This window comes from Metallumcola ferriviriculae (genome assembly GCF_035573695.1).
Classification (GTDB): domain Bacteria; phylum Bacillota; class JADQBR01; order JADQBR01; family JADQBR01; genus Metallumcola; species Metallumcola ferriviriculae.
Genome location: NZ_CP121694.1, coordinates 969901 through 1200586 on the forward strand (window position 1 = coordinate 969901; position 230686 = coordinate 1200586).

The following is a 230686-nucleotide window of genomic DNA, read 5'->3' on the forward strand; positions in this document are numbered from 1 at the left end:
CAGTGTTCATGCGCATAATCTTAGTCTCGTTGTTAGCTCCGCTACAGTAATAGAACAGAACTTAAGACAGTGGCAGTTATATATAAACCAGCGAAATTACAATCTGTTGGTGGATAAGGATGAAGAAGGTTTAATAATAGTTGACAAAGCCGGGAAACTATCAACGTGTAATTCTCATGTAAAGAATTTATTAAATGATGTAAGTGATGCTGGAGTAGGGGATTTTTTGGACCTCCCCATAATCCAGGAGAAGTGGCAGCATGTGCAGATGGGATCCGCGGTAGTTGAAGATGAAATCAAAATTAACGGACATTGGCTAAAGGTGAGCTGTGTTCCAATTAAGTACGGCAATATTAGTACAGGTACCATTATTATTATTAAAGATGGCTATAAGAGAAAAACAATTGGTTTTGAAAGTGTCAAAGAACCTGAAGAATTTATAGCAAAGGTTAGTTTTGCATCCTTAAAGACCAAAGCCGATAATATGAAGGAAGTGTATAAATTAGCAAAGGTTGCGTCAAGGAACCAAGCCCATGTCCTTTTATTGGGGGAAAGTGGAACCGGTAAAGAGGTATTGGCTCGTGTCATACATAATGAGGGAACTCAACGGGGACCATTTATTCCATTAAACTGCGGTGCTATTTCAAAAGAGTTACTTGAAAGTGAACTGTTTGGTTATGTACAGGGGGCATTTACCGGTGCTTCAAAAAAAGGGAAAAAAGGTAAATTTGAATTGGCGGCGGGTGGTACTTTATTTCTAGATGAAATAGGTGAAATGCCATTAGATATGCAGGTAGCATTACTTAGAGTTTTAGAAGAAAAAAACATTTATCCTGTAGGTGGCGAAAAGCCCATTCCAATTTGCTGTAGGATAATAGCAGCAACCCAGAAGGATTTATTTAAGGAAGTAAATGAGGGGAATTTTAGAGCGGATCTGTTTTACAGATTAAATATTCTAACCATAGACATCCCTCCGTTACGGGAACGGAAATCGGATATTCTTATGCTAGCAGAACTATTTCTAAAAAGTCTTCAACGAAACCCTGAGGCATTGGATCCTAAAATAAATGATTTCTTCTTAAAATATTCTTGGCCGGGCAACGTAAGGCAGTTAAAAAATGTGCTTGAACGACTAGTCTATTTGAGTCAGGGTTCCCGGATGAAACCGGAAATGCTGCCAAAGGAAGTGCTTCAAGAGTATAGCCAATCGCCTTGTGGCAACAGTCATGAGGGGGAACAGGAAAAGGATTTAATCCTAAATGCGTTAAAAGAGTCAGATTATAATCGTAGTAAAGCAGCAGAGACACTAGCAATTTCCCGAAGTACATTATATAGAAAACTGAAAAAGTACCGTTTAAGTTAGCGAGATTACCTAAGGTAATCTCGCTTTTGCTGTGGTGTGTCATGACACAAGTGACCCATGGGACAATTATTGACACAACTTAAAAGCATACTTTCAGCTAAAATATATTACTGTTCGGCGAATGGTAAAATAGCTTAGTCAAAGGCAAAATTTCAAGAGCGAAAAGACAATTTAAAAAAATTAAATATTCAGATAATTGGCATTAATGTTGCTTTAAAGTATATTACCGGCCGGTAACAAATTAAAAAAAAGGAGGGTAATGATTAATGCCCAAAAAAGCAAAAGTTTTAGCTATTGATGCTGGAGGTACAATGACAGATACCTTCATCATTGATGAAAACGGTGAATTTGTAGTGGGTAAGGCGCAGACTACACCTGACGATGAGGCACTCGGTTTTGTGAATTCAGTTAAGGATGCTCTGAAAATTTGGGATATTAGCTCCGACCAGGCATTTTCCACAATGGTCTCCGGGACTTATTCCGGAACAGCTATGCTTAACAGATTACTGGAGAGAAAAGGGCGTGAAATAGGTTTGATTGTTTCAATGGGGCAGGAAGATTATTTACGCATGGAGCGGGGGTTACAGACCTACCTTGGTTATTCGTATGCTGACCGGCTCCATTTGGCAACGCATCGTCATAATGAACCATTGGTTCCGCGTGAAAGAATTCGCGGAGTAACGGAGCGTATTGACTTATTTGGTGATGTGATTATTCCGCTGTATGAGCATGAAGCTAAACAGGTCATCAAAGAACTGTTAGATGAAGAAATTGACTACCTATGTGTTAACCTTCTTTATTCGTACCGTAATCCCGTTCACGAAAAGCGGATAAAAGAAATTGCTGCTGAAGTATTCGAAGAAGTAGGCAAATCCGTACCGCTGTTTCTTTCTTCAGACTTATACCCTGTACGGGGTGATTATGGTAGATTAAACACTTTGTTGGTAGAAGCCTATGCGGCGGAACCGTCTCGCGACCAGCTTAACAAAGTAGACCAGGCAAGTAAAAAATTAGGGGCAAATTATGAGACTCGAGTAATGGCATCTCACGGAGGTACTATTGGAATTGAGGCCAAGCAACTAGCACGGACGCTCGTATCCGGTCCAATCGGGGGTGTAGTGGGGGCCAAGTACTTGGCTGACAAATTGCTCAGCAAAAATGTGGTATGCACCGATATAGGCGGAACCAGTTTTGACCTTGCGCTAATTACCAACGGCGAATATCAGATAAAAAATAACCCTCAAATAGCGAGGTTTGTATTAAATTTACCTTTGGTGCAAATTGATTCCCTCGGTGCAGGTACAGGAACTTTTATTCGCGTAAACCCCAACAGTAATCGGATTGAATTAGGACCCGATAGTGCTGGAGCCAAAATTGGTGTGGCTTATGAGGAGGGCGGGGTTCAAATTCCCACTGTTTCTGATTGTAATTTAATTCTTGGCTATTTGAACCCGGATAACTTCCTTGGTGGAGAAGTAAAGCTAAATAAAGAAAAAGCATACAAAGCCATAAAAGAGCAGGTTGCAGATAAACTTGGTTTAGATCCTTACGTTGCGGCAGAAGGGGTAATTAGACTTTTTGAAGACTCCCTCAAAAATCAAGTAATTGCTATGGTGCTAGGCAAGGGATATGCCCCGGTAAATTACACTATGCTTTCTTATGGTGGAGGTGGACCTCTTCATACAGCCGGATATACTGAGGGATTAAATTTTGAAGATGTTTTGGTTCCGGCTTGGGCAGCAGGTTTTTCTGCGTTTGGCTGTGCCTGCGCTGATTTTGAATATCGTTATGATAAAACGGTTGACCTTGGTATTGCTGGCGTAGCTGGTGCTGAGCCTGTGAAAGTATTGGGGGCTCTCAATGTTGCCTGGGCGGAGTTGAGAGATAAAGTAAAGAAGGAATTTGAGAAGAGTTCAGTGGATACTTCGGCAATAAAATACAAGCATTACGTCAGGATGCAGTATCAAGGACAGCTTAATGACCTTGAGATTAACTGTCGGGTAGGCGAAATAGAAACTGTAGAACAGTTGGAACAAATTGTTGCCGACTTTGAAGAAAGTTATGGTAAGACTTATGCGAGATCGGCCAAATCCCCGGAACTGGGCTATCTTATTACCACTGCTGTGGTGAAAGGGGTAGTTGATGTGGAAAAACCGATGCTGCCTGAGGAGGCCCTAACCTCAGAACAGCCTCCTGCAGAAGCAAGTAAAGGTCAGAGAGATGTCTATTGGCGTGGTAAATGGGTTAAAGGAGATATCTGGGATATGGATTTACTTAAACCTGGGAATAAACTTTCGGGTATGAGTATTGTTGAATCCCCATCTTCCACTTTTGTCATTCCCTGTGGCAGAGTCGCTTATCTTGATAAGCATCGAATTTTTCACTTAAAAACAGAAGAAAAAATATAAAGGGGGATTACAATGAATAAATACCATCAGACAGACCATAAAGCGATTGGCTGGGATGATCGAACATTGAAAGACATGTTAGAACAGTCAGAAATTAAGTTTAAGGATACTGGAAGGTATCAGGGCATTAGCGAGCTAGTACTAAAGGAAAGTGATCCTATCCGCTACGAGAGAATTTTTTCCCGTATTCGCGGCGGGCTGGTAAACGCTCGAGAAACAGCATTAAATATATCTGCATCACCTATAGTACGGGAAATTGGTGAACTCTGTTTTGCCTTGTTTACTCCGGAAGGGGACTCTATTGCTCTTTCTACCGGTATCATTGTTCATGTGCATACTATGTCTGATTCAATAAAGTTTATGATTAGGAATGGATGGGAAAACAATCCTAAAATCCGACCAGGCGATGTCTTTGGCACCAATGACCCGCATATAGGTGACGTTCATAATGCCGATGTTTATACTATAACGCCCATATTTAACGGAGATGAATTAATCGGCTGGGCCGGAGGTGTAACTCATGAAATAGATGTAGGTGCTTCCAGACCGGGAAGTATGGCTTTTGGTCAAACCAGCCGTTACGAAGACGGATTTATTACCACCTGTGAAAAAATTGGTGAGGATGATGAGCTTTATGCAAGTTACGAATTAAGGGCAAAAAAAGCCGTGCGCGCACCAATGTATTGGTTATTGGATGAAAGGACCCGCCTGGCAGGGTGTCAGATGATACGGGAAACGGTAATGCGTTTGATTGAAGAAGAAGGTATTGATACTTATAAACAATTTATGCAAGAAGTAATTGAAGATGGTAGAGTGACCTTTCGGGAACGGGTAAAAGAGGTGCTGGTTCCAGGGACTTACGAAGCTCCATCCTTCATTGATGTTCCCTTTGAAGGTGAGCCCAGGATGCCAAGCTTTGCTGCTAAAAATCAATTAATGCATGCGCCCATGACTCTTACGGTAGGCTCCAAAGGAGAGTTTGAAGTTAGTTTGGAAGGTGCCAACAAATGGGGGTATCATTCTTTTAACTGCCCGCCCAGTGCCATGCAGGGTGCTTTATGGGTGCAGCTGACGCAAACTTTGGTTCCTAACGATAAAATCAATGATGGTGCTTATTTAGCAACAAAGTGTAACCTTCCCCCTGGAAGTTGGTCAAATCCGGAAAATGATACTTTGTCTACCACCCTGTCTTGGTTCTTTTTAATTCCTAGCTTTACGGGCTTAATTCGCTGTTTAGCTCGTAGTTATCAGGGGAGAGGATATGTTGAGGAAATTTCGGCAGGTTATCCGGGAACCTGGAATGTGACCATGGGTGGAGGAACAAACCAATTTGGCTTGGATGGTGCTTTCACCAGTTTTGAGCATTCGAGTCAAGGTACCGGAGCAGGATTTATAAAAGATGGTGAGGGATATTGTGCAGCTATGTGGAACCCGGAAGGCGATATGGGGGACATAGAAGCATGGGAACTTTTAGAACCGCTCTTGTATTTGGGAAGAGGAGTGAAGCCGCAGACGGCAGGTATGGGTAAATACCGAGGCGGGGCTGGGTTTGAATCATTACGGATGTTATGGAAAACACCTGATCAAGTAATATTCAATTTAGGTGAGGGGCATGTCTTCCATGGTTCAGGAATGTTTGGCGGTTACCCAGGTAACTCTGGCTATCGGCATAATATGCATGAAACCAACATGAAACAGCTGATTCAAGAAAGAGCTCCCTTACCATGTCGCGAAGGGGATACGGAACAGTCAGAGATGACTCGCCATGTTAAAGCAGAGCGTGAGGAAATTGATAACCGTGCTACTTGTTTGGAAAAAGACTTTGTAGAACATGACCTGTATTTATCAGTCCAAAGGGGAGGACCGGGTTTAGGAGATCCCAGTGAGCGGGACATAAAGGCAATTGAAGAAGACTTGAATGAAGGGTTCGTTTTACCGCGTTTTGCAGAAAAAGTTTATGGAGCCATTTTTAGTCAAGATGATAAAGGAAAATATCATGTAGATAACGATGCTACCAATGAACGCCGCCAAGAATTAAGAAAGCAAAGGGCAGCAAAATCAATACCGGCTTCAGAATATATCAGCCAAGAACGTGAACGTATTCTAAAAAAAGACTTTTATTATCCTGTAAGCGATATGTACGCAAGCAGTTTTTCACTTAGTCAAAGTTGGGCAAATAAGTATAGGGAATTCTGGAAATTATCGGTGAATTTTAACTTTTAAGGATGGAGGGTAAGTTATGCCAAATTATGATCAAAAGACACTTGAACTGCTTATGGATGGGAAATTACCATTTACTCAGGTTCACAAAATACTAAGTTCTTTCAAGGATGCTGATCGGTTTGAAAAGATGTTGGCCATCTTGCAAGAACGAGTCTCATACGATGATAAAATTATTATGCCTTATGGTCTTCACTTGAATATTGTTTCCAAAGCCGATGGCGAAAGAATAGTAAAATGCGATTGTGGACATGAATTTTGTGAGCATAGCATTAACTGGAAATTGCATGCTAATGTATATGTTCGTGACACGGAAGAGAAGATCAACGAAATATACCCTAAGTACATGGGTACTGACCCCAATTGGATGGTATTACGTGAATTTTACTGCCCAAATTGCTTCACTATGCTAGAGGTTGAAGCAGTACCACCCGGTTATCCATTCACCTTTGATTTCCAGCCGGATATTGATACCTTTTACCAAGAATGGTTGAATAAACCAGCACCTTAATAAAACCAATGAGTTTTTAGAACTGGTAATTCCGCTCCATAGTTACGGGATTACCAGTTCGGGTTTTATCGTTCACTGAGGTGAGAGATAAAATACTGATCTTACGGGAGATGCGTGGTCAAGGCCCAATAGTGTCTCGAATTTGATGAATACAAGAAAAGAAGGAGGAGCATAAATGAAGCGTATTATAACTGCTGCCATTACCGGTGGCATCCATACCCCAGCTATGTCCCCGTATTTACCCATTACACCTAAACAGATTGCTGAGGAGGCAGTACGCGCTTATGAAGTCGGAGCAGCCGTAGCCCACATTCACGCGCGTGACCCAGAAACTGGCCGGCCCATTGCTAACATGGATTATTTTGGTGAGATCGCTGCATATGTTAAATCCCGCTGCGACATGATACTTTGCTTTACTACCGGTGGTGGTATGGGCATGACAACAGAAGAGCGTATAAAGGTTGTCCAAACCTTGGAGCCAGAACTGGCTTCGTGCAATTCTGGTTCCCTTAATTTTGCTCTTTTCCATGTCTTAGACCATATGGAACATTTCAAGCATGATTGGGAGAAAGATTATTTGGCCGCTTCCGAGGATATTATTTTTCCAAACACATTTAAAACTTTAAGGGAGTATACCGAAGAATTTGACCATTGTAATACCAAGCCAGAGCTAGAGATTTATGATATAGGGATGATTAATAATGTTGCGTTCATGGTGAATAAAGAACATTTGAAGAAGCCTGTATACCTACAATTTGTGATGGGAATTCTTGGCGGAATTCAGCCAACTGTGGATAACCTACTATATATGTATAATACAGCGAAGGAGTTAATTGGCAACTTTGAATGGTCAGTCTGTGCTGCAGGTAAAAACCAAATTAAGATGTGTAATATGGCTTTACTAATGGGAGGGCATGCGAGGGTAGGCTTAGAGGATAACCTTTACCTGGAAAAGGGTCAGTTAGCGAAGAGCAATGCTGAACAAGTTGAGAAGATTGTTCGCATTGCCGGTGAACTGGGTATTGAACCAGCTACTCCTAATGAGGCGAGAGAAATATTGGGATTAAAGGGTTTAGATCGGGTTAAGTATTGAAAACTCTTATACTACTAAAGGGGATTAGATCACTGAGAAAGTAAATTTACCACGGAAAACACGTATCATACTAACCGCAAGGAGGGAATAAGAGGTGCGTACCGCGCAACAATATGTAGATAAATTGAAATCTATGCGGCCTAACGTATATCGTGATGGCAAAATTGTTCCACGGGATGATAGTCAAATAATGCCCGGTATTAATGTGATATCTACTACTTTTAATGCTATCCAACAAGCCGATTTGAAGGATTTGGCAGTGGTAACCTCACATCTTACTGGCGAGCCAATAAACCGGTTTGCTCATATCCACCAGAATAAAGATGATCTATTGGCCAAACAGGAAATGACTAGGGTCTTGTGCCAAAAGGTGGGTGGATGTATCCAGCGCTGTATGGGAGTAGATGCTTTAAATGCTCTGTCGGTAGTTACAAAAGAGATTGATGAAAAACACGGGACTGAGTATTATGAACGATTTTTAGCCTATTTAGAGTATTACCAGCAAAATGATTTGGTAGGCAATTGCGCACAAACTGACGTCAAAGGCGACCGCAGTAAACGACCCCATCAGCAGCAAGATCCGGATTTGTATTTACGGGTGGTAGAAAAAAGAAAGGATGGGATAGTGGTGCGGGGTGCTAAAGCTCATAATACAGTGGCCCCTTATGCGGATGAAATACTCGTGGTACCTACCAGGGCGCTAGCTCCCGAGGATGCGGATTGGGCTGTAGCATTTGCTATTCCAGCTGACACTGAGGGTGTGAAATTGTTGATTAGATCCACCGCGGTACGCCCTCGGGTACGCCTCCAGGCTCCCGTTGCAGAAATTGGGATGAGTGATTCCTTAACTATTTTCGACAACGTATTTGTTCCATGGGAGCGTGTGTTCATGTGCGGTGAGTGGGAATATGGGGGTAGGCTGGCTGCTCTTTTTGCTACCTATCACCGGCATAGCTACACGGGATGTAAACCAGGTATCGCTGACGTTATTATGGGCGCTGCTGCCCTGGTCGCTGAGTACAATGGAATTTCCAAAGCTCAACATGTACGTGATAAAATTGCTGATTTAATAGCTGTGGCAGAACTGGTTTATTCAGGGGGGATAGCAGCGTCAGTGAAGTGCCATCAAGCGAGTTCGGGCACGTGCATTCCGAATACAGTTTATACTAATGTGGCCCGGTACCATGCAGGTACTCACCTATATCATGAATACGAGACTTTGGCAGACCTGGCTGGTGGTTTAATCGCCACTTTGCCCCCGGAAGCAGATTGGTATAATCCAGAAACCCAAGAATTATTGGAGAAATATATAATGCGTAACCCTAACATCTCTGCAGAAAATCAACATCGCTGTTTTCGAATGATATCCGATTTGCTATGTTCCAGTTGGGGTGGAGTACAACAGGTAGCAGGTCTCCATGGCGGGGGTTCGCCTATCATGGAAAAAATAGCTATTACCCAACAGTATGACTTGGATTTGAAGAAGGATATAGCCAAATATCTTGCGGGGATAAAGGCTTAATTGCCTTGCCATATTTGAAGATATCTACAAACGATGGGATAAACCTACCGCGGAAGAGATAGTAAAAACCAGCCGACCAGCTGCTTTAGCAGCTGGCGGCTGGTTTTAGTGGGGAATATGCCGCGGTGCCATTTTGTTCTATCCTGACCTGTACCTGGTCAGGATTTACTTATGATGCACTTTAAGGAACAGAAACAGAAACAGAATGAGCTTGTTTATGGAGAAAAACAAACTTCCAAAGCTATAGTCAAATTGTTACAGTTTTAATTTACTTTCTGAAACAAAAACTATCTTTGGAGGTGCTATTTATGCATACCTTTCGAAAATATATGTTAGTATTTCTTTTTTTTTTTTATAATAGGCTTGCTTTTTGCACCAACTCATACCGCTGTCTCATCTTTGGAGCAAAGTAAAATTCAACAACAACAGGAGAAAGAAAATGAGGAATTAACACAACTATATTATGTAATGCTATTACTAATGGTTTGTTCCAATGCTCTTATTTGTTGTACTCGTCCGATAATGAGAGCAAGGATTGAAACAAGTAAGCCGGAAAGGAAGAACAGAAAACCGATGCCTCTTCCTTGTCCTATGCCGATGATTATCCCCGCTGTTTGGCTTAGTGCTCCATCAGGGTAAAATAGCGGGTTAAATAGGTGATCAGCTAAAAAACCTGCTGATCCAAATGCCAATATGTAACCAACTTGGGAGATAGCATAAACTAAGGACCAAACCCTTCCTTGTTTTTGATTATCTATATTTTTCCGAATAAGAACCTCCAGAGTGGTGTTTACAAAGGGGAGGGTACAAAAAAATAGAAAACAAAAGATGATAATCAATAAAACTGTTGTGGATAGGCCAACGAGGGCATAAAATAGACCAGCAAGGGCAAGGGATAATGAAAGTGAAAACACCTTGCTTTTATTTATCCCATATATTCCGATAAAAAGACTGCTTACAAGCATTCCTGATGCTGATACGGAAAGGGCAATACCCAGAGTCTTAGAATCAGTCAATGTCAGCATCATAGGTCCAAATAGCGATTGAAATAACGCTATAAAAAAGCAAACCATTGAGGTTAGCAGAACTAACCATAAAACTCCTTTCTGAGAGAGCAAGTATTGGAAGGCATCGTTAATGTCATGAAAAAATCTCTGCCTTTCATGCTTTGGAGTAACGGCATCTTGCTTCGCAATCATAAACATAACTGCGACAGCAAATAAAAAGGTCAAAATATCGATTATTAAAACTACTTTTATATCAAAAAAACTTATAAGGAACCCCGCAGCAATAGGAGATATTAAATATTGAGCCGACCCTGCTAATTGTATAAGGCCGCTTGCCTGGGAATATAACTTTTCAGTGACCAAATCGGTGACAGCAGCCTTATAGGCGGGGTTATGAATAGCCGCAAAAACCGAACTGATTGCTACTCCAAGGTAAATGTGCCATAAGTCTAAACTTCCCCATAGCATGACAAGCAGGATAAATAATATACCTGTAATAGCACCCGCATCCCCAACTATCATCATCTTCTTGCGTTCTAATCTGTCTGCAAGCACCCCGCCAAAAGGAAGCAGAATGAATGTGGGCAGGAAAGAGAAAAGAATGACTAAAGAATAGCTCGTAGCCGATTGAGTTTTCTGAAAGACAAAAACACCTAATGCGAAAGCTGTAAGTCCACTCCCGATAGCAGAAAACAACTGGCCCGACCAAATAATGAGGAATCTTCTAAAATGTTTTTCTTGAGCATTCACCTTCTATTACTCCTCTCTCATCAACCACCAGCTAGCAAAAATTCAACTCAATCTAGATGAATCATTATGTTTTTATTCATTCTTATCAATGCGGACGTAATAATTAGTAAAATTACAGTGTTAGTAGATTAAGCGGTTTATTCCCTGCAGAAGTGTCTTTTTGAGCGAAAAACATCTCCCTGTCTAATGCAACAATAACTGCAACAACAACAGTCAAGACTACAGTTTCGATGATCTTTGTTGTCTGTGATATAGCAACCATTTCTTGTGACATATTAACAATGAAGTGGAAGAGAATGGCCGCGATAACACTTTTCCGGTTTTTTATGCACATCCAACTAATAATTACTCCCATTGGGATAATGCTGACAAAAAAGTTCACGGCGAACCAGATGCTTTCCTGAAATATTTCATATTGATATGAATTATTAACAAAAATGAGGGGAAAGTGCCAGAGTGACCAGAGTATGCTGAATGTAATAGATGCCGTAAATATACTATAGCGACTTTGCAGACTGTCAAATGCATATCCCCTCCAGCCAAGCTCTTCAAAACTTGCGGCTAGTATTAACAGGAGTAATACTGGAACAATACCTGTTGAAAACGAGAACCCTTCGGCAAGTTGAAGCTGGGAAATGGACCCTCCAAAGGGTAGAGACAGAACGATAGATATCAGCACAGATAGCGGCATTAGTAAAAAAAGTGCCGGCAACATCTTGGTCTGTATTAACTTCGGATTAATAAGTCGGTTTAAAAAATCCTTTTTAAGATCGGAATTCTTCGAAATCATAAACATTGCAACCGATACAAGAAATGGCGTCATCAGTCCAGGAAGCATAAATAGTACATATAGTCCGCTTTTACCATTTTGATAACTTACATATGCTCCTGCAAACCAGAGGACATACGTTATTATAAAGGTTACTATGAAATATACCTTAGGGTTGTACTTGTAGTTTGAAATCATTTTTTTCCTCCTTATAATGACTAGCAGTCATGTTCTTATTTCCTAAAAAGCCATAAAAATTTAAAGTTATTGCCACGGCTTTAGTACATCTGCAATATTCAAGATATATTAAATTCTTTAAATAAATGAGAAAGACCCCGGTTTCGCCCCTAATGACCTTTCAATAATAGCCTGCATGGATTGTATTCGTTTCTTCTGCTCTTCCTGGGTCCAGTTAAAGAGGCCTGATTCCAGAAGAAATTGGGAACTTGCAAGAAGGAACTGTATTGTTTCCAGGGAGTTCTCCACATCAAAAACACCTTCCTTTTTGCCTTGTTCAATAACTTGGGCGAATATAGGAGAAATTTTTGTAACAATTTCAATGTTAATTCGCTCATGAAGTTCTCTGTTTTCAGGTTGATGCAGGTGTTCCATCAGCTCACTTTCTGTTTCTGGAAGCTGGTTTTGGCCCCTTAACATTTGTTGCATCTTAACCATTGCTCTCATCTTAGGCTCAGCTGCAATTTTTTTATACTCTGTGCACACTTCATCGACCATCGAGTGAACAAGGGCATCTAGAACATCTTCCTTGGATTTAAAGTAATAATAAAATGTACCTTTCGCCACTCCCGCCTTCTGAATAATAGCCTCTACAGTCGCATTGACGTATCCCTGATTTTTAATCAACTCCCCGGCAACCTCAAGTATCTCTTTGCGCCGTGTCTTAGGATCTTTAACAATTCTTTTCATGATTACCTCCTATTGCCTATCGGTCAGTATCTAATAGTATTTATACCATATGACTGACCGTCGGTCAATAAATTTCTTAAAGATTCCTTCATTCTATTTTTTGTTGCTTAGATAACAAAAGGCGTCGAAATTTCTAAACCCTTTTATGGGTAAGAACGTGAAATTCTCATGCGACGGCAAGAGAAACAGCCGCCAGCTGGCGTTGATGCAGTTGGCGGTTTTTTTCATTTCGGCAACCTATATTTATTAACCAGTCATTTATTAAGGAGTGTTAAACGAAGGCTGGGCAACGTTTTGGCAACTTCGCATCACGCGGGGGATGTTAATTTGCATTACTTAAAATTTTTTTGAGGAAAATTTATGCAATAAAACCCTTTATTGGTTAGTAGTTAAAAAAGGAGTGTTAAGTCACGTAATATTTTTGGTTGTAAAGGAGTGGTGAAGAATGATGAAGAATCTATTCTTCGTTATTACTATTTTGGTGGTGTCAGTTGTACTGACGGGTTTCCTTACTCAAAGTAAAGTAAGCTCATTACATCACCGTGATATGGAAATTTCCCAACATCAACTGATTGATATCAGTGGGGAAATAAAGCGTGTCATATTGGCGAAGCGCACAGCGCGTGAGGAAGTAAAAATATTTGCTGAAAAATATAATACTACCCCAGACATAATTCAGCTTATAAATGAAAAGGCAAAAAAATATGCTTTGCCCAAAGAGATGGTCTATAATTTGATCGAAACTGAGAGCAAATTTCGCCCGGAAGCTGTTAATAATCAAAATACCAACGGCACAGTGGATAGGGGCCTAATGCAAATAAACAGTAGATACGCACCTTGGTTTGCGCAAAAAGTGGGGATTGATAATTTCAACTATAAAATGTTGTTTCAACCGGAAATAAATTTGGAAATCGGGATGTGGTACCTAAAATCCATGTACAATCGGTATCACAACTGGCACGCAGTGCTAACTGCATACAACAAAGGTCCCACCGGTATGAAAAGGTATTACCGCAGAACCGGTGCATATCAAAGTAGATACAGTGCGGTTGTTTTATCTGAATAAATTATACACATTATTAAAAGTGTAAAAGAGAAGTTTTCTGGGGAAGAGTTTTATGTTTTTACAATGCTGCATTTGAAATAATAGAGCCTCAATCAATATTTATTGATTGAGGCTCTATTGTGATAAAGTACGAGACCTTTATGTGATTGTCAATGAAGAAGACGGAATATCAACTAGAAAATTAAACCCATTTTTTTTGAGCAGTAAGGGTTTAGAAAATTTTAACTTTTTATATGGCAAAAGAAGAGTTATGATCCTTTGGGTTTAAATTCAATAACTTTACCTTTGGATGGAGCATCCGTGTTAATATGGTTAGTTTCACAAGATGAACATCCACTGCAACCGCTGTCAACGTCTACAAGAAATTTTCGCCATTTAAGCTGCCAGCCGTTATCTGTTTCGCAGATTTTTGTTTCTATATCATATTGGGGTCCCCTAGGGACACTTGACAATCGTGATTCTGTTACCTTCACTATTTGAGCTACTTTTTCAGCTTCTTTGATATTAATAAAACTCTTGTTAATAGTTACCCAGTCTTCCATAAGATCACCTCTAACATCCAAGATAGAACATAATAGAAAATTTCTATAGCTAAATTTTACTCCTAATACGTTATGCATGTCAAATGTTACCCATATCCCAGCAGGATATGGGTAACATGATTGGTTTTTTTAATTAAGGCTTTTCAAATGAACTAACTTATAATATAATTATATTCGAAAATACTAATATACATTATCTAGTAACAGGGGTGAGGAAATGAACACAAAAAAAATTATCGGAACTCTAGGACTTGCCGGCTTTGTAGTCATGGCAGACAACTGGGTAGTTTCACCAATATTACCTGCTATAGCCAATGACCTTGGCTTGGAAATCAGTGAGGCAGGGCTGCTGATCACTGCTTATATGATCCCTTTCGGTCTTTTACAGCTGATTTTTGGACCGCTGGCGGATCGGTACGGTAAGCGGCAGGTAATAACTTTTTCTATGTTGTTTTTTACTGTGGCCACCGGCTTATGTGCTATTGGTGTGGCTTAATTGTTCACGGCAGCCCCCGTATGTTAAATGAATATCTTCACGAGGGTACTGACGAGGATTATTTATTGCAGATGCTGGACGACTATGAAGCTGACATCTTAATATGCGGTCATACGCATAAACCTTATTCTAGGACATTTTCTGGTGACAAGTTTGTGATTAACGTTGGTAGTGCGGGGAAACCCAAGCATGGAAACCCAAATGCCGTGTATGCTCTAATTGATGTTACCGATACTGTATCAGTACAATTTAAGCAAGTGCCATATGACTATGCATTTACTGCGCGGGCTATTGAAGAAAGTTCTCTCCCTGATGAATTCGCCGAGCTTATTAGAAAAGGCAGCCATCACCCTCTGGGGTAGTACATAATTACCAACACCCCAAGTAAAGCAATCAAACCTCCGATAAGGTCAAATTTATCTGGAACAATATTATCAAATTTCCAGCCCCAAAATATAGAAAGGACAATAAAAACCCCGCCATAAGCTGCGTAGACCCTTCCGAAATTAGCAGGTTGTAAAGTTGGGATAACCCCATATAATGCCAGAATAACCCCACCTAGTAGGCCAAACCAAATAACTTTACCTTCTCTCAACCACAGCCATACTAGATACCCTCCCCCAATTTCAAACAATCCTGCTAAGATAAAATAAAATAAAGACTTAAAGATATCCATTAGTGGCTCCTTCCGGTAAGTTACTATGATTATCTTAGCACAGATTTAGGGAACTCCAAAATCGTAACATGGCATGTTATGATCTTCGGGGCATTCTATTAGTTTCATAGTCCGGTGGTTTATAAATAGTAAATAAAAATTCCTTAAAACACCTTGACAAGTGAGAACTATTATCATACACTATAAGCAAGAAGACCAAGTAGATAACTTGGGTTTATTTTTAGCCATCGAATGATAATAATTATCAATAGGGGGATTGACATGTTCTTGAAGGCAGGGAAGTTATCAAAAGGAGTACATATCATTTTTGCGGCATTTTTTTTCTTAAATATTATGGCTGGGGCTGTGGTGGCTGCCGATTGGCCGCAGGTGGCGGAAGACGTAAATGGGCATTTGCAGGATGCAGTAGCGGCATATAGCCGGGGGGATGCGTCTTCAGCCAAAGGAGCGGTGGACCAAGCATACTTTGGTCCTTTTGAGGAGACCGGTATGGAAGCGGCAGTGCGGCTTAAAATATCAGCTCGCAGGTCGTTTGAACTAGAATACGGTTTCACTGAATTAAAACAGATGGTGGATAAGGGAGTAAGTGCTGATGATTTCAGTACGGCAGTGGACGGCTTGACTAGGGGGATAGTGGCAGCTGCTGGGGAAATGAGTGGTGGCCCGGTTTCGGGCTGGAGTACGTTTGTTTATTCTTTTTTAATTATCGTCCGAGAAGGATTTGAAGCAATACTAATTGTCGCGGCTATCATTGCCTATCTGGTTAAATCGGGTAATAAAGATAAAGTTAAGGTAATTTACCAAAGTGTGATTACGGCCATTTTTGCAAGTATTGCTACAGCGGTAGCCTTTCGTTATGTCTTTAATATTAGCGGTGCTGGACAGGAAATTATGGAAGGGGTAACCATGCTGCTGGCTATGGTGGTGCTTTTTTCCATTAGTTTCTGGTTAATTAGTAAAGCTGAGAGTGATAAGTGGCAAGCATTTATTGAAGGGAAAGTTCAGGACTCTGTTGGTAAAGGCAACCAAATGGCATTATGGTTTACGGCGTTTCTTGCGGTGTACCGGGAAGGGGCAGAAACGGTTCTTTTTTACCAGGCGTTATTATCCGATGTAGATGGCGGCCTTGGCATGGCGGTATTGGGTTTCCTCGCAGGTACTGTAGTACTGGTAATCCTTTATCAGGGTATACGGATGGGGAGCATGCGAATACCTCTCAAGCCGTTTTTTCTAGGTACCAGTGCACTTCTCTATTACCTTGCCTTTGTTTTTGCTGGTAAAGGTATACGAGAGCTGCAGGAAGGCGGCCTGATCTCTGATACCTTCATTCAAGGTTCCCCGAGAATTGATCTTATAGGTATCTATCCTTCTGGGGAAAGTTTAGCCCTACAAGGAGTGTTGCTGGCAGCGATTGGTGTAGGCCTTGTTTATCAATTTATTAACAAACAGAATACGGGAGGTGGTAGATAGTACGTATATTGCTAACGCTTATGAGACCGGGGCAGATTTAAGGGACTATTACTTAAAATAAGTACTTTTAGGAGGAGAACATTTATGAAAAGAAAAATGTATTTAATTATTGCTATATTAACTGTCGGTATGTTGCTAATTGCAGGCTGCGGTGGCAGTCAAGGAGTTAGTTCAGATGGGCAGCCGCCGGGTAGCGGCGGTGACCAAGCTGCCGATCCTAATGGTTTTAAGGAATACCCCATTGGTGACGAAGTACAGGTGGAAGGAATGAATATTGCGGCGGTGTATTTTCAGCCGTCAGCCATGGAGCCTAAGGACAAGGCGGGCATCCCGATTGAAGAGGCAGATATACACATCGAAGCGGACATTGCAGCTCTAAAGGATAATCCCCGGGGTTTTGGTTTTGGAGAATTCGTTCCCTATTTAACAGTTAAATATAAAATGGAGAACCTAGATACCAGTGAGGTTCGTGAAGGCAGCTTCATGCCGATGAACGCAGCAGATGGGCCCCACTATGGAGCTAACATACAGATGCTAGGTGCCGGCAAATATCGTTTGAGTTATATAATCTCTGCTCCTACTGATTATCTCCTGCACGCTGATGAGGTTACCGGTGTACCGGAATCAACTTGGTGGAAGAAACCCATTACTGTGGATTGGGAATTCAACTTTATACCGCGTAAATGGTAGTAATATCAGCAGGTAAGCCCCTAGGCACTGTGCAAAGGGGCTTGTCCTGTCGCTAGCAGCAGGGGAGGTGTAACATGCTTACAAATATTGCTTTGGTATTAAACGCAGGTTTTGATGCTGCGCTGATTACCGTATTGGCTTATCTGGTGCTGCGTAACAGGAAACGGGCATTGGGGATGGTGCTCACAGGTCTTTTATTTGGCTTCACTGCCATGGTCCTGTTAATGGGTTTTGGTGAAAGGGAGCTGATAGAGACAGTTCTGGAAGGAACCGTTTTAATTGTTGCTATGCTGCTGGTTGTTTTTACTTTAAGCCAAAATCGGAAGATGACCAACGCAGCAGTATTTGTATTTAGCGCGTTGGTGATTGCTAAAGGGTTATATCGGGTCCTCTTATTCCCGAGACAGATATTTATTCAAAACACCAGTCTAGTAAATAGTGATTTGGCACTTGCCATATTGGGTGCCTCCGCTGGAATATCGATATTGTGTTTTGCCGCATTGACTGCATTGCAAATAGGGGAGCGTGTGGGTATTGAGTGGGATAAACTTTTTCTTTTCAGTGCGTTATTATTAGCGCTCAAACCGTTCATTGAGGTTATCAGGTTTATCTTTATAACTGGGTTACTACCATTAACTGATTTTGTGATGGCGTTACTTATTCCTGTGCTTAACAACATAACGTTTTTTTCTTATATGGGATATTTGATATTTAGTGCACTAATTGTTATTTCATATGGGCACTGGCGAAAGTTACAACCGGCTAGTATATTTGCTAATCCAGCGGAAGCAAGGAAATTTAAAGCTGAAAGGATATTTTTTCGGCGTTGGTTAAACGGAGCGTTATTGGTACTGCTACTGGCAGTAACGGTACTTTCAGGAGACTATGTTCTGGCTAACCGCCAGGTGGAGCTATCGGCGGCCGTTCCGGTGGAGGCGGAGAACGATATGGTGCATATCGGCCGTCAGCAGGTTAATGATGGTGATTTGCATCGGTTCAGTTATACTACCGGCGGGGTGGAAGTGCGATTTCTAATAATACACAAAGGCTCCGGGGTTTATGGTGTTGGGCTGGATGCATGTGATATTTGTGGAGTTACAGGTTATTATCAACGAAAAAAGGACGTAGTTTGTTTAAACTGTGATGTTATTATCAGTACACCAACAATTGGTTTTACCGGTGGTTGTAATCCTATTCCTATTAAGTATAAAAAGAATGAACAAGATATTATTATATTTACTGATGAACTGGAACAACACGTTGAGGTCTTTAAACAGTAGGGGGGGTGGCTGAATGTTTTTACGTATGCTTAAAAGGTCCTTTTTGAAAAGCGGGCGCACTAAGCTGCTGGCGATTCTGACCATTGCGCTTGGTGCATCGTTAGCCAGTGCGGTGCTAAGTACTTCTTTGGACATAGGCGACAAAGTCAATAAGGAATTAAAAGGCTATGGGGCGAATTTAATGGTACTTCCCCAAGTGGATACCTTACCGGTGCAGATACCAGGCATGGCCCTGGATCCACCGGCGGAACAGCGTTACATTCCGGAGGACCAGTTATCTCAAATTAAAATGATATTTTGGCGCAACAACATTCTTGACTTTGTGCCCTATCTTTCTGCAGGAGCCGCTTGGCAAGGCCAGGACATAGAAGTTATAGGCACTTGGTTTAACAAGGACCTTGTGATACCTACAGGCGAGACGGTTACTACCGGTGTTGAAAATTTAAAATCATGGTGGGAAGTTACCGGGGATTGGCCCGCGGATGAGCAGAAAGGGGAAACTTTAGTTGCTGAGCCACTCGCAGTTAAAGCGGGAATAAAGCCGGGTGACACTATGAAGGTGCAGTTAAATTATGGCGGTGAAGAATTTCGAACAGTGGTGCTAAAGGTATCGGGTATAGTAGACACTGGCGGCGAAGAAGGTGACCTTATTTTGTCGCTGGATTGGCTCCAGACCCAGGTTAGTCGGGAAAATCAGGTGGAGAAGGTAGAAATTAGTGCTCTGACCACTCCGGAGAATGAACTAGCGAGGAAAGCAGAACGAGACCTGGAAAGTCTTAGTGGCGAAGAGTTTGAGAGATGGTACTGTACGGCATATGTAGAAAGCATTGCTTATCAAGTGGAGGAAGCTATCCCTGGAGTCTCTGCCAAGCAGATACGTCAGGTTGCTCAGTCAGAGGGAAAGGTGCTGGGTAAGATACAGATACTGATGGCTCTGCTCACGGTGGTGGCTTTAGTGAGTTCTGTTTTAGGTATTTCCAACCTGATGTCAGCCAGTGTGCTGGAACGCAGTAAGGAAATTGGTTTGATGAAGGCGCTAGGCGCCAGCGGTTTGCAAGTGGCTCTTATTTTTTTAGCAGAAGCTGTATTGCTGGGTTTAATCGGCGGTACCGTCGGTTATGTGGTGGGTTTTGGCTTTGCGCAAATAATTGGGCAGACGGTTTTTTCCGCCGCTGTTACGTTTAAATTACTTGTAGTACCGCTGGTACTTCTATTATCTGTGGGAGTAGGCATTTTGGGTACTGTGTTGACTATGGGTAACGTATTAAAACTGCAGCCGGCAGAAGTGCTGCACGGGAGGTGAGCCTATGGGAAAGACCGATATGTACCTGCGTTTAATTAGAGGCGCGGTACTTAAAAGAAGATCACGAATATTGATATCTCTGCTGGCTGTTGCTCTTGGTGCAGCGGTGGTATCTGCAATGGTAAGTGTTTACTATGACATGGAAGTGAAGATGCATAGAGAGCTCAGAACCTATGGTGCCAATGTCGCCGTGGCTCCGGCCAGCGGCCAGCAATACATAGGTCAGGCAGAATTAGAAAGATTAACAGCCTCTGTACCTAAGAATAAATTGATAGGGTTTAATTCATATCTGTATGGCGTTGTGACGGTGGATGGTCAGCGATTGGTCGCGGCAGGGACACATTTTGACCAGGCGACCAAGGTTAGCCCTTATTGGAAAGTAGAGGGAGCATGGCCGTCAGCCGGCAAGGTGTTGGTTGGTAAAGCTGCTGCGGAGAAACTACAAGTTAAAGTGGGGGATAAACTGCTGCTGGCAGCTGAAAAGAGTACTGGCCGGATGGCACTAGAAATTTCCGGTATCTTAAGTACTGGCGCGATAGAAGATAACCAGCTATTCATGGATATGGAGATGGCCGAAGGACTTTTTGGCTTACCTGGTCAAGTAAATATTGCGTATGGGAGTATCCTTGCAGATGCCCAGTGGGTGGAAAAATGGGCTGTGAATAATTCTGACTCTAAAACTTATGACGCAAGGCCTATTAGAAAGATTTCTCAGGCGGAAGGTAATATTTTGGAAAGAATTAGTGCCTTGGTATACTTGCTAGTGATAGTTATTTTAGTCTCTACTTTATTATGTTTAGCCAGTACGGCTATGGCTATGGTGCTGGAAAGGCGGCAGGAAATTGCCCTTAAAAAGGCACTAGGTGCTGACAATGTGTCGATAATGAAAGAGTTTTTTGGTGAAAGCATTATTCTTGGAGTGGTGGGTGGTTTTCTTGGTTGGCTGCTTGGACTGGCGCTGGCGCAGGCCATCGGCTATAGTGTTTTTTCGTCAGGAGTGACAGTTCGCTGGCAGGTGATGCCTGTAGTGCTGGGGACAGCAGTATTGTTAAGCTGCTCAGCAAGTCTATTACCTATTAGAAAGGCAATCGCAGTGCAGCCGGCGGTAGTGTTGAAAGGTGATTAAGAAGGAGGAGGAAAATGGATCCAATTTTGTCTTTAAGTAATGTATCCAAGATATATGCTTCTGTTCATGCCTTGGATGATGTCAGTGTCAATGTTGATGAGGGAGAATGGGTAGCGGTGATGGGCCCTTCCGGTTCTGGAAAGACTACCATGATGAATGTGATCGGTTGTATGGACGTTCCGACCCAGGGCGGCGTCCGTATCAATGGGATTGAAACGGGTAAATTAACGCCTCGGCAGTTAACTAAACTGCGGCGGGAAAAGATAGGATTGGTTTTTCAGCAGTTTCATCTGGTGCCGCACCTTACTGCTGTGGAAAACATTATGCTTGCACAATATTATCACAGCATACCTGATGAAAAGGAGGCACTGAAGGCCTTGCAAAGGGTCGGGTTGGTGGAAAGGGCGCAGCACCTACCAAAACAGCTGTCTGGTGGTGAGCAACAGCGGGTCTGCATCGCTCGAGCACTGATTAATTACCCGGACATTATCTTGGCAGATGAACCTACCGGGAACCTTGATAAGGTCAATGAGCAGATTGTGATAGACTTATTTAAAAAGCTTCACCAGGAAGGACATACTATTGTAATGGTGACTCATGATCCTAAAATGGGGCAGCTTGCCCAGCGGCGAATTGAATTAGAACACGGTAAAATTTTGCGGATTGGGGCGGTTAATAAGATAATTATGTCTGGGTAACCGGGCGTGGCTGCAGCGTTTTTGCTAAACTAAATGTGGGCCATACCAAGGGCATCAAGCTCCATTCACGTGCTTCTTATTATTTTGAAGTGGCAGGAAGTTTTATAAAGAAAATTGTACCCTTATCATGGTCTGTTTCAAACCAAATCTTTCCGCCATGTTTCTTTATTGTCACTTGAACCATGTAGAGACCCAAGCCGTTGCCGCCCTGCCGCTCATAAACAAAGGGCTCGAAAAGGGTTCCTTGAATATTCTCTGAAATTCCTGGCCCATTGTCTTCAATTTTAATCGAAAATTCATTATTCAGAAAGCTGGTAGAAACAAATAATTTTCCTCCGGAATCTAACACTTGCACAGCATTTAAAAGCAGATTGTAGATTGCTCTTTTAAAGGCTTTAACCTGCAGCGTAGCAAGAGCTTCACCCTCTATTGAACTAGTAAGAATTATGCCCTTGTATTTGCACAAAAAAGCTATTTCTCCAAGTACTTGTTGCACTACGTTACTGGGGTTTTCCTCTTCAAATCTTTCTTCGCTATATAAGCCCAGTACGTCTTCCATCATATCCGCCAGGTAGTCTATTTGTGCAACAATTTCTCTGAAATATCCCCGTTCTTTTTCGGTGACCGCATTTGTTACGCCCAACTGACTGATACCTTTAATAACAGTCATAGGATTTTTCAAGTCATGTACGGCTGTTGCCAGTAATTTATCCGTTGAAGCTGAGAGGTTACTTTTAGTTATAGCTTTCTCAGCATGGCGGTCAATAAGAGTCTGTTCAATTGATCCGGCAGAGGTTAAGGCTGATATAAGTTTTATTGGGTCAGGGAATTCCGCAGGAACAGTGACACCTATTGCACCTATAATACTACCTTCTTTATTTCTGAGGGGAACGCCCAAACATCTATAAGAATGATATATTAAACAATAGTGGTCTTCGCCGCATACTATTACAGGTTCCCCAGTAACTAAGGCGGTACCGAGACCGTTATTTCCTATCGTTTCTTCGGCCCAATTAGCTCCTAGACAAAGAGCTGTATCTTCCCCACCCAGTTTTTGGGGAGTGCCATATGCGTCAATAATCCACCCTTTATTATCGGAAAGTACCACCATATGGTGAGTGCCATATAAGCTTAAAGAAAGTTGCTGTAAATACGGCTTTGCTGCTTCAATTAAATCTTTGTTTGCATCTCTTTTCGCCCGCAGTTCTTCTTCACGCAGGATTTTACAATTAACGTTGCCAGGGTCTATACCAAGTTTTTTACAGCGTATCCATGACTCTGCCGTAAAGCGTTTTATATTTGTTTTTTGGAGTACAGCTTCCCATTCTTTAAGTTCTTCATTAGTCTGAGGATAATGAAACTTATAGGTTACCATCTTTAGCATGATCCTCCATAAACATATTTTTAACTTCCGGCCCCAGAGATGTTGCCACGGTTATGGGGGGGCACGCTTCTTGGGGAGGGGTTTCAGGCATTTTCCCAGGATGAATTGCTTCCAGTATGAAGTTGCATTAATGGGGAATATTTTTCTGCTGTGGATATCGCCCCAACGTGTTTTGGTATAAATCTAGACAGGGGATCGTATTCATTTTTTAATGGTGGGAATATTTTTTAAATGGTTTTTCCATGCAGATAATCTCTATAAATTTATTAACCAAATAACTATCAAATTGAATATTACTATTATTTTTAAGTTCATTAAAACAGTCTTTTAAAGATCGTTTTTTTTGGTATGGTCTTGCGGATATCATTGCATCAAAGGCGTCAGCTATACTAATAATTTTTGCACCTAACGAAATCTGGTCCCGGTTCATTCCGTAGTACCCAGTACCGTCCATTTTTTCGTGATGTTGACCAACAATAGGCAATATATTAGACGCCCATGGATATTTGGTTAAGGCAAGCATTCCGTTCTTTGGATGTAGTTTTACCAGTTCCCATTCTGTATGTGTTAGCTTGCTTGGCTTATCAAGTATAGCAGTTGGTGTATATATCTTACCAATATCATGCAACAAAGCTCCTAGGGTAATTTTTACTAGTTCATTATGAGAAAGCTTTAATTTAGCAGCTAATAAGTAGGAAAGCAGCGAAACATTTAAACTGTGTTGAAAGGTTAGGAAGTGGTACTTATTAATCTTTTCTATCAACGTTACTATACTTTTAACAGCAGTTTCGTCAAATTCAGCTTCCTTTACTTCATTAATTTTTAGTTTGTTTAAGACATAGAATAAATCGGGCACAGGAAACGCTTGTTGTCGTAAAACAGGAATCAAGATACTTGCTCCTTTCGGCAGCTCGGCAGCCATAGTTTTCACCGTAGGCCCATAGCTTTGCGCCCTTGTCTTTCGAACAAGTTTGCCTTTATCGTAATATCATGCATAACAATATTTTGCCAAATTCGACAACACTGTTCAACCTAGTGGTTGCATATAACCATCTATCGTGCTTAATTAACCAATTGTCTGGGGTGTTAAAGCAAGTTGTTTACAGGGATGTTAATTTTAGGATATTCTTTCGGCCCAGCTAAAGTCTATGAAAGTAATAAGTTCACCCCTTCAATTAGAATGAAGGGGTGAACTCATTTTTCAGCTTTTCAAATTGATACCTGCTCATTAAGGCCTTCTTGTCATAATTCAAGAACTCAATTTCGTAAGACCTATTGCCTAAGTCAATAACTTTTAGTATCTTTTTTTTGTTTACAATGAATGATTGATGTACTCGCAAGAAAACATCCTTATCCATGGCAGTTTCCATTTCGTTAAGCGTCTGTTGAACTTTACAAATATCGAAGTCGGAATGTACTAATGCCTCTTTTCCTAACTTTTCAATAAAGATAATATCTTGCGGATCAACAAAAAAGGTTCCGTGTTTATTTTTTAAGATTAGTTTACCACTTTTTTCTTTTCTTCTTTTTAGGCGTTGGGCAAGCGAAGACAACACATCGTTAATCTTTTCTTTTTTTATTGGTTTTAAAATGTACTCAAAGGGATGTACCGCAAAAGAATCAATAGCATACTTAGAATAACCGGTGATAAAAACAAATTCCATATCTGGATAGATATTGTACAACATTTTTGCCGTATCTATTCCGTTTAAGTTTTCTTCTGCGTTCAATTCTATATCCAACATTGCTACATTTGGTTTATATTTGTATGTCAGCTCAATGGCTTCCTTCCCACTTGAGGTAGCTATAACTTCTGATACTAGTGGACTTTGCTGGATAATCTGTTTCAGGTATCTCTTTGTATAGTGTTCATCTTCTAGAAGCAAAACCGTAAACAACACAATATCAATCCTTTACTTTAAAGCTTCAGGAACATCGGGTTCGTATAGTGACCACCAACTTTGTGTACTTACACCCATCAGCGCAGTAAACAGCGCTACTGAGGCCAGACTGGATAGGCTCCATACTTTAATTTTTTTCAACATTAGTTTTCACCTCCTTTATTTGGTATATCTAATAAATTATCAATAAATCTAATTGGTTTATACCCGAAGGGTGTCATTAGCAACGAACTAGCACCCAGACCCACTAAAAGGGCAAAGGCCTCCTGCCTTCTATCAAACATTAACAATATCAAGGAAGCGGTTACTATTCCCAGCAAAATTCTTATTGTCTTGATCTTTTGTTGTGCTCTTAATTTAGGATTAACGATGGTTTTTTTTTCAGTTCCTGCAGGGACCCAGCGGTAAACTGTTTGGGCAGTCACCAGCGTCACAAAGAGAAGAAAGAAGAGTAGAAAATTATCAGTTACGTTTACCAGTGACAACCGAGCTAATATCAGCAGCATCAGCACACCTAAAACCAGGCATCGTAGGTAAGTACTCAAATGTACGCCGCCGCCAAAAAGGCGCATTGGGATAAATGATAACAAAACAAATAACATTGGCCAGCTGATGCCCAAAAAGTATGAAAGGATAAGCAGGCTGATTAACTTAGTGAAAGAGCCTAAAATAATTTCCAGGCCGTATGCATAAACCTCGATTTGTTGATCAGTTTCAATATTGTGACTAATGGCTTGCGCCAGAACTAAGGACAGCTTTTTTATCACCTTTATCACCCTTCACTGGTATGGAGACAATAAAAGTAGTTTTTTCTTTTAGAATGACTTTTATATTTCCATTGTATTTTGAAACCAATTTTTTCACCAAATGTAAGCCATAGCCTCTGGCTTCCGAAAGTTTTGTAGTATAACCGGCATTAAATATTTTGGTCGAATTTTTTTCCGATATAGTCACTCCACTGTTGGAAACATAAAAGTTGATATAACCATTTTCCTTTTTTATCTCTACGGAGACGCGTTTTTTGCCTTTAAGTGGTAACACAGCCTCCAATGCGTTATCTATCAGATTACCTAAAATGCTGCATAATTCCCAAGAATTTACATGAAGACGGGACAAATCACATTTTACGTTAAAAGCAAATTCAATCCCTTTACTTTCCCCGACCTGTTGTTTAGTATTTAACAGAGCGGTTAAAGCGGGGTGCCCTACTTGAATTGTATCCTGTAAATACCAATATTCCTCCACCAACTCCTCTAGATAAGACTCTGCCGCTTCTATTTCCCCCAGATAGATCATGGCCTGAAGAGTTTGGATATGTCTTGTATGTTCGTGTTTCTGTGATTGTAGTAATGTCAGTAAGGTTTCAATGTTACTAAGGTGTTCTTTCAACAAGCTGACTTCGGTAATTTTCTTTGTATTTTCCTCATGTTTTTTAATTGATAAAATAATCAGCACAGTTAAAACGGCAATAATAATATCTATATAAGGCAATAGCCGTTCTAAAGCATAAAAACTTTTTTCTATGTAAACATAATGATTTACCATAAGTATAAAAAAAGTCTGTAACAAAATAATTATAATTGCCCAATAATTGCTGTATTTACTCAAGGTTCTCATTCCTAATATTCTCGCTAAGGTCATAGAGAACGAAATCGAATTTAACTACAATTATATATAGTAAAATCATAAGAACAGCAGAGGGGATAAACAGCCCAAAATTCCACCAAGGATTGGTTTTCGTAATATCTAGGTCAATTGATAAGGTATTAAATAAAATCGGCAGGGTTAGAAATTGTGTAACACCAGTCAACAGAGCGCCAGTCATAACACAGATAAATCCTTTTAGAAGCGGTACCTGAGAAAAAGCGTATAATAATAAGGTTCCGAACACCAACATAACTATTGTATGTAACCCGAAGAAAACAGGTAATAACCTTGCCAAATAGCCGACAAAAGCAGTTAAGAAGGAAATTAGCAGCAACTGTTTAACGGTTATCTTAATATTAAACAGTCTTAAGCTTAGTGACAGCAGTAGAAACGTTTCCGGCACACTTTCGACTAAAGCAATATACCAAGGTATAGGATGAACCAAAGGAACTCCCCCTAAAATTTAATTTGATATATTACTTAGGGACTTTGTACTAATTCTCCTTTTTTCAACACTTTCTTTCAAAAAAGTGTATTTAACCACATAACCGACATATTTAACCATTTTCATGAAACTACCCAGTGATGTTATGGTGCTTTTTCCCCAACACCTGACAACGTGACATAAATGAAGAACAAACTATCTAGACCCTTACCAACTTGAGGAATTAAATTCCTGGCAGGAATTGGCTGCTTCTAGGTCTTTTTGCAAAAAAAGTTCCATAAAATACTACAAAAAGTAGTATTTGGAGGGATTAAATTGGTTGATATGGTTACTAACGGTCCGGTATGGTTATTCTTTGGCGGGCTAATTACTTCCTTAAATCCATGTATGTTGATGGTCGCTCCATTGGTTGCCGGATACGTAGGTGGAAGTGGGAGTAAAAGTTATTACCTGCACTCTTTTCTATTTTTATTGGGTTTTTCGGGGATGCTGGCATTAATTGGCCTCGGGGCAGGTGCATTAAGCGGCTTTGTCAACGTTATACAGGGTATAGGCCATTATGTTTTGGCGCTAGTATACTTTTTATTAGGTTTCTATTTAATAGGAGCGTGGAAGTGGGTTACTTATTTACTAAAACCGCGGGTTTGGGTGTTTTATCAAATGCCATTGAACATCAAACCGCCCTTTGCCATGAACGGCAGCAAATTTGGTTCGGTTGGCTTGGGAACGGCTGTTGCGTTTACGCCCTCACCTTGCATCACTCCAGTAGTTCTGGCAGTAGCAACATATATTATACCCACTGCTGGGCCTTTAGAGGGTGCTGGCTACCTTTTTTCCTTTGGTTTGGGGCACGGGATACCGCTGCTGCTTGCAGGTGGCGGGGCAGGTATAATTTTCACCAAGCTTCGCCGAAAGAGAGTGGTAAGGATTATTAATCCTATGATTGGGCTCGGGATGCTTGGCTTAAGTATCTATTTCCTGATTAAAGGATTATCGGGTTAATATCAATAAAGATTTTATGTTAATTTGTCTGTTAACAAGCAAAAATTGGAACTTGGCTGCCCACACCTCCTTTGGGGGTGTGGGCTTATGTGTTTCTGTTTCAATATGGTCTTTGCGCGCCCGCATTACATCCAATACTAAAATGATAATTTAAGTGGAAATAGGCCTTGACTTTTTGGTGAAAGGAAGACTACAATATAAAATATATAATTCCTATCGGAATAGAGGGGATTGAGGATTACCATGCTTAAAATTCGAAACGTTAGCAAGATTTTTAGCGATAAGAAACAAGCTCTGCAGGTTCTAACTAAAATTGGTCTTGAAGTGAGGGAGGGGGAATTCATCTCATTATTGGGTCCGTCCGGCTGCGGAAAATCAACGCTGCTCAATATAATTGCCGGGTTGGAGAAACCTACTGAAGGCCAGGTTAATATTAACGGTCAGGCTGTTGCGGGCCCCGGGACAGATCGGGTGGTTGTTTTCCAGGATGCTGCACTTTTTCCTTGGCTGAATGTCCTTGACAACGTACTGTTCGGACTAAAACGTCTCGGCATCGAGAAGAAAGAAGCAAAAATAAAGGCTAAAGCGATGCTAAAAACTGTCCACCTGAGTAAATTTCTGTATTCCTACCCTCACGAATTGTCCGGCGGTATGCGTCAAAGAGTCGCTATTGCCCGAGCATTGGTAATGGACCCGCAGGTGCTGCTAATGGATGAGCCATTCGGCGCATTGGATGAACAAACCAGAATGATGCTGCATAAGGAACTTGAAGATATTTTTCTAGAAACAAAAAAGACAATTATATTCGTTACTCATAATATCCGCGAGGCCGTACGTCTTTCTGACCGTATTATAGTATTCGGAACCCGTCCTGGGCGTGTGATCAAACAGTTTTCCGTTCATGCGACGCGACCTCGTCAAGCCAATGATTCCAACCTCGTGCACTTAGAAAATAGGATAATGGAGCTGCTTCAAGTAGAAATAGAAAAAGTGGCGAAGGAGGAATTAGATGATGGGTACAGCTTTTCGAAAGATAGCATTCCTTGGGATCCTGATCGGGATTTGGGAAGTGGTATATAGGCTGCAGATATGGCCCCCATTTCTCTTTCCTTCTCCTAACGATGTTCTCAAAACTTTAATAAGCGGCTTTAAAGATGATACATTCACTTTAGCCCTGGCAGTCAGTTTTCGGCGCCTTTTGATAGGCTTTGGCCTGGCGGTGGCAATTGGTACGATGTTAGGGGTTCTTACTGCCAGTTTTACTTGGGTAGATGAAACACTGGGTTCATTAATTTTATCCTTACAAAGTGTTCCCAGTATTGTTTGGCTGCCGCTGGCACTGCTGTGGTTTCAAATGGGCGAAGCCGCCATCATTTTTGTCGTAACTTTAGGCGGCACCTGGAGTATGGCCTTAAGTGTGGCATCGGGCATTAAAAACGTGCCAGTTATTTTTATTAGGGCTGCCCGAACAATGGGGGCGTCAGGACTTACTTTATTCATTGAAGTGGTTTTGCCTGCTGCAGTGCCCCACTTGATTACCGGTACTCGATTAGCCTGGGCCTTTTCCTGGCGGGCGCTGATGGCCGGTGAATTAATAGGTACCGGTAAAGGATTGGGTCAAATCTTGATGTGGGGACGGGATTTTGGCAACATGAGCCTGGTTATAGCGGTCATGATTATGATAGCTGTCATTGGTTCGGTTTCTGATAATCTCGTCTTCAAGAAAGTGGAAACGGCTGTTCTGCGGCGCTGGGGGCAACTGCCGGGTAGTAAGTAATAAAAAAGGAGGGATATTGTGAGGGATATTGTGAAGAAAAGAAGTTGGGTTAGGCGAAAGATGATGTTAGTGATATTAATTACCACAATGTTGCTGGTTGTCGGCTGTGGGCAGCAAGATGCTGGGGAGAGTAACACACTTCGAGTAGGCTACTTCCCGAACATTACTCATGCAGCTGCTATAGTAGGGGTGGAACAAGGAATCTTTCAGGAAGAGTTAGGCAGTACCCTTGTGCAGACACAAGTTTTTCCTAACGGGTCTTTGCTGATGGATGCTATTGTAACGGGGCAGATTGATATTGGTTACGCGGGCCCCGAGCCGATTATTAACCGCTACCTCCAAGGTGCGGATGTGGTAGTGTTAGGAGGTGCTGCGAGCGGGGGGAATGTGGTTGTTGCATCGAGAGATTCAGGTGTCCGCAATGTTGCGGAGCTGGCCAGCAAAGTGGTAGCAACACCGGCCTTAGGCTGTACCCACGACATCGAACTGAGAGCATTGATGGCGGAAGAAGGGCTTCACATGGAAAACAGTGGTGGGAACGTTGCCCATCGAACCCAAAAACCTGCGCTGATGATAAACTTAATGGAACAGGGGGAGCTTGATGCTGTATCAGTGTCCGAACCATGGGCGAGTCTGATGGAGGAAAAGATTGGTGCTAAGGTGATTGTGGAATGGGATGAAATGCCTTGGGACGGAAAGCTGCCATCAGCTTTACTGGTAGCCAGCAAGCAATTTGTTGAAGAGCACCCGGAAATAGTTAGGAAATTGCTAAAAGCGCATTTAGCAAGCATTGAACAGATCAATAAAAATCCTAAAGAAGCCGTGAAGGTGGTAAATACCCATATTTCCAATCTCACGAAATCAAAGTTAAGCAGTGCGGTAATAGAGAAATCATTGCAAAGGACAAGAATAACTCATCAAGTGGACCCTAAGGTGCTTAACGAATTAGTAAGTAAAGCCGCTAAACTGGGCTTTTTTGAAAAAACTGATGTTGACGGGCTGGTGGACACCACCATATTAGATGAGGTGGCACGAAATAAATAAGCGTAAAGAGGTGAAACTATGCGTCTGGTTAACAGTGTAACCGATCTAATTGGCGGTACGCCTATTGTCCGCCTGAACAGGCTGCCGGGTTCGGACCGCGCGGAAGTTTGGGTTAAACTAGAATATTTTAACCCTAGCCGCAGTATTAAGGATAGGGCTGCTTACAGCATGATAAGTCAAGCTGAAGTAGACGGCCTTATCCAACCGGGTGCAATAATTATTGAACCAACCAGTGGCAATACGGGAATCGGTTTGGCAATGGTTGCAGCTGCCAAAGGGTATCGTCTAATTTTAACCATGCCGGATAACATGACTGCCGAAAGAATAAATATAATTCGTGCGTTCGGGGCTCAAGTTGTACTTACACCGGCATCGGAAAAAATGCCTGGTGCTATTAAAAAAGCCGAAGAATTACGGGAACAAAACCGTGGCAGTATCATACTTCAACAGTTTGTTAATAAGGCAAATCCTGAAATCCATAGAATTACTACGGCAAAAGAGATTTTTCAACAAGTAAACGGTAAGTTGGATGCTTTTGTTGCTACTGCCGGAACAGGTGGTACAATTACCGGCGCCGGTGAGGTATTAAAGGAATTAATACCGGGCTGTAAAATATGTGTGGTGGAACCTGAAGGATCACCTGTTTTATCAGGCGGCGAACCTGGCCGGCATAACATCCCCGGTACCAGCCCGGGCTTTATTCCCCAGGTCCTTAATACCAAGGTTTATGACGAAATATTCCTAATTAGTGATACGGATGCGCTGCAAACAAGCCAAGAGTTGGCCACGAAGGAAGGAATACTTGTCGGTATTTCTGCAGGGGCTGCAGTTCATACAGCGTTAAAAGTAGCTAAAGCATTGGGACCGGGCAAAAAGGTGGTGGCTATCGCTCCGGATACGGGTGAGCGTTATTTAAGTTTACTTTAATAATTTCCCTATTATGAAAATAGAGATATGACAGCAAGAAACACAGCCGCCAACTGCATAAAGCAGCTGGTGGTATTTTTTTAGGGTTCTTAAAAAATCTTTGTGCGAATCGTGATTTAATTCCCTGTGGTTGACTGGCAGGAAACCATGCAGCTAATGTCTAATCAAACTTAAACCTTAATCATCGAAAAAAGGAGATGGTTACCTGTGACTGGAAATTTAGAAGAAGGTATTGTGAGGGTGGAGAGAGATGCTTACGCAAAGCATCTTGGTATCAAAGTTCAGGAGATTAAGCCTGGCTATGCCCGGGTTACAATGGGAATAATGCCCGAATTGCTCAATGGTGTTGGCATCACTCATGGAGGGGCCATCTTTAGCCTGGCTGACTTTGCCTTTGCTGCGGCAAGTAACTCCCGTGGGAAGGTAGCAGTTGCCTTGGATGTTCATATTAGCTACTTGAAGGCAACTTTTGAGGGTGAAGTTTTAACGGCGGTGGCCATGGAGGACAACCTTACAAAACGAACGGGTCTTTACCGCATGGAAGTAACAGACGGTGAAGGGCAGAAGGTAGCCGTCGCTGAGGGTAGAGTTTACCGGAAGACTGACTCGCTTAAGAAACATCGAAGCGAATGACCAATGTGGCCTACTTTTCATATCTTTGATAAATCCAAGCTGCGGTGAATTGCCAGGGAAAGTATATCAGTAAAGGCACTATTAACCGACCGTAATTCCAAGTGAATATACCTAAGTTTAAAAGAACATTGGAAAACAACATGCTATACAAAGCTGATGAAGCTATGTAAATATAAATCCACGGCTGTTTATCAGGTAAGAAATGGAGGAACATAATGAAATATGCTACCCAGGCAATGGGAGGGAAAAATGGCATTACAGTAAAACCAAAGGGTAAGTAATTAAGATAACCGCCTGCACCAACAACATGAGTTACTACTAGTATCAACAAGGCATCCGCCATACCACCAAGTATAATGGCATAATAGGCTAATTTCCGTATCTGTGATTTTGGGACCAATGCAACAAGAGCTATAGCCAGAATGCCTGTGTATAAGGGGTAAATCCAATACAATGGTAAGGACATTATTTATTCTCCTCATCGATACTCTTGCTCTTATAATTTCTCAGTTGTTTAAAATATATTCAGCGGGCAGGTTCTATGTTATCCTCTACAGTTAAGGCGCCTTTCCAGCAGATATGATAAAGTGGTACCCTTTTTATAAGTGATTATAAGGAGAAAAGTGCATATATATGGAAATAAAAGGTTAAAGTTTAAGGTCAGTTACTTTTAGAGAAAACGGGGGATGCACATGAAATCTTTGGGCGAAAACCTTGCTATTGCGTTTGGTTCGGTAGGATTTTTGTTGTTAACGCTAATTAATGCCCCCGTTTGGCAGCGGGGCATGATTTTAGCCGCGGTAGTTTTTTTAATTGGACTGCGAATGATTAAGAAGAAAAAAAAATCTTGCTAACCCTATTGAGCTGTGTTAAAATGCTAAGAAGTCTAACTATATTTTAAAGGTTATGATGGAGAAGAGTAAGTTCACCTGAGGCCTCCCAGGGAGAAGGGTCTTGACTGAAACCCCTTCAGGATAAGGTGTGCTGAAGTTCCCTCCTGAACCGCAGGATGAAGCGTATAAGAGCGTGCGTAGTCTGTGCCGGGGCTTTCCCGTTAATAGAAAGCAGGTCTAGGGTAGGATACTCTGCACTTGGAAGATATTTATCACCATTAATAGGGTGGTGCGCGAAAGCTTTAGCTTCTCGTCCCTAAGGACGGGAAGCTTTTTGTATCTTATTCCAAGTGATTTTATCTTATTCTGTACTTGTTGAGGTGGGTGATTTTTACCAACCAGGGTGGTACCGCGGCAAACTTCGTCCCTGACCAGGGATGGAGTTTCGTTATTTTAAGGGGGTGCCGGCTATGGTTTGTCAGTAAATTATCCTGGTTAGGTTCAAAGGATGAACACTTTTTTGAGTAAGGGATTTGCAGGACTACTAAGTGCTTGTGCAGAATATTATTTATTTAAAGCCAATGGCTTTTTGGGAGGTTTTTTATCATGAAACAATGGAATGAAAAATACGAGTCTATGCCTCGAGAGGAATTGGCGGGACTTCAGCTTGAAAGACTTAGGCAAACGGTGGAGCGAGCCTTTCACGATGTGGACCATTACCGCCGAGCTATGCAGGAACATGGAATAGAGCCAGGAGATATTCAAAGTCTAAAAGACCTTGAAAAACTCCCATTTACGCTCAAACAGGACTTAAGGGATAATTATCCTTATGGGATGTTTGCAGTACCCCTTTCGGAAATCGTCCGTATCCATTCATCTTCAGGTACTACCGGTAAGCCTACGGTGGTGGGCTATACTAGAAATGACCTAAACACTTGGTCTGAGTTAATGGCCCGTGCTTTAGTCTGCGGCGGAGCGGGCCGCGAAGATGTAATCCAAAACTCTTACGGTTACGGATTGTTTACCGGTGGGCTTGGGGTGCATTATGGTGCGGAGCGGTTAGGAGCATCGGTTATTCCTACTTCCGGCGGTAATACTAAACGTCAGATAATGATTATGAAGGATTATGGAACTACAGTTTTGACATGTACCCCGTCCTATGCATTATTTATGGCGGAAGTAATGGATGAGATGGGGATAGACCCCCGCAAAGACCTAAAACTGAGATGTGGGATTTTCGGTGCGGAGCCTTGGTCTGAAAATATGCGCCGGGAAATTGAGGATAAATTAGGTCTCTCAGCAGTGGATATTTATGGGTTAAGTGAGATTATTGGTCCTGGAGTGGCTATGGAATGTCAGGAAAAGCATGGTTTGCATATTTTTGAAGACCATTTCATTCCTGAAATAATTGATCCGGAAACCGGGGAGACACTACCAATTGGTCAGGCAGGGGAATTGGTATTCACCTCTCTTACCAAAGAAGCGCTGCCCATGATTCGGTACCGCACTCGGGACGTATCCCGATTGATTGAAGATAGGTGTTCTTGCGGGCGCACACACCTGCGCATGGAGCGTATCAGCGGTCGTACCGATGATATGCTGATTATTCGTGGTGTTAATGTTTTTCCCTCTCAAGTTGAAAGTGTATTGCTGGATATTGGGGAGATAGAGCCTCACTATATGCTGATTGTGGATAGAATTGGTACCTTGGATGTGCTTGAAATTCAGGTGGAAGTGTCTGATGCACTATTCTCGGATGAAATTCGGCGCTTGGAGCAATTAGAGAAAAAAATTCGTAAAGAAGTGGAAACTACCTTGGGTATTAGCGCTAAGATCACCCTGGTGGAACCAAAGACCATTGCCCGCAGTGAAGGAAAGGCCAAGCGGGTTATTGATAAAAGAAAGTTCTAGGAGGTTGCAATCCATGAAAATTAAACAAGTTTCTGTCTTTTTGGAAAACAAGTCCGGTAGGTTGGCAGCGGTTACAAAAGCTTTGGCGCAAAATAAACTTAACATTCGTGCCTTATCAATTGCGGATACATCGGATTTCGGAATTTTACGTTTAATTGTCAACAAGCCGGAGGATGCCTATCGTGTGTTAAAAGAAGAGGGCTTTACTGTCAGCATTGCTGAAGTAATTGGGGTGGCCATGCCGGACACACCCGGCGGTTTGGCAGATATATTGGAGGTTTTGGAGGATCGTGGGGTTGATATAGAATATATCTATGCTTTTGTAGGCAGCGCGCGTCCCGATGCCCTGGTGATCTGCCGTGTAGAAAATATTGACGATGCTATCGAAGTACTGCAGGAAAAAGGAATTAACATTCTTAGCGGTGAAAAAGTTTATTCCCTGTAACGAGAGGAGTTTTGCACATGGAAGTATCCAAACTGGTTCGTGAAAATTTGGCCGCCATGAAACCGTATGTACCTGGAAAACCCATAGAAGAAGTGGAGCGGGAACTAGGCATTAGTAATGTCATAAAGCTCGCATCAAATGAAAATCCATTGGGCCCTTCTGCTAAAGCTGTGGAGGCAATGATGCGTACTGCGGCCAAAGCACATATCTACCCCGACGGTAACTGTTATTACTTAAAGGATGAATTAGCGAAGCAATTTGGTGTAAGTGCCGATTACTTGATGGTTGGTAATGGCTCAGACGAATTGTTGAAGCTTATAGCCGAGACATTTCTCAAGCCCGGTGATGAGGTAGTTATGGCCCAACCGTCTTTTTCCGAATATATTTTCGCTACCAAATTAATGGATGCCAAGTGTATTCATGTACCGCTTAACAATTTCACACATGATTTGACTGAAATGGCGGCTAAGATTACAAAACGAACTAAGCTGTTGTTTGTATGTAATCCTAACAATCCTACCGGCACCGTTGTTACAAAAGCAGAGGTAGAACAGTTGTTGGCGAAGGTACCGGAACATGTGATGGTTATCTTTGATGAGGCGTATTACGAATATGTTCAGGATGGCGATTATCCTGAGACATTGGAATACGTCAAAGACGGTGCTAAAAATGTGATAGTGCTTCGGACCTTTTCCAAAATTCACGCTCTTGCCGGTCTACGGGTTGGCTATGGTTTAGCTCATCCGGAGGTCCTCGGTTGGATTAACCGCACCCGGGAACCATTTAATGTAAATATTATGGCCCAGGCCGCTGCTGTGGCGTCACTTCAAGATAGTGGACATGTTAAAGCCAGTGTGGAACTTAATGAAAGAGGTAAGGCCCAGCTTTATAAAGGATTCGAAGAACGAGGGATGAAATATGTCCCTACTGAGGCAAATTTTATGTTAGCTAAGGTGGGAGTATCCTCTAAAGAGCTCTTCCCATTGCTACTGAAAGAAGGTGTGATTGTCCGGACCGGCGATATCTTTGGTTTGGATGAATATATACGTTTGACGATAGGCAAGGAAGAAGAAAATGAAAGGTTCTTTAATGCTTTGGACAAAGCCCTGGGTCAACTGACAGGTTAAAAGTAAGCAAATTTCAAATATTTTTACAAGAAGAAAGTGCTGTCCTGTGTTTTGGGCAGCACTTTTTATAAATTATGGGGGTTTTGAACTCATTTAAAGACCTAAAAGCTGTCGAATCTTTTTGGCCTGGGAGCGGCTTACCGGAACTTCACTTCGTTGCTCATCATCGACGGTAAGCACCAGGGTTCCATTATAGAGAGGGATTACCTCTCTGGCTTGTTTAATGTTCACCAAATAGGAACGATGGCATCGATAAAATATATGTGAGTTCAAACGCTGCTCCAATTCTTTAAGAGTAAATCTGGTTAAATATTTTTCTTTATCAGTTTTAATGTAGGTGTAGTCGTTACAAGCATAAATAAAGAAGATTTTTTCTTCTTCAATGAGGATGGTTTTACCTTTATGTTCTACGGGAATTAAACCCAATAGTTTTTTCTCCTGAGGTTTGTTTTCTGATTTGACGGTACTAATCCTTACCTGCTGAATAACTTTTTTTAGTGCTTTATCCAAACGCTGAGAGTCAATGGGTTTAAGGATATAGTCCACTGCATCCACTTTGAAAGCATCCAGAGCAAATTCTTCGTGAGCCGTAACAAAGATAATAAAAGGAGAATTCTCCTGTTCTTGCAGCGTTTTGCCTAAATCCAAACCACTGCTGCCGGGCATATTAACATCCAGGAACAAGATAGTATAATCTAAAGCCTTTATTAATTCCGTGGCTTCCCGCACATTAGTTGCTTCTCCGACTATCTGCAGGTTCTCGCACTTTTCCAGATGGAAACGTAGCTCCTTTCGAGCCGGGTATTCGTCATCTACAATTAAAACCTTTAATTTTTCCATAACCGGTCTCCTTTGTTCCAAGGGTAATATTTGAAATAATTTGACAATTAGTATGAGATTCCTGCTTTTTTACAATACTTTTTCCATTTACCCGTTAAATTCCCCCATCCGCCCGACAATTTCTCCCGTCTGTAAATTGGCGTTTTCACTATGCTGCAGCGATTATTAGGCCAATCCTATAATGTTTTTTAAAAACCCCTTCCAAAAACAGTAATAAAATCAAACTTGTCTTTATAAGATTAAATAAGAAATGAGGCGATGACCGGAATACCCAACTAAATGACCGGTACATTGTAACTTCATCAATGTAAAAAGAGGAGGATGAACAGTGAGGACAATGATTGGTTTGAAAAAGAAGAAGCTGCTTCTATTGGGTTTGCTGGTGGTCTTCGTGGTTACCGTTTCGGGCTGCGGTTTAGTTGACCGGATACTGTCTTTCAAAGATGATGTACCCACAAATGTTGACCAACCGGTACAACCACCAGAGGAACCGCAGGTTGATGTAAATGAGACCACCATTACCGGAGAGACTACTACAGTCTCATTATACTTTGCCAGCCCTGACGGTACTGGTTTAGTGGAGGAGCAGCGAAACATTGCTAAGGTTGAGGGTATCGCCAGGGAAACCATTAACGAATTAGTAATGGGCCCAGCGCCGGCTTCCGGGTTACTGCCGACAATTCCTGAAGGTACTGCACTAGTGGACATAAACATCAAAGAGGATGGTCTTTGTAGAGTGGATTTCAGCAGTGAATTGGTAAATAATCATCTTGGAGGCAGTACTGAGGAGACACTGACAGTGTATTCTATCGTCAATACATTGACACAATTCCCCACAGTCAACGAAGTTCAGATAATGGTCGACGGCCAGTTTGTAGAAACCTTGGCCGGCCATGTGGATGTTTCTCAAGCATTGGTGAGAAATGATGGGCTTACTGCAGAATAAAATAAAGTTCTTGTCACGGGAATAACAATTTAATAATTAACTAGGCCGGGATACTGAAATCCCGGCCTAGTTCCTTTTAATGTTATATTTTTCCTCTATTACTTTATCCTTCTTATGCAGGAAATTCGACCCCAAAGCAGAAATATAGCAAATAACAGACAAAATACTTTCCGGGGGTCGTTTTTTGTGGAAAATAAACTAAAATTGATAGTGATAACCTTCACTATTATATTGATACATATAGTAATCGCTTCACCTGTTCTTGCACGGGAAGGCGTGGCGACGGGCAGTGTCGTTAATGTGCGAGGTGGGCCGGGTATTGAAAACCTTAAAGTAGGGGTAGTAACAAAAGGATATCGCATGCAAATTTTGGCAGAGAAGGATAATTGGTATCAGGTGAGCTTTGCTGAAAATAAAAAGGGCTGGATAGTTAAAGAATTCGTAGATGTCGCAGCTGAAAAACCCTCCCAGGATAATAAGGAGGTCAAGGATGTCTCAAAGACTTTGGGTGTGGCAGTGGTTACCGGGAAGTATGTCAATGTACGCAGCGGCCCGGGTACAGACCACGCCGTTATTAAGCAGGCTGAAAAAGGTACCCGTTTAACTGCTTTAGAAGAGCTTGATGGATGGTATCAGGTGCGCTTGCCTGACGGCCGGGAAGGCTATCTGGTTGATTGGCTTGCCGAACTTCATCGAGAAAACCCTACTGCTTCAGATGAAGGCAGATCTGACTTGGAACTTTCAGCAGTTAAGATTACCGGTAATACGGTAAATGTACGACAACAGCCAACTACTGCCAGTGCAATAATAGTAAAAACAGAACGAGGAGAGGAATATCCTGCTTTAGCAAAACAAGGTGATTGGATAAAAATTAAAATCAACGGCCAAGAAGGCTATATTGCCTCTTGGCTGGCGGATATGCTTTATGATAGCGCTGAGGCGGATGATGCAGACTCTACCGGCAGTAAGATTGATGATGGAGAGTCGGGTGAAGGAACCGGCAATGCTGAAGTTGCAAATAAAGAAAATACGGAACCTCAGTCGTCAGCGATACATAAACAGGTTGAATTTGCAGTAATTACCGGAAAAGTAGTTAATGTTCGTAAGGGTCCCGGTATTGCCAATGGCCGCGTTACTCAGGTTTCTAAAGGGCAGGAATTTAAATTGCTGCAGAGAAAAAACGATTGGTTGGAAGTTCAACTTAGTGATATGAGCTCGGGTTGGTTGGCAGGTTGGTTGGCAGATATAAAATATAAATCTAATACTATTGAAGATAGTGAAGGTACGGAAGTTGAATCTAATAGTGAGGTTAAGCAGGAAAAACAGACTGAAGATGAAGATAGCAATGTTGAAAATGATAATAGTAAAGATAACAAGGTTGAAGATGGGAAGGACCAAGACAATGATACTGGTTTTGTTGTCTCGTCCGGCGACAGTACTTATCTTTATTCTGGGCCGGGTAGGGACTTTCCCAAAGTCAAGTCTTTGGCAGTAGGTGACCGGGTTAAGATTATGGCTACGGCTTCAGATTGGCATGAGGTGAAGTTGGTGGATGGCAGCAGCGGTTGGATGCAGCGGCGTTTGTTGGTAGACCGAGGCAATGGTGATAGAGATAAACCAGTTCAAGAAAACAATGGCGATAATAGTACCCAAGGGGATAATGTAGCCCCCAAGGAGCCAAAACGGATGTACTCGGTGGCGGTGATAAGCAGTAATTCAGCGGAAATGCGGGTGGCTGTTAAGTCCACATCGCCCATTGAATATAGTGTATTAAGTCTAAGCTCGCCCAAAAGATTGGTGGTAGATTTACCGGGGCAGATACTTACGGACAATGCAGCCAAGGAGCTTGGTTTGGATAGTTCGTTGGTAAAAGACATTCGTTTGGGCCAATTTGAGGCGGAAACGGTGCGATTGGTATTAGATTTAGAGGGTAATATCAAATATGAGATGGAGCTCAACGGTGATAAGCAGGAATTGGTGATTGTCATTTCGCCACCCGACTTGGAAGGGAAGGTTATCGTGATAGACCCGGGACACGGTTCTACTACCTCATGGGGAGCATCTGATCCTGGGGCAATTGGTTTCATCGGCACTCACGAAGAAGAAGTGGTACTTGCCATTGCCATGAAACTTACAGCAATGTTGGAACAAGCTGGGGCAAAGGTAATTACTACTAGGCAGGGAAAAGGCGCAAATATCAATTTGCCGGATAGGGCGGCAATTGCCAACGACATTGGCGCAGACGCTTTTGTCAGCGTTCATGCTAACAGTTCCTTAAACCGGTGGTTAAAAGGTTCTGCCACATATTTTTACGCACCGTACGGTTCTAATCTCGGCAGTCAGCGAGGTGACCGTAGAAGCTTGGCGGGATTAATTCAGGATGAGATGATTACTGCTGCAGGTACTGATGACCTTGGCGTCAGGGAGGAAAATTTCTCCGTACTTCGAAACACCACTGTTCCCTCAGTGTTGGTAGAGACGGCTTTTATCTCCAATGCCGAGGAAGAAATCAAATTAAAAGACCCAGGCTTCCAGGATAAACTGGCCCGAGGTATTGCCCGGGGAATTGAACGATACTTTTTAGATGATAACTAGGCCGCACCATGGTGCGGCCTAGTGCCGTTTTAAGGTTAAGTTGACACTAAAAGTTACCGTTGGTACAATGAAAAGCAGGTGATTGTAGGAGGGACCCTCTTTGGAACTAATAGTGGGCTATATATTTATTTTTATGGCACGGGTTGTTGATATGTCCCTTTTTACTGTGCGGACTCTTTTGGTCGTGCGCGGGCAGCGCTTATTTGCTGCCTTTATTGGTTTTTTTGAGGTACTTGTGTACATAGTAGCTTTAAAGTATGTGGTAGACCAGTTAGATAATTTATGGAGTTTAATGTTTTATGCTTTAGGATTTTCCACTGGCAATATTGTAGGCAGTTGGTTGGAGGAAAAACTCGCTATTGGTACCCTAACAGTTCAGGTTATTACAATGACCAGACCGCTGGAGCTTACCTGCCATTTGCGCGGTATGGGCTTTGGCGTTACTGTTTGGGAAGGACAGGGGCGGGAAGGTGTTCGCAACATCTTAAATATTATTCTAGCGCGTAAAGACCTAAGTCGGTTGATGCGGGAAGTAAATGAATGGGATTTCCAGGCATTTGTCACAGTTTTTGATACTCGTTCCACTAAAGGAGGGGTCTTGTTTAATCGCAAAGGAAAGTAATGTTTTTGGCGTAATTACCATAGGTTAATATCAGATACCATTATTCGGGGTATTTACAGCTAGACTAGCTAGTATAAATTTAAAAGGGTGTATAAACTACTCAATTTCGCGGGAGTGATAAAACGTTGAATTACCGTATACCCGTAGGGGTTTTTGATTCCGGGGTGGGCGGTTTGACCGTGGCCCAGGAAATATTCCAGCAAGTACCTGAAGCAACAATTATCTATTTTGGTGATACAGCCCATGTTCCGTATGGACCCCGCAGTAAGGAAGAGTTAATCGGTTTTGCAGATAAGATATGTCAGTATTTAATTGAGCAAGGCGCCCAGGTGATTGTTGACGCGTGTAATAGCACTTCTGCCGTTGCATTGGAGTTTCTAAAAGAAAAGTATCATGATGTACCCATCATTGGTGTGATTGACCCAGGGGTGGAAACTGCTTTAAAAAGAACCAGAAAAAAGCGGGTTGGAGTGATCGCTACGGAAGCAACGATAAACAGCGATGCTCATAAAAAAGCCATGGGACTGGTAGCACCTGATGTCCTGGTAGCAGGACAGTCTTGTCCAATGTTTGTTCCTTTGGTGGAAGGGGGGCAGGTTGATTCGCCTGCGGCGCTGGAGGCAGCAGAAAAATACCTGGCCCCGTTGATGGCTTTGGGGATTGATACTTTAATACTCGGGTGTACCCATTACCCGTTTTTGGCACCTGTCTTAAAAAAGGTATTGGGTGATGAAGTTAAACTTGTTGATCCTGCCCGCGAAACGGTAAGACGGTTAAAAGAGATAGTAGCTGCGATTAGCCGGCAGGAAAAGAGAAGCGGTGAGCATCAGTACGTAGTTAGTGGCGACCCGGAGGTCTTTCAACAGGTGGGCAATCGTCTCATGAATGACTATAGGATACCTGGGGTAGAAAAGGTGGAACTAGACTGGGGTGACTAGTATTGTTAACACATGAAAAGCGTAGTGAGGATGAATTTTTGCGTGAAAGACAGCGAGTCTTGTCCTTATGGCCAACCGGCCAGGAAGTGATGTCGGACGAGGCCGTTTTCTTTCACAGCAGCTTGCCGGAGATGCAAAACCTACATGCCCATCTCGAAGCCAAGTCTGATAGAACATTAGTACAGCCCCGAGGTGGACGAGCCTTGCTACAGCAACAACTGGAACTACTCAGTTATCTAGCGGAAGAAGGGTCAGCGGACATTTTAACGGTTACCGTAGATGGCCTAACTCGCCAACAACGCTTTGACGCTGCGGCGGTCGAATTGGAGAAGTGTCGTACCACAGGCAAAGAAAACCTATCCGGCTTTCCTGTGGTAAATCATGGTGTAGATGGCTGCCGCCAACTTGTAAAAGCTACTACGAAGCCGATTCAACTGCGCCATGCAGCTGTGGATGCTCGTTTGTTAGCGGAAATTGCTATAGCCGGTGGATTTACTTCAGTGGAAGGCGGTGGCATCAGCACAAATATTCCTTATTTACGCGATTATGATTTGGAGCAGTCCTTGAATTACTGGCAATATGTAGACTACTTAATTGGCCGCTACCGGGAACAGGGAGTTATTATTAATCGGGAACCCTTTGGAGCTATGACAGGTGCATTGGTGCCACCTTGTATCACCCATTCCATCTCTATTATAGAGACATTGCTGGCGGCATTTCAAGGTGTGGAGAGTGTGACACTTAGCTACGGGCAGTGCGGTAATCTTATCCAAGATATAGCGGCAGTACATACTTTAACGGAGTTATCCGAAAAATATTTAAGAAAGTTTGGTCTGAGAAATGTTAAGCTGACCACAGCGTTTCACCAATGGATGGGCGGTTTTCCTCAGGACGAGCATCGTGCCTATGGGTTGATTGGCTGGGCCGCCGCCACTGCGGCATTAGCCGGGGCGGACAAGGTGTTGGTCAAATCACCTCATGAAGCACTGGGACATCCCAATAAAGAAACTATAGCCGCAGGGTTAAAAACTACTTTGCAGGTAATTATGATGGCTTCCCAACAACCGCTTCCTGATAATAGGGTGTTAGAGGCAGAAAAGGATTTAATTAGGAAAGAAACGGAAAACATCCTGGATGCAGTTTTAGAAATTGGCGATGGGGATGTAGCAGCCGGCACTTTAAGGGCTGTTAAGGAAGGGTTATTGGATGTTCCTTTCGCACCCAGCAAATATAATGCCGGTCGCGCTTTACCTGCCCGGGACCTTAGTGGTGCGGTCCGCTTTCTTGACCCTGGCAAGATTCCCCTAGGTAAAGAACTTATAGAATTTCATCAAGAAAAAATTGCTGCGAGAGGGGAAGCAGAGGGTTGCGAGCCGTCTTTCCAAATGGTTATTACTGACATTCATGCTATTAGTAAAGGAATGCTGCTTGGGAAACCACAATAGGAGTTGTATTATATGCGCAAGGTTGCAATTACAACTACCGTTCCGGTGGAAGTGATTTTTGCTGCTGGGGTGGTGCCGGTTGATTTGAACAATATCTTTGTTGCTCATGACGAGGCTCGACGGTTGGTGGAAGTGGCGGAAATGGCCGGCTATCCTCGCAATGTCTGTGGTTGGATTAAAGGACTTTATGGTACGGTGTTGGAACATGATGATCTTCAGGAAGTTATTGCGGTGAATCAGGGGGACTGCACTAATACCCATGCGTTGATGGAGACGCTTGAGGTAGAAGGTATCACAACCATCCCTTTTTCTTTTCCTTTCGACCGGGACTACCGCTTGCTTGAGATGCAGATAGAAAAGTTAATGGAGTATTTTCAAGTGAGTAAGTCTCGGGTTCAAGAGGTAAAAAAGGACCTGGACCGAGTACGGCAATCGGCGTGGGAAATAGATCGGCTTACCTGGGAAGAAAATAAGGTCACCGGCTTTGAAAATCATCTTTATCAAGTAAGCTGCAGCGATTTCGAAGGTGACTTTAACGTATTTGAAACAAATGCAAAAAAATTTATTACTGAAGTGCAATCACGAAAACCCAGGTCTGATGAGGTGCGTCTGGGTTTCATTGGCGTGCCGCCAATTATTACCGATCTGTATCATTATTTGGAAAGCATCGGAGCGAGAGTAGTTTATAATGAGATTCAGCGCCAATTTTCTATGCCTTTTAAGTGTGACGACTTGGTGAAACAATACTTGATGTATACATATCCCTACCATGTGGAACAGCGTATCAAAGACATCAATGAACAGGTGCAGCAGAGGGAAATTGACGGATTGATTCATTATACCCAAAGCTTTTGCTTCCGCCAAATCCAAGACATGATTATACGCAAAAGGGTAAAGCTGCCCATTCTCACATTGGAAGGGGATAATCCCGGGAAATTAGATGCTCGGAATAAGATGCGCATTGATGCGTTTGTGGAAATGTTGAGGTGAGATCATCATGATTTGCGGTATCGATCTTGGCAGTCGTAACGTCAAGGTGGTTTTGACGGATGAAGAAGGATTAATAAAGCAAACACAAGTGTATGATACTATGGATTTTTACCGGAATTATGGAAAAAAGGAAACAGACCAGCTTCGAATTGATTTTCAGGGTTTGGGACTTCCTGCTGCCAATACCTTGGTTTCCACGGGATACGGTAGGCTTACCGTAAGTGTGGCCGGGGGTGTAGCTATTCCGGAATTAAAGGCCCACATCTTAGGGGCGGTTTTTCAAACTGGCGAGACCGATTTTACTCTGCTGGATTTAGGTGGGCAGGATAGCAAAATAATCAAGGTGGATAATGGTAAAATGGTAGATTTCAGTACCAATGATAAATGTGCTGCCAGTTCAGGGCGGTACTTGGAAAATATGGCGGAGGTGCTGGGGATTGGACTTGATGAATTGAGCAGGCATTATCAGGAACCGGTGGAGCTCTCCTCTACCTGCGCTGTATTTGGAGAGAGTGAACTAATCGGTAAAATCATTGAGGGATATGATATAAGTCGTTTAGCGGCCGGAATTAACTATACGATTTTTAAAAGGGTAAGGCCTATGCTATCAAAGCTTCTTAGCGATAAGGTGATTTTTACCGGTGGGGTGGCAAAAAACACTGCCTTGCAGGAAATAATTCGCCGGGAATTATCTATTGACGTGGTGGTTCCCGAAAGGCCCCAGCTTAATGGCGCCATTGGCTGCTGTGTACATGGACTTGAAAGCATATTATCGAAGGAGGAATGTTAATGACTAGATTGGGTGACCGAGGCCATGGAGAGCTAAGGCCTTTTAACATTACCAGGAATTTTACCAAGTACGCTGAAGGAGCGGTATTAATAGAGACCGGTGATACTAAAGTAATTTGTACAGCATCGGTGGAAAACAAAGTGCCACCCTTTTTACATGGCGAAGGAAAAGGGTGGGTAACAGCAGAATACTCCATGCTGCCTCGAGCAACTTCAGTTCGCAGTGTGCGGGAGGCCGCGAGAGGAAAGGTTAGTGGACGTACTCAAGAGATACAGCGACTTATTGGGCGCAGCTTACGCTCAGTGGTTTCCCTGGAGAGGCTGGGAGAAAGGACTGTGTGGTTGGATTGCGATGTTATCCAAGCTGATGGAGGCACTCGTACTGCCAGTATTACCGGTGCTTTTGTGGCTATGGTAGATGCGCTGGCAAAGCTACAGGCCAGTAAGCAGTTAACCCAACTGCCGGTGATAGATTTTGTCGCGGCCACAAGTGTGGGTGTGGTTGACGGACAAGCGCTATTGGACTTGAATTTTGCAGAGGATTCCCGGGCCCAAGTGGACATGAATCTAGTGATGACCGGTGCCGGTAGATTTGTGGAAGTTCAGGGAACGGCAGAGGGATACCCTTTTACTCAAAATGAACTGCACACTATGATGGATTTGGGCAAGCAAGGTATTGACACTCTAATTGCGGCCCAAAAAAAGGCTTTAGGTGAGGTCGCCAATAATATAGGTGTGGTGAAGTAGTGATGAAGGTAGTGCTGGCCACGGGAAATCAAGCTAAACTTATAGAGTTTATCAGTTTGATGGGTGATGGCATTGAGGTTTTGTCACTGAAAGATTTCTCCAATTTATCGGATATAATTGAAGACGGGGATAGTTTTAAAGAGAATGCTTTAATTAAAGCACGAGAAACTGTAAAATATACCGGCATGGTGGCGGTGGCTGATGATTCTGGGTTAGAGGTGGATTTCTTGGCTGGTGCACCGGGGATATATTCTGCCCGCTTTGCCGGCGAACCATCAGATGATAAGCGTAATAATGATAAATTGTTATCTCTGCTCCACGGCGTACCATGGGAAAAACGTACAGCGCGATTTACCTGTGCCTTAGCTGTGGTGACCCCTGAGGGGGAAGAATATCTGACTGAAGGTACTTGTGAAGGCTATATTTTAGGAGAGCCTCAGGGAAGCGAGGGTTTTGGTTATGACCCGTTGTTTTATTACCCGGCGTTGGATAAAAGCTTTGCGGAATTAGGGGTTGAAATTAAAAACAGCATTAGTCATCGGGCCCGAGCCTTCCTCGCGGGAAGAGATGTTATCAAAGCGGTGCTGGAAAAAAGGAAGTGTTAAGAATTGCGTCTGGGCGTTGTCAGCGATAGTCATAGATATTTAGTATCTTTAGAGTATGCAGTCAAACAAATGGGAAAAATAGATATGCTATTACACGCTGGCGACTTGTACAGCGATGCTGAACACATTGAGGGATTAATTGGAGTGCCGGTGATTGCAGTGGCGGGTAATTGTGATTACATAAATGCACCCTCGGAGCGGGAAATCACCATAGCGGGAAAGAAGATTTTTCTGGTCCACGGCCATAAATTCGGGGTAAAATTGGGTATAGAACGTATCGGATACTATGCAGAAGAAAAAGGTTATGATGTTGTAATTTTTGGGCACACACATACACCGTTGGTAACAAAATGGGGTGAAACGCTGTTATTAAACCCAGGCAGCGTAGGACTGCCCCGCGGCACTAATCAAAGAACATTCGGCATCATTGAACTAAGAGCGCAAGAACTGCAGGGCAGAATTTTGCCTTTGGTAGAATAAATATTTGAGAAGGACAGAAGGATATGTTATACTATTGAATGCGATTCCCCGAAAGCAAAAGGGGTTGTTTTGCGGACGAATTAGTGGGAGATAATAAGAAGATAAATACCAATAATTTCTTTTGACGGGTGTATACTTTTATGGTACACTAAAACTTGTCGATTTTAAGCTTGCGGGTGTAGCTCAGTGGTAGAGCCCTGGCCTTCCAAGCCAGTCGCGAGGGTTCGATTCCCTTCACCCGCTCCATATGCGCCTGTAGCTCAGCTGGATAGAGCAACGGACTTCTAATCCGTAGGCCGCAGGTTCGAATCCTGCCAGGCGTACCAGAATAAGTGTTTAAGAGCGGGCCAATGGTCTTCTCAAAGAATTAAGCTGTGGTGGGTGTAGCTCAGGCGGTTAGAGCGCCAGGTTGTGGCCCTGGAGGTCGTGGGTTCAAGTCCCATCATCCACCCCATATAATTTTATGATTGACAATTCCAAAAAGATTTGTTAAATTATTTATTACTGTTGGGGCGTAGCCAAGCGGTAAGGCAGCGGACTTTGACTCCGCCATGCGTAGGTTCAAATCCTGCCGCCCCAGCCATATGAGCCATTAGCTCAGCTGGCAGAGCACCTGACTTTTAATCAGGGTGTCGAAGGTTCGAATCCTTCATGGCTCACCAGTATGGGAGGAGTATACTCCTCCCACATAATTAAATATCTATCATGCGGGAGTGGCGGAATTGGCAGACGCACCAGACTTAGGATCTGGCGGTTTTACCGTGGGGGTTCAAGTCCCTTCTCCCGCACCAGGTATGCGGGTGTAACTCAGTGGTAGAGTGCGACCTTGCCAAGGTCGAAGTCGAGGGTCCGAATCCCTTCACCCGCTCCAGCTTTATTGCATACCATAGTTGATGGGCGAATAAATTTAAGAAAACCTCGGCGAAAGGGCAGTTTTGTCCACCGAGGTTTTCTTTTAAAATGCAGGAAAACTCAAGTTTTTACAGAATGGTACTTATGACTAACTGCTTCATAGGCTATAATAACGGCAATGGAGGCAGTATCTACCAATAAAAATATTTTGAGCAGAGGAGGAGCATAAATGAAAGCTAGCGTGGAAAAGATAGAGAACAATCGGGTGACCTTAGAAGTGGAGGTTGAAAATGAGGTTGTAGCAGCAGCGATGACAAAGGCTTACACCAAGTTGGCAAAGCAGGTTAACATTCCGGGTTTTCGTAAGGGTAAAGCACCAAGAAAGGTTTTAGAAAATTACATAGGTACGGGACCTCTGTTGGAGGAAGCCGTTGAGAATGTAGTTCCTAATGCATATATTGAGGCGGTAGAAGAAACAAACATAGAACCTATTGACCAACCGGACATAGAAATGGTACAGCTGGAAGAAGGTAAACCAATAATTTTTAAGGCAAGCGTCGATGTAAAGCCGGAAGTGACATTGGGAGAATATAAGGGATTAGAAGTTGCTAAAGAAGAAAAGGAAATTACTGCCGAGGATGTAGATAAATATCTAGGAACACTTAGGGAACGCTATGCTAAGCTGGTGGTACTTGATAAGGATCAGCCTGCGGAAGAAAACGATACAGTAGTAATTAATTTTGAAGGTTTTCTCGATGGGGAACCCTTCGAAGGGGGTAAGGCTGAAGAACACCCATTGGTATTGGGCTCTGATAGTTTTATTCCCGGGTTTGAAGAGCAATTAATTGGCGTCAAAGCCGGTGAGGAAAAAGAAGTGAATGTAACTTTCCCGGAAGATTATCAAGCTGAAGATCTGGCAGGTAAAGATGTGGTATTTAAGGTGCAGGTAAAAGAAATCAAGCGTAAAGAATTGGCACCTATTGATGATGAATTTGCCAAAGATGTCAGTGAGTTTGAAACACTTGAGGAATTAAAGGAAGATACTAAGAATAAACTGGAAGAAACTGCCGATGAACAAATTAATAGGGCTTTCCGCGCCCAGGTGACGGACAGTGCGGTAGATGCTGCTAAGATTGGGATTCCGGAAAAGCTAATTACACGTCGGCTTGAAGTGATGATGGATAATTTTTCACAACGCTTACAACAGCAGGGTATGTCTATGGAACAGTACATGGAGTATACCCAGTCTTCTATGGAAGATTTTAAACAGCAGTATCGATTAGAAGCAGAAAAGAGTGTCAAATCTGATTTGGTTTTGGAAGCAATAGCCAATGCTGAAGACATTAAAGTAACTGAAGAAGATATGGACGCAGAGATAGAAAAAATGGCTAAGATGTATAATCAGGATGTAAAATCCTTAAAAGCAATAATGGCTGCGCAGGATAGTTTAGATTCCCTCAAATATGGTATAATGTTAGATAAGGCAGCAGAATTTTTAGTAGATAACGCAGTCCCTGTTGTGCCAATAGAGACTAAGGCACCCGAGGAATCTGCTAAAGAGGAATAATAGAATTAGAAAAGGGGTGTGATAAGATGTCCACTTTAGTGCCAATGGTTGTTGAGCAAACTAACAGAGGAGAGCGGGCCTATGATATATATTCCCGTTTGTTAAAGGACCGGATTATATTTTTAGGCAGTGCTATTGACGACAACGTTGCAAATCTGATTATTGCCCAAATGTTGTTTTTGGAAGCAGAAGATCCGGATAAGGATATTCACTTATATGTAAATAGTCCCGGTGGTTCCATTACCGCAGGCATGGCTATTTATGATACCATGCAGCATATTAAACCTGATGTATCTACTATTTGTGTTGGTTTAGCCGCCAGCATGGGTGCATTTCTTTTGGCCGCAGGCGCCAAGGAAAAGCGCTTTGCATTACCTAACAGCGAAGTAATGATACATCAGCCCATGGGTGGCACTCAGGGTCAGGCAGTAGACATTGAAATTCATACTAAGCGGCTCTTGCGCATAAAAGATAAACTAAATAAGATTTTATCAGATATCACGGGGAAACCTTTAAAGCAAATTGAAAAGGATACGGATAGGGATAACTTCTTAACTGCCGATGAGGCCAAGAATTACGGCCTTGTGGATGCTGTCATCTCCAAGGAGGCGCCTGCGAAATAATATATAGCGGGGTGAAATAATGTATAAGTATACGGACGATAAAGGGCAGCTAAAATGTTCCTTTTGCGGGAAATTACAAGACCAGGTCAAAAAGTTAGTTGCCGGTCCTGGTGTCTATATCTGTGATGAATGTATTGAACTTTGCAATGAAATAATTGAAGAAGAACTTAGTGAAGACCTGGGCCTTGATATGGGGGAAATCCCTAAGCCCATAGAAATACGCGAAATTTTGGATCAATACGTCATTGGGCAGGAATCGGCTAAAAAATCTCTTGCTGTGGCTGTATACAATCATTACAAGCGTATTAATATGGGAATGAAAATTGACGATGTAGAGCTTCAGAAAAGTAACATTGTCATGCTTGGCCCTACTGGTAGTGGTAAAACACTTCTAGCCCAGACGCTGGCAAGGATTCTTAACGTTCCTTTTGCCATTGCCGATGCCACGTCATTGACCGAAGCCGGATATGTGGGCGAGGATGTAGAAAACATTCTATTGAAGCTCATTCAGGCTGCCGATTATGATGTAGAGAAGGCAGAAAAGGGTATTGTCTATATTGACGAAATTGACAAGATTGCCCGTAAGTCCGAAAATCCGTCCATTACTCGGGATGTCTCCGGTGAAGGTGTTCAGCAGGCCTTACTAAAAATCTTGGAAGGTACTGTGGCCAGTGTTCCCCCTCAAGGTGGACGCAAGCATCCACATCAGGAGTTTATCCAACTAGACACCACCAACATTTTGTTTATCTGCGGCGGTGCTTTTGATGGTGTGGATAAAATAATTCAAAGCCGTGTTGGTAAGAAGACGATGGGTTTTGGTGCTGAAATTAAAGGTAAACAAGAGTTGGAAATTGGCGCAGTGCTGCGGCAGATTCTTCCCGGGGATTTGTTAAAATATGGTTTGATCCCTGAGTTTGTAGGAAGACTGCCTGTCATAGTTACTTTGGACGCTTTGGATGAGGAAGCATTGGTACGTATCCTTACAGAGCCGCGCAATGCACTGGTTAAACAGTACCATAAATTGTTCGAGATGGACGGTGTGACGTTGGAGTTCAAGGATGAAGCGCTGGCGGCCATTGCCCGTAAGGCAATTAAGCGGGAAACCGGTGCTCGGGGTCTGAGGGCCATCTTAGAGGATATTATGCTGGAGGTCATGTATGATATCCCTTCCCGGACAGATATCGCCAAGTGTATCGTTAATGAACCGGTTATTGAAATTGGCGAAAAACCGGTGCTAGTTGAGGCTGATAAAAAGAAAAAAGAAGAAAGTGCATAATCTTAGCAGCATAAACTAAAACCGGGCGGTTCTAAACGCCCGGTTTTTTTGGATAAAACTAGTTCTCCTGGAAATACTATAGGTAGATTGTATAAAAGGAGGACTCGCAGAATGATGAATGTTGGTACAGGCCTAGGAAGTTTATTAGGGTTTGTTCAGATATTTTTTGCGATTGTGATTGGGCTTTATTTTTGGAATCTGCTGCGCAGCCAGCATGGTAATAAAGTGGCCGTGGAAAAGGAATCCCGCAAGGAAATGGAGAAATTGGAAAAGCTTCGGCAAATAAGCCTTTCGGAACCTTTGTCTGAAAAGACTCGCCCTACGCGTTTTGACGAAATTATTGGTCAGGAGCAAGGATTAAAAGCTTTAAGCGCTGCACTGTGTGGCCCAAATCCACAGCACGTAATTATCTACGGGCCGCCCGGTGTGGGCAAGACAGCTGCGGCCCGCTTAGTGTTGGAAGAGGCTAAAAAATCTTCGTATAGCCCGTTCAATGTAGATGCCAAATTTGTTGAGTTAGATGGAGCTACTGCTCGTTTTGATGAGCGAGGTATAGCAGACCCATTGATTGGCTCGGTGCATGACCCTATTTATCAGGGTGCGGGAGCCATGGGTATGGCCGGTATTCCGCAGCCAAAGCAAGGGGCGGTGACGAAGGCCCATGGGGGAATGCTTTTTATTGATGAAATTGGGGAGCTGCACTCGATTCAGATCAACAAACTGTTAAAGGTGTTGGAGGATCGTAAGGTATTGCTTGAAAGTGCTTACTACAGCTCGGAGGATTCAAATATCCCTAAGCATATTCATGATATTTTTCAAAACGGGTTACCGGCTGATTTCCGTATGGTGGCCGCTACCACACGCATGGCCAATGAAATTTCACCGGCCATTCGTTCTCGCTGCCTGGAGATTTTTTTCCGAGGTTTGCTGCCTGAAGAGGTAAGTGTTATTGCACGCAACGCGGCTAATAAAATTAATTTTGGCATTGGCGAACATGCCTTAGATATTATTAAAAAATATTCGACCAACGGCAGAGAAGCTGTAAACATCATTCAAATTGCTGCCGGCTTGGCATTAAATGATGGAGAAAAAGAGATTAGACCAAGCCATATTGAATGGGTGGTAAACAGCGGTCAATACACTCCCCGCCCGGAGAAGAAAATTCCCGATAAGCCCCAGGTTGGGTTAGTCAACGGCCTTGCGGTTTATGGGCCGAATATGGGCACCTTAATTGAATTGGAGGCCAATGTTATTCCTGCTGCTTCAGGTAAGGGGAATATCACCATAACCGGTGTGGTGGAGGAAGAAGAAATAGGCGGTCGTGACGGGAAAAAAATACGCCGCAAAAGCATGGCAAAAGGTTCAGTGGAAAATGTATTGACGGTGCTGCGCCGTAACTTGAAGGTGGACCCCAGGGATTATGATATCCATATCAACTTTCCCGGCGGCATTCCAATAGATGGCCCTTCGGCGGGTGTGACAATAGCTACCGCAGTTTACTCCGCCATAACTGCTACGCCCGTGGATAATACGGTAGCAATGACCGGTGAAGTCTCCATTCGAGGGGGGATAAAACCGGTGGGCGGCATAGTAGCAAAGGTAGAAGCCGCTCGACAATCCGGCGCAAAAAAGGTGCTCATACCACAGGAGAACTGGCAGGAAATCTTTTCTCAGTTAGAGGGGATTAAGGTGGTACCTGTCCAGTGCTTAGAACAGGCGATTGAACATTCTTTGGTAGGGGGCATGGAAGAACTTCCCCAAAAGTTTCAAATATCTCAGGCAGAGGTATTTACTGCTTCACCTTTGGTGTGACTCTTTTTCACCTAACAATAGAAAACCCGGCAGTCCTAGACTACCGGGTTTTCTATTGTTAGTTAGGATGATGTTTCCTCCACATGTAAATTAAGGAAGGATTTGTTCGGGAGCAACGAGAATACATATAAAGAAGCGGGAATATATTCGCTGTTGATAAGAAAAAATAGATATATCAGTTTTGGAGGTGACAGTTAAATGGAGCAGCAGGAAAATGTACGTCAACTGCCTCTCTTACCACTGCGGGGAGTTTTAGTCTTTCCCTATATGGTCATTCATTTAGATGTAGGTCGCGACCGCTCGGTGGCCGCCATCGATGAGGCAATGATTAATGACCGTGAAATATTCCTCACTATGCAGAAGGAAGCGCAGACGGACGAACCTAATGAAGAGGACATATATACCACCGGTACCGTTGCCGAGATTAAACAGTTGTTAAAGCTGCCGGGAGGTACAATTCGAGTACTGGTGGAAGGGGTTGCCAGGGCACGAATAAAACATTACCTAGAAAAAGAACCATACATAAAGGTTGAAATTGAACTTCAACCGGAAAGTAACGAAAAGAGTGTCGAAATTGAGGCTTTGATGCGGAGCTTGGTGGATAAGTTTGAACGTTATGTGAAGATGAGTAAGAAAGTATCCCCGGAGACGGTGGTTTCCGTAGTGACTATTGAAGAACCTGAGCGGTTGGCTGATGTAATTGCTTCACACTTGTCTTTAAAGCTTACGGATAAACAAAGGGTACTGGAGGCCGTAGACGTTAGTGAGCGTCTAGAATTACTATGCAATTTGCTGGCAAATGAAATGGAGATTTTGGAACTCGAACGTAAAATAAATATGCGTGTTCGCAAACAGATGGAAAAAACTCAGAAGGAATATTATCTGCGCGAACAGATGAAAGCAATCCAGAAGGAACTGGGCGATAAAGATGACCGGGCGGCAGAAGTGGAAGAACTGCGGGAAAAGATTGAAAAAGCGCGACTGCCTAAAGAGGTTAAGGAAAAGGCATTAAAAGAGGTTGACCGTTTGGATAAGATGCCGCCGATGGTAGCAGAAGCTACAGTAGTGAGAAACTATTTGGATTGGTTAGTAGCGCTGCCTTGGAGCAAACAAACCAAGGACCGCTTGGATATAGAGCTGGCAGAGAAGATTCTAAACGAAGATCATTATGGGCTGAAGGAAGTGAAAGACCGTATCCTTGAGTATTTGGCCATCCGTAAATTGGCCAAAAAACTGAAAGGCCCCATAATTTGCTTTGTCGGCCCTCCCGGTGTGGGAAAAACTTCGCTGGCTAAATCCATTGCCAGGTCTTTAAACAGGAAATTTATTCGCATGTCTTTGGGCGGAGTGCGAGATGAGGCGGAAATACGCGGACACCGGCGCACATATGTAGGTGCTATGCCCGGCAGGGTCATGCAAGGTTTACGCCAGGCGGGTTCAAGGAACCCAGTGTTCTTGATGGATGAGATTGACAAAATGAGTATGGATTTCCGCGGTGACCCTTCTTCCGCGCTGCTGGAGGTACTGGACCCGGAGCAGAACCATACCTTTAGCGACCACTATATTGAGAATAGCTTTGACCTGTCCCAGGTGCTGTTTATTACCACCGCCAATGTGCAGTATAATATTCCCCGGCCATTATTGGATAGGATGGAGATAATTTATATCGGTGGTTATACTGAGCATGAAAAAGTGAAAATAGCTGAGAAACATCTGCTTAAAAAACAGTTGGATGAACACGGACTCGAGGATAAACAGCTGGATATATCGGAAAATGCATTGCGAAAGATGATTCGTGAGTATACTCGGGAGTCCGGCGTACGTAATTTAGAGCGTACTATCGCTACCGTTTGCCGTAAGGCGGCTCGGGATATTGTCGCAGGAAAAAGTGACAGGGTGCTGGTCAGTGCCGGCAACTTGGAAAAATATCTTGGTATTCCTCAGTACCGTTTTGGTGTTGCGGAAAAAGAGGATGTGGTGGGAGTAACCACCGGACTTGCCTGGACCCAAGTAGGCGGTGAAGTGCTTAGTGTAGAGGCTACCGTGCTCAAAGGTAAAGGAGGGTTGACCCTTACCGGGAAGCTAGGGGACGTGATGAAAGAATCAGCTCAAGCCAGTTTTAGTTATGTTCGATCTAAAGCCGCTGATTTAGGCATCAAGGAAAATTTCCATGAAACCAGTGATATCCATATACACGTGCCCGAAGGAGCCATTCCCAAGGATGGACCATCAGCGGGTATTACTATGGCTACAGCTCTGGCCTCCAGTTTATCTGGGAAAGCAGTACGTAAAGATGTGGCTATGACCGGTGAGATAACTTTACGTGGTCGGGTGCTGCCGGTGGGGGGCATAAAGGAAAAGTTACTGGCGGCGCATCGTGCCGGTGTAAAGACGGTAATCTTACCCCGGGATAATAAGCGCCAACTTGAAGAGGTTCCTACCAATGTTAAAAGAAAGCTTAATTTCGTCTTGGTCGAGCATATGGATGAAGTTCTGGCTGAGGCGTTGGTGAATGATGCGCATTAAAAAGGCCGAATTCATTAAAAGTGCTCTCAAGCCGGAGCATTATCCCCAGGAAGTGATTCCGGAGGTGGCCTTTTCTGGTCGGTCCAACGTGGGTAAATCATCAATGTTTAATCAATTGGTAGGTCAGAAAAGCTTGGCCAGAGTGAGTCGACAACCCGGACGTACGCAAACAATTAACTTTTTTTTGGTTAATAATTCGTTTCATATGGTAGATTTGCCCGGTTACGGTTTTGCAAAGGTACCGCTTAAGGTGAAGGCCCAGTGGGGCAAGATGATGGAAACTTACTTGGGTAAGCGGCAGCAGCTGCGCGGTGTGGTACTGCTATTGGACATTCGGCATAAGCCCACCGGCGATGACCGACAGATGCTTGATTGGCTTATTGATAATAAACTGCCGGTGATTGTGGTAGCTACCAAGTCGGATAAGATTAGTAAAGGCAGGCGGCAGCATCACTTAGCGGTAATTAAGAAAGAGTTGGCACTCTCCCCGGAACAACAGATTGTTCAATTTTCGTCTCAAACCGGTGAGGGAAAAGAGTTGTTACTTTCGGGAGTAGAGGCATTAATAAACGAATAAGAAAGTCAACACTGAGGGTGTCGGGCACCACTAGTGTTGACTTTCTTTATGTATGGGAAATCGTGGGTTGTGGATACAATTTCCTATACAGGGGGGTTGGTAGGGATAGAATCACCTAAGGACTTCACATTCATTATGTTTTTAGTTCGGCCAGCAGCATACCGGCAAGCACCAGAAGACCGCCAGAGATATCCTTTACGCCCAGTGCTTCATGCAGTAATATTAAGGCAAATAACGCGGCAAACACCGGTTCCATGCTCAGGATGATGGCTGTGCGTGTTTCTGTGGTGAACTTTTGAGCCCAGTTTTGAATAAGATAAGCTAGAGCGGTGGCGGGAATTGCGGTAATAATCAGGCCCCAGATGACATTGGCGGTAAAATGCACAGCTTGTCCCTCCCAAACGAGGGCTGAGAGACCGCTTAATATCGCTACAGTACCGATTTGGATTACTACCAGCACCATGGTGTCGTGATTGGGGGAATAACGCCCCACAAAGACAATATGCAGTGCAAAACTGGCGGCACAAAACAATACCAGCAGGTCGCCAAGGTTAACTGCCAGGGGAAGGCTTAAAGATAAAAGGCCTAGTCCTGCGGCGGCAGTTATTGCCCCCAAAATTGCGTAGCGGTTGGCTGTTCTTTTAAATAACAGGCGGGCAAATAACGGTACCATTACTACTGACAAACCGGTGATAAAGCCGGCATTAGAGGCAGTGGTATATTGAAGACCGATTGTTTGAAAGGAATATCCGGCAAAAAGTACCATACCAACTGTCATGCCGGCGCTTAAGGATTTTTTATTAATCTGACGCAGCTTACGACCAGAAAACAACCCCATAAAAATAAATGCAATACCGAAACGAATCGCGTTGAAAGTATAAGGCCCTATATCTACCAAGGCATTTTTTACGCTGACAAAGGTAAGGCCCCAAATCAAGGCTACTATCAGCAGGAGCAAATCGGCCTGTAATTGCCGGTTATTATCCATAGTTTCATCCCTCTATTCTTTAAAGACGCCATTATAATTTTGTCAGAGTATATCAATTCGGTCAAGGAAAAAACTTTTACTCAAAGACCGATATGGGAAATGTTTCGATGATGGTTATAAAAACCCAGCGGCTGCCGTATTTTATAAATAGCAAATATGGGAGGTGGATTGATGGCTGGGACAAATTTTAAAGCTATTTGGAAGGGCTTTTGGATGGGTGCCGCGATCTTAATCGGCGGCTATACCCTGCTGCTTCTTTGGGTGTTGTTTGGTTCAAGACAGAGTTATTATTTACCTGGATATATGCGGGTAATAGTTTTCTTAGCGTTGGTAATGGCTGGGTTTAGTGGCGGAAAAGCAGCTCGCTGGCAGGGATGGAAACACGGAGGTTGGATTGGTGCGGCGGTGGCACTTGCTGCAGTAGCAATAAATGCTGCTTTGATACCGCAAATTGTTTCAGTTAACCAAGTGGTATACAAATTATTGGTTGGCGCCGTAACTGGCGGGGCAGCTGCAGTCTGTGGTGTAAATATAGCATTTTTGCAGCGACGGGGCAGACTTGGAAAAGGTAATAAGGATAAGTCCCTTTATTAAAATATTGCTGAAAAAAAGGAAATTTAGGTTTTGAGAACGAATATACAGTAAAATAAATATTCTAACTATTTAATTTTTTGTTAAGTAGTTGGTTAAAGGCATATTACGGTTCCCGTTGGAGAAGATTCGGGAACCTGAAAAAATTGTAGCAAGGGGTGTGGCAATTGAAGATAGCAGATGACCTGCTGGCAGGAAATCGTAGGGCTTTGGCCAGAGCAATAACCATAGTCGAGAATGAAGCACCGGAGAAAAAGGAACTTTTGGCTGCTCTCTACCCTCATACCGGAAGGGCTTACGTTATTGGCATTACCGGTTCTCCGGGTGCAGGTAAGAGTTCGTTAGTGGACCGATTGACACAACATATTCGTAAGGCCTACGGATTAAGCGTGGGAATCATTGCGGTTGATCCAACCAGTCCTTTTAGCGGTGGGGCGCTATTAGGTGATAGAATCCGTATGCAGGACCATGTATTAGATGAAGGGGTCTTTATTAGAAGTATGGGTACCCGAGGCAGTCTGGGCGGCCTTTCCAGAGCTACCAAGGAAGCTATCAAGGTGTTGGATGCTTCAGGGAAAGATGTGATTTTGGTAGAGACGGTAGGGGTAGGTCAGTCCGAGCTTGATATCATGAATGCTGCCGATAGTACTGTGGTGGTGTTGACCCCCGGTGCCGGTGACATTATTCAAACTTTGAAAGCGGGAATTATGGAAATTGCTGATGTTTTTGCAGTCAATAAGGCGGATCTGGAAGGTGCAGATCGTACCGCGACTGAAGTGAGGGCTATGTTGGACTTAGACAGGGAGCGCCAGTGGCGCCCGCCGGTGGTGCCGGTGGTATCGCTGCATAATACAGGATTGGACGACTTATATCAGGCGATTATGAGGCATAAGGAATACCTGGATAGCACAGGCTTCTTAACCGATTACCGACAGCAGCGGCTTAAGTCCGAAGTGGTGGAAGTAGTGCTGGAACGATTAAAGCAGCGTATTGGCCGGGAATTTAAGGATTCAGGTGAATTCGAACAAACATTGGAAAAAGTGATTAACAGGGAGATTGACCCCTACCATGCTTCAGATATCATTTTGGAAAGAATGGTGCGGGGCGGATCTGTTTCGTAACATTATAGGGCCTGTATAGCGAGGTTGACAGCGGTACATAATACCAGTAATATATAGCTAGAAAACTTTACATGTAAAAAATTGTGAAGGGGAGTAGTAGTCGCTGCCAACCGCCAGAGAGAGAGACCCTCAATAGGCTGCAAGGTCTTTTCGGTTTTGAAAGCGGTGAAGTCGCCCTGGAATTGTCTAGCTGAAAACAAGTAGGCTGGGCCGGTAAAAGCCGTTATCTTTTGGAGTGTGGCTTATAGAGCCGAACTAAGGTGGTACCGCGGAACCCTTTCGTCCTTATAGATGAAGGGTTTTATTTTATTTATAAGAAAAATATGGCATATTTATCAAGAAGGATGGTGCGTCTATGCAGGAGCAATCTTTAAGTAAAACTTACGATCCTTCCCGAGTGGAGGAGAAATGGTATCACACTTGGGAGGAAAAGAGTTATTTTGTAGCAGAAAGGGAAGAAGGCCGAGAGGCATTCTCTATTGTGATGCCCCCGCCAAATGTTACCGGGTCTCTACACTTGGGACATGCGTTGGATAGTACGCTTCAGGATATTCTTACCCGCTGGCGCCGTATGCAGGGTCGCAACACTCTTTGGCTGCCGGGGACTGACCACGCGGGTATTGCGACTCAGGCTAAGGTGGAGGAACAACTGGCCCGGGAAGGGAAGTCCAAGAATGATTTAGGGAGAGATGAATTTTTAGAGCGGGTATGGGATTGGAAACACCAGTATGGTGACCGTATCACGCGCCAGCTGCGTACTCTTGGCGCATCCTGTGACTGGTCCCGCGAAAGGTTCACGATGGATGATGGGTGCTCTGATGCTGTGCGGGAGGTTTTTGTCCGCCTGTACGAAAAAGGATTAATTTATCGTGGTAATTACATTATTAATTGGTGCCCTAAGTGTCAGACGACGATTTCCGATATTGAAGTTGAACACCAAGAAAGTGCGGGCAGCCTTTGGCATATCCGCTATCCAATTAAAGATAGCGATGAATATGTAGTAGTTGCAACTACCCGTCCGGAGACCATGTTGGGAGATACGGCGGTAGCGGTACACCCCGATGACTCTCGCTACAAGAAATTAGTGGGTAAAACCGTAATTCTTCCCGTTGTCGGCAGGGAAATTCCCATTGTTGCAGACGAATATGTAGACCCGGAATTCGGCTCCGGGGCAGTAAAGATAACTCCGGCCCATGACCCAAATGATTTTGAAATCGGTCAGCGTCATCAACTACCGCAGGTGGTGGTTATTGATAAAACCGCTAAAATGACAGCGGAGGCAGGTAAATATCGGGGGATGGACCGGTACGAATGCCGGGAAATTCTGGTGCAGGACTTAATGGGGGCTGGTTTCTTGGTAGAGACTGAGGAACACCGGCATGCTGTGGGCCAATGCTATCGCTGTGACACGGTTGTCGAACCATTGGTGTCCCGACAGTGGTTTGTCCGGATGGGACCCTTGGCTAAACCGGCTATTGAAGCAGTAGAGGAGAAACGTATTCGCTTTGTTCCGGAGCGTTTTACCAAGGTTTATCTTGGATGGCTTGAAAACATTAGAGACTGGTGTATCTCCAGGCAGCTTTGGTGGGGGCATCGTATTCCAGTATGGTATTGTCAGGACTGTGGTGAAATAATTTGTTCGATTAATGATCCTGACCAATGCACCGGCTGCGGCAGTAGCAAATTGCAACAGGACCCTGACGTATTGGATACCTGGTTTAGCTCAGGGCTATGGCCTTTTTCGACATTAGGCTGGCCTGGGGATACGGCAGACCTACGCACTTTTTATCCCACTTCAGTGCTGGTCACTGGTCGGGATATCATCTTCTTCTGGGTTGCCCGAATGATATTTATGGCTTTAGAATTCAGACAGGAAGTACCCTTTAAGGAAGTATTTATCCATGGATTGGTGCTTGATGCTCAGGGCAGAAAAATGAGTAAATCTTTGGGTAACGGTGTTGACCCTATTGAGATAATTGAAAAGTATGGTGCCGACACGCTGAGATTTATGCTGATTACTGGTAACACACCAGGTAATGACCTGCGTTTTCATTTTGAACGTCTGGAGGGAACCAGGAATTTTGCTAATAAAATCTGGAATGCAGCTAGGTTTGTAATCATGAATTTAGAAGATGATAAATCTTACGAGGGTGTCAGCGCCCAATATACTTTAGCGGATCGATGGATACTATCTCGTTTTAATAGTACGGCTAAAGAGGTGACTCGTTTATTAGGCAAGTACGAGCTCGGAGAGGCAGCCCGCTTGTTGTATGAATTTATCTGGAGCGAATTTTGTGATTGGTATATCGAGCTGGCTAAGGAACGATTGTATGGTGACAGCCCAGTGGGCAAATATACCGCTCGTAAACTATTAAAGACCATATTAAGTGACACCATGAAACTGCTGCACCCATTTATGCCTTTTATAACCGAAGAAATATGGCAGCAACTTGACCCAGATGGTGAGACAATTATGCAGAGCAGTTGGCCGGAAGGGGATACCTCCTTGATGGACGACGATGCAGAAAGGGAGATGGGTCTGGTAATGGCTGTTATTCGGGGAATTCGCAATATCCGCGGTGAAATGAATGTACCCCCCGGCCGCAAAGCTAGGGTTATTCTTGCTGCTAATTCCGGACAGTCAGAGGCAGTATTAACTGCAAACACAATTTACCTGAATAATATGGCCCATGCGTCTCCGGTTGAGGTTTTTAACAGTTTAGAACATAAACCAGAACAAGCAGCCGCAGCTGTAGAGGGTGGAGTGGAAATTTTCATGCCCCTTCAGGGTCTGATAGATTTTGATAAGGAAAAGGCACGTTTGGAGAAGGATATGTTAAACCTTGAAAAGGAACTGAGCAGAGTGGAAAAGAAACTGGGCAATCCTAACTTTCTTGACAAAGCACCAGAAAATGTAGTGGAGAAAGAAATAGCAAAACGGGAAGAATTTTTGAGTAAAAAGGGCACCCTTCAGGAAAGATTGAGTTTGATTGCCAAGGGATAGCAGCAACTGTTGAAATAAAAACTTGGCAGCTTGCCAACCCAAATGCGGGTCATTTTCCTGCGGAGGTTTAGTATTATGCCTGCACAAAGAATAATGCTTTTTCGCGAAGAAAAATTTATGTAATTTTTCAGCTAGGAGAGGGAATGCTCTTATGAATTATCAGGAAGCAATTGAATTTTTGCACGACTTGACTAAGTTTGGCTTTAATTTCGGGTTGGACAGGATAAAAACTTTATTAGAATTACTGGGCAGCCCTCATCAGGAGCTAAAAACAGTTCATATTGGCGGCACCAATGGTAAGGGTTCAACGGCTGCTATGACGACCAGCATTTTGAAAGCTGCTGGTAAGAGCACCGGCCTTTATACTTCGCCCCACTTGGACAGCTATAGGGAAAGAATCCAAATTAACGGTGAAATGATTTCTGAATCAGAAATGGCCGGTTTGCTGACTGAAGTAAGACCGCATTTAGAAGAGATGGTGGTAGCGGGTCATGAACATCCAACGGAATTTGAAGTAATAACCGCAGTTGCGTTACTATACTTCAAGCTTAACAATGTAGATGTGGCGTTGGTAGAAGTAGGACTAGGCGGCTTAATTGATTCTACCAATGTAGTTAATCCGTTGGTCAGTGTCATCACTAATGTAGGCATGGACCATATGGATTACCTAGGAAATTCCCTGGATGAAATAACTCGCATCAAAGCGGGTATTATAAGAAAAGGGACTACGCTTGTTACCGCAGCGGTCAAACCCGAAGTATTAAGTGTTATTGAGGAAATATGTGAGGAAAAACAGAGCCCGCTAATTCGTGTGGGCCGGGATGTCACCCTAGTTTATGGTAAACATTCCTTGGCGGGTCAGCACTTTTCCATAAGTACGGGGAACCGCAGCTATGATTCATTAGAGCTGCCATTACTGGGTAGACATCAAGTTACCAATGCGGCCATGGCAGTTGCGATAATAGAGGAATTGGGCAGACAAGGTTTTGATATCCCTAGCTGGGCGGTAAGTGAAGGTTTAAGGCAGGTGAGATGGCCGGCGAGACTCGAACTAATTGCCGGTCATCCACCGGTATTGGTGGATGCAGCGCATAACTTCGATGGGGCGTTGACTTTGGCCGGTGCATTGCGAGACTATTTTCCCGAAGAAAAAATCGTCCTCTTGATTGGCATGTTGGCAGATAAAGAAAGGGAAAAGGTATTAGGGGTTCTCGCCCCTTTGGCTGAGAAAATAGTGATAACGAAGCCCAATAGCCCGAGGGCCGGGCGGTGGCAGCAGATGGGTGAAGAAGCTCGGCGCTACACACAGCAGGTAGTTATTGAAGAAAACATTGCTCAAGCAGCAAACCTGGCCATTCAAGCGGCAGGCACCACCCATCTTCTCTGTATTACCGGCTCTTTCTATATGGTTGCTGAAGTGAGAAAACATATACTTGAAAGTCGAAATTAATAAATTGTTGTAATAATTTTACATTGATTTTCATTATAGAAGGTATTTTGTAACTTTTGCAGAATAACTAGTCAATATTAATTGTACATTCAAGAACAAGCAGATTGGTTTCAGCGAAATTTCGCTGTTTTTGAGGGGGTTTATTATGAAAACGTCGAAAATACCTGAGGCAACAATTATTCGCTTATCAGTTTATTCACGTTTTTTGACTCAGGTTGATCAGCGGGGCGTGGTTACCATTTCCTCCGGGGAAATTGCTGAGGGAGTTGGAGTAAGTCCGGCCCAAGTGAGAAAGGATTTAGCCTACTTTGGTGAGTTCGGTACCCGGGGCGTAGGTTATAATGTTAAGGACTTGCACCGGCACATTATGAAGATATTGGGTCTTAATACCCACTGGCCGGTAGTTATTATTGGTGCCGGTAATTTGGGTACGGCGCTTTCTATGTACGGCGGTTTCAGGGAGCGGGGCTTTAAAATTGTTGGGATCTTTGATAACGACCCCCAAAAGGTTGGTTATAAGCTCAACGGAGTAATGGTATACGCGCTTAATGACTTGGAAAAAGTGATGAAGGAAGAGAATGTACAAATAGGAATCGTCGCTGTTCCTGCTCATCATGCTCAAGAGGTTGCCAACATTCTGGTTGAAACAGGCATTAGTGCTATTCTTAATTTTGCTCCAAAGGTAATAAATGTTCCCAAAAATGTTGAAATGAGAAATGTCGATTTAACCGTCAACCTGGAAATACTCACATTTAATTTAGGTTTAAGTAAGGATAAACACTGAATTTGCGGCGTCCAAAAGGCGTCTTTTTTTCTGGCAACAGGGCAGTTTTTTCGAGGTTATTTTTCGGGAAGCAATAAAAAGGGTGTGACAAATCATGAAATTGATACTTGCATCCCAATCTCCGCGACGCAAACAACTTCTGGAACAGCTGGGACTAAGTTTTATCATTTCCACCAGCGGGGTGGAGGAAATGATGGCAGCAGGTCGGGACCCGGAGCAGTTGGTAAAAGAATTGGCATTGGCCAAGGCCAAAGATGTAGCGGCCAAATTTTCAAGCGGCGTTGTGATCGGGGCAGATACTTTAGTGGTACTGGGTGATGAGCCTTTAGGGAAACCGAGCACACAGTACGAAGCTAGGGAGATGCTTCAGCGGTTAAGCGGGCGGATGCACCGGGTTGTTACCGGGGTGGCGGTGGTGGCAGTGCCTGCACAGCGAATGATGACAGAATGTGTCACCACCAAAGTCAAGTTCCGCGAACTTAGTTCAAGGAATATTGAGGCCTACTTGGCAACTGGTGAATATATTGACAAAGCCGGCAGCTATGCGATACAAGGAATTGGAGCATTGTTAGTTGAGGGGATAGACGGATGCTACTTCAATGTAGTAGGATTGCCATTGGTGAAGTTGGCCGAAATGCTGCAAAAAGTGGGAATTCAGGTATTGGGGGAGAAGAAAAGTGATCAGAGAGGCGTTACCGGATTATCGCCCAACCATTAAGGATCTTCCGCTGTTAAGTCGTCCTCGGGAAAGACTGGATACATTAGGCTCCCAAGGGCTGTCTGACGCGGAACTTTTGGCTATTGTGCTGGTTACTGGTTCGCGACAGGAGACGGCATTGGATTTAGCCAACCGCCTATTAAATCAGTTTAACGGTTTGGTAGGCTTAATGGATCTGAATTTAGAAGAGCTAACTATGGTAAAAGGAATCGGTGTGGCAAAGGCCTGTCAGGTAAAAGCTTCTTTGGAATTGGCCAAACGGCTGCAGGCGTGGCGGGGAGATGTAATGCCCATTATCAAATGCCCCGGAGACGTAGCGGGGTTACTGATGGAAGAGAGAAGATTTTTGGACAGAGAGCATTTTGATATTTTATGCTTGGATACCAAAAGCCACGTCCTGAAAATTGAAAATATCTCTATTGGTAGTTTGAATGCATCCATTGTCCATCCTCGGGAAGTTTTTAAAAAGGCAATTAGGTGCAGTGCCGCAGCTATCTTACTGGTACATAATCATCCCAGCGGTGACCCAACTCCCAGCAAAGAAGATATCGACGTTACTAAGCGTTTATGTGAATCAGGGGAGCTCTTGGGGATTAAGGTGCTGGATCATGTAATAATTGGAAATAAGCGTTTTGCCAGTCTCAAAGAGAAGGGTTTAATGTAGGTTTTCCTTCCTGTAAAGAAATGCCAACTGTTTTCCTCTTGATAGCTCTTCTGCTTGTCTACTATAATGGTGGTATAAGATGAGAGAGGAGTCAGTCTAAATGATTTTTGCTAAAGATTTAGGAATAGATTTGGGGACAGCAAATACATTAGTACATGTCAAAGGTAAGGGAATTATTTTACGGGAACCATCGGTGGTTGCCATACAGAAAGATACCGGCACAGTTTTGTCCGTTGGCGAAGAAGCAAAAAAAATGATTGGCAGAACCCCGGGGAACATTGTGGCTATTCGCCCAATGAAAGATGGCGTAATAGCCGATTTTGATGTGACCCAGAGTATGTTGCGCTATTTTATTAATAAGGCCTTGAAAAGAAATAACTTTCTTGTTCGCCCCAGAGTTGTAATTTGTATACCGTCAGGGGTTACTGCAGTTGAGGAACGTGCAGTACGGGAAGCAGCGCTGCAGGCCGGGGCCAAAGAGGCATACCTGATTGAAGAGCCAATGGCGGCAGCTATTGGCGCAGGACTGCCGGTTCATGAACCAACTGGTAATATGGTGGTGGACATCGGTGGCGGGACTACTGAAGTCGCAATTATTTCTTTGGGTGGAATTGTTACCAGCAAGTCTATTCGTATCGGTGGTGACGAGATGGATGAGGCCATCGTTCATCATATTAAGCGCCGCTATAATTTAATGATTGGTGATCGAACGGCGGAGGACATAAAAATTACGATCGGTTCGGCTTATTTTGCCGCCACCGAGGCAGATGAAGATAGAAAGTATGCTATTTACGGGGTGCGGGGTCGTGATTTGGTATCCGGCCTACCGAAAACTGTAGAAATTAATGCTGATGAGATAAAGAATGCTCTCTCTGAGCCGGTAACCAGCATCATGGAAGCAATTAAAATCTGTTTGGAAAAAACACCGCCTGAGTTAGCTGCGGATATAATGGATCGGGGTATAGTATTGGCCGGCGGCGGTTCTTTGTTATGGGGTCTTGATCGATTAGTAAGTGAAGAAACGGGCATGCCTGTTCATGTAGCGGAAGATCCCCTGGCCGCAGTGGCCAATGGTACTGGTCATGTTTTGGATAATATTGAGATATTAAAACGGGTGCTTATCCCTACTAAAAGAACTAGGTAAGATTAAATTGTTTGACCTGGACGGAGAGGGGTGATCCGGTTGGTCCGGCTGCCCAAAAAGTCATTTTTCGGGGTGCTGGCGTTGGCAGTATTAATGCTGGTTACCATGCGTTTAACAGATTTAAACCGCAGCCAACTTACCCCTGTGGAAACAGTACTGCGTGACATTTTAGCCCCGCTACAAAGCGGGGTTAGCGGTGTTTCAGGTAAGATATCAGATACGCTTTCAGTTATCACCCGTACAAAGAAGATTACAATTCAATACGGCGAGCTTCAACAGCAGGTCGGTGAACTTACTGCCAAATTAAACATGATGGAAGAATATCGGCAAGAAAATGTGCGCTTAAGAAAGATGCTGCAGATGAAACAATCTCTGGATAATAGGTTTCAAATGGTAGGAGCTGCGGTGATAGCCAGAGATGCTAGTAATTGGTATCATTCCATTACTGTTGACCAAGGTAAGGATCGGGGAATAAAAAGGGATATGCCTGTAATCAGCCAACGGGGATTGGTGGGCAGGGTAATTGCTGTAACCAAAGGGACCGCCGAAATATTATTACTGATGGACCCGGAAGGGTCTGCAGGCGGCCTGGTGCAGGCCACCCGTACTCCGGGAATTATTAAAGGTAATGGCGAAGGGAAAGGTCTGACCATGGTGCATTTAGCTCATGATGCACCTATCCAAGAAAATCAGGTAGTGGTTACTTCGGGCTTGGGAGACATTTTCCCTAAGGGTCTGCGTATTGGCTATATAACAGGAACTGTAGTGGAAGCTAATGGATTGGTAAAGAAAGCATTTATTCAACCCTTTGCGGACTTTAACCGGTTGGAAGAAGTGTTTATTATTGCAGGCGTAAAAGGGGGAGAGTAGGGTGCGGATACTGGGTTTGGCATTATTGTTGCTTATATCTCTGGTATTGGAAAGTACGGTGCTGGAGCAGTGGCGCGTCTTTAATGTTACCCCGGATTTGGTGCTTGTCTGGGTAATAATTCTTACCCTTTTGTGGGGACGGCGCCGAGGTGCAATCGTGGGTTTTATTTTTGGTTTGGTGGAGGATCTCTTTTTTGCCAAATATGTCGGTACCAATGCTCTTATAAAAATGGTAGTTGCCTTATTTATCGGGTCGGTTGAGGAAAAACTGTTTAAAGAAAACATATTTGTCCCGGTCTTGGCTGCATTTTTAGGCAGTATTATGTATCAGTTCGGTATCATGATACTGGAGTTATACCTCGGCCGGATGCTGAAATTTGACCTGAGAACGCTCTTTGGTTTTTCCATTTATAATGGAATTATTGCCTTGGTGGTGTATCGTGGTTTTTACCGCTCCTGCTCCTTGGGATGGCTGAAAATTCCTGAACGGTGGAGGGAGATTAGTGGATAAAAAGGCATTGACAAAACGGCTGCGCATCTACTTTGGTATTCTAATAGTGGCTTTTTTAATCCTGGCAGTAAGATTATTTTACCTACAGGTGGTAATGGCCAGTCAATGGCAGACCGTCTCGGAGCAAAACAGATTGCGAATGCTGCCCGTATCAGCAAGACGGGGAGACATTATAACTGACGATGGCCATGTTTTGGCCACGTCTAAACCGGTATTTACCGTATCCGTGATGCCTGGTGGTTCAGGTGACCAGTTGGACCAGGTTTCGGAAAAATTAGCGGTAATCTTGGCTGATGAGGAAATAAGCGCAGACACAATAGTTGAAAAGGTGAATGCTCAGAGTCGTAAATTTGAACCGGTGGAAATAAAGAAATTGATGCCCGGTGGAGAAGGAACTTGGGAAATTGTAACTCTGATTGAAGAGCATCGCCGGGACCTGCCCGGTGTGGTTATTAAAGAAGCACCTTTACGTTATTATCCTGATGGAAATATAGCCGGTCATCTGCTGGGCTTTGTAGGTCAGATTAATAAAGAGGAGCTGGAGGGCCATAAAGCAGATAATTACGGCTTAAACGATAAGATTGGTAAAGTGGGCCTGGAGCGGGAGTTCGAGCTGTTGTCGGCAGAAGAAGCCCAAGTAGGTTTACGGGGTAAAAAGGGTCTAAATCAGGTTGAGGTGGACGCTCAAAACCGTATTGTACGGGATTTGGGGACTATTCTACCGCCCACACCTGGTTACAATGTCAACTTAACTTTAAATTATGGTGTTCAAAAAGCCCTGGAAACGTCGATGAATTCGGTACTGAAAGAGATTGCTGCAGAAAACCCCAAAGCGAAGGCTGCCGGAGCGGTGGTGCTGGATGTCAAAACTGGTGCCATCTTGGGTTTGGCCAGTACGCCAAGTATTAACCCTAATGATTTTGTTGACGGCAGTTACAGCGACAAATCCGATTATTATAGTGACTCTGAGCTTAAACCCATGTTTAACAGAGCGGTTCAGGGGACTTATCCTCCTGGCTCGACATTTAAACCAATTACCGGTATGGCGGCGTTGGATTCAAAAGCGCTGGATACCAGTGACACGGTTGTCTGTCGAGGTGCTTATTGGCGCCCCCCTTACATCAAATGTTGGGATGTTCATGGGGTGGTGGATTTTTACCGTGCTATAGCCATATCCTGTAATACTTATTTTCAGGATGCCGGGTATAAGGCGGGAATAGAAGAGTTAAACCGGGTGGCCCAGGAATTCGGTCTGGGACAGCCTTTAGACATATTGGGTATTTCGGGGGAAGCCAAGGGTATTTTACCTACTCCTCAGTGGAAGGAAAACCTTAATTCGGTAATTATCACCCGGCAGTTTGATAGAAAAAAAGAAAATCTAGAGAAGGAATATGCGACTAAGCTGGCGGAAGCGGAAACCCTGGAAGAGAGGGAAAAAATTTCTGGTGAAAAGGAACAGAAGCTGGCCGTGCTTGAAGCGGAAAGAAAAATTCAATACAATTTCAACACCAAGTGGCAGGATTTTGACACCTTTAACACTTCAATTGGCCAAGGGTCCAATATGTATTCCATGCTGCAGCTGGCTAATTATGTAGCCACTTTGGCTAATGGCGGACAACATTGGCGTCCTTATTTGGTAAAGTCTTTGACAAGTTCTGATGGTAAAGTGGCGAAAGATTATCAACCGGAGCTGTTGAATATGGTAACCGTTTCACCGCAGGTGATGGCGGATACCAGGAAAGCTATGGCCCTGGTTACCAAACCTGGGGGGACGGCATATTCCTTGTTCAGAAATTTCCCTAAGGAGATAACCGTAGGCGCCAAGACAGGAACTGCCCAAACAGGTCGTAGGGGAGATGATCCCGATAACGATTTCCACGGAGTATTTATTGCCTTTGCGCCGGCGGATGACCCGCAAGTGGCGTTTGCCGGAGTGGTAGAGTATGGGCAACATGGCAGCACATCGGCGGGTAAGATTGCCAAGGCAGTATTTGAGGAATACTTTGGCTTAAACCAACAATCGGACGAAATAAAATAAATTGTCTATTTTTGATAGAAAACAGGGGAAAAAGACCCCTGTTTTTTCATGGGAAAAAGCAGGATTTATGCGGGTATTGTAGAAACTAAAATTATCTAAAGCTGGTGTAAAATAGCAGTTATCTTTAGGGGCGGTAGATATAGGAGGATAAGTATGGTAACGGATAAGAAATCCGGGTCACCCGGAGAAGACAACGACAACGAGAACGAGGAACAGAATAAAAACGCCCACCCCTTGACGGAAGAAACGCCCACAATTCTTATTCAGAAGACACTCCGGTCGGGTCAGAGTATTCGATATCCTGGTAATGTAGTAGTGATGGGAGATGTAAACCCAGGGGCGGAAATTACTGCCGGCGGTAATGTGGTGGTGATGGGCTCGCTGAGAGGAGTAGTTCATGCCGGGGCTACCGGTAGTATTGACGCACTGGTGACCGCTTTCAGGCTGCAACCTACACAACTACGTATTGCTGATCAGATCACCAGGGCTCCGGACGGCGGGGCACAACTTCCGGACCAACCGGAAATAGCCAAGATAAAAAACGGAAGGGTAGTAATTGAACGATACCTGCCCGGTGAAAAACAAAAAGTTTAGTTAATTTTCCAACCACGAGGAGGAAATCTTATGGGAGAAGTAATTGTCATCACTTCCGGAAAAGGCGGAGTAGGGAAGACCACAGCCACGGCAAACCTTGGTACCGGGCTGGCAGCGCTGGGCAAAAAAGTAGTGCTGGTGGATACCGATATTGGTCTGAGAAATTTAGACGTAGTATTGGGTCTGGAAAACCGCATAGTTTACGACATTGTTGACGTAACTAACGGTAACTGCCGCTTGAAGCAGGCATTGATAAAGGATAAGCGTTTTGATGACCGGTTATTTTTGCTTCCTGCCGCCCAAACCAAGGATAAAACGGCAGTAAGCGAAGACCAAATGTGCGTACTTACGGCAGAACTGAAAGAGGAATTTGACTATGTCATTATTGACTGCCCTGCAGGGATTGAACAAGGGTTTAAAAATGCAATTTCCGGGGCAGAGCGCGGCCTAGTAGTCACTACTCCGGAAGTATCTGCTGTGAGGGATGCGGATAGGATTATTGGATTATTGGAAGCAGCGGATCTCAGGGACCCGCAATTAATCATCAACCGTTTAAGGCCGGCAATGGTAAAAAAAGGTGACATGATGGACATTAATGATATGATAGACATTTTGGCCATTGACCTTATTGGTGTGGTACCGGAAGATGAAACGATTGTGGTTTCTACTAACCGCGGTGAACCGGCAGTGTTGGATAATGAGTCATTGGCGGGCGAAGCCTACCGAAATATTGCCAAGCGTTTAACCGGTGAAGAGGTACCTCTTCTAAATCTGGACGCCAACGGTTCTTGGATGAAACGTTTGAAAAAAATGTTTGGTATTAGTTAGAGAGGGGGCCATGACTTTGTTAGAATTACTTCAGCGTATTTTTGGTAAAGATAACGATACCAGTAAAACTGTGGCCAAGGAGAGGTTGCGACTGGTTTTGGTTCATGACCGATCCAATGTCTCTCCCCAAGTCTTGGAATCGTTAAAAGTTGATTTGATTAAGGTTATTTCAAATTATATGGAAATTGATGAGAGTGCTTTGGAAGTGAGCCTAAGTGACGAAGACCAAGCTGTAGCGTTAGTAGCAAACATTCCTGTAATCAAAGTTAAAAGAACTGTTTAGAGCCAATCGGGACCGGGTACCAACCGGTCTTTTTTTATTACGATTTTTTATTGTTGTGGGCACAAAGGCCATATTGGACTGAGTTTCTGGGGAACATTTCATTTAAAAGCTGCTTTAACAGGCTCGGAGGTTAAGGTATAATGGGAATGGTGAAAAGATTGTAATGGGGGATGGGAATGCGCAGAAAATATTTTCGGACATTGGATTTTCCGTTGCTTGGTGCGGCGGCGGCGATAATTGCTATGAGCTTACCGGTATTGCGTAGTGCGTCCGCAGGTGTATCCGATGATCCGTATCACTTTATCGTGAAACAGACTATCTCCATTGTTATTGGTTTGGTAGGTATGATAGTGGTGATGTCTATCAATTATAATCAGTTTGCTCGGTTTAGCAAGTGGTTGTATCTAGGCAACTTAATACTTTTAGCGGTAGTATTGGTGCCTGGGCTGGGGACAGAGGCAAATGGTGCAACAAGTTGGATTCGTGTGGGACCGTTGAGTTTGCAACCGGTGGAGTTTGCTAAGATTCTCATCATCTTAACCTTTGCCAATTTCTTAGTCAGCCGCCAAGGTAAATTAAATACTTTCAGGGAATTGATACCTTGTTTTCTCCATTTCATTTTCCCCATGCTGTTAATATTGAAGCAGCCGGATTTGGGATCCTCGCTGGTCTTTTTAGTGATACTGTTTGGTATGCTGCTAGTAGGCGGGGTACGTTTGAGCCTTTTATTTAGCCTTCTTGGTTCCAGTCTGGCAGGGGCAGTAAGTTGGGTTTTTTTAAATCTTAAGTTTGGTGTGCCGTTACCCATCAAAAACTATCAGTTGATGCGCTTAATTGTTTTTTTAAATCCTTATGCTGATGGTAAAGGCGGGCGGGGATTTGGTTATAATGTTATTCAATCATTGACCGCCGTTGGATCGGGGAAAATTTGGGGGCAGGGACTTGGCCAAGGGTCCCAGGTACAGTTGAATTTTCTCCCGGAGCATCATACGGACTTTATATTTTCGGTGGTAGGTGAGGAATTAGGCTTTGCCGGTTCGATATTTTTGTTATTAATGTACTTTTTGCTGCTTTACCGCCTGATAAAGATTGCTCAAAACGCCAAAGATATGTATGGGTCATTGATAGTGACCGGTGTTATTTCCATGTTTTTTTATCATGTTGTACAGAATGTTGGTATGGCTATAGGTATTATGCCCATTACCGGCCTGCCGCTGCCCATGTTTAGTTACGGGGGCAGTTCTATGATGGCTAATCTAATTGCATTGGGGCTGGCACTGAATGTCAACCTACGCCGCAAGAAAATTATGTTTTGAATGTAAACCTTGACAATGAAATAAATGCCCTTCTTTTTGGCATAATAACCATTAATAGTGCTTAAAAGGAGGTTTTTTATGTTAGAACGCAAAGTTTGCGAACGCTGCGGTGCCAATAGTGATGAGCATGTGATGATGGAATATGAATATAAGGGCGACAAAAAGCATATCTGCGTACGCTGTTTGCCTGCCCTTATCCACGGAAAAGGCTAGAGCTTAAAAAAAATGGCATAATTACCCAAGTAGGACATATAATTGTTAACGATTACGCATGTCCACGAGGGGTGAATTCCATTGAAAAAAATCTTTTTGCATAGGATTCCCAAGGCATCGTCGCCGAGACCGAAAATTGGTGATAAAAAAGTATTATTTACTCCTAGAAGGCGAAGAGGATTGATGGCGCTCGGCTTGGTGATATTGGTAGCATTGGTTTTGAGGCTTGATTACCCTGGCCTCCGCTCTGTGCAACGTCAGGCAGTAATGATGCTTACTTCCCGGGAAGCTGATTGGACGCCGATGCTAAACAAGTGGGCGCGGGAAGGTATCTGGCAGGATAGTTTTGACAAACAGGTATTTCAGCAGACCTATCAAGAAACAATGCTGCTGCCTGTATCCGGTAAAGTCCACAAGATGTACCAATCGGAACAGCATCCTGGTGTAGATATAGTTACTGAGGAGGGCACCTTGGTTAAGGCGGCACTGTCCGGTGAAATTATTCCCTTTAGCAACGGGCCGTCGGATAATGCTGTTGCCGTAAGACATTCCAGCGACAGGGTTACAATTTATGCAGGATTACAAAATGTAACGGTAGATGTAGGCCAAATGGTTCCCCAGGGTAAGGTGCTGGGAGTGGCAAAGAACATGGTGCATTTTGAGATGCGAATAAAGAATGTCCCTACAGATCCTCTGCCATATTTGTCTGTCAGCGATACACTTTAGAATCAGAACTATTATGAACAATAACTTGACAAAATGGTGCCAGGCACCATTTTGTCAAGTTATTGTTTTTTAAACCAGTCGAAAAAGAATAAGTTCCGGGGCGGCTTAAATGTAACTACGGTCAAGGGAAGTTTTCATTTAATACCAAAGGCAAAAAGGAAAATACTGCCTCATTGTAGAAAAATAACAAATACAGGGCATATTAGAAAGGAATAAGGGTATCATTTACCATAAAATACGCAAGAATGGATATTTCCAAACCGGGAGGATGTTATGCGACAGTATATCCAGGAAAAAATCTTGCCTCATGTTTTAAAGCCCACACGGTATTTGGGTAATGAATGGAATGTTGTGAAGAAAGAGTGGGAGGAAGCCAAAGTCACTATGGCCTTCGCCTTTCCCGACGTTTACGAAATTGGGATGTCCCATTTAGGGCTGCATATTTTATATGGATTAGTGAACAATAGGTCGGAATTCCTGATGGAAAGGGTATTTGCACCTTGGGTGGATATGGAAGAGCAACTACGCAGGCATAAAATTCCACTTTTTACATTGGAATCTTACAGAGCGCTGGGCGATTTTCATGTGCTTGGATTTACCTTGCAGTATGAGATGAGTTATACCAATATTCTTAATATGTTGGATTTAGCTGGTATTCCATTGAAAAGTGCTGACCGCCAAGAAGGGCCATTGGTAATTGGCGGCGGCCCTTGCGCCCTTAATCCCGAACCGTTAGCGCCGTTTTTTGACTGCTTTTTACTGGGTGATAGTGAAGAAATGCTTCTTCAACTGCTTGAAATTACGGCAAGGCATCTAAATGAAGACGGTAAGTTTGACAGGGAGGCATTATTGGGTGAATTGTCGCTGGTTTCGGGTATTTATGTTCCTGGGTTTTACCAGCTTCGATATAAGCCGGATGGAACTATCGGTTCGGTTGATCCGGCGAAGGAAGAGGTGCCGCCGCGGGTGCAGCGCCGGATAGTGCAAAATCTTGATGAGGCTTATTTTCCCACTAAACCGTTAGTGCCTTATATGGAAATAGTCCATGACCGGATGATGCTTGAAGTAATGCGCGGTTGTACTCGGGGATGTCGTTTTTGTCAGGCGGGCATGGTCTATCGGCCGGTTCGGGAACGAAAAAAGGATACCTTGCTTAAGCAGGCAGAAGAGTTGGTGCAAAATACAGGTCACGAAGAAATTTCTTTAACTTCGCTAAGCACGGCAGACTACTCTTGTGTGCAGCCGTTGACCAAGGAACTTCTTAATCGTTATCAGGACGGAGGGATAAATGTAGCCTTGCCATCACTACGGGTAGACGCATTTTCTGTGGACCTGGCGGCGGAGATACAGAGAGTACGTAAGAGTGGATTGACATTTGCCCCGGAAGCGGGCAGCCAAAGAATGCGCAATGTAATCAATAAGAATGTTACTGAGGAGGATTTGCTCGGTGCAGTAACTGCAGCTTTTCGAGCAGGATGGACTAACATCAAACTTTATTTTATGTTAGGTTTGCCCGGCGAGACCAATGACGATCTGGCGGCCATTGCGGATTTAGCAAAAAAGGTTCTTGATATAGGTAGGCAGGAACTGATGGCCCAGCGCGGCAGGCCCAATATTACTGTCAGCGTATCTTCCTTTGTTCCTAAGGGTCATACCCCGTTTCAATTTGAAGGGCAGAACCCCGTGGAAGAACTGCGAGCTAAGCAGCAATTTTTACGGGGGCAGCTAAAAGGACGGGGTTTGAAATTTAAGTGGCACGAAGCTAAACTTAGCTTTTTGGAAGCAGTATTCGCCCGGGGAGGCAGAAAACTGGCACCGGTATTAGAGAATGCATGGAAATCGGGATGTCGTTTTGACAGCTGGGATGAACATTTTGACTATGCTAAATGGCAAACGGCTTTTGAAAATGCTGCAATTGACCCCGAGTTTTATGCAAATAGACCCTTTGACTACCAAGAGGTGCTACCATGGGATCATTTGGACGCCGGTGTAAGCAAGGCATATCTGATTAGGGAACACAAACGGGCAATGGAAGAAGCTCTGACCCATGATTGTCGTTGGGATGAGTGCACCGGATGCAGCATATGCGATCGTTTTCAGGTAGAAAACCGTTTGTGGGGTGATGAGATTAATGTTGATTAGGATGGAATTCGCTAAAGGGGCACCTTTAAAATTTTTGTCGCACTTGGATTTAATGCGTACTTTTCAAAGAATTTTTCGACGGGCAGCTCTGCCCTTGGCTTATTCCCAGGGATTTAACCCTCACCCCAAGATAGCTTTCTCACCGGCACTGCCGGTGGGTGCTGCAAGCCAGTGTGAATATTTAGATGTAGAGTTGGATGCCCAGATGAGTGGGGATGAAATTCTCACTAGAATGAACAGACAGCTTCCTGAAGGGTTGGAAATAAAAAAAATAAAAGAAGTGTCCCAACCTGCGGATGCTTTAAATGCGATAATTAACCGTGCAGAATATACCGTATATTTTCAGACCAAGCTGTCGGAAGCGGAAGTCGCTCAATACTTGGAGGAACTATTAAAAAGAGAGGAAATTATTATAGAAAAACGTAGTAAAAAGGGAATTAAGAAAAAAAATATCCGGCCCGGTATTTATAAATTAAACTGCCAACAGGAAACTGCAGGAATGTGCATTGATATGGTGGTTCAGACAGGCAGTGACGGTAATGTTCGGCCGGAACAGATTTTAGATTTTCTCAGAAATGAATGCAACCTAGCTATCACGGAAGCTCGGATTACACGGACTGGACTCTATGTGTATGCCGACGGACACTATAAGACGCCGTTGGAAGTGGTTGCCTAAGGAGTGGGAAAAAGGTGTATAAGGAAATAATCGTCCATGTGGATGACCAGGAAACCACTGTGGCGGTATTGGAAGATCAGCGTTTGGCTGAAGTCTACCTGGAACGGTCTCTCAATCAGCGCTTGGTGGGGAACATTTTTAAAGGCAAGGTGGAAAATGTACTGCCTGGTATGCAGGCGGCTTTTGTTGATATTGGCTTAGAAAAGAATGCATTTCTTTATGTTGAGGATGCCATATCAGGCCAGCAGCATCAAGCAGCTGGCGGCAATGCAGGAAAATTGAGCATAAATGATGTTGTTAAACAGGGCCAGGAGATTATTGTGCAGATAGTGAAAGAACCTATCGGCACCAAAGGAGCTCGGGTTACTCGAAATATTACTCTGCCCGGACGCAATTTGGTGTTGATGCCTAATGTCAGCTATATTGGTATTTCCCGGCGGATTGAAGAAGAAGAGGAACGGGAACGACTGCGGCAGTTATCGGAGAAGGTCAAACCTGCTGATATGGGTTTAATCGTGCGTACTGTAGCTGACGGAATCCGGGAAAGTGAAATGGCAGAAGATATAGACAACCTGGTACATCTCTGGAAACATATTAATAATAGAAACAGCAGACAGTCCGCCCCCAGTTTGCTCCATAAAGATTTAGAGTTAATTCAACGAATTCTAAGAGATCTATTTACTCAGGATGTAGAACGGCTATTAGTTAATTCTCAGTTGACCTATGAGAAAGTGATAGAAGCACTAAGTTTAATTGCGCCTTCCTTAAAAAACAAAGTTTCCTTGTTACGTGAGGAAAACCTGCTTGATAAATTTAGCATCAGGCAGCAGTTGGCCCATGCACTGGAAAGGAAAGTCTGGCTCAAATGCGGCGGACACCTCGTCATTGATCAGATGGAAGCTTTGACGGCAGTGGATGTGAATACAGGTAAGTTCGTAGGCAGTAAGAACTTGGAAGAGACGGTGCTTAAGACTAACCTTGATGCGGCAGTGGAGATCGCACGGCAAATTCGTTTACGCAATATTGGTGGAATAATAATTATTGATTTTATTGATATGATTGCCGGTGAGCATCAGGAACAGGTCTTGACTGCCCTATCTGAGGAACTCAAGTACGATAAAACCCGGACAAATGTTTTGGGTCTCACCCAGTTGGGTTTGGTGGAATTGACTCGCAAGAAGGTTAGGCAGAGTCTGCGCAGTATTATGCAGAAGGACTGCCCATATTGCATGGGTACCGGCCGGGTTTTATCCGAGGATACAGTTAGCTTCCGGGTACATAGGGATATCCTGGAAGAAGCGGAAAAGACTCCGGCGCCGGCGATTTCTGCTAGAGTCAATCCGCTGGTGGCGGCACATTTGATTGGTACCGGTGGCAGCGGTCTTAGGGCTTTGGAACAGGAAACAGGCAAACAAATTCTTATTCAGGGCCAAAAGGAATTACACATAGAAGATGCGGAAATTCGTACCGTTTATGATAAGGCGGAAATAGAAAGGCTGACCGTGCCGGTGCATGTGGGAGAAGAATTTAGGGTTAAGGTGGAAGAACCCCATGCTGCTAACCCTTATGACGGTATTGGCAGGGTACAGGGATTTGTTTTGGATATAGAGGGTGGCGGAGCTTTGGTAGGTCAACAGGCAATAGTAGAAATAACTAAAGTATTTCGCACTTATGCCAGAGCCAAAATTCTCGGCAGCTGAAAACTTTTGTTTTGCGAAACTAATGTTTCTCCGGATGCTTGACAATAACGGGGTGCTTTGTTAGAATAAGTGGTTGTAAGTGCGTTTTAAAACCGCTCGGTTGAGGTTTATAAAAATCACATTTTCTGATGTGTGCCTTAAAAATCGGCGAGTCTTTGGCGAGGAGGTGCAAGACTTATGTATGCTATTATTGAAACTGGCGGCAAGCAGTACCGGGTTAGCGAAGGTGATACAATATTTGTGGAAAAGCTGGATGCACAGGAAGGCGATGTAGTTACCATTGACCGGGTGCTTGGCGTGAAGAAAGATAATGACTTTGTTGCGGGTAGTCCGGTAGTAGACAATGCTAAGGTTACCCTGAAAGTGGAAAAACAGGGTAGGGCCAAGAAAATTATTGTCTACAAATATAAAGCAAAAAAAAATTATCGCCGGAAGCAGGGCCATCGTCAGCCATTTACTAAGGCCAAGGTGGAAAAAATCGAGGCGTAATCGATGATTAAAATTCGCTTTTACTTAAATCGGGATGAGTATATCGATTCTTTTACCGTTAAAGGGCATTCGCGGTTTGATGAACACGGTAGGGACATTGTTTGTGCTGCCGTTTCTGTTCTTGCTCAAAGTGTGGTGATTGGTCTGGAAGAACATATGGGTCTTACCCTGCAGGTAAAGCAGCAGCCGGGAGATCTAAGTTGTAAACTGACGGACCCGTTGAATCATGCTCGACAAAGTGAGGCTGAAGCGATTTTACGTACTTGTTATTTAGGGATGCTGGCTATACAGGAAAGCTATCCAGATTATGTAGACATTCAAGTAATCAGGAGTTAGGAGGTGGCATTGATGAGAAAAATAGATCTGCAGCTCTTTGCTCATAAAAAAGGTGTTGGTAGTTCCCGGAATGGTCGGGACAGTGAATCAAAAAGACTGGGTGTTAAGCGCGGTGATGGACAACTGGTTAAGGCAGGTAACATTATTGTTCGTCAGCGGGGTACTAAAATTCACCCGGGCTTAAATGTGGGAATTGGTAAAGACGATACTCTTTTCGCCCTTGCCGATGGTTTTGTTAAATTTGAAACCAAGGGTAAGAGCAAGAAACAGGTAAGTATTGTCATCGAAGCGGTAAGCTAAGACTGCGAGCCCCCTGGTTAAAACCGGGGGGTCTTTTGTATTAAGTGCTAAGAGAGGAGGGGGTACGGTTGGAAGAATTGTTTGGACAAAGCTTGACGCTGCTGCGCGGTCAAAAGCATGATTTTTTAAACCACCTCCAGGTGATTTCAGGGCTGATACAACTGGGGAAAAGTGACCAAGCACTAAATTATATAAAAACGAGTATTACGGAAATAAATCGGGATGGGTCGGTTGCTAAACTGGCGGACAGTCGTATGGCACTATTTATGGTATTGCTTCAAAGGGAGGCAAAGGATAAAGGAGTCCCGTTGGATATTAAGGTAGCGGAGAGTGGAGCGCATTTGATACCTACTGCAACAAGTGCAGGTGCCGTACGCGCTCTGGCCGGGGAAATTATTGCTACTTTATCAACGTCCGCCGGTAAGGGAAACACCGTTTCTGCATACATAAGCATAGCTGGGCAGGATAAAAACATGACGATGGAATTAATAATCCATCCTGTTTGGGACTTGCCGGATGATACCCAGGAAAAATTACATAACTGCGGTTGTCGGGTGAGGCAGATGGGGAATACTATTAAACTGATAATCCCTTGCATTGAAACCAAAACGGAATAAAAAACTTGAGAGCCTATGTTATCTTGGAATTGACTGCGCACTTAGCGTGGATATAATAAAAATCAGGAAGTGAGACGATGTTTTACGACCGGGCGAAAATTTATGTAAAAGGTGGAGACGGGGGTAACGGGGTGGTCTCTTTTCGGCGGGAAAAGTATGTTCCCGAAGGAGGGCCCAATGGCGGTGACGGCGGCCATGGTGGTAATGTGATCTTCCAGGTAGACTCCGGCTTACGTACATTGGTGGATTTCCGTTATAGCAAACATTATAAAGCAGACCGGGGTCAGCATGGCCAGGGTAAAAATATGCATGGTAGAGGCGCTAAAGATATGGTAGTAAATGTACCTCCCGGTACTGTTATCAAGGATGAAGAAACAGGGCAGGTTATGGGTGACCTAGTGGAATCGGGGCAATCAATGGTGGTGGCCCAGGGTGGACGAGGCGGTCGGGGTAACGCCCGGTTTGTTAGTTCTAAGAATAGAGTACCTACTTTTGCAGAAAAAGGAGAGCCGGGAGAAGAACGACAGCTGATACTGGAATTAAAGTTATTGGCCGATGTGGGCTTGATTGGTTTTCCTAATGTAGGTAAATCTACGATGATATCCCGTATATCTGCTGCCAAACCGAAAATTGCCGATTATCCGTTTACTACATTGGTACCTAATTTGGGTGTGGTCAGATTAGATGAAGGAAGAAGCTTTGTAGTAGCTGATATTCCGGGGTTAGTTGAAGGGGCCCATGAGGGAACCGGCTTGGGACACCGGTTTTTACGACATGTGGAGCGCACACGACTCCTTCTTCATGTATTAGACGGAGCCCAGACTGAGGGCCGGGACATCATAGAGGATTACCAAATTATTAATCGGGAACTGGCTCATTATAATGAAGCACTATCCCGTCGCCACCAGATTGTGGTGGTAAATAAGATGGATATTCCTGGGTCGGAAGAAAATATTCATAGATTAAAGGATTGCTTAGAGCCGGATATTCCCATAGTGGCGGTATCTGCGGTGACCGGTGACGGAATCGATAAATTGCTCCTATTAACTGCTGAATTGCTGGAAAAAATTGAGGCAGAACCCATGGAAACCTTAGAAACAGAAGAAGTAAGAATAGTTGAAGGTCCGACCGGCCAACGGTTTACCATTGATTTTATTGATGGTGTTTGGGTAGTAGGGGGCAATGAGATTGAAAAGCATCTGGCAATGACCGATTTCAATAATGAAGATTCGGTAAAGCGCCTGCAGCACATCATGCGTGTGATGGGGGTGGAGGGTGCTTTGAGGAAAAAAGGTGCAGCGTCTGGTGAAGAAGTTAGAATTAAGGATATAGAATTTGAATTTATGGACTAAGATAACGCTGTCTCGATGCGTAGAACAAAAAAAGAAATCAATTGGCAGGCAGCGTTTGCCTGCTTTTCTTTTTGCTTTAAAGTATCGGAGGATTTTGCCCGGTGGAGGTGCGCCCTTTCTTGGAAAACAGCACAAATTGGGCAATGGCACCTTTAACCAAATTATGTTATAATAGCTTCAATCTTGCTCTAGGGATGATGATTATGCGCGAAAAATTTACTGATATCAATCGTTTAGTAATAAAAGTAGGGACCAGGGTACTTACCCACGAAACTGGCAAACTAAACTTACATCGTATTGAAAGCTTAGTTCGGGAAGTTGCGGACCTGACTAATAGCGGCCGGGAAGTGATACTAGTCAGTTCCGGGGCTGTTGGTGCTGGAATGGGTAAATTGGGGCTGAATGAAAAGCCCAAAACCATTCCAGAGAAACAGGCCGCCGCTGCGGTAGGTCAGGGTCTGATGATGCATATTTATGAAAAACTCTTTGCCGAATATGGGCTGGTGGTTGCTCAGGTATTGCTTACTCGAGAGGATGTGGCTGACCGGCGCCGTTATTTAAATGCCCGTAACGCCTTATTCAGACTGCTGCAGTTTGGGGTAGTCCCTATCGTAAATGAGAACGATACTATTGCCATAGAGGAGATCCGTTTGGGGGATAATGATACCCTATCTGCGATGGTAGCCGGCTTAGCGGATGCAGGGCTATTGATAATCCTATCTGACATTGAAGGGCTCTATACGTCTAACCCAAGGGAAAACAGTGCAGCTCAGTTAATATCCGAAGTAGAGGAAATAACACCGGAAATAGAGATATTGGCCGGTGGTGCAGGCACTAAAATGGGCACAGGAGGAATGGTGACAAAAATACAAGCAGCGCGAATTGCTGCCAGCTTTGGCATTCCCATGGTTATAACCCATGGGAAAAAAACCGGTGCCTTGCGTCGGGTGGTAGCCGGGGATCCATGCGGCACTTTATTTCTTCCAGGGGAGCACAAACCGGCGGCTAAGAAGCGATGGATTGCCTTTGGTTCGAATATAAAGGGGAGCATTACTGTTGACCAAGGAGCTTATGAGGCTGTTATTAAACATGGCAGGAGCCTGCTTCCGATTGGGGTGGTGGATGCCCAGGGAGAATTTCACACGGGAAACGTTATCAGCATCTTGTCTCCTCAAGGCGATGAATTTGCTCGAGGGATTACAAACTATCACCTGGAAGAATTGATTAAAATTAAAGGGAAAAACAGCAGCGATATCGAAAATATATTGGGTTATAAGGACTTTGACGAGGTTATTCACCGGGACAATTTGGCGGTGCGTGTCTGATCCTATAGTGACTAAAACTGCTGTTTATTGAAAATGGAGGTAGTCCGATGGTTAAGGAAGTTATTTTAGGAAAAGGAAAGTTGGCCCAGGAAGCTGCCAAGCAGTTGGCCGTAATTGATACAAATGTCAAAAATGAGGCCTTAAAAAAAATGGCAGGCGCCCTGGTACAAAAATCTAATGAAATACTTGAAGCCAATCAAAAGGATATGGAACAGGGTAAGAAGAACGGTTTGCCTGATGCGCTGTTGGATAGACTGTTACTGACTGAGGATAGATTAGAAGATATGGCGGAAGGACTGCGGGCGCTGATTTCCTTGCCCGATCCTATCGGTAAGGTCGATAATATGTGGAAGCAGCCCAATGGTTTGGAAATCGCGCAAGTAAAGGTGCCGCTGGGAGTTATCGGCATTATTTATGAAAGTCGCCCCAATGTTACCGTTGATGCCGCCGGGTTATGTCTTAAAACCGGCAATGCCGTACTGCTGCGTGGAGGTTCTGAGGCATTTCATTCTAACCAGGCTCTTGCCTGGGTAATTGCTCATGCCGCGGAAACAGCAGGAATTCCTGCCGGGGCTATCCAGTTGGTGGAAACTACGGACAGGGAAGCAGTGCAGGTAATGTTGACCATGAATCAATATTTGGATGTATTAATACCCAGAGGCGGAGCCGGGCTAATACAGCATGTATTAAACAACGCTACAGTTCCGGTAATAGAAACCGGTGTAGGTAACTGTCATACATTCATCGACTGCGATGCCAACCTTGACATGGCCGTTGATATCGCCGTAAACGCCAAGGTGCACCGTCCCGGCGTCTGTAATGCCATGGAGAATTTACTTGTCCATGAAGAAGTCGCGGCGCAGTTCCTGCCTCGTATGCAGGAGCGTATGAACCAACACGGCGTAGTGTTGCGCGGTTGTACCAAAACCAGAGAAATACTGGCAGACATAGAAGATGCAGTGGAAGAAGATTGGCATACGGAATATCTGGATTTGGTGCTGGCAGTGAAAGTAGTAGGCAATTTAGATGAAGCCATAGACCATATCTACCGCTACGGTACGAAACATTCTGAAGCTATCGTAACAGAAAACTATAGCACTGCGCGCAAATTCACACACATAGTGGATGCAGCAGCAGTTTATGTTAATGCCTCTACCCGATTTACTGATGGGTTTCAGTTTGGTTTTGGTGCCGAGATCGGTATCAGTACCCAAAAACTGCATGCTCGCGGACCCATGGGACCTGAACAACTAACAACATTTAAATATATTGTGCAAGGGGACGGACAAATTCGCAGCTAATACACCCCCTTTATTTCTAGGATTGATGTGTCGGAAGCAATGTCAAGACTAGAGACTGCAGCATATTTTGAATTGAACGGGGGAGGTTCTATGTCGGAAACCAAGGGTATAAAACGCGTAGGCATTATGGGGGGAACCTTTGACCCCATTCACTATGGGCATTTGGTGACTGCCGAAGAGACTCGCGGCAGGTTTAATCTGGATAAGGTCATATTTGTGCCGTCAGGAAAGCCTCCCCACAAAAAGGGCTATACGGTTACCGATGCCCGGCACCGTTATTTGATGACCCTGTTAGCGGTTGCAACAAATCGCTTTTTCGAAGTGTCCCGCATTGAAATCGACCGTCAAGGTTATTCCTATACGGTGGATACGGTGAATCAATTTTACCAGCAACTGCCTGAGGGTACCGAAATCTACTTTATTACCGGTGCGGATGCTATTATGGAGATTCTTACCTGGAAAAATATTGAAGAGCTCCTGGGCCGCACTAGGTTCATCGCCGCCACTCGGCCTGGAATAGAATTGGAACATATGAAATTGGTACTTAAGGAACTGCCTTTTTCTGCGATGGAAATGATTTACCCCCAGGAAGTTCCGGCCATGGCAATATCGTCAACTGATATTCGTATGCGAGTGAGAGAAAAGAGATCAATTAAGTATCTGCTGCCGGAGGCGGTCGAGCATTATATCTATAAAAATCGTTTGTATCATGATGAATAACTTGACAAAATGGTGCCTGGCACCATTTTGTCAAGTTATTGACTGTTATTGTCAAATAAAGTGAGGGTCACAAAGCTTGGATGATAAGGTTAACCAATGGCTAAGACTATATAGAAACGAGGCTCGGCGCCGTCATGCTGCTGCTGTGGCGGATACGGCCCAGGAATTAGCGACTGCACACGGTGTAGACCCCATAAAGGCGCATACTGCCGGAATTTTACATGATTTGGCCAGGGATATCAATACCGAGGAACTGGTGCAGCGAGCGACACAATGGTCAATAAAGGTGGGTCACTGGGAGAAAATGAATCCGGTGGTGCTGCACGCACCGGTAGGCGCGGCCATGGCTAACAGGGAGTTAGGTGTACAGGACGAAGAAATATTGGCTGCAATATCAGCGCATACTCTGGGGGTACCGGGGATGTCTTTGTTATCTAAGGTTCTGTACCTAGCAGATGTAATTGAACCCGGGCGAAGTTTTCCCGGACTGGATGACATCCGCGTTTTAGCCCGGAAAAATCTTAATGGTGCTTTGTTGGCTGCTATGGATAGCAGTATCACGTATCTTTTGGACCGACGAAGGGTGATACACCCACAAACACTTGAAGCACGAAATTCGGTATTAATCAGCATACAATTAGAGGAGGAGATGTTTTGAAGGATAGCCGCTCTTTGGCCAAAGAGATAGCCATTGCAGCTAGTGAAAAAAAAGGAAGAAACATTGTCCTTTTGAACTTGCAAGAAGTCTCATTAATTGCCGACTATTTTGTCATTGTCAGTGCCGGTTCCAGTACTCAAGTTAAGGCTATTGCGGATAGCATCTTAAAGAAGTTAAGGGAAGAAGATATTGTGCCCCGAAGCCGTGAAGGATATCAGGAGGCTCAGTGGATACTGCTTGATTACGGTGGAGTGGTGACCCATATATTTCAAGAGGAACAGCGTCAGTTCTATGATTTGGAGCGACTCTGGGGGGACGCTGAGTCGGAGCAATTTCAAGGAAGTTAGCAATTGGGTTTGGTTTTAGCCAGGAAGGAGATTAGTAATGGAAGAACGTTATAATTTCAAGGATATTGAGCCAAAATGGCAACAGGATTGGAAAGCTAATTCATTATTTTCGGTAACAGAAGATCAAAAGGACCAGGAAAATAAATACTACTGTCTGGAAATGTTTCCTTACCCTTCAGGTAATTTGCATATGGGTCATGTGCGTAACTATTCCATTGGCGATGTCGTTGCACGCTTCAAGACAATGACCGGCAAAAACGTACTGCATCCCATGGGTTGGGATGCATTTGGCCTGCCTGCGGAAAATGCCGCCATTAAGCATGGTGTGCATCCTTCTAAATGGACCACTGAGAATATCGCCAACATGCGCAGCCAGCTGCAGTCTATGGGGCTAAGTTACGATTGGGATCGAGAGGTTGCCACCTGTTATCCTGATTATTATCATTTTACTCAATGGATGTTTCTTCATCTATATAATAAAGAACTGGCTTATAAAAAGCATGCAGCTGTAAACTGGTGTCCGTCCTGTGCGACTGTGCTGGCTAATGAACAGGTGGTAAACGGTGCCTGTGAACGCTGTGAAACTACAGTTGAGAAAAAGGACCTGGATCAATGGTTTTTCAAAATTACCCAGTATGCGGATAGGCTCCTTGAAGATTTGGATAAACTTCCCGGCTGGCCGGATAAAGTAAAAACCATGCAGCATAATTGGATTGGTAAGAGCACGGGTGCGGAAATAGTATTTAAAGCGGAAAAAACCGGCGATGAAATTAAGGTATTCACCACCCGTCATGATACGGTATTTGGTGTCACATATATGGTGCTTGCGCCGGAACATCCTTTAGTGAAAAAACTAACTATCGGAACAGAATATGAAAAACAGGTTACTGAGTTTACAGCAAAGGTTACTGCGATGGATAACTTTACCCGAACAGCTACCGATATGGAAAAGGAAGGTGTCTTTACCGGCGCCTTTGCCATCAACCCGTTAAGCGGTGAAAAAATTCCCATTTGGATTGCCAACTATGTCCTGATGGATTACGGAACCGGGGCAGTGATGGGCGTTCCTGCCCATGACCAGCGGGACCTGGACTTTGCACGGAAATATCAACTGTCTGTTCGTATTGTTATTAACCCCGAAGGGGAGGAATTGCCTGACGGCAGTGAGCTTACCAAGGCGTATGCGGCAGCAGGAAATTTGGTTAATTCCGAGCAGTTTAACGGGCTGCCCCATACTGAGGCCCAGGAAAAAATAGCATCATATCTTGAAGCAAAAGGCATTGGCAGCAAACAGGTGAATTTCCGCCTGCGGGACTGGCTCATTTCCCGGCAAAGATATTGGGGAGCGCCAATTCCTATTCTCTATTGTGACGAATGTGGGACAGTACCAGTTCCGGAGAAAGATTTACCGGTACTGCTGCCTACCGATGTAGAATTCAGACCTAATGGGGAACCACCGTTAAATACTTCAGCGGAGTTCCTGCACACTACCTGCCCCGAATGCGGCGGCAAGGCTAGGCGGGAGACTGATACCATGGATACCTTCGTCTGTTCGTCGTGGTACTTCCTGCGTTTTACAGACCCGAAGAACAGCGAAGTACCTTTTGCCACTGATAAGGCAAATTACTGGATGAATGTGGACCAATATATTGGCGGGGTTGAACACGCAATTTTACACCTGATGTACGCCAGATTTTTTACTAAAGTTCTTTATGACTCTAAACTGGTAGCTTATGATGAACCTTTTGCCAATCTGCTCACGCAGGGCATGGTACTGAAGGATGGCACCAAGATGTCTAAGTCCAAGGGAAATGTGGTCAGTCCCGAAGAAATTATTGAACGTTACGGTGCGGATACGGCGCGCTTATTCATCCTCTTTGCCGCTCCACCGGAAAGAGATTTAGAATGGAGTGACCAGGGGGTAGAGGGATGCTACCGTTTCCTAAACCGGGTGTGGCGCCTCGTATATTCCTATCATGGGCAGATGGATGGTCTAGATGGCGGTGTGGCCATTAACAGCGGTGCAGATAAGGAACTATGGCGACTACTGCATGCTACCATTAAAAAGGCCACCGAGGATATTGGGGAGCGCTTTAACTTCAATACTGCTATCAGTGCCATTATGGAATTGGTAAATGGTACTTATAATTATCGGGAACAAGTAAAGGATGAGGAGAATTCAGCGCTGCTAAAAGCAGTGTTAACTCAACTTGTGGTAATGCTGGCTCCTTTTGCACCTCATGCAACCGAAGAACTATGGCGGTCCTTGGGCAATAAAGAAAGCATACATGCCCAGCCATGGCCGGAATATGATCCTGAGGCATTGGTACGGGATGAGGTCAATATTGTGGTACAGATAAACGGCAAAGTACGTGACCGGGTTGATATAGCAACTGATCTTGACCGCGAGGGCATGATTGAGGCAGTGATGCAGTTGGATAGGGTTCAAAAATGGCTGGAAGGAAAGCAAATTATCAAGACCATTGCCGTACCAAACAAACTGGTTAATATAGTGGTGAAATAGATAGTTCACCTAGATATCAAGTTTAAAATAAGTAATTGGCCCGGGCTTACCCCGGGTTTTTTTATTCCCTAAAAAAGGAAAATATCAATTCGGGTGGAATAATCAGGTAATGGAGGGACGGACATGGATGATAAACGTTTGCGGTATATATTGATATTATTACTGTTGGCTTTATTGGTTGGCGGCGGGATAAAGATGCTGAATGCTGATGACCAACCGGTACTGATAAGTGACCAATCGGTTGAAGATCAAGCAGGAGTGGCTGGAGTAGGTACGGCAGACGACAACCAGGAAGGAAAGGTGGCAGTGTATATTACCGGTGCGGTAAAGAAGCCTGATGTTTACTTTATGGCTGCCGATGCTCGGGTGCAGGATGCTGTTGACCTGGCCGGGCCGCAGCCGGCAGCGGACCTGAGTAAGCTGTCTTTGGCGCGGCACTTGCTGGACGGTGAAACTATTGATGTACCCCGTATTGGCGATATTTCGGTTTCCGGCCAAACTACCGAAGTTGGTCAAGAGGAAACTACTGGTAAGATTAATATTAACAGTGCCAATCAAACGCTGTTGGAAACACTACCCGGTATCGGGCCGGCTTATGCAGGGAGGATTATTGAGTATCGACAGGGACATGGCGGCTTTAAGTCCCTGGAAGAATTGAAGCAGGTATCCGGAATTGGCGATAAACGTTTTGAGCAGCTGAAAGACCTGATTACCCTCTGATGGTTTAATGTGATGCGGCGGGGAGGAGAACTGGTGAATATGGCGGAGCGACCGTTGGCTGCAGCTGTGATTTTTATGTGCGTGGGGATTTTCCTCGCCGCTAAGAGCGGTGCTGCCCTATGGATGCTGATTGGTGCGGCGGTGTTTTTAAGTATTTTATTAGCTAAAGGCACAAGAGAATGGTTGACCCGGGCAGCTATCCTGCTGGGGTTTCTTATTGTGGGCGCAATTTGGTCAAAAGCTGCTTTATTATCTACCGGATATATTGGGGGATTGGCCGGCGAGGAAGTGACAGTTACCGGTAAAATTATCTCCGTTCAAGAATATTCCCAACGCCGGGAGATGGTGCTGCGGGTCTCTAAAGTGGCTCAAGGTTCCCGATTATTCGGTGTAAATGAGAAAGTATTATCGGTACAGTATGATACGCAAAATGATTGGCTGCCTGGTGACGAAGTAAAGCTAAAGGGGATAGTCAACCCTCCCTCTGCCGGCGGCAACTTGGGTGAATTCAACTATCGCGATTACCTGAAACGCCAGGGGATTACCGCCCGCTTGACAGTTGCAGACGCCCAACTGCTTCAAAGCGGCGGATGGACGCCGCTGCGCTTTTCTGCTTACGTCAGAAGGGCCACGGTCCAGCGGATATTTACGGTACTACCTGAAGAACAAGCTGCGGTTTTAGTGGGTATGCTGCTGGGAGAAAAGCAGTATTTACCTGAGGATGATGCAAACCTTTATCGGAATTTAGGCGTCATGCATGTCTTTGCCGTATCCGGCCTGCATGTAGGATTTGTTGCTGCTCTAGTGATTTCTCTCTTAGGGAAGGTAACGATAAACACCACCGCCGGTTCGGCCCGGGTACTACGCTTTATGGTTACAGGGGCGGTATTGTTGTTTTATGCCGCCCTTGCCGGGTTTAGCGCGTCGGTAGTTCGAGCAGTGGCAATGACTTTGGTGGGCATTTTTTCATATGTGGTTGATCGGCGCAAGGATTTTTACAATGCTTTAGCCCTGGCAGCACTCGCCTGGTTGTTATACAGACCACTGGCTCTATTTGATGCAGGTTTTCAGCTTTCATTTGCGGCGGCGCTGGGTATTTATTATCTTAATCCGGCTGCAGATAAGCTGCTGAGCTTTTTGCCCGATTGGCGCTCAATCGTGACCGTTCCCTTAGTGGCTCAGCTGGCTCTGCTGCCGCCTTTGGCCTATCATTTTGGCACCGTATCTCTGGTATCCTTGTTGGCTAATATACCCGTAGTATTTGCAGCCGGGGCAATTATCATCTTGGGGATTGTTATTATGGCTCTGCAGTTTGTATTTTGGCCCGTGGCGGAATTATTACTTTTCAGTGCGGGTATGCTCATTGAAATGGTACAGCGCTATCTTGACTTACTGGGGCACATTCCCTTTGCATATCTTTACTTAAGAATGCCTTTGCCGTTGGAAATAGTTCTATACTATATTATTCTGGTAGGCTTGAGGGAAGGTATCATGGGGAATTTGCCTATGGCCAAAGACAAAGGACGTTGGCTGAAACGGGGACTGGCAGCTGCATTAGTTATTTTAATAATTGTGGGAAGTATCCCTGGAAAGAAACTGGAGGTAATTTTTTTAGACGTAGGCCAAGGGGACGCTGCGTTAGTGATGACGCCAGGGGGAAAAAATATTCTTATCGATGCGGCCGGAGGGGGTTTTGGCGGATTTGACATCGGCCGTGACCGGCTGCTGCCCGCTCTTCACCGGCTAGGAGTCAGGCGGATAGATCTGCTGGTAAACAGCCATCCGGATCGAGATCATATCGGTAGTCTTGGGACGGTAGCTGCTGAAATTCCAGTAGATCTGGCGCTTTTTCCTGTCTTAAACCCTGAGGGAATGGAACAGCTCAATCCGTACCTAAATGCATTGACAGAGAAGAATGTCAAATATAATTTTCTCGGGACTGGAATGGTGGTGGCCTTAGATAATGGCATTTACATGGAAGTGCTCAATCCGCCAAAACAAGTAACCCCCGCTTGGGAACTTAATGACCAGTCCCTGGTGGTAATGCTCCGCCACGGCGATGTTGACTTTCTATTTACCGGTGACATTGAGCAAAACGCAGTCATTCGATTATTGGATGCGGGAACTAAAATTGCTGCAGAGGTGATAAAGATACCTCATCACGGTAGTGCCGGCTCATTTAACAAGAGTTTTTATCAGCAGACGCAGCCCCAGGTTGCGGTGATTTCAGTCGGTCGTAATAATTTCGGTCACCCATCTCCGGTAGTGACTTCCTTTTTACAGCGCCAGGGTATCAGCGTATATCGTACCGACCGTGACGGTGCCGTAAAAGTGTCCAGCGACGGTACTAATTTGTGGGTTGATACTGTCCACTAAAACTTCCGCCGGCGTCTTAAGGGTTGGACTCAAGAGCACAAGTGCGGCTAAGGCAGCCAAGCTGCCAAGTCTTCTATGGCGTAAGGCCGTGTTTTAATTTATAATAAAATAAATGGAGCAACTTTATCTTAGAATATAGAAAGTGGTGCGTTTCTTGGCTGACTTTAAAAAAGTAATGAAGGATATTCAAGAGGGCGAAATGAGGCAGCTGTACCTGTTTTATGGCGAAGAGACATATTTACGGCGCAAACTGGTGGATACCATCAAACAGCAAGTTTTATCTGGTGGCGCCCAAGATTTTAATTATGACTATTTTGACGGCAGGGAGGTTTCCGCGTCACAAATAGTTGCTGCTGCTGAGACTTTACCGGTGATGGCGCCAAAGCGCTTGGTGGTGACGGGCGATGCCATGTTCTTTTCTAGCCAGGCCAAGTATCGCCTGAATAAGGGTGATGAAAATCAATTAATTGAATATTTTAAAGCGCCCAACCCCAGCACGGTTGTGGTGTTTTACTTAAAGGCAAAACCCGATGGCAAAAAAAATATTGTTAAGGTAATTAGTAGGCAAGGATTGGTAATGGAAATGGGTAAACTTTATGGGGACAATTTGGCAGAGTGGTTAAAGGATATGTTTACCCAGCAGGGGAAAGAGATAGAACGCAGCGGTCTGACCCAGCTTTTGACTGTCGGCAGTGACTTGGCAGTTTTGGAAAAGGAAGTTGAGAAACTAGTGGTTTATGCCGGTGATGCAGGCAGGGTAACTCGTAACATGGTGGAGGAGTGTATGAGCCGGACAGCAGAGTCTGATGTATTTAAAATGGTTGATGCCATTGGTGCTCAGCGTTCGGAAGATGCGGTACAATATTTGCGGGAGATTTTATTGGTTGGTGAACCACCGATCCGGGTGCTGCTGATGATAAGCCGCCAATTCCAACTGCTGCTGTCCATAAAAGTCCTGTTGGATCAAGGTTATTCGTCAAAACAGACAGCGGGCAAACTTCGACTTCCCCAGTGGCTCTTGGCTAAACTTGTAAAACAGAGTCGTAATTTTACCGTAGAACAATTAGAAAATGCCATCATGGCTGCGGCAAAGCTAGATAGGCAAATAAAACGTTCCACGATTAATTCCGGACGGGCGATGGAAATATTAATTTTATCATTTAGTGGCTAGTAGAACTTATATAAAACGGCCCACCGTTTGGCGGTGGGCCGTAATTTTTTCAATGTATAGGAAATTATGGGTTGTGGATAATTTCCTATACATGGGGGTTATTAAGGGGGTGTGCCCCCTTATGTTAATTTTAGGAGGGTCATAGCGAAGCGACCTAGGGAACCAGGGGTTCCCTGGGTAAGAACAAAAGCATTACCTTTAAGTGCCGGAAGGCATGAAATGCTTTTGTTCTATTAGGAAGCATTAGAAGCGTTAACAGCTTGATCATATCTTCTTTGCAGCTGGGATTTTTTTCTGGCTGCTTTATTTTTGTGGATTAGGCCATAGACAACGGCTTTATCTACTTTTTTTACAGCTACCATAAAAGCGCTATTTAATTTTTCCTGGTCACCTGCTTCTGCGGCAGCATCAAACCGCTTCAGTGCAGTTCTCAAAGCAGATCTGCGGGCAGAATTACGTACGGTACGATTTTCAATAGTGCGTACTCGTTTCTTTGCGGATTTAATATTAGGCATGAAGTTCACCCCCTCAGAGAAATTTTCTATAAGTAATTTTAATTAGTAAACCTTTTTACATAGAACAGACTATATTTTATCAGATTTCAACGGGAAACGCAACAAATAGCGAGAGACCAAATGCCTTAATGATAAAAGCATCTTATAAATTGACACTTAACATTTCTCACCTGCGTAAAAAAAGTATAGTCTTTTCTTTTCATGGGAAAACTTATAGTAAAAGAAGAAAGGAGGGATGAAGGTGACTGGATGGTTAGGAATGGTTGTACGATTCGTAGTTTCAGCGTTAGTATTGCTTGTTGTCAGTTGGTTTTTGCCAGGATTCAGAGTTGCTGGATTTACCGGGGCAATTATTGGTGCGGTAGTTATTGCTGTGCTGGGTTATTTAATTGAAAGCCTGATGGGCGGAAAAGTGTCGCCGCAATCTCGCGGAGTAATTGGATTTCTTACATCAGCTGTGGTAATTTACTTAGCGCAATATATTATTCCCAGTTATTTGCAAGTGACTATCCTAGGTGCATTGTTGGCAGCATTGGTTATTGGTATTATAGACGCTTTTGTACCTACTGAATTAAGGTAGTATATTTTTTGTTGGAAGTTAATAAGGAATAAGTGAAAGGCAAAACTTGCCCCGCGGGTAGTTTTGCCTTTCTCTTGTACCGGCCTTTTTGCAGGTTATAAAGTATGGGACAAGTGCATAAATTTAGGTATGGACACCTAGGGAAAGGAGCAAATAAATTGCGGAAGCCCATTATCCAACGATTTTCTTATTCCCCATATAAAAAAAAGAAACGGTTACTTTATCCGGTTGTGGCAGCAATCGTGTTGGTACTGTATTTGGTACCGAAAATGTTCGGGCTGCCAATGCCAGAGGCCGTTCCGGTATTTAACGATAGCAGCAGCCAAAGTGATTCTCTTTTTCAAAGGATTTATAGGTGGGGTTTTTTGGAAGAACCAGATGATATTCTAAAACAGGGATTACCACTTGGAGCATTTACCTCCGAGGATGGAGAGGTGGGTTCACCAAATCTGAATCAAATATTCAACTCATGGGTTAAGTTTATTACCCGAGTTGAACCTGGTGTGGCCCGTAGTCTGATTAATTCGCAATTAATGGCTCTGGCCGAAGCAGCGAATTACGAGGAAAACGCTCGGGTGCTGCCGCCACCGCCGCCGGAAGAAATTCCAGTGCTGACGGAACTTAAGTCAATATCACGGGGAGAAGTTCTGGTGGGGGTTTATAATTCACATAACGCCGAGACATATGAAATGACTGATGGTGTTGACAGATTACCCGGAAAAAATGGTGGTGTATCCGAAGCCGCCCAAACCTTGGCAGAAACCCTGGAAGAAGAGTATAATATCAAGGCTGTTTACGATGACACTATTCATGATTATCCCCGTTGGGGAGCATCCTATGGTAATTCCGAGACCACTGCTAAAAAGCTGCTGCAGCAGTATCCTGATATCCGGGTATTAATTGATGTACACCGGGATGCAGGTATTCCCAGCCGGGAGACAGTGACCATTGAAGGAAAGCGAGCGGCACCTATCTTACTTATTGTAGGAACTGATACTCGTTGGGACCATCCAAACTGGCGCAAGAACTTAGCCTTTGCCAAAAAGATAGAAGCAATGATGAAGGAGTTATATCCGGGCTTGTCAGCCGGGGTACGACCTCAAAGTGGCAGATATAACCAACACCTTCATCCTCATGCTATCCTGGCAGAGTTAGGCAGCTCCAGTAATTCGCTAGGTGATGCCGAAGAGAGTGCTCGCCTTCTCGCGGGTGTGATAGCTAGAGTATTACCTGAAATTGAATAACTATTAGTTTAAGTAGACCGAGGGCAGCTTCGGTCTTTCTTTTATTTTCATCGGATATAGACGGAAGAATATGTAAAAACTATAAAAACGGAGGTGGTTAAGTTTGGTGAAAAAATTTTTATTATTACTACTGGTATTTTACCTGCTGATATGGGGTCTTAATAAAACCGCAATAGAAACACGCAAAGTTACCGCCGTGGCCCCCGGGGCGGTAATGAGTATTAATTTCACACCTCAAGATTTGGAGGTAGAGGCCATGGGAAATCTATATCAGTTGAAATTTCCTCCGCCGGTGCAGTTAAGAATTAACCAGTATCAACAGATTGTAGGCAGTTGGTACACCACTGCCAAGGAATACTGGCAGCGGCTAAAAGCAAGGGTAGGGAGATTGATAGATGGGGCTGCTACTTTCGCCGCTGTCGTCGGAATGGTATAATAAGGCAGTCAACAGCGACGAAATGAGGAATGTCTATCATGACTGAAAAAAGAGGGGGCGTGGCCCGGGCTGCCGGCATGATTATGGTGGCCATGGTGATTTCCCGTATTTTGGGATATCTGCGGGATGTGATTATCTACGCTCAGTTTGGTCAAAATCGCATAACTGATGCTTATCGGGCTGCATTTTCCATTCCGGATTTTTTATATATGCTTTTAGTAGGTGGAGCGTTAAGTTCTGCATTTATTCCGGTAATCAGTAGTCTGGTTGCCAAAGAGCGGGAAGAAGAAGTGTGGTACACAGCCAGTGTCATCTTAAATGTAATTATGGTGCTAATGGTGGTAGGGATAGCTATTGGGATGGTATTTACGCCCCAACTGATAGGCATATTGGTGCCTGGCTTTAAGGGTGAAAGTTTTAACCTGACTGTATCTTTGACCAGGATCATGTTCTTTCAGGCTTTCTTTATGGCCCTAAACGGTATTTCCACCGGTATTTTAAATTCGTATAGACACTTTTTTTCCCCAGCCTTGGGGTCAGTGCTATATAATTTGGCAATTATTGTCGTAGGACTCTTGCTCCAGCCGTACATTGGCATCGCTGGTTTTTCCATAGGGGTGGTTATTGGCGCCATGATTAATTTTAGTGTCCAGATACCTGCGTTGATGCGTTTGGGAGTGCGCTATCGTCCCGCATGGAATATCAGGCATCCGGAAGTGAAAAAAATTGTGGTGCTGATGCTGCCGGTATTGGTGGGCTTATCGGTTACCCAGTTTAACTTGTTTGTTAACCAAAACCTAGCCAGCACCTTGGCACCGGGCATAGTTGCCGCCTTAGCTGCAGGGCAGCGGTTGATGCAGCTCCCTATCGGTATTTTTGGTATTGCGGTGGCGGTGGCGGTATTTCCCACACTTACAGCTCACTCGGCTTTGGATGAAAAAGCTGCCTTTAAACGGACTATGTCTCTCGGGATACGGTCGGTAATCTTTTTGACGCTTCCGGCTGCTGTAGGTCTTGTTGCCCTGCGCACACCTATTATCAGGGTCCTGTTTGAATGGGGAAAGTTTACCCATAATGATACGGTGGCTATCGCCGAAGCTTTGTTTTATTATTCATTCGGACTCTTCGCCTATTCGGCAAATCAGGTATTGAACCGGGTTTTTTATGCTCTGCATGACACGCGGACACCGGTAACCGCCGCGGTAGCCACCATTGCCATCAATATTGGGCTTAGCTTTTTGTTGATAGGACCGCTGCAGCATGGCGGACTGGCTTTAGCATATTCAGTTGCCGGCGTGGTAAATATGGTGTTACTGCTGGGCATACTGCGCCATAAGATTGGTTCCATCAATGGAAGACAGCTGGTTTCTTCCTTTTTTATCAGTTTATTTGCTTCGCTGTTAATGGGCGCTGCCAGTTACTTTACCGCTTGGAACGCGGACAGGCTGTTGGATATGACTGTCAAGTTTAATCAATTAATTCAAGTAACGGCAGCGGTGGCAGTAGGGGCAGTGGTTTATGCTGTTCTTGCGCTGCTTTTCCACTTGGAGGAAGCAGATATGGTTATGGACATATTTCGGCGTCGGTTAAAACGCCGCAGAGGTGCCGGTGCTTGATGCTCTTGAAGTCAGGTGCTATAATAGTACAAGTTAACTTTATTGAGATATAGGTAAATTTAAAGTCCGGTGCTTAAAGGTTATTTTTGAAGGAGTTTGATGTATGGACCGACAGGAAAGCATTAGAAATTTTTGTATCATTGCTCATATAGACCATGGCAAATCCACTTTGGCGGACCGGATGTTAGAACGCACCGGCGCCTTGACCGAAAGAGAAATGTCGGCCCAAGTACTTGACCAGATGGACTTGGAACGGGAGCGAGGTATTACCATTAAACTGCAGGCGGTGCGTTTGAAATATAGTGCCTCTGACGGTGAACAGTACCAGCTTAACCTAATTGATACACCAGGGCATGTTGATTTTTCTTATGAAGTCTCCCGCAGTCTTGCTGCCTGTGAAGGGGCCCTGTTGGTGGTGGATGCAGCCCAGGGAATTCAGGCCCAGACTTTGGCCAATGTTTATTTGGCTTTGGAGCATGATTTGGAAATAATTCCGGTGGTAAATAAAATTGATCTTCCCAGCGCTAATCCAGAAGCAGTAATCAAGGAATTGGAGGATATCATCGGTATTAACGGGGACGAAGTAATTCTTGCCTCTGCGAAGACCGGGGAGGGTATTGGTGAGATATTAGACGCTATTGTAGAGCGTATCCCATCGCCGGCAGTAGATAGTAATAAGCCGCTTCGGGCTCTTATATTCGATTCGCATTTTGATTCCTATAAAGGCGCTATACCCTATATCCGGGTTGTGGACGGCCGGGTTAAAAAGGGCATGGAAATAAAGATGATGTCCTCAGGAAGAGTTTTTGAGGTGAATGAAGTCGGTGTCTTTACTCCCGCTATGAAGATGGTAGATACCCTTTCCGCAGGTGAAGTAGGATTTTTAAGTGCTAGCTGCAAAGAGGTGCGCGACACCCGGGTTGGGGATACTATTACCACCGTCAAGAACGGTGCGGATAAGCCGCTGCCGGGTTACCGGAAGGCGACGCCCATGGTTTTTTGTGGTTTATTCCCGGTGGATAGCAATGACTATGAAGACCTGCGTGATGCTCTTGATCGTTTACAGCTTAACGATGCTTCCCTGGTTTTTGAACCGGAAACATCAGTTGCTTTGGGATTCGGTTTTCGCTGCGGGTTCCTGGGTATGCTGCACATGGAGATCGTTCAAGAGCGATTGGAACGGGAGTACAAGATCAACCTGATCACTACAGCGCCAAACGTTATTTACGAGGTAACCACACCCAACAACGAAGTGCTGAACATTGATAATCCAACGAATTTACCGGCCGAGGTAGAAAAGATTGCTGAACCTTTTGTTAAGGCTACTGTGATGGTGCCGGATGATTATGTGGGACCGGTGATGGAGCTTTGCCAGGAAAAACGCGGTCGCTATGAAACCATGGAATATCTTTCGGAATTAAGGGTAATCCTCACCTACTATCTACCGCTTAGTGAAATTATTTATGATTTTTATGACCAGCTGAAATCCCGAACCCGAGGATATGCCTCCTTGGATTATGAATTGACGGCCTATCGGGAAAGTAACTTGGTGAAACTGGATATATTAATTAATGGTGAAGTAGTAGATGCCTTATCTTGTATCGTTCATCGTGACAAAGCGTACTACCGTGGTCGCAACCTCACCAGTAAACTTAAGGAATTAATTCCCAGACAAATGTTCGAGATCCCTATTCAGGCCGCTATTGGCAATAAAGTAATTGCTCGAGTGACGGTAAAGGCACTGCGGAAAAATGTACTGGACAAATGTTATGGCGGTGATATTACCCGGAAGAAAAAACTGCTTGAGAAACAAAAAGAAGGTAAAAAGCGCATGAAACAGGTGGGTAATGTGGAAATACCCCAGGAAGCTTTCATGGCTGTGCTTAGTATAGACTAGAAATCAATTAGAGGGAGGTGTTTGATGTGATTAGCGGGAACTGCCCGTATTCTACTTCAGGCACCTTCTTTTCGATGTTTAGGAAATTAATGGCTTAGCTAATTTTTTTACCATACCTTTAAATGCCGAAAGGCATCCAATGTTTTTGTTCTGTTAGGGGTGAGTTTATGGGTATTTCCCTTTACATCCATATACCGTTTTGTACCACCAAGTGCCGCTACTGTGACTTTATTTCTTACCCGGCGGGGAAGTCTCACAAATTTAGTGAGTATATCTTTGCTCTAGGTCGGGAAATGGAATTGTTGAGTCGGCAGTACGGCCAGATTGATGTTGATACGGTCTATTTAGGCGGTGGTACTCCCAGTCTCTTGCCAGAAACTCATATCAAAGACATTCTTGCTAGGATAAATAGTTTTTTTCTGCTTGCCAAGAGCGCTGAAATTACCATAGAAGCTAATCCTGAAACATTGGATAAAGAAAAATTGGCCACTTATCGCAGTTTGGGTATAAACCGTCTTTCTATCGGTGCCCAGACCGCTGCGAATGACCTGCTTGCTGACATGGGCCGGGGACATTCATGGAAGGATGTAATTAATGTAACAGTATGGGCCCGGGAGGCCGGTTTTACCAATATAGGGCTGGATTTGATCTATGGTTTGCCGGGGCAGTCCCTAACCCAGTGGCGCAAGACTTTGGTCCAAGCGGCAGATATTCGCCCCCAGCATTTATCGGTCTATGGGTTAAAGCTTTCTCCTGGTACTGCTTGGGGGGATATGGAGGAAGCGGGCCAGCTAGTACTGCCGGGAGATGATGAACAGGCAGAGATGTATCTATTGGCCAGAACATTTTTGGCCGAGCGGGGCTACCGGCACTATGAGATTTCAAATTTCGCTTTACAAGGTTTTGAAGCGAGGCATAACCTGACATATTGGAAGTTGCGCCCATATTTGGGGGTAGGTGTAGCTGCCGCCTCTTTCATGGAACACACCCGCTGGACTAATAGCGGTAGTTTGGCTGAGTATATCTTAAATTTAAAGGAAAGAAAACTTGCTCGCGAGGAATTGTTATACCTTGATGATAAAGAAGAGATGATAGAATATATGATTATGGGATTGCGCTTGGTTGAAGGTATTAGCCGGGAAGACTTTTTCAGCCGTTTCCACCTTTCCCTTGAGGAAATATTTGGTAATAAGCTGGCTTCACTGACAGCCCGAGACCTGCTGGAAGAGAAACAGGGGCGGATTTTTATCCCTACGGAGGCATTTGCCGTGGCCAATGAAGTGTTTGTCGCGTTTGTTTAAATTAAGTAACAGGTTGTCCCTTGTAATAATGCCTCTTGACAAACCACTGGGTTAATGATACTTTTTAGGTGTAAAAACTTAGCACTCAACAAGCATGAGTGCTAACAAGAAGGTGGGAGCAGCGCATGGAGCAACGTAAAAAGGAGATATTAGAGGCCATTATCAAAAATTACATTGAAACGGCCGAACCTGTTGGTTCCAGGACTATAGCGCGAAAATACGAGTTGGGTGTGAGCCCCGCAACTATCCGTAATGAAATGTCTGATTTGGAGGAGCTGGGTTTTATTGAGCAGCCCCATACTTCCTCCGGTAGGATTCCTTCAGATAAGGGTTATCGTTACTATGTCGATTGGTTGATGGATTCGTACCAGATGAGCCAGGGTGAAATTGAATATGTCGGGAAGCGTTATGCGGAGAAGGTTGAACAAATTGAAGAAATAGTGGAACGCACTGGGCAGCTCTTATCGCAGGTAACCAATTATGTGGCTCTAGTCATGGGCCCGCAGCTAAAGAAGAATTATATCAAGGATGTTAGGCTAATGTGGCTCTCGCCGGGCCGGGCTTTAATGGTGGTTGTGTTTCAGGGGGGGATGGTGCAGCATCGGACCATTAAGATACCTGAAGACATTAAATTGTCCGACTTAGAGAGAATCACCAATATTTTAAATAGCAAGCTGGAGGGGCATGCTATCCAACAGCTTAAAACAGAAATGTTTCAGGAGATATACGGCGACATGGTACGGGAAAAGATGGTGCTGCAGCGAATTATGGGTGTGCTGCTCAACTATTCTCGGGAGCAAATTCACCTGGATGGAACTGTAAATATATTGAATCAACCAGAATTTCACGATGTGGATAAGCTGAGATTATTGTTGACCAGTTTGGAGGAAAAATCCATGGTCAAGCAGCTCCTAACCGGACATTCGGGAACGGGGTTAGCAATAAAGATAGGTGGGGAAAATAAACAACAGGGTATTGACCAGTGCAGTATTATTACTGCCACATACCATATCGACGGCGAAGCGGCGGGGACCATCGGGCTGCTGGGGCCTACCCGCATGACTTATTCTAAAGCGATAGCATTAGTGCAGTTGGTCACGGGTAAATTATCTTTGGTCCTTAAGGATTATTACTAATCCGTCGATTAACTATGTGACTGAGCAGTCTTTCGCTGCTCTACATATGCTATGGTAATGAAGTGCCGTTTAGTTTTGACATGGTATCTGGTAAAGGAAATATCAGGATAGACGCATACCACAATCTTTTTAATTAATGTGCGACAGTAAACATTATTGGTTATTAAATTGGGCGGGCGGCGGTTATCGATTTTTATTGTGGCCGTTATTCTAGTCCCTTATTTTTGCAGGCAAAGAAATAGGTATGATATTAAGGTGAGGTGATGACTATGCTGAAAGAGGATACGAATAGCACTAAACAAAAGGAGGATGATCTACATAGTTTAAATGAAGACGCTGGGGTTGGGGTGGAAGAGGAGCTACAGCAGGGACAATCAGACATTGACGACGATTCTTTTGATGCACATCAGCAGTTAGAGCAAGTGATTGCGGAAAAGGAAGAACTTAACCGTAACTTTCTCAGGTTACAGGCAGACTTTGACAACTTTCGTAAACGCAGCCGCAAAGAACAGCAGGAATTTATGCGGTATGCATCTCAAAGTTTAATAGAAAAATTACTGCCGGTAATTGATAATTTTGAGCGGGCGCTTTCCAGCGACGATTCGCAAAGCCAAAGTTTTAAAGCCGGCATAGAGATGATTTATAAACAACTTGTGGGTATTTTGGAACAGGAGGGTTTGGTGGAAATTGAAACAGAAGGGCAGGACTTTGACCCAAATTTTCACGAAGCAGTCATGCAGGTGAAAAATGATGAATGTCCTGACAATATGGTTATAGAAGTGATGCAAAAAGGTTATAAATTAAAGGATAAAGTAGTTCGCCCGGCCATGGTAAAAGTGGCCAATAATTAATCTAAATTATATATGACACTAAGGAGGTAGATATCAAATGGGTAAAGTAATAGGCATTGATTTGGGCACAACTAACTCATGTATGGCTGTAATGGAGGGCGGTGAGGCGGTAGTAATCCCTAACGCGGAGGGCAACCGTACCACGCCGTCAGTGGTGGCGTTTTCAAAGGATGAAGAGCGGCTGGTCGGACAGGTGGCCAAACGTCAGTCCATTACCAATCCTGACCGCACTGTTACTTCAATTAAGCGGCATATGGGTACTGACTATAAGGTGAAAATCGGCGATAAGGATTATACACCCCAGGAAATTTCTGCGATGGTTCTACAAAAATTAAAAACTGACGCAGAAAGTTATTTGGGTGAGAAGGTCACCCAGGCAGTAATTACGGTGCCGGCGTATTTTACTGATAGCCAGCGGCAAGCGACTAAAGATGCGGGTAAGATTACCGGCTTGGAAGTGCTGCGTATCATCAACGAGCCAACTGCCGCTTCTCTGGCCTACGGCCTTGAGAAGGGCGAAGACCAGACTATTCTGGTCTATGACCTAGGTGGCGGTACCTTTGATGTTTCCATTTTGGAACTGGGCGAAGGAGTATTCGAAGTGAAAGCCACCAGCGGTAATAACCGTCTGGGCGGAGACGATTTCGACCAGCGCGTTATGGATCAGTTGGTGCAGGAGTTTAAGAAATCTCACGGGATAGATTTGTCTAAAGATAAGATGGCCATCCAGCGTTTGAAAGAAGCTGCAGAGAAGGCCAAGCATGAACTGTCAAGCGTTACCTCTACTAATATTAACTTGCCCTTTATTACTGCAACTCAGGAGGGCCCGCAGCACTTGGATATAACATTGACACGGGCAAAGTTTGACGAAATTACCGCTGATTTAGTGGAAAAAACCATGGGACCCACCCGTCAGGCATTAAGTGATGCCGGTTTAAAAGCGGATGCTATTGACCGGGTGATTTTAGTAGGTGGTTCCACTCGTATCCCTGCGGTTCAGGAAGCGATTAAGAAAGTTCTGGGTCAAGACCCCCATAAGGGTGTTAACCCTGACGAATGTGTCGCTTTAGGTGCTGCTATTCAGGCCGGTGTTTTGGCTGGTGAGGTAAAAGATGTGCTGCTGCTTGACGTGACACCGCTCACATTGGGGATTGAAACATTAGGAGGCGTCTTTACGATCTTGATAGAACGCAACACTACTATTCCTACATCTAAGAGCCAGATATTCTCTACAGCGGCAGACAGCCAGACCGCGGTAGATATTCACGTACTGCAGGGTGAGAGGAAATTTGCTGCTGATAACAAAACATTAGGCCGCTTCCAGTTAACCGGTATTCCGCCGGCACCCCGGGGCGTGCCCCAAATTGAAGTGAAATTTGATATCGATGCCAACGGGATTGTTCATGTTACCGCTAAGGACCTAGGTACCGGTAAAGCACAGGATATTACCATTAAATCATCCAGCGGTCTTGATGATGCCGAAGTAGAAGAAATGGTAAAGAACGCTGAAAAATTCGCGGAAGAGGATGCCAAACGCAAGGAAAAGGTGGACGCCAAGAACCAAGGAGATTCTTTGCTATATCAATCCGAACAAACGTTGAAAGAGTTAGGCGACAAGGTTGAAGCAGGGGAAAAGGAGAGTATAGAGAAAGCCCAGGCAGATTTGAAGGCAGCTTTGGAGCAAGATGATATTGAAGAAATTAAGGCGAAAACAGAGGCATTGAACGAGGTGCTATTCACGCTTTCTTCCAGAGTATATGAGCAGGCACAACAGGCTCAGCAAGCTGATGAATCCGATGCCGCACAACAAAAGGAAGAAGATAATGTAGTTGATGCCGAATATCAGGAAGTGGATGAAGACGACAAAAAAGAATAAGACCAGTGGGGGTTTTCCATGTCCAAGCGAGATTATTATGAGGTGCTCGGCGTCTCCCAAGACGCCGACCCATCTGAAGTAAAAAAAGCATACAGGGGACTTGCTCGCCAGTACCATCCTGATGTTAATCCTGGAGATAAGGAAGCGGAGCAGAGGTTCAAGGAAGCCAAAGAAGCGTATGAGGTGCTGAGTGATGCCGATAAGCGGGCCCGGTATGACCAATTTGGTCATGCCGGAACTGATAACAATGGTTATGGCGGGTTCGGCGGCGATGCCGGGGATTTCTCCGGTTTTGGCGATATCTTTGACATATTTTTCGGCGGCGGTTCCGGAGATGGCCGCTCTCGCCGCAATAGTCCCCGCCAAGGGGCTGATTTAAAGACGCAAATGGAAATTACCTTTGAAGAGGCTGCATTCGGAGTGGAAAGAGAAATAGTAGTACCCAGGTTAGAAACCTGTCAGGAATGCGGCGGCAGTGGTGCAGAACCCGGCACTAAGCCGGAAACGTGCAGTATGTGTAAAGGCAGCGGTCAGATTCGGGTTGGCCAAAAGACTCCTTTCGGTGTCTTTCAGACAGTCAAGACTTGCCATAACTGTAGTGGCGAAGGAAAGATTAATAAAAACCCATGTCAGCAGTGTCGCGGCCAGGGACGGGTTCGCCAAGAGCGTAAGGTAAAGGTCGGGGTTCCTGCTGGAGTGGATAACGGCTCACGGATGAGGGTATCTGCTGCCGGTGAAAGCGGTCTTAACGGTGGTCCTCCCGGGGACTTATATGTCTTTTTGAAGGTAAAGCCGCACAAAGACTTTAGCCGGGAGGGTAATGATGTCATTTATGAACAGCCCATTACCTTTGCTCAGGCAACTTTGGGCTGTGACATTGAAGTACCGACACTGGATGGAAAGGTTAACCTTAAGATACCTGAAGGTACCCAGACGGGGACTAGCTTTCGACTTAAAGGAAAAGGTATTCCTCGGCTGCAGGGATATGGCCGGGGGGACCAGCATGTAAAAGTACGTCTGATTACCCCTAACCACTTATCAGACAGTCAAAAGGAACTACTGCAGCAGTTTGACCGCACTTGTACCAAGAAAAATCACCGAGCCAGGGAAAAAGGTTTTTTTGGTAAGGTAAAAGATGCGTTTATGGGCTAGAAGGGGCAGGTGTAAATTTTATGGAATGGCAGGAAATATCCATTACCACTACAGAAGATGCCATGGAATCCGTAACTGATCTTTTTTATCAGGCCGGAGCGGCGGGAGTGGTAATAGAGGACCCGCGCGTGGTTAACTCCTACTTGAAGGAGAAAAAGTGGGACTACTATGAGCTGCCGTTGGCGATGGTGGAAGCAGAATCAGTAGTGGTAAAGGGCTACCTGCTGAAGGATGACCGTCTGCCTCAATCCCTTCTGCGCATTCGCCAGGGTCTGGATAACTTGGCGGAATATTTTGATGATTACCGCGCCGAAATCGCTTTAACCGAGGTAAAAGAGTCAGACTGGGCCAATGCTTGGAAGAGGTTTTATAAACCGGTTAAGGTTTCAGAAAGAATAGTGATTAAACCAACTTGGGAACAATATCAGCTTGAGGGCAATGAAAAGGTTATTGAATTAGATCCGGGGATGGCTTTTGGCACCGGCACCCACCCTACCACTGTCATGAGTATTCGGGCTTTAGAGCAATATTTACCCACGGGTGCCCGGGTGATAGATGTGGGAGCGGGGTCAGGTGTACTGGCAATTGCCGCGGCCAAACTGGGTGCGGAACAGGTGCTGGCCATTGATATTGATCCATTGGCGTTAAAAGTAGCTGCAGCGAATGTGGAAATAAACGCAGTATCTTCTAGGGTGCAGGTTCGACCGGGCAACTTATTGGTAGATGTGGAAAGCCAGGCTGATTTAGTGGTGGCTAATATTATTGCTGATGTCATTATGGATTTAGCCGGGCAGGTATGGCAGAGACTTGAAAGCGAGGGCCTCTTTATTGCTTCGGGTATAATTGATGATAGAGGCGATGAAGTGGTTGAATATCTGCAAGCCAAGGGTTTTATTATCGAGACAGTGCTCCATCAGGAGGGCTGGGTGGCATTGGTAGTCAGAAAGGCGGACTAATATGCACCAATTTTTTGTTACACCTGAAGCAATTAATGGTGATATGATTGCCATTACCGGTGCCGAAGCCCATCACCTGTTAAAAGTACTACGCCTAGGTATTGGTGATAGGGTGACTGTGGCTGATGGTGAGGGTCAGCGTTTTGCAGCTGTACTGGAAACCATAGCCCCGGATGATGCTTACGCCCGGATTGAAACAACCCTGCCCACCGGAGAACCGCCGGTGGAAATAATATTGCTTCAAGGAATCCCCAAAAGTGATAAAATGGAATTAATCATTCAAAAGAATACTGAGCTGGGTATTGGAAAAATTATACCGGTGGAGATGGAACGCTCCGTGGTACGGCTGAAAGAGAATAAAGCAGCAAAACGGGCACAACGCTGGCAGAGAATAGCGCTTGAGGCAGCGAAACAATGCGGCAGGTCTAGAGTGCCGCAAATTGCTGCACCGTGTACGTTGACAGAAGCCCTGATGCAGCTGCCTCACGGTTGTTCGTTGACAGTACCATGGGAAGAGGAAACCGGGCATTCTTTAGGTCATTGGTTAGCAGAGCTTAAAAGTACTGCGCGTGTTGCCTACATTATCGGCCCTGAAGGCGGGTTGACGACGGGAGAAGTAGACCTGGCCCGGCGCCACGGTGCTGTTCCGGTAACCTTAGGCCAGCGCATTTTGCGTACTGAGACTGCCGCCATGGCAGTATTAGCTGTGATAATGCATCGGCTGGGTGATTTAGGAGGACAAGCAGGTGGTAAAGAAGGCAGCAGTTTATGTGTTAGGGTGCAAAGTTAACCAGCATGAAGGGGAAGCAATAAAGGATCTTTTTAATAATGCGGGCTATAAGATAGTATCCTTTCATGATCAAGCGGATGTTTATGTAATACATACTTGTACAGTTACTCATCTGGGGGATCGGAAATCCCGGCAGATGATTCGCCGGGCCGTGCGGCAAAACCCGGATGCAGTGGTGGCGGTCACAGGGTGTTACGCCCAGACATCACCCGGTGATATATTAGATATAGCCGGGGTTGATTTGGTTATAGGCACCAAAGAACGGTCGCGGATAGTTGAGTTGGTGGAGGAAGCACAAAAAGGGTCGCCCATAAGCTTAGTAGGTCCCCGTAAGGAGCTTACAGAGTTTGAAGATTTGCCGTTTGCCAGGGCTTCTACGGTAAGGGCTTTTTTAAAAATTCAAGAGGGGTGTCAGCAGTTTTGTACATATTGCATTGTTCCCCATGCCAGGGGACCAGTGCGCAGTAGACCCATAGCAGAAAGTGTCGATGCGGTAAAAACTTTGGTTCAAAAAGGATTTAAAGAAGTGGTGCTGACCGGTATTCATATCGGTGCCTATGGTCAAGATTTAACAGGAACCGACCTTAACGCTCTTTTAAAGCAGTTAATAAAGGTTTCGGGGCTTAAGCGTTTAAGGGTTAGTTCGGTAGATCCCAACGAAGTCACCCCCGAATTATTGGCTACGCTTACACGGGAGGATATCATCTGCCCGCATTATCATATTCCTTTGCAGAGCGGTTCCGATACAATCCTTGAGGCTATGCGTCGTCCCTATAATACCGCTTATTATCAGCGCTTGGTAACCGAAATTCGCCGGCATCGGCCTGACGCAGCAATTACAACGGATATTATGGTGGGTTTCCCCGGCGAGACTGATTCGCTATTTAGGCAATCGCTGGAATTTATCAGAAAGCTTCGCTTTAGTGAACTGCACGTATTTAAGTATTCACCACGACAGGGGACCCCTGCCGCTCGCTATAACAATCAGATACCTCCTGACGTTAAGGAAGCGCGCAGCAGGCAGATGATTGCTTTGGGGAAAGAACTATGGGCGGACTATGCCGGGAATTTTCTAGGGGCCCCTTTGGCGGTACTGGTGGAGCAGCAGGGAGATTATGGTGAAGGGCATACGCCAAACTACTTAAAAGTTCGTTTCCCGGGTGGGGAGAAGATGCGCGGCTCATTTGTTACCGTAGTACCAACTGAGACATTAGACGGATATCTCTTCGGAGACCCGAAAGGAGGTGCCTAAATGAGTGATTGTTTGTTTTGTAAGATTGTGGCGAAAGAAATTCCGGCGGAAATTGTTTATGAAGATGACCAAGTTATAGCATTCAAAGATATTAATCCAGTTACCCCTGTGCATATTTTACTCATTCCTAAAAAACATATCAGTGACCTTACTGCAATAGAGTCCGAAGATAAAGAACTTATCGGGCATTTGCATTTAACCGCAGTGAAAGTAGCAGAAAAAATTGGTATTGCCAAGGATGGTTTTAGGTTGGTAAACAATTGCAAGGAATACGGAGGACAGGTGGTTTACCATCTGCACTTTCATTTGCTTGGAGGCAAACAACTTGGCACCCGTCCTTCAGCATAGTCTTGACGGTAAAAGGGTAGCTGTAGTATAATTTTAAACTAGGTACAAAGTGTAATTCTCTTTGTGCCTCCCATGGTTGCGGAGGGGAGGGATAACGTTGGCAGAAGTACGGGTGAAGAAAAACGAATCCCTGGACAGTGCGTTAAGACGCTTTAAGCGTTCTTGCGCTAAATCTGGCGTGCTTTCAGAAGCACGTAAACACGAGCATTATGACAAACCTAGTGTAAAGCGTAAGAAAAAAGCAGAGGCGGCAAGAAAAAAGAAACGCCGCGTCAAATAAGGAGGGACGGGAATGTCCCTACGTGAAAAATTAGTTGCAGATGTAAAAATTGCAATGAAGGCTCGACAAGCGGGGAAGTTGGAACTGACAACCCTGCGCATGGTCATGGCGGCAATTAAGAACAAGGAAATCGATGCAAAAGTCGAAATATCCGACGATGACATCATTGAGATAATTGTCAAGGGAATTAAAATGCGGCAGGAGTCGCTCGTCGAATACGAGAAAGCGGACCGCGAGGACCAGGTAGAGCAGCTGCACCAAGAGATTGCCATACTTAAGCGGTATTTGCCGGAACAGTTGGGCGAGGGAGAAGTGCGCCGTCTGGCTGAAGAAACTATTGAAGCTGTCGGTGCCCAAGGACCCAAAGATATGGGCAAGGTAATGGGTGCGATGATGCCGAAAGTTAAGGGAAAAGCGGATGGCAAATTAGTTAACAAAATAGTGCAGGAGTTGCTATCATGATACCAGAGGCCTGGCATAATAATCTATGCCAGGCTTTTTCTAATATCCATATTTACTGCGGAAGAAACCCGGCGTTGGCGCTGGGAAAGAAAAAGTTAAGTTTGTCAGCAGGGCTCTGAAATTAAAGGATGAAGAATGGGTACATTAAAATGAGGGGGATCGAGCTATGCGGGTTAAAAAAATAGTGACTGCTTTAACTGCTGTTCTCATTTTTATCTTAACGATAATTCCAGTTTATGCGGCAAGTAACCTGGTTTATGTGATACCGGTAAATGGTGTCATCAGTAAAGGTCTGTCTCAGCAGATTGGTGCCGGCATTGCCGAAGCGGAGAAGCTTGACGCCAGAGCTATTATGCTGGAGATAGATACCCCCGGTGGTGCAATTGATGCTGCTATGAATATTAGCAAAAAACTAACTGCGACACGGATACCCACTATTAGCTTTATTTCCGGAGATGCCCTGTCTGCGGGTGCGTTGATTGCATTTTCAACAAAGCAGATTGCGATAGTACCCGGGGGGACAATCGGCGCTGCGGAACCACGCCAGGGTTCCGAAAAGGCGGATGAAAAAATTGTCTCTGCCTGGACGAAGAAGCTGGCTGCCGCGGCTCAGGCTAACGGTCGTGACCCCAAAATCGCTGGGGCTATGAGTGATGCCGATATTGAAATTCCTGGTTTGGTGGCAAAGGGGAAACTACTTACTTTGACCCACAGCCAAGCAAGGGAAACCGGCATGGTGGATGCGGTGGTGGCAAGCCGCCAGGAGGCTTTAGAAGAATTCAACTATGGCGACGCACAAATAACGGTGCGTCAGGGAACGATTGCCGAACGCTTAGCCCGTTGGACGACTCACCCTTATATCAGCCCGATACTGCTGATGGTGGGTATGGCTGGGCTGTTGCTGGAGGTCTTAACCGTAGGTTTTGGGGTGGCAGGTACTATCGGGATGCTAGCTATGGCTCTGTTTTTTGGGGGGCATTACTTGGCTGGTGCGTCAGGCGCTGAAGCGGTTTTAATGTTTTTGGTCGGTTTGATCCTGTTGGCTATGGAAATCCTGGTTATTCCAGGTTTTGGCATTGCCGGGATTGGCGGCATCCTGATGCTGATAGTGAGCATATTCTTAGCTTCAGTTAGTGTCAGTCAGGCCATCACTTCCTTGCTGGTGGCTGTGGTGGGCAGTATTGCTTTGCTCCTCGTTAGTATTCGGTTTTTACCAACGCGCAGGTGGTGGCAGAGGTTTATTCTAAGTGATAAGCAGGAACGCAGTAGCGGCTACCTTTCATCAGATGAAAAAGGGGAGACTTATCTTGGAAAGGAAGGAAGGGCACGGACACCCCTAAGGCCAGCGGGCACCGTGGATCTTGAGGGAGAACCAATAGATGTGGTCACTGATCAGGGATTTATTCCCCGGGATACGATGGTAAAGGTTGTCAGGGTGGAAGGACGACGCATTGTGGTGCGTAAAAGTACCGAGGGGGAAAAAGAATAATGGGGATAATGATGTTGGGCCTGGTGCTGTTTGTCGTAATTGCGGCCGTGCTGTTGGTGCTGTTACTGCAGAAATAAAAATTAAGAGGGAGTTGGTCAAATGTTAGTGCAAGCAAGTGGTTTGATAATTTTTGCCGTATTAGTAGTGGCAGTGCTTCTGCTGCTCGCTTTTATTCCGGTGGGATTATGGGTTTCCGCTCTGGCGGCTGGGGTGCAGGTTAGTCTAATCACGCTGGTGGGTATGCGTTTGCGTCGGGTACCGCCCGTAAAGATTGTTTTACCCTTAATTAAAGCAGTGAAGGCGGGCTTGGATTTGGATACTGCCAAGCTTGAAGCACATTATTTAGCCGGTGGTAATGTGGACAGGGTGGTAGATGCACTTATCGCAGCTGCGCGGGCAGGTATTGATATTACCTTTGCCCGGGCCGCAGCCATCGACTTGGCAGGGAGAGATGTTAAGGAAGCGGTGATGGTTTCCGTTACCCCGAAGGTGATTGAAACGCCGGTGGTAGCGGCTATGGCCAAGGATGGGATCCAGGTGAAAGCTACGGCACGTGTTACCGTACGGGCCAATATTGAACGCCTAGTGGGCGGCGCCGGGGAAGAGACCATTATTGCCCGGGTTGGTGAAGGTATTGTTACTACTATCGGCAGCGCTGATAGTCATAAGGCAGTGTTGGAAAACCCTGATAGTATCTCACAAAATGTTTTGGCCAAAGGGTTGGACGCAGGTACTGCTTTTGAAATATTGTCAATAGACATCGCTGATGTAGATGTAGGTAAAAATATTGGTGCCGAGCTGCAGATAGACCAGGCTAACGCAGATAAGAACATTGCTCAGGCCAAGGCAGAAGAACGCCGTGCTATGGCTGTTGCTCGCGAACAGGAAATGAAGGCCCAGGTTCAGGAAATGCGTGCCAAGGTCGTAGAAGCGGAGGCGGATGTACCCCGAGCCATGGCGGATGCAATGCGCAGCGGTAACATGGGTGTCATGGATTACTTCAACATGAAAAATGTTCAGGCTGATACAGGCATGCGTGAAAATTTTGCTGGATTAGGCTCTAAAGAAGATGGCGGCGGCAACGGCAGCGGTAGCGGCAAAGGCAAAGGAAGAAATAGGTGATATGATTGGATGCCTTAGCTATATTGGCCTTTGTGGTCTATATTGTCATAAAATCATTGGGTGATAGAAACAAACAACAGCAGCAGCGGCAGGCTCGCGTTGACAGGCCTCATCCTTTGGACCAGTCCGATGCGGAGCGACCTTGGGACGTCAGTATAGATTATCCGGAGGCTGCTGCTCCAAGTGCTGGGCGGAATGCTGTGCCGCCGGGGGAAACATACCCAGCGCCGGAAATGATGCTCCCCAGCGAAGCAGTAAAGCAGGAGAGGCATATGAAAGCGGCTTCGGAAAGACCGCCGGAATCTCAAACACCCCGAAATAACCGTATCGATAGGGTGGAGAGCTCCGGTTTGGGGATTGAAGCTAATGGTGGAGACGGGCAGTTAGGCATGTTTGAGGAAATACTGAATGAGGATAACATTGTCATGGGTGTGATCCTGTCCGAGGTACTGCAGCGTCCGCGGGCATATAGGCGTTAATATTAAATAATGGCAAAGAAAAGCCCCTTCTAACTGACTGAGGGGCTTTTTCTTTGCCCAATTATAGCGAAAATTTGAATTACCCTGCTTTGAAACAGCTTTCATTTCTTTCTGCTTGTCATGAATGTCTTTAGCAATGCATAAATTTTTTATATATTTCAAAACAGCGTGGACTAAAAAGGAGGCAGCAGGATGGCCAATAAGATTATCAGGCGGTTAACGGAAAAAAAAGACCATTTCAAATACAGTTTTGCTCATATATTGGAATTACCTAAAGAAGTGCTGCTAGATCTGCCTTCACTGACCCTGATAGGGACAATGCAAGTTCATTTGGAAACTCATAAGGGTATTGTGGAATTTACCGCTGAACGGGTGCGTATCAATACCCAGGAAGGTATCTTAGAGATAAATGGCAAGGGATTGTTTTTGCGCATTATCACTCATCAGGAAATTGTCATAGACGGAGAAATTTCTGCTCTTTCGTACCATAAATAGGAGGTTGCTGCTGTGCTGGTAAGAAAACTTTGGGCTTTATTTTGGGGTTATGTTACCATTGGGGTAGAAGGGGTAATGCTTGAGCGTTTTTTGAACCTCGCTGTGGCTAGAAATATATCCTTTTGGGATGTTAACCGCCTGGGGAAAAACCGGCTAGCCATGAAGGTAAAAGTAAGCGGTTTTAAGTCTCTGAGACATGTTGGCAGAACTACTCGTTGTAGGATACGGATAGAAAGCAAGCATGGTCTGCCTTTTCTGTGGATGCGAATCAAAAAAAGAAAGATGCTTGCTGTGGGTTTATTGGTGTTTTTAATAGGCATTCAATCTTTCTCTTCTTTTATTTGGAATGTGGAGGTTATTAGTAAGGAAGAACTTCAATATCTCACAGTAACCGAAATAGAAGAACAGTTGTCGACGCTGGGATTACGTCCGGGTGCGATGAAGCGTAATGTAGATTTACGGGAAGTGGAGCGGCAGCTAGAGGCCAGTTTACCCAAGCTTTCTTGGGCCGGTGCTACATTTCAAGGCACCAAAGTGTATGTGGAAGTGGTTGAAAAGACACTTCCACCCGATGATGCTGACCAACGTACTCCTGCCAACATAGTAGCGAATAAAGATGGTTTTATAGAAGATGTGCTGGTAATAGCCGGTGAAGCTAGGGTGCAGCCAGGGGATGCTGTGACCCGGGGACAAGTGTTGATTTCGGGGGTTATTTATCCCCAGCAGCCGGCAGAGACCACAGCAGAGGGTGATATTGAAAACGAGGAATTAATAAAGCCAAGGTACGTACATGCCCAGGGTGTTGTCAAGGCCAGGGTATGGTATCGTGCTCGGGGAGAGGCTGATCTGGTAGAACGTGGTGAAAAGAAAACAGGGCGCAAGGCTACTCGTATCAGTATCAAATTAGGTGATAAGGAAATAATTATCAAAGGGCCGCGTCAGACTCCCTTTAAATACTTTCAGCTTCAGGAGGATGTTAAAACAATTCCCCGCTGGAGGAATTTAAACCCCTCTGTCGAACTTAGTACTACGACTTACCATGAAGTGGAAAGATATCAGATGAGCCGGAGCAGGGAAGAAGCGGTTGCGATTGCGGCAGAACAGGCTGCAGGGAATATTATCGACAGAATACCTGCTGGTGCTAAAGTAATAGATAAGAAAAGCAGCGCGGTATTGTCCGGTGGTAAGGCCACTGTTTCATCCACATGGGAAGTGGTGGAGGATATCGGCAGGACAAAACTATTGCATTAGTGTGGAAGGGTTTGCTATTGAGAATGTTCACTGTAAGAGATATAATATACACGATTGTATATACCGTGTTATAGACTGGAGGGCTCGCTGGATTGACGGATAAATACCAGACTAGAATAACCATCAGCGACAATGGAATTGCTGCTAAGCTTTTCGGTAAGTATGATGAGAACCTGCGAATGATTGAGGCAAAATGTGATGCCAAAATTGTCGCCCGGGGTAATGAGATATTTATTAGTGGCTCTCGGGAAGCAGTGTCAGGAGCCAATGCATTATTTGAGGAGCTGATTAAAGTGGCAGAATCCGGGACTAGCATCGATGTAGGGACCGTCAATTATGCAGCAACCATGCCGGACAAGGAGCAGGGTAAATTGGCAAGCACTCTCTCGGAGGTTGTACACATTACGCCAAAGGGGAAGCAAATCAAGCCAAAAACCGCTGGACAGCAGAAGTATGTCACAGCTATTAACGATCATGATATTGTTTTTGGTATCGGACCAGCCGGTACAGGCAAGACATATCTTGCTGTGGTGATGGCGGTAAAAGCTCTCCGTAATAAAGCTGTAGAGCGCATTGTACTGGCCCGCCCGGCGGTAGAGGCTGGAGAAAAGCTGGGTTTTTTACCCGGTGACCTGCAAGAGAAGGTCAACCCATATCTGCGCCCGCTGTATGATGGTCTATACGATGTACTAGGTGTGGATGTAGCTGCTAAATATATGGAAAAAAAGGTTATTGAAATTGCTCCGTTAGCTTATATGCGCGGTAGAACACTGGATGATTCTTTCATTATTTTGGATGAAGCACAGAATACAACTTCTGAGCAGATGATGATGTTTTTAACTCGGATCGGTATTGGTTCAAAAGCTGTGATTACAGGAGATATAACCCAGGTGGATCTGCCGAAAGGAGCGGATTCGGGACTTGTGGAGGCACAGCAGGTTTTGTCCGGAATCAAGGGAATATCCTTTCAGTATTTGACTGAAGTGGATGTTGTACGCCATCCGTTGGTTCAGAAAATTATCCGGGCATACACCCAGAGACAGAGTTAGGAGCGCGAATATTATGGTACGGAATAAGTTTTGGAAAAAGAAAATTCAGTTCCCCATAATTAGAATGTACCGTCATGTTACTGCCCGCCGGGTAATTTTGGGGGCTCTATTTTTTATAATTACCGCTTTGATTTTGGGTGTCAATTTTAATGCTGAGAGGGTGGCCCTTAAGGAAGGCCAGCCTAGTCCTAAGGACTTTTTCGCTCAGCAGAGTATTGTTTACGAAAGTCAGGCACTTACTGACCAGGCTCGAACGGAAGCTGAGGTGGCAGTACCGCCGGAGTATCGAGTGGACAAGTCTGTTTTAGAAACTGTCGATAAACAAATCAATGATGTCTTTAATAAATTGATATCACTTAAAAACAGTGCAGCAACAGATGCACCGGGCGAACCCCAGGCGGTATCCAGAGAAAGTTACCGGGCAGTGTTGGGAGTTGATTTTCAACAAGACACTTATGCTGCGCTTAATGAAGCATCCCCTGACAGTTTGGTGAATTTAGCAGCGGAAATTAAGGATAATGTACGCCGTTATATGCGAGATGGTATTCAAAAGGAAGCCATCCCCGCAGTGAAAGAAAACATTATTCAGGCCACAACTGCTTTGCCCGTTGCTGACAATCTAATTCCTTTGGCCCAAGTAGTGGTTAGCGCTCTTGATTTCCAGGCTAATCTGGTTTTTGATGCCCAGGCAACTTTAGCTAAAAAGGAAGAAGCACGTCGACAAGTAGCGCCTGTAGTTGTTACCATCCGCAAGAATCAAAAAATTGTTGGTAAGGGTGACATTGTCACTGCAGCAAATATTGAAACATTGCAGCACTTGGGGATGCTGCGTGTTAAATCGCCTTATGCCCGCTTTGCCGGAATATTATTATTTGTGATGGTTATGTATGCTTTAATTGGCTTATATATTTATTTTTACCGACGGGAAGTATATGAGAAAGACAGGCAGTTCAATTTATTGGGGTTAATTATCGTTACTACTCTGGTAATTGCCAAGACGGTATCAGCAATATCTATCGGTGGTCAGGCGGAGATAGCCGTTTTAGTGGGCTATCTGGTGCCTGTGGCAGCCGGTTCTATGCTAATTTCAATTTTATTGGATAATAAGCTGGCTATTTTTGTTACGGTAATATTAAGTATTTTTGTAGGTATGATTAACGGTGGCCAATTGCAGTTTGCTGTAGGTGCGTTGGTCGGGGGTGTGGTCGGGGTATTCAGTGTTTCCCGGCTCAGTCAGCGCAGTGACCTGGCTAAGGCCAGCATTTATATCATGCTGGCGAATATTCTGACCATTATCAGTTTAGGACTTATTAGTAAAATGTCCTGGGTTGGTTTATTGACAGGAAGCGGTTTGGCGGTTAGTAATGGGGTCCTTTCGTCTGTGCTGACTATTGGGTTGCTGCCTTTTTTGGAATCGGCATTTCATATTACCACACCGATAAAATTATTGGAATTGTCCAATCCTAACCAACCGCTGCTTAAGCGTATGTTGGTGGAGGCGCCCGGTACGTATCATCATTCTATTATGGTAGGCAACATGGCGGAGGCGGCAGCGGATGCGGTAGGAGTAGATAGTCTACTTGCGCGGGTCGGTGCATATTATCATGATATCGGCAAACTTAAACGACCTTATTTTTTCACAGAAAACCAGCTGACGCAGAACAACCCTCATGATCGGTTGGCGCCTACTTTAAGCACGTTAATTATTAATTCACACGTTAAAGATGGGGTAGAAATGGCAGAACAACATGCCCTGCCTGATGTGATCAGGGACATTGTTCGTCAACATCACGGCTCCAGCATGATTGGTTTCTTTTATAGAAAGGCCATAGAGAGCTGTGAAAAGGAAGAAGATCAGGCCAACATCAGTCCCGAGGACTTTCGCTATGAAACCCCTAAACCTCAGACCAAAGAAGCTGCCATTGTTATGCTGGCAGATGGGGTGGAGGCAGGAGTGCGCTCTAAGCAAAAGTTAAACCCCGGCAAAATGGAAGGTTTTGTTCGTCAGGTAATTAAGGATAGATTTGATGACGGTCAATTAGAAGAGTGTGATTTAACCTTTAAGGAACTGGATATCATTGCTCAGGCTTTTGTAAAAATATTAAGCGGTATTTTTCATACAAGAATAGAATATCCTGACAGTGTTTTAAAAGAAATAGAGAAAGGTAAGGATAAAAATGGAAATCCATATCCAAAACCAGCAGACAGAGATTGATTGGCACGAAGAGTTGGAAGAGGTCATCAACAGTGTGGCAGCGGGTGTAGCCGCGGCGATGAGCCTACCTATCCAAGCTGAAGTGGGCGTAGTATTGGTAGATAATGCGCAAATAAAGCAAATCAATAAAGAGCACCGGCATAAGGATAGCGAGACTGATGTGATTTCCTTTGCCCTTAATGACGAAGATGACAGTGGCCCCAAACATCCTAATGCTGATTGGTTGTTGGGAGATATTTATATTTCTCTTGAAAAAACAGAAGAGCAGGCGCGGGACTACGGTCACTCCGTTAGAAGGGAATTGGCATATTTAACAATTCACGGTCTGCTGCATTTATTGGGATATGATCATGACACGGAACAAAGTAAAGTCGAAATGCGTCAAATAGAAGAAGACGTTCTTTCGGCTGTGGACTTACCGAGGCGGTAACTTAAGGCAGGGATATTGACATGGAGCAGGAACGTACTTTTTGGCAAAGTCTTCGTGATGCCTGGGGCGGAATTACCCATTCACTGAAAACAGAGCGCAATATGCGTATTCATGCCACAGTGGCAACGGTTGTATTTCTTACCGCCTGGTTGGTGGAAGTTTCCCGCTGGGAGTGGGTAGCGTTGACATTTGCGGTCTCTACTGTAATGGCAGCAGAGCTTCTCAATACGGCTGTTGAAACAACAGTAGATTTGTTTATGAGTACTTATCACCCCCTGGCGCGGATAGCGAAAAATGTGGCCGCTGGAGCGGTACTGCTTATGGCTGTCAACGCTCTGGTAATTGGTGTAATTATCTTTTATCCGAAGCTTATGCATTTGTTTAAGGTGTTGTTATTGAATTATTTCAATTAGAATGAGGTGACTGCCATGCGCAGAGATGCCGTAAGTAATAAAGCATTATGGGTCGCTTTGGTCTTAATGCTGGTGGTAATGGTGTTTAACTCCGCCATGTTGGCTCGCACGGCAGGTTATATCCAATTCCCCGGAGAATTGACCAGGTTGGACATGGCCCGTCACGGTGCGGAGATGTTGGTTCAATATAACGAGCAACAGGCAGCGGAAGCCGGGGTTATTACTAACTCAGCGGTAAGAGATGTTTTAGCGCAGTTTAAGTTTGAGGTTGATAGGGCCACTACCCCGGATGAAATTGTGAAGCTGGAAACTAAGTACAGTAGAGAAATTCAGGATGTAGTTCAGCGGGAGCAGGATAATAAGCGGCGCGAGACGGTATTATCGTTGTTAAACCAGGACACCGGTCTGTCAAGTTATGACGGACAGGCAACTATCACTGTTTATACCGGGGATAATAACGAAGTTATAGTGGATGACCCTACTAGCAGGCTGAAACAAGGGACAATTGACCAAATTAAGAGTCATCCGCTGCTGCAGGGTACGTGGCCGATGATGGAATTTGAAATTACCAGTGGAAAGACGGCCTTGGTGACCGCCCGTTCTCTTTTAGACCGTCTAAAAATGCGGGCGGATGAAGTAAACTCATTACGTAACAAATTGCAGGAATTAAATGTTAAAACCGGTTTCGCGGAAATGTCCGGAACGGGGATTATCATTGAACTATACGATTCTCAGGAAGGTATCAGCTCAGTGGATATTGTCCATGATCGGGATGTCCGGGATGTAGTTAATGAGTTATTTACTGCGGGTGCTTCCGGGGTATCCGTAGGTAATCAGCGTTTGACTACGACATCATCCATCCGTTGTGCCGGGCCGATAATCCTCGTCAATCAGCAGCCAATTGCCGTGAACCCCATTGTTATTAAAGCAGTGGGCGATCCCAAGATATTGGCCAGCAGCTTGGATTTAATACGCAGGGAACTGGAGGAATTTGGCATTCAGTTTATTATTACCCCTAGTAACGAGGTATTGCTGCCGTCTTATAAGGCGAAATAAAACATTTGGAGATGGTGATAATGGTGCGTGCACCTTGGTCTGTATTTAGCCATTTTGGCATTCCGTTTTTTGTAATTACGTTTATTTTAGCTATGTTTGCCGTGACTATTTTGGTGGGGATATGGATTTACCGCGATGCTCAATCCCGGGGCCTTTCCGGTCCACTTTGGTTGGTTGTTTGGCTGGTGGCTAATTTTATCGGCCTAATAATTTACTTGATCGTACGAAATGACTATCAGCAGGGGATGAGGGAATGATGCAATGGCTAAAGAAGTATCAGCTTTATATAGCCCTTTTTGTTCTTGCCCTTGGGGCAGGTTGGGGCGCTTACCGCTATATTGACAGCACTTTGCAGGTACCCGTACCGCAGGTAGGGGTTAACGTGGACGAGAAGCAAAACGATATGACTGATGTGGTTGAACCAGAGCAGCCCATTGAGGTTGATGAGGGCGATGCTAATAAACTACGCTGCCCGTTGGATGGCGCGGTACTCATGGACTTGACTGACAAAAGACCGCTGGCAGTAATGATTGATAATTCACCGGCCGCCCGCCCGCCTCTGGGTATTGACAAAGCTGATTTGGTATACGAAGCATTGGTGGAAGGCGGCATTACCCGCCTTATGGCTGTTTTCTATCACGATAAGGCAGCGGAAGTGGGGCCCATACGCAGTGCCCGGCCCTATTTCGTTCAACTGGCTCAAGATACCAAGTCGGTATACGTACATGCCGGACAAAGTCCTCAAGCTGCGACAATGTTTAAAGAGAAAGGGATTGCACATCTTAATGAAATACCTATTACCAGGGGATTTTGGCGAGTAACTGATCGAGTGCGCCCACATAATTTACTAAGCAGTACCGATAAGCTGCATAACTTGGCTGAGGATTATAATCTTGAAAAATCTATTGAAGTTCCGGCATTTCCATTTTACAACAAGCAGCCGGAGCTGCCTGAAACCTTAAGAAACAGTGATGAAATAATCATTTATTATCCCCAGCAGTTTAGCCAGGTGAGGTATGTATATCACGAAGACAGTGGAGAATATTTGCGATTTATGGGGGAAAAGGCACATATTGATGGCAGTAATAACCTGCAGCTGAAGGCGCGGAATATTGTAGTACAGTATGTAGATACTAAGGTTATTGACGGCGAGGGCCGATTGGAAATGAATATGACGGGCAAAGGGAAGGCGATGGTATTTAATAATGGTATCGCTTACCAGGCACGATGGGAGAAAGATAATTTAAGTTCACCCACGCGCTATTATACGGTTAAAGGTGAAGAAATAAAATTCATGCCTGGACAAACTTGGATACAGATTGTACCTACTGATACCCGGGTTGACTATTAATTCTAAGTTTTCATTGGATTACAAACTTCAGTGTTGTTCTAATAGGAGTGTTTCCGTTGACTGATCAACAACTTATCACCGCCGCTCTTTTGGCGCAGAAGAATGCATATGTTCCTTATTCTAAATTCCCTGTGGGGGCAGCAGTTTTAACTAAATCCGGAAAAGTATTCACTGGCTGTAATGTGGAAAACGCTTCCTATGGTTCTACGACCTGTGCAGAGCGTACAGCTATCGCTAAAGCTGTATCCGAAGGAGAGCGGGAATTCTCTGCCATCGCTATAGTTTGTGGTTCAGGGGAATATTGTTCCCCCTGTGGTTCCTGCCGCCAGATTATTACTGAATTTGGTGAAGATATACGTGTGCTTATGGCTAATAAAGATGGGGAGTACCGCGAGAAATTATCCGCTGAATTGCTTCCCGGCTTTTTTAAGCTATAGTATGATAAAGGCAGTATGGAGGTGAAAAACAAATGACCGAAGAATATTGCTCAGGTTTCATTAGTATTATCGGGCGGCCTAATGTGGGGAAATCTACTTTGTTAAACCGGTTGGTTGGCCAGAAAATTGCTATTATGTCTGACAAACCTCAGACCACCAGAAATAAAATACAGGGTGTTTGGACCACTGATACTGCACAGGCGGTATTTATTGATACACCGGGCATTCATAAACCCCAGCACAAGCTGGGTGAATATATGGTTAAAACAGCCACAGGGGCCCTGTCCCATATGGATTTAATTCTCTATGTCGTGGATGTGTCAGTACCCTGGGGCGGTGGTGAAGAATACATAGTTAACATGCTTGAGAAACTTGAAACACCGATCTTTTTCATAGCTAATAAAATTGACCAAGTAGAGCCGGAACAATTAGCCCGGTTTTTGGATGCAGTACAAAAGCGGCATCAGTTTGCCCAGTGGGTGCCTATTTCTGCGGCAACCGGGGCAAATATGGATACGCTGCGGCAGTTGTTACTTGAGCGGCTCCCCCCGGGGCCTAAATACTACCCGGAGGACATGGTCACTGACCAACCGGAACGGTTCATTATCGCTGAACTTATACGGGAAAAAACATTGCAGCTTACGCGAGAAGAAATTCCTCATGCTTTAGCGGTAGTGGTGGAAGAAGTAAGACAGCGCAGTGAGGATATGGTTTATGTAGCTGCCACCATTTATGTGGAAAGGGATTCGCAAAAAGGAATTATAATTGGAAAGAAGGGCCAGATGTTAAAAGATATCGGCAAACTTGCCCGAGAAGATATTCAGCATTTGCTTGGCAGCCAAATTTACCTGGAATTATGGGTGAAAGTAAAGAAGGCTTGGCGGCGCAGCGAGGTAATGATTCGTAATTTTGGTTACGATTCGTCAGAAGAATGATTATGGCAGCAATAACCTAGTATTTACTTTAAGCCGCAGGGGAATTTTAATTAATGTCACTTACTTAACAGCAAAGTTTCTAACATAACAAAGGAAGGTGATAGCCTTGCGGCAAAGTGATATTTTTTGGGAACTATTCAGCAGTACCGGATATATAGGTGCGTATCTTTTGTATAAAGATACAATCATCGGTGCTGATATCGATTATGAAAGTGTGGAGAGTTCTACAGGGGAGAGGTGACGCCGGTGGCCTATTTAAAAACGCCGGGGCTGGTATTAAGAAACCTAAATTACAAGGAAGCTGACAAATTGCTGACGGTTTACACCCTAGAATATGGTAAAGTCCCGGCAGTCGCCAAAGGCGTACGTAAGGTGAAAAGCAGTATGCGCGGCGGCATACAGCTTTTCTCGCATTCGGACTTTGTCTTTTATCATGGCCGGTCCTTGGATACAGTGACCCAATGCGCAGTAATAGAGCCATTTCCTCAATTACGGTCTGATTTAGACCGTTTTGCTTTTGCTGCATACTTTGCGGAATTGGCATTGGAATCAGTACCTGAACGAGAGGCAAACCCAGATATTTTTTATCTGCTGCTTACCTGTCTGCACCTTTTGGTTACCCATGATCCTGAATTAGTGACTCGGTTGTTTGAAGTGCGGTTAATGAACGTCTTGGGGTATGCTCCGGAATTAACTAACTGTTTGTACTGCGGTGCGGAGGTTAAGGGAAGAATGCGCTTTAGCCTTCAGGATGGAGGGTTAGTATGTACTGACTGTGCCCCAGAGGCGGCAAAATTAGTGTACATAAGCCCGGGAGCAGCAGCCAATCTTAAGGCACTGAGCACGATGGATTTAGATAAATGCGGCCGGATCCGACTGTCCACGGCGCTTCGCCAGGAGTTGGCCGCGCTGTTAAGTCAGTACATTGAAACTCAGTTAGAACGTGAATTCAAAAGCAGGGCTTTTCTTGATTCCCTTAACCAGGTATAAACGTACTGCTAAAGGAAAACAATAAAACTAAAGCGGAGATTTTTTTGTACACGCATTTTAAATAAAAAATGGAGGGAAAACCATGGATGAATTGGCGAAGATAGACCAGATAAGGCAGCGGCTGGATGTATCTTACAAAGAAGCCAAAGAAGCATTAGACCAAGCGGATGGCGACGTCGTGAAGGCAATCATAGATTTAGAAGAAGAAAAGCAGCATTTTGACCATCAGTTTCATGAACACGGCAGCAAACTGATGGCGCAGATTAAGCACATATTTCAAAAAGGAAATGTCACTAAGGTGAGATTAAAAAAAGATAATGAGACGGTACTGGAAATTCCGGCCACGGTAGGTGCCTTAGGGGTGGTGGGTGCCTTGTCCAGCGCACCTTTGGCCATAATAGCCGGTATTGGTACGGTGACTGCTATGACAAAGAACTATAAGCTGGAAATCGTTCGTCCCGATGGTACTGTTGAAGAGAAACCGCTTTACCCGGAAGTAGACCCAACTGAAAAGGAATAGTGACACCTTTGATATTGACAATTGGCGCGTATTTTGCTAAAGTTGTAGAAAAATAGCAGTAGTTATTGGGCAATGCGGAAGAAATTGCTTTTTGTATCTTTACAGCGAGCCGGGGTGGTGAAAGCTGGCGGTTTTAAACAGCAATGGCGCTTCCAAGCCGCAGGAGGAACATATGGGCCATTTGGTGCATATCAGTAAAACCTGTATACCTTTGAGTGGGCCTTGCGGCCAACCAGGGTGGAACCGCGGGAAGCATAATCCCGTCCCTGATCGGGGGCGGGTTTTTTTAATTGCCAAAATAATTTTAACGGCAGGGGAGGTTGATATGATGAATTTTCAACAACTGATTTTAGAACTTAATAAATACTGGGGCGAACAGGGATGTATCATTCAACAGCCGTACGACATGGAAAAAGGAGCGGGGACAATGCATCCAGCTACGTTTTTAAGGGCCTTAGGCCCGGAACCGTGGCGTGTGGCCTATGTAGAACCATCTCGTCGCCCTACCGATGGACGTTATGGGGAAAATCCCAACCGGCTGCAGCACTATTATCAATACCAGGTGATTTTGAAGCCCTCGCCTAACAACGTTCAAGAACTTTACTTAGGCAGTCTGGAGAAAATCGGCATCGACCCTAAAAAACACGATATTCGTTTTGTGGAGGATAACTGGGAATCCCCCACATTAGGTGCTTGGGGCTTGGGTTGGGAAGTGTGGTTAGACGGTATGGAAGTTACCCAGTTTACCTATTTCCAGCAGTGTGGCGGCATAGACTGTCACCCGGTCAGTGCGGAAATTACTTACGGCATTGAACGTTTGGCCATGTATATACAGCAGAAGGATAACGTTTATGATATCCAATGGGTGGATGGAATTACTTACGGCGATGTGCACCATCAGGGTGAAGTAGATTATTCCCATTATAATTTTGAAGCAGCAGATACGGACATGCTTTTTTCTCTGTTTGATGCATATGAGAAAGAAGCACTGGCAGTAATTGCAAAGGACTTAGTCCAACCGGCCTACGACTATGTACTCAAATGCTCCCATACCTTTAACTTGTTAGATGCCCGAGGGGCCATTAGTGTTACCCAGCGTACCGGGTATATTGCCCGGGTACGTAATTTAGCCAGAGTATGCGCCAAGGGCTATGTGGAGCAGCGTGAGCGATTGAAGTTTCCTTTGGTAAAAGACAAAGCATTGCGTCAGGAATTAGCATTAGACCGCAGTAAGGAGGAGGTGTAGCCAATGACCAGGAATTTGCTTTTAGAAATTGGTACCGAAGAGATACCGGCCAGATTTATGGATAATACACTTAGTCAATTTAAAGACTATGCCATAAAAATGCTTAGCGATGCCCGGCTCGGCTATACCAGCATCAACACCTATGGAACACCACGCCGCCTGACTCTGTTGGTGTCGGAACTGGCAGAAAGGCAAGAGGACGTGAGTAAGGAAGCTAAAGGCCCGTCAAGAAAGGTAGCTTTTGACGACCAAGGTAATCCTACCAAGGCGGCCATGGGCTTTGCCAAGGGGCAGGGTGTTGATGTCACTGAATTAATGGTAAGAAAGACAGACCAGGGGGAATATGTCTTCGCCACGGTAAAAAGTGAAGGAAAGAAGAGTGCGGAGATTCTGCCGGCAATATTAAAAGAATTGATACTATCACTAAATTTCCCGAAACCTATGCGCTGGGCTTATCAGGAATTACGGTTTGCCAGGCCCATTCGTTGGCTGGCGGCGCTCTTCGGCAGCGAGGTATTGGATTTTGAACTAGCTGAAGTAATAACCGGACGACACTCAAGAGGACATCGCTTTTTGGGTGGTCAGATTTCCTTGGAAAGCGCCGACGATTACTTGTCAAAGATGGAGGAGCAGTATGTGATTGTCGATCAAGAGCGGCGGCGAGAGATGATTTGGCAGCAGATTCAAAAATTGGCCGCTGCGGAAAATGGTATTGTGGAAGAAAATGCGGAGCTCCTAGAAGAGGTCGTATATCTGTTAGAGTATCCTACTGCTCTTTGCGGCAGTTTCGAGGAAAAGTATCTTCAACTGCCGGACGAGGTGTTGATCACCCCGATGCAGGAGCATCAACGGTACTTCCCGGTAAAGGATAAAGAAGGGAAACTGTTAAATAAATTTATCACAGTACGTAATGGTACCGGCGAACATCTAGATGTCGTTACTGCGGGCAATGAGAAGGTGCTTAAGGCCCGTTTGGCAGATGCAGAGTTCTTCTACCGCGAAGATGTCAAAGAACCGCTTGAGGCAAAAGTGCCAGCCTTAAAGGATGTTGTTTTTCAGGCCCAATTGGGGACAATCTACGAGAAGGTTGAAAGAATCGAGGCACTGTCGCAGTATTTCAGCGACGTGGCAGCTCCTGGCGATAAAGAAGCAGTCCTGCGTACAGCCCATCTGGCCAAAGCAGACTTAGTGAGCCATATGGTCTATGAATTTCCGGAGCTTCAAGGGATTATGGGCGGCTACTATGCTGCTTCGCATGGTGAAGCTGAGCAGATAGCCAAAGGTATCAGTGAGCATTGGCAGCCGCGGTTTGCCGGTGATCAGCTGCCAGAAACTATTAATGGCACTATGGTTAGTTTGGCAGATAAGATGGATACGATTGTCGGCTGTTTCGGTATCGGCATTCAACCAACCGGTTCCCAGGACCCATATGCGCTTCGCCGTCAGGCGATGGGTATCTGTTTGATTATCTTGGATAGGGGATTGACAGTCTCCTTAGAAAATATGGTGGAAAAAGCTTATAACTTGTACGGTGACAAATTATCTAAATCTCTGGCAGAAGTACAGGAAAATGTACTAAAGTTTTTTCGGCAGCGGATGGAAAATATTTTTCAGGAACAAGAGAGTCTGCGATACGATGTAGTGGAGGCGGTGCTGGCGGCAGGTTATGACAGTCCAGCGGATGCTCTTAAGCGGGCTAAAGCCCTGGATAACTTCCGGCAGGATGAACAGTTTGAAGCTCTGACAACTGCATTTAAACGTGCTGCCAACTTGGTGGAAAAGGCAGAGACTGCCGGGCAGGTTAATGAAGATTTGTTGGCCGAAGCGGCAGAAAAAGACCTGTGGCAGGCAATTGTTAAAGTGGAAGAAAGGCTTGAACGGACGGATGATTATTATAATGCCTTGTTGGAAATCGCTGGTTTGCGCCAGCCTGTGGATGAATTTTTTGAGCAGCTAATGGTGATGACCGATGATCAGGAGGTTCGTGAAAATCGCTTAGCTCTATTAAGGCATATTCGTGACCTGTTGGTGGGTAAGACCGGTATCCGATTGGAACTGATAAACTAGTAAATAAACGGGACGGTGAGCGCCGTCCCTAAACTTTATTAAAGAGGTAAAAAAATGACTGGGATTATTTTGGCCGGCGGGAAAAGTACCCGCATGGGCAGTAGTAAGGCACTGCTTAACATAGGGGGAAAAACTGTGGTGCAGCGGGTAATTGAAGTGCTGCAGACAATTTTTCCACAAATAATTATTGTCGCCAATGATGAAGAAACCTATCGCCATCTTGGTTACCCGATTGTTGGGGACATTATTTCTGGTTATGGACCGCTGGGCGGTCTCCATGCCGGCCTGACAGCAAGCAGCAGTGAGGTTAATTTCCTTGTGGCTTGTGATATGCCACTATTACAGCCTGCTCTTATTCGGTTCATGATTTCTCAGACCAAGGATTATGACGCTGTTTTGCCCAAAAGCGGGCCTTATCTGGAGCCGCTGCATGCAGTTTATAAGCGCAGCTGCCTCCCGGCAGTGGAGAAGGTTATGGCTGCTGGGCGGAAAAAAGTTACTTCATTTTTTGACGATATCAGCATAAATTATCTCGAAGAAGAGGAACTGGTCGCCTATGGCCAACCGAAACGAGCTTTTTTAAATGTTAATACCCCTGAAGATTGGTTGACAGTACGCAAGTTGTTGCAGGATTTGGAGGAATAATTATGATACCTGTTATTTCATTTGTAGGCAGGTCAAATGTGGGCAAGACGACCTACTTGGAAAAGCTTATAACCGAGCTGACCCGGCGGGGAATAAAGGTTGCCGTCATCAAACACACGCAGCATTTTGAGATGGATAAACCGGGCAAGGATACATATAGACATGCCAGGGCCGGCGCCAGTACGGTGGTCATCTCTTCGCCAGAAAAAATGGCCTTACTTGACTATTCGGGGCAGGAACGGCCGTTAGATGAAATCACCGCAGTGATAACTGGTGTCGATTTGATTATTACTGAGGGCTATAAGCATGGTGATAAGCCTAAGATTGAGGTATGCCGGCGGGAGACCTCTCAGGAATTGGTGTGCAGCCTTGAAGAACTTGTGGCGGTGGTGGCTGATTTTCCCTTGGAAGTGGATGTGCCCCGGTTTGACCTCGACGATGCTGTACCATTGGCTGACTTTTTACAGTACAAGATTTTGAAGTAATCTTATTATACTAATCTAGCAGTGGTGGAAGGACTTTAGCCGCCGATATCGTATATAATAAAAAGTATATAATATTAACGGTTTTACACTAAAAAGTATGACATAATAATAATGAAGGTGGTGACCCCTATCCAACTAACCCCGCGACAGAAAAAAATTGTGGAAATTGTCAAGCGGTCAGGGCCTATCACCGGTGAATTGATCGCCAAAGAGGTTAACCTTACCCGGGCCACATTGCGTCCAGACCTGGCTATTCTTACCATGTCCGGCATCTTGGATGCGCGACCGCGGGTGGGTTATTTTTATAGCGGCAAGTCAGCCGGCTCGTTATTGGTCGAAGAGATAAGGCGCATGAGGGTAAAGGATTTAAAATCTGTACCTGTAGTTGTTAGAGAAGAGACATCCGTATACGATGCTATAGTCACCCTGTTTGTGGAGGATGTAGGTACACTGATAGTGGTCAGTGAGGGTGGTTTCCTAGAAGGAGTGGTGTCCCGTAAGGACCTGCTCAAAGTGACCATCGGACAGAATGATGTACGTCAGGTACCGGTGAATATGGCCATGACCCGCATGCCTAACATAATTATAACTACCATGGATGAGACCATTCATCTGGCAGCAGCCAAGTTGATTGAGCACCAAGTGGATGCTTTGCCGGTGGTTCGGAAAATTATTAATGACCAGGGTCTGGAGAAACTAGAGGTAGTGGGGCGGATTACCAAGAGTAATATTACCCAGTTGTTCGTGGAGCTGGGCGAAGACAAATAAGTCAGAAAGGGTGAAGGCCTATTTATAGTAATGAGTCACCTGTAATTTATGTAATTTCGGATTCTTTGGGTGAAACGGCGGAGTTTGTCGCCCGGGCCGCGGGTAGTCAATTTAATTCCGGGCGTGTGGAGCTGAGGCGAGTACCTTATGTGGGTGATAAGCAGCAGATTTGCGATATAGTTGAAGAGGCTCGCGGCTTTAAGGCGGTAATAGCTTATACCATTGTTATCCCTGAGCTTAAAGAAGAACTGCTTCGCTTGACCGAGACCTATAAAATTCCCACTGTGGACATTTTAGGGCCTATGGTCGAAGCTGTTGCCGAGGTGACCGGTACTGAACCCAAGTTAGAAGCGGGGCTGCTGCGTAAGTTGGATGAACAATACTTTCGTAAAGTAGAGGCCATTGAATTTGCGGTCAAATATGATGACGGCAAAGACCCCAGGGGGCTTGATTATGCTGATGTGGTATTGGTAGGCGTCTCTCGTACATCTAAAACGCCGGTAAGCATGTATTTGGCTCACAAAAGGATAAAAGCAGCCAATATCCCCTTGGTTCCAGAAGTGGCTGCACCTGAAGAGCTGTTCGATATTACATCCAAGAAAATCTTTGGCTTAACTATCAGCCCCCAACTTTTAAATGAAATTCGTCAGGAAAGATTAAAAACTTTGGGGTTGACAGCGAACGCCGATTACGCTAATCTCGAAAGAATTCTGAAAGAGCTTGATTACGCGGAGAGGATCATGAAACGTATTGGCTGTCCTATCATTGATGTAACCAATAAAGCGGTGGAAGAAACCGCCAGCACCATTTTAGAACTATATTATAAGGGGGAGCGTTATGTCTAGTAAAAAGTATGTGTACCTATTTTCCGAGGGTAAAGCGGATATGAAGCCGCTGCTCGGCGGTAAAGGGGCTAACTTGGCAGAAATGACTGGTATTGGCCTGCCGGTACCGCCGGGACTGACTATCACTACCGAGGCTTGTAATCAATATTTTGCCGAGGGTCAAAACTTTCCCGCAGGAATGGAACAACAGTTGAAAGAACAACTGGCAGAAGTGGAAGAGAATGCGGGTAAAGAATTCGGTAATGCTAAGGATCCGCTGCTGGTATCGGTGCGTTCTGGTTCGGTGATATCCATGCCGGGTATGATGGACACCATCTTAAATTTGGGGCTTAATGATCAGACAGTGGAAGCAGTGGCAGAAATATCGGGGGACCGGCGTTTTGCCTTGGATTGTTACCGGCGTTTTATTCAGATGTTTAGTGATGTTGTACTGGGTGTAGAACACTACCACTTTGAGCAGGTATTGGATAAATATAAAGAAAAGCAGGGGGTGGAGTTTGACTATCAGCTTACCCCAGAAAGTCTTTACGCTATAATTGATGATTATAAGAAATTAGTATCTCGGAAAGCGGGATTGCAATTTCCCCAAGAGGCCATGGAACAGCTGCTGATGGCAGTGCGGGCGGTGTTTGACTCATGGCATAATCAGCGGGCGATTGTCTACCGTAAGATTAATAAAATTCCCGATGAACTAGGGACCGCCGTTAATGTACAGTCTATGGTATTTGGTAACATGGGGGATAACTGCGGCACCGGTGTGGCATTCACCAGAAACCCCTCCACCGGCGAAAAGAAACTTTATGGTGAATATTTGATTAATGCCCAGGGTGAAGATGTGGTAGCAGGTATCCGTACCCCCCAGCCCATTATCAGTATGCAAAAAGATTTGTCCACTGTTTACAAACAGTTTGTGGAGACATGTGAACTGCTGGAGAAGCATTATCGAGATATGCAGGATATAGAATTTACAATAGAGCGGGGAACTCTCTACATGCTGCAAACTCGTACCGGTAAGCGTACTGCCAGTGCGGCCGTAAAAATTGCGGTAGATATGGTAGATGAAGGCCTGATTAATAAGGAAGAGGCTTTACTAAGGGTTGACCCGGATCAATTGGACCAGCTGTTGCATCGCCGGGTTAAGCCCGACGCCGTACTTAATATTATAGCCAAGGGTTTGCCGGCTTCTCCCGGAGCAGCATCGGGCAAGGTAGTCTTTGATGCTGATGAAGCAGAGGAATTAAATAAAGCCGGCATTAAGGTACTGCTGGTGCGTACCGAAACCACTCCCGACGATATTCACGGTATTGTAGCGGCCGAGGGTATTTTAACCAGCCGCGGCGGTATGACCAGTCACGCTGCTGTCGTAGCCCGAGGCATGGGTAAACCTTGTGTCTGCGGTTGTGAAGGGATTAGAATCGATGCAGCTGCGGGACGGTTTACTACTAAAGATGGCGTTGTAGTTAATGACGGTGACCTTATTTCCATTGACGGTGGTGCCGGTAAGGTAATCCAGGGAGATGTGCCCATGATAGACCCTGAGTTGAGCGATGAATTCCAGACACTGCTTGAATGGTCTGATGACGTGCGCACTCTAGGAATTCGTGCTAATGCTGATAACCCCGAAGATGCTGAGAAAGCCCGGGAATTTGGTGCTGCGGGTATCGGGCTCTGTCGTACCGAGCACATGTTTATGGCTCAGGACCGACTGCCCATAGTTCAAGAGATGATTTTGGCAGATAGTATTGCTGCGCGGAAGAAAGCGCTGGATAAATTACTGCCTATGCAGCAGGGTGATTTTTACGGCATTTTAAAGGCCATGCAGGGATATCCCGTGACTATCAGACTGTTAGATCCGCCGCTACATGAATTTCTGCCAAATGCAGAAGAATTGGCCGTGGAAATTACGGCTTTGAAGCTAAAAGGCAAGGTACAAGAGGCGAAGGAGAAGGACGTCCTGCTCAGTCAAGTAAGGGCACTCAGTGAGTTTAACCCTATGCTTGGGCATCGTGGCTGCCGCTTAGGGATTACCTTCCCTGAAGTTTATGCCATGCAGGCAAGGGCCATTTTTCAAGCAGTGGTACAACTGACCCAAGAAGGTTACGATGTTAAACCTGAAGTGGAAATCCCTCTGGTAGGACACATAAATGAGTTGTCTAGATTGAGAAAGCTGGTTATTGAAACCGGTGAGCAAGTGAAGGAAGAAAGCGGCGTAGATTTTGAATATGATGTAGGTACAATGATTGAACTGCCTAGGGCCTGCGCTACAGCCGGGGAAATTGCCAAAGAAGCCGATTTCTTTTCTTTTGGCACTAATGACCTGACCCAGACCACCTTTGGTTTTAGCCGGGACGATGCCGAAGGTAAATTTCTGCATCAATATGTGGAGGAAAAAATCCTTGCGGATAACCCATTTATTGTCTTGGACCGTCAGGGTGTGGGTGCATTGATGCAGATGGCAGTCGGCCAGGCCCGTACTACCAAGCCGGACCTGTTGATCGGCATCTGTGGTGAGCATGGCGGCGAACCCAGTTCCATTGAATTCTGCCATCAAGTCGGTTTGGATTTTGTCAGCTGCTCACCTTTCCGAGTGCCCATCGCCAGATTAGCTGCTGCCCAAGCCGCAGTAAATAAATAACCTACTAAAACCGGGGTGCCCATAGGGGCACCCTTTACCATAACATGCCATATAATCGGAATTCTATGGGAATTTTCGAATTCTTTTATCCGGCTTGTTTAAAGTATGATTCAACCTCTTTAGGGTGGACTTGCCATATTTGCTCTATTCCTTCCATCGAAGGTAAAATATTACCATACTGGATAAAGGGAGGAGCGGGTTAATGGCAGGTTTACGAAGAAGTATTCGCATTTTGATTTGTAGTCTAGTTTTTACCCTTACCTTAGCATTGGCTGCCCAGGCTGCAGGTCTGGGTGAGCGTACATTACGCTATGGTATGACCGGGGAAGATGTGGGGCAGTTACAGCAGAGTTTGCAGCAGCGAGGTTATTATCAGGATTATCGTGTTGATGGTATTTATGGACCTGGAACCTTAAAGGGTGTGCAGAATTTTCAGCGTGATCAGGCACTTGCGGTAACCGGTGTGGTGGCTGGGGAAACAATGGACAGGCTGGTACCGCAGCAAGCAGGGATGCAGTTAATCAGAGCCACTCACTTGGTAGCGAGAGGTGATACACTCTGGCTTCTGTCCCAACGGTACGGCACTACGGTTTCGGCCATAATGGCGGCAAATGGAATGAACGGCAGTATTATCTACATAGGCCAGACCTTGGCTATTCCTGCTGCAGGTGAGGTAAAGATGCCTACGCCTTCGCGGGGTGGTAACAGATCTGCTGACTTAGTGTCCTGGGATCAGGCTAAGGAAATCTTTGCTATGTATGATTATGCTGTGGTGACTGATGTAGCTACAGGGATAGCATTTAAGGTACAGCGGCGAGGTGGGTCTCTCCATGCTGATTCACAGCCACTTACTGCGGTAGATACGGCAAAGATGAAACAAATCTACGGTGAATGGAGTTGGGCTCGCCGGGCTATTACTGTCACAGTAGACGGGCGCACTATGGCTGCTTCAATGAATGGTATGCCTCATGGAGATGGCGCTATTAAAGATAACAACTTTCCTGGACATTTTTGTATTCATTTCTTAGGCAGCCGCACTCATGGTACGAAAAGTTTGGATCCGGCCCATCAACAGGCAGTAAGAGTTGCTGCCGGGTTGGAATAACATTAAAGGGTTGTCTCTTCCAAAGAGACAACCCTTTTTAAATAGCTACTAAATATTTTTTCCACTAATTTTTTGGCCTTCTTTAAGACCCTTAAGCTGTGGGTTTAAGATTACATTATCGCCTGGAGCTAATCCATCTTCAATAACGATATTGCGGTCATTCTCAAAGCCCGTTTTTACTTGGTGGATTGAGGCCTTTCCATCCTTAATCAACCATAGTGCTTTACCATCTTGATATGGGAATAAGGTCGTCTTAGGCACAATCAGCTTACCTTCTTGTTTGGCAGTAGTGAAAATAACATCCAGACTGTAGCCGGGACGCAGCGAAAGTGTATCCGGTATTTTTGGCGCGATAGTCACTTTCACCCGCTTTTCTTCCAATCCCAGGGCCGATATTTTGTCAACTGCCGCCGGCGCGATTGTTTTAACGGTGCCACTAAAGCGGACATCGTCTTCCTGGTTATCTTGGACGAGGTCTACCTGCATACCAGGGCTTATCCGATTAACATCTTCGGTAAGGATGTAGGTTTCAATTTGATAGTTTTCCTTTTGGAATATTATCATCATCGGTGCGTTAGGGACAACAGCTTCACCTTCCTTGACAGCTAAGTTGGCTATGATGCCGTCCACCGGCGCTTTAATGTTCATCTGTTCAATTTTGTGCTCCAATAAATCAATTTGTGCTGCTATACTTTCGGCTTTGCCGCTGTAATTCTGCTGCTGTTGAGCCAGATTTGTTTCCGCTGCTTCAAAAGCACTTTGGGCCGCTTCTAATTCCGCTTTTGTTAAAGCGCCGCTGGCGAAAAGCTGCTGACTGCGCTGGTAATCAGTCCTTGCTGTGTCAAGCTGACGTTTCGCCTGGGTTGCCGCAAGCTTACCCAGGTAGGTGAGTTTCTTTTCTGCCTTTAGTTGTTCTAATTGCAGTTCTAATTCTTGGCTGTCCAAGGCTGCCAGCACATCAGCAGAATGTACCTGCTGACCTTCTTCCACGTTTAAGCTAATAATCTTGCCGCCATAAGTAGGGAAAATGGGGCGCTGTACCTGGGAAACTACCTCTCCTTCTTCTTCAAAAACTTTGCTGATCGTATCCGGTGATACCGTCAACACATCCACTTCTAATCCTTTGGTACTTTCGGTAAAGAAGGCGCCCGCAATGATAAGGGCAATAACTGCTCCTAAAATTATTTTCCATTTTCGTTTCACGATATTTCACCTACTTTCATTTATTCGTGCGCTTTTAAAGCTTCTACCAAGCTCATCCGGGCAATTTTCCTTGCAGCTATACGTTGTGCAACCCAGATACTCACTACTGTCACAAAAAATGCAATCGCAAAGGATGATGGGGTAATCCCCGTAGGCATGGTATAGACATCATTGCTGATGGATTGAGAAATACCCTCTAAGAACATCTTAGACATGGGTATACCGCCCAATATTGCAAAAAAAGCAATAAACCACTGTTCAAAAGTGATGACTGAAAGTACTTCAGCGGGCGTCATACCTAACACCCTCATGGAGGCCAATTCATGGCTGCGTTCGGACAGGGTGATCACCGACGAATTATAGATAATGGCAAAGCTGATTATAATGCCAATCAAAGCATAAATATAAATCATACTGCCATATGAAGCCATTAATTCTTGGGACTGCTGCAGCCGTTTTTTTTGGTTATCAATACCTGCGATAACAGCACTTTGCCTATATTCTTTTTGAAGCGGCTCAACTTTAGACTGCTCCATGCTGACCATGAAGGAGGTGGCTAAGTCTTTTTGTCCCGTGAATTTTTGCAGGGCCGTAAGTTCCATATATGAATTGGAACCTAGGTACTGGGGAATTATGCCCACCACTTCAAGGTATTTTTCCTTTTCTGTTTCTCTTAGTAATAAATTTTTTACCTTTAGTGACGTGCCCACCCGGGCATTGAGAAGTCCTGCCAGTCGTTCAGACAATAGTATACCGTCAACGGGCGGGGATACTTTATTATAATCCTTATCTAAGATATGATAAAGACTACTATCGTTTGGTATACCCAGCATTAGTACATCTTCTTTATGCCAATTATTCTTTAGGGTTACCGGTACCTCGGCCAAAGCTTCCACTTTATTGACGCCGGGGAAGTTGTATAACTCTCTTTGTATCTTACCCTCGGTCCCAGGCGCTACCAAGGTAACTTTGACATCGTAGGTTTCTATTTTCTCATATTGGTCAAAGAGCATTTTTTGCACTAAATCATTCATGGACCAGGTAAATCCCAAAATAGCAAAGCTAAACATGATGCCCAAAAAGATAAAGACACTGCGTCCCTTATTACGAGAGATATTACGTACTGCCATTTTTCCCTGAACAGTTAACATCGCCCAAAAAATACTGATTCTCTCCAGTAGAACTTTCTTGGCATCCGGCGGCGCAGGGGGCCGCATTGCTTCAGCTGGTTCTAGTCGAAGTATTTTCTTACATCCTTGGTAACCGGCAAACAATGAAAAGAGCAGCGACAGCAAGATACCGGTAATTAAATAGCCGGGAGAAAAACTGCTTTTTAGACCGGGCAGACTAAAAAACATTTCGTACATATCTGTAAAGGGGTAGGACAGGGCTATGCCGGTAAGCCCGCCAAAAATTCCACCCGCTGCACCTAGTACTACTGCGTATGAGAGATAGTGGAGTAGAATTTCCCGATAAGTAAAACCAAAGGCTTTTAAAATGCCGATCTGGCCGCGCTGCTGCTCAACCGTTCGTTTAAGCATGATGTACAGGATCATTCCAGCTACGGCCAGGAAAAAGGTTGGCAGTGCAGTGGCCATAGATTCCAGACCGTCGATTTCACCTGTTAGCAGCAGGTGACTGGTTTGGTCTTTGCGGGGATACAGCCTTGTCAGACCAAATCGGTCAAGCTTGGACTCAAGGCGCTCTTCCACACTGTTGTACTGGGCATCGGGCTCTAAAGTAAATACCAGGCTATTTATTGCGGCCTGGGTGGGGAATAAACGCTGCATAATTTCCCGAGGTATAAAGGCCACGCCAAAGCTTTCCGGAGAAGGATAGAGGTCGCTTGATGTGCGCAAAGCGTAGACAAATTCAGGACTAATACCGACACCGACGACCTGTAAACTTTTTTTCTTCCCTTCGGCAATGATATTGAGCTCATCATTAAGGGATAATTTATTAGCTTCATAGAACTTATTATCTATCCAGATATTACTTTCTTCGTTAGTCAAGGGAATACCCTGACTCAAATTAACTCCGTTAATCGGATTAGCTTCATTTGGATCTACCGATACCAGACGGAGGTAGACATTTTCCTCTCGTTGGGGGAGGAGTACCTGGACATCCTTTACTATGCGTCCTTGGATATCCTTAATACCGGGCGTATCCCTGAGGTGGCTAACCTCAGAAAAGGGAATGGCCTGAACATCGGCAAAACCATCAGCAAAATTTTGGTTTTGATAGAATGTGTTCTTTGATAAAGTTAAGTTATCAATTACCATGGAGAAAGAGGTATAAATCATTAGTCCGATAATGATAATGACCAAGCAGGCAATATATGCGCCACGGTTCTCCTTCAAATCCCGAAACATCTTCGCCCAAAGCATCACCAGTTCACCTGCTCCGGTGGGACGGGATTGTTATTGACCTCAACATCGGCCAACCTGCCGTCCTTGAGATGAAAAATCCGGTCAGCAATGGCGCTGATTGCTGTATTGTGTGTAATAATTGCCACTGTCTTATCATAGGTTCTTGAAAACTCTTTTAATAGGCCCAGCACTTGAATACTGGTTTGGGAATCCAGCGCGCCGGTAGGTTCATCGCATAGAAGCATTTTTGGATTCTTCACCAAGGCCCGGGCCAACGCAACCCGCTGCTGCTGACCACCGGATAATTGCGCAGGAAAATGGTTTTGCCGGTCTAAAAGACCCACTTTACCAAGGGTTTCGTCCACCGGCAGCGGTTTCGTCACAATTTGAGCCGCTAGACTGACGTTCTCGTGGGCGGTGAGGTTGGGCATTAAGTTATAGAACTGAAAGACAAAGCCTACATCATTTCTACGGAAGAGAGTAAGCTTCTTACTATCGGCGGTATGCAGGGGAACATCCTGATAGAAGAGTTCACCTTCGCTTGCCTGATCCATGCCGCCGATGATGTTTAAAAGAGTACTCTTTCCCGAACCGCTGGGTCCCAGAATTACTACCAGCTCGCCTTGATACAGTTGGAAAGTTGCCGCCTTTAATGCCTCAACTCTTACTTCACCCATTTGATAGTACTTTGATAGATTTTTGGCTGTGATTAAGGGGTCCATAATTATCCCTTCTTCCAAAAATATTGTTATATAAGTGTAGCTTGTTGTAGTAACATCTATACTGGAGTATATATCTAATTATACTATTGGTTAAGGGCCCATTCAAACTATTTCGTGAGTCGTCGGTAGACTGGGGTTAGACTAGGTGATAAGTAATAATTAAAAGAAGCAGGACATTATTAATGGGTCTGGTATAATTATATAGTAGGTATCAACAAAAATTCTTTGGAGGGGTATATTTTGTTAATTGTTGCGTTAAACGGTAGTCCGCAAAAAGAGGGCAACACAGTGGCTATGCTTAATGAAGCATTGTCAGAGGCTAAAAAAATGGGTGCTAAGACCGAGCTCATTCATGTGGCTGATGCTTTAAAAGACCAAAAGATACCATTTTGTTATAACTGCACAGAACCCTGTGAAGGTAAGTGCTTTCAGGGAAAGAAACTGGGAGAGGCCTATGAACTGCTGGTGAAGGCAGATGGTATCCTGATGGGCAGTCCGGTCTATTTCGGCACTGTTTCCGGCCAGTTAAAAGCATTTTGGGATAAGACCCGGGCCTTGAGAAAAGATTACAAATTATTAAACGTAGTGGGGGCAGCTTTTACATCTGGCTCAGGACGCTTCGGCGGTCAGGAGACTACAGCTAAAGCTCTCTTTGACATGATGCTGGTTCAAGGCATGACCATTGTCGGTGATGGATATTTGGAAGATGGCTGCGGTCACCAGGGTGCTTTTGCGCAAAAGCCGGCGGAAGAGGATGCTTCCGGCTTGAAACGCTCAAGAGTATTGACCCGCCGGGTGGTACAGGTAGCGGAGGCTACCAAACAACTGAGAATACGCTAAAAAGAACCCTTCGGGGTTCTTTTATATTAGCTCCATTTCGCGAAGATAGTTGCTGACTACCTTTTTTTTGTCATATTGATTAATGGAATGGTGGCGGTCTGGTTTTTTTATTACCAGGTCCACTATTTTTTTCAGATCATAAGGGGTATAGAGGTTATCCGGATGAACAAATTCGGGGAAGCATAAGTTATTAGGTGCCACCGGAACAGCACCCATATATATTGCTTCTATTAATGAAGATGGCAGCATGTCGGCGATGGATGTGGTAATCACCACCGATGCTTTAGCCAAATTTTCATGGTATGTTTCTTTATCGGGGTTAAGACAAAACTCCAAACCGGCACTAGAAGCATTACTTACCAGTTGTTTGATACCAGGACTGAACCTGACCATTTTTTTGGGTGAAACCCCGGTCAGATGCATCACTCTATAACCTTCGGCAGTGAGAAGCTTAGCTAATTCCAACTCGAGAATATGTAGTTTTTCCAAGGAAAAACGTTGGTTAAACATCACTAAGTCATCTTCCTTGACTGTTTTCAAGTAAGGGTGATAAATAGAAAAATCTATGGGGAATCCGGTGACTACCACCTTGTCGGAAAGTTCCGGGTAGGCCCGGCAGATGCATTCCTTGCACCAATGAGAATTGGCGAACAGCTTGTCGTAGCAGTTTAACCGCTTTCTTTCACATAATGACTTTTCTGATTCCCATAAGACCGCTGGTTCAAAAGGCATGGCCGTCAACCCGACCACAATGCCGTATTTCCTGCCCCTCATGTTTTTAACCCTGTCAATTGCGGGACTCTGGGCCCAGCCAATTAACCATACATCCTCCGAAGAAGTTTTCGTTTCTACTAAATTAGTGTAACACTTAGTCCGTGTTTGCCAATCCCAGGGGGGCAGCATTTTGTACGCTATGCCGCGCTCAATAAGCTCTTCTTTCACTGCTCTGGTAAAGTTACCTGTCCAATTTGTGGGGGAATCCGTATAGCCCATAAAGTAAAGCATCATATCACCTCCAAAGCATCAAGGTAACGATCGCATACTTTTTTTGGCAGCATTTTGCTGAAATCTATACTGACATTATTCTTGGGTGGTTTTTTTATTAGGTGGATGATATTTTCGATATTGTACGGCGAATAGAGGTTTGCAGTATTAAAAATTTCCGGGTACTCACCATGGTTCGGTGAGATCGATATGGTATTTACTGCTGCCCCCTCCAAATTACTCTGACATATGGTGCTGGCAGTGGCCATATTTAGTGAGAACTGTGACTCAGCAAGTTGGGTCAGGCGTTGATGGCTGTTGTTAGTGACGGTAAAGTGTAGACCTCTTTTTTCACCCTCGCGGCAGAGTACTCTGCTCTCCCGGTCGGACAGCAATGTATTCATTTCTTTTGGTGTACATAGTTGAACAACCGTAAAACCTTCTTCTGTCAGGATTTCAGCCAAGTGAACTGCTAAAATGTGCAGGTTTTCTAAGGAAAAAGGCTGATTCAAAGCTATCAGCTTATGATTTTTTACAATTTCTCGATACGGAATGTATGGCCTGACATTAAAGGGTAAACCACAGACGGCGATCCTCGCAGATAAATTAGGAAAGACCATGCTTAACCAGTGGGCCATCCAATCAGTGGGTACAAAAATTTTCCAGCAGCTTTCCAAAAGGTCAAGTATTGGCATAGATTTCTTGGAATTCCCTTCAGAATAATGGACAAAGGCAAATTTTTTGCCCGGTTTATCCACGAGGTTGTAAACCAGGGGGTCAGACGGGTCACAAAAAAGCCAGCTATCATCTGACATTGAATTAAGCCTAGGTAGCGAGGCTAGCGTTACTTCAGCAAAGTCAATGTTGGAGTGTACGCATGCTTCTAATATACAGCTAGTGAAGAGATGTTGAATGCTATTTTTTGGATGGGTGTTCGTTACCAAGTAAAGCATTAATCCTGCCCCATTTGGCGGTGATGGTCAATGATTTCTAATAGGGCTTGGTTTAAGGTAAAACGGGGTACATAACCGAGGCCTTGCAGTTGATTTATGTCCGGAACACGTCGTGCAGTTTCTTCAAAGCTGTCACCAAAAGCCTCTTTATAGGGTACAAAGCTAATCTGTGACTGCGACCCGGTAAGAGAGATTATTATTTTAGCTAGATTTAAAATTGAGATTTCTTTAATACCGCCGATATTGTAGACCCTTCCTATAAGACCTTGGTCGAGAACGTATTCCAGCCCATTTAATGCATCTTCAATGTAGACGAAGGTCCTGGTTTGTTCACCGGTATGATATACCGGAAGCGGCTCATTATTTAGTGCTTTCTTAATAAAGGTGGGTACAACCATACCGTACGCCCCGGTTTGATAAGGCCCAATTACATTAAAAAACCGACCAATTTTAACTTGAGTGTTCATTTCACGAAAATACGCCAGAGCCAAATGTTCTTCCGCCAGCTTACTGACTGAATATAGCCAACTGGATTTATAACTGCATCCCAATAAACAATCCGCTTCTTCGGGTACGGGTATTTCACTAATTTTGCCGTATATTGCCGATGAAGAGCTAACAAAGACTTCTTTACCGTATTTAGTGGCTGCTTCTAGCACGTTATCTGTGCCGATAAAATTTACCCTCAAGCCGTCCAAACCTTTTTTAATGGCCTGCCGCACGCCAACTACAGCTGCCAAATGAATGATTTGATCACATTCTTTTACCAAAGAATCGACCAGAGTTTTATCAAGAACACTTCCTTGCACCACAGTACAGTTGTTTACTTGGTTTTTTGATGGACGGCTGGACATGAAGTTATCTAAGACAGTAACTTGGTGTGAATTTTTCTCTAGTAACCTCATAGTTAGATGAGTGCCGATGAAGCCGGTTCCACCTGTAAGAAGATAATGCATTTTGGGCTATCCCCTTTGAACATTGATTTATAATTATCTTATTATGGTAATTTGCAATTGTTACTGAGCTTAAATCACAAAATATAGGTTGCTAAATATATTATAAGAGAGGGCTTTGGTGAAAGGAGTTTTACATTGAACACATACCATGTGAATGAAATGTTTTCAGTGGCTCAGGTAATGGAGCGATTACAGGCAGCTCTAGTTCAGCAGGAACCACACTCGATAATCCGCATAGGCCATGCCGAAATGTATGTCATGTCTATCAACACATGGCCAGAGATCACCAATTGGCCGGATAGGATAAAAGCATTCGATAGGTACTTGAAGTATTGTGGGATTACCGGAAAAAGAAAATCTATTAATGATAGCTTAATTCGGGCAGTGCTCAAGGCGGACATTGTCGGCACCGGTGACCACATTGAATTTTGGCGGCTGCAGATGGAAAAAATCTTTCGCTATTATGGTATTCGTCCTGAACAGACCTGCAGCGCCTGGGTTAGTCAAAAGATGATAGCCACTCGTGAGTTTTTTGACGTTATTAGGGGTAAGCGGATAGTTTTGGTAGGAAGAAGAGCCAAGGAAGCGGTAGCGAAGTTTGAATACCACGGTGTAAAAGTAGTACAAACCAGGGGATTAGAGGGTTTTGAGGAAGTAGAAACCACATTGAACTGGTTTGAAGGAATTCCTGATTTTGATATAGCTTTAGTGGCAGCGGGGGTCCCCGCAACTACTATTTGCCCGGCCATTGCCGAATTGACCGGACGAATAGCTATTGATTTCGGCCATGCACTTGACTTAATCATTGATGGGCAGCCGGGCTTTCATTTTGAAGAGTTGGTAACAGATTTTAACTTGAAACATAAAGGTGGGGTATAATGGCAGCGGAAGTAACGGTATTAATACCTTCTTATAACCCCGGAGATTATTTGCAGGATGCTTTGAGAAGCGTTTTTAGGCAGTCCTATCGAAATTGGCACATTATTCTGGTGGACGACGCTTCCACGGATGATAGTGTGGCAATGTTTCAAGACTATCTATCTCATCCAAAGGTGACGCTTATCCGTAACAAGTACAATTTGGGCCAGTCTAGAAGTATGAACATTGGTTTAAAGCAGGTGGATACACCTTACGTAATTCAATTGGATGCCGATGATTGGCTATTACCGCGTACATTAGAGATTTTAGTACGGGAGGCCAGAAAAAAACCGGAAGAAGTTGCTGTGATCAGCGGTAATATCAGAGTGGTGGTTGAAGAAAAGGCGGTGGGCAGAAAGGAAGATACTCCATCGGTGTTTATCCGAAAAGGTCGCAATTTCAAGGACCGGTGGGATTTCTTATTATCAAACTCCTCAGTTTGGCCCCGCTTTTATCGAACGAAAGCCCTGCGCAGCGTTGGTGGATGGCCAACAGATGACCCTTTTGAAGGGCGCTATATGGAAGATAAGAGGATTTTGATGCGGCTAATAGAAAAATACCGCTTTCATTGGATTGACCAAGTATTATATGTTCATCGGAGGCATCAATATAATCAGACGGGTAAGATGCAGTCTTATCGTTACATTACAAAGTGGAATATCATTGATGTCCTGAAGCGTTGGGGTGACCTTTATAACCCGGTGTTTAGCGTCGATGAGGACGGTTGGGTTTATCTAGTCAAACTCATTCCCAAAAATCCAATTGTTGAGGGTTCTTCGTTACATTCACCCGAGGCCTAACTAAAGCATAATCTATATTGCAATAAGAAGAGCTTGGAGTGAGAGTCTGATGCTAAAAAATAAGGTGTTTGATTATTCAGCGCAAATTGGAGTAATCGGGCTTGGTTATGTGGGGTTGCCTTTAGCTCACGCTTGTGTCAAAAGCGGTTATTCTGTGATGGGAATTGATACCGACCTGCAAAAGGTGGCAAAGTTAAACAAGGGGCAGTCGTACATAGCTGATTTATGTGACGCAGACGTGGCCTCGTTATTCGGCGGCGGCAAGTTTTCAGTGAGCAGCCATTATGGTACCTTGAAATCATGTGACATTATCTTTATTTGTGTACCTACGCCTTTGAATAAAGAAGGCCAGCCGGACTATAATTTGCTTTTTAAGGCGGTAGAAAGTACTGCGGAAATACTTAGTCCGTCCCAATTAATTGTAGTAGAAAGCACTGTTGCTCCCCAGACCACAGAGAAAAATATTTTGCCCCGCCTAAGTAAAAAAGGGCTGCTGGTAGGCGAGGATTTTTTTCTTGCATATTCACCGGAGCGGATAGACCCGGGCAATAGTGCTTATAACTTGGCAAACACACCGAAATTAGTGGCTGGGGTCACTGAGAATTGCACAAAATTAACCCAAAATATTTATGAACAATTGGGGATGTTTGTAGTTACGGTTAGTTCTCCTGCCGTAGCGGAAATGGCCAAAATACTAGAAAATACTTATCGAGATGTAAATATAGCTTTGGTCAATGAAATGGCCCAGATATGTTCTGAAAATGGTATCGATATCTGGGAAGTGGTGTCAGCAGCGGCTACCAAGCCATACGGCTATCAGGCTTTTTATCCCGGACCTGGAGTTGGCGGCCACTGTATCCCTGTGGATAGTGTCTATTACACCGACTGGGCTCAGAATGGTAAAATTGGTGCAAGTCTGGTAAGACATGCCCGGGACATCAACGCTGCCATGAGTAAATACGTGGTAGATTCCTTATCGACGGTGCTTCTTAATAATGGACGGCAATTGTCAGGAAGTAAGGTATTAGTTTTAGGTGTGACTTATAAGAGAGATATCAACGATCAAAGAGAATCGCCGGCTGTTAAATTAATTGAGCTTTTATCTAGACGGGGCGCCTTAGTGTCTTATCATGACCCCTATGTGGAAGAAATCAAGGTTAACGGCAGGGCTTTACATTGTTCCCGGTTTGATAAAAGATTGCTAAATGAGCAGGATTGTGTAGTAATGGCAGTGGCTCACAAGTGGTACGATCTTAGGAACCTAAGTAGTAGCTGCGCCCTTATTTTCGACCTAACCAACGTGACTGTGGGGTTAGGGTATAGAAAGAATATAGTCAGCTTGTTTAAACACAATTGTAAATAAAAAAATATGCAAGCCATAGGCCGCCAAAGGGTATGAGAATTCTTTGGTGGCTTTACTTTATTCCTGTCCATTTGCTTGGTGCAACAATAGATTGTAGAGAGGGATTTCCTCGTACTCCCGGCCAAGGGTAATGAGAATTATGATAAGGAGGAATTGATTAAATGACAGATGAGAAGCTTCGCCAAAACCGTCAGGTAATAGAACCGGGAGAATGCCCCCCCCAAGGGTGCCCTCCTCCCAATGAGATTGTCTGTCTTAAGACTAAGAAAGTCTATCAGGAATGTAAACAAACTGAAGTTTTTGAATTGAGGGTTTTTGAATGGGATCCATCAACCGGAAGTTGTGACTTTAGTCAGGAACTGATACCGCCAGCAGGTGCAACCGATATAGTTAGTTGTCGCCTCCAGCCGCAATTTAGAAAGTTTGAATCATGTAGAGTGTGGCGCTCTAAGGAGTGGAACGGCTGCTGTGAAATCGGGAATGGCAGAATCAGATTTAATCTAAATGAAGATATTATCATCCCCCTTTCCCTTACCTTTGACACCGGTCAGACAGTCAGGGGCTGCGTACGTATTGAAGCACCCTTTACCAAAACAGTGGGTATGTCCAGAGCCGGAACACACCCCATGTTCCAGTGTGAAGTAGATTTGTGGGTAACTCGCTGCTTACTTTGTTTTATCGAGGAAGAGAATGCTGGTCCGGCAGGAGTTAACTGCTGTATTAATGTTATCCTGGCCTTTAAACTTTGGGCAGAGGTCCAACTATTAGTACCAGCGTATGGTTTCTGTACGCCGCCTGACTGCGAAGAGGTTTTGGGTGAGTGCCCGCCGGGCGTAGATGAATGGCCGCCTTATCCATCACAGGATGTAGATGAGGATGGAGTTACCTTTACTTCTGATTGTAAAGGATGTAAATAACCCTGATAATTACTGGGTTGTTATAAGCAATGCCGCTTTGGCTTCACTTTAATACTGTCCATTTATAATACGGTGTAATACATTATAGTGAGGCCAAAAGGTCTTCTTTCCCTGGCCGGGAAAAAATAATAAGAAGGAGGAATCCATTAAATGACGGAAGAAAGAAACACGGAAACCCGTCACGTGATTGAACCGGGGCCATGTCCACCCCAGGGCTGTCCGCCCCCGAATGAAATTGTCTGCATCAAAACCAAAAAAGTTTATCAGGAATGTAAACAGTCTGAAGTTTTTGAGTTGAAAGTTTATGAGTGGAATCCGAGAACCGGAAGCTGCAATTTCAGCCAAGAATTAACGCCGCCGGAAGGGGCAACCAGTGTCGTTAGTTGTAGGCTTGCGCCAATGTTTCGTGCTTTTGAAACTTGTCACGAAAACAACCTTATGCCCAATGGCGGTGTGCGCCACGAAGGATGTAATGATTATGTAAACGGCGGCAGTTGTTGCGAAGTGAGAAGAGGACGAATTAGGTTTAACCTAAATGAAGACATTGATATTCCTGTATCCCTCACATTTGACACCGGTCAAACTGTAAGAGGTTGTGTACGAATTGAGGCACCTTTCACCAAGACAGTAGGAATGTCCCGTGCCGGTACACATCCAATGTTTGAATGTGAAGTTGACTTGTGGGTAACCCGCTGTCTCTTATGTTTCATTGAAGAAAACACAGGTCCTCCGGAGGTTCACTGCTGTATTAATGTGGTGATTGCTTTTAAACTTTATGCTGAAGTACAATTGTTAATTCCGGCATATGGTTTCTGTACGCCACCTGACTGCGAAGAAGTTCTTGGTGAGTGTCCGCCTGCTTTAGATGAGTGGCCGCCTTATCCATCTCAGGACGTAGATGATAATGGCACTGTCACTATCGGCGGATGTGTAGGTTGTAAGTAAAGCAAAAGCCGTCACGTATGTGACGGCTTTTGTTATTATTATCTCTGAGCAAACATTACAGTGACCATAACCCCGCCGTAGGATTTGTTTACTACCCCTACGCCTGCATGGGTGTATGCGGCGCTTAGCAGGTTTGCCCTGTGTATGGCGCTTCCCATATACAGTTCTAAAGCCCTGTCAACATCTGAAGTTTTTGCTAAAATTTCACCTGCCATTTTAAATGGCACTCCTTGGGATTTAAGCATATCGTTAACGCGCCCGTAAGTAGGTGAATTGTGAGCAAAGTAGCCATTATCAACCATGTCCTGACTTTTCATTCTTGCTACATTAGTTATACCCATATCTAATTTAACAGCAGGAATGCCCCGTTTAAGTCTTTCTGCGTTAATTAAGTCAAGCATGTGCCGCTCCTGACCGGTTAGTGAACCGGTATTGTTTGGCTGTGGTTCCGGAGCGGGAGCAGGTGCTGGAACCGGGGCGGGGTTATTATAATTTGCCCACCATTGGGAACTTAGCCATCCTGTGCCGGTATTCGGTGTAGGCGCGGGAGCCGGAGCAGGCTCAGGTTGGGGCGCCGGCGTCGGAGTTGGCGCTGGCTGTGGGTCCGGAACGGGTGCTGGGGTTGGTTGTGGCACCGGCTGTGGATCCGGTTGGCTGTTATAATACTGTGAATACCAATTGGAACTCAGCCAGCCCGTGTAAGCAAATGCGGCCCCTGCATTGATAAGGAGCAGGGATAAGGTAAGTACAGTGATAATTAATTTCTGTTTCATGGTTCTCCTCCCTTATGTAGAAAAATTATAATCTTCCTCATATAGAATTATAGCTTGTCTTATAATAGTGCACAAAAACGCCCCTACGCCCTTACCGGTTGTGGGGGTTAAGTATCACAGGAGTTATTTAAATTGATGGGACAAGTACCTTATTTCGCATACATGGGATAACCTGTCAGGGGTGCTATGTTTTAACACCACGGCGCAGCTTATTTAATAAGCCCGATTTTTTTTGTGCTTTCACTAATGGTTTCTTTGGAGGGGTGGGTTCCGGTTTGACAGCCGGCGCTGTTGTTTTTAGTGATTCGGACTGGAGCGTTTTAATTTGTCTCTTCATTGCTTCCATCTTTGCCTTTATTTCCGACTGATTTTTGGCGTTATTTGTTTCAAGCTGCTTACATTGCTGCTTGGTATTTTGCACTTCTTGTTTTAAGAAGGCAACCTTTTGAGTCAGGGCTTGTTCGCTGTTGGCCGCATCATTTCTTGAGGCTAGTGCTATAGTTTTTTCATTTATATCTGCACTTAGGTTTTTTATTTCAAATTTAAGTTCATCCAGCTGTTTCTTGGTTCTGTCTAGTTCAGACTCTAATTCTTTGATCCTATCGTCTTGTGCTGCTAACTTTTCCAATTGCTTTTTTTCTTTGGAATTATCTTGTTTAATTAGTTCCCAGGCAGCGTTACCGGTGCCTGGGGCAGGGTAATCTTTCACAGGCGGGTGCGCCATACCGACATCCATCTTAATTTCTTCTGTCTCATCTTCTTTAGGAGGATAAAGTTTTGCTAAAAAAGGCTCTGCAGCAGCTTGAATTAATGATAAATATAGAGGCGGGCTTGATGCAGAAACGGTGTAGGGAAGCTGCAACTGATGTCCATTTAATAAAATTGAGAGCAGTTTTTCTCGGTCCGATTCTTCATCAATACTTCCCCAGGTATCACTCCCTTTAATAGAAAGGCAGTAATAGACGCTCTCATTTTGCTGCCATAATGCAGATAATCTATTATTACCGGTCAATAGTATCGGAGAGGACGCTTTGCTGCCATCCGGCGAAAGAACTTGGCCCTTATTCCAACCTTCCTCAGGCCATCCTTTAAGCTTATATAAATTTACCAATACCCTGCTTTGGGGGTCCAGATAAGTTAGGCGAATATTCTTTTGGTCAAGGCAAAGATACGGTTGAAAATCATGATCAGATTGCTCAGATGAAATATCATTGGTGTTTAAGAAAAATCTACTATCCTGGCGGTAAAAGAGGTAGTGACGGAGGATAGAGGCGCTTGCTGAATTTTTTTCCTGACATAAAAAATGAGGAGTGCCGTCACCGGTAACTATTACATTACTTAACCGTTGGGGAATATCTTTTGTGCGGATGAAAAATGGTTTTGACCAACCACTATCGTCCATGTAGAGGTATGTTATGGCATTATCTTCGTCCTCGTTAGACAGGAACATCACATGAACATTTCCCCCTGCAGTCGTCAGGCGAATATTTTTATGACTACTGCTATCCGTTGCAATATGAGCACTCTTAGACCAGTGTGCCCCATCCCAGCAGAGATAATGTAAGTTCCCGTCATCGCTATTCGCTACTAAATGGATATTTCTTTTACTGCCTACGGTTGCTGCGTATTCCTGGCCGAAGTGCTGGACTAATGTTTCTTGTTCCGCCCAGGAGCCGGTAGAAGTTTCAAATTTGCGGCAGCATAAGTTGTTCTGGTCTTTGTAAAAGGTAAGAATGCTTTTTCCCTCAATAACAGTGGTCAACGGTGTCTTTTCAGTCATATCTAAAATCTCCCCCTTAACATACAGTTAGCCCTTAAAACTCTTTATGCAGGGAGGGCAATATATGTGACTGTTAAATATATTTTATTTTTTGGAGCTTGCTTATTGCTACCTAAGAATTATTGTAGCAAATGAAAGGGGCTATTTTTGGCTTTGGTTCAATCCTGTCCAATGCTAAAATTTATCATAATTTAGTAATGTAGACTGGTTTTTTCCTGTGACACAGGCCAACATTAAGGGGGCGATGGGTATAGAGATAAGTTAATGGAACGTCACACCGGATTATTTTGTAATAAAAAGAGAAAAGGAGGTTTTAACGTAATGCCATTTGAAAATACCGGCGTTGTGGAAATTTGTCCGGCCCCGGGTAGACCGGCGTTTGCTTTTACGCAAATTTTTGTTTCCGAAACATTTGAAATCCCGGAGCAGAAGCCTGATGCAGAACAGATTATACTTGCGGAGCACAATATTACTTTAGAAGATGTGCAACTGGTTAAATTTACTGACCCCGCTGGAAATGAGTGGGAGAAAGTTTTCGTAGCAGGAAATATTTATAAGTTAGTGCAGTACTCGGCTGCTGTTCCAGAACAAACAGTGCACTTTGTGAAATTCCAATTGCCCTTCCAGACCATTCTGGTTGACGATTGTGGCAATCCTTTCCCGCTCGGCACAATACCGACCGACTACGTTGTCCATGTTTGTGTGGAAAAACAAATAGTCACCCTATTAGACGAGCGGCATATTCTTGTGGAAGTGCTGCTGATGGTTTGGCTGGAAGACGCTGTTTAAAATTTGTGTTGGAAAACATTTTTATTAAAGGAGGTTAAATGATGGACTGCTTAAATGATGCTGTTAGTTTGGCGGTAGTAAAGTGCCCACCCGACCCTTCCTTAGATACGGACCTACTGTATTTCACAGAAATAATTGTCTGCGATGAACTTGAGATTCCCCCACAGAAACCGGATAAAGAAGAAATCACAAACGTTATAATGAACATTGTAGTTACTGATATTGAACAAATTACTGTGGATCTAGGTGACGGGGTTATCCGTTATAAAGTGGCTGTATCCGGTACTATAAAATTAGGCATTGAATACTCTGCTCTGGTTCCGGACCAGCAGGTACACTTTGCTCACTTTGAAATTCCTTTCCAGGCTGTAATCGGGGAAAGGCCTTGTGATCCTCTCACTAACAGGGGTTTAATAGATGACCCAGCTTTTGATATCGCTAACTACCAAGTTAATGTTTGTTTAGAGCATGACCAGTATCACCAACTTAATCACAGAACCATTAAGGCAATATTGGTGCTGCTCCTTTGGTTAGAACCAACCCCATAAAGATGCTTGAAAAAATCTTTTTTAAGGAGGGAAACGCATGCCAGTATTTACGGGTATTTTTAAAGAGGTAGCCGTTGATCATAAACTAATAGTTCCACCGCAAAAACCCCCCATGGAATGTATCATCGATACCTTCGTAGATGTAGAAATAGAAAAAGCTGAAGTTATTGATACACCCATTCAGGTTACAACGGTGGCCGGTGTAGTGGACCTACAGAAGATTGTATTTGTAGGTAAGGTAATAATTAAAATAAAATATTCTGCGTTAGTACCGGACCAAAAAGTTCATGCGGCTCACTTTGAGGCCCAGTTCTGTACGCTGATAGAATGGCCTGATGGGCCACCCCAGGGGACACCCATTACCATTGATCCAGTAGTAGAAAAAGCGGTATTTAAAATGGAAGATGGAAGGAAGATATTTAAGGCCATTCTTATCCGGTTGGATGTATACCGGTAATTTCCGAGGGACCTCTTATTTAAGAGGTCCCGTTACTTAAACAAGCTCCTAGGGAAAGGAGAGATAGTTATGCCCACCAAACAATGCTTTGATAGCAATGTAGGTGATGAAATGTGTCCCGGCCCGGGGGATGTGGTTGCTTACCATACGCAGGTCCCTTTAAATGGCTTACTGGAGATACCGCTCAATAAACCGCCCAAGGAAGAAATATTTAACATCCGGCATGAAATTGATATCACCAAGTTCACCACTGTCACCGTGAAAAGGCCTCCAGGCAAAAAGGTTTTGGTAGTGGGAAAGATTATGTTGGGAATAGAGTATATCGCCAAAGTTCCGGACCAAAAAGTGCACTTCGCTCACTGGGATATACCCTTTCAAGTGTTAATAAAAAATGATGACGGGTCGCTGCTGCCGACAGACTTTAATTTAGAAGAGTATATAGCCCACGCATGTGTGGAGCATGAAGAGGTGCAGCAGGTAGATGAAAGAACCATTACCAAGGAAATTGTTCTTCTCATCTGGTTGCAGCGAATCGATAATTAAAGGGGGGGATAACATTGGCACTGTTTCGAGATATGGCGGGGGCTGAAGAAATATTTAGTGAGATTGTAATCAATCATAATTTAACTATTCCCGATCATAAACCACCCATGGAACGGTTACTGGGATATAAAATCGAATATGAAATCATTAAGGCAGAAGTAATAGATACCAAGCTCACCACTGATGATGACCCGCCATTGCCTATTAGAAAAGTATTAATTGATGGTGTTGCTAAAATTGCTATTAAGTATGTAGCACTTGTTCCCGACCAGCAGGTTCACGGTGCCCATTTTGAAGAGCCCTTTCATGACTTGATAGAATGGCCGGGCGGGCCTGCGCCGGGTTCCCCTATTTGTGTAGAGATACTGGAGGAACATGTGCAGATTCACATGGTTGACGAAAGACATCTATCAAAAGTAATCGTCATCCAGTTTAATATTACCCCGGATGACCAATGAAAGGAGGTTAAATTATGGCTATAGAAGCACTAGCGGCAGGCTCACTTATCATCCCAATGGATGTAACGTACCAGGATAAAGGGATGTTTCTCGCCTATGGTTTGGTTTACCGACTGCTTAATAACGGTATTCCGGTGAAATGGGCCATTAAGGATAACAAGGCCTTTGGCGATACTGACTTTCCTGCTACAACAAGAAACTATACAGTTCCCGCAGAGATTCCGACTAGTAAAAGTTATGCCGGCGGCCCTTATATAGTACCTGCGGCAAATACTGCGGCCGCCGGGGCTATTATTGATGCCTATCAGGCGGCAAACCAGGCGGAATTCGCTCAGGGATTGCTGCCTGTGGTACATGTGGCCACGGCCGGCTTTAATGCCGATATTGCCTACACATTAAGCCGAGCGCCACGGATTGCCATGGAAGATACCAATGCCAATATTATGATTAAATATTTAAACACATCAAAAGTTCCTGATTCTCGAGGACTTGCCTGGGATAAAGATGATTCTCCCGGTGTACTAACAGAGGACGAAATTGATAATGGTGCCCTTTTTGGCATTGACCGTTCTCAGGTACCGCCGCCCCAGGAAATATGTCTAAAAAGAGCCTACGATGTTTTTCTGTCACCACATACTTCTGACGGTGCCTGGCAGGATACGCCTGCAGCTGCTGACCTGGTGCAATTTTTGGAACAAGGCGGATTTCTCCATGCTACATGCCATTCCATGTCAGCGCTGAATAACTTTGATGCCGGGCCAATGCTTAACCCCATAAGCCAAACTAATTATGGTGATAACAAGGGTGATGCCAGCACCTTTACAGTGGATATAGCGGATTACCCTTCAGCCCAGGCAGTACCCAGAGGCCCGGCGGCAGTACAAGACCTGCCCGGCGGCTCGGAGCAGACATGGCTGCATACTGATGTAACTTATTTCCCATCGGTCTATCAATTAGCTCATTTTTTAGATAATTCCGATGTATACGACTTTATGGCCGGTGGTTCCTTTAGAGGAACCGGCGCTGGGGTGGTTATTTTTGAAGGCGGGCACGAGTATAAGGATACGCAGAATATCCCTGCCAGCCGATCCTACTCAACCACAACAGACGCAGTTTACCAGAGGTTTGTATTAAATACTGTTTTTGCTTCAGTTGGTAAACCTTACTTTCAAATGATTGTTTTACCGCAAAATGTATCATCAACCGCACCAACTCCGGTGACGTTTAGCTTAATAAATACCGGGGGTGCACCGGCTATCTACACTTCGCCATTTGTAGTTACATTGGCACCTTTTGTTAACTATATACCGGGTACAGCCAGTCCTGTTCCGGACAGTGAAGTAATGATGGGAGGGCAGTGGGTTCTTACCTGGAATGCGGGCACTTTACCCGGTGGTCCAGGAACTGTGGCAACGATTCCGGCAACTATAGATCCTACTTTGGTTGGCGGCACCATCCCCAGCGGTAAAAACCAGGCTGTGACTTATCAGGGTTCCTGGAACGATGCATATAATCAGGCAGCTTCCATCGATAACTGTACAGCTATCACTGCTCTACCCGGCGCTGCACCAAATATGTTGAAAACTCCGCTTAATCAATCCGTAGTCCCCAATGGATTGGCTACTTGGAACATCAATGTCAGTAATAACGGTACTCTGCCTATTGATAGTGCTTTGGGACCGCCGGCTTTTGTAATCACTGATACCCTGCCGGCAGGGTGGGTTTATGACCCATTAACAACAACAACAACACCCTTTTCCGTAACAGTAAATCTTGATGGCACTACCACCATCGTCTGGCGGTGTCCGGCAAGCTGCCCGCCCATGCTGGACCCATTGTTGCCGGGTGGAAGTTTTACTCTTACCCTGGGTGCATTTGCACCACCGGCGGTTACGGCGACTTACACCAATTTGGTGAATTTACAAGGCACTGACGGTACCACTAATTTTGATATAGATGCCCGGGCCACTGTCAATGTAGTAAACCGCCCGCCAACGGTTACTGTGGATAATCCGGTGCAAGGCGACCTTTCCTGTACCGGTGTGGATATTCAATGGACGGCTACAGACCCCGATGGCGACACTCCGCTGGAGATCACCTTATTTTATTCTTCCAACGGACCGGGTGGCCCTTTTACGCAGATTGCCACAGTGCCGACACCACTTTCAGACCCACCAACCAGTTCCTTTTTCTGGGATACTACAGGTCTGCCTAGCGGCAGTAACTACGTGGTCAGGGTAGTGGCTTCTGATGGAGAGCTTTCCAGCGAGGCTCTTTCGGGAGTATTTATCGTTGATAATACTGACCCCACGGTAAGCTGGGTGTCACCGACGGACGGTGACTTGTTAAGCACCACCCCGGTAGTATTACAAGCATCAGCTACTGATAATGTGGGAGTAAGCAGTGTGACATTTGAGTACTCCTTTAACGGAGGCCCCTTTAATCCAATTGGTAACGGGCTGCCTGTGGGCGGCAATATATACGAGACAAACTGGGAAATAGCAGGCCTTGACCAGGGCGACTATATGCTCAGGGTAACTGCCACCGACCAATGTCAGAATAGTTCACAACAGTTAATTGACGTTATCGTAAATATACCGCCGGAGGTTACGCTAATAAGCCCTCCGCCGCCTGACCCGGTATGTCCTCCTGGTACCGATATTAACTGGGAGGCAACAGATGAAAACCCCAATGCCGCCTTGACTTTCACTCTGCAGTACTCAGTAGACGGCGGGCCTTTCATCACCATTGCCACCGGTATACCGGGACCGTGCCCATGTTCTTACCCGTGGAATACAGCGGGATTGGACAGCGGCACATATGTATTAAAGGTAATTGCGTTCGATGGTATATCCACAGCAGAAGATACTTCAGATCCGTTTGTAGTTGATAATGACCCGCCAGATGTGAATTGGGTAACACCTCTAAACAACAGCTTCCTGACAGGCAATGTACAGCTCAGTGCTACCGCTACTGACAATGTAGCTGTCACCAGCGTTATCTTTAGCTATGACGGCAATAACATCGGTCCCGGTTTCCCCGATGACAGTACTTACAGCACCACTTGGGATACAGCCATGGTAATGGATGGGGATTATGTCCTTACAGTAACAGCCAGCGATGATTGTAACAATACGGCGGCAGATACCATCAATGTAACAGTTGATAATACGCCGCCTACAGTGGAAATTACAGAGCCACCTGATGGCTCAGTGGTTTTCGGTACGGTAGACCTGGTAATTTCTGCCCAGGATAACGAATGTTTAGAAAAAGTAGAACTATATATCGACGGGCAGTTAGTAGCCACAGAAGCGGGTAACAACCAAACCAGTGTAGATTTTATCTATGAGTGGGATACCACACAATTCCCGGAAGGGGAACATGAAGTTACGGCGGTGGCATATGATTGTGCCGGCCTAACAGCCGAAGATACTAATACCTATATAGTCGATAACTTACCTGAGCATTTTACTCAGGTATTGGTAGACGGAGATTTAACAATACCCGAACAAAAGCCGGATATCGAACGTATACTAGAACCAGTAGATGTAACTTACGATATTCGGGATGTAGATATATTTAATACCATTGACGGAACAAAAGTGACGGTCAGCGGCTTTCTGGAAATAGGTGTGACTTATGTGGCAACCGGTGGGGACCAAAGAGAGCATTACGCTCATTTCATGGTTCCGTTTCACGGGCTGATACTATTCCCTGACCTTCCCTTGGATGCAGACGTTGAAGTAGTAATTATCTTTGAACACATTCAGACTCACTTGATTGACCCGAGAACCATTAAGAAAGATATCGTGCTCTTTATTGGCATCAGAGAAGTGTAATTTTACAGTGCTGTATCAGGAGTAGGGTTTTTCCCCTACTCCTGATACTAACTTTATATAAGCTGACCGAGGAGGGATTATTGATGTATGATGCACTTTTCTGCTCCACTAAAACTCCAATAGGAGACGAATATTGTCCCCACCATAATGCTGATGTGGCCTACTATACACAGATTAGCCTAAATGGCCACTGCACTGTGCCCGGCCCCAAACCTGATATAGAGAAAATTATTAATCACAGTCACAATATTATAATAAAAAAAGCGATATCGATAGAAACAGAAGAAATTGAATGCGGGACACATTTAAAGAAAGGTAAAAAAGTGCTTGTGGCGGGGATATTTATTTTAGGTATTGTCTATATATCAGACACGCTGGACCAAAAAGTGCACTATTTTGAGTGTAAATTGCCTTTTCAAGCGATCATTATGTGCCATCACCAGTGCAAGGAACATCTTTTTCCAATAGATTTTTCGCTAAATGACTACCAAGTACATGTATGTGTGGAGGACTTGGAAGTTTGCCAACTGGATGAACGAACAGTTAATAAAAATATTGTGCTGATGATTTGGCTGCAGCCAAAACCCTGTATTCATCATCACTGCAGGGAGGGGAAAAAATGAATTGCCTAGAAAGCAAGGTGTGCTGCGAGATTAAAGAGATATGTCCTAAAGATCATAATGATATTGCCTATTACACGCAGACCATTGTTAATCGCGAATTATCAATACCTGAACACAAGCCGCCCAAGGAAAAAATTCTCAGCAAAAACTATCAAATTTGTATTACTAAAACCAAGCCTATATATATTAAATTAGGATGCGGGAAAGTAACCGGATGTAAACTCTTGGTAGCGGGAAGTATTAGCGTGGGCGTGGAGTATTCTGCCGCTGTTCCTGAGCAAAATGTACATTATGTACACTATGATCTTCCCTTTCACGGATTGATAATGGATGAAGATTGTGGTCGCCCAATCCCTAAGCAGGATTGCGACCTAAATAAATTTGACCTATTTGTATGCACTGAGCACTTTCAATTAGATCAAATAAACCCAAGACAATTACGTTTAGTCGTGGTGCTAATGCTATGGCTAAAACGTAAACATCATTGTGAATGTTGAAAGGAGGAAGACAAATTGGAACAGCTCCACATCCCTCCCAGCGGCATACCAAGGGTTTCAAAGCAAATAACTATTAACCATATGCTTACGGTACCAGACCATAAACCCGAGGTTGATTGCATTATCGATGCTACTGTAGATATACATATCATAAAGGCAGTAGTTATTGATACACCCGTTCATATCAACTGTCATCCGGTTCGTAAAGTGATAGTTATCGGGAAGGCGCAAATTATAGTCAAGTATGTGGCCAAAGTCATTAACCAACAGGTACATGCAGCCGTCTTTCATATACCCTTTGAGGCCTTAATAAAATGGCCCGGAGGGCCACCAGCGGGGACGGAAATCTGCGTAGGTGTGACAGTTGAACACTTTCAAATAGATCCTCTTGACTATAGAGATTTAATGAAGGTTTTGTTAATTCGTCTAGATGTTTATCACAAATAACATAACCAATAGGCACTATTTTATAGTGGCATTCGGCAAGATTAGCCGGATACCATTTTTTTTTTGCAATCTGTAACCAATGCCCCCTGTAGTGCATAAATTAATCTTGAATTGCAGTATTGTTACTCATAAGAGTTAGTTATTTTAAATAATAAAGGAGAGAGTTGCTTTGAAGGAAACGGAAGTAAGGCATGAACATCAAATTAAACCGGGTCCTTGCCATCACCACGGGTGCCCCCCGCCCAATGAAATTGTTTGCATCAAGACCAAAAAAGTGTACCAAGAGTGTAAACAAACTGAAGTATTTGAACTAAAAGTTTATGAGTGGGATAAATTCAATAGGAGCTGCGATTTCAGCAGCCCAATGGTGGTTCCCGAAGGAGCAGCTGAAATTATAAACTGCAGTATTGTGCCGAAGTTTTTTAGTTTTGATAAATGTGATAAAGCCGCAAAACCTGATAAAAATTCTCTTCCCTGCAATGAACCGTGTGATACGCCGTGCTATCCTCCGCCTCAAAACGAAAGCTGCTGTGAAGTTGGTAAGGGTCGTATAAAATTTACTTTATGGAATGATATAGACATTCCTGTTTTCCTCGAATTTGATAACGGTTCCACCCGCCGGGGGTGTGTCCGAATTAAGGCACCCGTCTCTAAAACGGTCACAATGCCCAGGGCAGGCACGCATCCTATGTTTCAGTGTGAAGTGGATCTGTGGATTACTAGATGTTTACTCTGCTTTATTGAAGAAAGCAATGCAGCCGATTATTCTAATTCTCTAGAAATTCATTGCTGCATAAATGTAATAATGGCATTTAAACTATTTGCTGAAGTGCAACTTTTAATACCTGCCTATGGCTTCTGTGTACCACCTGAATGCAAGGAAATTAATGGCAAATGCCCTCCGGGTGAAGAAGAATGGCCGCCTTACCCACCTCAGGAAGTGGATAATTGTTGATTTCAGACCGTTGCCAATCTAGCATATTACTTACTAATAAAATAAGACGGTGCAATCACCGTCTTATTTTATTAATCTATTATTTTTAGAATAGATCTTCATTGGTAATACTTAGTTCCTGCTTACGCAGCTTAATACAGCTTTCCGGGGGCCAGGAATAGGTACATTCCCTGGGACAGTTAAGGCAAAGTTTCAGTACGGAGGGTTTGCTCCAATAGCCGTGTTTTGTGGCATTAAAAGCTGCATTGGCTTTACCCTTGGCAGTTTTAGGTCCGGTACTCTTTTGGGCATTTATAGCAGCCTGTCTTTTTCCTGCTTCAGTCTTGGGACCGGTGGATTTCTTGGCATTCATCCGATTGGCTCGTATTCTAGCCTGCGAGACTTTTTTTTTCTTTTTGGCCATTTAACCGCTTACCTCCTGGGTACAAAGGTGTTAATTGAATATGATTTTAGGGACATTAGTTACTGCGAATGGTGTATTATTGCAAAATTAAACCGGCGCTTTTCAGAAATAAGAAAAGAATTTAATTTATAAATATTTTATGTTTAGAAATTTGGTCGGTGCGACCCTAGAAGCGAATTCATCGTCCCAATTCAACAAACTTTGCTGATAGATTGCAAAAAAATAAGACGGCCACAGGCCGTCTTGAGCTCACTTTACATACTTGGTTTTTAATTTTGCACTTATTTCTTTCAGCATGTCAAAGGACCTATCTACTGATTGGGTACCGTCCGAATTTATCAGACAGCATCTTGCCGGAGCAAGCCAGGACCTGCTGATTATTTCTTCAAGGGTTAAGTCAGTTTTGGCAGTTGCATTATCCCATAGGCGTTCAAGATGGGTGCAAAGCTTCTCTACGTTGTTTTCCGCAACTTCTTCGGTGAGAGTGGGAGTAATTCCCCAGCTGATGATGCCCCCGTCCTTGATGAACTTGGTCAGCTCATCCCGATAGCTGGTAAATACATTACCCCATTGCAGCACATCGATAGAAAGTATATCTAATCCGAGATTCAAAAGGAAGGACCAGTCGGGATTACCGCATAGATGCACCCCCTTGGGTCCAGGTAGTTCTGAAAGAAACTTGCGGTAATCTTTTACGGCTTGTTCGGATGAGTAACCGGTAATTGCCATAAAGATCATTTCCAGGCCAGGTTCATCAACCCAGACAAAGGCATTATCATTTTTGGATTTTAATTCGTGGTATTGAGTTTGAATTTTTCTAGCCATCATATCATAGAGTAACTGCCGCACTTCATCATGGTAGATTATTGGGGTTTTAGTCTCGTCGGCAATTTTCAGACCAAAGCTTACCGGCCCGATAATCTGTCCTCTAATCGCCTGAAAATCCTCAAGGTCGTGCTTAAGAAAATTGTGGTAAGCCACGGAATAATCTTCAGACAGTGTCAGTGTCTTTCCTTCTTCCCAGGCCATGATAAAATCAGGCAATTCAGCGTAAAATTTCTCCATCCGGAAGGATATCCGCTGTTCTTCAGTGTCAAGAACAATACCGGGAAAGTCTTCCGATGCTTGAACATACATGTCCTCATAGAAGTCTACCCTTGGCAGCTGGGGCCAGAAAGGGATATCCAGTGTCAGGGCCAGTTTTTGGGCTGTCGCCACATCCTTGTGAGGCAGGATGCCCATGGCAGTAGTCGCTAAATTCCCGGTCAAAGTCATAAATAATTCCTCCTTATTTTTCTACCTCTATGGCCTGGCTCGGACAGCCCTCGGCCGCTTCAATAACTTCATCTTCAAATTCCGGTGGTATCTCATCTACCAACACCTTGGAAACATCACCCTCTAGTTTGAATACATCGGGGCAGATACCCTCACAGGCACCGCAGGCGATGCATAACTCCTCATTTATCTTTACCTTCATCTTTTTACCTCCTCAATATGTATTAAGTGGTACTGCTCTTAATTATATTGTACTTATCATCTATTTTTCCTTCTGTGGGTTTACTCACCGACAGCCTGTGTTCTTTATCACAATATTCCGTGTGTTTGTTGACAGATAATTTTTCGACGATGGTCAATAATAAGGACAAGGGATAGATAAAAAAAATAAAAGGAGCATTCCTGTAATCAAAAAAAATGATCTTTGAAAAAAGAAGTACCTCCTGCTAATATACTAGGTGTCACCGGTCGATGACCCTTAATTCGCAAAGGAGGTACTCCAAAATGAAGTATAACCAAAATTTCAAGATTTCGCAAGTGACCGAAAACACCTTAGTGATTGGAGTGGACATTGCAAAGAGCAAGCACTATGCCAGAGCATTTGATTGGCGAGGGATAGAACTGAGCAAAGTCATTAGTTTTCGAGCAGACAGAAGAGGGTTTAGGCAGTTTAGAGAGTGGGCAGAAAAGATTGCCAGGGATGAGGGCAAAAACAAAATTATCGTGGGTATGGAACCCACAGGACATTACTGGTTCACCTTTGCAGCCGATGCAGATAGCAATCAGATGATGGTAGTGCAAGTAAACCCGTATCACGTTAAGCAGTCAAAAGAAATGGATGATAACACGCCCAGTAAAAACGACCGGAAAGACCCAAGAACCATAGCGATGCTGGTGAAAGATGGGAGATATCTGATACCATACTTTCCCAAAGGTCATTATGCAGAAATGAGAAAAGCCTATGAAATTAGGGAAAACCAATTGCAAAAGAAGTGGGCCATAAAGAACCGCGTACAAAGATGGCTTGACATTTACTTTCCCGAGTTTACCCAAGTATTTAAGAGTTGGGAAGGCAAGGCTGCATTGATGACACTAGAGAAATTCCCCACACCAACAGAGATAGTAGAACTTGGCGCAGAAAAGATACTAGCGGCCTGGAGAGAGAAAGTGAAACGCGCAGTAGGTATTAAAAAAGCAGAAGCACTTGTAAAGATGGCAGAAGAAACAGTAGGAATACAAGCTGGGCTAGAGATGGCAAAATACGAACTTGAGTGCATGCTTCAGGAATATCAGGCAATACGCAACATGTTGGAGATGACAGAACAGAAATTAGAGACATTAGCGTCCCTGATCCCTGGAATGGATAAAGTTTTGCAGATAAAAGGTGTAGGGGTCATAACCGCAGCCGGTTTCATTGCGGAGGCTGGTGATTTATCCCGTTTTAACCACCCAAAGCAAATCATAAAGCTTGCAGGACTTAACGTACGAGAAAACAGCTCCGGCAAGCATAAAGGCCAAAGTACAATTAGTAAGCGAGGCAGGAAGCGATTAAGGTCATTACTCTTCAGGGCAATACTGCCATTGGTCGCAAAGAATAAAGAGTTCAAAGAGATTCATAAGTACTACACAACAAGGCCCGTAAATCCACTGAGAAAGAAACAATCACTCATAGTATTATGCGGGAAATTGATTAGAGTAATCTATGCTTTGCTGACCCAAGGCGTAGAATACAGTCCCGAAAAACTACTTTCGGACATTAAAAGACCAAAAGTAATGACACAAGCAGCATAAAAGACTGCACCGCCAAGGAGAGTGTACCGCAGCCAAGAAAGCTTATCAAGGGCAAGGACTACGTCTCCGCTACGCGGACCCTTGACAACCTTTCATGGCAGCTGGTTAGGGTAGTTAAGCGGTGCGATGGATAAGTATAAACTATTCGTTTTCAATCTTATGATTAGGAAAGACATTGATAAAAGTGAGCCGGATAAGTCAGCAGAAATAATATCCATAGGGCATAGACCCAGCAAAGGAGCATGGCTGACGTCCACCTCATGGGCAGGCTGAACGAAGGAATTTAGGCTACGAGCCAGCGAGACATGGGAGGGTGCGCCCCCGTGAGAAACGTGGATTCCGATGGCCAAAATATGGAAAACAAGGACGTAGTGTAATAAGTGGCAACCCTTATATTCCATATATTTGAATATCTGTAATTTAGAGGCCTGCTTTGCGGAACAAGCTCATTTTTGAAAGAATGAATTTCTAAGAATGAGGGAGAAAAACGAAGAAATTTAAAGATTATAGAGGGAGGTTACCAAATTGCATAAAAGTCATGGAACTTGTGAAGAGTGTCAAATATGCGGTAAAAAGGATGCGACGACGGTGTGTACTTTTATCATTGATGAGAGCGGTAAGAAGGAAACGGACTGCTGGTGTGTATGTGAGGAGTGTAAGGACAAGCTGAAAGAAGGAGTTCATGATTATTACCGGGAAATGATTCGAGAAAGAGCTAATAAAAGAAGAGACGAAGTTACTTCTAAGTAAAAAAAACCGTGGCGATGGCCACGGGTTAACTTTCAATTCGACGAAGTTTACTAATTAGGCGATAAAATTCATCATGATCTTTTCTGTCCAGGGCATGGTCAATTTCATTAAGGATTTCCTGCCGGGCCAAATGCTGCCAAATATACTGCAGGTTTTGTACCATCTCGCCGTCTACATCAGCTTCAATATTAACATGGACACTTTCCTCAGGCAGGGAAGGGCGGTCGGGATATGCCAGACATATATGAATGTATTCATCGTGGGGCAGATTGAGCATGGCTCTATATGCTTCTAGGGATTGACTATAATGCATGCCGTCTATGCGGCAGATAAAAGGAAAGGCACTTGTCCCCTTAGCAGCAATCTGCAATGCATTGTCCTTGTCTGAGATGTCATCCGTAAAAACTACCTGCTCCAGTAATTGAGGATTTTGGCTGATTTTTAATAGCAGTCTCGAAGCCCGCATTCTTTTTAAGCGGAAGTTTAAGAACCACTGGATATACTCTTGTCTGTACTTCAATTTGTTCACTGCGCATCACCTCTTCTGTCAGAAGGAATTATGTATCATTCTAAATTATTAGAGGTTTTTTCTTAATTTCCTTTCGGTAAAGTTTGGCAAAAAGTTTACAAATGTTTTACAATTATAAAAGGAAATAGCGGCGTCAAGCGGAAAATGATTAGTAGTAATGTTCGATGAAGGGGTGATTAAGTGAACCTCAGGGAGCAGTCAGAAAAATGGGAACACCAACATTTGTTACCGAATGCGGCTTTTAGTGATAGGTCAAAGGGGAGGGTAAGGGATGATGAACCCTGCCCAGTGCGCACAGTGTTTCAGCGGGACCGTGATCGGATTATTCATTGTAAGGCCTTTCGGCGCCTAAAACATAAGACCCAAGTTTTTCTTGCACCGGAGGGCGATCACTTTCGTACCCGCTTGACTCATACATTGGAAGTATCACAAATCGCGCGAACTGTAGCCAGGGCGCTGCGGCTTAACGAAGATTTGACCGAGGCCATTGCTTTGGGACATGACTTGGGGCATACTCCCTTCGGTCATGCCGGTGAAGATGCCCTAGATAAGGTTTATCCGGGTGGTTTCGAACACAACCGTCAAAGCTTGAGAGTGGTAGATAGTCTGGAACAGGGGAAAGGATTAAATCTTACTTTTGAAGTGCGTGACGGGATATTAAATCATACCGGTCCTGACCGACCCATAACCTTGGAAGGACAGATTGTGAAAATTGCCGACCGCATTGCCTACATCAACCATGATATCGATGATGCCATCCGTGCTGAAGTCATTCGGGAGGAACAGCTCCCGCGAGAATGCACCGCTATGATTGGAAAGCATCATCGTGAGCGTATCAATACAATGGTGACAGACATGATTATGAACAGCTCAGACAAAGACCGTATATCTATGAGTGACGAGGTATGGCAGGCTACAGATAAATTGCGGACCTTTTTATTCGAAAATGTCTATATTGGCTCGCCAGCTAAAGCAGAGCAGGATAAGGCGGTGCGGATGCTGCAAGCTCTATATCAATATTACAGCGAAAATCCGGACAAACTGCCGCCTGGCTGGGAGCAGGATGGCGCTTCTCAAGCAGCATGTGATTATATTGCCGGCATGACGGACAGGTATGCCATTAAACTATACCAGCAGTTATTCGTACCCAGAGGGTATCACATGTAGGAGAAGATAAAGACTGGAATAAATAAGAAGCAAAACACTCTCTTCGCGGTCAAGCTATTTAGACACTGACTAGGTATCTAACAGGAGTGTTTTGCTTCTTTTGTATATTACCCCAAAGATGCGGCTTTTAATCACGAATTACTATAAAAATAATTTAAAAAACTAGGCTTACGCCAAGACTTTGGCTCAGGGCGGAAGCCTAGTTGCAGTAGCTGTCAGAAAGTTATACCTTCTGATATACAAAAAAGGTGAAACCAAAACGGTTTCACCAAAATTAAAGGGAGGTTTTTGCAAATAATATAGCAACCATCTATCATAGAGTATATCATATAGTGATATACTAGTCACATAGAAACTAATGGAAAAGTGCTAGGACTTGTTCTTTAAAAAGGGACTAAGTAAGGGGAGGAGCACGCCAGTATAAAGGACATAACCAGTGGTTCCTATAAGAAGCAATAGTAGTAATAAAGCCAGGATTTTATCCATAAAATCACCTCAACAGTATTTTTACCCAGGGAATTTAAATTATGCCCCGTCCGTACGTTAAATGAAGTGAAAACAAGTAAAAATATTGTCGATTTTAGGGAGGAGAAATTTTCCTGAGAAAGAATATAACCAGGATGCGGAGGGTGAAGGGTCATGTTTGTAAGAATATTTATCGATGGCGATGCCTGTCCTGTTAAGGCGGAGACAGTTTCCTTGGCAGACGAATATAAGCTGGAGGTAATCCTGGTGGCCAGTGTTTCTCACCATCAACATATGCCGGGAGTAAAGCTGGTACAGGTGGATAATATGCCCGAAGCAGCGGATATTGCTATCGTTAACCGATTGGAGAAAGGTGATATTGTGGTCACTCAAGATTACGGCCTGGCTTCATTGGTGCTGGCTAAGGGTGCATTGGCTCTTTCGCCCCGCGGAAAAGATTTTAACCATAGCAATATTGATATCTTACTGACAGAGAGGCACATGTCTGCTAAGGTTCGCCGGGCAGGAGGTCGAACCAAAGGACCTGCTCCATTTACCACGGCAGATAAGGAACGATTTGCCAGTGCCCTGCGAAGGCTCATTGAGGGCGGCTATTAAGGAAGGAATTAAAAGCTTTGTGGCGAAATTAAAATAAAAGAGCAATTAAAGGTTAATGTGGTGGTCTGCAGTGACGCGGTTTATACCGGAACATACAATAGAAGAAATCAGAGATAGTATTGATATAGTTGCGGTGATTAGGGACTTTGTCGCATTGACGCAGCGCGGTCGAAATTTTGTCGGTCTTTGCCCTTTTCACAGTGAAGATACGCCTTCTTTCACGGTCAGCCCGGAGAAACAAATGTGGCACTGCTTTGGCTGCGGTGAGGGTGGCAATGCCTATACCTTCTTGATGAAGCACGAAAACATTACCTTCCCTGAAGCGGTAGAGCGCTTGGCGGATCAAGCAGGAGTAACCCTTCCTGAACAGGAAGAACCCGACCCTGAAGAAAATAGGCGACATAGCTTGCGCCAGCGAATATATGAAATAAATCGTATCGCTGCACGTTGGTTTTATCGCAATTTGCGTGAGCTCCCTATTGCTGAAAATGCCAGGCGGTACCTCGATAAACGGGGATTAAGCAGGAAAGTCCAGGATAGTTTTGGCTTGGGCTATGCCCCGGATGGCTGGGAGGGTTTGCTCAAACACCTCAAAGAAAAGGGTTTTGAGGTGGAGGATATTTTTCAGGCCGGATTAATATCGGAAAGAAAGGGCCAGAGCGGTCATTACGACCGTTTCCGCAGCCGGATTATATTTCCTATCTTGGATGCGCAGGGCAGAGTTACCGCCTTCGGCGGCCGGATCACCGGAGAGGGCGAACCTAAGTATCTTAATTCGCCGGAAACGCCGGTATTCCATAAGGGACGCATGCTTTACGGCCTCAATTGGGCAGCTAAAACTATTCGCGCTGAAGATCGGGTGGTGATAGTGGAGGGCTATATGGATGTGATTGCAGCCCATCAATTTGGTGCTTTCAATACAGTGGCGTCCCTGGGTACTGCTTTTACCCCCGAGCAGGGGAAATTATTGATGCGCTTTAGTAAAAATATTTCTATTGCTTACGACTCTGATACTGCCGGTGCTAAGGCGACCATGCGAGGTTTAGATATCCTGCAATCTCTGGGTGCTAAGGTGCGGGTGGGTCAGCTGCCGGAAGGGATGGACCCCGATGATTATTTGAGGCGTAAAGGCATCGATGAATTTCAACGGTTAGTTGCCACAGAAGCACTTTCTTTAATCGAATATAAGCTTGCTTTGGCTATGAAGGAGTATGACATCGGCTCCATCGAAGGACGGGTAGCAATAGTTAATTTTCTGGTGCCTGATCTTGCGCGGTTAAAAAGTGCCGTGGAGAGGGAAGAATATATTCGATTGGTTGCTGAGCGGTTGGACCTGTCTCCGGAAGCGGTGCAGACGGAAATTCGCTTACATTCAAGAAATAGCGAAAATAATAGAGTAAAAAAGGATAAAATAGGCAAAAATAGGCATAATGACAGTCTCGTGCGGTATAACGCAGAAACGCCTCGGGTGGGAATGGAACGGCAGCTTTTGCAGCATATTTTACGTGATGCCAGACAGGCTCAGATAGTGTCAAAAGTCATTATGCCTGAAACATTATCCGACGGCGGTGTTAGAGAAGTTTTAAACTTGTTGACAAAGATAGATTACGCCGACGGCGTACAGCCGGCAGTGTTAATGGATAAACTAAGCGAAGCGGGTCAAAAGACCCTTTCTCATGTGATGGTCAGCGACGAAAAACGCTTGGATAAATTCGAGCACCTGTTGGAAAAGTTGAACTTATTTCAGGTAGACCGCATGCTGGAGGAACTGGAGCAGGGCCTGAAAGACATTGAAAAACAAGGCGGATTCATGGATATTCAAAAATTCCTAGTAAAGAGCTTTGTTTTATTGCAGGAAAATGACATTTTAAGAAGAATTAATATCAAACGGCACTAACCCGGAAGGGGGGAAGAGAGATGAAAGAACTGCTGCTAAAAAGCGAGAATATACTAAAACTAGTCGAACAGGGTAAGAAACGTGGCGTCCTAACTTATAAAGAAATTATGGATGCTCTTGAAGGCATAGACCTCACCCCCGAAGAAATAGATGAGTTTTATGAATATCTTAACAAACAGGGTATCGAGGTGCTGCCTGAAGAAGGCGCAGAAGAGAAAGACAAAGATGACGAAGGCAATGATGTAGGCCTGGATCTCTCTGTTCCCGAAGGCGTGGGTATCGACGACCCGGTGCGGATGTATCTGAAGGAAATTGGCCGGGTGCCGCTTTTGACTGCTGATCAGGAAGTGGATCTGGCACAACGCATGGAACAGGGAGAAGAAGAAGCCAAGCGCCAACTGGCGGAGGCCAATCTTCGTCTAGTAGTAAGTATCGCTAAAAGATATGTAGGCCGAGGAATGTTATTTCTGGACCTTATTCAGGAGGGTAACCTAGGCCTGATTAAAGCGGTGGAGAAATTCGATTACCGCAAAGGTTATAAATTTAGTACTTATGCTACTTGGTGGATTAGGCAAGCAATTACTCGGGCTATTGCCGACCAGGCCCGAACTATCCGCATTCCAGTGCATATGGTGGAGACCATCAACAAATTAATTCGTGTGAGCAGGCAGCTGCTGCAGGAATATGGCCGCGAACCAATCCCGGAAGAAATCGCTCATGAAATGGATATTTCTGTTGAGCGGGTCCGGGAAATAATGAAAATTGCCCAAGAACCGGTATCTTTGGAAACCCCTATTGGCGAAGAAGAAGATAGTCATTTGGGTGACTTTATTAAGGACGAAGATGCACCGGCACCGGCAGAAAAAGCATCATTTATGCTGCTTAAGGAGCAGCTGGAGGAAGTACTGGACACCCTTACCGAGCGTGAGGAAAAGGTACTGCGTTTGCGTTTTGGATTAGATGATGGTCGTTCTCGTACACTGGAAGAAGTGGGCAAGGAATTTCATGTCACCAGGGAGCGCATTCGGCAGATTGAGGCCAAAGCACTACGTAAATTGCGTCATCCCAGTCGTAGTAAAAAACTGAAAGACTATTTGGAATAAAATCACTGTTGACCAGCGTGAAATAATGTTTTATAATAGTTTTTGTCTTGAGCGCTCCTCGATAGCTCAATGGTAGAGCATTCGGCTGTTAACCGAAGGGTTGCTGGTTCGAGTCCAGCTCGGGGAGCCAATTTATTTAAGGGTTCACCGCAGGCTTAAGCGCAGGTAAAAAAAGGGTTTGCACTTTTCATCAAATCTTGGTATAATATTTATTGCGCTTCAAAAATTGGGCCTATAGCTCAGCGGTAGAGCAACCGGCTCATAACCGGTTGGTCCCAGGTTCGATCCCTGGTGGGCCCACCAAAACAATTCACATAGCATGGCCCGTTGGTCAAGGGGTCTAAGACACCGGCCTTTCACGCCGGTAACAGGGGTTCGAATCCCCTACGGGTCACCATTAGGGCGATTAGCTCAGCTGGGAGAGCACCTGCCTTACAAGCAGGGGGTCGGCGGTTCGATCCCGTCATCGCCCACCATAAACCACCTTTAAGGTGGTTTTTTTCTCTACTTTAAAGGATTTTTTCTTTATTGGGTATAATACTGAAGATAAGGTAGATGTGGAGGTAATTCATCATGAAACTTTCGCTGCGTTTAAGCACTATTGCAGCATACATCCCATCAGGCAGTAAAGTCGCAGACATTGGTACAGACCATGCCTATTTGCCTGTCTACTTGGTGAAACAGGGTATTTGCCCCGGCGTGATTGCTGCTGATATCCATAATGCCCCTTTTCAGAGTGCGCTGCGTACAGTGGAAAGCTTTTGTCTGGGAGATAAAATATCAGTCCGTTTGGGCGATGGCCTCAAAGTATTGCGTCCCGGTGAGGTAGAAACCATAGTCATTGCCGGTATGGGCGGAAATACCATGGAGCAAATTTTTTCTCGGGCTCCTGAAGTGATTAAAGACGTACGCCGATTGGTGCTTCAGCCCATGACCGATACGGAAAAAATCAGGGAATGGCTTTGGGCCAACGGCTGGATATTGTTGGATGAAGATTTGGTAGCCGAAGACGGCAAACTTTACGAGTTTTTAGTAGCAGAGCCGGGCAGAGAACAACCAAAGGACTCGCTGATCGGGCCCCGGTTGATAGAGAAACGTCACCCGCTGCTAACCAAACTTTTAGAACAAAAAGAGAAACAATTGGCCGGGATACTGGCCGGGGTAAGTAAGAGCACCGACTCGTCTACCCGAGCACAAATCGGCGAATTGCAAGAGCAGCTTGAAAAGATAGAGAAGGTGAAAAAATGGTTGACTGCAGAACAATCTGCGAATTAATTGAAGAATTGGCTCCACCTGCACGAGCGGAGCAATGGGACAATATCGGTCTCCAGTTGGGGGAACCGGATGCCCTAGTGAAATCCGTCTTGGTATCATTAGATATTGAGAGCCAAGTGGTGGAAGAGGCGGTGGCCGAGGGCGTGGATATGATTATCGCCCATCATCCATTTTTCTTTAAACCCATTTCCCATCTTCGGACAGATCAGCCCTGGGGCAGCATGGTTAAAAAGCTGCTAAAACATGATGTGATGGTATATATAGCTCATACTAACCTGGATAATGCTGATGAGGGCATTAATCATTACTTAGCGGATTATCTAGGTCTCAAAAATGCAGCTGTACTGGCTCCTGCTGACGGGCAGAAATTATACAAATTAGTGGTGTTTGTACCTAAGGATAATGTAGATGCAGTGCGTGGAGCCATTAGTGAAGCCGGTGGAGGTTGGCTAGGAAATTATTCTCACTGTACATTTCAGACACTTGGTGAAGGATCATTTAAACCATTAGGCGGAACAAAGCCCTATATCGGTCAGGTAGGGGAGCTGGAACGGGTAGCAGAATATCGATTGGAGACCATCGTATTAGCTGATAAGTTAAGCCGGGTTTTAGAGGCCATGACCGAGGCCCACCCATATGAGGAAGTGGCCTATGACGTATATCCGTTGGCCAATGAAGGCAAACCTTACGGACTTGGTCGCGTGGGCGATTTGGCCGAAGCGGAAAACCTAGAAGCTTTTGCCCGCCGGGTCAAACGAACTCTGGGCTGTGAGCAAGTGCGGGTGGTTGGCGATATCCAACACCCTATGACCAGAGTTGCCGTTTGCGGCGGTTCCGGCGCTTCTTTGGTAGACCATGCCCTACGCCAAAAGGCCGATGTATTGGTTACCGGAGACTTGAAATTTCACGAGGCCCAAGATGCAGTGGCCAAAGGATTAGCTATAGTGGACGCAGGCCATTACGCTACAGAGAGAATTATCGTGCCGGTGTTGGCCAGGTATCTGCAGGAAAAACTAGACAGCACAAAAGTGATTATGTCCCAGGAAAACACAAATCCTTGGCAGCATTTTTAGATAGGAAAGCCCCATGACGGCTCCTATCTTTTTTATTTTTATTTTTATTTTTATTTGGACACACTCCCGGAAATATTTCTTATTTACGGGCTTGAGTTTTTTATAACATAAAAGGGGGAATAATATGAGTGGGTTAGAAAAACTATGGCAGGCGCAGAACAAGCTAAAAGAATATAAGCAGGTCAAACAACAGGCAAAGGATGAAAGCGTGCTGCCTGTGTTAAAGGCGAAGAAGGCCGAACTGGAAAAGAGAATGCAGCAGTTAAAAAGTAAAAAGGAACAGTTAAAACAATTAGAGAAAGAAATTAAGTCTGGCGAAATGAAATGCTCCTCATTAACAGACAAGGTGAAGGAATTACAGTCAGAGCTTTATAACGGTGAGCACAATAACCCTAAAGAGCTGCATGGCTTTGAACAAAAGCTGAAACAGACGAAAGAAGAGCTTTCTTCATGTGAGGACAGAGTATTGGAAATTAGTCAAGAGCAAGAAGATTTATCTAATGCCATTGAAGAAATAAACGCTCGGCTAACCAACGAAAAGAATGCCTACAAAGAACAGGTAAAGGAATACGAGCAGTGGAAGAAAGAAATCAAAGCGCGGCAGGAGAAACTCCAGAAGGAAGCAGATAAGATGATGGGTAAAATTGATGCGGAACTAATGGAATTATACCAACTCAAATCCAAACGCTTGGGTGACATCGTGGTATCTCGGGTGGAAGACGGGTCCTGCAGTGGCTGCCGGATAAATATTTCGCCAATGGTACTTAAGGAAATTAAGCAAGCGCAGCACAAGCATATAACCTGCGAAAGCTGCGGCCGGTTGCTATTTTACAAAGAATAATTAATTCATCGGCTAGTTGACTGCAGCGAAATATTACTGGCAGCAATTACTATTGATTGTCCTTATTAGACCTGTTATACTAAACATCCACGCTGAAAGGCGCGGTATACAAAAATAATAACTAAATAAGCAATTGAGTAAACCTAGTGATCGCAGGTACATGCCGCAAGGCCGTACTTGAGGAAAGTCCGAGCTCCATAGGGCAGGGTGCTGGATAACGTCCAGTGGAGGCAACTCTAAGGAAAGTGCCACAGAAATTAAACCGCCCGGTACTCAGCAGAGTAAGTAAGCTAGATGCAGCAATCATTCAGATGACATCTAAGTTAAGCATCCAGGCAGATGCCGCAGTAGACGTATTCAGCTTATGTTTGCTTACTCTTCTGAGTACCGGGTAAGGATGAAACGGTGAGGTAAGAGCTCACCAGCAGTTAGGTGACTAACTGGCTTGGTAAACCCCACCTGGAGCAAGACCTGATAGGGGGACGCTAAAGGTAGCCCGCTTGTCCCCGGGTAGGTCGCATGAGGTGTTAGGCAACTAACATCCCAGACAGATGATCACTCACGACAGAACTCGGCTTATGGTTTGCTTGATTGCTATTTTTTCTTGTTTTGGGAAACTGGGAGTGTATATCTATACATTAGCCCAGTTTTTTTTATAACAAGGATAAGTTTGTATTTCCTTACCCTAATTCCCCAATTTCTCGCCTACGGGAGTAAATATACCGCTAGCGAATTTGATTTAATTTTTGAAAAGCAAGAAGGAGAACGGAAATTTAAAAGAAAATGAAATTAGACGCTTAGCACAAACATGTGTCTAACATTTGGGGAGCACTTCAGTTATGACAATGCATGTGCTGAATCCTTTTTCGCTACGCTGAAAAAAGAACTTGTACACAGGAGGCATTTTAAGACTCGATCTCAAGCAAGTCTAGTTATTATTGAATACATGATTCATGGTATAACTCCAAACGAATTCATAGTCATTTAGATGACCTGTCTCCGCTTCAATTTGAGCAGCAATACTATGAAAGTCTACGCTTCCCAGCAGCCTAGATCACATTAAAAATGAACTGGCCAGTAATCTTGTGAATAAGAGAGAAAACGAACGCTTTTACGTGTCCGGCTAGCCTATAGCGCTCCAGACAATGTTTAAGCTTGCAGGTCTTTTTAAAAGTGCGAGAGAGGCACACCGAGTTTTTGTTATGATCGTTGGGGATTAAAATATATAGTTGAGTTAATTCGCTTTTTTTCTTGCTTGGAGACAATACAGCAAGCCAAACTATCCCCTGCTTACTCCACATTCAGCGCTGTTATTGTTTAGCGGAACAGCAATGACATACTGTGTGTTAAAATGTAAAAAACATTTGACATCCATTCTTTCAGCCACTATACTGCTTTACATTAGAACCTGGATTCCCGCCTACTCATAACGAGGAGGGTGGAGCAACGCCCAAGCCTATATAGATCTCCTTCTGTTTCTCAAGAAGCTCACCAACACGCAGTTTTTGCCCTGGCGCTTCAAAACATTCGATGACGTCAAGTTTATCTAGGGCACTCTGCAAGGTATAACTTTTGAATAAATCCGTCTCCTGCATCTGCTTTTTGATGTAAGAAAGATAGATGAGAGCCACAAACTCTACAAAAAGTTTACCGTCAAGGCTTTGCTCCGAGGAAACCAATGTGCGGCGCATGTTCAGTCGTTCCTTAAGGTTGCCAAATGCTTTTTCAACCACATCCTTATTGCGGTAGAGCTCCAGCGCGGTAATGGCATCCATTTTTTCATTAGTCAAAAGGGCAAAGAATCCATAATACCGTTTTGCTTTAGTAACGGCATGTTCATTGGCGGTGACCTTTGTCCCTCGTTTTGGCGTAGTTTTCGTCTCGAAATACTTTTTATAGAGGTTTTCATGTTCAGGAACCCTCTTACCTGACTCCAGTTCATGGCGCAGTGCGATTAACTTTCGGTCAAAGGCTTTTTCGTCTTCAGCTGCTTTATCAATGTTGTAATAATAGTGAATGTAGATGCGCCTGGGTTCTGAGAGGGTGTCCCCTTTATACGGACGGTACTGTGTATAAAGCCAATTAGTCTGTACTGTATGGCAATACAGCTCGTATTTCTCGCTATAGTGTTCAAATATACGAAACTTATCGTAGATGAGGTCCAATTCTTTCCTGATAAAAGCGAGGGATATTTTTACGGAGATCAGGAATTTCAAGTGTTCTTTAAAGAGGGCATTGATATTATCTTGACTATAGAAGCCTCTGTCCATAACCAGCTTCACTTTGGAAAAACCAAGGACATCCAAATCAGCAAGTAAATTCTTAATTGTTTTGGAATCAGGAATGTTTCCAGCCAGTTTGCGGTAATAAAAAGGAAGGTTGGACCTTTCACCGAACACTAACGCCAGGTTCAGTTGAGCCAGTGGATCGCTCTCTTTATTCTTGCCGTATTGCACTTGGCGTAGATGTTCAGAATAGCTGGAGATGGAAGTAATGTCATATGCCCAGAACTCCTTTTCTGTCCGCCGTTTCCCTTGCAGCTGAAAGAATTTGTTCTTTGCTTCTTCGGTGATGGATGTGAAGAGTTCGCTGCTTCGCTGGGAGGTTATGTTCTTACCGTAAGGATGCTTATGTAAGCTGCTCCATTTTTCAAAACGATAGAGGGGGTTTTTATCCTCAAGAATCAGGTAATACACAATCGAAAGAATTTGCCAATAAATACTTGGAAAACAGTGTTTCAAATCCTCGGTAATGCTGAGCTTTTCACCAATAGCGTCCAGCAGATACGTTGCTCCGTAGAAGGACCTTGATGTTTGAATAGATGGGACAGGGCCTCTTTGGAGAGGCGCAGGCACTTCTTTCTTTTTCCGGCCTCTGCCGTCTGTCGGGACTATCTCTTTGGTTTCATTGTCTACCCGGCCGATGAGCGTCCTTTTTGCCCGGGATTGCTGCTTGTCCTTATCCCAGTAAGAAACGGATTCATAGGCGTATGTAATCCCTGATCGCTTATCTGTCTGATAGACGATGGCTGCCATTCAGTTGCACCTCCTCGTTATGTATATTATAACACATACGAGGTTGGCTACAAGTAAAAAATGGCATTAAGCCCAGGTTTTTCAATGGTTTGCAGTGTTTTTTTGTTAGCCCTCGTTATGAGTTTGGCGGGAATCCAGGTTAGAAGGAGGGGCAGTATGAAAGGCTTTAGAAAAATGGATGAGATGGAAAAATATATATCTTACAAAAGTGTATTTTGGTCATATAGCTATATGGTGGCTTTTCTTGCAGTCTGGGTGGCTTATAATGCATTAAATCACTTGCCGCTGATTGTGCCACTATTTCTGTTTATAACCCAGATGCTACTCCAGTCAACCATTCGAATTGTGTTGAAGAAACGGATGGGTGGGTAACGTGAAAAATAAAATAAAAGAACTACGAAAGAAACAAAAAATCACTCAAGAAGAGTTAGCAAATACCTTAGGTGTTACCAGACAGACAATTAACGCAATAGAAAACAACAAGTATAATCCAACGCTTGAACTGGCAATGAAACTGGCGAGATTACTCGGAATTCGTGTTGATGAACTATTTATTCTTGAGGATTAGCAGATTCGCCTTTTAGTATATCGCTAATCCACTGTGCCGCTGTATTTGATTACAGTGACACAACGAAAATTACTGCCGGTTAGCCTCAATCAATTGATTGAGGCTTTTTAACGTGGTCAAAAACAATGATACAGTAGTAATTATAGGAAAAAAGAGGAATTATCTTACAATGTGTTGAAGGATTTTCTAGAAGATTTTGTCTATAATGGGAACCAATAGTTTTACAGTTTTATGCTGCAGCTAATTAGGTTAAGTAGCGTTTGCCTAAGTACAATGCTACAATGAAAAGTCCGACGCTTTATTGAAAATTGGACTATCATAGAAGAAAATATTTTACATTAAACTTTGGTAATGCCCAAAGAATTTAAAACGTCCTTTGTAGTCTCTAACGCTAAATGGATTGCAAACTATTGCGCTCTGACTTTATAGAACTTAATTTCGTTTCACCTCAAGATTATTAGTAATTTATAATATACTTTTACGGGAAGTATTGTCCGAATTAAAGAGAATTTAGTTAAATAGGTAAGAAATATACATAAGTTTAGTAATGGGATAGCTTATAAAGTGAATTATTAATGCCCATTGCATATTGAGGGGAGTTAAATATGAGTGATTATCTTGAATTAAGAAAATTTGGTGAATTGAATTTGGAGGAGCAGTTTTTTGATTCATTAAAGGAGGACTATCCAGGTTTTGAGGGCTGGTTTCTTACTAGACTAGACAAACAAGCATACGTCTATTTTGAGGAAGAATTTATTCAGGGGTTCCTGTATTTAAAACTGGAAGAAGGACCTGTCCGGGATGTTACTCCTAATATTAGTAACGAAAAGGTACTAAAGATTGGAACGTGTAAAATTAACCCTCACGGGACTAGGCTAGGTGAACGTTTCATTAAAAAAGCGTTAGATTATGCTATTGTTAATGGGGTTGAAGTTTGTTATGTAACTATTTTTGAAAAACACAAAGCTCTTATTGAACTATTAATGAGGTATGGGTTTTACCATTACGGTATTAAAGAAACAGAAAATGGGCAGGAGCTCGTTCTAGTAAAAGACATGGAAGCAATAAGAGATGATGTACTTTTGGATTACCCATTAATATCGCAGGAGACCCAGAAGAAGTATTTATTGGCAATTTACCCTAAATATCATACAAAAATGTTTCCGGATTCGATACTAAAGACAGAAACATTTGATATACTTGAGGATGTTTCATACACTAACAGTATTCATAAAATTTATGTCTGTAGTATGCCGGTTTATATGTGCAATCCGGGAGATATTATAGTGATTTATCGTACTTCTGATGGGAAAGGGCATGCAGAATATAGGTCCGTTGCAACCTCTATTTGTGTTGTAGAGGAAGTATACTCTAAGGATGATTTCAGAGATTTTGATGAATTTTTTAAATACGCCAATACATATAGTATTTTTGATCGGGATGGCCTTAGGCCTTGGTTTAAAAAGAAAGAATGTTATACAATTAGAATGACTTACAATGCGGCGCTTACTAAAAGGTTAATTAGGAAAAATCTTTCAGATACAGTAGGTTTAGATAGAACAGATAGGTGGTCATTTTTAGAACTCAGCGACGAGCAGTTTGAAAAAATAATTAAGTTGGGAAAAGTAAATAGGAATATTTTTGTTGATTAAAGAAGAAAAATTATAGGAGAATCAAGAATAATTTTGAAATATCCTATTTATATAACTAATTTGGTATTATTTAGAAGGATATTTCTAGAGGTATGACGAAACTTATCATGAATAACAGAACACATGTACGGACTAATTATTCTGTCGGGGAGGGCTTGGAATGAAGCGGATTGTATTATCAATTAAGCCCCAGTATGTTAAGGCGATTATTGAGGGTGACAAGATAGCAGAACTAAGGAGAAAAAGGCCAGGTATTGCAAGGGGCGATAGTATATATATATATGAAACTACTCCAACCAAGGCGTTTTCAGCGGTTGCTGAGGTTAAAGAAATTATTGAGTTAAGCATCGATGAGCTTTGGGAGAGGGTACGAGAGATTTGTGCAATAAGTTGGGAAAAATTCAATGAATACTTTAAGGGATGTAAAGTAGGCTACGCTTTAATTATCACTAAAGTCAAGAAGCTCATTAAACCATTAGGTTTATATGAAGTTAGAGAAAAGATTCCTAATTATAGACCCCCGCAATTCTTCCATTACGTTGATAATACGCATCCCATTCAGAATTTAATCGAGTCTAGAATTTTAGTAATATAGTGTTTGCAACCTAACTAATTGACGATATAGAATAATATTTTGTCATCTTTTTTGACGGATAAAAAGGAAATAAGGAGCCGACAGCGCAAATGACTTTAAAAAGTCGTCAAATGAGCTGTCGGCTTTAACTTTAAATATGGTCTTTAAATCAAAAGTAGGTCCGAAAACCAGTTTTTCCAGCGGCTGATAGTAGATTCATCTGCCGCTACGGTCAAGGCAGTATCCTCATTCAGTACCGCTTTTACATTTCACTGCCATAACGCTTGTAGGGGACTATCCGGTAGTTCATGGTGTGCTCGGTTACATGTTTGTGTCGTTGAATTTTATTACAGCGACACAACTAAAAAGGACAACCAAAAGCTCCAATCTTTGAATTGGAGCTTTTAAATAGTGCGCCCGGCATGGGCGCAGTCTAACGGGTGAAAGTCCCGAGTGCGGGTTGATAGTGCCAAGCACATAGTCAAAGGCAAGGGTGTCCATCGTGAGGTGGAATCTGAAGGAAGCCCGAGACAAACTTCCGGCCTGACGAACAGAAACCACATCAGGCATACGTAGGCTGGGTAAGGTTGCTATTCAAACTAAAGCCCCAAACTATCCGGAAGCCTACGGTGTAAATGTGGCAGGTAGATGGAAGGAAAGACTGCGTTCTTACCCGGGGAGGTCTCATGGACGTGAGGAGATGAATTTCAAATCACGGTTGAAACAAGATTTGTCATGAGAAGTCAGCAGAAGCCATAGTACCCGATGTAGTCGACGACATTGGGGAAGGGCTGAACCTTAGGAGGTGACAGTAAATGAATGTTACCGATAAAGGAACGAAGTGCAGCCAACTTCCGGCAGACGAAAATCGTATGGAAGGCTCACCGCAAAAGAATAGTGCGGAACATGAAGGATATGCGGGAGTGCACAATCCTTTGAAGATAACTGAAAACAACATCACCGACGCCAACTTGTCGAAGGAGCGACTGCTGGAGGCAATATTGGACAGAGACAACATGAATAAAGCATTTAAAAGAGTAAAGTCCAACAAAGGCTCCCACGGAGTCGATGGGATGGGAGTAGATGAACTTCTACAACACCTCAAAGAAACCGGAGACCAGCTCAGGCAGTCAATCTTGGATGGTAAACACCGTCCTAACCCCGTCAGAAGGGTAGAAATACCCAAAGATAACGGGAAGAAAAGAAACTTAGGAATACCTACAGTAGTAGACCGAGTGGTACAACAGGCAATAGCACAAGTACTAACACCGATATTTGAGAAACAGTTTCTAGACGAAAGTTTCGGCTTTCGACCCGGACGAAGCGCCCATGATGCAATCAGGAAATGTCAAGAGAACATAGATGAAGGATACAGCTATGTTGTAGACATGGATTTGGAGAAATACTTCGATACAGTTAACCAAAGTAAAATGGTAGAAGTACTTTCCAGAACCATAAAAGATGGACGGGTAATATCCCTAATCCATAAATACCTGAGAGCTGGAGTAATAGTCAGGCATAAATTTGAAGAAGCGGACGTAGGCGTTCCGCAGGGCGGACCTTTAAGTCCGATTCTTAGTAACATTATGCTAAACGAGCTTGACAAGGAACTGAAAAGAAGGGGGCACAGGTTCGTTCGTTATGCGGACGACCTGCTAATCTTCTGTAAAAGCAGAAGAAGTGCCGAACGCACATATGAAAACATACTCCCTTTTATCGAAAAGAAACTATTCCTGAAAGTAAATAGAGAGAAAACAGTGGTCGACTACGTAGGGAAGGTAAAATTTCTTGGATTTTCGTTTTACCGAAAGAAAGGTGAAACGAGAGTAAGAATTCATCCAAAGTCCGTGGCAAAGATGAGAAGTAGAGTGAAAGAACTCACCGCTAGAAGTAACGGAATGGGCAATGAATTCAGAGCAATGAAGCTTAGACGCTATATTATGGGGTGGATTAACTACTTCAAGATAGCTGATATGAAGAGCTTGATGTCCCAAATAGACGAATGGATGAGAAGGCTTGTCTATCCTGAAAACTCTTTTGCGACCACCTTAAAAAAGGCAAAAAGATACTAGGCCCAACTAAATAGTTGCGCAAAAAAATAAATGTCTTGTGAAAATTAGTAATACCTAAGCTGTACTTGAGGTTACTTGCTGTTCAATAGCAACGGTATACCCTAATAATTCAAGCCGTTTGACGGATTTGTTGACAATCTCGTTTTTCCGGCGTTGCTCAAAGAAATCTGGGCCGAGCTCTTGATAAGGAACGTTATCTTTCAACATATGGTACACAATTGTAAGGATAGAATGAGCTACTGCTACGGTAGCCCGGTTTCTTCCTCTCCTTGCCGCAATTCTGGAATATTGGGCGCCAAAATAAGTGTTTTTAAGATGGCCGGCTGACTTGGCACACTCTGTTAATGTAGCCTTGAGTACATTATTGCCTTTACGGGTCTTACCGCTTTTTCGTTTCCCTGCGCTTTCATTATTACCGGGGCAGATACCAGCCCATGAAGCAAGGTGTGCCGCAGAGGGAAATTGATCCATATTAGTACCGATTTCAGCGATTATAACTTGTGCACTATGTTCTCCAACTCCGGGAATGGAGTCTACAAGTTGCACTTGTTCACTGACCGATTCCATCTTTTCTTGGATTGATTGGTCAAGTGCAAAAACTTCTTCGTAAAGAAAATCAATATGCTTGAGCATTAGACCTAACATCAGTCTTTGATGTTCACCCATAAACCCATGAAGTGCTTCTTCGAGTAATGGTATTTTCTTACGCATTTGTCTAAGAGCTTTATCTGCCATTGCCTGAACATCATTGCAACCAGCGGCGAGCATATCAAGCATTTGACGAGATGACTTGCCATTGATTTCGCTTACAACAGAGGACAATTTAATGTTTGCGCCTTCAAGTACCTTTTGAATCCGATTTAACTCTCTGACACGATCCTGCACTATGCTTCTGCGGTAACGGACAAGTTCCCTCAGTTCACGCTGCTCGCGCTTAGGAATGAAGCTTCCGTTTAACAGACCATGACGCAATAAATCGGCAATCCATTCGGCATCCTTGACATCAGTTTTACGACCAGGCACAGCTTTGATATGTTGGGCATTTACAACTAAAGCAGGTATTCCCTCCATTTCTAATAAGTTGTAGATGGGTTTCCAGTATGCCCCCGTTGCTTCCATAGCAACGCATTGACAGTCCACTTCTTTGAGCCAGTCAACTAAGGAAAGAAGTGATGAGGTCATTGTACTGAAACTCCTGATCTCTTTCTTTTTACCTGCTATTACACAGGCAGTAATTGTTTTCTTATGAACATCCATACCACAACAGCGCTCGTAAATTACATTCATTGATAGACCCCCAATGATTTAAAATTTACGGCGGGCTTCCTGGAACGAGTTAATCTACCCTGCGTGCTCTATGGCAACAATTTGTGGTTCAAGCAGGAAGCCTTAGTCAGTCTATTAACTCGGGCTCTAAGCACCAAGACAATTCGACTTTATGCCGCAGTAAAAGTATGTCCAGTCACTCCGATTTGTTATTTGATGGTGTGGCTTAGGGGTTTCGCCACATGAGGGTCTATAATGGGAAGTGTGCGCCTTGTTCCCGAACAATCTGTATAGAAATATACAATAAAATCGGGCTATGAGCTAAAGAAAAGAAGCAAATAGAACTTGTCATTTGAATTGGCAGGGGTAGTACCTGCCTGACCCTGTGTGAGGGGTAACAAAATCTCTAATACTCCGACGTGCATTAAGCAATACCATGCTTGATGTACGGAGCTCGGTGAAGTTGCGGAAAATGATATCTGTGATGATATTAAGTACGCTGGAGGCTAAAAAGCAGTCATGCTTAGAATGCCTAATAGGCTGACGAATATCCGAAAGTACAGCTCGTAAATTATAGGGTTGCGAATAAGAAGCAACTCGCTCCCGTATGGAGTACTGTCGTTGAGTTACGCTTGCTTCCGTGGAACTCAGCTAAAACCGGAAAGGTCTAGGGCTTTCAACAGAAAATCACACTGGTTGAAAGCGGCAGTCGGGTTAAAGGGTAGAGCTAAAACTGCTATGTAAAGCTAAGATGACAGGAACAAGGGAACTGCAGTAGGAATTCAATGGATGGTATACCAGTCCTAACCAACAGGAAATGATTGGTTAAACTGCAGGGCATCAGCCTGTAGTAGTAATGAAGCTTCTGTAATGGAAGTGGAGCGAAGGGGCATAGTCTGTACAGCTAAACTTGTGACCAGTCTGTCAAGGAAGCCGTAGGCAAACCTGACTAAAACCATGAACACCAAATCGAAAGGAGGCGGTGTAAATGGCACAAAAATTTGACTACCTAAAATCCGAAACAGAACTGCGAGAAATAACTGATGAATTATATAATACTGCAAGGGTAGCGTTTGAAGAAGGCAATAGACCTTCTGTAACTGGATTAGTTGAAATCATGTCATCCGAAACAACTATCGTAACCGCAATACACAACATTAAGTCTAATAAAGGCAGTAAGACTCCTGGGGTAGATTATAAAACAATGCAAAAGGATTATCTAGAAAGACCATATAAATGGGTCATAAAGGATATACAGGATGCATTTAAAAGATTCACTCCCCAAAAAATAAAACGCCAATTCATTGACAAACCGGGTAAAACCGAGAAACGACCATTGGGTATCCCCTCTGTTAGGGACAGAATTGTACAAGAATGTATAAGGATAGTACTTGAACCGATATTAGAAGCGCAATTTTTTAAGCACTCCTATGGGTTCAGGCCTATGAGAGACACAAAAATGGCACTGCAACGGATAACTGACCTAGTCCACAAAACAGGCTACTACTGGGTAGTAGAAGGTGACATCAGCAAATGCTTTGATAAAATAAATCATAGGAAACTATTAAAACGCCTATACCACATGGGAATAAAGGACAGAAGAGTGTTGCAGATTATCAAAGCTATGCTGAAAGCCGGTGTCCTGGGTGAAAATGAAACCAGTAATGAGGGATCTCAACAGGGTTCAGTATTATCGCCGTTACTTGCAAATGTCTATATGGATATGCTCGATGAATGGCTATCCAACCAATGGGAGAACAAGCGGACTCGGTACAAATACTCCATTCAATGGGGAAAAATGGCGGCACTTCGAGAACGAAGTAATCTAATACCAGAATATCTAGTAAGATACGCTGACGATTTCTGTGTATTAACAGACAGTAAGGAGCATGCCGAATGGCTTAAAAATCGTATCCAGAAGTTTCTACACCAAAACATGAAACTAAACTTATCTGGTGAAAAAACGCTCATAACCGATCTGCGCAGAAATTATATAAAGTTTCTAGGTTTTGAATACAAAGTGGTTAAAGGTAACGCGAAAAAAGGCTATATCACAAGAACAATACCTAACAGGAAAAGCTTAAAATCAAAGGTAGACGCTATTGGTAAAGATATAAATAATATTCATATACACGCAAGCAAAGAGCAGGTAATACACAGTATTAACCTAATTAACAGCAAGATTAGGGGATTAATAAACTATTATAGTAACTGTTCTTGGGTAAATGTAGCTATGAAAGAGTTTGGTCATAAAATAGCAATGGTTGCCTATAGACGATTAAAGCAGTATAAAGGCAAATGGATTTCTGCCAAAGAAACCCAAAACCTTCATAATGTGCATAAGAACTACAATCAAAAAATCCCTGCACTAAAGTATGGAGATATTTATATAGGGGTAACAAGCTTGACGTTTTGTAAATGGGAAACAATTTTCCAGAAAAATCAAAACGAGACCCCTTTTACAGAAGAAGGTCGCCGAAAGCATTTTAAGCGAACAAAGAAAAAACGTCAAAATGCTAGACTAGAAAACATGTTAACAGAAAAGACTTCTATGCTCATAGCACAAGGTCTTACCGGCAAAAACTATAACTTTGAATTCTACATGAATCGGGCATATGCATTAAACCGGGATAAGCTAAAGTGTAGATGTTGCGGCAAATGGCTATATTCTGAAACTGTATATACACACAGAATAAACCCAAACCTGCCAATTAACTTGGTCAATAAAGTATCAAATCTAGCATCCATGGACAAGGCCTGTTTTGAATTAGTCAATGATGGTAAAGCCGGAATTAACCATTTAGAACCAAAGATGCGCAGGAAAATAGAAAGTTTTAGGGAAAGGCTTGGAAATCACAAGTAAAGTCTGCTGTATAGATGGAGCGCCGTATGATGGGAAACTATCACGTACGGTGTGAACCAGGGGAAAAGCCACCCTGACTGCCAAACTCACTTAATGGTAAAAGCGGCGGCTTACCTATTGGTATTGACTATTGTGTTTGGGAAAGTTCAAAAAGTTCGTTGGAATAAGGATATTGGCTAAGGGAGTAGTATAGGCAAAAGATTCAGTAACATTATGGGGTGATAGGTGTGCTTCAGCAAATTGCCGTAAATGAATTCAAAAAGCATTTAAAGCAGGCTGAGGAAGCTGGGAAGATTAATGACACAAATAGACAAGCGCAGGAGTTGGAAAAGGCTATAGGGAAATTTTTAGAGATGGAAAAGACAACACAACGCCAATTACAAGTATATATATATAGACCATATCGTGACTTAGGAAGATTAAAGTTTATTGCTAATAGTTTTGAAGAGGCCCGTACATATCTTGACAAAGCGCAAAGGTTAGCTAGGACAATCGATGATGCTGACAATTTTGACAATATATGTAACATAAAAAGAATGCTTGCCCATTGTTTCATTGTTTTAGGATTGAACACCAAATCAAAAACTGATATTGAGGTCGCAAAGGAAATTATTTCAAATTTAAAAAAGATACTACATAAAATATCACTTGAGTCGCTTGTTGATGAAATAGAAAAAGAGGAACAGATAATTAAGGGTATAGAAAGTAACGAGGTATACACAACTATTGAGTGCGACTTACCTTTTCCGATAATAGCGAAAGAAAATGAAAAAATAACATTCGTATATAAAGAATATGAGTGTTTTATAGAAATTTCAATGAAGAAAAGTCCGTTATGTCCCTGGATTGTGGACGATCACGGTTATTTAGAGTTAATCGAAGATAAATACGGAATAGCCAATCATTCTCATGTTACCTTGACAATGCAAGGTTATATAAATCCTAATGAAACAGTAGTGATGAACGACTCTTCAATTTTTTTACCACTATATTTTGGAATAGAAGCTTTAAACAAGTTCATAGAAGTCTATCGTGTATCTACAAAACATTATTGGGTAAGTAGATTATCGGATAAAATGATAACAAATTTTTCATGCAAAATAATGGTGGGACAAATTGAATTACGCAATGTCCCATTTAGCGGTCACGGAACCTATAGAATGAGTTCTGATCCCCCGCAACTTAGGGAGGAACAATTTAGTAGGCTGGTAAAGTATTTAGAGAAAGACCAATTGCCGCTTTGGGAATCATTATTAATGGATGCAAAAGAATACTTGGTTATTAAACGGTATAGAGAGGCCATTTTCGCTATAAACGGTGCATTTGAAAATTTCCTAAAAATTAAGGTTAAAGAACGATTAAGTAGAGTTTTAGATCCAGAGGTTGTTAAATCATATATGAATGGTCATCCAACATATGACGAATTCTTTTTAAAGGACTATGTAAATGAGATGCAATTTAATGAAGCATTTAAAAAAGGCATAATAAAATACATCCCACCTTCAACATTCCATATGATAAAAAAATGCCATAAATTTGTCCCGTTTAAGGTGAGTTATAACAAAATATCTTCTATGATCGCAAGAATTAGAGGAAATAGAAATGAGATATTTCATGGGGAAGATATTATAGATAATTTAGAGTATATAGTAAAACAATCGATTAATAGTTTTGAAGAGTTAGTAACATTATTTGACGACTAGTATCAGAACAGAAATAGGAATAAGCGGTTTATTAGGACTCGGTCTAATCATAAAGATGCTCCATATACCAATTATTCTGGTTCGGCTAAGTAGGCGAAGTTGATAAGATTAAAGATGATTATTTTTATGTCCTGGTGGCTAGCCATTATTATAACCATATACGAGCCACTTGTAAGGGCTGCAGCCAGTAAATCCACAACTATCGATTGCTTAAAAACCTAAAAAATGAGACACCTCCAGAATTCATCGCTAACAGTTGGTTCTTGAGTTATAGTCTAAGCTGCTGAGTTGATTTCTGCGTTCTTATGTTTCTTAATAGCGAGCGCTGAAGCGAGCAAAACTATGGCATTAAGATATAAGTGCGTTTTAACTTTCTCTACTCCTCCTACATGGAGGTCATTAGCAGTTAAATACTCCTTTAGCCTTGAGTTACAGCGCTCTACGCTGGTACGCTCTTTATACAGTCCCTTCCATCGTTGTGAATCTCGATGGGGAGTAGAAAATCTGCGCAGATCATCTTTGACATTGATTTTTCGCACCATACCATAGTTTGAGGATGAACACCACTCCATGCCGTTTGGGCAATCGACTTTACCAAGAGCATGAGGGCAGCGAAATTTTAAATAGTTCCCTTGACTGCCCCAGTAAACCATATCGTACCCCATTGAGCATCGGGGTGTGCCGTTTGAAGCAAACCCTGCTGGTGGTTCCTTTTCATTACGCAGGTTTAAAGGAATAATTGCTTGTGCTCCGTAGTAATCAGCTATTTCGTAGTTTTTTAACTGGTCATAGCCGCCGTCTTCGAGGATAAAGTCTACTTTATCAATGGAACCTCGGGATGCGATATCTTTTACCAAAGGCGGTCCCATATCACCGTCATTAACATGGGCGGGTGTTACTTCTAAAGCAATAGGCAGTTCGCTCTCAGTGTCAACGGCTAGGTGCAGTTTGTAACCAAACCAGGTAAGTTTGTTCTTAAAAGAGTCAAACTTAGCACCCCATCTGGCGTTGATGCCGTCTTGCTGGGACTTGGGTCTTTTTTTCTCGTAAGCGTCAATAGCTGTGCTGTCAATGGCTATCTTATCACCAGCAATGATGCCCTCGTCATAGCACTGCTTGACTAAATCATGGAATAAGTGCTCCGCCAACCGCTTTTCTGTAATCAGCGTGAATACCCGACTTAGTGTAGCAATTGACGGGGCTCTTTGAGAAATATCAAAACCACATTGGTAGCGAAACCTTAGGTTTGTATCCAGTCTTTTATGCAGTGCAGTAAATGTATCAATATCCTCAAACGGAGCTGCCAACAGAGCTCGTAAAATGGCTTCTCTGTTATGTCCTATGGCACCCTGGGGTGATGAAGATCTTAATTGTTTTGCATACGGTTCTAGATCTAAGGCACCGAAGAATATGGGCAGACGATTTTCTAACTCAATTTTTTGCAGTTCTTCAAGGGAAAACAAGGTTTCTTGGAGAATATACAAGTGACTTCACTCCTTTGGGATCTTTAGGTTTCGTCACTTGAAAGATTCTCCATTTTTGGGGTGAAGTCCTTTCTTTTGTCCTTCAACCCCTTGACCTACAAGGGTTAAAAATTATGCAAAATGCTCATATATCTATTGACGATTAAGTTTGACATCATACCTAAATTCATTTGGTAAAATTTAGAGGAAAACAGAACAGTTTAGCGAATATTGACAATAACCAAAATTATCCTGAGTAAACAGAGGAAGTAATTAATTGAGAAGACGCTATTTGATAAACCACGTTGGTTTCATAAATATAATTTACGAGGTGAAGTATGAGTCAAGAAGCCATTACTTTTATACACCTATCTGACATTCACTTTACTAAGTACAGCGGTGACAGGCTTGATCTTGATGCAGACTTAAGGAATGAGATATTGATAGATATTAAAAATAATGCAAAAAGAGAAATTGGTAAAGTAGATGGGATACTAGTTTGTGGCGATATAGCGTTTAGCGGAAAGTCTGATGAATATTCTAGGGCAAATCAATTTTTAAAGGAAGTTTGTAGCGCATTAGATATTCCCGAAACTTCAGTTTTTTGCGTACCTGGTAACCATGATGTTGACCAATCAGTAATGAAAAATAGTGAAGGGCTTTTTAATATTCAAGAAAAGATCGAAGAGGATAATACTGATTCATCATTAACTGCATATCTACGCGACCCAATATTTAATAAAACGCTATTTTTACATATACATCAATATAATACCAAGTTCGCCGGTAAATTTATGTGTCACATAAATGAAAACCAATTTTTTTGGAACAAATATTTTACACTAAACGATAATTCAATTTTACGCCTTGTAGGTCTAAACTCTATTGTTATTTCAAGTAGTAACGACACAAATGAGCGGCTTATGGTAGTAGGCGAATATCAAATTCCAGAGCGACAAGAAGGTATAACATATCTTTCATTGTGTCATCATCCTCCCGAATGTTGGAAAGACCCTGATGACATCCTAAAAAATAAGATGAATGAACGTGTACGTGTCCAACTTTATGGTCATAAGCACGTTCAACAAGTAAGACATAACAACAATAGCTTGATAATTGGTTCTGGGGCAACGCATCCCCATCGTTCGGAAAGGGAATGGAAACCACGTTATAATTGGTTATCAGTTAGTGTTGAAGGGACAAAGGACCACCGTAAACTTAAAGTAATTCTATACCCACGCATACTCAATGAGACTAATGACCACTTTATATCAGATAGCAGTAATTGCTCTGAGAAAAATTATACTGAATATTTTCTGACTCTTGATTATTGGAAAGACAATGTAAAGATACCATCTGAGGGTACTGAGCCCTCTAAGCTTTTAAAGGTACCAGATAATCACGATGAAGAAAACTTGAACACCAAAGATAACTGTATTCCCCTTAGAACTTTAGTTTATCGCTTTTTGGAACTTTCTTTTATTAAGCGATCTTCCATTTTAACTAAACTAAATTTAATTGACGAAGCAGATGAGGGTATAGATCATGTGGATATAATAGAAAAAACCATTCAAAAGGCAATGGAGGGTGGGACCATACAATTATTGTGGGATGAAATTAATGCCTTATATGACGCCGACTATAAATAGGGTCTGCCTATAGTGTGCAGTTAGTGCTTTACCTTAGAAGACGGGAAGGAGTTATTTTAATATGAATCTAAACTTTTCTGAATGGTATAGGTCAGTAAAACTTGAACCCAATGATACGATACTAAAGAATAGGTGGTCGGGGATTGAAAATTATACTGAAAATCTGACTGACTATACCAACGTGCTTGAGTTAGTACGATTGTTTTATAATTTGCCTGTTAGTGAGAATTTTCGCGACGAATTTTGTAACGTTTTTATTGAAACAGATAGTGCTTTTTCGAAAAATAATAGCTTTGAACTTTCTGTTTTAGCAGGAGCATCTCTCGTTAACATAATTGAAGAGGGGGGGGGCTTGAAGATCTTTCGCTTCTTGCAATGAAGACTTTAGCTTTTAATGAACGTAAATATCCAGTTCCTGAGATATTTGACGAGGTCCAAAAACGTTTCGACATTAAAACTGCTAAGATACGAGAAAACCTTTCACCAGTCAAAATTAATACATCAATTTCAAGGAAAATTTTAAAAAGCCTAAAAGGGGCTAAGGACACTGAAGAATGGAACTCCCAAGTGATGGCAGAAGAGTTCTATGATTATATTTCTAACTTAAACAAATGGAAGACTGAAATCAATTTAAAAATCATCAAAAATGAAAGGCAACAAAAAATATATTTGGAAGACTCACAAATTTTATGGTGGATGACTGGAGAATGGAGCAGAGACTTAAAAAAACCGTTTAACCAAATGCAAGTGACAGAAAGCTCTATCGTTATAGGCAAAGAGCTCGCCGATTTGGTTAATATTTTACCTGGGCCATATGCTTCTGAAGCTGTTATAAACAAGACATTGAGCAGTCTTGGGGATAGCAACGCGCGTTGTACTATGGCAGAAATAATAGACAAACAAAGTAATGATTGGAAACAAATATTAGCAGAGAATTATCCAAGCGAAAAAACAAAAGAAATTACCCCTCTATTATTAGCGATAGATAAATCGAACGAAGTAGAAGGTGCTAAAGAGTGGTTGCCAGCGTTTAAAAAATTGACAGGTTTCAATGCTGATGAAATTGAACTATCTGCATTTAGTTTTGCATACCAAATATATTTAGAATGTCTAGTTGTAAAATGTCTTAAAGATGATGAGGGAGCAGCATGAGCGAAGAAACAAGTATCCACATTGAAGAGACTGCCGAAAGAGATATCGTTGAGCAAATAGATACTCAAACAGAAGTGTTGGATGCTCATGATGATATTTTTGAGCTTCCTCATGGCAATGCCTTAGAACTAGACGAAACATATGAAATTACGGCTGCAAACAAAACCAATTTTATTGTATTAATTGGGCCAGCTGGTTGTGGTAAGACTACTTTAGTAACGACCGTATACCAAATGTTTCAGAAAAACCCAATGGAGGACTATTATTTTGCTGGATCGCGAACCCTTTTAGGCTTCGAGCAAAGGGCTTTCCTTACTAGGACTACTTCAGGACATGCGTTTCCAGACACGCCTAAAACACGTCGTGGTATTTCAGATTCTATTTTACATTTAAAGCTTTATAGTGTAATAAGAGATTCATTTAAGGAGCTTTTAATAACTGATTTTTCAGGTGAGGATTATAAAGCTATTATTGCTAATGTTAATTTAGCCAAGGAAGAGTTTGGGGTTATTAAAAGAGCAGATAATCTAGTTCTTCTGATTGATGGTGAACTGGTTTCTAACAAGAAACGTAGAAACGGGGCGGTTCAAGAAACGCTTGAATTGTTAAAGACTATTATTGATGCCGGTCTTTTTAGCAACAGAACCTGCCTTGATATCGTTATTAGTAAATATGACATTGTGAAGGAAAGGTCCATTGAAGATTCAGCAATTAAAGATTTTCTGTCTAACGTTCAGCAAAAATTCATAAATAAGTTTGGTAATGAAGTTATGAAACTGAACTTTTATTATGTGTCGGCTATGCCTAAAGATAAAAACCAACTAAATATCGGATATGGCTTAGACAAGTTAATAAATTCTTGGGTTGAACGGAAGATGGGGTCTGTAGGCGTAATTCAATCTAACTTATTGAAGCAGGATTTCAAGTCAGAGTTTAACCTGTTCAAAATTAGAACCTATGGGGTATGATTACTATGGATGGAAAAAAATGCTTTATAATGGGATTGCCTGAAGCAGGGAAAACCACATATTTGGCTGCTCTTTGGCATTGTTTAAATAACAAAGAAAATTTAAGTTTAAGGATAAAAACTTATACAGAAGACCATAGCTATTTGTCTGGAATAAGTGCTAAATGGGCAGACGCAGAGGAAGTTTCCCGAACGAAACCAGAGTTTGAAAAAAAGGCAATCACATTATCATTGGAAAATAATAAAGAAGATGAGATTACGCTTGCATTCACAGATTTATCTGGAGAATCCTTTCAACATCAATATGAAAACAGGGAAGCTAAGAAAGAACATGTGGAATTTGTGCAGGATTGCCTTGGTATTTGTCTTTTTGTTCACCCAGAAAAAATAAAAGAGCCATACTTTATTTCAGAAGTACCTGCTAGCGTGAGAGAAGAAAATATTGAGGGTGCCATAGAGCATGAACCGCGAAATCCGCGTGAAAATGATCCTACACAGGTACAACTCGTGGACCTTTTACAATTTATAACGCATATGAGAGGTAATAAATCTGTAAACTTATGTATAATGATATCTGCATGGGATTTATTAAAAGAAACCTGTCAGAAAGAAATGGGACCCGAAAATTACATAAAAACAAGAATGCCTTTGCTTTGGCAATATCTCAAATCTAATTCAAATGTTTTTTTGCTAGAATATTATGGTGTTAGCGCACAGGGTGGTCAACTAGAGGATCAGGAAAAACTACTGGAAATCAACGATCCTTGTGATAGAATAATGGTTGTAGACAATGATGGAAATCTTTTGAACGACATAACATTACCATTAAATAGGATAGTGAGTAAGTCCAATGAAAAAAAATAACAGGAATCTAATAATTGAACAAACGTTGCACGGTTATTCTCAAGGGCATCACTTGCTTGCATCTTCGAAGAGGTTGTCGGATGGTTCATTAAGAATCATGTCTACTTTAAGTGACTTATCTGGTCCGGAGGTATACAAGGGATTTTCTGAATATATAACTGGGTATCCTCTCAAGGATGATAAGTGCTATGCTTTGGGAAAAACGTGGTACGCTTCCGAGATGAAACGCCCCGGTTGCGTATGGACACATAGTCTTTTGTTGAGTTTTGATGATTTAGAAAGATTCAATAATTATAGTAAACTATTGGAATTATTCATTAGACCAGAGAAAGATTTTGACTTTGACAAGGAAATTTATAGCCAATCAATAGAACTGCCTTCAGACTTTGAGAATGACCATTTTGAATTACATAAATCGCTTGCTAATATTTCGCTAGAAGTACTTAAGTACTTGTTATGGTCCATTCATAATAATTCACAACCTGTTATTTTACCAGTTGTCAATCCTGGCCAATATTTGAGAGAAGTTTTAATTCTGTGGCAAAATCAGAATTTAAACTTAAGGAGGAAATTTACTTTTTGTACCGGATCACTCGCAAATCGAAAGATCGGCAAAGAGACTTTTGATTTTCAAATAGTTCCACACGTTTTGACAAAAAGTATAGGACGTTCAGAGCGCCAAATAAAGGTATTAGACAATTTAAATACAACACTATTAAACTACCCTAAATGGGTGATCAATATTTCAGAAGAATTATTAGTAATCGATGGTAGACTTAAATTTAAAGATTTCGTAAGGCATTTTGGAATAGACTCCGAGAGGAAAGAGCTTTTTGGCAAAATTGCCCGGTTGTATACTGAAGCTAACATTGGAACATCGGGAATAAAAATAAATACGTATTTAGAAGTTGGAAAAAGCATGTTTGAATCCGATGATTACGATATACTTGTTAGTAAATTAATTTATCGAGTTCTTAGCTTTTCACCAGACAATAGGTGGTTTATGTTCGATGAATTGCCGAAACTCATTCTTGAATTATCAACGACGTCAAACATTAAGAACTCTTGTAAACAATTACAAGTTAGAACTAGATTAGAGTCATTGTGGTCAAAAGATAAAAATATAATTAGACGTTTATTTCATAAGTTAATATCACAAAGAAAACTAAACAAATTTGGGGAAAACTTGATAAAGGAATTTTCTTTACTAGTTGAACAAAAGGAATTACCGAAATTTACTAACATGGATTTAGGGGCTTGTAATGTATTGGTAACTTTAAACCCTGAATTTGCATTATGCCCACAAATCTGGCAGCAATCTCGAAATTTTCAATGCGAACTAATTGATTGCATTGACGCAAGGAGTATAAGTGAAGAATTAATTGCTGAGATTATTGAGCTTATTATAGAAAATAGCAGAGAAAGTATTTCGGAAAAAGTCTATAATACCTTTGGAAGCGTTTCAACAAGAATTTTTTTAGATTGGTGCCTTAGTACAGGTAAGCAAAAAGATAACTGGATGCAGTTATGTAATAATAGTCCCGAAGAGTGTATCAATTGGTTATTAGCAGTCAAGTCATTGGATGATGTAAGCTTGTTTGTTTCAATTGCATCTAGGTTAGACCCATATTCCAAAGCTATAAGTCAATACGGTATAAAACCATGGCTTAGGATTTTTGATAAACTTGATTTTAAAAAAATCAATGAGGACTCACGATTCTTATTGGCCCAATTTTTCCTACCAATAATGCTAATGAGTAAAGATGATGTAACAAAAGAATTTGCTGAATTTGTATTTTATCCAATTGATGCTAAACTGGCAAACCAACAGTTTGATTACGACCAGTGGCAAAAGTTAGATAAATTGTTACCTAGACTTTCGTGGTACAATAGTTGGGACAAATCAAAGAGACTGAGAAAAGCCATGAAGCGGAAGGGGTACCAGTTTTAAATTGGAATCATCTTACTATAGCTAATAGAAAGACAAGCCGCGTTTGTGGCTTGTCTTTCGGTTTTACTTTACTAATCTAGTTTTTTTATCGCATTTCTCTTTTTACGTGAATCTGTATGCGTATAAACAATTGTGGATCCTGGATCTAGATGCCTAACAATTCTTGGATAGTAACCATATCCACACCTTTATCCAATAAATTAGCTGCAAAAGTGTGCCTAAGTTTTATGGAGCGTTACTATTTCGGAGTCCAAAGCAGCTTTTGCTACACAACGATCAAACCGCTCTCTAAACGCATAGTTGCCCATCCTCTCACCTGTTGTATTTAAGAACATTGCTCGGTTTGTTAATGGAATGCGAATGTCAATGAATTTGTTTACCACGCGCTACTGAATTTGTTTACCAGTTGCGCTAATGAATAAATTTACCACTTTGGTAGTTTTGATACTGAAAAAGTTTACCACTTAAGTGCTTAATATAGGGAAACACCTATACCACCGGCGCTTCCCTGAATTTCTTTGCTTAGAATGGTTCCTCTAGTTCTATCTTTGGACTTTATTCACTGTGCTCCATCTCCTTTGAATGGTTTCTGGACTCACTTCGAAATGATGGACCATTCATATTCAGTACATGTGATCGAAATGTTAGCCTGTCAATTAGTGCAGCAACCATAGTCTCATTCTCAAAAAGGCTTGTCCAATCAGAGAACTTTAAGTTTGTAGATATAACAACACTCCTTTTTTCTGCTCTATCAGCTATTATTTTGAAAAGTAGTTCTGATTGATGCCTATTAAAAGTGATGTATGATGCCTCATCGATAATTAGTAAATCAACCTTTGCTAGTTGCCGTTCAAGCTTTAGAATTCTTTTGTATTCCATGGCTTCTATAAGCTCATTAGAAAGGTTGGCTGCCGTATAAAACTTAACTTTCATGCCTTGCATACATGCTTTAATACCAAGGGCTATTGAGCAGTGCGTTTTGCCCCGGCCTGTGTTACCTATCATAACTACATTTTGCCGTTTGCTTACGAAATCACAGCTGGCTAATTCATGAAAAGTTGCCTCTGACACGTGTTCATATCGACTAAGATCCATTTCGTCAAATGTTTTTATGTAAGGGAATTTAGCTGCATTAATTCTACGCTTTTGGCTACTTTCCATCCTTGAGGCAGTCTCAAGCTTCAGGAGTTCTATTAGGAACTGCTCATAGCTTTTATCATTATCTAATTGGCGTATAACATCTTCGTATCTATTGAAGGAAGGTGTTTTTAGCTGCTTTGAATATAAGGCAATTGTTTCTGCATTTAGCATTATTGCACCACCATCCCGTATTTCTTATCATATGCTGTAAGGTCAACTGCTTCTACGGGCACTTCATTAGGAGAGAGATAAATAACTGTTGATTCTGTTGGCTCATTTAAGTGTGTTCTTACCATATCAACTGTAGGAACTACATGGCCGGGAATTAGATCTTTCAACTTAAGAATTCTCTCTTCACCATAATCGACGCATAGTCGTAACAGTTTAACCATTTCTTTATTACCACCTGGTAGCTGTCTGCCCCAGTCTAAGAGAGCTTTGGCAACATTATCTTTTACTGGTTTTGCATTAAATACAGAACGTGGTTTTCGCTCCAGCAAATCAATGTAATGCTCTAACTTGTACTCGGTCCTACCATGGAAGTAACAGCGAGTATAATTTGCTATTTCAACATTTTGATACAGAATGCGGATGTAATTTCCATAACCTTTTACAGTAACGTCTTTTCTTAAATGTTTGGTGGGTACTGAATAATTATTCTTTTCAAAACGAACAGTAGAATAGTCATCAACACTAGCAACTACTGTTTTACTTGTATCAAATCTAAATCTAGGAATTGCATTTAAGAAACGTAATTCTTCTTGGTACATAACATTTACTGAATTATTTCTGTTTTGCACTTTGTGAGTCTCACGGTATTTTAGGCAATCATTCCAGAGCTTTTGGTTTAGTTCATCTATACTGGATACTCTTGGAATTGGAACAATAAAATTTCTTCTTGAGTATCCCACAAGATTCTCGACTAGTGATTTTTCATTGCCTTTCCCTGGATTACAGAAATCCAGACTAAAAGCATAGTGAGCACTAAATGAAAGATACTTATTTTGGGGCTTGGCATAAAGGCCAAACCCTTCTTTGACGGCTACCTTGGCGTTATCAAAAATGAGGCGTTTAGAAATGCCACCAAAGAAATCAAACATAAGTTGTTGGGCTTCTAGAAAAGCTTCTTGGTTGGGTGATTTAAATGCCATAACGAATATATCGCAGCTATAGCAGAGTCTGCCACAGAATATATACAGCTTAGTCTTTTCGCCATTAATATAACTAGTAGCTTCACCCCAATCGATTTGAATTGCTTCGCCTGGTTCATACGATAGAGGCATAATAGCCCCAGGCGGAACAGTTTGTTCTGCTTTTAATTCCTTTACAGCTTTGCGAATGGTAGATTCTCCACCAGTAAAACTTTTTTCTTCTACCAGTCGATTATATATACGCTTTGCAGTATGTTTTTGCTTTTTAATGTTCTCTTCCTTGTCTGCTTTAAAGCAGTCAAGGATAAACTGTTTTACGCCCTTTGTAACTGTGTCTGGTGATCTTTCATAAGGTTTACGTACATCAGGATGTGCGTCACCTTCACAGTACTAACCCTAACCCACTTTGATGGACACAGCAAATGGCTGGTATAATAAAGCCATTGGAGGTATCCGTCATGAATCAATATGACAAAAACTTTAAAGAAGAAGCCGTGAAGCTGGTTCTGGATTTGGATCGTCCAGTAAGGAAAGTAGCTCAAGAACTGGGTATTCATGAAAATACCCTCTATAAGTGGATACGCCAGTACAAAGAGCACAAAGGCGACGCTTTCCCTGGCAGCGGCAACCAAAGGACAGAAGACGAAGAAATCAAACGTCTAAAGAAAATAATCGATGATCTGCAAGAGGAAAACGCTATTCTAAAAAAGGCCACGGCCATCTTCGCAAAGCGCCAGAAATAATATATGAGTTCATTTATCAGCACCGCTTCAAGTTTCGGGTGCAGAAGATGTGCCGAGTACTAGAGGTTTCTAGAAGCGGTTATTATGCTTGGCTCAAACGACCAGAAAGTGACCGAAAACGTCGGGATAAATATTTGCTAAAAAAGATCCGTGAAATACACAAAGACTCTCGAGGTACTTACGGCAGCCCCAGGATAACCAGGGTACTTCAAAAACAGGGCGTTAGATGTAGCCCAAAGCGTGTTGCCCGCCTCATGCGGGAAAATGGAATTGTCGCTAAAACCAAAAGGAGATTCAAGGCTACGACTAATTCCAAACACAATTATCCTGTTGCCGGAAACTTACTCAACCAAGACTTCAATGTGGATAGGCCGAACAACGTCTGGGTTGCTGATATTACCTATATCCCTACAAACGAAGGATGGCTTTATCTTGCAACCATACAAGACCTGTTTAACCGTAAGATTGTTGGTTGGGCTATGGATAAGACTATGACTCGAAAGCTAGTACTGGGTGCGCTAAGACAAGCACATCGTCGATATCGCCCTCAAGCAGGGTTAATCCATCATTCAGACAGGGGTAGTCAGTATGCCAGTTACGAATACCAACAAGCCCTTAAAGATTATCATATGGTACCTAGCATGAGCCGTAAGGGTAACTGCTATGATAATGCATGCATGGAATCATTCTTTGGTACACTCAAACAGGAATTAATCTATGGCATCCGCTTCAGAACAAGGGCTGAAGCTCGCCAAGCAATATTTGAATACATCGAAGTTTTTTACAACCGTAGCCGGCTACATTCCGCCCTTGGGTATATGTCACCAGTTGAATATGAGCAGTTGTTTTCACAAACTGCCGCGTAATCCTGAGCATGTTTTTGGACGCTTGCGCAGCCCTTTACATGGAGAAGGGCCTGTGTTAGCCTCTCCGGCAAGAGGGCAGCATTATTGGCCTGCCTCCGTCCTCTCAGAAACATAGGCCCAGAGGCTCCATGTCAAGGGCGGCCAAAAACTCTGTGAACGGGAGAATATCCGCCATTTTCGGTGTCTATTTTAGCGGGAGAAGGTCAGTACTTTTTGACTGTGGGTCTTGATATTCCTAATCTTTGGGCTATATGCCGTTGGGATTCACCATTAAGAAAACTTTGTCGTATTTCTTTATACATATCCACTTCAACCTTCACACCTTTCATCCCCTCCTGTAAAATATTTAATGCTATTTTACAGGAATTTTAATGTTAGGTGGTAAACTAATTCAATAGCAAAATGGGGTAAAGTGGTATACTTTTACAATATCATTTACAAATGGAAGGCGGGTCTGGAGTAGTTCCCATAATACTGTTCGCAGCCAACCTAAATGTCGGATGCCTAGCCAGCGGCACTGACGTGGCAGCGTAAGTACGGTCACCCACACTGCCACTGGCATTACCGGTTTGCCACTTTTGTTGTCAGTAATATCAGAGTTCATTTATCACTCGATTAACATGAGCCTCGCCCACAATTTTTTCACCCTGAATATAGGCATCTAAAAGGGCCTGACTAGCCAGGGTATTGATTTTACGGGGAACCCCTTGGGTATAGTTGTAGATGGCCTGGATAGCTTCCCCGGAGAAGATATCACTTGGCGTTTCAGATATCTTTTCTTGATGCCTGATAAACTCCTCCGTCTCCTTTTCACTTAAAGCTCCCATCTGGAATCTAACCTGTATCCGCTGATCAATAGCCTCTAAATGCCGCACTTTGAGCTGGTTTCTTAGTGTTGTCTGGCCTATCAAAACCAGTGCCAATGGAGACATAGAATCTTCTTTAAAGTTTAGTAGAAATCGAATTTCTTCAAGCATGGTTTCTGAAAAACGATGCGCTTCATCTAGGACAATTACTGGAACTTTCTTGTCCTGTTCATACATATCAAGCATCAAAGTCCGGTACTGACGCTTCATTTCTGTAGGCCTCGTGGAACAAGGTACCCCGAAACGCTCTAAAATTTCTCTGTAAAATAGCTTTGGTGTCAGCGACGAGTCACAGATGTATTCATAGCGGTAATGCATGGTGTCAAGCTTATGCAAAAGGGAACGGACAATGGTGGTTTTCCCCATACCCGGCTCTCCAGTTAAAAGAAACACCAGCCGGTTCTTCACTGTATACTCCAGGCGGGCTTTTGCTTCCTTGTGGCTTAGAGAAACGAAGCATTGGTTAGTATCAATTTCCCGGGTGAAAGGGACTGTCTTCATACCAAAAAAGTCTAACATGGTGTCTCACCCCAGGTCTTATCTTCAAGCTTTACGAAGCTGGTGGTGCCAAGCTCTTTTCGCTGTTTTTCTTCCTGCTCTTTTTTGAGGTTTTCTAAATAACTAGAGATAAAACCCGGCGATTGCTCCTCTAATTCATCGGGCATCTTTGGGTGACGCTTGTTGTTAATTACAGCTGCCTTAGCATCGTCATAGCGCGTGCCGTCTTTGTAGACACGGATCAGGGATAAATCAAAAGGGTTATAGCGTATCTGAATTCTTTTGCCGCGTAGGAACGAATCTACCTCATAAAGGTTACCTTCTACCTCAATCACCGAGGTTTTACGTACTGTCCGTTCTCCCTCCCAGAGAAAGATTTCTTAAGTTCGTTCGGTGTCAGATGACGGATATGGGAGGTATTTTCTTCATACCTTTGTTTTGGTGTCTGTTTGGTGCTGCGGTGGACTCGGTTATCGTAAGTTTCAAGCCAGGAGCGAAGATAGGTATTAAGCTGTTTTAAATCGAAAAGCTTTCCGTGATTAATCAACAGATTGGCCTCGTTGGTGAAGCTTGAATCAACGTATCTGAAGAATTTTTCTACCTTGCCTTTTGACTCTGGACTGTAGGGCCTTGCGTGCAAAAGTTTTGTGCCCATATGGGCACAGATTACCTGGAACTGCTTAGCACTGTAAACCGAACCATTATCGACACTATTCCGAATTCGGAATAGTGTCGACTATACCGAAGAAAAAACTATGCCGAAAAAACCCGGGAATACGCTCCATATCTGCGTTTCCAGCTGAAACTTCGGCATAGTTTGGTACTGCTATTTTGTGTTAACATCATCCTGTAATCAAACTTTTCAGGAGGTGTAGTAATGCACAAAATCAGGACGAATAACCTAAAAGAACTGACCATCGCGGTACTGACCGAAATGGAAAAAGCCCATTATTGCGACAAGTATATCCAACAAGTTAGAAGCACCTGCACACTATTGGAAAATATGGCTGACAGGATGGGCAAAGACACGCTTGACGATGAGCTTTCGCAAGCGTTTATCGACGATTCGTCGCATTTCAGAACAGGTGCGTACAGCAAATCCAGATTCAAGAGGCACAGTCGATGTATACACATTTTAAAAACATATCGTGACACAGGCATATCGGATTGGCCTTCGCTCCCCCGTGCGCCAGTTCTTGACGAGTTGACCGCACCGCAGCTCATTGAGGCCTATACTTCATTCATCCACCACATGAGGGAAGAAATTGGGCTAAATAAGAATACGATCGACGGATACAAACGCTTCGTTCATCACTTTCTTCTCTACTGTGAAGAGAACAGGTGCCGCACAACAGGGGAAATACAAAGCGGGGACGTCCCATCCTTTTTGGAAGTGCTGTGCAGGGATCGCTATCAACCCACGAGCATAGGCGCTCATCTTCCGGGCTAAAAGCTATTTTTTGAAGTGAGCGAGTCAACACGCCAACTCCTGGCGACCTTCCCCAAGGCACCAAAACGGAAAAGGGAAATCATACCCGTGCTGGGAAAATGCGAGCATGAGGCATTTACAGAGTATCTGAAAACAGCTAGCCTTTCAGCAAGGGACAGAGCTATCTGCTGGCTCGCGTTTGAAACCGGAATGCGCTCCGTGGACATATACAATTTAAAAATCACCGATATCGACTGGGCAAACGATAGAATACATGTCACGCAACAAAAGACATCGAAGCCGTTGGAACTCCCGTTGCGGGCCACATACGGCAACGCAATAGCGGATTACCTGCTGCACGAGCGCCCATCGTCAAACTCAACACAACTCTTTCTTTCCACGCAGGCTCCGTTCAGACCTCTCTCCAGCCACACCGGATACCGGGCAATCCTGTCGAACGCATTTCGCAACGCTGGTATTCTTAAACAGGGCAGAATATGTGGTACAAGGTTCACCCGCCATAACGCGGCGTCTCATATGTTAAAAAGCGGCGTCCCTCTTTACGACATATCGACCGCACTCGGCCATTGTAACCCTAACAGCGTGGATGTGTATTTAGCTACTGACGAGCATATGATGGCCCAGTGCTGCCTCCCAGTTCCTTTTGTGGAAGGGGGCGTGAGCAATGAATGACATATCTGCATCCATGGACCGTTTGGCTGAGCAATTCCTCACGTACAAAAGGGCATTGGGGGTTAAGTACGAAACAGGTGAATATTATCTAAGAAACTTTTTGACGTATGCTAAATCGAATAATCCAACTATCCAAGTCCCTGACAGGGAGCTTGTATCCGGCTGGTATGCCAGGGCGGTGGACAACCCCGGCTGCCTGTACAACATGGCAGCCGTTATTAGGGAGTTTGGTAAGTACCTTGGCATGAACGGATACGACAACGCGTATATCCTTCCGCCCAAGCGGGGTGGGAAGCTGGAACCTCATTTGCCCCATTTTTTCACAGCGACCGAGATCAGGGCATTTTTTAACTGTTGCGACAAAATCCAAAAAAGAAAGGAATGGCCTGGGAGAGAATTGGTCATCCCGGCGGTATTCCGTCTGTTATATTGTTGCGGTCTCCGGTGCAGGGAAGCGCGTATGCTTCTGCACAGTGACGTATGTCTTGACGACAAGTACATTGATATCAAAGCATCCAAAGGCCGCAGCAGGCGCATTTTCATCAGCGACGAGCTGACCGAGGTTTTATATAGATATGACAAGCGAATGTCCTGCATTATTCCTGACCGGGCATATTTCTTTCCACGAAATCAGCGCGAACCATACAAAGAAAGCTTTATCTCTGCAAATTTCAACAGAATTTGGAGGGGGGCACTCCCACATTTTCGCTCGCCAATCAAGCCTCGCGCATTTGATTTTCGACATCACTTCGCATATGCAAACCTGAACCGCTGGGCTGAGCAAGGCAAAGACGTCAATGTAATGTTGGCGTTCTTGATGAGGTATATGGGGCACGCCCATATTCAGAGTACACTGTACTATTTCCATTTTGTGCCCGAATATTTTGGTGCCTTCTCGCAAAAAGCGCGAGCTTTGGAATCCCTTGTGCCGGAGGTGCCACATGAAGAACAGAGCTGAAGACAACGCTTTCTTTTGGAGCATTGCGGCTGAGTTTCTTAACAACTATCTACCAGACATCAGGAGGGCAAGTGCCAACACTGTAGCATCCTACAGGAATTGCCTAAACCGTTATATTGATTACCTTGAGTCAGAGAAGGGCGCCAAGCGCAAAGACATCAGCTTTAAGATGCTTGATAGGGAAAACATCAAGGGATACATGTTGTGGATGCACAAAACCGCGCAACTAGCCCCAAAAACCTGCAACCTTAGGCTGACGGCATTGCGCTCCCTTTTGGAATACGCATCACAGGAATGTATAGATATCATGCCTATCTGCATAAGTTCAGGCACGATCAAAGGGATAAGGCTGACGCAGGCGCCCATTGAATTCTTCGAACGTGAAGCCATGTCTGCTTTGATGGCAGCACCGGACACACATAAAAAGCTAGAACGTAGAAACCAGATGCTGCTCATTTTTTTGTACGACACCGCAGCGCGGGTTTCGGAAGCACTAAAGGTAAGGTTGTGCGACCTGCACATGGATGCGTCCATACCCCATGTGACATTCTTTGGTAAAGGCCGGAAATACAGGAATGTCCCTCTGATGGATAGCACGCTGGCACATCTAAAGCGCTATCTTCGAGAGTTTCATGGATCAGAGTATGAAAGCACTGACGCGCCATTATTTTATGCTAAGACGCACGGGAAAGCGCATGGGCTATCCATTGACACCCCTGAAAAAATGATAAAAAGATATGCAAAAAAGTTGTCGGATACATGCCTGTCAATGCCGGGAAACGTTCACTGCCATATGATCAGAAAAACCAGAGCCATGCATCTGTACCAGGAAGGTGTCCCACTGACCCATATACAGCAGCTTTTAGGACATGAGGTTCTCTCCACGACGTCAGGTTTTTATGCTTTCGCTACGCTGGAGACGCTTTCGAAGTCGTTGGAAAGGGCGAACCCTTCTGACATGGAAAAATCATGGAAAAGCAAAGAGTATTCAGAGAGACTTTACAAACTATAGCCAAACTATGCCGAAATTTCAGCTGGAAACGCAGATATGGAGCGTATTCCCGGGTTTTTTCGGCATAGTTTTTTCTTCGGTATAGTCGACATAAAGAATTCGCGGTACTCCAAACTTTAACACCGCTTTTTGAACGCAACGTTCAAGCCGGGGATAGCGTTCTTCAAAGAAGAATTCAGCGTGCATAATGCGCCGACTATGATCATCTATGATGGCTATTAAGTACGCTTTTTTACGTTTGTCAGGATCTTTAGGGTCGGGTAGATACAGAGTATGTTGGGTATCTGCCTGCCAGCAATCGTTGGGTTCATCATGCTCAAAGTGTCGAAATGCTTTGGCTACCTTACCTTCTAAATCTTTCTTCCCCCAGCCCTGTTCTTGAAAGTACCGAGACAAGGTTCTTGCTTTGATAATACCGGGGGCCACATGACCTTCTAATTCTAAAAGCCGGATGATGGTATCTACACTCCGGCTAGGGAGTTCTTTCCTAAAGTCTAAAGCCTTTTTTAATATCTTAGGGTCAAGATTTTTAAGACTGCCCTTTTTGTCTCGTTTTTGAGGCTTTAATGCTTCAAATCCTCCACTTTCGTAAGCTTGAAGATACCTTTCTAAAGACCGAATACTAATGGTAGTCTTATCGCTGTAGGGAATGGTGTAACTTTTCTGTGCAATGTCCCGTAACAGGGCATACCTCTCCCCGGGGTGGAGGTTTCGCTGTACTACCGGGGCAATTAGGCCAAACCGGAAGGCAGCGATCTCATTTCGCTTGCTTTCATCCATCGTTTATCTTCCTTTCCGCGCATAAATTTAGTAACTATCTCATGATGACATAGAAAAGGGCGATGGATAAGTAGACATTTTATGTTGAGGGAACCGCTTGCATTTTTACCTGAAACTACCAGTGCCGTGGCATCTGTTTTGGCTTTGCTACCAGTAATCTTGTGGCGGAAGATTGAGATTAAGAGCTGTAAGCAACTTGCCTGGTTGTGGGATAGCTTTCGCTTTCCCTAAAAGTGATAACAAAAGAATTTTAAGTTCTTCTCTTGCAGTAAGGCCTTTACGGTACTGTAGTAGGATACTATCTGCTGTGGCATCATCATTTGCGATTTTTCGGCGCTGTCGAATGAGTTGCCGATTAAGTTGCTTATGGAATTTTTGCTTCCACCGCTGCAGTGTCCGGCGGCTAATGCCGCTTTTTGAAAGACTGGCTGTTATTCTATTAAGTGACCTGCCGGTTAAATGCCACCTGCCGGCAATCTCTCTAAAATGATTGGCAAATCTTTGCCAAGGTTTTAGAAAACTTGGTAGTAGAGATATGGTTATGTTACAGGGTTTACAGCGTCGGCGAAGTATTACTATGGTATGTGTTTCATTCTTAGAGATTACTTCCCGTTCATATTTGGTATGCCTTCGTGTCAATGTATTGCACAAAGGGCACTTAATATCTCCGTCATACTTTTGCCAATTCTTTAAATATTGCTTGATAGATACGCTGGTTTCGAGTAAAATTATCATAGGTTTTGGGAGAGCCATTTGCCTGTAGCTGGCGAGCTAACAAGGGGGCAATGGCTCTTTCCTTTCTTTAAAGTCGATTTATCTACATCGAGGAGGCTATGTATAGTGCCGCCATGTGGACAACCCTCCGCTACGCTCCAGGTTGACGCACAAGGCTTGGACAACGAAAACCGTGTTGTCCACACTCTCCACAGCCTCGGCGACTGTAATTTGATCACTACGATGATGAAAACCTTTTAATCACTAAAGCCGACAGGTAACTTGACGACTCTTTTAAGTCAATTACACCGTCGGCTTTCTTTTTCCTTTTTATCCGTCATGGAATCTGGCGATAATTTATGTAATTTCGTCATTTAACTAGGCTGCGGACATAATACCTGCTCTGTCTTATCATTAAGAGGGACAATTCTTTCAAGGTCACCTTTCCCTAAAAACCTTAATTGTTTAGCTTTAAAATCTGATTGGTCCCAAACGAGTGACAGGAGTTCAGCTCGTCGCAAACCACAATATGCCAGAACATGGTATAAACGCTAGAATAAAAGTGAGCCACTTCTACTAAAAATCCTGTATATTCAGAGAAGGACATAATCTGATATTCAGGAGGCTGCGGACATTATGGTGATGATAAACTAAATGCGTAGAATTCTCCTGCGTATTTTTCGGTTTTACTTCTATGTAAACACTCGTTTGTAGTGGGGTGAAATCGTGAAAAAAGTTACTGCAGCTATAATTGAAAAAGATGGCAAAGTACTTATTGCACAGAGACCGAAAAACGACAAACTGTCATTGAAGTGGGAATTTCCCGGTGGCAAAGTCGAGAACGACGAAACGCCGCAAGAATGTCTTGTACGAGAGATTAAAGAAGAACTAAACCTTAGCATCAAAATTTCCGGTTATTTTATGAAGAACGTCTATTATTACGAGACCGGCGGTATTGAACTAATGAGCTATTTTGCAGAAATTACCGACGGTGAACTAGAATTAAACGCTCATGAAGCGGTGGAATGGGTCGAAAAAAGTAAGCTAAAGCAGTTTGATTTTGCTCCGGCAGATATTAAAATATTGAACTGTTTTTTACATGATTTTCAAAATTAGAGGTAAGGAGCTCGAATCACCCAAAGGCAAATGGATATGGCGGGTTACTTTATGACAAGTGGTGTCTCGCTGAGTTTTCTAAAAGTACGAACAGAAAAGGATTAACTTTATTTCTAAAGAATTGAAGAGTATGGTGCTTTATTCTCATACATATTTAAATTTGACGGTAACCTGAGTAAGTAGGACATGAGCAAATATTGCTTTAGAAGGCTAGGCATATTAGGTGGGGGGGTGCTTCCTATTGTATGATGTGGCAATCGTTGGCGGAGGGCCTGCTGGTGCGACATTAGCACGGTTATTAGCCAAAGATTATAAGGTGCTGGTTATAGATAAGAGACGACTGGATTCTGACCCCCAAAAAGGGCAGTTCACTAAATGCTGCGGTGGACTTATCGCCCCGGATGCCCAAAAAATGCTGGCAAAGATGGGCTTGGCCCTACCTCAGAACGTGTTGGTAAGTCCGCAAATATTTGCTGTTAGGACTATTGATATTAATAACAAACTGGAAAGATTCTATCAGAGATTCTACTTTAATATGGATCGGGAGAAATTTGACCGCTGGTTAATATCTTTGCTTCCGGACGAGGTTGATTTGCGTTGCGGCAGTCAATTCAAACATTTTGAACAGGAAGAAGACGCTGTTCGCATTGTTTTAACCCAAAACAACAAAACTCATATTGAGCATGCCAAAATTCTGGTAGGGGCAGACGGAGCCCACTCTTTAGTGAGAAAACAATTAGGAATCCGAGGACTTGTCCCAAGAGAATATATATCTGTTCAAGCAAAGTTTACAGCGAAGGAAATTATGCCCTACTTCACGGCTATTTTTGATAAAGAGATCACCGATTACTATTCTTGGATTATACCCAAAGAGCAGCATTTACTACTGGGGACGGCGTTAAAGCCAAGGGAGAATGTTTCCTCTAAGTTTGAACTATTACAAGAGAAAATGAAGCGATATGGAATTAAATTAAATAAGCAGGTTGAGAAGGAAGGAGCTTTTATTTTACGGCCGATGAGAGTCCGCCAACTTTCCGTAGGCCAGTCCCCAATTGCGTTAATTGGTGAAGCAGGAGGTTGGATTAGCCCAAGTTCAGCGGAAGGTTTGAGCTATGCTTTCAGAAGTGCCTCATATCTTGCCCAAGCAATAAAGTCTGATTTTAAAAACTATCATAAGCATTATTTAGATAATATTACACCCCTAAGAAGGAACATTCGATTAAAGAATTTAAAAGCACCGTTTATGTATAACTCCCAAATGAGAAAGTGGGTAATGTTATCAGGTCTGCAAAGCATGCAAATAGATGAAAACTAGGTGCCTGAGCACAATAATAGATTTATTCTTGTGACAAGGCTATAGGCGAGTTTCCTTCAGGTAGGGAATAGTTTCCATGATTTTGCGCAAATGCCTGACTGTCGCAGTTGACATTTTAATAGGTATATTTTCTCCTATTTATGTGGTATAATAATGACACGGAGGTGGAAAGAATGTTAATTAATCCGAAAAGTCAAGTCAGCATTACAGAGGCTAATCAAAACTTCTCAAAAGTTGCAAAAATTGTAGATGAAGAAAAGATGGTTATTATTTTGAAGCAAAATAAGCCAAAGTACCTCATAATAGATTTTGAGGAAATTTCTCAAATGAACAGTGGAGAGGAGCGGGCTTGGGAAGATATAAGCAGAAAAATGTTACTTGAGAATTTTGAAGCTTATAAGGCACTTGCTAAATGATTTACCCATCTTTAGCGCAAATTATTAATGACCAAGAAAAACCCCTTGCCACTTATTCGACCAGCCAGGGGGTTATTTTTTTCCTTGAAGGATTGAGAATGGTATAGACTGGGAGAATTACGGCCACAGGCAGTCGCTGGTTAGGGTAATGAAATTCCTGCAAAACCAAACATTTCAATATTACATAGTGTTTAACAAGTTGCGGTTGTCCGGGGAAGAAGATTTATTACTTTATGTATGCAAAACATCCTGTACAGATGTTGATCAGATATTGTACGCCAGTGGGAGGTCTGAAAATGAAAGAAAAAACTTTTACTTTCCATGACAAAGAAGATGTAGAAATATTTGTGTATAAGTGGATGTCAGATAAACCAATCAAAGGTATCGTTCAAGTTGCCCACGGAATGGCAGAAACGGCATCACGTTATCGATACTTTGCTGAAGAACTCACAAAACAAGGATTTTTAGTTTATGCAAATGATCACAGGGGGCACGGAAACACGGCCAAGGAGCACGACAATTTAGGCTATTGTGGCGAAGACGGATTTAATAAAATGGTGGAGAATTTGTATGACCTAAATCAAATTATTTCCAAGGAACAGCCCCATTGCCCATTATTCTTGTTTGGGCATAGCATGGGTTCCTTTTTGGTTCAAAAATATATCTTTACCTATCCGACAGATCAATTAGCCGGTGTGATATTATCCGGATCCAACGGCAAAAAGGCACCTCTTCTATTGAACGTAGCGGAAATGATAGCAAAAAGGCGTTTGAAGAAATTGGGGCCTAAACATAGGGATGAATTTCTAAATAGTCTTATGTTTAGCGATTTTAACAAGAAATTTAGGCCAAACAAAACGCCGTTTGACTGGCTAAGTCGCAATGATGAAGAGGTACAAAAGTATGCGAACAACCCACAATGCGGCTTTGTGTCGTCAACAGGATATTTCTATGATTTATTGCGGGCCCTTAAAGGCTTACATACCTATCAAAACATGTCACAAATAAGAAAAGAACTCCCAATATATATTTTTTCTGGAGACAAAGACCCAGTTGGGAACTTCGGAAAAGGAATTAAGAACCTGGTCTCTTCATATCATCGACACGGGCTACAGGATGTTACCTACAAGCTATATCCCGAGGGAAGACACGAAATGCTCAACGAAACCAACAAAGACGAGGTAATTGAAGACACCTTAGCCTGGTTAAGAAAATATTGCGAATAAGATGTGCTTTAATATTATTTTAGTAGACTAAATAAGAGGTTTTTAAAAGGCCATTATTATGTTAACGAAAAACAGGAATTGGTGGAGTAACCTCGAAATGGAAACTATCTACAAAGCAGCTTAAAGCAAAGGCGATAACAATATGGTACACTGGAGGAATAATTTTCTGAATCTTAAGAATATGGCTGGGGGGTATTCAAAGATATGACTTATAAATTTAAAGTTGCGTTAATAGCAGGAGCCAAGAGTACAAGTGAAGTAATTCAAAATCAATTAGATCAATTATTGGGTGAATTTTTGGATATTTCATCCTTTTCAATTGAAGAATGGATGAACAGTAAGGTTGATATTAACTTGGCACTAGTTAGTACTCATACACTCGCCCGCCAAGTTGCCCAGAATATAAAATCTGGAACGAAAATCATAGTTATTCGACGTACACTGCTTAAAAAACATTGGGAAAAAGTTTTAACTATACCTCCTCGAGAGAAGCTTATGTTGGTAAATGATGAACGGGATTCTGCCGTCGAGACAATTGCACTTTTGTATGAATTAGGAGCTAGACACATAGACTTGGCCCCTTACTATCCAGCTATAGAAGATGTACCCCATATTAAAAAATCGATAACTCCGGGAGAGCTTCAGTTGGTTCCCAAACATGTAAAAGAAATTATCGATATTGGACATCGAGTTATTGACGTAAATACAATTGCAGATATCCTAACCTTTTTTGGTGTTTTAAATGAAGAAACCCAGAGTATTTTAATGGCATATACTGAACAAATCATTCCAAGAAGCCAAGGATTGCAATTTACCATGGAAGGCTTATCCCACATGAATACTCTCTTACATAAGACATTAGATACAGTTCATGTCGGGGTAATTGCATACGAAATTAATGGCATTATAACCATATTTAATAGAGCAGCGGAGAATATTTTTAGCAGGAATTCTTGGGAAATAGTGGGGCAAAAGATAGATAAATTCTTAAAACATGAAAATATAGGATTGCTCAGTACCGAAGACGAAATAAAAGACATTTTAATAAAGGTTGGGCAGCAAAATATTATTTTTAATAAATTAGACCTATCAAGCGGGGGCCAAATTACTGGAGGGGTAATGACTCTGCAAGTTGCAACCAAGGTCGAGGAATTAGGTCAAAAGCTTAGGTCTGAGCTTAGAAGCAGGGGGCATCAATCAAAATATTCATTTAGGGATTTAATATTTAAGAGTGACAAAATGAAACATTGTGTTAGCAGAGCGTTAAAAATGTCAGGTTCTAATTCAAACATTTTGATTCTCGGCGAAACCGGGACTGGAAAGGAACTATTTGCCCATGCTATTCATAACTCCTCACCACGGTCAAAGTTTTCATTCGTAGCAATAAACTGTAGTGCATTACCGGATAATCTTTTAGAGAGTGAATTATTTGGTTATGAAGACGGGGCTTTTACTGGAGCAAAAAAAGGGGGGAAACCAGGACTTTTTGAGCAGGCTCACCATGGAACAATTTTTTTAGACGAAATAGGTGATGTTTCTCAAAATTTGCAACGGAGATTTCTTCGGGTGCTTCAACAAAAGGAAGTTTTAAAAGTAGGTGGTACTAAAGTTGTTACGGTAGATGTGCGTGTCATAGCAGCTACAAATCGTAACCTAGCTAAATTAGTTAGGGAGGGTGAATTTCGTGATGATCTCTATTACCGTCTTAAAGTATTGCAACTGGAGGTGCCTCCCCTTAGAGAAAGAATTGAAGACATACCCATGTTGACAGCACAATTTTTAAAACGATTCGGTGCAAACAATAGTATCTCTAAAGATGTTATGCAATCTTTAATGGATTATAAATGGCCGGGAAACGTACGAGAGTTAGAAAACGTAATAGAACATTTGGTTGTTATGAGTGATGGAAATTTTAAAGTTGCGGACATTCCATTTGTCAATGGCAACACTGGTAAGCTCACAAAATCCCAAAGCGCAGAAAATTTATTTGGACAGGTATTGAGAGGCTTAAATGAATCGCATGAGGAACTGCCAGAAACAAACGAAAAAGCCCGTTTTCTTCTAAAAGAATGTTCTAATATAGATGTTGAAGCATTTATACTAAATAGTATTTATAACGAAAGGGTTAGCGGCAAAACTGTGGGCAGAAGGACCTTGGTAGCTTTGGCAAAAGCAGAAGGGTTGATTTTAGCCGAGAACGAAGTTCGAGTAATCATTGAGAAACTAAGAAAAACGGGCTTAATTACGGTCCATCGTGGAAGAGCCGGCTGTAAATTAACCGTTAAGGGGTATGAATACCTTAATAATATTTAACAACTTAATTTGGCTAATTGGATTATTTGGGATAAATGGTGTAAAACCACCATTTATCCCTTTTTGTTTTTGAAACCATCCCATGGAACTACTGGTACGTTCATTCTTTTTGGCTGGCATAATTTTTGCGACTAGTATTGTTAAGTATATTAAGCAATTTTCTTATCCTTTTGGTGATGAATAAGTTTTTATGTGGAGGTGAAGCAAAAAAATGACTTAATGTTAACAGTCGAGTGTTGAACCTTAGATTTCAAAAAGGAGATGTTCTCTATGGAAATATTTGAATGTTTAGAAAAATATGACTATGAACAGCTAGTTTACGCATATGACCAGTACACGGGGTTAAAAGCCATAATAGCCATTCATGATACTACCTTGGGGCCAGCGTTAGGTGGCACCAGAATGTGGCCGTATATTTCTGAAGAAGAAGCATTAGATGATGTACTACGATTATCCCGTGGGATGACTTATAAGGCGGCAGCAGCCGGATTAAACCTGGGTGGTGGAAAGGCTGTAATTATTGGCCATCCACAAAAGGATAAAAATGAAAAATTATTTAGGTCATATGCGCGTTATATTGACAGTCTTGGTGGTCGCTACATTACGGCTGAAGACGTAGGTACTTGTCAATCAGATATGAATATTATCAAACAAGAAACTAGGCATGTAGTTGGGGTCACCAGGGATCCATCGACTTTTACTGCTTTTGGGGTATTACAGGGAATAAAGGCTGCAGTCAAAGAAGTATATGGTAGAGATTCGTTAGAAGGTCTTACCGTTGCTATACAAGGGCTTGGTAATGTAGGCTTTAAACTTTGTGATTACCTAAATAAAGAGGGTGCTGCGCTTGTTGTCACAGATATTAATCAGGCGGCAATAAAGAAAGCGGTTGCAGAGTTTGGAGCCAAGGCTGTCGAACCCCACAAAATATATGGTGTCAATTGTAATATATTTGCCCCTTGTGCTTTAGGGGCTGTGGTAAGCGATATTACTATTCCGAGTTTAAAGTGTGAAATCATCGCTGGTGCCGCAAATAATGTGCTTGAAAGTAATCATAATGGAGACTTTATTCAGCAGCTTGGTATTCTATATGTGCCTGATTACATTATAAACGCAGGCGGGGTAATTAATGTCGAAGAGGAGCTGATAGGAAACAACGAAAAACAGACATTGCAAAAAGTCGCTAAGATTTACGATACTACCCGGAAAGTCATTAATTTAGCAAAAACCCAAGGAATACCCACATATCGGGCGGCAGATTTGCTTGCGACAAAACGTATCCAACAAGCCAAGCAGGGTCAAGGGGGAGACGTAGTTGGCTAAAAAAGGTGTAATAATCCTATTTAAAGATAATTGTAAAGGCTGTGGTATATGCACTGTTTTTTGTCCTCAAAACCTTTTAACCCTAAGTGATGAATTAAATGTCCTGGGCTACCACCCGGTACAGGTGACAGATATGGAGAAGTGTACAGGTTGTGCGTTTTGTGCCAGGATGTGTCCGGATGTAGTGATTCAAGTGGAAAGGGTGAGTCGATGACGCGCAAATTGATGAAAGGTAACGAGGCAATTGGGGAAGCAGCTATTGCCGCTGGATGCCGGTATTTCTTTGGGTACCCTATCACACCACAGTCCGAATTACCTGAATATCTAGCCCGGCGTTTACCGGAGGAGGGCGGGATATTTCTTCAGGCAGAAAGTGAAATCGGAGCTATCAATATGGTTTACGGTGCTGCAGGCGCTGGGGCGAGAGTAATGACGTCCTCTTCAAGTCCAGGCATTAGTCTCAAAATGGAGGGGATATCTTATATTGCTGCAGCAGAATTACCATGTGTTATCGTTAATATGATGCGCGGAGGCCCTGGTTTGGGGGGGATTCACCCTTCGCAAGCCGATTATTTTCAAGCGGTCAAAGGGGGTGGGCATGGAGATTATCGGATGATTGTACTGGCGCCTGCTTCTGTCCAGGAAATCGTTGATTTGACTAGATTAGCCTTTGAATTAGCTGATTGTTACCGTACCCCGGTGATGATTTTAGGAGATGGGCTGCTTGGGCAAATGATGGAAACGGTTGAGTTTAATAAACAACCTGAAAATGTAGCACCTAAACCGTGGGTAACTAAAGGATGTCGTGGTCGAAATAAAAATATCATTAGCACACTTCACCTTGAACCTGCAAATCTTGAACGGCATAATTTAAGTCTCCAAGAAAAATATAAGAAAATAATAAGGAAAGAACAACGTGCTGAGCACTATCTAACCGATGATGCTGAGTTAGTCGTAGCAGCATTTGGAACAGCTGCAAGGATTGCCAAAGAGGCAGTCAATTTGGCCCGGGATCAAGGTATAAAAGCGGGATTATTTAGACCAATTAGTTTGTATCCATTTCCGTCAATGTTATTAAAGAAGAATATACCTCATGCAAAAGCAATTTTAACGGTGGAGATGAATGCCGGTCAAATGGTAGACGATGTGAAGTTATCAGTTGATGGAAAGGTAAAAGTTCACTTTTATGGCCGAATGGGAGGTATGCTACCAGACTCATTAAGCATATTAAAGCACCTTAAACGAATTGGGGGGTATGAAAATGAAGACAGTCTTTCAGAGACCAAAAGCCTTAATGCCTGATAACTTTCATTACTGTTCTGGTTGTACCCATGGTTTAGTTCACCGTTTGATAGCAGAAACCATTGATGAATTAGATGTTAGAGAAAGTAGTGTCGGTGTTGCTTCTGTAGGATGCTCAGTATTAACTTATGAGTATTTTAATATGGACATGCAACAGGCCTCTCATGGACGGGCACCGGCAGTAGCCACAGGTATAAAACGAGTTTCACCCGAAACTTTAGTGTTTACTTACCAGGGGGATGGAGACTTGGCTGCAATTGGTACTTCAGAAACAATCCATGCTGCCGCCAGAGGAGAAAATATTACCATAATATTCATAAATAATTCCTGTTTTGGCATGACCGGCGGGCAGATGGCTCCCACTACTTTAGTAGGACAAAAAACAACAACCTCTCCCCAAGGCCGTAATGCAATGACTGACGGGTATCCGTTAAAAATCCCGGAAATGCTGGCTGCTATGGAGGGGGCTGCTTATATTAGTCGAGTGTCTGTTCACAACCCTAAAAGTGTAAAACAAGCAAAGAAAGCTATTACCAAGGCATTTACCACTCAGCTCCAGGGTTTAGGATTTTCTTTGGTGGAAGTACTTTCTACCTGCCCCACCAACTGGCGAAAAACTCCATTGGATTCATTGAAATGGTTGGAAGATAATATGATTCCTAATTTCCCCTTGGGAGAATTCAAAGTAGACCAGGAGGTGTCGTAAATGAAGAAAAAATTTGGCATAATAGTAGCCGGATTTGGCGGCCAAGGAGTATTATTTGTGGGGCAGTTACTAGCCTATGCCGGTATGCTGGAAGGTAAGCAGGTAGCGTGGGTCCCGTCATATGGGCCGGAAATGCGGGGGGGCACAGCTTATTGTGCCGTAACTATTGCAGATAGTGAAATTAGTTCTCCTTTGGTTGAATATCCTGACGCTTTAATAGCGTTTAATGGCCCTTCAGTAATAAAATTTGAGCCAATAATAGCTGAAGGAGGTTTATTATTGACCAATAGTTCCGTCATCAAGCAAGCACCCAAACGAAGTAGCATTCATGTATATTCTATTGAAGCCAACAGTTTTGCAAATAAGTTAGGAAATAGTAAGGTAAGTAACCTCATAGTGCTGGGTGCGTTAGTTAAGCTTTCTAACGTTGTTGCGATTAGTAGTATTTTGCAGGCACTCAAAGATGTGCTGCCGAAGCATCATCAAAATTTATTGAAACTTAACAAAGATGCTTTGGAAATGGGATTCCAGAACATTAATGTGTCTTATTAGTTATTATCCAGGGGTTTCATTATATTAATAAGGCTGAATGGGATGAAAGGGATATATAGGGCACTCGTACCAATCATCCCAATAAATACTGCCGAACCTTCGAAAAACAAGTTCTTTAGGATGATATTTATTGGCTTGATTTTTGCATTATATTTGTCTCAACGGGGAGGTGAGAAAGTTATAACTTTGATTAATGGCACCGAGTAATTTTTGAAGCAAAGCTTTAACGAAATTAACATTCTATGTTTGGTATATTTTATAAAGGGTGTGTCACGATGGATAATATTTTAGTTGATCTAACCAGTCAGCTAATTCGTTTTAAAACTACTACCAAAGATAATGTAAATATTGCAGCAGAATATTGTGCCAATTGGCTAAATCGAAACGAAGTGAAAGCGGAAATTTTAGAGAACCAGGGCCTAAAAATTGTTTTAGCTACTATTGGAGATAAAGGTCCAACAATTATACTAAACGGTCATTTAGATGTTGTGCCAGGACAAACGAGTGATTTCTATCCACGGGTAATAGGTAACAAACTTTTTGGCCGCGGGAGTTACGATATGTTAGGTGCCAACGCTGCCTTGCTTCTGTTAATTTCTGAACTTTCTAAATTAACTTTAGGGTGTAAAGTAATTCTAACTTTAGTACCGGATGAAGAAGTAGGCGGTAAGCTGGGAACTGGTTTTTTAGTTCGCAAGGGTATACGTGGAGACATTGCAATTTGTGCTGAACCTACCAACCTTAATATTGCATTACAAGCTAAAGGTGTTTTGCAAGTAAATCTTGAAATTGAAGGCATTGCTGCCCACGGAAGTCGGCCATGGTTGGGCGAAAATGCTATTTTAAAGGGACTAAATGTTTATAAAAACATTGAAACATTAGATTTCCTGAAAGCAAGCAGCCAGTATTTTTTAAAGCCCTCCCTAAATTTAGCTAAGATACATGGTGGAGGGGTGGTTAATCAGGTTCCGGATAGTTGTAATCTAACATTAGACATTCGATATTTACCTGGTCAGAATCCGCAACATATTTTAGAGAACATAAAAACGGAAACACCTCACACTAAAGTAACAGTAATTAGTAATGCTGCTCCGGTAAAAACAAATAAAAATAATATTTATCTATCGCAATTGAGAAAGGACGCAGAAACTATTCTTGGTCGACCTATTAAGTTTTTTGGCCAAGACGGGTCAGCTGATACGCGGTACTTTTTCGAAGTAGGAATTCCAGCTGTAGAGTTTGGTCCCTTAGGAGCTAACCATCATGGGCCGGATGAATATGTGGAAATTGATTCTTTGATAAGCTTTAAGGATATTTTAAAGCGGTTTGTCATGAATTTAAATAGAAAGGGTGATGAAAATGAAGCTCAATAATAAGGTTGCAGTTGTGACAGGAGCAGGTTCAGGTAATGGTAGGGGAATAGCATTGAGTTATTTGCGGGAAGGTGCTGCAGTCGTTGTAGCTGATATTAATGAGGATGGAGGTAAAGAGACCGTATCACTAGCGCCTGAGGACAGCCGAGTAATTTCTATAAGAACGGACGTAACAAAAAAGGACGAAGTGGAAAATATGGTTGCTCAGACAATTAAGGAGTTTGGTAGAATCGATATTCTAGTTAATAACGCCGGCATCGTTTCTTTTACTCCGTTTTTAGAATTGTCTGAAGAAGAGTGGGATAGAGTCCATGATATCAACCTTAAAGGGCCTTTCTTATGTTCTCAGGTCGTAGCTAAAGAAATGTTAAAGCAAAATAATGGGGGCAGGATTATTAACATGACTTCAGTAGAAGCTCATGTAGTAGTTTCCAGCAGCGGCAACTGTCAACCTCATTATAACTCGTCCAAAGGCGGGTTAACCATGCTGACTAAAGCCCTTGCATCGGAATTGGCTTCTTATGGTATTACAGTGAACAGTATCGCTCCGGGGCCGATTGAAACTCCGTTTACTGAAATGGGGTTGAAAAACCCGGCCATTAAAAAATGGATTTTAGAGCAAGTTCCGGTGGGAAGGGTGGGTCAGCCGCGTGACATTGCAAATGCAGCTATTTTTCTAGCCCTGGATGAATCTGATTTTATAACGGGTACTACATTGTTTGTGGACGGAGGGTGGACTGTAAAGTAATATCACCATGCCGCTAAGGTTCGAATTATTCAGAATATTAAATAATTGGAGGGAGACCAATGAGTAACTTAACGTCTGAGAATAAAGCTGGATTAGAACATTCACCGCCGCAGCTAAAACGAGAGTTAAACCTTACTGGTGCCGTGGTTATGAGTGCCGGTTTGGTTATTGGTGTTGGTTTATTTACCGTTTCAACAAATGCAGTTGGCTTCTTGGGTCCTAGTCTGCTGTTGGGGAACTTAATTGCATTAGTGGTTAGTGTACTTACTTCACTGGTTTACGCAGAACTGGCGGCTGCTTGGCCTTTTTCAGGAGGAAGCTACGCTTACGCATATGAATCATGGGGTAAGTACGGGCCTTTTGCCGGTTTTATGATGTCAATGACCATTATTGGTATATATTTTGCAGTTGGTGCTGAAGCCTTAGCATTTGCCAATTATTTTTTGAGTACCGTTGATTTTCTTGGGATATGGAATGTTCTACAAGGGGGAGAAATTCCGTTTGGAACGGCCTCTGTTATTGCTTCTCTGCTCATTCTTGTATACACGGTAGTTAACTGGCGGGGTACTAAGGAAGTCGGTTTGTCACAAAAAGTTATAATGTTTTCAATGTGGGCAATGATGGCAATTTCTATTATTGTAGCTGCGTTTACTACAATAGATTTTAGTAACTATCATCCGTTTATACCAACTTGGTTTGATCCAGGTATGTTTCCATTGGCTGCAACTTTGATTTGGTGGGCTTATGCCGGACAAGAAGTTATTGGGACAATGGGCGAGGAAATAGAACATCCCACCGTCAATATACCTCGTGCTTTGATATTAGTTCCCTTTGTTGTATTTGCCGTAACCACCACTATGCAATGGGCGATTGTTGGGATCATTCCCGATGTGCGCATCTTACAGGATGCTGGGGCACCATTCGCTCTTGCTCTTAAAGCAGCCGGCGTTGGTTCAATTATCTTCATTTTGTTTATGCTGGCGGAATTTTTAGGCAACTTCTCAACAGTGAATCCAATTCTGATGGGAGGTTCGCGAGTCCTTTTTGCACTAGGCCGTGATGGGTACTTACCTCCCATAATCGGTAAACTTTCAAAACGTAGTGTGCCGGGACTAGCAGTTTGGATTTACGGTATAAGCGTAATAATTCTTGTTATTACCAAAGGATTACTCTACCTTGCACAATTTACTGCATTTTTACTCCTATTTTTGTATGGGTTTATCGCGCTAACTGTAATTGTAGCCCGTTTCACGCGGCCCGAAGTGAATAGACCGTTTAAAACTCCACTTTTTCCACTTATTCCTCTATTAGTAATTGCATTTGCTGTATGGATGGTTCTTAGTCTGCCAGCAGAAGTTATTGTTTCAGCTTTTATCTGGCTCGGGTCAACAACAGTATTTTTCCTGATTTGGATCAACCTTCCTTGGGGCAAAGAAGAACGTGAGAAATCAAAATACTTCAGAGTGGAATCCTCCCTACCCCCTGAACCAAATAAAGAAGAAAAAGAGAAGTTAGATCAAGAATTTCGCGGGTTTTCCATTAAACTGGGTGTAGTAATTTTTGTATGTCTAATCTTCTATGGAATAACTTATATTCTTGGATAAGGAGTTGAAAGGTTATGGATAAATTGGAATTTAATAAGTTTGAAGAACTTGTGAGAATAGGGGAAATAGATACAGTAATAGTCGCTGCTGTGGATATGCAGGGTAAACTTTTTGGCAAAAGAATTCCCGCTGGTTATTTTATCGAAGAGGCCAAAAATGGAATTCACACCTGCTCAATAAACATGATTTGGGATGTGGAATTAGACATTGGTGATAATTTCGAATTTTCCAACTGGGACACCGGCTTTCAAGACATGAAAGCTGTGCCTGATTTATCTACGATGCGGCTGTGCCCATGGTGTGATAAGACGGTTTTGGTTTTGGCTGATCTTCATAATGCTGAGGGCGATACCATATTGGAAATTGCACCACGTAATATACTAAAAAAACAGCTAGAAAAAGCGAAGCAAATGGGTTACCAGAGCTTTGCGGCCTCAGAAATTGAATTTTACATTTTCCGTGAAACTCCTGATTCCATCAGAGAAAAGAGTTTTGCTAACTTAAAGCCTTTGTTTGGTTACCCAGACGACTACTCTATTTACCGCCTGACTGTTGACGATTGGTTTCTCAGTCAACTGGTTCGTAATTTAGAGGCAGCAGCCATACCCGTCGAAGCACTCAAAGGGGAATGGGGTATGGGACAAATAGAGTTAAACCTCAGGTATTCCGAAGCTTTGGAAATGGCGGATAGAACGGCAATTTATAAAAATGGCATTAAAGAAATGGCTGTCTTAAATGAGTTAATGGCAACCTTTATGGCTCGTCCTCATACCAATGATTCGGGGAGCAGTTGTCATACTCACTTTAGCTTCTGGGATAAAGACGGTAAACAAAACTTATTCTGGGATCCGGAGGATGAATACCAACTTTCAACGGTTGGACGTCATTTTTTAGGGGGCATAATGGCTTTGGCCCCGGAGTTTATGATATTTTATGCACCTTACATCAATTCCTATAAAAGACTAAAAGACACCGCGGGGGCTCCAAACACACTTACATGGGGATTTGATAATCGCACTGTATCAATTCGATGTGCCGGTAAAGAAGGTGGACGGCGAATAGAGAATAGAATTCCAGGAGCAGATGCAAATTTATACTTAGTTTTAGCTGCGATGCTTGCCTCGGGATTGTATGGAATTGAAGAAAAAATTGATATCCCAAACCCATATTTGAATAATGCTTACGCAGATCCTAACGTGAAGAAATTACCCTCTAACTTGGTTGAGGCAGTAAGCCTACTGGAAAAAAGCGAACTAGCGCCAAAACTAATGGGTGAAGCGGTTATTAATCATTATCTCACCGCAGCTAAGAATGAAATAAACCGGTTTTTCTCATCTGTTACAGACTGGGAGAGAAAGAAGTATTTCGAGTTTATCTAGGAGGGGAAACCATGGATTTATGCAGCAAAATCTTAAAAATTGACCTTAGCACAAAAGAAGTTACAATCGAAACTAAAGACGAAGAATTTATGCGTATGTATCTTGGCGGAGGGGCTTTAGGTGTTTATTATTTATTAACTGAAATGCCCCCTGGAGCAGACGCCTTAGGCACTGAAAATAGGTTGGTATTTTCGGCAAGTGTAGTTGCTGGAGCCCCGATATCGGGGCTCAGCCGCTATACGGTAACAGCCCGTTCTCCGCTAACTGGATTAATTGGAGACTCCCAAGCAGGGGGAGACTTTGCGGTTGAACTACGGTCAACCGGTTATGTTGCAGTTGTTATAAAAGGTAAATCTGAAAACCCCGTATATATTATAATAACTGATGAAGGTGTAGAAATACGGGATGCGTCAAACTTATGGGGGCTAGAGCCCGCCCAATGTCAAAAAAACATTAAAGAACAATTAAATGATGATAAAGTAGTGGTTGCTCAAATAGGTGTTGGTGGTGAAAAACTTGTTCGTTTTGCCTGCATTGTAAGTGAACTCACTCATTTCAATGGGCGTACCGGAATGGGTGCAGTAATGGGATCGAAGAACCTTAAAGCGGTAGTAGTTCGCGGCAGAAACCGCCCTTCGTTTGATAATTCAGAAGCAATCAACGCTATAGCTAAGATGGGTGTGCAGAAATCCAAAGTTAATGATGGAGTCCAATTTTTAAGAAAATTGGGAACAGCTGGGGCTGTGGCAATACAAAACAGTACCGGGGGTTTACCAAGTAAGAATTTTTCCAATTGTCAGCTAGAAGGTGCTGAGAGAATTTCCGGTGAAGAACTTTTCAAGTCCTTTCCGGTAAAAAGTGAAAGTTGTTATCGATGCGCCATTGCCTGCAAAAAGAAGTGGCAAAACCAAAATGAGCATGAAATTAACCTTGAATACGGAGCGCCGGAATATGAAAGTTTAGCTTCTTTAGGGGCCTACACAGGAGTTATTGACCCACTTGCTGTCATTAAGGCTAATGAACTTTGTTCAAAATTCACTTTGGACACCATATCCACCGGGGCCATAGTAGCCATGGCTATGGAATGTTATGAAAAAGGGATATTAACAAACAAACAAACTAATGGGCTTTCTCTTAAATTCGGAGATAGTGATGCATTGATTGAAATTATCAATATGATTGCAAAACGCCAGGGGATAGGGGATGAATTGGCGGAAGGTACACAAAGGGCGGCGGCTTTGTGGGGGAAAGGTGCTGAAGACTGTGTGATTGCAGTTAAAGGACTTGATTTGCCAGCACATATGCCAAGGATTAAAAAGTCATTATCTTTAGCATATGCGATTAATCCCTTTGGAGCGGATCATATGTCCAGTGAACATGATGGTATTTATTCAGTAGGTTCTGGCGAAAGTTGGGATATTTTAGCAAGCATAGGACTTTATGGGAGAACTCCTATTGAAAAACTAAACTCTGATAAGACCCGGTTCTATTTGTTTACTCAAAGATTTTATAGTTTATTAGATACTCTTAATCTTTGTGCTTTTTGTTTTGCTCCGGGGTGGTTATATGCGCCGGCAGAGTTAGTTGAAGTTGTTAAGGCTGTTACCGGTTGGAACGTTACCCTGCATGAACTGATGTTAGCTGGGGAAAGGCGTATTAATATGCAGCGCGTCTTTAACTCGATACATGGTGCTTCTCCGGCAGACGATACATTACCCAAAAGATTATTTATGCCTTTAGAATCAGGCCCTAGCGAAGGATATTCAGTGGATGAAGATGAGTTCAATCAGGCTAAGGATCTTTATTATTCTATGGCTGGTTGGGATAAGAGCACCGGTTGGCCTACGCATTCAAAGTTAACTGAACTGTCGTTAGATTGGTTAATATCTGGTTAAGTATTAATACTTGAGAGGGATAAACTAAAAATTTTTTGGCCTAACTGGGGGGATGTAGATGAAACCAATTATAGGCATTTCATGTGGCATACAAAATATCAAATATTATCAAAATTGCCAAGAAAAAGATACCTGCTGGATATTACCAACTCATTATGTTAAAGCGGTAATCAGTGCAGGAGGCATCCCAATAATTTTACCTTATGTCCGCGAGAAAGAGGAAATTATTTATGCAATTAATGGCTTAATCATCAGTGGTGGAGGCGACATTTCCCCAGAAGTTTATTGTAAAGAAAGGCACCTTAAAACTTACGATTGCAACATAGAACGAGATACTTTTGAAATTGATTTGGTCAAATTGGCCATTGAATATAATATTCCTACTTTGGCAATCTGTAGAGGTATGCAAATTTTAAATGTTACATTGGGTGGAACTTTAAATCAGCATATTCCTGAACAGATGCCATCTACCGTTTGTCATTGGCAGAAAGACTCTGAGCAATCGGGAACACATCAAATAGATATTTTATCAGACAAACTAGCAAAAGCTATGCATGTTAATCCAGGTGAAAGTGTAAAGGTGAATTCTTTTCATCATCAGTCAGTTGCCCGAATTGGTAGTAATTTGACCGTTGCCGCAAAATCAAAAGATGGTATTATTGAAGGCTTAGAAAATGAGCATCATGATTGGATGTTGGGAGTACAATGGCATCCAGAGTTGATAGGAAACGGTAATACTACTCAGAAACACTTATTTGAAACACTTATTGAACAAGCTAGTCAACAAAAATAGTTGTACGAGGAGTGGGTTATAATGTATATTTCGGATATTAGTATTTATATTCTGCAGTTACCCCTGACAAATCCGTTTCAAACAGGGTTTGGTAGAGTGGACAGTAAAAGAACCGTATTAATTAAGATGAGGACTAATAGCGGGCTTATTGGTTTCGGTGAAGCAGCTGCCTTTGAAGCCCCGCTTTATAATCATGAGACTATAGACACTTGCGTTTATATTATTGAAAAAATACTGGCTCCAGTACTTTTGGATAATAAAATTTGCGAAATAGAAGATTTAAACAAGTTGTTTAGAAAATTCAAAGGACATAATATAGCGAAATGCAGTTTGGAAATGGCCCTGTGGGATATAAAATCTCAAGAGGCTAATCTATCTTTAGCCCAGAAACTAGGGGGTATAAAAGACAAAATAGGTGTGGGAGAAAGCATCGGGCTAAAGACTTCAATTAAAGCTACATTAGAGGAAGTAGATGAACGATTAGACAGTGGTTTTCAAAGAATAAAATTAAAAATAACACCAGGTTGGGATATTCAAATTGTTGATGCAGTTAGGAATCATTTTGGGAATATACCGTTAATGGTAGACGCTAACTCCTCGTATTCTTTAAAAGAATTTCCAGTGTTAAAACAGTTAGATGAATATGATTTAATGATGATTGAACAGCCTTTAAATAGTGATGATCTTTGGGATCATGCCAAAATTCAAAGAAAGTTGAATACGCCTATTTGTCTGGATGAAAGTATAAAAAGCATAGAACATGCCCGTAAAGCAATTGAAATGGGAAGTTGCAAAGTAATTAATATAAAGCCTAGCAGGGTAGGTGGTATTCTAGAAGCGAAAATAATTCATGACTTGTGTCAAGAAAATGACGTGCCGGTCTGGTGTGGTGGAATGCTTGAGACGGGTATTGGTCGTGCTTTTTGTATCGCCCTGTCGTCATTACCCAACTTTAGGCTTCCGGGCGATATATCTCCCAGTAATTTTTTTTATGAGGCTGATGTATTAGCAGACTCTTATCAAGTAGATAGTGAGGGGTTTATAAAAGTTAGCACCAATAAAGGTTTGGGATATGAAATAGAAACTGATATGATTGAAAGGTATAAGGTTAGTCAAATAGATCTTACTACAAAGCTATAGAAATGAACAAGCTACAAAAGTATGTAAACAACTCACAATGTGGATTTGTGTCGTCAACAGGATATTTCTATGATTTATTGCGGGCCCTTAAAGGCTTACATACCTATCAAAACATGTCACAAATAAGACAAGAACTCCCTATATATATTTTTTCTGGAGACAAAGACCCTGTTGGGAACTTCGGAAAAGGAATCAAAAACCTGGTCTCTTCATATCATCAACACGGGCTGCAGGATGTTACCTACAAGCTATATCCCGAGGGAAGACACGAAATGCTGAACGAAACCAACAAAGACGAGGTAATTGAAGACACCTTAGCCTGGTTAAGAAAACATTGCGAATAAACTGTGCTTTAATTATTTGAGGGGGAGCAACACTCTAGTCTGCCCCAAACCGTTGGTAAGCCCGTGCAGCCTGTTTGATGGTACTCCTACATTCCGGGTATTCCATGAATTTACCATGCACCCGAGCAAAGGCTTCTCGTAACTCTGCGCTTTCCTCTAACACTTCGGTAGTTATATCAAGAAAGCTTATTATGCTATTTACTAAATGATCTCTTTGTCTTGGTTCGCTTTCCTTAATTTCCTCAGCTAATTTTTCAAAAACCCGCATACCCTGGTCTAATATCATATTCTAGCCTCCAATCTTTTTGTTTAGTTTAACCGTGATTGGCAAGCCTTAGCCGGCGGTCGCTTGGATAGGTCTCTCTGGTATTTCTCGTACCAGTGTAAATGTCGCCGGAGACCTGACTGCCAGCATGGTGATGGACCGTTGGCTGCAGCTAGATAAAAATGCAGCTAGCGCTGCCAAAGAAACACATGGAGCGTAAACTTTATTGAGCAATGGTATTATAAGTTCAGAATAATAAAAAAGGGATATTGCGGTCAATAATTTAATAAGTGCTTTAAGGGGGGACAAGCATTGGGGTAAGCAGGGGACTAAATTAGATGTTTATGCCAAGTGGGTTAAGTAAAATATTTTACAGTTTTTTCCCGGCATTCAACTTATAATGAATACATCTAAGAGAAGGAGGAGTTAAAATTGTTCAGGGAGGGGAAAATGAAATGATACTAGGGATAAGTGCAAGCGGTAGAAAAGAGGGAATTACCAGTAAGGCAGTAAAAGCTATCTTAGAAACTACCGGTTTAGAAACCGAATATATATCCTTGGCCGGCAAAAAAATTAATGGCTGCATCGGTTGTACAGGGTGTGCTGCCGATAATCAGTGTCGGGTCAAAGATGATTGGATTGAAATAGGGGAAAAAATGTTAAAGGCGGACGCAATTGTTTTTGGGGCACCCAATTATTACGGAACAATTAATGCACTTGGCCATGCGTGTTTGGAGCGAACATTTTGCTTCCGTCATCGAGAAGCATTTAATTTAGCGGGTAAATTGGGTATTGCGGTTAGTACAAGCTACGGCAGAGAGAAAGAAGACCCAGTGCATTTAATTATTAAGAACTTCATGATAGCTAATATGATGCCAGTAATTGATACTGTCTCTGCCCAGGGGTATTCACAATGTTACACGTGTGGATATGGTCATGATTGTGGGGTAGGAAGTGTTGTTAAAAAACATGGATTCATAGAAAAAATTGAAGAAAAACATTACCCTCCTTGTTTTAAAGAACAGGAAGACGCAGTATTACAAACATACAAAAGTGGTAAACTGTTAGGTTCCATATTACAGAACAGGGATAAAGTATAGTCGCCATCAACCAAGCGTCGCCGAGTATTGGCCACAAAAGCTCCTTAGAGAAGAATATCAAAGGCGGAAAGCCCAGCATTACTTGTCCAATTTCCTTATAATACTGGTAACCTCTTCGTCGGTGGTCTGTCCAAAGTTATAATAAAACTGCCCCACGGCAAAGAAAGGCTCCGGCGTTGCCAGGCATATCACATGGTCCACTGTCGTGCTGACCAATTCAACCGCTTCCTTGGTGGCAACCGGCACGGCAAGTATAAGGCGGGCCGGCCTCTTATTTTTTACTGCCTGCAGGGATGCCAGCACCGTCAAACCTGTAGCCATCCCGTCGTCCACCACAATTACAGTCTTGCCGGCGAGTTCCTTACTGCGCAAATCCTTACGGTAGACTTGGTCACGACGCTTTAGTTCGGCCATTTCTTTACCAATGATTGGTTTGAGGTCCGCGGTTGTTATCTGTCTTCTGAAAAGCAGCTGTTCGTTGTAAATTATTGTTCCGTCGGGAGTAATAGCGCCAGCTGCCACTTCCGGATCGTTTGCTGTTCCCACCTTTCTGGGAATTATTAAATCCAACGCTGCACCCAGTTTTTTAACAATAGGCGCCGCAACCATAATTCCTCCCCGAGGAATAGCCACAACTACGGTGTCTTTTCCATGGTAAGCTTTCAATTCTTGAGCCAACTTTTCACCTGCGTCTGTTCGATCCTGATATATTATCATTTCATAACCCCACCTGTTTGCCATCCCCTTATCTGTAATTATTTTCCCCAACGGCCTTTTTCCAATACGAATATAGCGGTGTATTTAATGGCCGCCTCCTGTTAATACAACGGCAATTATAAATACGAAATATAATGAGCTCACGCCAATTAAAGTTTTAGGACTAATGCTGCGCTTAAAATATAAGGTTCCGTAAACAATTGCCGCGGATAACAACGCTAAAACTGCACTTACTACAGCAAGGGTACTTAATTCCCACGGTGTGAAGGCAATTCCTAAAGCAGGTATAAGTGAGCTCTGAAACACCATTGCTCCGGTTATATTTCCTAGAGCTAAAGTATCTTTTCCTTTTCTTATCCAAATTAAGCTGTTGAACTTCTCCGGTAATTCCGTAGCAACAGGGGCAATAATGATTGATAGTACAAATGCCGGGAGACCTATTACTTGGGATAAATATTTAATAGAATCTACGAATAGATGTGCACCCAGCACGATAATGCCCAAAGCGAAGGCCGCCTGCAGCAGAATTATGCCAAGAGATGGGTCGGTGCTTTTTTTAGCAAATTTTAAGGGATGTAGTTCAGCATCTGTATCAGCTTTAGTATCATCCTTGACAGTGAGGTATACATAAACAACATAGGCAGCCACTAAACCAAATACTATGACTTGTTTAAAGCCTGGCGGCATAAAGGCAGCAGCTATTGCTATGGAAAAAACAATCAAAAAGAAGAGTAAATCTCTGCGCATGACGCCTTCATTAATAAGCATGTGTTCTCGCCGTTTACCTCCAACTTTAAATAATGTTCCGGCTATACCAACTACACCCAAAGCTAATGTTGCTAACATAAAGGGGGCACCTAATATAGCCCCAATTCCGATATGACTTGCTTCATCGCCGGTACCAAATAATATTGCGATCACCGGTATCATTGTTTCCGGAAGGGCAGTTCCTACCGCTGCCAGTACACTTCCTACAGTTCCCTCGGAAAGGTTTAACTTCTTTCCCAACCACTCAATACCATTAGTAAAAACCTCTGCACCAAAAAGAATTACTCCAAGGCTAAATATTAAAATAATTATTTCCATGTTAGATCCCCTTTCTTTTGATAGCTTTTAATATAGTTAGTTGAGTAAATTTCATAACTCTAAACCATTGGTATATCAGTAAAAATTCGTGCAATAAAAAAGATTTCACCCCATCCTTGTTGAATATCTTTAGTGACCAAACCAAAATTATCCACAAGGTAGGTGAAATCACTAATGTATATTCGCCAAGAATGCTTATTATCCTTTGAAGAAATTTTAAATCTTCAGCCCCAAACAAAGTTGGAATTGGTTTTGTCACAAATTGACCTAAGTGATTTTGAAATAGCCTTTAAGAGAAGTAGGTTTGGTCCCAAAGGCTATGACCCAACACCAATGCTATATGCTTTAATTGCTGCGCAGCTAGAGCAAATAAGAACTGTTAAAGCTTTAGTGCAAAGGTTAAAGCAAGACCCTGTTTTTCGTTACTGCTGCTGTTTTGAAGTATGTGGCCAGGTACCTTCAGAGGCCACATTCAGCCGGTTTCTAACTAAGATTTCAGAAAGTGAGGATCTGCAAAAGCTATTTCATAAATTAGTTATCCGCGCAAAGGAACTGAATATTATCGACGGTGAAACTGTAGCCATTGATTCAACCAAAATGGATGCTTTTGAGAGCCCTAAACCTCATAGTAAACTTACGGATAACGGTTTAACGCCTAACTGGGGCGCCAAGCGAGATACAAACGGCAATCAAGTAAAATGGTTTGGCTGGAAACTTCATATCCTGAGTGATACCAAAAGTGAGCTGCCACTAGAAATATCCGTTACTCCGGCAAACGTATATGACGGAACTGTTGCCTTGCCGCTGATTGAAAAATTATTTGAGAGTTTTGGAGACCTCTTTAAACCCCGATACTATGCCATGGACTCTGGATATGACTTTAATTACATCTATGATGCTATAGTAAATGACTATCAGGCTAAACCAGTTATAGCTTATAATCCACGAGGAAGCAAAAGCGCCCCCGAAGGGTTAGATAATGATTTGCAACCCATTTGTTCCGCAGGCTATAAGATGGTTTACTGGGGTACAGATGGTGACTATATCAAACTAAGATGTCCTCATGTATGCGGGAAAGTCGATTGTGTCCACGGATCTAACTGGTGTTCCAACTCTAACTACGGTTATGTTAGAAAGGTCAACTATAAAAAGGAACCCAGGTTTTATAGCTATCCGTTCAGAGGTACAGAAAAATGGCAAAGCATCTACAATCAAAGAACAGCAGTTGAACGATGTAACAGTAGACTTAAAGAATATCTCAATCTAGGAAATATCAGGGCTAAAGGGATTAAAAAAGCTCTAACCCACTGCCTCTTAAACTCAATTGCTTTAGTTGCTGGGACAATAGCAGCAAACTCAGGCCAAAGCAAACTAAAAGTTGCTTAGCACTACCTGTGGATAATTCAGTACTTTAAAAAAGAAAATATTTTAGTTATCCACAGATTAAAAGTGGGTTTAGTATTTATTGCATTTTTTGAACTATTTTTGAGAAGTTGCAAAAAGTTAATTATGCAATTTCCTCAGTTAGAAACAAAACCTCTTATTTGGCCAAGTAAGGTACAAAAAAAGAGACCTTTTACCTTGACATTATCCCTATCAAGGTAAAGGTCTCGCTTTAGCTAAGCTAAGGTAGCACCGGGCTTTCCAGCCGCAATGTCGACACTACCACCAGTCTTGGTGAGCTACTCCCCTTTACAAACCAATATTAACTTTTCTGAACAATAATGATTATAGCATGCTCAATAAACTCTGGCAATAAAAATAACCCGAGGCAGCATAGCTAAATATGGAAATATCGGGCTCAAAGTAGATAGCAGGGCCCATCTATATTCCATTTTTCACACGAAACTATTGACATTAACCTTATCTTTTGGTATATAAAAATAGTGTTAGCACTCAGAAGAAGAGAATGATAGAATTAAAGGAACTGCTGAAAATTAAGAGGAGGAGATTCATTTGACTAAAAAACAGTTTAGAGCTGAATCTAAAAGATTGTTGGATTTGATGGTCAACTCTATTTATACCAACAAGGAAATCTTTTTAAGGGAACTAATTTCCAATGCCAGTGACGCCATCGATAAAATTTATTACAAGGCTTTAACAGATGATTCTTTAAGCTTTAATAAAGAAGACTATTACATCGAAGTAGCTGCCGATAAGGATAACAGAATATTGAAGGTATCCGATACTGGTATTGGCATGACAAAACAAGAACTGGAGGAAAATCTGGGAGTAATTGCAAACAGTGGCTCATTGGCATTTAAAGCAGAAAACGCAGGAAAAGATGGCCATGACATTATCGGACAGTTTGGAGTGGGATTTTATTCGGTTTTTATGGTTGCAGAAGTGGTAACTGTGATAAGCAGAGCATTGGGCAGTAATGAGGCTTATAAATGGGAATCAAAGGGTGCGGACGGTTACAACATTGAGCAGTGTGAAAAGAGCACAGTGGGCACCGATGTTATTCTTAAGATTAAAGAGACTACGGCAGATGAGAATTTTGACGAGTATTTAGAGGAATATCAGTTAAAATCCACTATTAAGAAATATTCCGATTTTATCAGGTACCCGATAAGAATGGAAGTTAGTGGGACAAGATTGAAGGAAGGCAGTGACAAGGAATACGAGGAATACAGCGAAGAGCAGGTCATCAATAGTATGGTACCTCTTTGGAAAAAGAACAAAAACGAGCTTAGTCAGGAAGATTATGACAACTTCTATGCAGAAAAACGCTATGGCTTTGACAAGCCGATAACACATATTCACATAAGTGCCGAAGGTACGGTCAGTTACAAAGCAATTTTATATATTCCGGAAACAATGCCATACGATTTCTACACAAAAGAATATGAAAAAGGCTTGGAGTTATATGCAAACGGTGTTTTGATTATGAATAAGTGTGCAGATCTGCTGCCTGACTATTTTAGCTTCGTCAAAG

The 230686-nt window shown here is 43.3% G+C and carries 223 protein-coding genes, 11 tRNA genes, 1 other RNA gene, 1 pseudogene, 1 riboswitch and 1 other annotated feature (2 of these 238 running past the window's edge); of the genes and pseudogenes, 195 read left to right on the top strand and 41 right to left on the bottom strand.

The features are described from left to right. The 6 genes from MFMK1_RS04875 to MFMK1_RS04900 form a co-directional block, all read left to right on the top strand. Positions 1–1363, top strand: partial view of a sigma-54-dependent Fis family transcriptional regulator gene (locus MFMK1_RS04875; protein WP_366924024.1) — the 3' portion only. 581 nt of this gene lie to the left of the window's left edge; 1363 of the gene's 1944 nt are visible here — the last part of the coding sequence; its start codon lies beyond the left edge, outside the window; the stop codon is at positions 1361–1363. A gap of 266 nt (positions 1364–1629) precedes the next feature. After that, positions 1630–3771, top strand: coding sequence for a hydantoinase/oxoprolinase family protein (locus tag MFMK1_RS04880; RefSeq protein ID WP_366924025.1), 2142 nt, complete (start codon positions 1630–1632; stop codon positions 3769–3771). 12 nt (positions 3772–3783) lie between these two features. Then, complete coding sequence (locus tag MFMK1_RS04885; protein WP_366924026.1) at positions 3784–5994, top strand: hydantoinase B/oxoprolinase family protein; 2211 nt, start codon at positions 3784–3786, stop codon at positions 5992–5994. A 16-nt stretch (positions 5995–6010) separates the two neighbouring features. Beyond that, positions 6011–6502, top strand: a complete 492-nt coding sequence (locus tag MFMK1_RS04890) for an acetone carboxylase subunit gamma (protein WP_366924027.1) — start codon at positions 6011–6013, stop codon at positions 6500–6502. Between the two features lie 175 nt (positions 6503–6677). Further along, positions 6678–7595: a beta-keto acid cleavage family enzyme gene (locus tag MFMK1_RS04895; protein WP_366924028.1), complete on the top strand. Its 918-nt coding sequence runs from the start codon at positions 6678–6680 to the stop codon at positions 7593–7595. A gap of 94 nt (positions 7596–7689) precedes the next feature. After that, positions 7690–9117, top strand: a complete 1428-nt coding sequence (locus MFMK1_RS04900) for a 4-hydroxyphenylacetate 3-hydroxylase family protein (protein ID WP_366924029.1) — start codon at positions 7690–7692, stop codon at positions 9115–9117. A gap of 461 nt (positions 9118–9578) precedes the next feature. Here MFMK1_RS04900 and MFMK1_RS04905 read toward each other — a convergent pair whose 3' ends face one another. The 3 genes from MFMK1_RS04905 to MFMK1_RS04915 form a co-directional block, all read right to left on the bottom strand. Further along, positions 9579–10874, bottom strand: a complete 1296-nt coding sequence (locus MFMK1_RS04905; RefSeq protein WP_366924030.1) for an MFS transporter — start codon at positions 10872–10874, stop codon at positions 9579–9581. A gap of 112 nt (positions 10875–10986) precedes the next feature. Beyond that, the gene (gene mmrce1, locus MFMK1_RS04910) at positions 10987–11841 is read right to left on the bottom strand and encodes an MmRce1 family CPBP family CAAX prenyl protease (RefSeq protein ID WP_366924031.1); all 855 of its coding nucleotides are present in this window, start codon (positions 11839–11841) and stop codon (positions 10987–10989) included. A 117-nt stretch (positions 11842–11958) separates the two neighbouring features. Next, a complete protein-coding gene (locus MFMK1_RS04915; RefSeq protein WP_366924032.1) occupies positions 11959–12570 on the bottom strand; it encodes a TetR/AcrR family transcriptional regulator in 612 nt (203 codons plus the stop codon). A 445-nt stretch (positions 12571–13015) separates the two neighbouring features. On the opposite strand from MFMK1_RS04915, the gene MFMK1_RS04920 reads away from it, so the two are divergent. Next, positions 13016–13636 (top strand): lytic transglycosylase domain-containing protein, encoded by a 621-nt coding sequence (locus tag MFMK1_RS04920; RefSeq protein WP_366924033.1) that lies wholly within the window; start codon positions 13016–13018, stop codon positions 13634–13636. 248 nt (positions 13637–13884) lie between these two features. On the opposite strand, the gene MFMK1_RS04925 is transcribed toward MFMK1_RS04920, so the two are convergent. Continuing rightward, positions 13885–14178 carry a hypothetical protein gene (locus tag MFMK1_RS04925; protein WP_366924034.1) on the bottom strand — a complete coding sequence of 98 codons (294 nt, stop codon included), beginning with the start codon at positions 14176–14178 and terminating at the stop codon, positions 13885–13887. 217 nt (positions 14179–14395) lie between these two features. Between MFMK1_RS04925 and MFMK1_RS04930 the strand changes: the two genes are divergently transcribed. Beyond that, positions 14396–14674, top strand: a complete 279-nt coding sequence (locus tag MFMK1_RS04930; RefSeq protein WP_366924035.1) for an MFS transporter — start codon at positions 14396–14398, stop codon at positions 14672–14674. A gap of 20 nt (positions 14675–14694) precedes the next feature. After that, positions 14695–15036, top strand: coding sequence for a metallophosphoesterase family protein (locus MFMK1_RS04935; protein WP_366924036.1), 342 nt, complete (start codon positions 14695–14697; stop codon positions 15034–15036). On the opposite strand, the gene MFMK1_RS04940 is transcribed toward MFMK1_RS04935, so the two are convergent. After that, the gene (locus MFMK1_RS04940; protein ID WP_366924037.1) at positions 15021–15350 is read right to left on the bottom strand and encodes a YnfA family protein; all 330 of its coding nucleotides are present in this window, start codon (positions 15348–15350) and stop codon (positions 15021–15023) included. The two genes, MFMK1_RS04935 and MFMK1_RS04940, sit on opposite strands and share 16 nt — an antisense overlap. A 261-nt stretch (positions 15351–15611) precedes the next feature. Here MFMK1_RS04940 and MFMK1_RS04945 point away from each other — a divergent pair, with 261 nt between their 5' ends. The 6 genes from MFMK1_RS04945 to MFMK1_RS04970 all read left to right on the top strand — a co-directional run bounded on the left by MFMK1_RS04945 (position 15612) and on the right by MFMK1_RS04970 (position 21917). Further along, positions 15612–16820, top strand: coding sequence for an FTR1 family iron permease (locus tag MFMK1_RS04945; RefSeq protein WP_366924038.1), 1209 nt, complete (start codon positions 15612–15614; stop codon positions 16818–16820). A gap of 84 nt (positions 16821–16904) precedes the next feature. Continuing rightward, a complete protein-coding gene (locus tag MFMK1_RS04950) occupies positions 16905–17510 on the top strand; it encodes an iron transporter (protein WP_366924039.1) in 606 nt (201 codons plus the stop codon). A gap of 74 nt (positions 17511–17584) precedes the next feature. Then, positions 17585–18790 (top strand): Fe-S-containing protein, encoded by a 1206-nt coding sequence (locus MFMK1_RS04955; RefSeq protein ID WP_366924040.1) that lies wholly within the window; start codon positions 17585–17587, stop codon positions 18788–18790. 13 nt (positions 18791–18803) lie between these two features. After that, positions 18804–20093, top strand: a complete 1290-nt coding sequence (locus MFMK1_RS04960; RefSeq protein WP_366924041.1) for an ABC transporter permease — start codon at positions 18804–18806, stop codon at positions 20091–20093. A 4-nt stretch (positions 20094–20097) separates the two neighbouring features. Next, complete coding sequence (locus MFMK1_RS04965; protein ID WP_366924042.1) at positions 20098–21219, top strand: ABC transporter permease; 1122 nt, start codon at positions 20098–20100, stop codon at positions 21217–21219. A 14-nt stretch (positions 21220–21233) separates the two neighbouring features. Then, positions 21234–21917, top strand: coding sequence for an ABC transporter ATP-binding protein (locus tag MFMK1_RS04970; protein ID WP_366924043.1), 684 nt, complete (start codon positions 21234–21236; stop codon positions 21915–21917). Positions 21918–21996: 79 nt separating this feature from the next. On the opposite strand, the gene MFMK1_RS04975 is transcribed toward MFMK1_RS04970, so the two are convergent. The 7 genes from MFMK1_RS04975 to MFMK1_RS05005 all read right to left on the bottom strand — a co-directional run bounded on the left by MFMK1_RS04975 (position 21997) and on the right by MFMK1_RS05005 (position 27294). Beyond that, on the bottom strand, positions 21997–23301 hold the full coding sequence (locus tag MFMK1_RS04975) for an ATP-binding protein (protein WP_366924044.1): 1305 nt from the start codon (positions 23299–23301) through the stop codon (positions 21997–21999). 208 nt (positions 23302–23509) lie between these two features. After that, complete coding sequence (locus tag MFMK1_RS04980) at positions 23510–24223, bottom strand: HD-GYP domain-containing protein (protein WP_366924045.1); 714 nt, start codon at positions 24221–24223, stop codon at positions 23510–23512. Next, positions 24204–24287: riboswitch (cyclic di-GMP riboswitch) on the bottom strand. (Overlaps the previous gene by 20 nt.) 189 nt (positions 24288–24476) lie before the next feature. Beyond that, on the bottom strand, positions 24477–25202 hold the full coding sequence (locus MFMK1_RS04985) for a LytR/AlgR family response regulator transcription factor (protein WP_366924046.1): 726 nt from the start codon (positions 25200–25202) through the stop codon (positions 24477–24479). 12 nt (positions 25203–25214) lie between these two features. Then, a complete protein-coding gene (locus MFMK1_RS04990) occupies positions 25215–25346 on the bottom strand; it encodes a cyclic lactone autoinducer peptide (protein WP_366924047.1) in 132 nt (43 codons plus the stop codon). Then, entirely contained in the window at positions 25346–25969 is a 624-nt protein-coding gene (locus MFMK1_RS04995) for an accessory gene regulator ArgB-like protein (protein ID WP_366924048.1), read from the bottom strand. Before MFMK1_RS04995 ends, MFMK1_RS04990 begins: the two co-directional genes overlap by 1 nt. After that, complete coding sequence (locus tag MFMK1_RS05000; protein ID WP_366924049.1) at positions 25929–26810, bottom strand: sensor histidine kinase; 882 nt, start codon at positions 26808–26810, stop codon at positions 25929–25931. The genes MFMK1_RS04995 and MFMK1_RS05000 overlap by 41 nt, the downstream gene beginning before the upstream one ends. Further along, a complete protein-coding gene (locus tag MFMK1_RS05005) occupies positions 26803–27294 on the bottom strand; it encodes a hypothetical protein (RefSeq protein ID WP_366924050.1) in 492 nt (163 codons plus the stop codon). The genes MFMK1_RS05000 and MFMK1_RS05005 overlap by 8 nt, the downstream gene beginning before the upstream one ends. A gap of 324 nt (positions 27295–27618) precedes the next feature. Between MFMK1_RS05005 and MFMK1_RS05010 the strand changes: the two genes are divergently transcribed. The 6 genes from MFMK1_RS05010 (at position 27619) to paaI (ending at position 32677) form a co-directional block, all read left to right on the top strand. After that, positions 27619–28296, top strand: coding sequence for a cytochrome c biogenesis CcdA family protein (locus MFMK1_RS05010; protein ID WP_366924880.1), 678 nt, complete (start codon positions 27619–27621; stop codon positions 28294–28296). A gap of 243 nt (positions 28297–28539) precedes the next feature. Further along, the gene (locus tag MFMK1_RS05015; RefSeq protein WP_366924051.1) at positions 28540–29376 is read left to right on the top strand and encodes an ABC transporter ATP-binding protein; all 837 of its coding nucleotides are present in this window, start codon (positions 28540–28542) and stop codon (positions 29374–29376) included. Further along, complete coding sequence (locus MFMK1_RS05020; protein WP_366924052.1) at positions 29306–30073, top strand: ABC transporter permease; 768 nt, start codon at positions 29306–29308, stop codon at positions 30071–30073. Before MFMK1_RS05015 ends, MFMK1_RS05020 begins: the two co-directional genes overlap by 71 nt. Positions 30074–30091: 18 nt before the next feature. Next, a complete protein-coding gene (locus MFMK1_RS05025) occupies positions 30092–31117 on the top strand; it encodes an aliphatic sulfonate ABC transporter substrate-binding protein (protein WP_366924053.1) in 1026 nt (341 codons plus the stop codon). A gap of 18 nt (positions 31118–31135) precedes the next feature. Next, positions 31136–32044, top strand: coding sequence for a cysteine synthase A (gene cysK, locus MFMK1_RS05030; RefSeq protein WP_366924054.1), 909 nt, complete (start codon positions 31136–31138; stop codon positions 32042–32044). 207 nt (positions 32045–32251) lie between these two features. Further along, positions 32252–32677 carry a hydroxyphenylacetyl-CoA thioesterase PaaI gene (gene paaI, locus MFMK1_RS05035; protein WP_366924055.1) on the top strand — a complete coding sequence of 142 codons (426 nt, stop codon included), beginning with the start codon at positions 32252–32254 and terminating at the stop codon, positions 32675–32677. A 10-nt stretch (positions 32678–32687) separates the two neighbouring features. On the opposite strand, the gene MFMK1_RS05040 is transcribed toward paaI, so the two are convergent. After that, positions 32688–33143, bottom strand: a complete 456-nt coding sequence (locus MFMK1_RS05040; RefSeq protein ID WP_366924056.1) for a hypothetical protein — start codon at positions 33141–33143, stop codon at positions 32688–32690. Between the two features lie 226 nt (positions 33144–33369). Between MFMK1_RS05040 and MFMK1_RS05045 the strand changes: the two genes are divergently transcribed. The 4 genes from MFMK1_RS05045 (at position 33370) to hisC (ending at position 36993) form a co-directional block, all read left to right on the top strand. Then, positions 33370–33531, top strand: a complete 162-nt coding sequence (locus MFMK1_RS05045; RefSeq protein WP_366924057.1) for a FeoB-associated Cys-rich membrane protein — start codon at positions 33370–33372, stop codon at positions 33529–33531. Positions 33532–34116: 585 nt separating this feature from the next. Further along, positions 34117–35421: a phenylacetate--CoA ligase family protein gene (locus MFMK1_RS05050; RefSeq protein ID WP_366924058.1), complete on the top strand. Its 1305-nt coding sequence runs from the start codon at positions 34117–34119 to the stop codon at positions 35419–35421. A gap of 13 nt (positions 35422–35434) precedes the next feature. Next, on the top strand, positions 35435–35866 hold the full coding sequence (locus tag MFMK1_RS05055; protein ID WP_366924059.1) for an ACT domain-containing protein: 432 nt from the start codon (positions 35435–35437) through the stop codon (positions 35864–35866). 17 nt (positions 35867–35883) lie between these two features. Further along, positions 35884–36993 (top strand): histidinol-phosphate transaminase, encoded by a 1110-nt coding sequence (gene hisC, locus MFMK1_RS05060; protein ID WP_366924060.1) that lies wholly within the window; start codon positions 35884–35886, stop codon positions 36991–36993. A gap of 93 nt (positions 36994–37086) precedes the next feature. Here hisC and MFMK1_RS05065 read toward each other — a convergent pair whose 3' ends face one another. Continuing rightward, positions 37087–37833 (bottom strand): LytR/AlgR family response regulator transcription factor, encoded by a 747-nt coding sequence (locus MFMK1_RS05065; RefSeq protein ID WP_366924061.1) that lies wholly within the window; start codon positions 37831–37833, stop codon positions 37087–37089. Between the two features lie 337 nt (positions 37834–38170). Between MFMK1_RS05065 and MFMK1_RS05070 the strand changes: the two genes are divergently transcribed. The 23 genes from MFMK1_RS05070 (at position 38171) to yihA (ending at position 57223) form a co-directional block, all read left to right on the top strand. Then, positions 38171–38779, top strand: a complete 609-nt coding sequence (locus tag MFMK1_RS05070) for a GerMN domain-containing protein (RefSeq protein WP_366924881.1) — start codon at positions 38171–38173, stop codon at positions 38777–38779. 186 nt (positions 38780–38965) lie between these two features. Further along, positions 38966–41374, top strand: a complete 2409-nt coding sequence (locus tag MFMK1_RS05075; protein WP_366924062.1) for an SH3 domain-containing protein — start codon at positions 38966–38968, stop codon at positions 41372–41374. A 100-nt stretch (positions 41375–41474) separates the two neighbouring features. Next, positions 41475–41996 (top strand): DUF2179 domain-containing protein, encoded by a 522-nt coding sequence (locus MFMK1_RS05080; protein ID WP_366924063.1) that lies wholly within the window; start codon positions 41475–41477, stop codon positions 41994–41996. A gap of 125 nt (positions 41997–42121) precedes the next feature. After that, positions 42122–42934 (top strand): glutamate racemase, encoded by an 813-nt coding sequence (gene murI, locus MFMK1_RS05085; RefSeq protein WP_366924064.1) that lies wholly within the window; start codon positions 42122–42124, stop codon positions 42932–42934. A 2-nt stretch (positions 42935–42936) separates the two neighbouring features. Next, positions 42937–44379 carry a methylaspartate mutase subunit E gene (locus MFMK1_RS05090; protein WP_366924065.1) on the top strand — a complete coding sequence of 481 codons (1443 nt, stop codon included), beginning with the start codon at positions 42937–42939 and terminating at the stop codon, positions 44377–44379. A 12-nt stretch (positions 44380–44391) separates the two neighbouring features. Then, the gene (locus MFMK1_RS05095) at positions 44392–45369 is read left to right on the top strand and encodes a 2-hydroxyacyl-CoA dehydratase family protein (protein ID WP_366924066.1); all 978 of its coding nucleotides are present in this window, start codon (positions 44392–44394) and stop codon (positions 45367–45369) included. Positions 45370–45376: 7 nt separating this feature from the next. Continuing rightward, positions 45377–46159, top strand: a complete 783-nt coding sequence (locus tag MFMK1_RS05100) for an acyl-CoA dehydratase activase (protein ID WP_366924067.1) — start codon at positions 45377–45379, stop codon at positions 46157–46159. Next, a complete protein-coding gene (gene rph / locus MFMK1_RS05105; protein ID WP_366924068.1) occupies positions 46159–46905 on the top strand; it encodes a ribonuclease PH in 747 nt (248 codons plus the stop codon). The genes MFMK1_RS05100 and rph overlap by 1 nt, the downstream gene beginning before the upstream one ends. Positions 46906–46907: 2 nt before the next feature. Then, a complete protein-coding gene (locus MFMK1_RS05110; protein WP_366924882.1) occupies positions 46908–47510 on the top strand; it encodes an XTP/dITP diphosphatase in 603 nt (200 codons plus the stop codon). Between the two features lie 3 nt (positions 47511–47513). Then, entirely contained in the window at positions 47514–47990 is a 477-nt protein-coding gene (locus tag MFMK1_RS05115; protein ID WP_366924069.1) for a metallophosphoesterase family protein, read from the top strand. 172 nt (positions 47991–48162) lie between these two features. After that, positions 48163–48236: transfer RNA gene (locus tag MFMK1_RS05120), tRNA-Gly, on the top strand. Positions 48237–48239: 3 nt separating this feature from the next. Further along, a tRNA-Arg gene (locus MFMK1_RS05125) sits at positions 48240–48316 on the top strand. 51 nt (positions 48317–48367) lie between these two features. After that, positions 48368–48444, top strand: a tRNA-His gene (locus MFMK1_RS05130). Between the two features lie 54 nt (positions 48445–48498). Next, positions 48499–48573, top strand: a tRNA-Gln gene (locus MFMK1_RS05135). 3 nt (positions 48574–48576) lie between these two features. Further along, positions 48577–48652: transfer RNA gene (locus MFMK1_RS05140), tRNA-Lys, on the top strand. Between the two features lie 45 nt (positions 48653–48697). After that, a tRNA-Leu gene (locus MFMK1_RS05145) sits at positions 48698–48781 on the top strand. A 5-nt stretch (positions 48782–48786) separates the two neighbouring features. Further along, positions 48787–48861 (top strand) — tRNA-Gly (locus MFMK1_RS05150). 210 nt (positions 48862–49071) lie between these two features. Beyond that, the gene (tig, locus tag MFMK1_RS05155) at positions 49072–50409 is read left to right on the top strand and encodes a trigger factor (protein WP_366924070.1); all 1338 of its coding nucleotides are present in this window, start codon (positions 49072–49074) and stop codon (positions 50407–50409) included. Between the two features lie 26 nt (positions 50410–50435). Further along, the gene (gene clpP / locus MFMK1_RS05160) at positions 50436–51032 is read left to right on the top strand and encodes an ATP-dependent Clp endopeptidase proteolytic subunit ClpP (RefSeq protein ID WP_366924071.1); all 597 of its coding nucleotides are present in this window, start codon (positions 50436–50438) and stop codon (positions 51030–51032) included. Positions 51033–51051: 19 nt separating this feature from the next. Continuing rightward, complete coding sequence (gene clpX / locus MFMK1_RS05165) at positions 51052–52308, top strand: ATP-dependent Clp protease ATP-binding subunit ClpX (protein ID WP_366924072.1); 1257 nt, start codon at positions 51052–51054, stop codon at positions 52306–52308. A gap of 114 nt (positions 52309–52422) precedes the next feature. Next, positions 52423–54120 carry an ATP-dependent protease LonB gene (gene lonB / locus MFMK1_RS05170; protein WP_366924883.1) on the top strand — a complete coding sequence of 566 codons (1698 nt, stop codon included), beginning with the start codon at positions 52423–52425 and terminating at the stop codon, positions 54118–54120. Positions 54121–54318: 198 nt separating this feature from the next. Then, positions 54319–56646, top strand: a complete 2328-nt coding sequence (gene lon, locus MFMK1_RS05175) for an endopeptidase La (protein ID WP_366924073.1) — start codon at positions 54319–54321, stop codon at positions 56644–56646. Then, positions 56633–57223 carry a ribosome biogenesis GTP-binding protein YihA/YsxC gene (gene yihA, locus MFMK1_RS05180; RefSeq protein WP_366924074.1) on the top strand — a complete coding sequence of 197 codons (591 nt, stop codon included), beginning with the start codon at positions 56633–56635 and terminating at the stop codon, positions 57221–57223. Before lon ends, yihA begins: the two co-directional genes overlap by 14 nt. Positions 57224–57356: 133 nt before the next feature. Here the strand turns inward: yihA and MFMK1_RS05185 are convergent, their stop codons facing one another. Continuing rightward, on the bottom strand, positions 57357–58211 hold the full coding sequence (locus MFMK1_RS05185) for a DMT family transporter (RefSeq protein ID WP_366924075.1): 855 nt from the start codon (positions 58209–58211) through the stop codon (positions 57357–57359). Between the two features lie 171 nt (positions 58212–58382). Between MFMK1_RS05185 and MFMK1_RS05190 the strand changes: the two genes are divergently transcribed. The 34 genes from MFMK1_RS05190 to holA all read left to right on the top strand — a co-directional run bounded on the left by MFMK1_RS05190 (position 58383) and on the right by holA (position 93820). Beyond that, on the top strand, positions 58383–58805 hold the full coding sequence (locus MFMK1_RS05190) for a TIGR04086 family membrane protein (RefSeq protein WP_366924076.1): 423 nt from the start codon (positions 58383–58385) through the stop codon (positions 58803–58805). 155 nt (positions 58806–58960) lie between these two features. Further along, positions 58961–59923 (top strand): methylmalonyl Co-A mutase-associated GTPase MeaB, encoded by a 963-nt coding sequence (meaB, locus tag MFMK1_RS05195; RefSeq protein ID WP_428846288.1) that lies wholly within the window; start codon positions 58961–58963, stop codon positions 59921–59923. Between the two features lie 74 nt (positions 59924–59997). After that, positions 59998–60213: a binding site (T-box leader), on the top strand. 65 nt (positions 60214–60278) lie between these two features. After that, complete coding sequence (locus MFMK1_RS05200) at positions 60279–62927, top strand: valine--tRNA ligase (protein ID WP_366924078.1); 2649 nt, start codon at positions 60279–60281, stop codon at positions 62925–62927. A gap of 151 nt (positions 62928–63078) precedes the next feature. Next, positions 63079–64377, top strand: a complete 1299-nt coding sequence (locus tag MFMK1_RS05205; protein ID WP_366924079.1) for a bifunctional folylpolyglutamate synthase/dihydrofolate synthase — start codon at positions 63079–63081, stop codon at positions 64375–64377. 145 nt (positions 64378–64522) lie between these two features. Continuing rightward, positions 64523–65161, top strand: a complete 639-nt coding sequence (locus MFMK1_RS05210) for a redox-sensing transcriptional repressor Rex (RefSeq protein ID WP_366924080.1) — start codon at positions 64523–64525, stop codon at positions 65159–65161. Between the two features lie 94 nt (positions 65162–65255). Then, positions 65256–65879 carry a Maf family protein gene (locus tag MFMK1_RS05215; RefSeq protein ID WP_366924081.1) on the top strand — a complete coding sequence of 208 codons (624 nt, stop codon included), beginning with the start codon at positions 65256–65258 and terminating at the stop codon, positions 65877–65879. Then, the gene (gene radC / locus MFMK1_RS05220) at positions 65839–66543 is read left to right on the top strand and encodes a RadC family protein (protein ID WP_366924082.1); all 705 of its coding nucleotides are present in this window, start codon (positions 65839–65841) and stop codon (positions 66541–66543) included. Before MFMK1_RS05215 ends, radC begins: the two co-directional genes overlap by 41 nt. 100 nt (positions 66544–66643) lie before the next feature. Continuing rightward, complete coding sequence (locus MFMK1_RS05225) at positions 66644–67687, top strand: rod shape-determining protein (RefSeq protein WP_366924083.1); 1044 nt, start codon at positions 66644–66646, stop codon at positions 67685–67687. Between the two features lie 30 nt (positions 67688–67717). Next, a complete protein-coding gene (mreC, locus tag MFMK1_RS05230) occupies positions 67718–68557 on the top strand; it encodes a rod shape-determining protein MreC (RefSeq protein WP_366924084.1) in 840 nt (279 codons plus the stop codon). Position 68558: 1 nt separating this feature from the next. Then, the gene (mreD, locus tag MFMK1_RS05235; RefSeq protein ID WP_366924085.1) at positions 68559–69068 is read left to right on the top strand and encodes a rod shape-determining protein MreD; all 510 of its coding nucleotides are present in this window, start codon (positions 68559–68561) and stop codon (positions 69066–69068) included. Beyond that, positions 69061–71106: a penicillin-binding transpeptidase domain-containing protein gene (locus MFMK1_RS05240; RefSeq protein ID WP_366924086.1), complete on the top strand. Its 2046-nt coding sequence runs from the start codon at positions 69061–69063 to the stop codon at positions 71104–71106. The genes mreD and MFMK1_RS05240 overlap by 8 nt, the downstream gene beginning before the upstream one ends. 153 nt (positions 71107–71259) lie before the next feature. Further along, the gene (gene minC / locus MFMK1_RS05245) at positions 71260–71700 is read left to right on the top strand and encodes a septum site-determining protein MinC (protein WP_366924087.1); all 441 of its coding nucleotides are present in this window, start codon (positions 71260–71262) and stop codon (positions 71698–71700) included. Between the two features lie 30 nt (positions 71701–71730). Continuing rightward, entirely contained in the window at positions 71731–72528 is a 798-nt protein-coding gene (gene minD / locus MFMK1_RS05250; RefSeq protein ID WP_366924088.1) for a septum site-determining protein MinD, read from the top strand. A gap of 16 nt (positions 72529–72544) precedes the next feature. Further along, positions 72545–72811 carry a cell division topological specificity factor MinE gene (gene minE, locus MFMK1_RS05255; RefSeq protein WP_366924089.1) on the top strand — a complete coding sequence of 89 codons (267 nt, stop codon included), beginning with the start codon at positions 72545–72547 and terminating at the stop codon, positions 72809–72811. A gap of 176 nt (positions 72812–72987) precedes the next feature. After that, a complete protein-coding gene (gene rodA / locus MFMK1_RS05260; RefSeq protein ID WP_366924090.1) occupies positions 72988–74127 on the top strand; it encodes a rod shape-determining protein RodA in 1140 nt (379 codons plus the stop codon). 78 nt (positions 74128–74205) lie between these two features. Then, positions 74206–74340 (top strand): hypothetical protein, encoded by a 135-nt coding sequence (locus MFMK1_RS05265; RefSeq protein ID WP_366924091.1) that lies wholly within the window; start codon positions 74206–74208, stop codon positions 74338–74340. An 81-nt stretch (positions 74341–74421) separates the two neighbouring features. Then, positions 74422–75066, top strand: a complete 645-nt coding sequence (locus MFMK1_RS05270) for a murein hydrolase activator EnvC family protein (RefSeq protein ID WP_366924092.1) — start codon at positions 74422–74424, stop codon at positions 75064–75066. Positions 75067–75339: 273 nt separating this feature from the next. After that, positions 75340–77208: a TIGR03960 family B12-binding radical SAM protein gene (locus MFMK1_RS05275; protein WP_366924093.1), complete on the top strand. Its 1869-nt coding sequence runs from the start codon at positions 75340–75342 to the stop codon at positions 77206–77208. After that, entirely contained in the window at positions 77198–77884 is a 687-nt protein-coding gene (locus tag MFMK1_RS05280) for a TIGR03936 family radical SAM-associated protein (protein ID WP_366924094.1), read from the top strand. The genes MFMK1_RS05275 and MFMK1_RS05280 overlap by 11 nt, the downstream gene beginning before the upstream one ends. 14 nt (positions 77885–77898) lie before the next feature. Further along, on the top strand, positions 77899–79584 hold the full coding sequence (locus tag MFMK1_RS05285) for an Rne/Rng family ribonuclease (protein ID WP_366924095.1): 1686 nt from the start codon (positions 77899–77901) through the stop codon (positions 79582–79584). Positions 79585–79761: 177 nt separating this feature from the next. After that, positions 79762–80073 carry a 50S ribosomal protein L21 gene (gene rplU, locus MFMK1_RS05290; RefSeq protein WP_366924096.1) on the top strand — a complete coding sequence of 104 codons (312 nt, stop codon included), beginning with the start codon at positions 79762–79764 and terminating at the stop codon, positions 80071–80073. Positions 80074–80076: 3 nt separating this feature from the next. Then, on the top strand, positions 80077–80409 hold the full coding sequence (locus MFMK1_RS05295) for a ribosomal-processing cysteine protease Prp (RefSeq protein ID WP_366924097.1): 333 nt from the start codon (positions 80077–80079) through the stop codon (positions 80407–80409). A 12-nt stretch (positions 80410–80421) separates the two neighbouring features. Then, a complete protein-coding gene (rpmA, locus tag MFMK1_RS05300; protein ID WP_366924098.1) occupies positions 80422–80709 on the top strand; it encodes a 50S ribosomal protein L27 in 288 nt (95 codons plus the stop codon). 68 nt (positions 80710–80777) lie between these two features. Further along, complete coding sequence (locus MFMK1_RS05305) at positions 80778–81326, top strand: Spo0B domain-containing protein (protein WP_366924099.1); 549 nt, start codon at positions 80778–80780, stop codon at positions 81324–81326. Positions 81327–81403: 77 nt separating this feature from the next. Then, positions 81404–82678: a GTPase ObgE gene (gene obgE / locus MFMK1_RS05310; RefSeq protein WP_366924100.1), complete on the top strand. Its 1275-nt coding sequence runs from the start codon at positions 81404–81406 to the stop codon at positions 82676–82678. Positions 82679–82875: 197 nt separating this feature from the next. Then, positions 82876–84003 (top strand): glutamate 5-kinase, encoded by a 1128-nt coding sequence (gene proB / locus MFMK1_RS05315; protein WP_366924884.1) that lies wholly within the window; start codon positions 82876–82878, stop codon positions 84001–84003. A 47-nt stretch (positions 84004–84050) separates the two neighbouring features. Next, complete coding sequence (locus tag MFMK1_RS05320; RefSeq protein WP_366924101.1) at positions 84051–85304, top strand: glutamate-5-semialdehyde dehydrogenase; 1254 nt, start codon at positions 84051–84053, stop codon at positions 85302–85304. Positions 85305–85394: 90 nt separating this feature from the next. Further along, the gene (gene nadD / locus MFMK1_RS05325) at positions 85395–86024 is read left to right on the top strand and encodes a nicotinate-nucleotide adenylyltransferase (RefSeq protein ID WP_366924102.1); all 630 of its coding nucleotides are present in this window, start codon (positions 85395–85397) and stop codon (positions 86022–86024) included. Between the two features lie 76 nt (positions 86025–86100). After that, entirely contained in the window at positions 86101–86682 is a 582-nt protein-coding gene (yqeK, locus tag MFMK1_RS05330; RefSeq protein WP_366924103.1) for a bis(5'-nucleosyl)-tetraphosphatase (symmetrical) YqeK, read from the top strand. Further along, a complete protein-coding gene (rsfS, locus tag MFMK1_RS05335) occupies positions 86679–87029 on the top strand; it encodes a ribosome silencing factor (RefSeq protein ID WP_366924104.1) in 351 nt (116 codons plus the stop codon). The genes yqeK and rsfS overlap by 4 nt, the downstream gene beginning before the upstream one ends. A 37-nt stretch (positions 87030–87066) precedes the next feature. Next, positions 87067–89553 carry a leucine--tRNA ligase gene (gene leuS, locus MFMK1_RS05340; protein ID WP_366924105.1) on the top strand — a complete coding sequence of 829 codons (2487 nt, stop codon included), beginning with the start codon at positions 87067–87069 and terminating at the stop codon, positions 89551–89553. A gap of 123 nt (positions 89554–89676) precedes the next feature. Then, entirely contained in the window at positions 89677–90273 is a 597-nt protein-coding gene (locus tag MFMK1_RS05345; RefSeq protein WP_366924106.1) for a ComEA family DNA-binding protein, read from the top strand. A gap of 39 nt (positions 90274–90312) precedes the next feature. After that, positions 90313–92649, top strand: a complete 2337-nt coding sequence (locus tag MFMK1_RS05350) for a DNA internalization-related competence protein ComEC/Rec2 (RefSeq protein ID WP_366924885.1) — start codon at positions 90313–90315, stop codon at positions 92647–92649. A gap of 154 nt (positions 92650–92803) precedes the next feature. Then, positions 92804–93820 (top strand): DNA polymerase III subunit delta, encoded by a 1017-nt coding sequence (gene holA / locus MFMK1_RS05355; protein WP_366924107.1) that lies wholly within the window; start codon positions 92804–92806, stop codon positions 93818–93820. Between the two features lie 233 nt (positions 93821–94053). Here the strand turns inward: holA and rpsT are convergent, their stop codons facing one another. After that, positions 94054–94335, bottom strand: a complete 282-nt coding sequence (gene rpsT, locus MFMK1_RS05360; protein WP_366924108.1) for a 30S ribosomal protein S20 — start codon at positions 94333–94335, stop codon at positions 94054–94056. Between the two features lie 235 nt (positions 94336–94570). Here rpsT and MFMK1_RS05365 point away from each other — a divergent pair, with 235 nt between their 5' ends. The 42 genes from MFMK1_RS05365 (at position 94571) to MFMK1_RS05570 (ending at position 134540) form a co-directional block, all read left to right on the top strand. Further along, the gene (locus tag MFMK1_RS05365) at positions 94571–94915 is read left to right on the top strand and encodes a phage holin family protein (protein ID WP_428846289.1); all 345 of its coding nucleotides are present in this window, start codon (positions 94571–94573) and stop codon (positions 94913–94915) included. Between the two features lie 158 nt (positions 94916–95073). Next, entirely contained in the window at positions 95074–96159 is a 1086-nt protein-coding gene (gene spoIIP / locus MFMK1_RS05370; protein WP_366924110.1) for a stage II sporulation protein P, read from the top strand. 103 nt (positions 96160–96262) lie between these two features. Further along, complete coding sequence (locus MFMK1_RS05375; protein ID WP_366924111.1) at positions 96263–96595, top strand: hypothetical protein; 333 nt, start codon at positions 96263–96265, stop codon at positions 96593–96595. Between the two features lie 38 nt (positions 96596–96633). Beyond that, a complete protein-coding gene (gene murJ / locus MFMK1_RS05380) occupies positions 96634–98211 on the top strand; it encodes a murein biosynthesis integral membrane protein MurJ (protein ID WP_366924112.1) in 1578 nt (525 codons plus the stop codon). A 103-nt stretch (positions 98212–98314) separates the two neighbouring features. Further along, positions 98315–100108 (top strand): translation elongation factor 4, encoded by a 1794-nt coding sequence (gene lepA, locus MFMK1_RS05385; protein WP_366924113.1) that lies wholly within the window; start codon positions 98315–98317, stop codon positions 100106–100108. Positions 100109–100275: 167 nt separating this feature from the next. Next, the gene (hemW, locus tag MFMK1_RS05390; RefSeq protein ID WP_366924114.1) at positions 100276–101409 is read left to right on the top strand and encodes a radical SAM family heme chaperone HemW; all 1134 of its coding nucleotides are present in this window, start codon (positions 100276–100278) and stop codon (positions 101407–101409) included. 125 nt (positions 101410–101534) lie between these two features. Beyond that, a complete protein-coding gene (gene hrcA / locus MFMK1_RS05395) occupies positions 101535–102545 on the top strand; it encodes a heat-inducible transcriptional repressor HrcA (protein WP_366924115.1) in 1011 nt (336 codons plus the stop codon). A 269-nt stretch (positions 102546–102814) separates the two neighbouring features. Beyond that, positions 102815–103396, top strand: coding sequence for a nucleotide exchange factor GrpE (gene grpE / locus MFMK1_RS05400; protein WP_366924116.1), 582 nt, complete (start codon positions 102815–102817; stop codon positions 103394–103396). Positions 103397–103433: 37 nt separating this feature from the next. After that, entirely contained in the window at positions 103434–105272 is a 1839-nt protein-coding gene (dnaK, locus tag MFMK1_RS05405) for a molecular chaperone DnaK (protein ID WP_366924117.1), read from the top strand. An 18-nt stretch (positions 105273–105290) separates the two neighbouring features. Further along, entirely contained in the window at positions 105291–106424 is a 1134-nt protein-coding gene (gene dnaJ, locus MFMK1_RS05410; protein WP_366924118.1) for a molecular chaperone DnaJ, read from the top strand. Between the two features lie 20 nt (positions 106425–106444). Next, positions 106445–107380: a 50S ribosomal protein L11 methyltransferase gene (gene prmA / locus MFMK1_RS05415; RefSeq protein ID WP_366924119.1), complete on the top strand. Its 936-nt coding sequence runs from the start codon at positions 106445–106447 to the stop codon at positions 107378–107380. Position 107381: 1 nt separating this feature from the next. Beyond that, positions 107382–108170 (top strand): 16S rRNA (uracil(1498)-N(3))-methyltransferase, encoded by a 789-nt coding sequence (locus MFMK1_RS05420; protein WP_366924120.1) that lies wholly within the window; start codon positions 107382–107384, stop codon positions 108168–108170. Then, entirely contained in the window at positions 108127–109422 is a 1296-nt protein-coding gene (mtaB, locus tag MFMK1_RS05425; protein ID WP_366924121.1) for a tRNA (N(6)-L-threonylcarbamoyladenosine(37)-C(2))-methylthiotransferase MtaB, read from the top strand. The genes MFMK1_RS05420 and mtaB overlap by 44 nt, the downstream gene beginning before the upstream one ends. Continuing rightward, entirely contained in the window at positions 109423–109770 is a 348-nt protein-coding gene (locus MFMK1_RS05430) for a histidine triad nucleotide-binding protein (protein WP_366924122.1), read from the top strand. Positions 109771–109867: 97 nt separating this feature from the next. Beyond that, on the top strand, positions 109868–110050 hold the full coding sequence (gene rpsU / locus MFMK1_RS05435; protein ID WP_366924123.1) for a 30S ribosomal protein S21: 183 nt from the start codon (positions 109868–109870) through the stop codon (positions 110048–110050). A gap of 12 nt (positions 110051–110062) precedes the next feature. Then, on the top strand, positions 110063–110512 hold the full coding sequence (locus MFMK1_RS05440; protein ID WP_366924124.1) for a GatB/YqeY domain-containing protein: 450 nt from the start codon (positions 110063–110065) through the stop codon (positions 110510–110512). A gap of 166 nt (positions 110513–110678) precedes the next feature. Beyond that, entirely contained in the window at positions 110679–112001 is a 1323-nt protein-coding gene (locus MFMK1_RS05445; RefSeq protein ID WP_366924125.1) for an NfeD family protein, read from the top strand. 99 nt (positions 112002–112100) lie between these two features. After that, positions 112101–113123, top strand: a complete 1023-nt coding sequence (floA, locus tag MFMK1_RS05450; protein WP_366924126.1) for a flotillin-like protein FloA — start codon at positions 112101–112103, stop codon at positions 113121–113123. Positions 113124–113128: 5 nt separating this feature from the next. Beyond that, the gene (locus tag MFMK1_RS05455) at positions 113129–113602 is read left to right on the top strand and encodes a hypothetical protein (protein ID WP_366924127.1); all 474 of its coding nucleotides are present in this window, start codon (positions 113129–113131) and stop codon (positions 113600–113602) included. Between the two features lie 192 nt (positions 113603–113794). Further along, positions 113795–114097, top strand: coding sequence for a sporulation protein YqfC (yqfC, locus tag MFMK1_RS05460; RefSeq protein ID WP_366924128.1), 303 nt, complete (start codon positions 113795–113797; stop codon positions 114095–114097). A gap of 12 nt (positions 114098–114109) precedes the next feature. Then, on the top strand, positions 114110–115348 hold the full coding sequence (gene yqfD / locus MFMK1_RS05465; protein ID WP_366924129.1) for a sporulation protein YqfD: 1239 nt from the start codon (positions 114110–114112) through the stop codon (positions 115346–115348). Between the two features lie 92 nt (positions 115349–115440). Then, positions 115441–116397, top strand: a complete 957-nt coding sequence (locus MFMK1_RS05470) for a PhoH family protein (RefSeq protein ID WP_366924130.1) — start codon at positions 115441–115443, stop codon at positions 116395–116397. 13 nt (positions 116398–116410) lie between these two features. Further along, positions 116411–118612: an HD family phosphohydrolase gene (locus tag MFMK1_RS05475; protein WP_366924131.1), complete on the top strand. Its 2202-nt coding sequence runs from the start codon at positions 116411–116413 to the stop codon at positions 118610–118612. Beyond that, entirely contained in the window at positions 118575–119042 is a 468-nt protein-coding gene (ybeY, locus tag MFMK1_RS05480) for an rRNA maturation RNase YbeY (RefSeq protein ID WP_366924132.1), read from the top strand. Before MFMK1_RS05475 ends, ybeY begins: the two co-directional genes overlap by 38 nt. A 20-nt stretch (positions 119043–119062) precedes the next feature. Next, positions 119063–119455, top strand: a complete 393-nt coding sequence (locus MFMK1_RS05485) for a diacylglycerol kinase family protein (RefSeq protein ID WP_366924133.1) — start codon at positions 119063–119065, stop codon at positions 119453–119455. 15 nt (positions 119456–119470) lie between these two features. Further along, on the top strand, positions 119471–120511 hold the full coding sequence (locus MFMK1_RS05490) for a DUF881 domain-containing protein (protein ID WP_366924134.1): 1041 nt from the start codon (positions 119471–119473) through the stop codon (positions 120509–120511). A gap of 20 nt (positions 120512–120531) precedes the next feature. Then, positions 120532–120768 (top strand): hypothetical protein, encoded by a 237-nt coding sequence (locus MFMK1_RS05495; protein ID WP_366924135.1) that lies wholly within the window; start codon positions 120532–120534, stop codon positions 120766–120768. Continuing rightward, the gene (locus MFMK1_RS05500) at positions 120765–121862 is read left to right on the top strand and encodes a DUF3048 domain-containing protein (RefSeq protein ID WP_366924136.1); all 1098 of its coding nucleotides are present in this window, start codon (positions 120765–120767) and stop codon (positions 121860–121862) included. The genes MFMK1_RS05495 and MFMK1_RS05500 overlap by 4 nt, the downstream gene beginning before the upstream one ends. 56 nt (positions 121863–121918) lie before the next feature. After that, positions 121919–122299 (top strand): cytidine deaminase, encoded by a 381-nt coding sequence (locus tag MFMK1_RS05505; RefSeq protein ID WP_366924137.1) that lies wholly within the window; start codon positions 121919–121921, stop codon positions 122297–122299. 32 nt (positions 122300–122331) lie between these two features. Next, on the top strand, positions 122332–123234 hold the full coding sequence (era, locus tag MFMK1_RS05510; RefSeq protein WP_366924138.1) for a GTPase Era: 903 nt from the start codon (positions 122332–122334) through the stop codon (positions 123232–123234). A 106-nt stretch (positions 123235–123340) separates the two neighbouring features. After that, entirely contained in the window at positions 123341–123475 is a 135-nt protein-coding gene (locus tag MFMK1_RS05515; protein WP_366924139.1) for a hypothetical protein, read from the top strand. A 5-nt stretch (positions 123476–123480) separates the two neighbouring features. Continuing rightward, a complete protein-coding gene (gene recO, locus MFMK1_RS05520) occupies positions 123481–124224 on the top strand; it encodes a DNA repair protein RecO (RefSeq protein WP_366924140.1) in 744 nt (247 codons plus the stop codon). 82 nt (positions 124225–124306) lie between these two features. After that, positions 124307–124744: a DUF4342 domain-containing protein gene (locus MFMK1_RS05525; protein WP_366924141.1), complete on the top strand. Its 438-nt coding sequence runs from the start codon at positions 124307–124309 to the stop codon at positions 124742–124744. Positions 124745–124816: 72 nt separating this feature from the next. Further along, entirely contained in the window at positions 124817–124942 is a 126-nt protein-coding gene (locus MFMK1_RS05530; RefSeq protein ID WP_366924142.1) for a hypothetical protein, read from the top strand. Positions 124943–125072: 130 nt separating this feature from the next. Beyond that, entirely contained in the window at positions 125073–125990 is a 918-nt protein-coding gene (glyQ, locus tag MFMK1_RS05535) for a glycine--tRNA ligase subunit alpha (protein WP_366924886.1), read from the top strand. 3 nt (positions 125991–125993) lie between these two features. Beyond that, on the top strand, positions 125994–128057 hold the full coding sequence (gene glyS / locus MFMK1_RS05540; protein WP_366924143.1) for a glycine--tRNA ligase subunit beta: 2064 nt from the start codon (positions 125994–125996) through the stop codon (positions 128055–128057). Positions 128058–128111: 54 nt separating this feature from the next. Then, positions 128112–128702 carry a molybdenum cofactor guanylyltransferase gene (gene mobA, locus MFMK1_RS05545; RefSeq protein WP_366924144.1) on the top strand — a complete coding sequence of 197 codons (591 nt, stop codon included), beginning with the start codon at positions 128112–128114 and terminating at the stop codon, positions 128700–128702. 2 nt (positions 128703–128704) lie between these two features. Continuing rightward, on the top strand, positions 128705–129187 hold the full coding sequence (mobB, locus tag MFMK1_RS05550) for a molybdopterin-guanine dinucleotide biosynthesis protein B (protein ID WP_366924145.1): 483 nt from the start codon (positions 128705–128707) through the stop codon (positions 129185–129187). 129 nt (positions 129188–129316) lie between these two features. Continuing rightward, entirely contained in the window at positions 129317–129955 is a 639-nt protein-coding gene (gene ccpN / locus MFMK1_RS05555; protein WP_366924887.1) for a transcriptional regulator CcpN, read from the top strand. 65 nt (positions 129956–130020) lie between these two features. After that, positions 130021–130800, top strand: a complete 780-nt coding sequence (locus MFMK1_RS05560; protein WP_366924146.1) for a pyruvate, water dikinase regulatory protein — start codon at positions 130021–130023, stop codon at positions 130798–130800. Then, on the top strand, positions 130793–133435 hold the full coding sequence (ppdK, locus tag MFMK1_RS05565) for a pyruvate, phosphate dikinase (protein WP_366924147.1): 2643 nt from the start codon (positions 130793–130795) through the stop codon (positions 133433–133435). The genes MFMK1_RS05560 and ppdK overlap by 8 nt, the downstream gene beginning before the upstream one ends. Positions 133436–133637: 202 nt before the next feature. Continuing rightward, entirely contained in the window at positions 133638–134540 is a 903-nt protein-coding gene (locus tag MFMK1_RS05570) for a LysM peptidoglycan-binding domain-containing protein (RefSeq protein WP_366924148.1), read from the top strand. A gap of 48 nt (positions 134541–134588) precedes the next feature. On the opposite strand, the gene MFMK1_RS05575 is transcribed toward MFMK1_RS05570, so the two are convergent. The 3 genes from MFMK1_RS05575 to MFMK1_RS05585 are packed head-to-tail and all read right to left on the bottom strand — an operon-like array spanning position 134589 to position 138834. Continuing rightward, positions 134589–135743: an efflux RND transporter periplasmic adaptor subunit gene (locus tag MFMK1_RS05575; protein ID WP_366924149.1), complete on the bottom strand. Its 1155-nt coding sequence runs from the start codon at positions 135741–135743 to the stop codon at positions 134589–134591. Positions 135744–135763: 20 nt separating this feature from the next. Next, complete coding sequence (locus MFMK1_RS05580; RefSeq protein ID WP_366924888.1) at positions 135764–138130, bottom strand: ABC transporter permease; 2367 nt, start codon at positions 138128–138130, stop codon at positions 135764–135766. After that, positions 138130–138834, bottom strand: a complete 705-nt coding sequence (locus MFMK1_RS05585) for an ABC transporter ATP-binding protein (protein ID WP_366924150.1) — start codon at positions 138832–138834, stop codon at positions 138130–138132. Before MFMK1_RS05585 ends, MFMK1_RS05580 begins: the two co-directional genes overlap by 1 nt. A 240-nt stretch (positions 138835–139074) precedes the next feature. Between MFMK1_RS05585 and MFMK1_RS05590 the strand changes: the two genes are divergently transcribed. Beyond that, positions 139075–139674, top strand: coding sequence for a flavodoxin family protein (locus MFMK1_RS05590; protein WP_366924151.1), 600 nt, complete (start codon positions 139075–139077; stop codon positions 139672–139674). 21 nt (positions 139675–139695) lie between these two features. Here the strand turns inward: MFMK1_RS05590 and MFMK1_RS05595 are convergent, their stop codons facing one another. Genes MFMK1_RS05595 through MFMK1_RS05605 form a run of 3 tightly spaced genes read right to left on the bottom strand, consistent with a single transcriptional unit; the run spans position 139696 to position 142567 of the window. After that, positions 139696–140679 carry a glycosyltransferase family protein gene (locus tag MFMK1_RS05595; protein WP_366924152.1) on the bottom strand — a complete coding sequence of 328 codons (984 nt, stop codon included), beginning with the start codon at positions 140677–140679 and terminating at the stop codon, positions 139696–139698. Beyond that, on the bottom strand, positions 140679–141611 hold the full coding sequence (locus MFMK1_RS05600; protein ID WP_366924153.1) for a hypothetical protein: 933 nt from the start codon (positions 141609–141611) through the stop codon (positions 140679–140681). Before MFMK1_RS05600 ends, MFMK1_RS05595 begins: the two co-directional genes overlap by 1 nt. Next, positions 141611–142567 carry an NAD-dependent epimerase/dehydratase family protein gene (locus MFMK1_RS05605; RefSeq protein ID WP_366924154.1) on the bottom strand — a complete coding sequence of 319 codons (957 nt, stop codon included), beginning with the start codon at positions 142565–142567 and terminating at the stop codon, positions 141611–141613. Before MFMK1_RS05605 ends, MFMK1_RS05600 begins: the two co-directional genes overlap by 1 nt. Before the next feature lie 135 nt (positions 142568–142702). Between MFMK1_RS05605 and MFMK1_RS05610 the strand changes: the two genes are divergently transcribed. The 5 genes from MFMK1_RS05610 to MFMK1_RS05630 all read left to right on the top strand — a co-directional run bounded on the left by MFMK1_RS05610 (position 142703) and on the right by MFMK1_RS05630 (position 147510). Beyond that, positions 142703–143446 (top strand): GT-D fold domain-containing protein, encoded by a 744-nt coding sequence (locus MFMK1_RS05610; protein ID WP_366924155.1) that lies wholly within the window; start codon positions 142703–142705, stop codon positions 143444–143446. Beyond that, positions 143446–144285: a glycosyltransferase family 2 protein gene (locus MFMK1_RS05615; protein ID WP_366924156.1), complete on the top strand. Its 840-nt coding sequence runs from the start codon at positions 143446–143448 to the stop codon at positions 144283–144285. The genes MFMK1_RS05610 and MFMK1_RS05615 overlap by 1 nt, the downstream gene beginning before the upstream one ends. Before the next feature lie 49 nt (positions 144286–144334). After that, the gene (locus MFMK1_RS05620; protein WP_366924157.1) at positions 144335–145648 is read left to right on the top strand and encodes a nucleotide sugar dehydrogenase; all 1314 of its coding nucleotides are present in this window, start codon (positions 144335–144337) and stop codon (positions 145646–145648) included. Positions 145649–145809: 161 nt separating this feature from the next. Beyond that, positions 145810–146565 (top strand): hypothetical protein, encoded by a 756-nt coding sequence (locus MFMK1_RS05625; RefSeq protein ID WP_366924158.1) that lies wholly within the window; start codon positions 145810–145812, stop codon positions 146563–146565. 150 nt (positions 146566–146715) lie between these two features. Beyond that, positions 146716–147510: a hypothetical protein gene (locus tag MFMK1_RS05630; protein ID WP_366924159.1), complete on the top strand. Its 795-nt coding sequence runs from the start codon at positions 146716–146718 to the stop codon at positions 147508–147510. Positions 147511–147548: 38 nt separating this feature from the next. Here MFMK1_RS05630 and MFMK1_RS05635 read toward each other — a convergent pair whose 3' ends face one another. Beyond that, positions 147549–148283 (bottom strand): CAP domain-containing protein, encoded by a 735-nt coding sequence (locus MFMK1_RS05635; RefSeq protein WP_366924160.1) that lies wholly within the window; start codon positions 148281–148283, stop codon positions 147549–147551. A 184-nt stretch (positions 148284–148467) separates the two neighbouring features. After that, complete coding sequence (locus tag MFMK1_RS05640) at positions 148468–150063, bottom strand: hypothetical protein (protein ID WP_366924161.1); 1596 nt, start codon at positions 150061–150063, stop codon at positions 148468–148470. A 321-nt stretch (positions 150064–150384) separates the two neighbouring features. Between MFMK1_RS05640 and MFMK1_RS05645 the strand changes: the two genes are divergently transcribed. The 10 genes from MFMK1_RS05645 to MFMK1_RS05690 all read left to right on the top strand — a co-directional run bounded on the left by MFMK1_RS05645 (position 150385) and on the right by MFMK1_RS05690 (position 159219). Further along, entirely contained in the window at positions 150385–150852 is a 468-nt protein-coding gene (locus tag MFMK1_RS05645; RefSeq protein ID WP_366924162.1) for an SPOCS domain-containing protein, read from the top strand. 41 nt (positions 150853–150893) lie between these two features. Beyond that, the gene (locus MFMK1_RS05650) at positions 150894–151400 is read left to right on the top strand and encodes an SPOCS domain-containing protein (protein ID WP_366924163.1); all 507 of its coding nucleotides are present in this window, start codon (positions 150894–150896) and stop codon (positions 151398–151400) included. 37 nt (positions 151401–151437) lie between these two features. Continuing rightward, entirely contained in the window at positions 151438–151857 is a 420-nt protein-coding gene (locus tag MFMK1_RS05655; protein ID WP_366924164.1) for an SPOCS domain-containing protein, read from the top strand. Positions 151858–151926: 69 nt separating this feature from the next. Continuing rightward, positions 151927–152400, top strand: a complete 474-nt coding sequence (locus MFMK1_RS05660; RefSeq protein WP_366924165.1) for an SPOCS domain-containing protein — start codon at positions 151927–151929, stop codon at positions 152398–152400. A 14-nt stretch (positions 152401–152414) separates the two neighbouring features. Next, complete coding sequence (locus MFMK1_RS05665) at positions 152415–152858, top strand: DUF3794 domain-containing protein (RefSeq protein ID WP_366924166.1); 444 nt, start codon at positions 152415–152417, stop codon at positions 152856–152858. A 14-nt stretch (positions 152859–152872) separates the two neighbouring features. Beyond that, positions 152873–156697, top strand: coding sequence for an Ig-like domain-containing protein (locus MFMK1_RS05670; RefSeq protein ID WP_366924167.1), 3825 nt, complete (start codon positions 152873–152875; stop codon positions 156695–156697). An 83-nt stretch (positions 156698–156780) separates the two neighbouring features. Next, complete coding sequence (locus MFMK1_RS05675) at positions 156781–157320, top strand: SPOCS domain-containing protein (protein WP_366924168.1); 540 nt, start codon at positions 156781–156783, stop codon at positions 157318–157320. Then, complete coding sequence (locus MFMK1_RS05680; protein ID WP_366924169.1) at positions 157317–157817, top strand: DUF3794 domain-containing protein; 501 nt, start codon at positions 157317–157319, stop codon at positions 157815–157817. The genes MFMK1_RS05675 and MFMK1_RS05680 overlap by 4 nt, the downstream gene beginning before the upstream one ends. Before the next feature lie 15 nt (positions 157818–157832). Beyond that, on the top strand, positions 157833–158264 hold the full coding sequence (locus MFMK1_RS05685) for an SPOCS domain-containing protein (RefSeq protein WP_366924170.1): 432 nt from the start codon (positions 157833–157835) through the stop codon (positions 158262–158264). Positions 158265–158433: 169 nt separating this feature from the next. After that, a complete protein-coding gene (locus MFMK1_RS05690) occupies positions 158434–159219 on the top strand; it encodes a hypothetical protein (protein WP_366924171.1) in 786 nt (261 codons plus the stop codon). 85 nt (positions 159220–159304) lie between these two features. Here MFMK1_RS05690 and MFMK1_RS05695 read toward each other — a convergent pair whose 3' ends face one another. The 3 genes from MFMK1_RS05695 to MFMK1_RS05705 form a co-directional block, all read right to left on the bottom strand. Beyond that, positions 159305–159622: a hypothetical protein gene (locus MFMK1_RS05695; RefSeq protein ID WP_366924172.1), complete on the bottom strand. Its 318-nt coding sequence runs from the start codon at positions 159620–159622 to the stop codon at positions 159305–159307. A gap of 249 nt (positions 159623–159871) precedes the next feature. Next, a complete protein-coding gene (locus tag MFMK1_RS05700; protein WP_366924173.1) occupies positions 159872–160897 on the bottom strand; it encodes a uroporphyrinogen decarboxylase/cobalamine-independent methonine synthase family protein in 1026 nt (341 codons plus the stop codon). Positions 160898–160910: 13 nt separating this feature from the next. Further along, on the bottom strand, positions 160911–161099 hold the full coding sequence (locus MFMK1_RS05705) for a ferredoxin (RefSeq protein ID WP_366924174.1): 189 nt from the start codon (positions 161097–161099) through the stop codon (positions 160911–160913). Positions 161100–161401: 302 nt separating this feature from the next. Between MFMK1_RS05705 and MFMK1_RS05710 the strand changes: the two genes are divergently transcribed. Both MFMK1_RS05710 and MFMK1_RS05715 read left to right on the top strand, forming a co-directional pair. After that, positions 161402–162688: an IS110 family RNA-guided transposase gene (locus MFMK1_RS05710; RefSeq protein ID WP_366921713.1), complete on the top strand. Its 1287-nt coding sequence runs from the start codon at positions 161402–161404 to the stop codon at positions 162686–162688. Between the two features lie 525 nt (positions 162689–163213). After that, positions 163214–163438, top strand: coding sequence for a hypothetical protein (locus MFMK1_RS05715; RefSeq protein ID WP_366924175.1), 225 nt, complete (start codon positions 163214–163216; stop codon positions 163436–163438). A gap of 25 nt (positions 163439–163463) precedes the next feature. Here MFMK1_RS05715 and MFMK1_RS05720 read toward each other — a convergent pair whose 3' ends face one another. Continuing rightward, positions 163464–163967 carry a YpiB family protein gene (locus MFMK1_RS05720; protein WP_366924176.1) on the bottom strand — a complete coding sequence of 168 codons (504 nt, stop codon included), beginning with the start codon at positions 163965–163967 and terminating at the stop codon, positions 163464–163466. Between the two features lie 180 nt (positions 163968–164147). Between MFMK1_RS05720 and MFMK1_RS05725 the strand changes: the two genes are divergently transcribed. The 14 genes from MFMK1_RS05725 (at position 164148) to MFMK1_RS05790 (ending at position 173459) form a co-directional block, all read left to right on the top strand. Further along, entirely contained in the window at positions 164148–165134 is a 987-nt protein-coding gene (locus tag MFMK1_RS05725; RefSeq protein ID WP_366924177.1) for a deoxyguanosinetriphosphate triphosphohydrolase, read from the top strand. Positions 165135–165773: 639 nt separating this feature from the next. Continuing rightward, positions 165774–166217: a YaiI/YqxD family protein gene (locus tag MFMK1_RS05730; RefSeq protein WP_366924178.1), complete on the top strand. Its 444-nt coding sequence runs from the start codon at positions 165774–165776 to the stop codon at positions 166215–166217. Between the two features lie 70 nt (positions 166218–166287). Beyond that, on the top strand, positions 166288–168114 hold the full coding sequence (gene dnaG, locus MFMK1_RS05735) for a DNA primase (protein WP_366924179.1): 1827 nt from the start codon (positions 166288–166290) through the stop codon (positions 168112–168114). A 20-nt stretch (positions 168115–168134) separates the two neighbouring features. Then, complete coding sequence (gene rpoD / locus MFMK1_RS05740; RefSeq protein ID WP_366924180.1) at positions 168135–169217, top strand: RNA polymerase sigma factor RpoD; 1083 nt, start codon at positions 168135–168137, stop codon at positions 169215–169217. Positions 169218–169272: 55 nt separating this feature from the next. Beyond that, positions 169273–169347, top strand: a tRNA-Asn gene (locus MFMK1_RS05745). A 98-nt stretch (positions 169348–169445) separates the two neighbouring features. Then, a tRNA-Ile gene (locus MFMK1_RS05750) sits at positions 169446–169520 on the top strand. A gap of 18 nt (positions 169521–169538) precedes the next feature. After that, a tRNA-Glu gene (locus tag MFMK1_RS05755) sits at positions 169539–169614 on the top strand. 3 nt (positions 169615–169617) lie between these two features. Continuing rightward, a tRNA-Val gene (locus tag MFMK1_RS05760) sits at positions 169618–169693 on the top strand. A gap of 97 nt (positions 169694–169790) precedes the next feature. Then, positions 169791–170492 carry a tRNA (adenine(22)-N(1))-methyltransferase gene (locus tag MFMK1_RS05765; RefSeq protein WP_366924181.1) on the top strand — a complete coding sequence of 234 codons (702 nt, stop codon included), beginning with the start codon at positions 169791–169793 and terminating at the stop codon, positions 170490–170492. Then, the gene (locus tag MFMK1_RS05770; RefSeq protein ID WP_366924182.1) at positions 170462–171565 is read left to right on the top strand and encodes a Nif3-like dinuclear metal center hexameric protein; all 1104 of its coding nucleotides are present in this window, start codon (positions 170462–170464) and stop codon (positions 171563–171565) included. Before MFMK1_RS05765 ends, MFMK1_RS05770 begins: the two co-directional genes overlap by 31 nt. A gap of 124 nt (positions 171566–171689) precedes the next feature. After that, positions 171690–172406, top strand: coding sequence for a zinc ribbon domain-containing protein (locus tag MFMK1_RS05775; protein ID WP_366924183.1), 717 nt, complete (start codon positions 171690–171692; stop codon positions 172404–172406). Positions 172407–172540: 134 nt separating this feature from the next. Then, an RNA gene (gene rnpB, locus MFMK1_RS05780) (RNase P RNA component class A) lies at positions 172541–173000 on the top strand. Between the two features lie 214 nt (positions 173001–173214). Further along, complete coding sequence (locus MFMK1_RS05785; protein ID WP_366924184.1) at positions 173215–173394, top strand: IS3 family transposase; 180 nt, start codon at positions 173215–173217, stop codon at positions 173392–173394. Continuing rightward, on the top strand, positions 173379–173459 hold the full coding sequence (locus MFMK1_RS05790; protein ID WP_366924889.1) for a hypothetical protein: 81 nt from the start codon (positions 173379–173381) through the stop codon (positions 173457–173459). Before MFMK1_RS05785 ends, MFMK1_RS05790 begins: the two co-directional genes overlap by 16 nt. Before the next feature lie 371 nt (positions 173460–173830). Here MFMK1_RS05790 and MFMK1_RS05795 read toward each other — a convergent pair whose 3' ends face one another. After that, positions 173831–175441, bottom strand: coding sequence for an IS1634 family transposase (locus tag MFMK1_RS05795; RefSeq protein ID WP_366924185.1), 1611 nt, complete (start codon positions 175439–175441; stop codon positions 173831–173833). Between the two features lie 156 nt (positions 175442–175597). Between MFMK1_RS05795 and MFMK1_RS05800 the strand changes: the two genes are divergently transcribed. The 5 genes from MFMK1_RS05800 (at position 175598) to ltrA (MFMK1_RS05820) (ending at position 180307) form a co-directional block, all read left to right on the top strand. After that, positions 175598–175813 (top strand): hypothetical protein, encoded by a 216-nt coding sequence (locus tag MFMK1_RS05800; protein ID WP_366924186.1) that lies wholly within the window; start codon positions 175598–175600, stop codon positions 175811–175813. A gap of 1 nt (position 175814) precedes the next feature. Continuing rightward, a complete protein-coding gene (locus MFMK1_RS05805) occupies positions 175815–176009 on the top strand; it encodes a helix-turn-helix transcriptional regulator (protein ID WP_366924187.1) in 195 nt (64 codons plus the stop codon). A gap of 605 nt (positions 176010–176614) precedes the next feature. Then, the gene (locus MFMK1_RS05810; protein WP_366924188.1) at positions 176615–177661 is read left to right on the top strand and encodes an N-acetyltransferase; all 1047 of its coding nucleotides are present in this window, start codon (positions 176615–176617) and stop codon (positions 177659–177661) included. Positions 177662–177821: 160 nt separating this feature from the next. Continuing rightward, on the top strand, positions 177822–178256 hold the full coding sequence (locus tag MFMK1_RS05815) for an ASCH domain-containing protein (RefSeq protein WP_366924189.1): 435 nt from the start codon (positions 177822–177824) through the stop codon (positions 178254–178256). Between the two features lie 794 nt (positions 178257–179050). After that, positions 179051–180307: a group II intron reverse transcriptase/maturase gene (gene ltrA / locus MFMK1_RS05820; RefSeq protein ID WP_366924190.1), complete on the top strand. Its 1257-nt coding sequence runs from the start codon at positions 179051–179053 to the stop codon at positions 180305–180307. A 54-nt stretch (positions 180308–180361) separates the two neighbouring features. On the opposite strand, the gene MFMK1_RS05825 is transcribed toward ltrA (MFMK1_RS05820), so the two are convergent. Continuing rightward, a complete protein-coding gene (locus MFMK1_RS05825; protein WP_366924191.1) occupies positions 180362–181594 on the bottom strand; it encodes an IS110 family RNA-guided transposase in 1233 nt (410 codons plus the stop codon). Between the two features lie 967 nt (positions 181595–182561). Between MFMK1_RS05825 and ltrA (MFMK1_RS05830) the strand changes: the two genes are divergently transcribed. Next, positions 182562–184436: a group II intron reverse transcriptase/maturase gene (gene ltrA, locus MFMK1_RS05830; RefSeq protein WP_366924192.1), complete on the top strand. Its 1875-nt coding sequence runs from the start codon at positions 182562–182564 to the stop codon at positions 184434–184436. A 227-nt stretch (positions 184437–184663) separates the two neighbouring features. Continuing rightward, complete coding sequence (locus MFMK1_RS05835) at positions 184664–186139, top strand: hypothetical protein (RefSeq protein ID WP_366924193.1); 1476 nt, start codon at positions 184664–184666, stop codon at positions 186137–186139. 275 nt (positions 186140–186414) lie between these two features. Here the strand turns inward: MFMK1_RS05835 and MFMK1_RS05840 are convergent, their stop codons facing one another. Further along, positions 186415–187623 carry a transposase gene (locus MFMK1_RS05840; RefSeq protein ID WP_366924194.1) on the bottom strand — a complete coding sequence of 403 codons (1209 nt, stop codon included), beginning with the start codon at positions 187621–187623 and terminating at the stop codon, positions 186415–186417. A 317-nt stretch (positions 187624–187940) separates the two neighbouring features. On the opposite strand from MFMK1_RS05840, the gene MFMK1_RS05845 reads away from it, so the two are divergent. The 6 genes from MFMK1_RS05845 (at position 187941) to MFMK1_RS05870 (ending at position 194185) form a co-directional block, all read left to right on the top strand. Then, positions 187941–189251 carry a metallophosphoesterase gene (locus tag MFMK1_RS05845; protein ID WP_366924195.1) on the top strand — a complete coding sequence of 437 codons (1311 nt, stop codon included), beginning with the start codon at positions 187941–187943 and terminating at the stop codon, positions 189249–189251. Between the two features lie 61 nt (positions 189252–189312). Next, positions 189313–189630, top strand: a complete 318-nt coding sequence (locus MFMK1_RS05850) for a hypothetical protein (RefSeq protein WP_366924196.1) — start codon at positions 189313–189315, stop codon at positions 189628–189630. Continuing rightward, positions 189627–190403, top strand: coding sequence for a GTPase-associated system all-helical protein GASH (locus MFMK1_RS05855; RefSeq protein WP_366924197.1), 777 nt, complete (start codon positions 189627–189629; stop codon positions 190401–190403). The genes MFMK1_RS05850 and MFMK1_RS05855 overlap by 4 nt, the downstream gene beginning before the upstream one ends. Next, positions 190400–191371 carry a TRAFAC clade GTPase domain-containing protein gene (locus MFMK1_RS05860; protein WP_366924198.1) on the top strand — a complete coding sequence of 324 codons (972 nt, stop codon included), beginning with the start codon at positions 190400–190402 and terminating at the stop codon, positions 191369–191371. Before MFMK1_RS05855 ends, MFMK1_RS05860 begins: the two co-directional genes overlap by 4 nt. 5 nt (positions 191372–191376) lie before the next feature. Continuing rightward, positions 191377–192234, top strand: coding sequence for a TRAFAC clade GTPase domain-containing protein (locus MFMK1_RS05865; protein WP_366924199.1), 858 nt, complete (start codon positions 191377–191379; stop codon positions 192232–192234). Further along, positions 192221–194185, top strand: a complete 1965-nt coding sequence (locus MFMK1_RS05870; protein ID WP_366924200.1) for a GAP1-N1 domain-containing protein — start codon at positions 192221–192223, stop codon at positions 194183–194185. The genes MFMK1_RS05865 and MFMK1_RS05870 overlap by 14 nt, the downstream gene beginning before the upstream one ends. A 555-nt stretch (positions 194186–194740) precedes the next feature. Here MFMK1_RS05870 and istB read toward each other — a convergent pair. Together istB and istA are read right to left on the bottom strand one after the other, a co-directional pair. Next, positions 194741–195496: an IS21-like element helper ATPase IstB gene (gene istB / locus MFMK1_RS05875; RefSeq protein WP_366924201.1), complete on the bottom strand. Its 756-nt coding sequence runs from the start codon at positions 195494–195496 to the stop codon at positions 194741–194743. Continuing rightward, complete coding sequence (gene istA, locus MFMK1_RS05880; RefSeq protein ID WP_366924890.1) at positions 195496–196782, bottom strand: IS21 family transposase; 1287 nt, start codon at positions 196780–196782, stop codon at positions 195496–195498. The genes istB and istA overlap by 1 nt, the downstream gene beginning before the upstream one ends. Before the next feature lie 152 nt (positions 196783–196934). On the opposite strand from istA, the gene MFMK1_RS05885 reads away from it, so the two are divergent. Further along, positions 196935–198085 (top strand): IS3 family transposase gene (locus tag MFMK1_RS05885; protein WP_428846290.1). Its coding sequence is split into 2 segments (ribosomal slippage): positions 196935–197187 and positions 197187–198085, totalling 1152 coding nucleotides; the frame shifts between segments, so codons are not numbered across the junction. A 593-nt stretch (positions 198086–198678) separates the two neighbouring features. Here MFMK1_RS05885 and MFMK1_RS05890 read toward each other — a convergent pair. Both MFMK1_RS05890 and MFMK1_RS05895 read right to left on the bottom strand, forming a co-directional pair. After that, entirely contained in the window at positions 198679–199470 is a 792-nt protein-coding gene (locus MFMK1_RS05890; RefSeq protein WP_366921704.1) for an ExeA family protein, read from the bottom strand. Further along, positions 199464–199784: a Mu transposase C-terminal domain-containing protein gene (locus tag MFMK1_RS05895; protein ID WP_366921705.1), complete on the bottom strand. Its 321-nt coding sequence runs from the start codon at positions 199782–199784 to the stop codon at positions 199464–199466. Before MFMK1_RS05895 ends, MFMK1_RS05890 begins: the two co-directional genes overlap by 7 nt. A 542-nt stretch (positions 199785–200326) precedes the next feature. Between MFMK1_RS05895 and MFMK1_RS05900 the strand changes: the two genes are divergently transcribed. The 4 genes from MFMK1_RS05900 (at position 200327) to MFMK1_RS05915 (ending at position 203541) form a co-directional block, all read left to right on the top strand. Then, positions 200327–200899 carry a hypothetical protein gene (locus MFMK1_RS05900; RefSeq protein WP_366921709.1) on the top strand — a complete coding sequence of 191 codons (573 nt, stop codon included), beginning with the start codon at positions 200327–200329 and terminating at the stop codon, positions 200897–200899. Between the two features lie 87 nt (positions 200900–200986). Further along, a complete protein-coding gene (locus tag MFMK1_RS05905) occupies positions 200987–201571 on the top strand; it encodes a tyrosine-type recombinase/integrase (protein WP_366924203.1) in 585 nt (194 codons plus the stop codon). Then, entirely contained in the window at positions 201564–202529 is a 966-nt protein-coding gene (locus MFMK1_RS05910; RefSeq protein ID WP_366921707.1) for a tyrosine-type recombinase/integrase, read from the top strand. Before MFMK1_RS05905 ends, MFMK1_RS05910 begins: the two co-directional genes overlap by 8 nt. Then, the gene (locus MFMK1_RS05915; protein WP_366921706.1) at positions 202513–203541 is read left to right on the top strand and encodes a tyrosine-type recombinase/integrase; all 1029 of its coding nucleotides are present in this window, start codon (positions 202513–202515) and stop codon (positions 203539–203541) included. The genes MFMK1_RS05910 and MFMK1_RS05915 overlap by 17 nt, the downstream gene beginning before the upstream one ends. A gap of 84 nt (positions 203542–203625) precedes the next feature. Here MFMK1_RS05915 and MFMK1_RS05920 read toward each other — a convergent pair. The 3 genes and pseudogenes from MFMK1_RS05920 to MFMK1_RS05930 all read right to left on the bottom strand — a co-directional run. Further along, positions 203626–204321: pseudogene (locus MFMK1_RS05920) on the bottom strand (transposase family protein); the annotation flags it as partial. A 147-nt stretch (positions 204322–204468) separates the two neighbouring features. Further along, a complete protein-coding gene (locus MFMK1_RS05925; RefSeq protein ID WP_366924204.1) occupies positions 204469–204972 on the bottom strand; it encodes a DUF6431 domain-containing protein in 504 nt (167 codons plus the stop codon). A gap of 437 nt (positions 204973–205409) precedes the next feature. Further along, on the bottom strand, positions 205410–205556 hold the full coding sequence (locus tag MFMK1_RS05930; RefSeq protein ID WP_366924205.1) for a hypothetical protein: 147 nt from the start codon (positions 205554–205556) through the stop codon (positions 205410–205412). Between the two features lie 205 nt (positions 205557–205761). On the opposite strand from MFMK1_RS05930, the gene MFMK1_RS05935 reads away from it, so the two are divergent. The 18 genes from MFMK1_RS05935 (at position 205762) to MFMK1_RS06020 (ending at position 224580) form a co-directional block, all read left to right on the top strand. Beyond that, entirely contained in the window at positions 205762–206151 is a 390-nt protein-coding gene (locus MFMK1_RS05935) for a (deoxy)nucleoside triphosphate pyrophosphohydrolase (protein ID WP_366924206.1), read from the top strand. 250 nt (positions 206152–206401) lie between these two features. Continuing rightward, a complete protein-coding gene (locus MFMK1_RS05940; RefSeq protein ID WP_366924891.1) occupies positions 206402–207466 on the top strand; it encodes an FAD-binding protein in 1065 nt (354 codons plus the stop codon). 173 nt (positions 207467–207639) lie between these two features. Next, positions 207640–207882: a type II toxin-antitoxin system Phd/YefM family antitoxin gene (locus MFMK1_RS05945; RefSeq protein WP_366924207.1), complete on the top strand. Its 243-nt coding sequence runs from the start codon at positions 207640–207642 to the stop codon at positions 207880–207882. Positions 207883–208178: 296 nt separating this feature from the next. Further along, positions 208179–209108 (top strand): alpha/beta hydrolase, encoded by a 930-nt coding sequence (locus MFMK1_RS05950; RefSeq protein ID WP_366924208.1) that lies wholly within the window; start codon positions 208179–208181, stop codon positions 209106–209108. Positions 209109–209312: 204 nt separating this feature from the next. Continuing rightward, positions 209313–211421 (top strand): sigma-54 interaction domain-containing protein, encoded by a 2109-nt coding sequence (locus MFMK1_RS05955; RefSeq protein WP_366924209.1) that lies wholly within the window; start codon positions 209313–209315, stop codon positions 211419–211421. 270 nt (positions 211422–211691) lie between these two features. Then, positions 211692–212744 (top strand): Glu/Leu/Phe/Val dehydrogenase dimerization domain-containing protein, encoded by a 1053-nt coding sequence (locus MFMK1_RS05960; protein WP_366924210.1) that lies wholly within the window; start codon positions 211692–211694, stop codon positions 212742–212744. Further along, positions 212737–212958: a 4Fe-4S binding protein gene (locus MFMK1_RS05965; RefSeq protein WP_366924211.1), complete on the top strand. Its 222-nt coding sequence runs from the start codon at positions 212737–212739 to the stop codon at positions 212956–212958. The genes MFMK1_RS05960 and MFMK1_RS05965 overlap by 8 nt, the downstream gene beginning before the upstream one ends. After that, positions 212955–214046 carry a 3-methyl-2-oxobutanoate dehydrogenase subunit VorB gene (locus tag MFMK1_RS05970; protein WP_366924212.1) on the top strand — a complete coding sequence of 364 codons (1092 nt, stop codon included), beginning with the start codon at positions 212955–212957 and terminating at the stop codon, positions 214044–214046. The genes MFMK1_RS05965 and MFMK1_RS05970 overlap by 4 nt, the downstream gene beginning before the upstream one ends. After that, positions 214006–214752 (top strand): thiamine pyrophosphate-dependent enzyme, encoded by a 747-nt coding sequence (locus MFMK1_RS05975; protein ID WP_366924213.1) that lies wholly within the window; start codon positions 214006–214008, stop codon positions 214750–214752. Before MFMK1_RS05970 ends, MFMK1_RS05975 begins: the two co-directional genes overlap by 41 nt. After that, positions 214753–215304, top strand: a complete 552-nt coding sequence (locus MFMK1_RS05980; RefSeq protein ID WP_366924214.1) for a 2-oxoacid:ferredoxin oxidoreductase subunit gamma family protein — start codon at positions 214753–214755, stop codon at positions 215302–215304. It abuts the gene before it with no gap. Between the two features lie 275 nt (positions 215305–215579). Further along, entirely contained in the window at positions 215580–216677 is a 1098-nt protein-coding gene (locus MFMK1_RS05985; RefSeq protein ID WP_366924215.1) for a M20 family metallopeptidase, read from the top strand. After that, the gene (locus MFMK1_RS05990) at positions 216664–217425 is read left to right on the top strand and encodes an SDR family NAD(P)-dependent oxidoreductase (RefSeq protein ID WP_366924216.1); all 762 of its coding nucleotides are present in this window, start codon (positions 216664–216666) and stop codon (positions 217423–217425) included. The genes MFMK1_RS05985 and MFMK1_RS05990 overlap by 14 nt, the downstream gene beginning before the upstream one ends. Positions 217426–217484: 59 nt before the next feature. Continuing rightward, positions 217485–219029 carry an APC family permease gene (locus tag MFMK1_RS05995; RefSeq protein WP_366924217.1) on the top strand — a complete coding sequence of 515 codons (1545 nt, stop codon included), beginning with the start codon at positions 217485–217487 and terminating at the stop codon, positions 219027–219029. A gap of 14 nt (positions 219030–219043) precedes the next feature. After that, positions 219044–220408 carry a glutamine synthetase family protein gene (locus tag MFMK1_RS06000; protein WP_366924218.1) on the top strand — a complete coding sequence of 455 codons (1365 nt, stop codon included), beginning with the start codon at positions 219044–219046 and terminating at the stop codon, positions 220406–220408. 11 nt (positions 220409–220419) lie between these two features. Next, positions 220420–222303 (top strand): aldehyde ferredoxin oxidoreductase family protein, encoded by a 1884-nt coding sequence (locus MFMK1_RS06005; protein ID WP_366924219.1) that lies wholly within the window; start codon positions 220420–220422, stop codon positions 222301–222303. A gap of 58 nt (positions 222304–222361) precedes the next feature. Next, entirely contained in the window at positions 222362–223096 is a 735-nt protein-coding gene (locus MFMK1_RS06010) for a gamma-glutamyl-gamma-aminobutyrate hydrolase family protein (protein ID WP_366924220.1), read from the top strand. 21 nt (positions 223097–223117) lie between these two features. Beyond that, a complete protein-coding gene (menC, locus tag MFMK1_RS06015; RefSeq protein ID WP_366924221.1) occupies positions 223118–224236 on the top strand; it encodes an o-succinylbenzoate synthase in 1119 nt (372 codons plus the stop codon). Between the two features lie 2 nt (positions 224237–224238). Beyond that, positions 224239–224580, top strand: coding sequence for an alpha/beta hydrolase (locus MFMK1_RS06020; protein ID WP_366924222.1), 342 nt, complete (start codon positions 224239–224241; stop codon positions 224578–224580). Between the two features lie 34 nt (positions 224581–224614). Here the strand turns inward: MFMK1_RS06020 and MFMK1_RS06025 are convergent, their stop codons facing one another. Continuing rightward, complete coding sequence (locus MFMK1_RS06025) at positions 224615–224866, bottom strand: hypothetical protein (protein WP_366924223.1); 252 nt, start codon at positions 224864–224866, stop codon at positions 224615–224617. Between the two features lie 434 nt (positions 224867–225300). On the opposite strand from MFMK1_RS06025, the gene MFMK1_RS06030 reads away from it, so the two are divergent. Continuing rightward, positions 225301–225945 (top strand): flavodoxin family protein, encoded by a 645-nt coding sequence (locus tag MFMK1_RS06030; RefSeq protein ID WP_366924224.1) that lies wholly within the window; start codon positions 225301–225303, stop codon positions 225943–225945. 78 nt (positions 225946–226023) lie between these two features. Here MFMK1_RS06030 and MFMK1_RS06035 read toward each other — a convergent pair whose 3' ends face one another. Further along, the gene (locus tag MFMK1_RS06035) at positions 226024–226662 is read right to left on the bottom strand and encodes a phosphoribosyltransferase (protein ID WP_366924225.1); all 639 of its coding nucleotides are present in this window, start codon (positions 226660–226662) and stop codon (positions 226024–226026) included. An 84-nt stretch (positions 226663–226746) separates the two neighbouring features. Next, positions 226747–227748 carry a sodium:calcium antiporter gene (locus MFMK1_RS06040; RefSeq protein WP_366924226.1) on the bottom strand — a complete coding sequence of 334 codons (1002 nt, stop codon included), beginning with the start codon at positions 227746–227748 and terminating at the stop codon, positions 226747–226749. Positions 227749–227922: 174 nt separating this feature from the next. Between MFMK1_RS06040 and MFMK1_RS06045 the strand changes: the two genes are divergently transcribed. Both MFMK1_RS06045 and htpG read left to right on the top strand, forming a co-directional pair. Then, entirely contained in the window at positions 227923–229134 is a 1212-nt protein-coding gene (locus MFMK1_RS06045) for a transposase (protein ID WP_366922865.1), read from the top strand. 570 nt (positions 229135–229704) lie between these two features. Continuing rightward, positions 229705–230686 carry the 5' portion of a molecular chaperone HtpG gene (htpG, locus tag MFMK1_RS06050; RefSeq protein WP_366924227.1) on the top strand. The gene runs 896 nt beyond the window's last position, so the window shows 982 of its 1878 coding nt (coding positions 1–982); the start codon lies at positions 229705–229707; its stop codon lies off the right edge, out of view.

What these genes read in the sequence shown, in the direction of transcription:
- MFMK1_RS05845 (WP_366924195.1), top strand. Translation starts at nt 187,941, where the DNA reads ATGAGTCAAGAAGCCATTACTTTTATACACCTATCTGACATTCACTTT.
- MFMK1_RS05710 (WP_366921713.1), top strand. Translation starts at nt 161,402, where the DNA reads ATGAAGTATAACCAAAATTTCAAGATTTCGCAAGTGACCGAAAACACC.
- MFMK1_RS05810 (WP_366924188.1), top strand. Translation starts at nt 176,615, where the DNA reads ATGAGTGATTATCTTGAATTAAGAAAATTTGGTGAATTGAATTTGGAG.
- MFMK1_RS04975 (WP_366924044.1), bottom strand. Translation starts at nt 23,301, where the DNA reads ATGCTAAAGATGGTAACCTATAAGTTTCATTATCCTCAGACTAATGAA.
- MFMK1_RS05730 (WP_366924178.1), top strand. Translation starts at nt 165,774, where the DNA reads ATGTTTGTAAGAATATTTATCGATGGCGATGCCTGTCCTGTTAAGGCG.
- MFMK1_RS04935 (WP_366924036.1), top strand. Translation starts at nt 14,695, where the DNA reads ATGTTAAATGAATATCTTCACGAGGGTACTGACGAGGATTATTTATTG.
- MFMK1_RS06005 (WP_366924219.1), top strand. Translation starts at nt 220,420, where the DNA reads ATGGATTTATGCAGCAAAATCTTAAAAATTGACCTTAGCACAAAAGAA.
- MFMK1_RS06025 (WP_366924223.1), bottom strand. Translation starts at nt 224,866, where the DNA reads ATGATATTAGACCAGGGTATGCGGGTTTTTGAAAAATTAGCTGAGGAA.
- MFMK1_RS05675 (WP_366924168.1), top strand. Translation starts at nt 156,781, where the DNA reads ATGTATGATGCACTTTTCTGCTCCACTAAAACTCCAATAGGAGACGAA.
- MFMK1_RS05040 (WP_366924056.1), bottom strand. Translation starts at nt 33,143, where the DNA reads ATGTCCTTACCATTGTATTGGATTTACCCCTTATACACAGGCATTCTG.
- MFMK1_RS05210 (WP_366924080.1), top strand. Translation starts at nt 64,523, where the DNA reads ATGAAAACGTCGAAAATACCTGAGGCAACAATTATTCGCTTATCAGTT.
- lepA (WP_366924113.1), top strand. Translation starts at nt 98,315, where the DNA reads ATGGACCGACAGGAAAGCATTAGAAATTTTTGTATCATTGCTCATATA.
- MFMK1_RS06040 (WP_366924226.1), bottom strand. Translation starts at nt 227,748, where the DNA reads ATGGAAATAATTATTTTAATATTTAGCCTTGGAGTAATTCTTTTTGGT.
- yqfC (WP_366924128.1), top strand. Translation starts at nt 113,795, where the DNA reads ATGGCCAATAAGATTATCAGGCGGTTAACGGAAAAAAAAGACCATTTC.
- hisC (WP_366924060.1), top strand. Translation starts at nt 35,884, where the DNA reads ATGGAAGTATCCAAACTGGTTCGTGAAAATTTGGCCGCCATGAAACCG.
- MFMK1_RS05215 (WP_366924081.1), top strand. Translation starts at nt 65,256, where the DNA reads ATGAAATTGATACTTGCATCCCAATCTCCGCGACGCAAACAACTTCTG.
- MFMK1_RS05070 (WP_366924881.1), top strand. Translation starts at nt 38,171, where the DNA reads ATGATTGGTTTGAAAAAGAAGAAGCTGCTTCTATTGGGTTTGCTGGTG.
- MFMK1_RS05475 (WP_366924131.1), top strand. Translation starts at nt 116,411, where the DNA reads ATGGTACGGAATAAGTTTTGGAAAAAGAAAATTCAGTTCCCCATAATT.
- mobA (WP_366924144.1), top strand. Translation starts at nt 128,112, where the DNA reads ATGACTGGGATTATTTTGGCCGGCGGGAAAAGTACCCGCATGGGCAGT.
- MFMK1_RS05485 (WP_366924133.1), top strand. Translation starts at nt 119,063, where the DNA reads ATGGAGCAGGAACGTACTTTTTGGCAAAGTCTTCGTGATGCCTGGGGC.
- MFMK1_RS05865 (WP_366924199.1), top strand. Translation starts at nt 191,377, where the DNA reads ATGGATGGAAAAAAATGCTTTATAATGGGATTGCCTGAAGCAGGGAAA.
- MFMK1_RS05580 (WP_366924888.1), bottom strand. Translation starts at nt 138,130, where the DNA reads ATGCTTTGGGCGAAGATGTTTCGGGATTTGAAGGAGAACCGTGGCGCA.
- rph (WP_366924068.1), top strand. Translation starts at nt 46,159, where the DNA reads ATGACTAGATTGGGTGACCGAGGCCATGGAGAGCTAAGGCCTTTTAAC.
- MFMK1_RS04880 (WP_366924025.1), top strand. Translation starts at nt 1,630, where the DNA reads ATGCCCAAAAAAGCAAAAGTTTTAGCTATTGATGCTGGAGGTACAATG.
- mobB (WP_366924145.1), top strand. Translation starts at nt 128,705, where the DNA reads ATGATACCTGTTATTTCATTTGTAGGCAGGTCAAATGTGGGCAAGACG.
- MFMK1_RS06020 (WP_366924222.1), top strand. Translation starts at nt 224,239, where the DNA reads ATGAACAAGCTACAAAAGTATGTAAACAACTCACAATGTGGATTTGTG.
- MFMK1_RS05990 (WP_366924216.1), top strand. Translation starts at nt 216,664, where the DNA reads ATGAAGCTCAATAATAAGGTTGCAGTTGTGACAGGAGCAGGTTCAGGT.
- MFMK1_RS05345 (WP_366924106.1), top strand. Translation starts at nt 89,677, where the DNA reads ATGGATGATAAACGTTTGCGGTATATATTGATATTATTACTGTTGGCT.
- MFMK1_RS05020 (WP_366924052.1), top strand. Translation starts at nt 29,306, where the DNA reads ATGATGGGTACAGCTTTTCGAAAGATAGCATTCCTTGGGATCCTGATC.
- rodA (WP_366924090.1), top strand. Translation starts at nt 72,988, where the DNA reads ATGCGCAGAAAATATTTTCGGACATTGGATTTTCCGTTGCTTGGTGCG.
- rplU (WP_366924096.1), top strand. Translation starts at nt 79,762, where the DNA reads ATGTATGCTATTATTGAAACTGGCGGCAAGCAGTACCGGGTTAGCGAA.
- MFMK1_RS05980 (WP_366924214.1), top strand. Translation starts at nt 214,753, where the DNA reads ATGAAGAAAAAATTTGGCATAATAGTAGCCGGATTTGGCGGCCAAGGA.
- MFMK1_RS05850 (WP_366924196.1), top strand. Translation starts at nt 189,313, where the DNA reads ATGAATCTAAACTTTTCTGAATGGTATAGGTCAGTAAAACTTGAACCC.
- MFMK1_RS04965 (WP_366924042.1), top strand. Translation starts at nt 20,098, where the DNA reads ATGGGAAAGACCGATATGTACCTGCGTTTAATTAGAGGCGCGGTACTT.
- MFMK1_RS05945 (WP_366924207.1), top strand. Translation starts at nt 207,640, where the DNA reads ATGTTAATTAATCCGAAAAGTCAAGTCAGCATTACAGAGGCTAATCAA.
- glyS (WP_366924143.1), top strand. Translation starts at nt 125,994, where the DNA reads ATGACCAGGAATTTGCTTTTAGAAATTGGTACCGAAGAGATACCGGCC.
- MFMK1_RS05500 (WP_366924136.1), top strand. Translation starts at nt 120,765, where the DNA reads ATGATGCAATGGCTAAAGAAGTATCAGCTTTATATAGCCCTTTTTGTT.
- MFMK1_RS04980 (WP_366924045.1), bottom strand. Translation starts at nt 24,223, where the DNA reads ATGGCTGCCGAGCTGCCGAAAGGAGCAAGTATCTTGATTCCTGTTTTA.
- MFMK1_RS05320 (WP_366924101.1), top strand. Translation starts at nt 84,051, where the DNA reads ATGGTTAAGGAAGTTATTTTAGGAAAAGGAAAGTTGGCCCAGGAAGCT.
- grpE (WP_366924116.1), top strand. Translation starts at nt 102,815, where the DNA reads ATGCTGAAAGAGGATACGAATAGCACTAAACAAAAGGAGGATGATCTA.
- MFMK1_RS06010 (WP_366924220.1), top strand. Translation starts at nt 222,362, where the DNA reads ATGAAACCAATTATAGGCATTTCATGTGGCATACAAAATATCAAATAT.
- MFMK1_RS04970 (WP_366924043.1), top strand. Translation starts at nt 21,234, where the DNA reads ATGGATCCAATTTTGTCTTTAAGTAATGTATCCAAGATATATGCTTCT.
- MFMK1_RS05620 (WP_366924157.1), top strand. Translation starts at nt 144,335, where the DNA reads ATGCTAAAAAATAAGGTGTTTGATTATTCAGCGCAAATTGGAGTAATC.
- MFMK1_RS05570 (WP_366924148.1), top strand. Translation starts at nt 133,638, where the DNA reads ATGGCAGGTTTACGAAGAAGTATTCGCATTTTGATTTGTAGTCTAGTT.
- lon (WP_366924073.1), top strand. Translation starts at nt 54,319, where the DNA reads ATGGAGCAGCAGGAAAATGTACGTCAACTGCCTCTCTTACCACTGCGG.
- MFMK1_RS05265 (WP_366924091.1), top strand. Translation starts at nt 74,206, where the DNA reads ATGTTAGAACGCAAAGTTTGCGAACGCTGCGGTGCCAATAGTGATGAG.
- proB (WP_366924884.1), top strand. Translation starts at nt 82,876, where the DNA reads ATGATTATGCGCGAAAAATTTACTGATATCAATCGTTTAGTAATAAAA.
- MFMK1_RS05430 (WP_366924122.1), top strand. Translation starts at nt 109,423, where the DNA reads ATGAGTGATTGTTTGTTTTGTAAGATTGTGGCGAAAGAAATTCCGGCG.
- MFMK1_RS05055 (WP_366924059.1), top strand. Translation starts at nt 35,435, where the DNA reads ATGAAAATTAAACAAGTTTCTGTCTTTTTGGAAAACAAGTCCGGTAGG.
- MFMK1_RS05205 (WP_366924079.1), top strand. Translation starts at nt 63,079, where the DNA reads ATGAATTATCAGGAAGCAATTGAATTTTTGCACGACTTGACTAAGTTT.
- MFMK1_RS04925 (WP_366924034.1), bottom strand. Translation starts at nt 14,178, where the DNA reads ATGGAAGACTGGGTAACTATTAACAAGAGTTTTATTAATATCAAAGAA.
- MFMK1_RS05855 (WP_366924197.1), top strand. Translation starts at nt 189,627, where the DNA reads ATGAAGACTTTAGCTTTTAATGAACGTAAATATCCAGTTCCTGAGATA.
- MFMK1_RS05420 (WP_366924120.1), top strand. Translation starts at nt 107,382, where the DNA reads ATGCACCAATTTTTTGTTACACCTGAAGCAATTAATGGTGATATGATT.
- ltrA (WP_366924190.1), top strand. Translation starts at nt 179,051, where the DNA reads ATGAATGTTACCGATAAAGGAACGAAGTGCAGCCAACTTCCGGCAGAC.
- istB (WP_366924201.1), bottom strand. Translation starts at nt 195,496, where the DNA reads ATGCTAAATGCAGAAACAATTGCCTTATATTCAAAGCAGCTAAAAACA.
- MFMK1_RS05800 (WP_366924186.1), top strand. Translation starts at nt 175,598, where the DNA reads ATGAAAGGCTTTAGAAAAATGGATGAGATGGAAAAATATATATCTTAC.
- MFMK1_RS05045 (WP_366924057.1), top strand. Translation starts at nt 33,370, where the DNA reads ATGAAATCTTTGGGCGAAAACCTTGCTATTGCGTTTGGTTCGGTAGGA.
- MFMK1_RS05765 (WP_366924181.1), top strand. Translation starts at nt 169,791, where the DNA reads ATGAAACTTTCGCTGCGTTTAAGCACTATTGCAGCATACATCCCATCA.
- MFMK1_RS05440 (WP_366924124.1), top strand. Translation starts at nt 110,063, where the DNA reads ATGTCCCTACGTGAAAAATTAGTTGCAGATGTAAAAATTGCAATGAAG.
- MFMK1_RS05625 (WP_366924158.1), top strand. Translation starts at nt 145,810, where the DNA reads ATGACAGATGAGAAGCTTCGCCAAAACCGTCAGGTAATAGAACCGGGA.
- MFMK1_RS05700 (WP_366924173.1), bottom strand. Translation starts at nt 160,897, where the DNA reads ATGACTTTGACCGGGAATTTAGCGACTACTGCCATGGGCATCCTGCCT.
- MFMK1_RS05680 (WP_366924169.1), top strand. Translation starts at nt 157,317, where the DNA reads ATGAATTGCCTAGAAAGCAAGGTGTGCTGCGAGATTAAAGAGATATGT.
- era (WP_366924138.1), top strand. Translation starts at nt 122,332, where the DNA reads ATGACCGAAGAATATTGCTCAGGTTTCATTAGTATTATCGGGCGGCCT.
- dnaJ (WP_366924118.1), top strand. Translation starts at nt 105,291, where the DNA reads ATGTCCAAGCGAGATTATTATGAGGTGCTCGGCGTCTCCCAAGACGCC.
- MFMK1_RS05600 (WP_366924153.1), bottom strand. Translation starts at nt 141,611, where the DNA reads ATGCTTTACTTGGTAACGAACACCCATCCAAAAAATAGCATTCAACAT.
- MFMK1_RS05275 (WP_366924093.1), top strand. Translation starts at nt 75,340, where the DNA reads ATGCGACAGTATATCCAGGAAAAAATCTTGCCTCATGTTTTAAAGCCC.
- MFMK1_RS06030 (WP_366924224.1), top strand. Translation starts at nt 225,301, where the DNA reads ATGATACTAGGGATAAGTGCAAGCGGTAGAAAAGAGGGAATTACCAGT.
- ltrA (WP_366924192.1), top strand. Translation starts at nt 182,562, where the DNA reads ATGGCACAAAAATTTGACTACCTAAAATCCGAAACAGAACTGCGAGAA.
- MFMK1_RS04990 (WP_366924047.1), bottom strand. Translation starts at nt 25,346, where the DNA reads ATGTTGAAAAAAATTAAAGTATGGAGCCTATCCAGTCTGGCCTCAGTA.
- MFMK1_RS06045 (WP_366922865.1), top strand. Translation starts at nt 227,923, where the DNA reads ATGTATATTCGCCAAGAATGCTTATTATCCTTTGAAGAAATTTTAAAT.
- MFMK1_RS05915 (WP_366921706.1), top strand. Translation starts at nt 202,513, where the DNA reads ATGAAGAACAGAGCTGAAGACAACGCTTTCTTTTGGAGCATTGCGGCT.
- ppdK (WP_366924147.1), top strand. Translation starts at nt 130,793, where the DNA reads ATGTCTAGTAAAAAGTATGTGTACCTATTTTCCGAGGGTAAAGCGGAT.
- dnaK (WP_366924117.1), top strand. Translation starts at nt 103,434, where the DNA reads ATGGGTAAAGTAATAGGCATTGATTTGGGCACAACTAACTCATGTATG.
- minD (WP_366924088.1), top strand. Translation starts at nt 71,731, where the DNA reads ATGGGAGAAGTAATTGTCATCACTTCCGGAAAAGGCGGAGTAGGGAAG.
- MFMK1_RS05050 (WP_366924058.1), top strand. Translation starts at nt 34,117, where the DNA reads ATGAAACAATGGAATGAAAAATACGAGTCTATGCCTCGAGAGGAATTG.
- MFMK1_RS05200 (WP_366924078.1), top strand. Translation starts at nt 60,279, where the DNA reads ATGCAGGAGCAATCTTTAAGTAAAACTTACGATCCTTCCCGAGTGGAG.
- MFMK1_RS05785 (WP_366924184.1), top strand. Translation starts at nt 173,215, where the DNA reads ATGTGTCTAACATTTGGGGAGCACTTCAGTTATGACAATGCATGTGCT.
- MFMK1_RS05870 (WP_366924200.1), top strand. Translation starts at nt 192,221, where the DNA reads ATGAAAAAAAATAACAGGAATCTAATAATTGAACAAACGTTGCACGGT.
- MFMK1_RS05015 (WP_366924051.1), top strand. Translation starts at nt 28,540, where the DNA reads ATGCTTAAAATTCGAAACGTTAGCAAGATTTTTAGCGATAAGAAACAA.
- MFMK1_RS05910 (WP_366921707.1), top strand. Translation starts at nt 201,564, where the DNA reads ATGAATGACATATCTGCATCCATGGACCGTTTGGCTGAGCAATTCCTC.
- MFMK1_RS05595 (WP_366924152.1), bottom strand. Translation starts at nt 140,679, where the DNA reads ATGCTTTACTTTATGGGCTATACGGATTCCCCCACAAATTGGACAGGT.
- MFMK1_RS05490 (WP_366924134.1), top strand. Translation starts at nt 119,471, where the DNA reads ATGCGCAGAGATGCCGTAAGTAATAAAGCATTATGGGTCGCTTTGGTC.
- MFMK1_RS04945 (WP_366924038.1), top strand. Translation starts at nt 15,612, where the DNA reads ATGTTCTTGAAGGCAGGGAAGTTATCAAAAGGAGTACATATCATTTTT.
- MFMK1_RS05985 (WP_366924215.1), top strand. Translation starts at nt 215,580, where the DNA reads ATGGATAATATTTTAGTTGATCTAACCAGTCAGCTAATTCGTTTTAAA.
- MFMK1_RS05530 (WP_366924142.1), top strand. Translation starts at nt 124,817, where the DNA reads ATGCGGAAGAAATTGCTTTTTGTATCTTTACAGCGAGCCGGGGTGGTG.
- MFMK1_RS05950 (WP_366924208.1), top strand. Translation starts at nt 208,179, where the DNA reads ATGAAAGAAAAAACTTTTACTTTCCATGACAAAGAAGATGTAGAAATA.
- MFMK1_RS04950 (WP_366924039.1), top strand. Translation starts at nt 16,905, where the DNA reads ATGAAAAGAAAAATGTATTTAATTATTGCTATATTAACTGTCGGTATG.
- MFMK1_RS05525 (WP_366924141.1), top strand. Translation starts at nt 124,307, where the DNA reads ATGGATGAATTGGCGAAGATAGACCAGATAAGGCAGCGGCTGGATGTA.
- MFMK1_RS05815 (WP_366924189.1), top strand. Translation starts at nt 177,822, where the DNA reads ATGAAGCGGATTGTATTATCAATTAAGCCCCAGTATGTTAAGGCGATT.
- MFMK1_RS05640 (WP_366924161.1), bottom strand. Translation starts at nt 150,063, where the DNA reads ATGACTGAAAAGACACCGTTGACCACTGTTATTGAGGGAAAAAGCATT.
- nadD (WP_366924102.1), top strand. Translation starts at nt 85,395, where the DNA reads ATGTCGGAAACCAAGGGTATAAAACGCGTAGGCATTATGGGGGGAACC.
- MFMK1_RS05365 (WP_428846289.1), top strand. Translation starts at nt 94,571, where the DNA reads ATGAAGGTGACTGGATGGTTAGGAATGGTTGTACGATTCGTAGTTTCA.
- MFMK1_RS05770 (WP_366924182.1), top strand. Translation starts at nt 170,462, where the DNA reads ATGGTTGACTGCAGAACAATCTGCGAATTAATTGAAGAATTGGCTCCA.
- MFMK1_RS05655 (WP_366924164.1), top strand. Translation starts at nt 151,438, where the DNA reads ATGCCAGTATTTACGGGTATTTTTAAAGAGGTAGCCGTTGATCATAAA.
- MFMK1_RS06000 (WP_366924218.1), top strand. Translation starts at nt 219,044, where the DNA reads ATGGATAAATTGGAATTTAATAAGTTTGAAGAACTTGTGAGAATAGGG.
- MFMK1_RS05795 (WP_366924185.1), bottom strand. Translation starts at nt 175,441, where the DNA reads ATGGCAGCCATCGTCTATCAGACAGATAAGCGATCAGGGATTACATAC.
- MFMK1_RS05825 (WP_366924191.1), bottom strand. Translation starts at nt 181,594, where the DNA reads ATGAATGTAATTTACGAGCGCTGTTGTGGTATGGATGTTCATAAGAAA.
- MFMK1_RS05605 (WP_366924154.1), bottom strand. Translation starts at nt 142,567, where the DNA reads ATGCATTATCTTCTTACAGGTGGAACCGGCTTCATCGGCACTCATCTA.
- MFMK1_RS05705 (WP_366924174.1), bottom strand. Translation starts at nt 161,099, where the DNA reads ATGAAGGTAAAGATAAATGAGGAGTTATGCATCGCCTGCGGTGCCTGT.
- MFMK1_RS05695 (WP_366924172.1), bottom strand. Translation starts at nt 159,622, where the DNA reads ATGGCCAAAAAGAAAAAAAAAGTCTCGCAGGCTAGAATACGAGCCAAT.
- MFMK1_RS06035 (WP_366924225.1), bottom strand. Translation starts at nt 226,662, where the DNA reads ATGATAATATATCAGGATCGAACAGACGCAGGTGAAAAGTTGGCTCAA.
- MFMK1_RS05615 (WP_366924156.1), top strand. Translation starts at nt 143,446, where the DNA reads ATGGCAGCGGAAGTAACGGTATTAATACCTTCTTATAACCCCGGAGAT.
- ybeY (WP_366924132.1), top strand. Translation starts at nt 118,575, where the DNA reads ATGGAAATCCATATCCAAAACCAGCAGACAGAGATTGATTGGCACGAA.
- MFMK1_RS05100 (WP_366924067.1), top strand. Translation starts at nt 45,377, where the DNA reads ATGATTTGCGGTATCGATCTTGGCAGTCGTAACGTCAAGGTGGTTTTG.
- obgE (WP_366924100.1), top strand. Translation starts at nt 81,404, where the DNA reads ATGTTTTACGACCGGGCGAAAATTTATGTAAAAGGTGGAGACGGGGGT.
- MFMK1_RS05900 (WP_366921709.1), top strand. Translation starts at nt 200,327, where the DNA reads ATGCACAAAATCAGGACGAATAACCTAAAAGAACTGACCATCGCGGTA.
- MFMK1_RS05010 (WP_366924880.1), top strand. Translation starts at nt 27,619, where the DNA reads ATGGTTACTAACGGTCCGGTATGGTTATTCTTTGGCGGGCTAATTACT.
- MFMK1_RS05645 (WP_366924162.1), top strand. Translation starts at nt 150,385, where the DNA reads ATGCCATTTGAAAATACCGGCGTTGTGGAAATTTGTCCGGCCCCGGGT.
- rpoD (WP_366924180.1), top strand. Translation starts at nt 168,135, where the DNA reads ATGAAAGAACTGCTGCTAAAAAGCGAGAATATACTAAAACTAGTCGAA.
- tig (WP_366924070.1), top strand. Translation starts at nt 49,072, where the DNA reads ATGAAAGCTAGCGTGGAAAAGATAGAGAACAATCGGGTGACCTTAGAA.
- MFMK1_RS05960 (WP_366924210.1), top strand. Translation starts at nt 211,692, where the DNA reads ATGGAAATATTTGAATGTTTAGAAAAATATGACTATGAACAGCTAGTT.
- MFMK1_RS05775 (WP_366924183.1), top strand. Translation starts at nt 171,690, where the DNA reads ATGAGTGGGTTAGAAAAACTATGGCAGGCGCAGAACAAGCTAAAAGAA.
- MFMK1_RS05970 (WP_366924212.1), top strand. Translation starts at nt 212,955, where the DNA reads ATGACGCGCAAATTGATGAAAGGTAACGAGGCAATTGGGGAAGCAGCT.
- hemW (WP_366924114.1), top strand. Translation starts at nt 100,276, where the DNA reads ATGGGTATTTCCCTTTACATCCATATACCGTTTTGTACCACCAAGTGC.
- MFMK1_RS05065 (WP_366924061.1), bottom strand. Translation starts at nt 37,833, where the DNA reads ATGGAAAAATTAAAGGTTTTAATTGTAGATGACGAATACCCGGCTCGA.
- MFMK1_RS05995 (WP_366924217.1), top strand. Translation starts at nt 217,485, where the DNA reads ATGAGTAACTTAACGTCTGAGAATAAAGCTGGATTAGAACATTCACCG.
- leuS (WP_366924105.1), top strand. Translation starts at nt 87,067, where the DNA reads ATGGAAGAACGTTATAATTTCAAGGATATTGAGCCAAAATGGCAACAG.
- MFMK1_RS04890 (WP_366924027.1), top strand. Translation starts at nt 6,011, where the DNA reads ATGCCAAATTATGATCAAAAGACACTTGAACTGCTTATGGATGGGAAA.
- MFMK1_RS04940 (WP_366924037.1), bottom strand. Translation starts at nt 15,350, where the DNA reads ATGGATATCTTTAAGTCTTTATTTTATTTTATCTTAGCAGGATTGTTT.
- lonB (WP_366924883.1), top strand. Translation starts at nt 52,423, where the DNA reads ATGAATGTTGGTACAGGCCTAGGAAGTTTATTAGGGTTTGTTCAGATA.
- rpsT (WP_366924108.1), bottom strand. Translation starts at nt 94,335, where the DNA reads ATGCCTAATATTAAATCCGCAAAGAAACGAGTACGCACTATTGAAAAT.
- MFMK1_RS04895 (WP_366924028.1), top strand. Translation starts at nt 6,678, where the DNA reads ATGAAGCGTATTATAACTGCTGCCATTACCGGTGGCATCCATACCCCA.
- MFMK1_RS05110 (WP_366924882.1), top strand. Translation starts at nt 46,908, where the DNA reads ATGAAGGTAGTGCTGGCCACGGGAAATCAAGCTAAACTTATAGAGTTT.
- MFMK1_RS04885 (WP_366924026.1), top strand. Translation starts at nt 3,784, where the DNA reads ATGAATAAATACCATCAGACAGACCATAAAGCGATTGGCTGGGATGAT.
- prmA (WP_366924119.1), top strand. Translation starts at nt 106,445, where the DNA reads ATGGAATGGCAGGAAATATCCATTACCACTACAGAAGATGCCATGGAA.
- MFMK1_RS04930 (WP_366924035.1), top strand. Translation starts at nt 14,396, where the DNA reads ATGAACACAAAAAAAATTATCGGAACTCTAGGACTTGCCGGCTTTGTA.
- MFMK1_RS05975 (WP_366924213.1), top strand. Translation starts at nt 214,006, where the DNA reads ATGAAGACAGTCTTTCAGAGACCAAAAGCCTTAATGCCTGATAACTTT.
- MFMK1_RS05295 (WP_366924097.1), top strand. Translation starts at nt 80,077, where the DNA reads ATGATTAAAATTCGCTTTTACTTAAATCGGGATGAGTATATCGATTCT.
- hrcA (WP_366924115.1), top strand. Translation starts at nt 101,535, where the DNA reads ATGGAGCAACGTAAAAAGGAGATATTAGAGGCCATTATCAAAAATTAC.
- MFMK1_RS05225 (WP_366924083.1), top strand. Translation starts at nt 66,644, where the DNA reads ATGATTTTTGCTAAAGATTTAGGAATAGATTTGGGGACAGCAAATACA.
- clpX (WP_366924072.1), top strand. Translation starts at nt 51,052, where the DNA reads ATGTATAAGTATACGGACGATAAAGGGCAGCTAAAATGTTCCTTTTGC.
- MFMK1_RS05660 (WP_366924165.1), top strand. Translation starts at nt 151,927, where the DNA reads ATGCCCACCAAACAATGCTTTGATAGCAATGTAGGTGATGAAATGTGT.
- MFMK1_RS05890 (WP_366921704.1), bottom strand. Translation starts at nt 199,470, where the DNA reads ATGTTAGACTTTTTTGGTATGAAGACAGTCCCTTTCACCCGGGAAATT.
- floA (WP_366924126.1), top strand. Translation starts at nt 112,101, where the DNA reads ATGTTAGTGCAAGCAAGTGGTTTGATAATTTTTGCCGTATTAGTAGTG.
- clpP (WP_366924071.1), top strand. Translation starts at nt 50,436, where the DNA reads ATGTCCACTTTAGTGCCAATGGTTGTTGAGCAAACTAACAGAGGAGAG.
- MFMK1_RS04920 (WP_366924033.1), top strand. Translation starts at nt 13,016, where the DNA reads ATGATGAAGAATCTATTCTTCGTTATTACTATTTTGGTGGTGTCAGTT.
- cysK (WP_366924054.1), top strand. Translation starts at nt 31,136, where the DNA reads ATGCGTCTGGTTAACAGTGTAACCGATCTAATTGGCGGTACGCCTATT.
- MFMK1_RS05650 (WP_366924163.1), top strand. Translation starts at nt 150,894, where the DNA reads ATGGACTGCTTAAATGATGCTGTTAGTTTGGCGGTAGTAAAGTGCCCA.
- MFMK1_RS05350 (WP_366924885.1), top strand. Translation starts at nt 90,313, where the DNA reads ATGGCGGAGCGACCGTTGGCTGCAGCTGTGATTTTTATGTGCGTGGGG.
- MFMK1_RS05585 (WP_366924150.1), bottom strand. Translation starts at nt 138,834, where the DNA reads ATGGACCCCTTAATCACAGCCAAAAATCTATCAAAGTACTATCAAATG.
- MFMK1_RS05635 (WP_366924160.1), bottom strand. Translation starts at nt 148,283, where the DNA reads ATGAAACAGAAATTAATTATCACTGTACTTACCTTATCCCTGCTCCTT.
- MFMK1_RS05190 (WP_366924076.1), top strand. Translation starts at nt 58,383, where the DNA reads ATGGCTGGGACAAATTTTAAAGCTATTTGGAAGGGCTTTTGGATGGGT.
- glyQ (WP_366924886.1), top strand. Translation starts at nt 125,073, where the DNA reads ATGAATTTTCAACAACTGATTTTAGAACTTAATAAATACTGGGGCGAA.
- MFMK1_RS04915 (WP_366924032.1), bottom strand. Translation starts at nt 12,570, where the DNA reads ATGAAAAGAATTGTTAAAGATCCTAAGACACGGCGCAAAGAGATACTT.
- MFMK1_RS05860 (WP_366924198.1), top strand. Translation starts at nt 190,400, where the DNA reads ATGAGCGAAGAAACAAGTATCCACATTGAAGAGACTGCCGAAAGAGAT.
- MFMK1_RS05185 (WP_366924075.1), bottom strand. Translation starts at nt 58,211, where the DNA reads ATGGATAATAACCGGCAATTACAGGCCGATTTGCTCCTGCTGATAGTA.
- MFMK1_RS05280 (WP_366924094.1), top strand. Translation starts at nt 77,198, where the DNA reads ATGTTGATTAGGATGGAATTCGCTAAAGGGGCACCTTTAAAATTTTTG.
- MFMK1_RS04960 (WP_366924041.1), top strand. Translation starts at nt 18,804, where the DNA reads ATGTTTTTACGTATGCTTAAAAGGTCCTTTTTGAAAAGCGGGCGCACT.
- mmrce1 (WP_366924031.1), bottom strand. Translation starts at nt 11,841, where the DNA reads ATGATTTCAAACTACAAGTACAACCCTAAGGTATATTTCATAGTAACC.
- rpmA (WP_366924098.1), top strand. Translation starts at nt 80,422, where the DNA reads ATGAGAAAAATAGATCTGCAGCTCTTTGCTCATAAAAAAGGTGTTGGT.
- MFMK1_RS05095 (WP_366924066.1), top strand. Translation starts at nt 44,392, where the DNA reads ATGCGCAAGGTTGCAATTACAACTACCGTTCCGGTGGAAGTGATTTTT.
- menC (WP_366924221.1), top strand. Translation starts at nt 223,118, where the DNA reads ATGTATATTTCGGATATTAGTATTTATATTCTGCAGTTACCCCTGACA.
- MFMK1_RS05955 (WP_366924209.1), top strand. Translation starts at nt 209,313, where the DNA reads ATGACTTATAAATTTAAAGTTGCGTTAATAGCAGGAGCCAAGAGTACA.
- MFMK1_RS05445 (WP_366924125.1), top strand. Translation starts at nt 110,679, where the DNA reads ATGCGGGTTAAAAAAATAGTGACTGCTTTAACTGCTGTTCTCATTTTT.
- yihA (WP_366924074.1), top strand. Translation starts at nt 56,633, where the DNA reads ATGATGCGCATTAAAAAGGCCGAATTCATTAAAAGTGCTCTCAAGCCG.
- MFMK1_RS05495 (WP_366924135.1), top strand. Translation starts at nt 120,532, where the DNA reads ATGGTGCGTGCACCTTGGTCTGTATTTAGCCATTTTGGCATTCCGTTT.
- MFMK1_RS05630 (WP_366924159.1), top strand. Translation starts at nt 146,716, where the DNA reads ATGACGGAAGAAAGAAACACGGAAACCCGTCACGTGATTGAACCGGGG.
- murJ (WP_366924112.1), top strand. Translation starts at nt 96,634, where the DNA reads ATGACTGAAAAAAGAGGGGGCGTGGCCCGGGCTGCCGGCATGATTATG.
- MFMK1_RS05670 (WP_366924167.1), top strand. Translation starts at nt 152,873, where the DNA reads ATGGCTATAGAAGCACTAGCGGCAGGCTCACTTATCATCCCAATGGAT.
- MFMK1_RS04955 (WP_366924040.1), top strand. Translation starts at nt 17,585, where the DNA reads ATGCTTACAAATATTGCTTTGGTATTAAACGCAGGTTTTGATGCTGCG.
- minC (WP_366924087.1), top strand. Translation starts at nt 71,260, where the DNA reads ATGGTAACGGATAAGAAATCCGGGTCACCCGGAGAAGACAACGACAAC.